The 230,686-nt window shown below is 41.4% G+C and carries 235 protein-coding genes, 1 other RNA gene, 3 pseudogenes and 2 riboswitches; of the genes and pseudogenes, 75 read left to right on the top strand and 164 right to left on the bottom strand.

Features of this window, described 5'->3' with window-relative positions; all coding sequences use genetic code 11:
• Window positions 1-107: 107 nt before the first annotated feature.
• Both C9414_RS04300 and C9414_RS04295 read right to left on the bottom strand, forming a co-directional pair.
• Entirely contained in the window at window positions 108-1,280 is a 1,173-nt protein-coding gene (locus C9414_RS04300; RefSeq protein ID WP_101676429.1) for an iron-containing alcohol dehydrogenase, read from the bottom strand.
• 120 nt (window positions 1,281-1,400) lie between these two features.
• Complete coding sequence (locus C9414_RS04295; protein WP_107163127.1) at window positions 1,401-2,564, bottom strand: iron-containing alcohol dehydrogenase; 1,164 nt, start codon at window positions 2,562-2,564, stop codon at window positions 1,401-1,403.
• A gap of 144 nt (window positions 2,565-2,708) precedes the next feature.
• Between C9414_RS04295 and C9414_RS04290 the strand changes: the two genes are divergently transcribed.
• Complete coding sequence (locus tag C9414_RS04290) at window positions 2,709-2,945, top strand: DUF378 domain-containing protein (protein ID WP_003212952.1); 237 nt, start codon at window positions 2,709-2,711, stop codon at window positions 2,943-2,945.
• Window positions 2,946-3,192: 247 nt separating this feature from the next.
• Here C9414_RS04290 and yugI read toward each other — a convergent pair whose 3' ends face one another.
• The 3 genes from yugI to C9414_RS04275 form a co-directional block, all read right to left on the bottom strand.
• The gene (gene yugI / locus C9414_RS04285) at window positions 3,193-3,585 is read right to left on the bottom strand and encodes a S1 domain-containing post-transcriptional regulator GSP13 (protein WP_008345795.1); all 393 of its coding nucleotides are present in this window, start codon (window positions 3,583-3,585) and stop codon (window positions 3,193-3,195) included.
• Between the two features lie 198 nt (window positions 3,586-3,783).
• Window positions 3,784-4,977 carry an aminotransferase gene (locus C9414_RS04280; protein ID WP_039181074.1) on the bottom strand — a complete coding sequence of 398 codons (1,194 nt, stop codon included), beginning with the start codon at window positions 4,975-4,977 and terminating at the stop codon, window positions 3,784-3,786.
• Window positions 4,978-5,478, bottom strand: coding sequence for an Lrp/AsnC family transcriptional regulator (locus tag C9414_RS04275; RefSeq protein WP_003213765.1), 501 nt, complete (start codon window positions 5,476-5,478; stop codon window positions 4,978-4,980).
• A 175-nt stretch (window positions 5,479-5,653) separates the two neighbouring features.
• Between C9414_RS04275 and C9414_RS04270 the strand changes: the two genes are divergently transcribed.
• Window positions 5,654-6,478 carry an alpha/beta fold hydrolase gene (locus C9414_RS04270; RefSeq protein WP_024425926.1) on the top strand — a complete coding sequence of 275 codons (825 nt, stop codon included), beginning with the start codon at window positions 5,654-5,656 and terminating at the stop codon, window positions 6,476-6,478.
• On the opposite strand, the gene C9414_RS04265 is transcribed toward C9414_RS04270, so the two are convergent.
• A complete protein-coding gene (locus tag C9414_RS04265; protein WP_039181076.1) occupies window positions 6,475-6,735 on the bottom strand; it encodes a YugE family protein in 261 nt (86 codons plus the stop codon). The genes C9414_RS04270 and C9414_RS04265 overlap by 4 nt on opposite strands.
• An 83-nt stretch (window positions 6,736-6,818) precedes the next feature.
• Between C9414_RS04265 and C9414_RS04260 the strand changes: the two genes are divergently transcribed.
• Entirely contained in the window at window positions 6,819-7,994 is a 1,176-nt protein-coding gene (locus C9414_RS04260; protein WP_107163126.1) for a MalY/PatB family protein, read from the top strand.
• Window positions 7,995-8,127: 133 nt separating this feature from the next.
• On the top strand, window positions 8,128-9,420 hold the full coding sequence (locus C9414_RS04255; protein ID WP_039181080.1) for a sensor histidine kinase: 1,293 nt from the start codon (window positions 8,128-8,130) through the stop codon (window positions 9,418-9,420).
• Here C9414_RS04255 and C9414_RS20120 read toward each other — a convergent pair whose 3' ends face one another.
• Window positions 9,421-9,597, bottom strand: a complete 177-nt coding sequence (locus tag C9414_RS20120) for a hypothetical protein (RefSeq protein WP_162860193.1) — start codon at window positions 9,595-9,597, stop codon at window positions 9,421-9,423.
• Between the two features lie 91 nt (window positions 9,598-9,688).
• Here C9414_RS20120 and kapB point away from each other — a divergent pair, with 91 nt between their 5' ends.
• Window positions 9,689-10,081: a kinase-associated lipoprotein KapB gene (gene kapB, locus C9414_RS04250; RefSeq protein ID WP_025094193.1), complete on the top strand. Its 393-nt coding sequence runs from the start codon at window positions 9,689-9,691 to the stop codon at window positions 10,079-10,081.
• On the opposite strand, the gene kapD is transcribed toward kapB, so the two are convergent.
• Window positions 10,078-10,695 carry a 3'-5' exonuclease KapD gene (gene kapD / locus C9414_RS04245; RefSeq protein ID WP_107163125.1) on the bottom strand — a complete coding sequence of 206 codons (618 nt, stop codon included), beginning with the start codon at window positions 10,693-10,695 and terminating at the stop codon, window positions 10,078-10,080. The genes kapB and kapD overlap by 4 nt on opposite strands.
• Window positions 10,696-10,912: 217 nt before the next feature.
• Here kapD and C9414_RS04240 point away from each other — a divergent pair, with 217 nt between their 5' ends.
• The 3 genes from C9414_RS04240 to C9414_RS04230 all read left to right on the top strand — a co-directional run bounded on the left by C9414_RS04240 (window position 10,913) and on the right by C9414_RS04230 (window position 14,530).
• On the top strand, window positions 10,913-12,091 hold the full coding sequence (locus C9414_RS04240; RefSeq protein ID WP_221885112.1) for an MFS transporter: 1,179 nt from the start codon (window positions 10,913-10,915) through the stop codon (window positions 12,089-12,091).
• 108 nt (window positions 12,092-12,199) lie between these two features.
• Window positions 12,200-14,101, top strand: a complete 1,902-nt coding sequence (locus tag C9414_RS04235) for a transglycosylase domain-containing protein (RefSeq protein WP_047203301.1) — start codon at window positions 12,200-12,202, stop codon at window positions 14,099-14,101.
• Between the two features lie 18 nt (window positions 14,102-14,119).
• Window positions 14,120-14,530: a thiol-disulfide oxidoreductase DCC family protein gene (locus C9414_RS04230; RefSeq protein WP_047203302.1), complete on the top strand. Its 411-nt coding sequence runs from the start codon at window positions 14,120-14,122 to the stop codon at window positions 14,528-14,530.
• 43 nt (window positions 14,531-14,573) lie between these two features.
• Here C9414_RS04230 and C9414_RS04225 read toward each other — a convergent pair whose 3' ends face one another.
• Window positions 14,574-15,131, bottom strand: coding sequence for a YufK family protein (locus C9414_RS04225; RefSeq protein WP_039181089.1), 558 nt, complete (start codon window positions 15,129-15,131; stop codon window positions 14,574-14,576).
• 185 nt (window positions 15,132-15,316) lie between these two features.
• Here C9414_RS04225 and malK point away from each other — a divergent pair, with 185 nt between their 5' ends.
• The 7 genes from malK to C9414_RS04190 all read left to right on the top strand — a co-directional run bounded on the left by malK (window position 15,317) and on the right by C9414_RS04190 (window position 24,297).
• A complete protein-coding gene (malK, locus tag C9414_RS04220; RefSeq protein ID WP_047203303.1) occupies window positions 15,317-16,915 on the top strand; it encodes a malate sensor histidine kinase MalK in 1,599 nt (532 codons plus the stop codon).
• The gene (locus C9414_RS04215) at window positions 16,908-17,615 is read left to right on the top strand and encodes a response regulator (RefSeq protein ID WP_024423307.1); all 708 of its coding nucleotides are present in this window, start codon (window positions 16,908-16,910) and stop codon (window positions 17,613-17,615) included. Before malK ends, C9414_RS04215 begins: the two co-directional genes overlap by 8 nt.
• 391 nt (window positions 17,616-18,006) lie before the next feature.
• Window positions 18,007-19,089, top strand: a complete 1,083-nt coding sequence (locus C9414_RS04210) for a BMP family lipoprotein (protein WP_048237317.1) — start codon at window positions 18,007-18,009, stop codon at window positions 19,087-19,089.
• Window positions 19,090-19,248: 159 nt separating this feature from the next.
• Window positions 19,249-20,784, top strand: a complete 1,536-nt coding sequence (locus C9414_RS04205; protein ID WP_047203304.1) for an ABC transporter ATP-binding protein — start codon at window positions 19,249-19,251, stop codon at window positions 20,782-20,784.
• Window positions 20,777-21,823 (top strand): ABC transporter permease, encoded by a 1,047-nt coding sequence (locus tag C9414_RS04200; protein WP_047203305.1) that lies wholly within the window; start codon window positions 20,777-20,779, stop codon window positions 21,821-21,823. Before C9414_RS04205 ends, C9414_RS04200 begins: the two co-directional genes overlap by 8 nt.
• A complete protein-coding gene (locus C9414_RS04195; RefSeq protein WP_047203306.1) occupies window positions 21,824-22,783 on the top strand; it encodes an ABC transporter permease in 960 nt (319 codons plus the stop codon).
• A 176-nt stretch (window positions 22,784-22,959) separates the two neighbouring features.
• Window positions 22,960-24,297, top strand: coding sequence for a 2-hydroxycarboxylate transporter family protein (locus tag C9414_RS04190; RefSeq protein ID WP_047203307.1), 1,338 nt, complete (start codon window positions 22,960-22,962; stop codon window positions 24,295-24,297).
• Window positions 24,298-24,371: 74 nt separating this feature from the next.
• Here C9414_RS04190 and C9414_RS04185 read toward each other — a convergent pair whose 3' ends face one another.
• On the bottom strand, window positions 24,372-24,581 hold the full coding sequence (locus C9414_RS04185; RefSeq protein WP_024423313.1) for a hypothetical protein: 210 nt from the start codon (window positions 24,579-24,581) through the stop codon (window positions 24,372-24,374).
• 219 nt (window positions 24,582-24,800) lie between these two features.
• On the opposite strand from C9414_RS04185, the gene C9414_RS04180 reads away from it, so the two are divergent.
• Genes C9414_RS04180 through mnhG form a run of 7 tightly spaced genes read left to right on the top strand, consistent with a single transcriptional unit; the run spans window position 24,801 to window position 30,571 of the window.
• Complete coding sequence (locus C9414_RS04180) at window positions 24,801-27,206, top strand: Na+/H+ antiporter subunit A (RefSeq protein ID WP_107163124.1); 2,406 nt, start codon at window positions 24,801-24,803, stop codon at window positions 27,204-27,206.
• Window positions 27,203-27,634 (top strand): Na(+)/H(+) antiporter subunit B, encoded by a 432-nt coding sequence (locus C9414_RS04175; protein WP_039181111.1) that lies wholly within the window; start codon window positions 27,203-27,205, stop codon window positions 27,632-27,634. Before C9414_RS04180 ends, C9414_RS04175 begins: the two co-directional genes overlap by 4 nt.
• Window positions 27,634-27,975, top strand: a complete 342-nt coding sequence (locus tag C9414_RS04170; protein ID WP_024423316.1) for a Na(+)/H(+) antiporter subunit C — start codon at window positions 27,634-27,636, stop codon at window positions 27,973-27,975. Before C9414_RS04175 ends, C9414_RS04170 begins: the two co-directional genes overlap by 1 nt.
• Complete coding sequence (locus tag C9414_RS04165; protein WP_047203309.1) at window positions 27,968-29,446, top strand: Na+/H+ antiporter subunit D; 1,479 nt, start codon at window positions 27,968-27,970, stop codon at window positions 29,444-29,446. Before C9414_RS04170 ends, C9414_RS04165 begins: the two co-directional genes overlap by 8 nt.
• 6 nt (window positions 29,447-29,452) lie before the next feature.
• Complete coding sequence (locus tag C9414_RS04160; RefSeq protein ID WP_024425941.1) at window positions 29,453-29,932, top strand: Na+/H+ antiporter subunit E; 480 nt, start codon at window positions 29,453-29,455, stop codon at window positions 29,930-29,932.
• On the top strand, window positions 29,932-30,213 hold the full coding sequence (locus C9414_RS04155) for a Na(+)/H(+) antiporter subunit F1 (protein ID WP_039181117.1): 282 nt from the start codon (window positions 29,932-29,934) through the stop codon (window positions 30,211-30,213). The genes C9414_RS04160 and C9414_RS04155 overlap by 1 nt, the downstream gene beginning before the upstream one ends.
• On the top strand, window positions 30,197-30,571 hold the full coding sequence (gene mnhG / locus C9414_RS04150) for a monovalent cation/H(+) antiporter subunit G (RefSeq protein ID WP_107163123.1): 375 nt from the start codon (window positions 30,197-30,199) through the stop codon (window positions 30,569-30,571). Before C9414_RS04155 ends, mnhG begins: the two co-directional genes overlap by 17 nt.
• Window positions 30,572-30,665: 94 nt before the next feature.
• Here mnhG and C9414_RS04145 read toward each other — a convergent pair whose 3' ends face one another.
• The 6 genes from C9414_RS04145 to degQ form a co-directional block, all read right to left on the bottom strand.
• Window positions 30,666-31,055, bottom strand: a complete 390-nt coding sequence (locus C9414_RS04145; RefSeq protein WP_047203310.1) for a hotdog fold thioesterase — start codon at window positions 31,053-31,055, stop codon at window positions 30,666-30,668.
• A 23-nt stretch (window positions 31,056-31,078) separates the two neighbouring features.
• Window positions 31,079-31,720 carry a two-component system response regulator ComA gene (comA, locus tag C9414_RS04140; protein WP_024423322.1) on the bottom strand — a complete coding sequence of 214 codons (642 nt, stop codon included), beginning with the start codon at window positions 31,718-31,720 and terminating at the stop codon, window positions 31,079-31,081.
• A gap of 80 nt (window positions 31,721-31,800) precedes the next feature.
• Window positions 31,801-34,113, bottom strand: a complete 2,313-nt coding sequence (locus C9414_RS04135; RefSeq protein ID WP_107163122.1) for an ATP-binding protein — start codon at window positions 34,111-34,113, stop codon at window positions 31,801-31,803.
• A gap of 47 nt (window positions 34,114-34,160) precedes the next feature.
• Window positions 34,161-34,331 carry a competence pheromone ComX gene (gene comX / locus C9414_RS04130; protein ID WP_181286101.1) on the bottom strand — a complete coding sequence of 57 codons (171 nt, stop codon included), beginning with the start codon at window positions 34,329-34,331 and terminating at the stop codon, window positions 34,161-34,163.
• A complete protein-coding gene (locus tag C9414_RS04125; RefSeq protein WP_107163120.1) occupies window positions 34,328-35,242 on the bottom strand; it encodes a polyprenyl synthetase family protein in 915 nt (304 codons plus the stop codon). Before C9414_RS04125 ends, comX begins: the two co-directional genes overlap by 4 nt.
• A gap of 151 nt (window positions 35,243-35,393) precedes the next feature.
• Window positions 35,394-35,534, bottom strand: a complete 141-nt coding sequence (degQ, locus tag C9414_RS04120; protein ID WP_003213123.1) for a degradation enzyme regulation protein DegQ — start codon at window positions 35,532-35,534, stop codon at window positions 35,394-35,396.
• A 505-nt stretch (window positions 35,535-36,039) separates the two neighbouring features.
• Here degQ and C9414_RS04115 point away from each other — a divergent pair.
• A complete protein-coding gene (locus tag C9414_RS04115; RefSeq protein WP_052773115.1) occupies window positions 36,040-36,396 on the top strand; it encodes a YuzC family spore coat inner layer protein in 357 nt (118 codons plus the stop codon).
• A gap of 35 nt (window positions 36,397-36,431) precedes the next feature.
• Here the strand turns inward: C9414_RS04115 and C9414_RS04110 are convergent, their stop codons facing one another.
• From C9414_RS04110 to C9414_RS04070, 9 genes are all read right to left on the bottom strand, one after another.
• Complete coding sequence (locus tag C9414_RS04110) at window positions 36,432-37,658, bottom strand: EAL and HDOD domain-containing protein (RefSeq protein ID WP_107163119.1); 1,227 nt, start codon at window positions 37,656-37,658, stop codon at window positions 36,432-36,434.
• A gap of 137 nt (window positions 37,659-37,795) precedes the next feature.
• A complete protein-coding gene (locus tag C9414_RS04105; protein WP_024423327.1) occupies window positions 37,796-39,268 on the bottom strand; it encodes a nicotinate phosphoribosyltransferase in 1,473 nt (490 codons plus the stop codon).
• A gap of 17 nt (window positions 39,269-39,285) precedes the next feature.
• Complete coding sequence (locus C9414_RS04100) at window positions 39,286-39,837, bottom strand: cysteine hydrolase family protein (protein ID WP_024425949.1); 552 nt, start codon at window positions 39,835-39,837, stop codon at window positions 39,286-39,288.
• A gap of 60 nt (window positions 39,838-39,897) precedes the next feature.
• A complete protein-coding gene (locus C9414_RS04095; protein WP_107163118.1) occupies window positions 39,898-40,305 on the bottom strand; it encodes a YueI family protein in 408 nt (135 codons plus the stop codon).
• A 27-nt stretch (window positions 40,306-40,332) separates the two neighbouring features.
• Complete coding sequence (locus C9414_RS04090) at window positions 40,333-40,581, bottom strand: YueH family protein (RefSeq protein WP_058838084.1); 249 nt, start codon at window positions 40,579-40,581, stop codon at window positions 40,333-40,335.
• Between the two features lie 95 nt (window positions 40,582-40,676).
• A complete protein-coding gene (locus tag C9414_RS04085; RefSeq protein ID WP_107163176.1) occupies window positions 40,677-40,898 on the bottom strand; it encodes a spore germination protein in 222 nt (73 codons plus the stop codon).
• A gap of 98 nt (window positions 40,899-40,996) precedes the next feature.
• Window positions 40,997-41,218 (bottom strand): spore germination protein, encoded by a 222-nt coding sequence (locus C9414_RS04080; protein WP_003213446.1) that lies wholly within the window; start codon window positions 41,216-41,218, stop codon window positions 40,997-40,999.
• A gap of 66 nt (window positions 41,219-41,284) precedes the next feature.
• Window positions 41,285-42,388, bottom strand: a complete 1,104-nt coding sequence (locus C9414_RS04075) for an AI-2E family transporter (protein WP_039181146.1) — start codon at window positions 42,386-42,388, stop codon at window positions 41,285-41,287.
• A 183-nt stretch (window positions 42,389-42,571) separates the two neighbouring features.
• Window positions 42,572-42,808, bottom strand: a complete 237-nt coding sequence (locus C9414_RS04070; protein ID WP_024423334.1) for a YuzF family protein — start codon at window positions 42,806-42,808, stop codon at window positions 42,572-42,574.
• Between the two features lie 176 nt (window positions 42,809-42,984).
• Between C9414_RS04070 and C9414_RS04065 the strand changes: the two genes are divergently transcribed.
• Window positions 42,985-44,472 carry an esterase/lipase family protein gene (locus tag C9414_RS04065; protein ID WP_258182565.1) on the top strand — a complete coding sequence of 496 codons (1,488 nt, stop codon included), beginning with the start codon at window positions 42,985-42,987 and terminating at the stop codon, window positions 44,470-44,472.
• Here C9414_RS04065 and C9414_RS04060 read toward each other — a convergent pair.
• The 8 genes from C9414_RS04060 to C9414_RS04025 form a co-directional block, all read right to left on the bottom strand.
• Window positions 44,469-45,002, bottom strand: a complete 534-nt coding sequence (locus C9414_RS04060) for an HD domain-containing protein (RefSeq protein WP_107163116.1) — start codon at window positions 45,000-45,002, stop codon at window positions 44,469-44,471. The genes C9414_RS04065 and C9414_RS04060 overlap by 4 nt on opposite strands.
• A gap of 299 nt (window positions 45,003-45,301) precedes the next feature.
• Window positions 45,302-46,045: a (S)-benzoin forming benzil reductase gene (locus C9414_RS04055; protein WP_251181302.1), complete on the bottom strand. Its 744-nt coding sequence runs from the start codon at window positions 46,043-46,045 to the stop codon at window positions 45,302-45,304.
• 99 nt (window positions 46,046-46,144) lie between these two features.
• Window positions 46,145-46,630: a type VII secretion protein EssA gene (gene essA / locus C9414_RS04050; protein WP_107163114.1), complete on the bottom strand. Its 486-nt coding sequence runs from the start codon at window positions 46,628-46,630 to the stop codon at window positions 46,145-46,147.
• Window positions 46,620-49,517 (bottom strand): type VII secretion protein EsaA, encoded by a 2,898-nt coding sequence (gene esaA, locus C9414_RS04045; RefSeq protein WP_107163113.1) that lies wholly within the window; start codon window positions 49,515-49,517, stop codon window positions 46,620-46,622. The genes essA and esaA overlap by 11 nt, the downstream gene beginning before the upstream one ends.
• Window positions 49,514-53,989, bottom strand: coding sequence for a type VII secretion protein EssC (gene essC / locus C9414_RS04040; RefSeq protein WP_024425958.1), 4,476 nt, complete (start codon window positions 53,987-53,989; stop codon window positions 49,514-49,516). Before essC ends, esaA begins: the two co-directional genes overlap by 4 nt.
• 51 nt (window positions 53,990-54,040) lie before the next feature.
• Window positions 54,041-55,354: a type VII secretion protein EssB gene (gene essB, locus C9414_RS04035; protein ID WP_107163112.1), complete on the bottom strand. Its 1,314-nt coding sequence runs from the start codon at window positions 55,352-55,354 to the stop codon at window positions 54,041-54,043.
• 14 nt (window positions 55,355-55,368) lie between these two features.
• On the bottom strand, window positions 55,369-55,608 hold the full coding sequence (yukD, locus tag C9414_RS04030; protein ID WP_003213579.1) for an ESX secretion system protein YukD: 240 nt from the start codon (window positions 55,606-55,608) through the stop codon (window positions 55,369-55,371).
• A gap of 95 nt (window positions 55,609-55,703) precedes the next feature.
• Complete coding sequence (locus C9414_RS04025) at window positions 55,704-55,997, bottom strand: WXG100 family type VII secretion target (RefSeq protein ID WP_003213769.1); 294 nt, start codon at window positions 55,995-55,997, stop codon at window positions 55,704-55,706.
• A gap of 406 nt (window positions 55,998-56,403) precedes the next feature.
• Between C9414_RS04025 and C9414_RS04020 the strand changes: the two genes are divergently transcribed.
• From C9414_RS04020 to C9414_RS04010, 3 genes are all read left to right on the top strand, one after another.
• Complete coding sequence (locus C9414_RS04020; RefSeq protein WP_039181162.1) at window positions 56,404-57,633, top strand: sporulation transcriptional activator AdeR; 1,230 nt, start codon at window positions 56,404-56,406, stop codon at window positions 57,631-57,633.
• Window positions 57,634-57,743: 110 nt separating this feature from the next.
• The gene (gene ald / locus C9414_RS04015; RefSeq protein WP_047203321.1) at window positions 57,744-58,880 is read left to right on the top strand and encodes an alanine dehydrogenase; all 1,137 of its coding nucleotides are present in this window, start codon (window positions 57,744-57,746) and stop codon (window positions 58,878-58,880) included.
• A 117-nt stretch (window positions 58,881-58,997) separates the two neighbouring features.
• Window positions 58,998-59,594 carry a biotin transporter BioY gene (locus tag C9414_RS04010; RefSeq protein ID WP_034282595.1) on the top strand — a complete coding sequence of 199 codons (597 nt, stop codon included), beginning with the start codon at window positions 58,998-59,000 and terminating at the stop codon, window positions 59,592-59,594.
• A gap of 39 nt (window positions 59,595-59,633) precedes the next feature.
• Here C9414_RS04010 and C9414_RS04005 read toward each other — a convergent pair whose 3' ends face one another.
• The 3 genes from C9414_RS04005 to C9414_RS03995 all read right to left on the bottom strand — a co-directional run bounded on the left by C9414_RS04005 (window position 59,634) and on the right by C9414_RS03995 (window position 63,529).
• Window positions 59,634-60,410: a sporulation protein gene (locus tag C9414_RS04005; protein ID WP_058838090.1), complete on the bottom strand. Its 777-nt coding sequence runs from the start codon at window positions 60,408-60,410 to the stop codon at window positions 59,634-59,636.
• Between the two features lie 159 nt (window positions 60,411-60,569).
• Entirely contained in the window at window positions 60,570-61,898 is a 1,329-nt protein-coding gene (locus C9414_RS04000; protein WP_024425962.1) for a Na+/H+ antiporter family protein, read from the bottom strand.
• Window positions 61,899-62,038: 140 nt separating this feature from the next.
• A complete protein-coding gene (locus tag C9414_RS03995; protein ID WP_047203324.1) occupies window positions 62,039-63,529 on the bottom strand; it encodes a leucyl aminopeptidase in 1,491 nt (496 codons plus the stop codon).
• 324 nt (window positions 63,530-63,853) lie between these two features.
• Between C9414_RS03995 and C9414_RS03990 the strand changes: the two genes are divergently transcribed.
• Window positions 63,854-64,330, top strand: coding sequence for a divergent PAP2 family protein (locus tag C9414_RS03990; protein WP_047203325.1), 477 nt, complete (start codon window positions 63,854-63,856; stop codon window positions 64,328-64,330).
• A gap of 40 nt (window positions 64,331-64,370) precedes the next feature.
• Here C9414_RS03990 and C9414_RS03985 read toward each other — a convergent pair whose 3' ends face one another.
• The 4 genes from C9414_RS03985 to C9414_RS03975 all read right to left on the bottom strand — a co-directional run bounded on the left by C9414_RS03985 (window position 64,371) and on the right by C9414_RS03975 (window position 66,995).
• Window positions 64,371-65,015: a 3D domain-containing protein gene (locus tag C9414_RS03985; RefSeq protein WP_039181168.1), complete on the bottom strand. Its 645-nt coding sequence runs from the start codon at window positions 65,013-65,015 to the stop codon at window positions 64,371-64,373.
• Between the two features lie 99 nt (window positions 65,016-65,114).
• Complete coding sequence (locus C9414_RS03980; protein WP_039181171.1) at window positions 65,115-65,435, bottom strand: YuiB family protein; 321 nt, start codon at window positions 65,433-65,435, stop codon at window positions 65,115-65,117.
• Window positions 65,436-65,516: 81 nt separating this feature from the next.
• On the bottom strand, window positions 65,517-65,642 hold the full coding sequence (locus tag C9414_RS20115) for a YuiA family protein (RefSeq protein ID WP_158333015.1): 126 nt from the start codon (window positions 65,640-65,642) through the stop codon (window positions 65,517-65,519).
• A 135-nt stretch (window positions 65,643-65,777) separates the two neighbouring features.
• A complete protein-coding gene (locus C9414_RS03975) occupies window positions 65,778-66,995 on the bottom strand; it encodes an NAD(P)/FAD-dependent oxidoreductase (RefSeq protein ID WP_181286107.1) in 1,218 nt (405 codons plus the stop codon).
• Window positions 66,996-67,385: 390 nt separating this feature from the next.
• Here C9414_RS03975 and yumC point away from each other — a divergent pair, with 390 nt between their 5' ends.
• Complete coding sequence (gene yumC, locus C9414_RS03970; protein ID WP_039181175.1) at window positions 67,386-68,384, top strand: ferredoxin--NADP reductase 2; 999 nt, start codon at window positions 67,386-67,388, stop codon at window positions 68,382-68,384.
• Between the two features lie 46 nt (window positions 68,385-68,430).
• Here yumC and C9414_RS03965 read toward each other — a convergent pair whose 3' ends face one another.
• Window positions 68,431-68,637 (bottom strand): hypothetical protein, encoded by a 207-nt coding sequence (locus C9414_RS03965; protein ID WP_024423352.1) that lies wholly within the window; start codon window positions 68,635-68,637, stop codon window positions 68,431-68,433.
• Between the two features lie 238 nt (window positions 68,638-68,875).
• Between C9414_RS03965 and C9414_RS03960 the strand changes: the two genes are divergently transcribed.
• Both C9414_RS03960 and C9414_RS03955 read left to right on the top strand, forming a co-directional pair.
• Window positions 68,876-69,643, top strand: a complete 768-nt coding sequence (locus C9414_RS03960) for a MerR family transcriptional regulator (protein WP_181286100.1) — start codon at window positions 68,876-68,878, stop codon at window positions 69,641-69,643.
• Window positions 69,627-70,523, top strand: a complete 897-nt coding sequence (locus tag C9414_RS03955) for a DUF2268 domain-containing putative Zn-dependent protease (protein WP_107163110.1) — start codon at window positions 69,627-69,629, stop codon at window positions 70,521-70,523. Before C9414_RS03960 ends, C9414_RS03955 begins: the two co-directional genes overlap by 17 nt.
• A gap of 146 nt (window positions 70,524-70,669) precedes the next feature.
• Here C9414_RS03955 and C9414_RS03950 read toward each other — a convergent pair whose 3' ends face one another.
• The 3 genes from C9414_RS03950 to C9414_RS03940 all read right to left on the bottom strand — a co-directional run bounded on the left by C9414_RS03950 (window position 70,670) and on the right by C9414_RS03940 (window position 72,468).
• A complete protein-coding gene (locus C9414_RS03950; RefSeq protein WP_024425967.1) occupies window positions 70,670-71,032 on the bottom strand; it encodes a HesB/IscA family protein in 363 nt (120 codons plus the stop codon).
• Window positions 71,033-71,106: 74 nt separating this feature from the next.
• Window positions 71,107-71,961 carry a diaminopimelate epimerase gene (gene dapF / locus C9414_RS03945; protein ID WP_039181179.1) on the bottom strand — a complete coding sequence of 285 codons (855 nt, stop codon included), beginning with the start codon at window positions 71,959-71,961 and terminating at the stop codon, window positions 71,107-71,109.
• Window positions 71,962-72,231: 270 nt separating this feature from the next.
• Window positions 72,232-72,468 carry a YuzB family protein gene (locus tag C9414_RS03940; RefSeq protein ID WP_008346813.1) on the bottom strand — a complete coding sequence of 79 codons (237 nt, stop codon included), beginning with the start codon at window positions 72,466-72,468 and terminating at the stop codon, window positions 72,232-72,234.
• Window positions 72,469-72,723: 255 nt separating this feature from the next.
• Here C9414_RS03940 and C9414_RS03935 point away from each other — a divergent pair, with 255 nt between their 5' ends.
• Window positions 72,724-73,791, top strand: coding sequence for an NAD(P)/FAD-dependent oxidoreductase (locus C9414_RS03935; RefSeq protein WP_034282611.1), 1,068 nt, complete (start codon window positions 72,724-72,726; stop codon window positions 73,789-73,791).
• Between the two features lie 50 nt (window positions 73,792-73,841).
• Here the strand turns inward: C9414_RS03935 and C9414_RS03930 are convergent, their stop codons facing one another.
• The gene (locus C9414_RS03930; protein ID WP_039181181.1) at window positions 73,842-74,072 is read right to left on the bottom strand and encodes a hypothetical protein; all 231 of its coding nucleotides are present in this window, start codon (window positions 74,070-74,072) and stop codon (window positions 73,842-73,844) included.
• Between the two features lie 99 nt (window positions 74,073-74,171).
• The gene (locus tag C9414_RS03925) at window positions 74,172-74,501 is read right to left on the bottom strand and encodes a YuzD family protein (RefSeq protein ID WP_047203329.1); all 330 of its coding nucleotides are present in this window, start codon (window positions 74,499-74,501) and stop codon (window positions 74,172-74,174) included.
• A 121-nt stretch (window positions 74,502-74,622) separates the two neighbouring features.
• On the opposite strand from C9414_RS03925, the pseudogene C9414_RS03920 reads away from it, so the two are divergent.
• Window positions 74,623-74,922, top strand: a pseudogene (locus C9414_RS03920) (NifU family protein).
• Window positions 74,923-75,121: 199 nt separating this feature from the next.
• Here C9414_RS03920 and C9414_RS03915 read toward each other — a convergent pair.
• The 6 genes from C9414_RS03915 to yutH form a co-directional block, all read right to left on the bottom strand.
• Entirely contained in the window at window positions 75,122-77,092 is a 1,971-nt protein-coding gene (locus C9414_RS03915; protein ID WP_107163109.1) for a S9 family peptidase, read from the bottom strand.
• A 303-nt stretch (window positions 77,093-77,395) separates the two neighbouring features.
• On the bottom strand, window positions 77,396-78,328 hold the full coding sequence (gene thrB / locus C9414_RS03910) for a homoserine kinase (RefSeq protein ID WP_107163108.1): 933 nt from the start codon (window positions 78,326-78,328) through the stop codon (window positions 77,396-77,398).
• Window positions 78,325-79,386, bottom strand: coding sequence for a threonine synthase (thrC, locus tag C9414_RS03905; protein ID WP_024423361.1), 1,062 nt, complete (start codon window positions 79,384-79,386; stop codon window positions 78,325-78,327). Before thrC ends, thrB begins: the two co-directional genes overlap by 4 nt.
• A complete protein-coding gene (locus tag C9414_RS03900) occupies window positions 79,386-80,687 on the bottom strand; it encodes a homoserine dehydrogenase (RefSeq protein ID WP_047202460.1) in 1,302 nt (433 codons plus the stop codon). The genes thrC and C9414_RS03900 overlap by 1 nt, the downstream gene beginning before the upstream one ends.
• 223 nt (window positions 80,688-80,910) lie before the next feature.
• Window positions 80,911-81,879, bottom strand: coding sequence for a 2-hydroxyacid dehydrogenase (locus C9414_RS03890; RefSeq protein ID WP_107163106.1), 969 nt, complete (start codon window positions 81,877-81,879; stop codon window positions 80,911-80,913).
• A gap of 74 nt (window positions 81,880-81,953) precedes the next feature.
• On the bottom strand, window positions 81,954-82,976 hold the full coding sequence (gene yutH, locus C9414_RS03885; RefSeq protein ID WP_107163105.1) for a spore coat putative kinase YutH: 1,023 nt from the start codon (window positions 82,974-82,976) through the stop codon (window positions 81,954-81,956).
• 132 nt (window positions 82,977-83,108) lie between these two features.
• On the opposite strand from yutH, the gene C9414_RS03880 reads away from it, so the two are divergent.
• Entirely contained in the window at window positions 83,109-83,609 is a 501-nt protein-coding gene (locus C9414_RS03880; protein ID WP_047202457.1) for a phosphatidylglycerophosphatase A family protein, read from the top strand.
• A 39-nt stretch (window positions 83,610-83,648) separates the two neighbouring features.
• Here the strand turns inward: C9414_RS03880 and C9414_RS03875 are convergent, their stop codons facing one another.
• The 3 genes from C9414_RS03875 to C9414_RS03865 are packed head-to-tail and all read right to left on the bottom strand — an operon-like array spanning window position 83,649 to window position 85,170.
• Complete coding sequence (locus C9414_RS03875; RefSeq protein ID WP_107163175.1) at window positions 83,649-84,422, bottom strand: TIGR01457 family HAD-type hydrolase; 774 nt, start codon at window positions 84,420-84,422, stop codon at window positions 83,649-83,651.
• Window positions 84,423-84,440: 18 nt separating this feature from the next.
• Complete coding sequence (locus C9414_RS03870) at window positions 84,441-84,875, bottom strand: DUF86 domain-containing protein (protein WP_039181197.1); 435 nt, start codon at window positions 84,873-84,875, stop codon at window positions 84,441-84,443.
• 19 nt (window positions 84,876-84,894) lie between these two features.
• Window positions 84,895-85,170, bottom strand: coding sequence for a YutD family protein (locus tag C9414_RS03865; protein ID WP_039181199.1), 276 nt, complete (start codon window positions 85,168-85,170; stop codon window positions 84,895-84,897).
• 120 nt (window positions 85,171-85,290) lie between these two features.
• Between C9414_RS03865 and C9414_RS03860 the strand changes: the two genes are divergently transcribed.
• On the top strand, window positions 85,291-85,926 hold the full coding sequence (locus C9414_RS03860) for a YhcN/YlaJ family sporulation lipoprotein (protein ID WP_034659879.1): 636 nt from the start codon (window positions 85,291-85,293) through the stop codon (window positions 85,924-85,926).
• A 39-nt stretch (window positions 85,927-85,965) separates the two neighbouring features.
• Here the strand turns inward: C9414_RS03860 and lipA are convergent, their stop codons facing one another.
• Window positions 85,966-86,862, bottom strand: a complete 897-nt coding sequence (lipA, locus tag C9414_RS03855; protein ID WP_008360456.1) for a lipoyl synthase — start codon at window positions 86,860-86,862, stop codon at window positions 85,966-85,968.
• Between the two features lie 326 nt (window positions 86,863-87,188).
• Here lipA and C9414_RS03850 point away from each other — a divergent pair, with 326 nt between their 5' ends.
• Window positions 87,189-88,136: a M23 family metallopeptidase gene (locus C9414_RS03850; protein WP_390273520.1), complete on the top strand. Its 948-nt coding sequence runs from the start codon at window positions 87,189-87,191 to the stop codon at window positions 88,134-88,136.
• A gap of 27 nt (window positions 88,137-88,163) precedes the next feature.
• Here C9414_RS03850 and yunB read toward each other — a convergent pair whose 3' ends face one another.
• The 4 genes from yunB to C9414_RS03830 all read right to left on the bottom strand — a co-directional run bounded on the left by yunB (window position 88,164) and on the right by C9414_RS03830 (window position 91,677).
• Entirely contained in the window at window positions 88,164-88,943 is a 780-nt protein-coding gene (yunB, locus tag C9414_RS03845) for a sporulation protein YunB (RefSeq protein WP_107163103.1), read from the bottom strand.
• Window positions 88,944-89,012: 69 nt separating this feature from the next.
• Window positions 89,013-89,318 (bottom strand): YunC family protein, encoded by a 306-nt coding sequence (locus tag C9414_RS03840; RefSeq protein WP_024425980.1) that lies wholly within the window; start codon window positions 89,316-89,318, stop codon window positions 89,013-89,015.
• A gap of 67 nt (window positions 89,319-89,385) precedes the next feature.
• Complete coding sequence (locus C9414_RS03835; RefSeq protein WP_107163102.1) at window positions 89,386-90,759, bottom strand: bifunctional metallophosphatase/5'-nucleotidase; 1,374 nt, start codon at window positions 90,757-90,759, stop codon at window positions 89,386-89,388.
• A gap of 66 nt (window positions 90,760-90,825) precedes the next feature.
• Window positions 90,826-91,677, bottom strand: coding sequence for a DUF72 domain-containing protein (locus C9414_RS03830; protein ID WP_047202452.1), 852 nt, complete (start codon window positions 91,675-91,677; stop codon window positions 90,826-90,828).
• Between the two features lie 305 nt (window positions 91,678-91,982).
• On the opposite strand from C9414_RS03830, the gene C9414_RS03825 reads away from it, so the two are divergent.
• Window positions 91,983-93,152, top strand: a complete 1,170-nt coding sequence (locus tag C9414_RS03825; RefSeq protein ID WP_107163101.1) for a PucR family transcriptional regulator — start codon at window positions 91,983-91,985, stop codon at window positions 93,150-93,152.
• Window positions 93,153-93,216: 64 nt separating this feature from the next.
• The gene (locus tag C9414_RS03820; protein WP_107163100.1) at window positions 93,217-94,374 is read left to right on the top strand and encodes an oxalate decarboxylase family bicupin; all 1,158 of its coding nucleotides are present in this window, start codon (window positions 93,217-93,219) and stop codon (window positions 94,372-94,374) included.
• A gap of 65 nt (window positions 94,375-94,439) precedes the next feature.
• Here C9414_RS03820 and C9414_RS03815 read toward each other — a convergent pair whose 3' ends face one another.
• From C9414_RS03815 to C9414_RS03805, 3 genes are all read right to left on the bottom strand, one after another.
• Window positions 94,440-95,168, bottom strand: coding sequence for an NPP1 family protein (locus tag C9414_RS03815; RefSeq protein ID WP_039181218.1), 729 nt, complete (start codon window positions 95,166-95,168; stop codon window positions 94,440-94,442).
• Between the two features lie 290 nt (window positions 95,169-95,458).
• Complete coding sequence (locus C9414_RS03810; RefSeq protein WP_107163099.1) at window positions 95,459-96,658, bottom strand: MFS transporter; 1,200 nt, start codon at window positions 96,656-96,658, stop codon at window positions 95,459-95,461.
• A 156-nt stretch (window positions 96,659-96,814) separates the two neighbouring features.
• Entirely contained in the window at window positions 96,815-98,050 is a 1,236-nt protein-coding gene (locus C9414_RS03805; RefSeq protein ID WP_107163098.1) for a pyridoxal-phosphate-dependent aminotransferase family protein, read from the bottom strand.
• A gap of 171 nt (window positions 98,051-98,221) precedes the next feature.
• Between C9414_RS03805 and C9414_RS03800 the strand changes: the two genes are divergently transcribed.
• Window positions 98,222-99,100, top strand: a complete 879-nt coding sequence (locus C9414_RS03800; RefSeq protein ID WP_107163097.1) for an endonuclease I family protein — start codon at window positions 98,222-98,224, stop codon at window positions 99,098-99,100.
• 144 nt (window positions 99,101-99,244) lie between these two features.
• Here the strand turns inward: C9414_RS03800 and C9414_RS03795 are convergent, their stop codons facing one another.
• The 9 genes and pseudogenes from C9414_RS03795 to C9414_RS03755 all read right to left on the bottom strand — a co-directional run bounded on the left by C9414_RS03795 (window position 99,245) and on the right by C9414_RS03755 (window position 107,317).
• Window positions 99,245-99,709 carry a hypothetical protein gene (locus C9414_RS03795; RefSeq protein WP_047202446.1) on the bottom strand — a complete coding sequence of 155 codons (465 nt, stop codon included), beginning with the start codon at window positions 99,707-99,709 and terminating at the stop codon, window positions 99,245-99,247.
• A gap of 55 nt (window positions 99,710-99,764) precedes the next feature.
• Window positions 99,765-100,484, bottom strand: coding sequence for an IucA/IucC family C-terminal-domain containing protein (locus C9414_RS03790; protein WP_047202445.1), 720 nt, complete (start codon window positions 100,482-100,484; stop codon window positions 99,765-99,767).
• 21 nt (window positions 100,485-100,505) lie between these two features.
• Window positions 100,506-101,543, bottom strand: a complete 1,038-nt coding sequence (locus tag C9414_RS03785) for a FecCD family ABC transporter permease (protein WP_039181233.1) — start codon at window positions 101,541-101,543, stop codon at window positions 100,506-100,508.
• Window positions 101,536-102,552, bottom strand: a complete 1,017-nt coding sequence (locus tag C9414_RS03780; protein WP_107163095.1) for a FecCD family ABC transporter permease — start codon at window positions 102,550-102,552, stop codon at window positions 101,536-101,538. The genes C9414_RS03785 and C9414_RS03780 overlap by 8 nt, the downstream gene beginning before the upstream one ends.
• Before the next feature lie 73 nt (window positions 102,553-102,625).
• On the bottom strand, window positions 102,626-103,582 hold the full coding sequence (locus tag C9414_RS03775; RefSeq protein WP_058838119.1) for an ABC transporter substrate-binding protein: 957 nt from the start codon (window positions 103,580-103,582) through the stop codon (window positions 102,626-102,628).
• 139 nt (window positions 103,583-103,721) lie between these two features.
• Entirely contained in the window at window positions 103,722-104,630 is a 909-nt protein-coding gene (locus C9414_RS03770) for an alpha/beta hydrolase (RefSeq protein WP_258182564.1), read from the bottom strand.
• A gap of 226 nt (window positions 104,631-104,856) precedes the next feature.
• Window positions 104,857-105,285 (bottom strand): phosphate-starvation-inducible protein PsiE, encoded by a 429-nt coding sequence (gene psiE / locus C9414_RS03765; protein ID WP_039181241.1) that lies wholly within the window; start codon window positions 105,283-105,285, stop codon window positions 104,857-104,859.
• A gap of 37 nt (window positions 105,286-105,322) precedes the next feature.
• Window positions 105,323-106,635: pseudogene (locus tag C9414_RS03760) on the bottom strand (HAMP domain-containing sensor histidine kinase).
• On the bottom strand, window positions 106,616-107,317 hold the full coding sequence (locus C9414_RS03755) for a response regulator transcription factor (protein WP_047202441.1): 702 nt from the start codon (window positions 107,315-107,317) through the stop codon (window positions 106,616-106,618). Before C9414_RS03755 ends, C9414_RS03760 begins: the two are co-directional and overlap by 20 nt.
• Window positions 107,318-107,567: 250 nt before the next feature.
• Between C9414_RS03755 and C9414_RS03750 the strand changes: the two genes are divergently transcribed.
• Window positions 107,568-108,770 carry a DUF418 domain-containing protein gene (locus tag C9414_RS03750; RefSeq protein ID WP_107163094.1) on the top strand — a complete coding sequence of 401 codons (1,203 nt, stop codon included), beginning with the start codon at window positions 107,568-107,570 and terminating at the stop codon, window positions 108,768-108,770.
• A gap of 77 nt (window positions 108,771-108,847) precedes the next feature.
• Here C9414_RS03750 and C9414_RS03745 read toward each other — a convergent pair whose 3' ends face one another.
• Window positions 108,848-109,780, bottom strand: coding sequence for a helix-turn-helix transcriptional regulator (locus C9414_RS03745; RefSeq protein WP_107163093.1), 933 nt, complete (start codon window positions 109,778-109,780; stop codon window positions 108,848-108,850).
• Between the two features lie 82 nt (window positions 109,781-109,862).
• Between C9414_RS03745 and C9414_RS03740 the strand changes: the two genes are divergently transcribed.
• Complete coding sequence (locus C9414_RS03740; protein ID WP_107163092.1) at window positions 109,863-110,513, top strand: FMN-dependent NADH-azoreductase; 651 nt, start codon at window positions 109,863-109,865, stop codon at window positions 110,511-110,513.
• A gap of 157 nt (window positions 110,514-110,670) precedes the next feature.
• Here the strand turns inward: C9414_RS03740 and C9414_RS03735 are convergent, their stop codons facing one another.
• From C9414_RS03735 to C9414_RS03620, 25 genes are all read right to left on the bottom strand, one after another.
• The gene (locus C9414_RS03735; protein ID WP_107163091.1) at window positions 110,671-112,287 is read right to left on the bottom strand and encodes a type I restriction-modification system subunit M; all 1,617 of its coding nucleotides are present in this window, start codon (window positions 112,285-112,287) and stop codon (window positions 110,671-110,673) included.
• Window positions 112,288-112,305: 18 nt separating this feature from the next.
• Window positions 112,306-113,481 (bottom strand): restriction endonuclease subunit S, encoded by a 1,176-nt coding sequence (locus C9414_RS20465; RefSeq protein WP_107163090.1) that lies wholly within the window; start codon window positions 113,479-113,481, stop codon window positions 112,306-112,308.
• Window positions 113,482-113,523: 42 nt separating this feature from the next.
• Window positions 113,524-116,580, bottom strand: a complete 3,057-nt coding sequence (locus C9414_RS03725; protein ID WP_107163089.1) for a type I restriction endonuclease subunit R — start codon at window positions 116,578-116,580, stop codon at window positions 113,524-113,526.
• A 4-nt stretch (window positions 116,581-116,584) separates the two neighbouring features.
• On the bottom strand, window positions 116,585-117,163 hold the full coding sequence (locus C9414_RS03720; protein WP_107163088.1) for a restriction endonuclease subunit S: 579 nt from the start codon (window positions 117,161-117,163) through the stop codon (window positions 116,585-116,587).
• 708 nt (window positions 117,164-117,871) lie between these two features.
• Window positions 117,872-119,728 (bottom strand): alpha/beta fold hydrolase, encoded by a 1,857-nt coding sequence (locus C9414_RS03715; protein WP_107163087.1) that lies wholly within the window; start codon window positions 119,726-119,728, stop codon window positions 117,872-117,874.
• A 57-nt stretch (window positions 119,729-119,785) separates the two neighbouring features.
• Window positions 119,786-120,352, bottom strand: coding sequence for a TetR/AcrR family transcriptional regulator (locus C9414_RS03710; protein WP_142398054.1), 567 nt, complete (start codon window positions 120,350-120,352; stop codon window positions 119,786-119,788).
• 427 nt (window positions 120,353-120,779) lie between these two features.
• Window positions 120,780-122,177, bottom strand: coding sequence for a Fe-S cluster assembly protein SufB (gene sufB, locus C9414_RS03705; protein ID WP_017368012.1), 1,398 nt, complete (start codon window positions 122,175-122,177; stop codon window positions 120,780-120,782).
• Between the two features lie 17 nt (window positions 122,178-122,194).
• A complete protein-coding gene (sufU, locus tag C9414_RS03700; protein ID WP_107163085.1) occupies window positions 122,195-122,641 on the bottom strand; it encodes a Fe-S cluster assembly sulfur transfer protein SufU in 447 nt (148 codons plus the stop codon).
• Window positions 122,631-123,851, bottom strand: coding sequence for a cysteine desulfurase (locus C9414_RS03695; RefSeq protein WP_107163084.1), 1,221 nt, complete (start codon window positions 123,849-123,851; stop codon window positions 122,631-122,633). The genes sufU and C9414_RS03695 overlap by 11 nt, the downstream gene beginning before the upstream one ends.
• Window positions 123,851-125,164 carry a Fe-S cluster assembly protein SufD gene (gene sufD / locus C9414_RS03690; protein WP_024423399.1) on the bottom strand — a complete coding sequence of 438 codons (1,314 nt, stop codon included), beginning with the start codon at window positions 125,162-125,164 and terminating at the stop codon, window positions 123,851-123,853. The genes C9414_RS03695 and sufD overlap by 1 nt, the downstream gene beginning before the upstream one ends.
• An 18-nt stretch (window positions 125,165-125,182) precedes the next feature.
• Complete coding sequence (sufC, locus tag C9414_RS03685) at window positions 125,183-125,968, bottom strand: Fe-S cluster assembly ATPase SufC (RefSeq protein ID WP_007500355.1); 786 nt, start codon at window positions 125,966-125,968, stop codon at window positions 125,183-125,185.
• Between the two features lie 213 nt (window positions 125,969-126,181).
• A complete protein-coding gene (locus tag C9414_RS20460; protein WP_254965641.1) occupies window positions 126,182-126,316 on the bottom strand; it encodes a YuzK family famiily protein in 135 nt (44 codons plus the stop codon).
• Between the two features lie 215 nt (window positions 126,317-126,531).
• Window positions 126,532-126,900, bottom strand: coding sequence for a carboxymuconolactone decarboxylase family protein (locus tag C9414_RS03680; protein WP_003212803.1), 369 nt, complete (start codon window positions 126,898-126,900; stop codon window positions 126,532-126,534).
• 103 nt (window positions 126,901-127,003) lie between these two features.
• Window positions 127,004-127,825, bottom strand: a complete 822-nt coding sequence (metQ, locus tag C9414_RS03675; RefSeq protein ID WP_107163083.1) for a methionine ABC transporter substrate-binding lipoprotein MetQ — start codon at window positions 127,823-127,825, stop codon at window positions 127,004-127,006.
• A gap of 14 nt (window positions 127,826-127,839) precedes the next feature.
• The gene (locus tag C9414_RS03670; RefSeq protein WP_079919062.1) at window positions 127,840-128,508 is read right to left on the bottom strand and encodes a methionine ABC transporter permease; all 669 of its coding nucleotides are present in this window, start codon (window positions 128,506-128,508) and stop codon (window positions 127,840-127,842) included.
• Window positions 128,501-129,526, bottom strand: a complete 1,026-nt coding sequence (locus tag C9414_RS03665) for a methionine ABC transporter ATP-binding protein (RefSeq protein WP_058838173.1) — start codon at window positions 129,524-129,526, stop codon at window positions 128,501-128,503. Before C9414_RS03665 ends, C9414_RS03670 begins: the two co-directional genes overlap by 8 nt.
• Before the next feature lie 154 nt (window positions 129,527-129,680).
• Window positions 129,681-129,789, bottom strand: a riboswitch (SAM riboswitch).
• 102 nt (window positions 129,790-129,891) lie between these two features.
• Window positions 129,892-130,233, bottom strand: coding sequence for an SCP2 sterol-binding domain-containing protein (locus C9414_RS03660; RefSeq protein WP_024423403.1), 342 nt, complete (start codon window positions 130,231-130,233; stop codon window positions 129,892-129,894).
• A gap of 120 nt (window positions 130,234-130,353) precedes the next feature.
• Window positions 130,354-130,656: a thioredoxin family protein gene (locus C9414_RS03655; RefSeq protein WP_024426005.1), complete on the bottom strand. Its 303-nt coding sequence runs from the start codon at window positions 130,654-130,656 to the stop codon at window positions 130,354-130,356.
• A gap of 13 nt (window positions 130,657-130,669) precedes the next feature.
• Complete coding sequence (locus C9414_RS03650) at window positions 130,670-131,014, bottom strand: toprim domain-containing protein (protein WP_024423404.1); 345 nt, start codon at window positions 131,012-131,014, stop codon at window positions 130,670-130,672.
• A gap of 131 nt (window positions 131,015-131,145) precedes the next feature.
• Entirely contained in the window at window positions 131,146-131,382 is a 237-nt protein-coding gene (locus C9414_RS03645) for a YusG family protein (RefSeq protein ID WP_039181284.1), read from the bottom strand.
• Between the two features lie 44 nt (window positions 131,383-131,426).
• Window positions 131,427-131,810, bottom strand: a complete 384-nt coding sequence (gcvH, locus tag C9414_RS03640; RefSeq protein ID WP_008347039.1) for a glycine cleavage system protein GcvH — start codon at window positions 131,808-131,810, stop codon at window positions 131,427-131,429.
• Window positions 131,811-131,876: 66 nt separating this feature from the next.
• The gene (locus C9414_RS03635) at window positions 131,877-132,233 is read right to left on the bottom strand and encodes an arsenate reductase family protein (RefSeq protein WP_024423406.1); all 357 of its coding nucleotides are present in this window, start codon (window positions 132,231-132,233) and stop codon (window positions 131,877-131,879) included.
• 111 nt (window positions 132,234-132,344) lie between these two features.
• A complete protein-coding gene (locus C9414_RS03630) occupies window positions 132,345-134,126 on the bottom strand; it encodes an acyl-CoA dehydrogenase family protein (protein ID WP_047202430.1) in 1,782 nt (593 codons plus the stop codon).
• Between the two features lie 14 nt (window positions 134,127-134,140).
• Complete coding sequence (locus C9414_RS03625; protein ID WP_024426007.1) at window positions 134,141-135,316, bottom strand: acetyl-CoA C-acetyltransferase; 1,176 nt, start codon at window positions 135,314-135,316, stop codon at window positions 134,141-134,143.
• 12 nt (window positions 135,317-135,328) lie between these two features.
• Window positions 135,329-137,716 (bottom strand): 3-hydroxyacyl-CoA dehydrogenase/enoyl-CoA hydratase family protein, encoded by a 2,388-nt coding sequence (locus C9414_RS03620; protein WP_107163082.1) that lies wholly within the window; start codon window positions 137,714-137,716, stop codon window positions 135,329-135,331.
• A gap of 199 nt (window positions 137,717-137,915) precedes the next feature.
• On the opposite strand from C9414_RS03620, the gene C9414_RS03615 reads away from it, so the two are divergent.
• The 3 genes from C9414_RS03615 to C9414_RS03605 are packed head-to-tail and all read left to right on the top strand — an operon-like array spanning window position 137,916 to window position 138,690.
• Complete coding sequence (locus C9414_RS03615; RefSeq protein WP_003212904.1) at window positions 137,916-138,053, top strand: YuzL family protein; 138 nt, start codon at window positions 137,916-137,918, stop codon at window positions 138,051-138,053.
• A 26-nt stretch (window positions 138,054-138,079) separates the two neighbouring features.
• On the top strand, window positions 138,080-138,331 hold the full coding sequence (locus C9414_RS03610) for a hypothetical protein (protein ID WP_047202428.1): 252 nt from the start codon (window positions 138,080-138,082) through the stop codon (window positions 138,329-138,331).
• Window positions 138,332-138,342: 11 nt separating this feature from the next.
• Window positions 138,343-138,690 (top strand): spore coat protein, encoded by a 348-nt coding sequence (locus C9414_RS03605; protein ID WP_041088340.1) that lies wholly within the window; start codon window positions 138,343-138,345, stop codon window positions 138,688-138,690.
• A gap of 33 nt (window positions 138,691-138,723) precedes the next feature.
• Here the strand turns inward: C9414_RS03605 and C9414_RS03600 are convergent, their stop codons facing one another.
• The 3 genes from C9414_RS03600 to C9414_RS03590 all read right to left on the bottom strand — a co-directional run bounded on the left by C9414_RS03600 (window position 138,724) and on the right by C9414_RS03590 (window position 140,470).
• On the bottom strand, window positions 138,724-138,975 hold the full coding sequence (locus tag C9414_RS03600) for a DUF2573 family protein (RefSeq protein WP_047202427.1): 252 nt from the start codon (window positions 138,973-138,975) through the stop codon (window positions 138,724-138,726).
• A 71-nt stretch (window positions 138,976-139,046) separates the two neighbouring features.
• Window positions 139,047-139,877: an ABC transporter ATP-binding protein gene (locus tag C9414_RS03595; protein WP_008347057.1), complete on the bottom strand. Its 831-nt coding sequence runs from the start codon at window positions 139,875-139,877 to the stop codon at window positions 139,047-139,049.
• A gap of 146 nt (window positions 139,878-140,023) precedes the next feature.
• Complete coding sequence (locus C9414_RS03590) at window positions 140,024-140,470, bottom strand: YusW family protein (RefSeq protein WP_181286099.1); 447 nt, start codon at window positions 140,468-140,470, stop codon at window positions 140,024-140,026.
• Between the two features lie 113 nt (window positions 140,471-140,583).
• Here C9414_RS03590 and C9414_RS03585 point away from each other — a divergent pair, with 113 nt between their 5' ends.
• Window positions 140,584-141,426, top strand: coding sequence for an oxidoreductase (locus C9414_RS03585; RefSeq protein WP_219909110.1), 843 nt, complete (start codon window positions 140,584-140,586; stop codon window positions 141,424-141,426).
• A gap of 46 nt (window positions 141,427-141,472) precedes the next feature.
• Here C9414_RS03585 and C9414_RS03580 read toward each other — a convergent pair whose 3' ends face one another.
• Window positions 141,473-142,879, bottom strand: a complete 1,407-nt coding sequence (locus tag C9414_RS03580; RefSeq protein ID WP_047202424.1) for a S1C family serine protease — start codon at window positions 142,877-142,879, stop codon at window positions 141,473-141,475.
• Window positions 142,880-143,206: 327 nt separating this feature from the next.
• Here C9414_RS03580 and C9414_RS03575 point away from each other — a divergent pair, with 327 nt between their 5' ends.
• Window positions 143,207-143,884 (top strand): response regulator transcription factor, encoded by a 678-nt coding sequence (locus C9414_RS03575; RefSeq protein WP_047202423.1) that lies wholly within the window; start codon window positions 143,207-143,209, stop codon window positions 143,882-143,884.
• On the top strand, window positions 143,881-145,212 hold the full coding sequence (locus C9414_RS03570; protein WP_039181308.1) for a HAMP domain-containing sensor histidine kinase: 1,332 nt from the start codon (window positions 143,881-143,883) through the stop codon (window positions 145,210-145,212). Before C9414_RS03575 ends, C9414_RS03570 begins: the two co-directional genes overlap by 4 nt.
• A gap of 20 nt (window positions 145,213-145,232) precedes the next feature.
• Here C9414_RS03570 and spxO read toward each other — a convergent pair whose 3' ends face one another.
• The gene (gene spxO / locus C9414_RS20110) at window positions 145,233-145,397 is read right to left on the bottom strand and encodes an anti-adapter protein SpxO (protein ID WP_003212782.1); all 165 of its coding nucleotides are present in this window, start codon (window positions 145,395-145,397) and stop codon (window positions 145,233-145,235) included.
• Window positions 145,398-145,589: 192 nt separating this feature from the next.
• Between spxO and C9414_RS03565 the strand changes: the two genes are divergently transcribed.
• The gene (locus C9414_RS03565) at window positions 145,590-146,468 is read left to right on the top strand and encodes a TetR/AcrR family transcriptional regulator (protein ID WP_107163081.1); all 879 of its coding nucleotides are present in this window, start codon (window positions 145,590-145,592) and stop codon (window positions 146,466-146,468) included.
• Window positions 146,469-146,618: 150 nt separating this feature from the next.
• Window positions 146,619-147,359 carry a hypothetical protein gene (locus tag C9414_RS03560; RefSeq protein ID WP_107163080.1) on the top strand — a complete coding sequence of 247 codons (741 nt, stop codon included), beginning with the start codon at window positions 146,619-146,621 and terminating at the stop codon, window positions 147,357-147,359.
• A 117-nt stretch (window positions 147,360-147,476) separates the two neighbouring features.
• Here the strand turns inward: C9414_RS03560 and fumC are convergent, their stop codons facing one another.
• Window positions 147,477-148,871 carry a class II fumarate hydratase gene (gene fumC / locus C9414_RS03555; protein WP_024423418.1) on the bottom strand — a complete coding sequence of 465 codons (1,395 nt, stop codon included), beginning with the start codon at window positions 148,869-148,871 and terminating at the stop codon, window positions 147,477-147,479.
• Window positions 148,872-148,960: 89 nt separating this feature from the next.
• Entirely contained in the window at window positions 148,961-149,128 is a 168-nt protein-coding gene (locus C9414_RS03550; RefSeq protein ID WP_003213147.1) for a YvzF family protein, read from the bottom strand.
• Window positions 149,129-149,240: 112 nt separating this feature from the next.
• Between C9414_RS03550 and C9414_RS03545 the strand changes: the two genes are divergently transcribed.
• The 4 genes from C9414_RS03545 to C9414_RS03530 are packed head-to-tail and all read left to right on the top strand — an operon-like array spanning window position 149,241 to window position 153,270.
• Window positions 149,241-150,665: a spore germination protein gene (locus C9414_RS03545; protein WP_047202421.1), complete on the top strand. Its 1,425-nt coding sequence runs from the start codon at window positions 149,241-149,243 to the stop codon at window positions 150,663-150,665.
• Window positions 150,652-151,746, top strand: a complete 1,095-nt coding sequence (locus C9414_RS03540; RefSeq protein WP_047202420.1) for a GerAB/ArcD/ProY family transporter — start codon at window positions 150,652-150,654, stop codon at window positions 151,744-151,746. Before C9414_RS03545 ends, C9414_RS03540 begins: the two co-directional genes overlap by 14 nt.
• Window positions 151,743-152,864 (top strand): Ger(x)C family spore germination protein, encoded by a 1,122-nt coding sequence (locus tag C9414_RS03535; RefSeq protein WP_047202419.1) that lies wholly within the window; start codon window positions 151,743-151,745, stop codon window positions 152,862-152,864. Before C9414_RS03540 ends, C9414_RS03535 begins: the two co-directional genes overlap by 4 nt.
• Window positions 152,865-152,901: 37 nt before the next feature.
• Window positions 152,902-153,270 (top strand): hypothetical protein, encoded by a 369-nt coding sequence (locus tag C9414_RS03530; protein WP_107163079.1) that lies wholly within the window; start codon window positions 152,902-152,904, stop codon window positions 153,268-153,270.
• A gap of 42 nt (window positions 153,271-153,312) precedes the next feature.
• Here C9414_RS03530 and liaR read toward each other — a convergent pair whose 3' ends face one another.
• The 6 genes from liaR to C9414_RS03500 form a co-directional block, all read right to left on the bottom strand.
• The gene (gene liaR, locus C9414_RS03525; protein ID WP_024423423.1) at window positions 153,313-153,948 is read right to left on the bottom strand and encodes a two-component system response regulator LiaR; all 636 of its coding nucleotides are present in this window, start codon (window positions 153,946-153,948) and stop codon (window positions 153,313-153,315) included.
• Window positions 153,945-155,009, bottom strand: a complete 1,065-nt coding sequence (gene liaS / locus C9414_RS03520; protein WP_107163078.1) for a two-component system sensor histidine kinase LiaS — start codon at window positions 155,007-155,009, stop codon at window positions 153,945-153,947. The genes liaR and liaS overlap by 4 nt, the downstream gene beginning before the upstream one ends.
• On the bottom strand, window positions 155,006-155,797 hold the full coding sequence (liaF, locus tag C9414_RS03515; protein ID WP_181286098.1) for a cell wall-active antibiotics response protein LiaF: 792 nt from the start codon (window positions 155,795-155,797) through the stop codon (window positions 155,006-155,008). The genes liaS and liaF overlap by 4 nt, the downstream gene beginning before the upstream one ends.
• Before the next feature lie 3 nt (window positions 155,798-155,800).
• The gene (gene liaG, locus C9414_RS03510) at window positions 155,801-156,670 is read right to left on the bottom strand and encodes a LiaG family protein (RefSeq protein ID WP_107163077.1); all 870 of its coding nucleotides are present in this window, start codon (window positions 156,668-156,670) and stop codon (window positions 155,801-155,803) included.
• A gap of 104 nt (window positions 156,671-156,774) precedes the next feature.
• Window positions 156,775-157,443 (bottom strand): stress responsive protein LiaH, encoded by a 669-nt coding sequence (gene liaH / locus C9414_RS03505; protein ID WP_024423427.1) that lies wholly within the window; start codon window positions 157,441-157,443, stop codon window positions 156,775-156,777.
• 15 nt (window positions 157,444-157,458) lie between these two features.
• Window positions 157,459-157,851 carry a hypothetical protein gene (locus C9414_RS03500; RefSeq protein ID WP_107163076.1) on the bottom strand — a complete coding sequence of 131 codons (393 nt, stop codon included), beginning with the start codon at window positions 157,849-157,851 and terminating at the stop codon, window positions 157,459-157,461.
• A gap of 225 nt (window positions 157,852-158,076) precedes the next feature.
• Between C9414_RS03500 and C9414_RS03495 the strand changes: the two genes are divergently transcribed.
• The 4 genes from C9414_RS03495 to C9414_RS03480 all read left to right on the top strand — a co-directional run bounded on the left by C9414_RS03495 (window position 158,077) and on the right by C9414_RS03480 (window position 162,611).
• Complete coding sequence (locus C9414_RS03495; RefSeq protein ID WP_047202494.1) at window positions 158,077-158,871, top strand: AraC family transcriptional regulator; 795 nt, start codon at window positions 158,077-158,079, stop codon at window positions 158,869-158,871.
• A 275-nt stretch (window positions 158,872-159,146) separates the two neighbouring features.
• Window positions 159,147-160,451 (top strand): NtaA/DmoA family FMN-dependent monooxygenase, encoded by a 1,305-nt coding sequence (locus C9414_RS03490; protein ID WP_107163075.1) that lies wholly within the window; start codon window positions 159,147-159,149, stop codon window positions 160,449-160,451.
• 41 nt (window positions 160,452-160,492) lie between these two features.
• The gene (locus C9414_RS03485) at window positions 160,493-161,479 is read left to right on the top strand and encodes an ABC transporter substrate-binding protein (protein ID WP_047202413.1); all 987 of its coding nucleotides are present in this window, start codon (window positions 160,493-160,495) and stop codon (window positions 161,477-161,479) included.
• Window positions 161,480-161,561: 82 nt separating this feature from the next.
• On the top strand, window positions 161,562-162,611 hold the full coding sequence (locus C9414_RS03480) for an NAD(P)/FAD-dependent oxidoreductase (RefSeq protein ID WP_107163074.1): 1,050 nt from the start codon (window positions 161,562-161,564) through the stop codon (window positions 162,609-162,611).
• A gap of 92 nt (window positions 162,612-162,703) precedes the next feature.
• Here C9414_RS03480 and C9414_RS03475 read toward each other — a convergent pair whose 3' ends face one another.
• A complete protein-coding gene (locus C9414_RS03475; protein WP_048237412.1) occupies window positions 162,704-163,273 on the bottom strand; it encodes a cob(I)yrinic acid a,c-diamide adenosyltransferase in 570 nt (189 codons plus the stop codon).
• Between the two features lie 237 nt (window positions 163,274-163,510).
• Here C9414_RS03475 and C9414_RS03470 point away from each other — a divergent pair, with 237 nt between their 5' ends.
• Complete coding sequence (locus C9414_RS03470) at window positions 163,511-163,816, top strand: putative quinol monooxygenase (RefSeq protein WP_368731615.1); 306 nt, start codon at window positions 163,511-163,513, stop codon at window positions 163,814-163,816.
• A 167-nt stretch (window positions 163,817-163,983) separates the two neighbouring features.
• On the opposite strand, the gene C9414_RS03465 is transcribed toward C9414_RS03470, so the two are convergent.
• The 13 genes from C9414_RS03465 to C9414_RS03405 all read right to left on the bottom strand — a co-directional run bounded on the left by C9414_RS03465 (window position 163,984) and on the right by C9414_RS03405 (window position 180,032).
• On the bottom strand, window positions 163,984-165,270 hold the full coding sequence (locus C9414_RS03465; protein ID WP_107163072.1) for a heme ABC transporter ATP-binding protein: 1,287 nt from the start codon (window positions 165,268-165,270) through the stop codon (window positions 163,984-163,986).
• A complete protein-coding gene (locus C9414_RS03460; RefSeq protein WP_107163071.1) occupies window positions 165,267-166,325 on the bottom strand; it encodes a FecCD family ABC transporter permease in 1,059 nt (352 codons plus the stop codon). The genes C9414_RS03465 and C9414_RS03460 overlap by 4 nt, the downstream gene beginning before the upstream one ends.
• Window positions 166,291-167,241, bottom strand: a complete 951-nt coding sequence (locus C9414_RS03455) for an ABC transporter substrate-binding protein (RefSeq protein ID WP_047202407.1) — start codon at window positions 167,239-167,241, stop codon at window positions 166,291-166,293. The genes C9414_RS03460 and C9414_RS03455 overlap by 35 nt, the downstream gene beginning before the upstream one ends.
• Window positions 167,242-167,413: 172 nt before the next feature.
• Window positions 167,414-168,805, bottom strand: a complete 1,392-nt coding sequence (locus C9414_RS03450) for a glycoside hydrolase family 28 protein (protein WP_107163070.1) — start codon at window positions 168,803-168,805, stop codon at window positions 167,414-167,416.
• A gap of 20 nt (window positions 168,806-168,825) precedes the next feature.
• On the bottom strand, window positions 168,826-170,319 hold the full coding sequence (locus C9414_RS03445; RefSeq protein ID WP_047202405.1) for a UxaA family hydrolase: 1,494 nt from the start codon (window positions 170,317-170,319) through the stop codon (window positions 168,826-168,828).
• Window positions 170,316-171,767 (bottom strand): tagaturonate reductase, encoded by a 1,452-nt coding sequence (locus C9414_RS03440; protein WP_107163069.1) that lies wholly within the window; start codon window positions 171,765-171,767, stop codon window positions 170,316-170,318. Before C9414_RS03440 ends, C9414_RS03445 begins: the two co-directional genes overlap by 4 nt.
• 58 nt (window positions 171,768-171,825) lie before the next feature.
• Entirely contained in the window at window positions 171,826-172,836 is a 1,011-nt protein-coding gene (locus C9414_RS03435) for a LacI family DNA-binding transcriptional regulator (RefSeq protein ID WP_047202403.1), read from the bottom strand.
• A 57-nt stretch (window positions 172,837-172,893) separates the two neighbouring features.
• Window positions 172,894-174,330 carry a glucuronate isomerase gene (uxaC, locus tag C9414_RS03430; RefSeq protein WP_107163068.1) on the bottom strand — a complete coding sequence of 479 codons (1,437 nt, stop codon included), beginning with the start codon at window positions 174,328-174,330 and terminating at the stop codon, window positions 172,894-172,896.
• Between the two features lie 135 nt (window positions 174,331-174,465).
• A complete protein-coding gene (locus tag C9414_RS03425; RefSeq protein WP_258182561.1) occupies window positions 174,466-176,058 on the bottom strand; it encodes a HAMP domain-containing sensor histidine kinase in 1,593 nt (530 codons plus the stop codon).
• Window positions 176,059-176,223: 165 nt separating this feature from the next.
• A complete protein-coding gene (locus C9414_RS03420; protein ID WP_107163066.1) occupies window positions 176,224-176,946 on the bottom strand; it encodes a response regulator transcription factor in 723 nt (240 codons plus the stop codon).
• Between the two features lie 174 nt (window positions 176,947-177,120).
• A complete protein-coding gene (locus C9414_RS03415) occupies window positions 177,121-177,936 on the bottom strand; it encodes an ABC transporter ATP-binding protein (RefSeq protein WP_047202399.1) in 816 nt (271 codons plus the stop codon).
• A 20-nt stretch (window positions 177,937-177,956) separates the two neighbouring features.
• A complete protein-coding gene (locus C9414_RS03410; protein ID WP_047202398.1) occupies window positions 177,957-178,979 on the bottom strand; it encodes a FecCD family ABC transporter permease in 1,023 nt (340 codons plus the stop codon).
• Window positions 178,980-180,032 (bottom strand): FecCD family ABC transporter permease, encoded by a 1,053-nt coding sequence (locus tag C9414_RS03405; protein WP_107163065.1) that lies wholly within the window; start codon window positions 180,030-180,032, stop codon window positions 178,980-178,982. It abuts the gene before it with no gap.
• Window positions 180,033-180,291: 259 nt separating this feature from the next.
• Here C9414_RS03405 and C9414_RS03400 point away from each other — a divergent pair, with 259 nt between their 5' ends.
• Window positions 180,292-181,230, top strand: coding sequence for an iron-hydroxamate ABC transporter substrate-binding protein (locus C9414_RS03400; protein WP_107163064.1), 939 nt, complete (start codon window positions 180,292-180,294; stop codon window positions 181,228-181,230).
• Window positions 181,231-181,265: 35 nt separating this feature from the next.
• On the opposite strand, the gene C9414_RS03395 is transcribed toward C9414_RS03400, so the two are convergent.
• The 3 genes from C9414_RS03395 to C9414_RS03380 all read right to left on the bottom strand — a co-directional run bounded on the left by C9414_RS03395 (window position 181,266) and on the right by C9414_RS03380 (window position 183,817).
• The gene (locus C9414_RS03395) at window positions 181,266-182,672 is read right to left on the bottom strand and encodes an amino acid permease (protein ID WP_047202396.1); all 1,407 of its coding nucleotides are present in this window, start codon (window positions 182,670-182,672) and stop codon (window positions 181,266-181,268) included.
• A gap of 191 nt (window positions 182,673-182,863) precedes the next feature.
• Window positions 182,864-183,042, bottom strand: a riboswitch (Lysine riboswitch).
• A gap of 121 nt (window positions 183,043-183,163) precedes the next feature.
• A complete protein-coding gene (gene sspJ, locus C9414_RS03385; RefSeq protein ID WP_024423454.1) occupies window positions 183,164-183,307 on the bottom strand; it encodes a small acid-soluble spore protein SspJ in 144 nt (47 codons plus the stop codon).
• Between the two features lie 81 nt (window positions 183,308-183,388).
• Window positions 183,389-183,817: a MarR family winged helix-turn-helix transcriptional regulator gene (locus C9414_RS03380; RefSeq protein WP_047202395.1), complete on the bottom strand. Its 429-nt coding sequence runs from the start codon at window positions 183,815-183,817 to the stop codon at window positions 183,389-183,391.
• Between the two features lie 171 nt (window positions 183,818-183,988).
• On the opposite strand from C9414_RS03380, the gene C9414_RS03375 reads away from it, so the two are divergent.
• The 4 genes from C9414_RS03375 to modB all read left to right on the top strand — a co-directional run bounded on the left by C9414_RS03375 (window position 183,989) and on the right by modB (window position 188,006).
• Entirely contained in the window at window positions 183,989-184,474 is a 486-nt protein-coding gene (locus tag C9414_RS03375) for a metal-dependent hydrolase (RefSeq protein ID WP_047202394.1), read from the top strand.
• Window positions 184,475-184,597: 123 nt separating this feature from the next.
• Window positions 184,598-186,448 carry an LTA synthase family protein gene (locus C9414_RS03370; protein ID WP_107163063.1) on the top strand — a complete coding sequence of 617 codons (1,851 nt, stop codon included), beginning with the start codon at window positions 184,598-184,600 and terminating at the stop codon, window positions 186,446-186,448.
• A gap of 116 nt (window positions 186,449-186,564) precedes the next feature.
• On the top strand, window positions 186,565-187,341 hold the full coding sequence (modA, locus tag C9414_RS03365; protein ID WP_107163062.1) for a molybdate ABC transporter substrate-binding protein: 777 nt from the start codon (window positions 186,565-186,567) through the stop codon (window positions 187,339-187,341).
• Window positions 187,341-188,006, top strand: a complete 666-nt coding sequence (gene modB, locus C9414_RS03360) for a molybdate ABC transporter permease subunit (protein ID WP_107163061.1) — start codon at window positions 187,341-187,343, stop codon at window positions 188,004-188,006. The genes modA and modB overlap by 1 nt, the downstream gene beginning before the upstream one ends.
• A 40-nt stretch (window positions 188,007-188,046) precedes the next feature.
• Here modB and C9414_RS03355 read toward each other — a convergent pair whose 3' ends face one another.
• From C9414_RS03355 to C9414_RS03325, 7 genes are all read right to left on the bottom strand, one after another.
• The gene (locus C9414_RS03355) at window positions 188,047-188,892 is read right to left on the bottom strand and encodes an aldo/keto reductase (RefSeq protein ID WP_039181397.1); all 846 of its coding nucleotides are present in this window, start codon (window positions 188,890-188,892) and stop codon (window positions 188,047-188,049) included.
• Between the two features lie 69 nt (window positions 188,893-188,961).
• Window positions 188,962-189,831, bottom strand: coding sequence for an ROK family protein (locus C9414_RS03350; protein ID WP_107163060.1), 870 nt, complete (start codon window positions 189,829-189,831; stop codon window positions 188,962-188,964).
• Window positions 189,832-189,894: 63 nt separating this feature from the next.
• On the bottom strand, window positions 189,895-191,910 hold the full coding sequence (locus C9414_RS03345) for a Na+/H+ antiporter (RefSeq protein WP_047202389.1): 2,016 nt from the start codon (window positions 191,908-191,910) through the stop codon (window positions 189,895-189,897).
• 313 nt (window positions 191,911-192,223) lie between these two features.
• Window positions 192,224-192,835: a trimeric intracellular cation channel family protein gene (locus C9414_RS03340; RefSeq protein WP_024423463.1), complete on the bottom strand. Its 612-nt coding sequence runs from the start codon at window positions 192,833-192,835 to the stop codon at window positions 192,224-192,226.
• Window positions 192,836-192,985: 150 nt separating this feature from the next.
• Entirely contained in the window at window positions 192,986-193,399 is a 414-nt protein-coding gene (locus C9414_RS03335; protein WP_047202387.1) for a disulfide oxidoreductase, read from the bottom strand.
• The gene (locus C9414_RS03330) at window positions 193,396-194,082 is read right to left on the bottom strand and encodes a DsbA family protein (RefSeq protein WP_107163172.1); all 687 of its coding nucleotides are present in this window, start codon (window positions 194,080-194,082) and stop codon (window positions 193,396-193,398) included. Before C9414_RS03330 ends, C9414_RS03335 begins: the two co-directional genes overlap by 4 nt.
• A gap of 142 nt (window positions 194,083-194,224) precedes the next feature.
• Window positions 194,225-196,324 carry a heavy metal translocating P-type ATPase gene (locus C9414_RS03325; protein WP_107163059.1) on the bottom strand — a complete coding sequence of 700 codons (2,100 nt, stop codon included), beginning with the start codon at window positions 196,322-196,324 and terminating at the stop codon, window positions 194,225-194,227.
• A 413-nt stretch (window positions 196,325-196,737) separates the two neighbouring features.
• Here C9414_RS03325 and C9414_RS03320 point away from each other — a divergent pair, with 413 nt between their 5' ends.
• The 3 genes from C9414_RS03320 to C9414_RS03310 are packed head-to-tail and all read left to right on the top strand — an operon-like array spanning window position 196,738 to window position 199,305.
• Window positions 196,738-197,481 carry a metal ABC transporter ATP-binding protein gene (locus tag C9414_RS03320; protein ID WP_047202385.1) on the top strand — a complete coding sequence of 248 codons (744 nt, stop codon included), beginning with the start codon at window positions 196,738-196,740 and terminating at the stop codon, window positions 197,479-197,481.
• Complete coding sequence (locus tag C9414_RS03315) at window positions 197,481-198,353, top strand: metal ABC transporter permease (protein ID WP_047202384.1); 873 nt, start codon at window positions 197,481-197,483, stop codon at window positions 198,351-198,353. The genes C9414_RS03320 and C9414_RS03315 overlap by 1 nt, the downstream gene beginning before the upstream one ends.
• 13 nt (window positions 198,354-198,366) lie before the next feature.
• On the top strand, window positions 198,367-199,305 hold the full coding sequence (locus tag C9414_RS03310; RefSeq protein ID WP_039181414.1) for a metal ABC transporter substrate-binding protein: 939 nt from the start codon (window positions 198,367-198,369) through the stop codon (window positions 199,303-199,305).
• A 37-nt stretch (window positions 199,306-199,342) separates the two neighbouring features.
• Here C9414_RS03310 and C9414_RS03305 read toward each other — a convergent pair whose 3' ends face one another.
• Window positions 199,343-199,891: a hypothetical protein gene (locus C9414_RS03305; RefSeq protein ID WP_047202383.1), complete on the bottom strand. Its 549-nt coding sequence runs from the start codon at window positions 199,889-199,891 to the stop codon at window positions 199,343-199,345.
• A gap of 88 nt (window positions 199,892-199,979) precedes the next feature.
• On the opposite strand from C9414_RS03305, the gene C9414_RS03300 reads away from it, so the two are divergent.
• Complete coding sequence (locus C9414_RS03300; RefSeq protein WP_047202382.1) at window positions 199,980-200,585, top strand: TetR/AcrR family transcriptional regulator; 606 nt, start codon at window positions 199,980-199,982, stop codon at window positions 200,583-200,585.
• An 18-nt stretch (window positions 200,586-200,603) separates the two neighbouring features.
• On the opposite strand, the gene C9414_RS03295 is transcribed toward C9414_RS03300, so the two are convergent.
• The 10 genes from C9414_RS03295 to C9414_RS03250 all read right to left on the bottom strand — a co-directional run bounded on the left by C9414_RS03295 (window position 200,604) and on the right by C9414_RS03250 (window position 211,933).
• Entirely contained in the window at window positions 200,604-201,536 is a 933-nt protein-coding gene (locus tag C9414_RS03295) for a response regulator (protein WP_034280916.1), read from the bottom strand.
• A complete protein-coding gene (locus tag C9414_RS03290; RefSeq protein WP_047202381.1) occupies window positions 201,533-202,849 on the bottom strand; it encodes a sensor histidine kinase in 1,317 nt (438 codons plus the stop codon). Before C9414_RS03290 ends, C9414_RS03295 begins: the two co-directional genes overlap by 4 nt.
• A gap of 116 nt (window positions 202,850-202,965) precedes the next feature.
• Window positions 202,966-204,411 (bottom strand): aspartate ammonia-lyase, encoded by a 1,446-nt coding sequence (aspA, locus tag C9414_RS03285; RefSeq protein WP_039181426.1) that lies wholly within the window; start codon window positions 204,409-204,411, stop codon window positions 202,966-202,968.
• 18 nt (window positions 204,412-204,429) lie between these two features.
• Complete coding sequence (locus tag C9414_RS03280; protein WP_039181428.1) at window positions 204,430-205,707, bottom strand: cation:dicarboxylate symporter family transporter; 1,278 nt, start codon at window positions 205,705-205,707, stop codon at window positions 204,430-204,432.
• A 371-nt stretch (window positions 205,708-206,078) separates the two neighbouring features.
• Window positions 206,079-206,213: a hypothetical protein gene (locus C9414_RS20455; protein WP_258182560.1), complete on the bottom strand. Its 135-nt coding sequence runs from the start codon at window positions 206,211-206,213 to the stop codon at window positions 206,079-206,081.
• On the bottom strand, window positions 206,210-208,645 hold the full coding sequence (locus tag C9414_RS03275) for a heavy metal translocating P-type ATPase (RefSeq protein WP_107163058.1): 2,436 nt from the start codon (window positions 208,643-208,645) through the stop codon (window positions 206,210-206,212). The genes C9414_RS20455 and C9414_RS03275 overlap by 4 nt, the downstream gene beginning before the upstream one ends.
• 283 nt (window positions 208,646-208,928) lie before the next feature.
• Window positions 208,929-209,135: a copper chaperone CopZ gene (gene copZ / locus C9414_RS03265; RefSeq protein ID WP_024423475.1), complete on the bottom strand. Its 207-nt coding sequence runs from the start codon at window positions 209,133-209,135 to the stop codon at window positions 208,929-208,931.
• A gap of 72 nt (window positions 209,136-209,207) precedes the next feature.
• Entirely contained in the window at window positions 209,208-209,513 is a 306-nt protein-coding gene (locus tag C9414_RS03260) for a metal-sensing transcriptional repressor (protein WP_012011272.1), read from the bottom strand.
• 106 nt (window positions 209,514-209,619) lie between these two features.
• Window positions 209,620-210,075 carry a DUF6376 family protein gene (locus tag C9414_RS03255; RefSeq protein WP_107163057.1) on the bottom strand — a complete coding sequence of 152 codons (456 nt, stop codon included), beginning with the start codon at window positions 210,073-210,075 and terminating at the stop codon, window positions 209,620-209,622.
• Between the two features lie 256 nt (window positions 210,076-210,331).
• A complete protein-coding gene (locus tag C9414_RS03250) occupies window positions 210,332-211,933 on the bottom strand; it encodes a histidine kinase N-terminal 7TM domain-containing diguanylate cyclase (protein WP_099663689.1) in 1,602 nt (533 codons plus the stop codon).
• A 239-nt stretch (window positions 211,934-212,172) separates the two neighbouring features.
• On the opposite strand from C9414_RS03250, the gene C9414_RS03245 reads away from it, so the two are divergent.
• A complete protein-coding gene (locus C9414_RS03245; protein ID WP_107163056.1) occupies window positions 212,173-212,412 on the top strand; it encodes a hypothetical protein in 240 nt (79 codons plus the stop codon).
• Between the two features lie 86 nt (window positions 212,413-212,498).
• Here C9414_RS03245 and C9414_RS03240 read toward each other — a convergent pair whose 3' ends face one another.
• Both C9414_RS03240 and C9414_RS03235 read right to left on the bottom strand, forming a co-directional pair.
• Window positions 212,499-213,068: a hypothetical protein gene (locus C9414_RS03240; protein ID WP_107163055.1), complete on the bottom strand. Its 570-nt coding sequence runs from the start codon at window positions 213,066-213,068 to the stop codon at window positions 212,499-212,501.
• A gap of 7 nt (window positions 213,069-213,075) precedes the next feature.
• Window positions 213,076-213,600 (bottom strand): hypothetical protein, encoded by a 525-nt coding sequence (locus tag C9414_RS03235; RefSeq protein WP_224929506.1) that lies wholly within the window; start codon window positions 213,598-213,600, stop codon window positions 213,076-213,078.
• 1,114 nt (window positions 213,601-214,714) lie between these two features.
• Between C9414_RS03235 and C9414_RS20445 the strand changes: the two are divergent.
• Window positions 214,715-214,862, top strand: a pseudogene (locus C9414_RS20445) (site-specific integrase); the annotation flags it as partial.
• Window positions 214,863-214,935: 73 nt separating this feature from the next.
• On the opposite strand, the gene ssrA reads toward C9414_RS20445, so the two are convergent.
• The 7 genes from ssrA to C9414_RS03190 all read right to left on the bottom strand — a co-directional run bounded on the left by ssrA (window position 214,936) and on the right by C9414_RS03190 (window position 220,288).
• Window positions 214,936-215,298, bottom strand: a transfer-messenger RNA (tmRNA) gene (ssrA, locus tag C9414_RS03220).
• A gap of 173 nt (window positions 215,299-215,471) precedes the next feature.
• Entirely contained in the window at window positions 215,472-215,942 is a 471-nt protein-coding gene (gene smpB / locus C9414_RS03215; RefSeq protein WP_012011279.1) for an SsrA-binding protein SmpB, read from the bottom strand.
• Between the two features lie 139 nt (window positions 215,943-216,081).
• The gene (rnr, locus tag C9414_RS03210) at window positions 216,082-218,424 is read right to left on the bottom strand and encodes a ribonuclease R (RefSeq protein WP_047202975.1); all 2,343 of its coding nucleotides are present in this window, start codon (window positions 218,422-218,424) and stop codon (window positions 216,082-216,084) included.
• 19 nt (window positions 218,425-218,443) lie between these two features.
• Window positions 218,444-219,190: an alpha/beta hydrolase gene (locus C9414_RS03205; RefSeq protein WP_047202976.1), complete on the bottom strand. Its 747-nt coding sequence runs from the start codon at window positions 219,188-219,190 to the stop codon at window positions 218,444-218,446.
• 124 nt (window positions 219,191-219,314) lie between these two features.
• Window positions 219,315-219,548, bottom strand: a complete 234-nt coding sequence (gene secG, locus C9414_RS03200) for a preprotein translocase subunit SecG (RefSeq protein WP_003212746.1) — start codon at window positions 219,546-219,548, stop codon at window positions 219,315-219,317.
• A gap of 186 nt (window positions 219,549-219,734) precedes the next feature.
• Window positions 219,735-220,025, bottom strand: a complete 291-nt coding sequence (locus tag C9414_RS03195; RefSeq protein WP_047202977.1) for an AbrB/MazE/SpoVT family DNA-binding domain-containing protein — start codon at window positions 220,023-220,025, stop codon at window positions 219,735-219,737.
• Window positions 220,026-220,054: 29 nt separating this feature from the next.
• A complete protein-coding gene (locus C9414_RS03190) occupies window positions 220,055-220,288 on the bottom strand; it encodes a helix-turn-helix domain-containing protein (RefSeq protein ID WP_024719830.1) in 234 nt (77 codons plus the stop codon).
• A gap of 154 nt (window positions 220,289-220,442) precedes the next feature.
• Here C9414_RS03190 and C9414_RS03185 point away from each other — a divergent pair, with 154 nt between their 5' ends.
• From C9414_RS03185 to C9414_RS03175, 3 genes are all read left to right on the top strand, one after another.
• A complete protein-coding gene (locus C9414_RS03185) occupies window positions 220,443-220,847 on the top strand; it encodes a helix-turn-helix domain-containing protein (RefSeq protein WP_107163053.1) in 405 nt (134 codons plus the stop codon).
• Between the two features lie 130 nt (window positions 220,848-220,977).
• On the top strand, window positions 220,978-221,379 hold the full coding sequence (locus tag C9414_RS03180) for a helix-turn-helix domain-containing protein (protein WP_039181476.1): 402 nt from the start codon (window positions 220,978-220,980) through the stop codon (window positions 221,377-221,379).
• Window positions 221,380-221,460: 81 nt separating this feature from the next.
• Entirely contained in the window at window positions 221,461-221,781 is a 321-nt protein-coding gene (locus C9414_RS03175) for a catDE operon transcriptional regulator CatR (protein ID WP_024423485.1), read from the top strand.
• Window positions 221,782-221,861: 80 nt separating this feature from the next.
• On the opposite strand, the gene C9414_RS03170 is transcribed toward C9414_RS03175, so the two are convergent.
• Genes C9414_RS03170 through C9414_RS03155 form a run of 4 tightly spaced genes read right to left on the bottom strand, consistent with a single transcriptional unit; the run spans window position 221,862 to window position 225,319 of the window.
• Complete coding sequence (locus C9414_RS03170) at window positions 221,862-222,551, bottom strand: ABC transporter permease (protein ID WP_034280931.1); 690 nt, start codon at window positions 222,549-222,551, stop codon at window positions 221,862-221,864.
• A 21-nt stretch (window positions 222,552-222,572) separates the two neighbouring features.
• Window positions 222,573-223,490 (bottom strand): osmoprotectant ABC transporter substrate-binding protein, encoded by a 918-nt coding sequence (locus tag C9414_RS03165; RefSeq protein ID WP_047202978.1) that lies wholly within the window; start codon window positions 223,488-223,490, stop codon window positions 222,573-222,575.
• Window positions 223,491-223,503: 13 nt separating this feature from the next.
• Window positions 223,504-224,157 (bottom strand): ABC transporter permease, encoded by a 654-nt coding sequence (locus C9414_RS03160; protein WP_025094045.1) that lies wholly within the window; start codon window positions 224,155-224,157, stop codon window positions 223,504-223,506.
• A 13-nt stretch (window positions 224,158-224,170) separates the two neighbouring features.
• Window positions 224,171-225,319, bottom strand: coding sequence for a betaine/proline/choline family ABC transporter ATP-binding protein (locus C9414_RS03155; RefSeq protein ID WP_039181485.1), 1,149 nt, complete (start codon window positions 225,317-225,319; stop codon window positions 224,171-224,173).
• Window positions 225,320-225,588: 269 nt separating this feature from the next.
• On the opposite strand from C9414_RS03155, the gene C9414_RS03150 reads away from it, so the two are divergent.
• Window positions 225,589-226,125: a GbsR/MarR family transcriptional regulator gene (locus tag C9414_RS03150; RefSeq protein WP_024426065.1), complete on the top strand. Its 537-nt coding sequence runs from the start codon at window positions 225,589-225,591 to the stop codon at window positions 226,123-226,125.
• Window positions 226,126-226,180: 55 nt separating this feature from the next.
• Here the strand turns inward: C9414_RS03150 and C9414_RS03145 are convergent, their stop codons facing one another.
• Window positions 226,181-226,813 (bottom strand): MarC family protein, encoded by a 633-nt coding sequence (locus C9414_RS03145; protein ID WP_047202979.1) that lies wholly within the window; start codon window positions 226,811-226,813, stop codon window positions 226,181-226,183.
• A 118-nt stretch (window positions 226,814-226,931) separates the two neighbouring features.
• Between C9414_RS03145 and C9414_RS03140 the strand changes: the two genes are divergently transcribed.
• Window positions 226,932-227,396, top strand: a complete 465-nt coding sequence (locus tag C9414_RS03140) for a hypothetical protein (RefSeq protein ID WP_047202980.1) — start codon at window positions 226,932-226,934, stop codon at window positions 227,394-227,396.
• A gap of 14 nt (window positions 227,397-227,410) precedes the next feature.
• Entirely contained in the window at window positions 227,411-227,875 is a 465-nt protein-coding gene (locus C9414_RS03135) for a GNAT family N-acetyltransferase (protein WP_107163052.1), read from the top strand.
• A 23-nt stretch (window positions 227,876-227,898) separates the two neighbouring features.
• Here C9414_RS03135 and C9414_RS03130 read toward each other — a convergent pair whose 3' ends face one another.
• From C9414_RS03130 to C9414_RS03115, 4 genes are read right to left on the bottom strand one after another with little or no spacing between them, the layout of a single operon-like run.
• Entirely contained in the window at window positions 227,899-228,180 is a 282-nt protein-coding gene (locus tag C9414_RS03130; RefSeq protein WP_039181498.1) for a hypothetical protein, read from the bottom strand.
• Entirely contained in the window at window positions 228,177-228,545 is a 369-nt protein-coding gene (locus C9414_RS03125; RefSeq protein ID WP_107163051.1) for a hypothetical protein, read from the bottom strand. The genes C9414_RS03130 and C9414_RS03125 overlap by 4 nt, the downstream gene beginning before the upstream one ends.
• Window positions 228,542-229,939, bottom strand: coding sequence for a hypothetical protein (locus tag C9414_RS03120; RefSeq protein ID WP_107163050.1), 1,398 nt, complete (start codon window positions 229,937-229,939; stop codon window positions 228,542-228,544). The genes C9414_RS03125 and C9414_RS03120 overlap by 4 nt, the downstream gene beginning before the upstream one ends.
• The gene (locus tag C9414_RS03115) at window positions 229,911-230,678 is read right to left on the bottom strand and encodes an ATP-binding cassette domain-containing protein (protein WP_099663682.1); all 768 of its coding nucleotides are present in this window, start codon (window positions 230,676-230,678) and stop codon (window positions 229,911-229,913) included. The genes C9414_RS03120 and C9414_RS03115 overlap by 29 nt, the downstream gene beginning before the upstream one ends.
• Window positions 230,679-230,686 lie beyond the last annotated feature (8 nt).

The raw sequence follows: 230,686 nt of genomic DNA, 5'->3' as shown, positions 1-230,686 counted from the left end.
ACGTTAGTTCTGTCCCTTTCACTTTAGCGGAACTAGCTTTTGAAATCAAGTGATCGTCACTGGCATAGCAAAAAGCCGCTTCTTCGAATGAGAAGCGGCAATCTGGATTATAAAGAAGCTTTCAAAATTGATAGAATGTCATCACGGTTAAGTTTCATAAAGTTTCCAAAACCACCATATTCCATTTCTTTTGCTGCAATGTCAGCAATTTTGTCCAGTTGATCCTCACCAATGTCATAATCAGCTAAACGGCTTGGTGCACCGAGGCTTGTCCAGAATGCTGACAGTTTGTCGATTCCTTCTAATGCGATGTCACGATCTGACTTTCCTTCTGTTTCGATGTCAAACATGTTCAGCATAAGGTTTTTAAAACGTTCTACATTATGATCAAGGGTGTGGCGCATCCAGTTTGGGAAGAGGATGGCAAGTCCGCCTGCATGCGGAATGTCATAGACAGCCGATACAGCATGCTCAATCGTATGAGATGCCCAGTCGCCAAAGTAACCCATTTGCAGCGTGCCATTTAAAGCAATCGTTCCTGCATAAAGGATGGTTTCACGGTGTTCATAGTTTTGTAAGTCTTCAAGAAGCTTTGGTGCTGTCTCGATGACTGTTTGAAGAACAGCAAAACACATCCGATCTTGTAGAGGCGTGTTTTTGACATTATGGAAGTATTGTTCAAATACATGGCTCATCATATCGACCATGCCATACACTGTCTGGTTTTCTGGCACAGAATACGTATGCTCAGGGTCTAGAATCGAAAAAGCAGGGTGAGTGACAGAGCTGCCCCACACATATTTTTCATTCGTTTCCCAGTTTGTGATGACAGAGTCCGGGTTCATTTCTGAACCAGTTGCTGCAAGTGTCAGTACTGTGCCAAACGGCAGTGCTTTTTGAGCGGTTGTTTTCTTTGAAATAATATCCCACACATCACCGTCATACTCTGCTCCGGCTGCAATCGCTTTTGTACAGTCGATCACACTTCCGCCGCCGACGGCTAATAAGAAATCAATGTTCTCCTTTTGGCAGATATCGATTCCCTTTTTCACTGTTGTGAGGCGCGGGTTTGGTTCAACACCAGACAGCTCAAACACTTCAGCATCTGCTTCATTTAACGCACTGATGACATTGTCATAAAGACCATTTTTCTTAATGCTGCCGCCGCCATATACAAGTAACACTCGTTTTCCATAACGAGCGAGTTCGCTTTTGAGTCCTTCTAGCTGTCCTTTTCCAAACATCAATTTTGTTGGATTGTAGTAAATAAAATTCTCCATCTGTTGAAACATCTCCTTACAACGAATATATCCAAAAACATGAAAGACTACTGTAACATATGTACACGATGAACTCAAAAAAAGATAACTGCCCGCAAGCAGCTATCTTTTGTTGTTCAATTATAAAGAAGCGTTCAGAATAGCTAAAACATCTTCTTTGTTTAGCTTTTTAAATTGACCAAATTCACCACGTGCCATTGCACGGTCTGCAATTAAATCAATTTTCTCATCGTTGATGTCATAATCAGCTAAACGGCTTGGTGCACCAAGACTTGTCCAGAAAGAAGACAGCTTGTCGATTCCTTCTAAGCCGACTTCTTCGTCTGTTTTGCCCGCAGGGTCTACATCGAATACACGCACCGCTAATTGTTTAAAACGGCCTGGGTTTTCTTGAATCACATGTTTCATCCAGTTCGGGAATAAGATCGCAAGTCCGCCTGCATGAGGAATATCATAGACAGCAGATACTGCATGCTCAATGTTATGAGATGCCCAGTCACCGCGTGCCCCCATTGAAAGCATTCCATTGAGCGCAATTGTACCAGTGAATAAAATCGTTTCACGCAACTCATAGTTCTCTAGATCGTTGATCAACTTCGGTGCCGTTTCAATGACAGTGCGAAGAAGTCCTTCACACATACGATCTTGATAAGGTGTATTTTCTGTGTGATGGAAATATTGTTCGAACACATGTGACATCATGTCAACCATGCCATAAATCGTATGGTTTTTAGGCACAGTGAATGTGTTGACTGGATCCAGAATAGAGAATTTCGGGAAAACTGCTGGACTTCCCCAGCCATACTTCTCATTTGTTTCCCAGTTTGTGATAACTGATCCAGAGTTCATTTCAGAGCCTGTTGCGGCAAGTGTCAACACAGTACCGAACGGAATAGCTTCCATTGGGACGTGCTTACGTGTCACGATATCCCAAGCATCTCCATCGTACTTCGCACCAGCAGCGATTGCTTTTGTCGCATCAATGACACTGCCGCCGCCAACTGCCAAAATAAAATCAATATCGTTCTCTTTGCAAAGCTCGACCCCTTTTCTTACTGTTGTTAAGCGCGGGTTTGGCTCTACGCCAGAAAGTTCAGTGATGGCAGCTCCTGATTCTTTTAGGATGCTGACAACTTGGTCATAAAGGCCGTTTCGTTTAATACTGCCTCCACCATATACAAGTAATACGTTTTTTCCGTAGTGTTTGAGTTCATCTGAAAGGGCTGATACTTCTCCCTTTCCAAAAATTAATTTCGTTGGGTTCCAATAAGTAAATCGATCCATGTGATCTCCTCCTCGCGCTACATTATGCGCCTCATTCATTCCAAAAGTAAAGTAATTTGCTTTCATCCATTTTCTTACGCATAGTTTGGCTAAAAATCTGCAAAATATAAATGTATTGATGCTGTAGCGAAAGGAGGAATCACGATGAGTGCTATTCAGCGTATTGCCCTCGTGCTCACGATTATCGGTGCTATTAACTGGGGACTAATCGGCTTTTTTCAATTTGACTTAGTAGCAGCGATCTTTGGCGGACAAGGTTCTGCATTATCACGTATTATTTATGGTCTTGTTGGAATTGCAGGTCTTGTCAACCTTGGTCTGTTGTTCAAGCCAAGCGAAGAAGCTGTTCGCCGTGACGAGCCAAATCCAGAGGTTCGTTAAATAAAAGGACATAAAAAAGGCTGCCTACGTGAGGCAGCCTCAGCGTGTAGACAAACCCTCACATTCGGTGTCAGGTCTGCGCGCTGGTGCTCACGAATTCTAAATTCGCTCCGCTCCAGCAGTGCTCGCCCTTCCTAGACTTCAAAGGTTTTCTATCACGCTGAAAAAAAAGACAAAGGGCTAAAATAAAGATCATTTTAGCCCTTTGTCAACAATCTAAGGCACCGTTTGAAGAGGTGCTTTTTTATTATTTCTTGATAAGGTCTTTACGGTTTGATTGCTCAATCCACTCTTCAAGTTTATCTTTAAGCGTATTGAAACCTTGTGGTGCAGCAGCTTCTTCTTTCACTTGCTGTGGTCTTTGTTTCTTTGGTTTGCTTTCTTTTCTTTCAGGTGCTTCTTGTGTCGCACGGATAGAAAGGCTGATTTTACCTGCATTTTCATCAACAGAAAGAACTTTTACTTGTACTTCGTCACCAATTGAAAGGTGCTCGTTGATGTCTTTTACAAAGCCATGTGTTACTTCAGAAATATGCACAAGTCCTTGAGTTTCTTCATCTAATGCAACAAACGCACCATACGCTTGTAATCCTGTTACTTTACCAGTGTAAACACTGCCTACTTCAAACTTTGTCGCCATGATAACAACTCCTAAATAAATGTTTTAATATTCGTTTATACGCAATTAAAAACTATATCACAGAACGGGCAGTTACGCAAAATATTTTTTAAATGGGTTTAGATTAGATCAAAAGGGGGAATACCTGAAAACAAGAATGCTTTCTAGTATTCCCCCCTAATTTGTGAGGCATGAGTCCATTTGGATTGATGCCTTTTTTTATTTTAAGATGGCTGATGCTTCTTCCTTCACTTGTCGAGCCTGCAAAAAGCGCTGAATTCTTGAAAGTGATTCCTGAAGATGATCAAGTGACGAAGCGTATGAACAGCGTATATGACCCTCACCGCTCGGTCCGAATACATTCCCAGGAACAACAGCGACTTTTTCACTTAGGAGCAGCTCCTCAGCAAATTGTTCTGATGTCATGCCTGTGCTTTTAATCGATGGGAACGCGTAAAATGCTCCGTTTGGCTGGTGACATGTGAGTCCTAGTTCATTCAGGGAGCCGACAAACAAATTACGGCGTCTTCTATAGCTTTTCTTCATTTTCTCTACATCTTCAAGCCCATTTTTTAATGCTTCTTCTGCCGCATATTGTGCCATCGCCGGCGCGCACATCATAGAATATTGATGTATTTTCAGCATGGCATCGCGCAGTACAGGTGGTGCTGCCACATATCCTAAGCGCCAGCCCGTCATGGCAAACCCTTTAGAAAAGCCTGAAATCAAGATCGTTCTTTCTTTCATATCCTGAATAGCCGCCACGCTTGTAAAAGCTTCATCGTATGTCAGCTCAGCATAAATCTCATCCGTAATAATGAGCAGGTCATGCTCTTTCGCAAATTGAGCAATATCTTCAAGCTCTTCCTTTGAATAAACAGATCCCGTTGGATTTGATGGCGAGCAAAGCAAAATGGCTTTTGTCTTCGGCGTCAGCTTTGTGCGAAGATCAGCAGAATCCGCTTTGAAATCTTTTTCAGCGGATGTACTTAAATAGACAGGCACTCCGCCTGCAAGTGTCGTAAGCGCCCCGTATGCTACGAAACAAGGCTCTGGAATGATCACTTCATCTCCGCTGTTTAAAATCGCACGAAAGGCCAAATCAAGCGCCTGGCTTCCGCCAACTGTGATAATGAGTTCTTCTTCTGGACTGTAGTCAATGTGAAACCGCTTATATAAATAGTGGCTCAGTTCTTTTCGCAAAGAGATTAAACCTGCATTCGCCGTATAGGAGGTCAGTCCTTGTTCTAATGACATAATACTTGCTTCTCTGACATTCCAAGCTGTCACGAAATCCGGCTCACCGACACCAAGGGAGATAACCCCTTCCATTGTGGCAGCCAAATCAAAGAATTTCCGAATACCTGACGGCTGAATGCTTTGTACCGTTTCAGATAAATAAGACTTTTTCATTTAAGGAGACACCACGATTCTTTTGTCATCGTCTCCTGTTTCAAACACTTTCCCATCATGTTTATATCTTTTCAAAATAAAGTGGGTAGTTGTTGAAACAACGGAATCAAGTGTCGATAATTTTTCAGATACGAAGCGGGCAATATCAGACATTGATCTTCCGCGGATCACAACGGAAAGATCATAAACACCTGACATGAGATAGACAGACTCCACTTCCTGAAACCGATAAATCCGTTCAGCAATTTCATCAAATCCAACGCCTCTTTTTGGTGTCACTTTTACATCAATCATTGCTGTAACGCCTTCATGGCCATCCACTTTTCGCCAGTCAATCATAGTTGAATAATCAATAATGACTTTTTGATCTTCAAGTTTTTGAATGATGGCTTCGGCTTCTTCTGTTGTCACGCCTGCCATTTTTGCAATTGTATTTAAATCGGCACGGCTGTTTTCATCTAAAATCTCTAATATTTCAGTTTCTTTTTCTGTTAGTTTCATTTGATTTCACACCTCAGATTATAAAAGCTAGTTTTAAAAAATCTTCTGAACATTATAGCACGTTTTTCCCATTATGCTAAGCAGGGAAAAGATTCTAATGATAGCTTAAAATCCACTTTTTAGGGTACAATACAGTCACCTAACAGAGAGAGTATCAAGTATCGGAGTGAAGATTGTGGACATTGTTCAGCCAGCTTATATGAAAAGTACATTCGGTTTAGATATCTATTACGAGCACTATCCAAATGAGGGCAAGAAGACATTGATCTTAATTCACGGTCTCTTCTCTTCTACCTTCAGCTATCGAAAACTCATCCCGCTTCTGAAACAGGACTTCAATTTAATTGCAATAGATCTGCCGCCATTTGGACAGTCCGAGAAGTCGAATACGTTTATTTACAGCTATCGCAACATGGGAAAAATTATTATTGAGTTAGCTGGTTATTTACAGATTCAGCATGCGATTCTAGTAGGCCATTCAATGGGAGGACAGATTGCCTTATACGCTGCTACTGAGCGGCCGGACCTATTTGAAAAGGCGGTTCTTTTGTGCAGCTCTGGATATTTGAATAAGTCAAAAAGATCACTTGTTTACAGCACATATATTCCTTATTTTTATCTGTATCTAAAAAGAAAGCTTTTAAAACAGGGCATTATGAAAAATTTAACTGCCGTTGTGCATGATCACTCCATCATTGATCAAGAGATGGTCGACGGATATTTAAAACCGTTTTCAGATGATCAAATCTTTCGGGGAATATTTCGTTTGATTCGGCACCGGGAAGGAGATTTAACCTCGGACGTTTTAAAGAAAATGGAAACACCCGTGCTGCTCATTTGGGGCGAGGAAGATCGAATCGTTCCCATTCAAATAGGCGAAAGACTGCACAAAGATCTGCCAAATTCGACCTTACATGCATTAAAAAAAACCGGGCATCTCATTCCTGAGGAAAATCCGGTCTTTGTGTCTGATCAAATCGGACATTTCAGCCTGTCTTAGCGTGAACAGGAGCTGCTGTCTCGCAAGACAAAAAGCTGATTTGCTATATGCTGACAGCTCTCTATCGGAAGAAGCTGTTCAAATGAGTGATGGTAGATGGCTTGAATCTCTTTTGCTAAAGATAACGGGTCTTCTGCGTCGTATAATGCACTGATGACGTCAGCAGGCTCCGTTTCATAAAAATCCTCTCCATAATGAAAAGGGTCCCATGCCTTAATGAATTGAATCATCTCTTCTACAGCTTGACTATCTTTCATCGGTATCACCGCTTATAATAAATTTTGTGATGTTTATTTTAGCACAACCAAGAATGGTTGAAAAACAGCTAGAGGTGGGTTTCATGAATTTCGACGAACAGATCATACGTAAAGGTTCAAAATCAGTGAAATGGGATCAAGCAGAGTCTTTGTTCCTGACAACAGATGCCCTCCCGATGTGGGTGGCCGATATGGATTTTAAAGCGCCGCAGGTCGTCCTTGATGCATTGAAAGAGCGATTAGACCATGGTGTATTTGGCTATGCATTTCAAGATCAGGATACGCAGCAGGCAGTAGCTGGATGGCTCAAAAGAAGACACGGATGGACCATTCAGACAGAAGCGGTCACTTTTACACCAGGAATTGTAACGGCTCTTAGTTTTGCAGTTCAAGCCTTTACAGCACCGCATGACGAAGTAGTTATACAGTCACCAGTGTATACACCTTTTTATCAAATGATTGAGCGAAATGGACGTACAGTCTCAACCAATCCTTTAAAAATAGAAAACAACCGTTATATGATGGATTTTGATGATTTAGAGAAAAAACTGAGCAGGCCACAAGCAAAGCTGATGTTCCTATGTCATCCGCATAATCCGTCTGGAAGAGCGTGGACAAAAGAGGAATTAAAGCGAGTTGGAGACCTCTGTGTGAAACATGGAGTCACAGTCGTTTCAGATGAGATTCATTCAGATTTAATGCTTTACGGGGAGCAGCATGTGCCCTTCGCCAGCCTTTCTGACGACATTGCACATATCACGGTAACGTGTATTGCGCCGAGTAAAACCTTTAATCTAGCGGGTCTGCAGGCATCTGCTATTATCATTTCAGATGAAGAAAAAAGAACCCTTTTCACCAATGAATTGCAAAGAAACGGACTGTCCAAACTGAATGCATTTGCGATTCCAGCGATGGAAGCAGCATACCGTCACGGGGATGAGTGGCTTGATGCCCTTGTTCTTTATCTCGAAGGCAACATGAAGATGGCGATGGACTATATTGACGAATATCTTCCAAATATGCGTTATATGAAACCAGATGCTTCTTATTTATTGTGGCTGGACATTCAGGATTATCAATTCAGTCGAGCGGAATTAAAGCGGAATCTGCTAAAAAAAGGGAAAGTGATCCTAGAGCTTGGCCACGTGTACGGACACGAAGGAGACGGCTTTATTCGGATGAATCTCGGCTGTCCTGCTTCAACAGTCAAAGAAGGACTGAAACGTCTTCATCAAGCGTTCACGCCATCAGCTGAATAAGATCTATACGGTAGAAAGAACATCCTAACGGGTGTTCTTTTTAAAGAAAAAAACCCTCCTTTTATCATATCTACTTTGTACATGAAATGATATAATGAGAGGAATTACTATTATTTACGAGGAGAGCATTTAAATGGAAATGTTCAAGGATTTTCTGCTCCATGTATCTTTTATTCTATTTCCAATCTTTTTATATCATGCGCTATGGTTAAGCCGGACCCCTGCTCATTTCCCAAAAACGAATAAACTGCTCATCACAGTATTCGCATCCATCTCTTCAGCACTATGTATTATGTATCCAGTTGGTTCGATTTTAGATTTGCAGACTGGGCTTCAATCTATTCCCCTTGTACTTGCTATTTTATACGGAGGATACATGGCGGGGAGCGTTGCCATCTTGATAAGCATCATTGTCAAATTCGTGATGTATGGCTCTTTCTTATGGATTGGACTCATTGTTGTCCCAATTTACTTTTTCATCCCATTCCTGTTCTACCGAAAATGGCATCAATATTCGAAGCCAAATAAGCTTTTTTACGGAGTGCTTATCGGTTTATCCAAAGGATTCTTTATTTACATTGGACTGCTTGCGGTCAGCTTACTTGAATACAGCCCAGCTTTTATTATGCAGCAAAAGCTCCTTGAGTTATTTTTCTCAACTCTTTACTACATATTCTTTCTTGTGCTCAGTATCTATTGTATTGAATTCGTTAAAGAAAATGCGGAAATGAGAACACAGCTTGTCCAGTCAGAAAAACTGACCATTGTAAGTGAACTTGCTGCAAGTGTCGCCCATGAAGTACGCAATCCGCTGACAGTTGTGAGAGGGTTTATTCAATTGCTCTTTTCGAGTGATCATACAAAAGAGCCGCCTGCCAATAAAGATTATAAAAATCTCGTTCTGTCCGAATTAGACCGGGCTCAGGACATTATTACGAGTTATCTTGACATTGCAAAACAAAACTATTATCAAATTGAATCACTCAATCTATCTAAATTACTTGAGGAATGTGCATCACTGATGACATCCTATGCAAATTTTAAATCGGTCACGATTCATCAATCCATTGAACCTGACTTATACATTCAAGGTGACGTAACGAAGATCAAGCAAGTCATGATTAATTTAATCAAAAATGCGATAGAAGCAGCTCCCGAACATGAAGGAAAGGTTGAACTTTTTGCTTCGAAAGAAAATCATAAAATCTGCCTTTATTTCGTTGATAACGGTGTAGGTATGACAGAAAGCCAAATGAAAAAGCTTGGCGAACCGTATTACACCTTGAAAAACAAAGGAACTGGACTTGGGCTGACAGTGACTTTTTCAATTATTGAAAATCACCATGGAACCATACGTTTCAAAAGCTCGCTGCAGTCTGGAACAACCGTCACCGTAAAATTTCCTGAAGATACAAGAAGAAAATGATTAATCCATTTTTTTTGTTCTTTTTTCATCTATACGCTCCTGCTTCTTAGACGCACGCACGATGAGACGAAAACAAATAAACGCAGCAATAAAGAAAATCACCGTGGTGATCGCCGCCGGGATGTACTCCCTTTTATCTTCAGGAAAATATAGTAGAAAAAGTACGATGAATGACATCTCGCCATTCCCCCTTTTGCTCGTTTACTTCACTATATTGGCTAAAAGAAATGAAATACCTTCCTATGAGAAGGAAATGGAGGAATTTCACATGACAGACATTCAAATTGGACAAGTTGTGAAAGGTTTTTATAAAACAGGTGTATACGTTGGGGAAGTGACAGCAGTAAAACCATCGACCTATCTCGTTCAAGTAAAAGCCGTTCTGACACATCCCACTCAAGGCGACCTGCATCATCCGAAAGAAGCAGACGTGCCTTTTTTCCAGGAGAGGCGGGCTTTGGCCTATAGAGAACAGACAAATATCCCTCATCATATGGTGAAGCCTTATGATGGCGATATACCTGATTATGAAGAGTCACTGAAAGAAGCTGTAGATAAATTGAAACAAGCACTCCGTGCGGATGATTCCAAATGGGCTGAAAAATCAAGAGCGTGCCTATCCTCTCTTGAGAAAGATTATTTTCCAGAAGACGTCCGCTAATCAGCCGAATCAAAAAAATGTGAGAAATCGATCAGCTCACCAATTTTGGTTGTTTGCGGATTTTCCACATAAGCTCTGTCTTTTTCAAAAAGGGTTAACAGCTGATAAGTCGTCATGGCATCATCGAGTGCTTTATGATGCTTACCAGCTCCTTCACTGCCATATTCCTTTGCCGCTTTTCGAAGCCCTGTCAGTGTGCGGTCACCAAAAAAGGTTTTATATTCAAAGGCAAGATCCCTCAGCTTCCCCTTAAAAGGAAAGCTAATATGATTAAGCATACAATTTTGCTTCAATACCTTCATGTCCATGTTGCCCCACGTAATAATCTCACAATTCTCTCCCCCATCAAGTGACACGAGCTTCTCGATAAACGCCTCAAATGAAATCCCGCTCTCTACATCCTCCTGCGTAATTCCGAGGAATGATTTACAGCGCTTCGTCAGCTTGGGGAACTTTTTCGGTTTGACGTAGCTGGAGAATGTGTCTATGATCGTTTCATCTGCTGCTTTCACTACTCCAGCTTCAATAATTTCAGGAAAAAAGTTTTGTGGATGATATTTTCCATCAGGCATCGTAAATTCAAAATCGACCACAAGCACCGTCTTCTGTTCCACCAGTTTCACCTCACTTTTTCGTCAGTTTTCATTCTCATACCATTATATTAAGACGGACCTTGAAATCACTTCATTTTCGTGAAAATAATGCAGATTCACTACGCCCAACCTATTCATCTGATGAAAGATCGTTTATTTTCCTTTATAATTATTAAGGAACACGAAATAAATAAAGAAGGTGGTCTCTATCACAAACAGGAAGAAAAACTTGTACATCATGTGGTTTGTGAACTTTTTTGTATCTGCGAGCATTACAATGATCGTCCCTTTTTTATCACTTTACATAGAATCTCTTGATAGTAGCTATTCAAATGAATTTGTTCAAAGATGGAGCGGCTATGTCTTTGGGGTCACTTTTTTAACGGCCTTCCTGATCTCTCCGATTTGGGGGCGGATTGGCGACCGGCATGGCTATAAAAAGATATTATTAATTAACGGTATTGGCATCGCCACAAGTATTCTATTAATGGGGCTTGTGCACACCGTGTATCAGCTATTCGCATTAAGGCTCTTCATGGGGCTTGTCACAGGCTTTATCTCGACTTCAATGGCACTGATTTCTGCACAGACCGAAAAGGCAACTGCCGGTAAAACCCTTGGAACGATGCAGATGAGTAATGTCGCCGGAGGATTGTTTGGTCCATTAATGGGCGGATTCATGGCAGACAGCGTCGGATTTATTTATACGTTTTTCCTCACAGCGGCTGTCATTTATGTGTCAGCTATTGTGATTATCTTCGGAGTGAAGGAACAGCCGATCCGGTCAAAAGAAGCAAAGCGTGTTTCTTATTCACGGAAGGATGTACTCTTTCACATTTTCAAACAGCCTTTACTTATAGTCACGATGCTTTTAACGTTTATTACACAAGTAGGGAACTTTAGCATTCAGCCGCTTTTGGCTTTATACATTCATGATTTACATGGTCCTGTCAATCTCGCTTTTTATGCGGGGCTTGCATTTTCTGCAACTGGACTTGGCAATTTGCTGTTTACGCGAAAATGGGGAGATCTCGGAGATCGAATTGGTCATGATAAGGTGCTGCTTGCCCTTCTCATCCTCTCCTCTATTTTATTCATCCCGCAAGCGATGGCGGATTCGTACGTGATGTTAGTCATTTTCCGTTTCCTATACGGCATGGCACTTGGCGGCATTATTCCGTGTACGACGGCGTATATTCGGATCAAAGCACCTGCTTCTATGCAAGGGGAAGTTCTCGGATACAATGTCAGCTTCCGCTTTCTTGGGAATGTCGTCGGTCCGGTAATCGGCGGCATTGTGGCGAGTCATTACGGGATTCCAGCTGTCTTTTATGTCACTGCCGGCATTTTTCTGTTTGGCGCTTTATTTTTATGGGCGGTCCGCTCGCATGCGAAGACAAAGGAAAGGAGTGTCTGATCATCTTCAGACACTCTTTTTTTCTTGCAGAAAAGCCTTATTCACTAGACTTCACGCCCATTCATTTCTAAAAATAACCTTCTCGTATTCGCAAAAGAATGGTACGATATGGCTAGAAAATTGAAGAAAGTGAGTGACCTCATGTTTCGTGCAATCATTGGTTGGTTATTACTTGCTGCCCTCATCCCATTATTTGCTCTGACTTTTTATCTATCAAAGGAAGAAGCTGCAAGTGTAAAGCCTGTTAACGAAGTGCTTGATCAAAAAATCAAGCTGGAAAAGATAGATTTTTCCCAAAACAGTTATATGTATGACCGGGATGGTTCTCTTATCTCCGAGATCGTCTCAAACGATGAGAACCGAGTGTTTGTGAAATACGATAAAATTCCTGAACCTGTGAAGGAGCTGTTCCTTCGTTCAGAGGACCGCAACTTTTATGACCATAAAGGAATTGACTTTATGGGGGTGGTTCGTGCCCTTGCTGCAAACGTCAAAAACCATGGCATCAGCCAAGGAGCGAGTACGATCACACAGCAGCTGTCCCGCAACTTATATTTAAGCCATGAACGTTCGTTCAGCCGAAAGTTTACAGAGCTGCTCTATTCCTATGAACTTGAGCGGAAATTCTCTAAAGATGAAATTCTCGAAAGCTATTTAAATACGATTTATTTCAGTAATGGTGTTTACGGTGTCGGTTCTGCGGCTAATTACTATTTTGATAAGCCGCTTAGTTCTTTAACACTTGCACAAATGGCATTTATCTCTGCTATTCCAAACAACCCAACACTGTATGACCCATTAAAACAGTTCAAGCACACAAAGAAACGCCAAGAACGGCTGCTTGGTATTTTGAAGAAAGATGGCGTCATCACCAAAAAGCAATACAAAAAAGCCGTCAAAGAAAAAATCAGCCTATCCTTAAGTGAAAAGAAAAACCTTTATCCTGATTATGTGACATATGCCAATGAAGAGTTTACCGATCTTGTGTCTGATCAGGAGGGCTTTACAAAACGATTGAAGAAGGCCAAAACGGCTGAAGCAAAAAAGGCCATTCAAAAAGAATTATCTGAAAAGGTCAGTGCTCTGCTCCAGGATGGCGTGAAGATTTATACGGCGCTTGACCCTTCCTTACAGCAAAGAGCTGTCTATCAGCTCAATGCTCAATTGCCTTACCAAGGGGTCGAAGGCGGATCAGCCGTCATTAATCATGAAACGCATCAAATTGTTGCACTTGCTGGCGGGAAAAACTATAAGAAATTTGATTTCAACTACGCTTATCAAGCGCAAAGACAGCCTGGTTCTGCGATTAAGCCGCTTTTAGACTATGCGCCTTATATTGATCAAACCGGCGCAACAGCTTCAAGCACCATCAGTGCCGGCAAGTTTTGCAGCAGCGGATACTGCCCGCAGAACTATAATCATAAAACGTATGGAACAGTCACACTTGAAACAGCCTTTAAAAATTCTTACAATACCCCTGCGATCCGAATGCTGGATACAGTAGGTGTCAAAAAAGGCTTCAGCTATTTAGAGAAGTTCTCATTCGAGCATATCGTAGCAGATGATTACCGCCTTCCTTCTGCACTTGGCGGATTTACAAAAGGCTTCTCACCGCTAGAAATAACAGATGCGTACACCGTTTTTGGCAACCAAGGAGCCTACACACAAAGTCATTCGATCACAAAAGTGACAGACTTAAACGGCAAGACCCTTTACAAGTGGAAAGAGTCGCCAAAGCAAGTATATTCTCAGCGGACAAATGAAACGATGCGTAAGCTTCTTTCCTCCGTTGTGAAAAGTGGAACAGGGAAAAAAGCGAATTTCAATGCCCCTTACATCGGTGGTAAAACAGGAACATCCAATGACTACAAAGATATTTGGTTTGTGGGACTGACAGATCAGTACACAATGGGTGTCTGGGTCGGAAGAGATAGAGGAACGGTTGAATCGATTTATCGTTCAAGCCCGCACTTACGTATTTGGAAAAATACGATGCAATACGCCAGATAAACAGGAGGTTTGATTGCGATGCATTCAACACATCCATCCCATTTAATTTTATTTGACGGTGTCTGCAACGTGTGCAGCGGAGCTGTTCAATTTGTGATTAAGCGCGATCCGAAAGAACAGATGATGTTCGCTTCATTACAATCAGATACAGGACAGCGTATTTTAAAGGAAAACGGTTTGCCTTTAGAAGAGTTCAATTCATTCATTTATATTGAAAAAGGAACACTTTATACGAAGTCAACAGGCATCTTAAAAGCCGCGCGGCATTTAAAAGGGATCTACAGATGGAGCTTTTTACTCCTTGCCATACCTCGCCCAATCCGTGATTGGTTTTATGAGCTGATTGCAAAAAATCGCTACAAATGGTTTGGTCAAAAAACATCTTGTATGATGCCTACACCCGATATTCAAAAGCGGTTTCTTTCATAAAAAAAGCATCCTCCAATGATAGGAGGATGCTTTCTTTGTCTGCTTACGAAGGCAGACTTGCCATCACACTGTTATAAAGCTTAATAAATAAGTACAAAATACCGATCAAAAACGTCGCCCAAAACAGCAGAATAAACATCATAAATCCAATCAAATTCAGCATATTAAGCGATTGATAAATGCGAACCACAACCCAGATAAAATAGACAAGACTTGCTAATGCAAAAAGTCCGACTAGCAGAATGAGCTGCTGCGTCAACAGAAATGCAAGCAAGCTGGCAAATAAATAAACAACGGATGCAATCCGAATTTTCTTTAAGTTCTCCCCTTCAGGGTCCTTAGCGAAAAAAAGTAACGCCAGCTCTAATACCGTATCTGCAATCAGTTTTAAGGCAGATAAGATCATAAAATAAACAAGTGCAAAAGCGGCAAAGAGAGCAAGACGGATGCCCTGTTCTGAGAAAAATTCCAGCATTCCTTTTAAAATACCTGCTTGAGTCAAGAAATCAGTTGTGATACCTACTGTAAAAATCGAAAAAGCAGAGCTGAATAGTAAGATTGAAATCAGCGGAAAATATCCAGTCAAATATGTATTTTTCATAAATAGTTCCTTTCTCATAAGCTCACATTTATTATGGCTCACTTAAAACGGATTGACAAGATGCTTTCAAAGTAAACTGACAGCAAAATCAAATTTATGATTTTGCACGTACATTCCTTCACAAACTTACATTTTCCCGTTAAAGTATTACTGTTACGAAAAAATCGTGCGTTAGGGGTATACTCGTGAAAAAAACTTTAAGACTGCAAACACGGCTGACGATCTTTGTGTGTATCGTTGTCCTGATCTCCCTTTGTATCACATTCTTTACGATATGGTCGGAAACAGCCAAGAACATTCATCAGCAGGAGCGTGACATTGCTCTCTCTACTGCCAAAATGGTCGCAGAGGCTCCGATCACAGCACAATCATTAGAAGATCATTCATATTCAGCATTACGAAAATATACAACAAATGTTCAGCAAATTACCAAAACCGAATTCGTTGTCGTCATGGATATGAAAGGTATCCGCAAAACACACCCGAATCCGCAGAAGATTGGGAAACGGTTTGCTGGCGGTGATGAAAAAGCAGCATTACAGGGAAAAGAACATATTAGTACGGCTTCTGGAACACTCGGCAGATCCATGCGTGCTTTTGTTCCTGTTTATGATCAAAATGGTAAGCAGCTCGGGGCTGTGGCCGTAGGGATTACGTTAAAGGAAATTGACTTGATTATTCATCAAAGCTTACTTCCACTCTACTTCGTCACATCACTCAGCCTCCTATCTGGCATCATCGGGGCACTCATTGTGGCAAGAAAAGTGAAGAAGATTATGTTTGGACTTGAGCCGGATGAGATTGCCACATTGCTAAAAGAACGAAGTGCCATGCTAGAATCAACAAAAGAAGGGATTCTTGCCGTCGATCAGCACGGTCAAATCAAGCTGGCCAATGCAGAGGCAAAACGACTCTTTCATAATATGGGCATTATGGTTGATCCTAGAGAACAAGATGTTCAAACTCTCCTCCCTTCAAGCGGCTTAAAACAGGTCATTGAAACACGCAAGCCACTGCTTGATCGTGACGTGAGAATGAATGGACTGGAGCTCGTTTTTAATGAAGTACCAATTACAGTAAATGATGAGATTGTCGGGGCCATCGCCACCTTCCGTGACAAAACAGAAGTCAAACACCTGGCTGAGCAGCTTAGCGGGGTCAAAATGTATGCGAATGCCCTCCGTGCCCAGTCACATGAATTTATGAACAAGCTTCATGTCATTTTAGGTTTGGTCCAGCTCAAAAACTACGATGACCTTGGTACCTACATCAAAGATATTGCCATTTATCAGCAAACGGAAACAAATGAAATCATCAACCATGTGAAAAACTCTGTTTTAGCAGGATTTTTACTAGGAAAACAAAGCTATATCAGGGAACAAGGCGCTTCCTTGGAGGTTATTTGCAGCACACAAGTGCCAAATACGGAGGACCCGGCAGTGACGCATGACCTCATTACCGTGATCGGCAACCTGTTAAATAATGCACTCGATGCGGTTTCACATACTGAGACGAAAAACATCTCGATCTCCTTCAGATACGTTCAGGAACAGCTTCACATTGAAATCACGGACACAGGTGTTGGTCTCACAAAAGAAGAACAAGACATCATGTTTGATCAAGGCTTTTCAACTAAAGGAGAAGACCGAGGTTTCGGACTCTACTTCGTTGACCAAAGCATCAAGAAATTGAATGGACATATGATTGTCACGAGTGAAAAAGGAGAAGGAACGACCTTTAGTCTTCGCATTCCGTATAAACAAAAGGAGGATTCACATGATTAATGTGTTAATAGTAGAAGATGATCCAATGGTTGGGGAGCTGAACAAACGCTACCTGACCCAAATCGATGGCTTTGAGTTAAAGGGGATTGCCACCTCTTTTCAGCAGGCGCTTGAAGTGTTAAAAACAGAAGTCATTCACCTCGTACTGCTCGATATTTATATGCCAGGTCAAAATGGGCTGGCATTACTAACAGAAATTCGCCAGCAAAATCATGCCGTTGATGTTATTGTCATTTCGGCTGCAAATGAAGTGGACGTTGTTCAGCAAACGATGCGAAACGGAGCGGTTGATTATTTAATCAAACCTTTTGAGTTCGAACGATTCCAATCAGCACTGGCAGAGTATAAACGGAAACACGCCCTGTATCAATCCATGAACAGCATTTCGCAAAATGATTTAGATGCGAAGCTTTTTCATAAAAAAGCAGAGGCGGAAAAAGTCCTCCTGCCAAAAGGCCTGACCAAAAGCACACTCAAACTCATCTGGACAAGCATTCAATCATTTGGACAGCAGGCTTTCACGACCGAAGACCTAGCCAATCATACAGAAATCTCTCAAGTCTCCATTAGAAAATACTTGAAATTCCTTGAGGACATCGAAGTGGTGGATGTTGAAATGGCTTATGGGACAATTGGACGTCCTGTTTTCCAATATAAACTGAACACGAGCAATATGAATTTGATTCAGCAATATCTTTAAACTGTTACATCTGACCTTCACGAAAGGCCAGATGTTTTTTTATGGCATACGATGTAACAAACCCCTTGATATCAGTGGTTCTACTGTAGTAGAGCACATCACAAAAGCGGCATTATATCATATTTCAACAGATAAAAAGACATCAAATAAAGCCATTTAACATTTTTTTAAAAATAAAACAAATTTCTATTTATTTATTCGATCGGAAATGATAAATTATGATTGATTAGTTCAACGAGATATAAGTCTGATGTCTTACATCTTCTCTCCTGCCCTCCATAAGTTTCATGAGAAAGCAGGATAAAATACCCTCTTTAGGGTGAGAAGAGATAGATCGGTCTTTTTTCGCGAGACTTTTCTGAAACTTTTAAATTTTATAGGGGGTTATGTTTTGAAGAAGCGCAAAATTGGACTAGCATTGTCCTTAGTCGTAGCAGCAGGAACCATCCTTGGAGCATGCGGCAACTCTGGCTCAAACAGCGGTGAAAGCAAAAAAGATAAAGATCAATTCACTGTTGCAATGGTAACTGATGTCGGTGGTGTCGATGACAAATCGTTTAACCAATCAGCTTGGGAAGGTTTACAAGCATTTGGGAAAGACAACAATCTAAAAAAAGGTAAAAACGGCTTTGATTACTTACAATCTAAATCAGATGCTGACTATACAACAAACTTAAACACACTTGCTCGTGAGAAATTCGACCTGATTTACGGAATTGGTTTCTTAATGGAAGATGCTATATCTGAAATTGCGGATCAACGTAAGAAAAACCACTTTGCTATCGTTGATGCAGTCGTGAAAAAAGACAACGTGGCTAGCATTGTGTTTAACGAAAACGAAGGATCATTCCTTGTGGGTGTTGCGGCTGCTCTTACAACAAAATCAAACAAGATTGGTTTTGTCGGCGGCGTTGATTCTGAATTAGTCAGAAAATTCGAAGTCGGTTTCCGCGCTGGTGTTGAAGCAGCGAACCCAAAAGCAAAAGTTGAAGTGAAATATGCTGGTGCATTCGATAAGGCTGACATCGGTAAAGCAACAGCTGAAAGCATGTACAAATCTGGCGTCGACATCATCTATCATGCTGCTGGCGGCACTGGAACTGGTGTCTTCACAGAAGCGAAAAACCTGAAAAAAGCGGATCCTAATCGTAAAGTTTGGGTCATCGGTGTAGATAAAGACCAGTATGACGAAGGAAAAGTACCTGGAACAAAACAAAGTGTCACTCTTACTTCTATGGTTAAGAAAGTAGACACAGCGGTACAAGACTTAACAACGAAAGCAAAAGAAGGTAAGTTCCCTGGCGGCGAAGTGATCACATACGGTCTGAAAGAAGGCGCTCTTGACATCTCTCCATCTAAGGAAAACCTTGATAAGGATGTATTAAAGAAAGTGGAAGAATGGAAACAAAAAATCATCAAGGGCGAAATCAAAATCCCTGCAACACGTGATGAATTAAAAGATTTTAAAGCTTAATTTGAGCATCGGGATAAGCGCGCCTTATCCCCTTGCCTCTCCTTTACCTCCTCTTTATTCGTAAAAGGTGGTAAAAGAAAAGCTGCAGCCTCGTTTTGCAGCTTTTCTTTTGCTAGTTTTTATCTTCATCAGCACCCTAAAAAAGGAGCGGTTAAACCTGTGGATTATGTCATTGAAATGTTGAATATACGCAAAGAATTCCCTGGCATTGTAGCAAACGACAACATTACGCTGCAGCTAAAAAAGGGCGAAATTCATGCGCTGCTTGGTGAAAACGGCGCTGGAAAATCAACGCTCATGAACGTGCTTTTCGGACTGTACCAGCCTGAAAAAGGTGAAATTAAGGTGCACGGAAAACCCGTGACCATCTCTAGTCCAAATGATGCTAGTGATTTAGGCATCGGAATGGTGCATCAGCACTTTATGCTTGTCGATACCTTTACTGTCGCTGAAAACATCATTTTAGGTAAAGAGCCAAAGAAGTTTGGAAAGATTGACAAAGAACAAGCCATACAGCAAGTACAAGAGCTTTCTGACCGCTATGGTTTGAAAATAGATCCTGCCGCAAAAGTATCTGACATCTCTGTCGGTATGCAGCAGCGTGCAGAAATCTTAAAAACACTTTACCGCGGCGCTGATATTTTGATCTTCGACGAACCAACGGCCGTTTTAACACCTCAAGAAATCAAAGAACTCATACAAATTATGAAAAACTTAATTAATGAAGGCAAATCCATTATTTTAATCACCCATAAGCTGAAAGAAATTATGGATGCCTGTCATCGCGTGACCATTATCCGAAAAGGTCAAGGCATTCGTACACTTGATGTGGAAAGCACAAATAAAGACGAACTTGCAAGCCTCATGGTTGGTCGTGAAGTGTCATTTAAAACAGACAAAAAAGCTGCTTCTCCTGCTGAGGAAGTTCTTGAAATTCAAGACCTCACAGTAAAAGACGCCAGAGGAATTGAAGCGGTCAAACAGTTGAACCTGTCAGTGAAGGCTGGCGAAATTGTTGGAATTGCTGGGGTAGACGGCAATGGCCAGTCTGAATTAATTGAAGCCATTACCGGTCTAAAAAAATCAGAATCTGGCACGATCATGCTAAACGGGAAAGCCATTCAAAATCTCCCGCCTCGTAAAGTGACCGAATCTGGGATTGGACATATTCCTCAGGACCGTCATAAACATGGACTTGTACTCGATTTTTCAATTGGAGAAAACATTTCCTTACAAACGTATTATCAGCGTCCTTATTCAAAATTCGGCTTATTGAATATGAAGAATATTTATCAAAAGGCAAAACGAATCATTGCGGAATATGACGTCAGAACACCGAGTGAATATACAGAAGCGCGCGCCCTGTCAGGCGGTAACCAGCAAAAAGCCATTATCGGCCGTGAAGTGGACCGCAATCCTGATTTATTAATTGCCGCTCAGCCGACACGAGGACTTGATGTTGGTGCGATTGAATTTGTTCATAAACGTCTCATTGAGCAAAGAGACTCTGGCAAAGCCGTTTTGCTCATCTCCTTTGAGCTTGATGAAATTATCAATGTTAGTGATAAGATCGCTGTCATTTTCGAAGGCAGCATTGTGGCCATTGTTGATCCAAAAGAAACAACAGAGCAAGAGCTTGGCCTATTAATGGCTGGAAGTACGCAACAGGAAGTGGGGAAAGAAGCAAATGTCTAATCGCTTAACAAATCTGCTGATTCCGCTTATAGCCATTGTACTTGGTCTTTTGGTTGGGGCCATTATTATGCTGGCAAGCGGTTATAGTGTCATCGAAGGCTATGGCGCCCTTTGGAATGGCGTTTTCGGTGAAACCTATTATATGGGAGAAACCATCAGGCAAGTGACACCTTATATTTTATCAGGTCTTGCTGTTGCCTTTGCATTTCGGACAGGCCTGTTTAATATCGGTGTCGAAGGTCAAATGCTTGTTGGCTGGGTAGCTGCTGTATGGATTGGAACAACTGTCCATGCACCTATGTATATTCATCTGCCGCTTGCACTCATCACCGCAGCTGCTGCAGGTGCATTATGGGGCTTTATTCCCGGGTTTTTAAAAGCTCGTTTTTATGTGCATGAGGTCATCGTCACCATCATGATGAACTACATTGCCCTTCATGTCACAAACTATTTAATCTCAAATGTCTTAACAGATAATAAAGATAAAACAGATAAAATCGATGCCACTGCCTCTCTTCGCTCTGGATTTTTTGAGCAGATCACTGATTTCTCCCGGATGCATAACGGTATTTTTGTTGCCATTATTGCGGCGGTCGTGATGTGGGTCATTATTCAAAAAACTTCTAAAGGGTTTGAGTTACGAGCTGTTGGAATGAATCAGCAGGCATCACAGTATGCTGGCATGAACGTTCGCCGCAATATCATTTATGCGATGCTCATTTCAGGTGCTTTTGCAGGTCTTGCAGGAGCTATGGAAGGCCTTGGTACATTTGAATATGCCTCTATTAAAGGCTCGTTTACAGGCGTAGGTTTTGATGGAATTGCCGTCGCTTTATTAGGTGGAAATACGGCTGTTGGTGTTGTCCTTGCTGCATTATTGCTTGGTGGATTGAAGGTCGGTGCATTAAATATGCCGCTTGAATCAGGCGTACCGACTGAGGTTGTTGATATTGTCATTGCGATCATCATTCTTTTCGTCGCCTCAAGCTATGTCATCCGTCTTGTGATTCAACAAATGAAGAAAAAGGGGGGAAAATAAGTGGGATTTCTGCAAATTCTTGAAATCATCATCCCAGCTACACTTGTTTATGCTGCACCACTTATTTTAACCGCTCTTGGAGGCGTCTTTTCAGAAAGATCAGGTGTTGTCAATATCGGTCTTGAAGGTTTGATGGTCGTCGGAGCATTTTCCAGTATTATCTTTAACTTATTTTTTGCTGATACGTTTGGAGCCTTGACCCCGTGGCTTGGGCTTCTCGTCGGAATGGCCGTTGGCGGATTGTTCTCACTGATTCATGCAGTTGCGACCATTACCTTCCGAGCTGATCAAACGGTCAGTGGTGTGGCCATTAACATGCTGGCACTTGGCGCTACACTGTTTGTCGTAAAACTAATTTACGGAAAAGCACAAACTGATAAAATTACAGAGCCTTTCTATAAAGGAGATATTCCCCTTTTAAGTAACATTCCGATCATTGGTGATATTTTCTTTAAAGATGTTTATTATACGTCCATACTTGCTTTAGCCCTTGCGGTGGTTGCATGGTTTGTTTTATTTAAAATGCCGTTTGGTCTTCGTCTTCGTGCAGTTGGAGAGCATCCAATGGCAGCTGATACAATGGGAATCAAAGTGTACCGGATGCGTTATATCGCTGTCTTCATTAGTGGACTGTTTGGCGGTCTGGGCGGGGCTGTTTATGCGTCAACCATTTCGCTTGATTTCTCCCATGCCACCATTACTGGACAAGGCTTTATCGCACTAGCTGCGCTTGTATTCGGTAAATGGCATCCATTTGGCGCAATGGGAGCTGCTTTATTCTTTGGATTTGCTCAAAGTTTAAGCATCATTGGTTCTCTCCTGCCGCTGTTCCAAGATATACCGAATGTGTATATGCTCATAGCACCATATGTGCTCACCATCTTAGCACTTACTGGCTTCATCGGACGTGCCGATGCACCAAAAGCACTTGGTACACCTTATTTAAAAGGAAAACGATAAATACGATGTATGATCAATCCCCTGAAGGACAAACTATCTTCAGGGGATTTTTGTATGATAAAAAACTCAAAAACTCCTGTTTATTTTACTTTTATTACACTTATTTTAGTTTAATAAATAGATGAGTGTCACAGAATCTTCTACAATTGAGACAAATAGCATTTGGGGGTGTTTATGTGGCTAATGCACAACAATTGAAATCGATTACAGACGATTCTGACAATAATAAAAGCGTTTTCCGTAAGATCATGTCTTGGAAAATTGGTGTTATTGATCTACCTGTGTATTTAGTACTTGCAGCGATTATTTTAACTGCCGCTTATTTTAATAAAATTCCAGCAAATATGCTTGGTGGTTTCGCTGTTATTATGATTTTGGGGATTTTCCTTGGAGATGTAGGACAACGTATTCCAATCTTAAAAGATATTGGTGGACCAGCGATTCTTTCTTTATTCGTACCATCGTTCCTGGTCTTTTTTAATGTTCTAAATCCGAACTCATTGGAAGCGGTTACGTCTCTTATGAAAACGTCGAACTTCCTTTACTTCTATATTTCTGCTCTTGTAGTAGGTAGTATTCTTGGGATGCAGCGAACTGTTTTAGTACAAGGCCTTATTCGTATGTTTGTCCCTCTGGTTGCAGGTACAATTGCAGCTGTGAGTGCTGGTATCCTTGTTGGCCTTTTAGTTGGTTACACACCGCATCATTCATTCTTCTTTATTATTGTACCGATTATTGCCGGTGGTGTTGGAGAAGGAATTTTGCCATTATCTATCGCTTATTCACAAATTCTAGGTGTATCAGCAGAGTCATTAATTTCTCAATTAATTCCTGCGGCTGTCATTGGGAACGTCATTGCCATTATCTGCGCTGGCGCAATGAAGAAGCTTGGTGAGAAACGTCCTGAACTGAACGGGAATGGCCGTCTTGTGAAATCTAAAGAAGCAAACGAAATTTTCGAGCAGCCAGATATGGATGCAAAAGTTGATTTCGGTTTAATGGGTGCTGGTGTACTCGTTGCTTGTACAACCTTCATCTTTGGTGGTTTGTTAGAAAGCTTCGTTCATATTCCAGGTCCAATCTTAATGATTGTTCTTGCTGCTTTAATCAAATACTTAAACGTGATGCCTCAGCATCTTCAAAATGGCTCACAGCAGTTCTACAAGTTTGTATCAAGAAGTTTTACATGGCCGCTAATGGTTGGTCTTGGTATTCTATACATTCCACTTGATGATGTAGCAACTGTCATCTCAATTCCATTCGTATGCGTATGTATCGCTGTTGTACTCGCAATGGTTGGTTCTGGTTACTTCGTTGGAAAACTAATGAACATGTATCCAGTAGAATCTGCTATTGTCACTGGCTGTCACAGCGGACTTGGCGGTACTGGTGATGTTGCCATTCTTTCAGCTTCTGGAAGAATGGGTCTTATGCCTTTCGCACAAGTATCTACACGACTTGGCGGAGCAGCAACTGTTATCTGTGCAACAATCTTACTCAGAATGTTTAGTTAAACTACCACACATAAAAAGCATGAGCTCTCACATGGGCCCATGCTTTTTTTATATTTCTTTTCTCCTATAGGATCTTATTCATCAGCTAATACAATTCGTAAATATTCCCTGGGCTGAAAAGGATACAGCTTGGTTTCTTGATAGCTCATGTGAAGAAGATGCTCAGAAAACAGCGGCCATTCACTCCCGGCCTGCCACCTTTTTTGATCATTTCGATCAATCAAGAATGCTCCTCCTAAAATCGTGCAGAATAGGCTTAAGCTGATGGCGATCTTTCGTTTCATTTGATCAGCTCCTTTAAGAAAAGCATGTACGAAAAACAAAACAATATACAATGAGTGTCATTTTTGATAAAATTATTTTTGTGGTCAAAAGAACCTAAAACAAATACAGTTTGCTTGAAATCGTTTCAAACCAATGCACTATGGCTGTATTTACGCTATAATTTTAATTACCAGTTCTTTAGAACGTGAATTTATATTGATCAAAGGAGGTTCATTTTCTTGCAGCTTATTCACTTCGCCATCCTATCACCTTTTTTACTCGCTTTTGTTGTACCTTTCCTTTACAAATATGTGAAGCGTATACATACAGGATGGTTTGTTCTCATCTTGCCAATTCTTTTATTTACCTATTTCATCCAAATGTTACACATCACTTCGAATGGACGAACGCTTTTCTCACAGGCTGAATGGATTCCATCGTTAGGGATGAATTTCACTGTGTATGTCGATGGTCTCAGCCTGTTATTTGCTTTATTAATTACAGGTATCGGCGCACTTGTGGTGCTGTACAGTATTTTCTACTTATCAAAGGAAAAAGAACAGCTTGGCTCTTTCTATACGTATTTACTCATGTTTATGACCGCGATGCTGGGTGTCGTTCTTTCTGACAACATGGTGGTTCTATACTTGTTTTGGGAGTTAACGAGTATCTCTTCCTTCCTCTTAATTGGGTATTGGTATAAGCGGGAGCGCTCTAGGTATGGAGCAACGAAATCACTGCTTATTACTGTTTTTGGCGGATTAGCTATGCTTGGTGGCTTCATCCTCATTTACCTGATTACTGATTCATTCAGTATTCGTGAAGCAGTCAATCAGCTTCAGCTCATTATGGCATCACCTTACTTTATCCCTGCCATGATCCTAATCTTACTAGGTGCCTTTACGAAATCAGCGCAGTTCCCATTCTATATCTGGCTGCCTGATGCAATGGAAGCACCGACCCCTGTGAGCAGTTATCTGCATTCTGCTACGATGGTGAAAGCCGGTATTTATCTTGTTGCCCGCTTCAGTCCAATCTTTGCTATATCAGAGGTATGGTTCTGGACCATTTCCATCGTTGGACTTGTCACATTATTCTGGGGATCATTCCACGCCGTCCGGCAAAACGATTTGAAAGCCATTCTGGCCTATTCGACAGTGAGTCAGCTCGGCATGATTATGCTCATGCTTGGCGTCGGCGCAGCTGCGATTCATGAAAACAATCCTGCCTTTTTTGGCGCAGCCATTCTTGCAGCTATTTTTCACCTCATTAACCATGCTACGTTTAAAGGCAGTCTCTTTATGGCAGCTGGTATTATCGATCATGAAACAGGGACTCGTGACATTCGGAAATTAGGCGGATTAATGACGATCATGCCGATTACCTTCACAATTACGTTAATCGGTACATTTTCAATGGCCGGATTACCGCCATTTAACGGTTTCTTAAGTAAAGAGCTATTTTTCACAAGTATGATACGAATTTCCGACATCAGTTTTACGGACGTTTCAACATGGGGTGCTATCTTCCCAGCACTTGCTTGGCTCGCTAGTGTCTTTACGTTCATTTATAGTATGATGCTCCTCTTTAAAACTTTTAGAGGCCGTCTGAATATAGACCAATTGGAGAAAAAACCGCATGAAGCACCGATCGGCATGCTCATTCCGCCAATCATTCTAGCTGCACTTGTGGTCACCTTCTTCTTTTTCCCTAATATTCTTGCCTATTCTGTCATCGAACCCGCAATTGCGGCGATCATTCCTGAAGCGATTGAAACAGGAAGCCGTTTTTCTGTGAAAATTGAAGCATGGCATGGCTTCCAGCCAGAGCTCTATATGACAATAGGTGTTGTTGTACTCGGCACAATCGGCTACTTGACGCTTTCAAAATGGCGTCCAATGTACAACATCTTTAAGGAAAAATGGTCATTTAACGCTTTATACGACCGCTCTCTTATCGGTTTGGAAAAAGGGTCATACCGCCTGACAAACAGTTATATGACTGGTTTTCTTCGTGACTATCTTGTCTATGTGTTTGGGTTCATGATTATCGTCATTGGCGGCGTCATGTTTTATCAGCAGGCCTTTTCATTTCAAACAGATCAGGCTGCCTCAATTGGCACGTATGAGGTGATTCTTTCACTTGTGATGGTGGCGGCGACGATTGCAACAGTATTCGCAAGCTCACGATTAACAGCTATTATTGCTCTAGGTGTCATGGGATACACGCTGTCATTATTCTTCGTGATTTTCAGAGCACCTGACCTTGCGCTGACGCAGCTGATTATTGAAACGATTTCTGTCGCACTGTTTTTGCTTTGCTTCTATCATTTACCGAAGCTGAGCTTAAAGCAAAAAACGAGAAGATTCAAAATGACCAATTTCATCATTTCATTAGGTGTTGGGGTTGTTGTCACTTGTCTAGCTTTCGCTTCCACAAGTCAGCAGTCACTTGATACCATTTCAACTTACTTTATTGAAAACAGCTACAAACTTGCTGGCGGTGACAATATTGTCAATGTCATTCTTGTCGATTTCAGGGGCTTTGATACCCTTTTTGAAATTACTGTGCTCGCCATTGCGGCACTTGGTATTTATGGGTTATTAAAAACACAAGCAAAACGGAAGAGAGGTGTGCGGCGATGAGAAAGATTGATACGAATGATATGCTTTTGCAAGTCACAACAAAAATTACAGCATTCATCATCTTGCTCTTCTCCCTTCACCTATTTCTTGCGGGGCATAACAATCCTGGCGGCGGATTCATCGGCGGCCTGATGAGTTCTGCGGCTGTCGTTCTTCTGCTTTTAGCCTATGATCTGAAAACAGTAAGACGCATTTTGCCTTTTGACTTTATTTATGTAGCTGGAGCCGGTTTGCTCGTTGCGATCCTGACAGGTATGGGATCCTTTCTATTCGGTGCACCTTTTCTATCACATGCATTTGATTATTTCCAATTACCGTTTTTAGGAAAAACAGAACTAGCGACAGCCGTCCTGTTTGATATCGGTGTGTATTTGGTCGTTGTCGGTGTCACCATGACCATTATTCAAATGATTGGAGAGAAGGAATAATGGAATTTCTAATGTCTATTATCGTCGGAATTATTTTTATGGCAGCGACCTATTTGATGCTGTCAAAAAGCCTTCTGCGGGTCATCGTCGGTACTGCTGTTTTGAGTCACGGCGTCCACTTGCTTCTTTTAACAATGGGCGGCTTAAAAAAGGGAGCGCCTCCAGTTCTAAAAGAGGGGCTCACATCCTATGTAGATCCATTGCCACAAGCACTAATTTTAACAGCCATTGTCATTGCTTTTGGTGTGACATCCTTATTACTTGTCATGGCCTTCCGAGCCTTCCAAGAGCTGCGAACAGATGACATGGATCAAATGAGAGGAAATGATCAGCATGAATAATCTCGTGATCCTGCCTATATTAATTCCATTACTAGCTGCTACACTATTGATTTTTATGAATAAAAACATCATGCTGTCAAGAGTTTTTAGTGTCTTGGCATCTCTCTCAGCCATTATATGTAATGCATATTTGGTTCAAACGATTTTCACAAATGGGATACAAACCCTTTATTTAGGCGGCTGGAAAGCACCATTTGGGATTGCCCTTGTCGCCGATCAATTTGCTGCACTCCTTGTGCTGACTGCTTCCGTTGTCGGGCTTGTGACAGTCCTCTTCTCCTTTCAAACGATTGGGAAAGAAAGAGAGCGGCTCTTCTATTATTCTGGCGTGCAGTTTTTGTTAGCTGGCGTGAGCGGAGCCTTTTTAACGGGAGATATATTCAACCTGTTTGTCTTCTTTGAATTACTGCTGATGGCATCTTATATGCTCATTGTATTAGGCGGATCAAAGCCTCAGCTTCGTGAATCACTCAAATATATTGTGTTTAATATCATCTCGTCGGCATTATTTATTGTCGGAGTTGCCTGCTTATATGCAGTGACGGGTACGCTCAATATGGCTGATTTAAGTGTGAAAATAGCTGAATCAGGGCAAACAGGGTTAATCACTGTTATTTCCATCCTGTTCCTCATTGTATTCGGCTTAAAAGCTGGGATCTTCCCGCTTTATTTCTGGCTGCCAGGATCGTATCATGCACCGCCAGCAGCGATTTCAGCTCTTTTTGGGGCTTTGCTCACAAAGGTTGGCTTATATGCGATTGCCAGAGTCTTTACATTAATTTTTATACACGATACAGGCTTCACCCATACACTCATGGCGTGGCTTGCCGCACTGACGGTGATATTCGGTGTGATAGGTTCGATCGCCTATTCTGATGTGCAGAAGATTGTGATTTATAATATTGTCACAGCTGTTGGTGTCATTTTGTTTGGATTTGCAGCCAACACACCTGCATCACTCCAAGGAGCTATTTATTATCTCATTCACGACATGGTGATCAAAGGGGCTTTATTTATGCTGGCAGGTGCCCTCTTTGTGTACGCTGGTACAAACCAACTGAAAAAAATGGGCGGACTGATTCAATCTCAGCCTCTATTAGGATGGATGTTTTTCATTTCGGCTTTATCGCTGGCAGGAATTCCGCCGCTGAGTGGCTTTGTTGGAAAACTAAAAATTGTGGAAGGTGGATTTTCTGCTGGATACATGACGTTTTCTATCTTGGTCTTACTGTCCAGCCTCCTTGTCCTCTACTCTATTATGAAGATTTTCATGTCCGCATTTTGGGGCGAGGAACAGGATAAACGCAGAAGAAAGCCGTCAATAAAAGGAATGGTGTATCCTGGCGTACTGCTTGTCGTCTTATCGCTTGCTATTGGGTTAGGGACAGAGTTCATTGCCCCTTATATCAATCAAGCAGCGGAAATGCTCTCTACACCAGAAAAATATATTCAAGCTGTGCTGAAGGAGTAGATGAACATGGCCTTTCAAATATTACTAAACGCTCTCCTCGCCTTTACATGGATGTTTATGAATGATACATACAGAGCCGCAGACTTTGTATCAGGTTTTGCATTAGGGATGATCGCCATTTTTATGCTGCGGCGATTTTTCCCGCAGCGTTTTTACGGCTATGCCCTTTATGCGATTTTCAAGCTTATCATCATTTTTATTCGCGAGCTGCTTCTTGCCAATTTAAGTGTATTAAAGACCGTATTATCTCCAAAGCTCACGATTAAACCCGGAATTTTCGCCTTTCGTACGGATTTGAAAACAGATTGGGAAATCACCATACTGGCCAATATGATTACATTGACACCAGGTACACTAGTGATTGATATTTCCGACGATCGTTCCATTTTATACATTCATGCGATGGATATTGAGGATGCTGAAAAAGCCATTCACGATATCCGGGTTTCATTTGAGAAAGCGATTCAGGAGGTGAGCGGTAAGTAATGGAACTCATTTTGCAAATTTCACTTGGCATTCTTGCGCTGTCTACCTTGCTTTTTGTGATACGAGTGATCAAAGGTCCCTCTATTCCTGATCGTGTGAGTGCGCTTGATGCGATAGGAATCAATTTAATTGGGATGACAGCCATCGTTTCAATTTTACTGAAAACCACTGCATTCTTTGAGATTATTTTACTGCTCGGTATCCTTGCCTTTATCGGTACTGTCGCTTTTTCCAAATTTCTTGAGAAAGGGGAAGTGATTGAAAATGATCGTCATCGCTAAAGCCATCGTCATTTTCTTTATCCTGGTAGGCGCTATCCTCTGTTTGATTTCAGCTATTGGTGTCCTTCGACTGCCGGATGTTTACACACGTATGCATGCTGCATCAAAAGCATCGACACTTGGCGTTGTTCTGATTTTAGTAGGTGTGTTTTTTCATGAATGGTTTCTTGCAGGCGTTATTTCTGCAAAAATCCTTCTCGGCATCGTATTCATCTTCCTGACAGCACCAGTCGGCGCACACTTAATCGGAAGAGCCGCCTACAATACTGGTGTTAAGCTTGACAAACGCAGTGTACAAGATGATTATGGCGGTTTCCGTAACTTTGTAATTAAACGAAAAGAAGATTCTTATTTATAAAAAGCGAAAAAAGAATGGCCTGATATGTTGGGCCATTCTTTTTTTATCGCTCAACGTGCATATAAAAAAAGCTTCCGCTGCACCGGGAGCTTTTTTATATGCGATCAATGACAGCAAGTGTGCATCTGGACGTACAGATGTGCCGGTCTCGATCATCTTTTATATCGATTTGAAATACCATTGTACGCCGTCCTATATGCACAGGAACAGCTGTCGCTGTCACAACTCCATCGCGTACAGATTTTAAATGATTGGCATTGATTTCAATACCTGAGCAAACTTGCTGTGTTAAGTCTAAATGAGCCGCAGCCCCCATGCTCGCCACTGTTTCTGCTAGAGCAGCAGATGCTCCTCCATGCAGTAGTCCAAATGGCTGTTTTGTTCTGTGATCGACTGGCATTGTTGCAACGCATCGTGATTCATTGCACTCTACAATCTCAATGCCTAGTGCCTCAAGCAGTGTATTTGATCCGCTCACATTCATTAAGGCCCTCTCCCTTCACACGTTTACAGCACACTTTCAGACTTGGCAATTAACACCGCTTCTGTACGAGATCCAACATTCAGCTTATTAAAGATGGATGTCAAACTGTACTCAATTGACCGTTTGCTCAAATGAAGCACATCGGCAATCTCCTGGTTCGTGTATCCTTTTTCCACTTCTCTAAGGATCAAACACTCCCGTTCCGTTAAGAGATCGTGGTCAGTCTGCTGCGCTTGTTCTGGCTTTTCTTGCTGCTGTGAAATTAATTTCTTTAAATAGGACAGCTGAATGACAACTTCTCCTTGCAATGTCCGGTGTATGTATTCAATAATTTTGTCTTTCGTCTCTGTTTTACTAATTGCACCGTGTAATCCAGCCCGAATAGCCTCTTCAAAATAATCATCTACTTCATACCCTGTATAAATGATAATTTTCACTTGATGGTTGGTTTCTAAAATTTGTTTCGCTATGTCCATCCCATTGATATCCCCGAGATTTAAATCCATTAAAATCACATCATAGATGGAAAAGTCATGCGTCTTTAAAAAGGCGGCTTCTGCATCAGGACTTAAACAATCGACTGATAGCTGCTGGTCTGATTCTAATATGCTTTTTGTCCCTTCCATGACAGCCGGATGATCATCAATGACCAATATCTTCTTCATGTCTTCCTCCCTTTAAATCACTCACTTCCATTTTATATAAAAGACTTGGCTGATGCCAAGTCTTAATCCTTAATAAATGGTTACAATTCCATTTCAATTTTCACCTTAAGCCCTTTCCCCGGGGCTGTGTGAATTTGAAGCTTTCCATTTAATGCTTTGACTCGTTCTCTAATTCCCGAAAGCCCCATGCTCATTGTGTGCTGATCAAGATGACTTGCATCAAAACCGACTCCATCATCCTCATAGTGAAGAACAACCTGATCTTTAATACAAATCAGCATCACTAACACTTGAGTGGCTTTAGAGTGCTTCAGGGCGTTGGATAACAACTCCTGAACAATTCGGTAAATATTCAGCTGTGAATCAATATCAATGTCCAATTCTTTATCAAAGCGTGTCGTATTCAGCCTAATATGAAACGGTGCTTCCTCCTGAATTTGAGAAGTCAGCTTCGATATCGCCTTTACTAAACCTAAATCATACAGCAGCTGAGGCCGAAGCTCATGACACGTTTCTCTCGTCGTTTGAATCACTTTGGACATTTGATCATTCCATGAGATAAGCGAATTTTCAATAGATGTCGGGCATTGGTTATTTTGGAAATTCGTTAAAAACATTTCCGACTGCCTTTTTAGTGATATCAAGTCCTGCAGCACGGAATCATGAAGATCTCTCGCTAAATCTGAACGCTGCTTTTCTTCCATAGCAAACATGATTTTCTTCAGCCAGGCAGGATTGGCCTCGCGCTGTTTCAAATCGTCAAGATGCTCCATCAACTCTTCGATCTTGACGACATTTTCTAAACTGACACTGGTGTAAAATGCCAATGTTTTCAACCAAGAAATCTCATCACGTGTCAATTTCGGTGTCTGTATATTGGATAAGCAACAAATCATAAACGAGTGACCGCCCCGCTCGCCAATTTTCATCATAAACCCTTTATCAAGCTCGATGATTTTACCAACTTCACCTAAAATATCTTGAAATTGATCCACGTATTCTTTCCATAGCTTACTATCATTTGTTGACTCATCAATTTCAATAATTTGTCCGTCAGCCTTCACCTCAAGCACAAAGGCTTTATTCACAACAAGCACTTCTAAAATGGTGTATTTCAAATGATACAGCACTTGATGAAGTGAGGACGCCTCACGAATAAGCTGCGTGAATTTAAACACGCTGTCCTGGTAATTATGCTTCTCTGAAAAACGCTTCAGCCGAAAACGGAAATCTAGAATTTCTTTGAAATAGAAAACAGCCAGCATGAGTGTATAGGTAATTAATGAAAGCTTCAGTGTGTACTTCAAATCTTCTGGTTTTTGCAGAATATAAAACGTGACAACAACAAAAATGGTCGGTGTAATGGCAAGAAATCCATAGTATTTCAGTCTACTAATCAAAAAATCCATATTGTAAAGTTTATTCGTCATGAATTGATACACAAGTGAAAAAGGAATGAGCAAGACAAAAGAAGTTAAGAAAAAGGGATCTACGACATAAATACGAAACAAAACATATGGAATTGCAAATAAAAAGATAAATGGACAAAATGCTATGATATTTATCATGACAAAAAACTTTAAAACAGACCCCTGCTCTGTCTCTTTATATTTCCGCATTCCATTGATAATCACTTTGAATGACATGATAATAGAAGCGAAAAAGAATAAAAGATTTAAACTTGGCATGTATCTGGCTATCTCCGAATCAATCGGAACCAATAACTCTATAACTAGATTAATTATAGGTAGACTATATAAAAAGCGAATCGTTTTTTGAGTCGTTATATGCAGGTCAAACTCTTTGAAATATTGATAAATGAAATGAATATAAAAGATAAATACACTTGATAAACAAAATACGATCACATAATGGCTAAATCTCTCACCAATACCTGAAGTACCTGCACTAAGATATCCGATACAAATCGTTAATAAAAATAAAACTAATAGAAATGCTGATTTTCGTTGGGCCTCTTTGTTTATTCGAATGATAAAGAAGATACAAAATAAACAAATTGAATACAGGATAAGAGGAATTAAATAGACAAATAAACTTTCTTGACCAATCAATGTCTTATTTTTTAGGGTGATCATTTGGTTGCCTCTTTGAATATCAATTCTTTGCACATTCCTAAGCTCACCATTGATCAAATGATCTTTGTTGTTAGCAGGTTCCCCATTGATTTTAAGTATAATATCTCCTTCTTCTAATCCTGATGTGTAGGCTAAAGAAAGATATTCAACTTTGACAACTTCTGCTTGACCGTTCTTGTTCTCCGCTACACGTGCTCCATTAAAAATATCAAATACATAAATATATGAAACATAGATCACAAATAAAAAAGACAGAAAAACCAAAAAAGCAGATAGTTTCGTATAAGTTATCTTCATGTATAAAACATCCTTAACTGGAGAACTTTTAAATCATTTGAATAGTATCATTTATAGTACCATATATAATCTGCAGACATTTGCCCTTTTTTAATGCCTTGAATGATTACTTTCATGGTTTGCTCATCTGTGTGAATTAAACTTGCATTCCCTAAGTCCAATTCATTCACAACACCAGGATTTTTCACTAAATATGCAATAACATTTTGAATGTTCAACCATTGCCCTCCTTTGTCATAAATGCATATAATTGTTCCTTCTTCGTTTTAGGTAAATCAAGTTGTTCAATTCCTTGCTTCATTTTTAACAGCATAATCTCTCTCATCGATACCATGTACTGAGTCAAACCAGCTTCAAGTAATTTCTGCTTCAGTTGAAACGGCTTTTGCTCTGACTCATCCAGCCGGTTAGAAAAGAAGGAAAGAAGCTCTTGACTGGCATCGTTAAAACGTCTTTGTAGATAACTGAATGCTAGCGTTTGTTTTTTTTGAAAATCTCCGTTTGATTTTGAAAATAACGCAAAAAAATCGTTACTGATCTGTTCAGCAACACCATAATATATCGAATAAGATTCCACAGTGGCGTTTATTTTTCCTGTCGCTAAATAAACACCCAGTACGCTAGAAAGAGCTGTTAAAGATCCTGATTTTCTCCTTAAAACCTCTACACACTCTTCTTCTGTTCCATGCAAATGACGCAAATCCTCGTGCTGCCCTTCCATTGACATTTTGATGAAATGGAACAATTTCTCTATTAGTTGAGAATTATTTTCACATATTGATGTGATGAATTGGATACTCACCGTATACAAATACGTAGATGCATTGATGGCCACTCCTTGGTCGACGTTCATCCAAGGATACGAATCATTGTCCTGATCTTCAATATCATCTAATATATCGGCAGATAAAATGAGAAGTTCAATCCCTGCTGCCAGTTTTGAAATCGCTTGCTTGTCTTGTCCGCCAAATGCCTCATAATGCTGGTAAGCCAATTGACCAAGAGGAAATTCTTTTTTTCTATCTGTAAATTTTAGAAGCAGCTTTTGTAAATCATTCTGCCTGACTGCATGTTGAATAAAATCAGACATATTCTGCTTGATTTTTGTATTCTCTAGATAGTTTAGCATACTCGATCTTGTACCTCACCCTTTCGTCTTTTATTTTACTAAAAAGACATGAGCAAATGTCCACTGACATCGCTATTTAACAATTATATAATAATATATCCTTTTTTTGTATGTATTTGGATAAAAAAAAGACTTGATGATTATCAAGTCTTTAAGAAATTTTCACATATTCATATTTGTCGTATTGATCAATGCTTTTGTTAATGTTATGAAGAGAAGCCGTTGTTTCTCTGATTTCGTTTTCAAGTTTCCATAATAATTGTTTAAGCTCTTCGATTTCATACTTTTCCATCGATTCCACTCTCCTTTTTTGGAAGATCAATGTATTTGTGTATGGTGATTGGGTCATAAGTATTTGATCTGTTACTAACAGTGTAAATGTAATTGAGTATTTTTTCACCGAAAAGTATGCACAAAACGTGTGCGCGATACCGCAAAATTCAATAGGTCTTTTTTCATCATTTTCTGACTTTTCAAATCATACTTTTATCTCAATTTCAAAGGAATTGCGTCATTTTTGCGACAGGAATAGGCATCATTCGTCACACTTCCCTCCCAACAGAACGTACGATCCCCTCTATATCTTCGGTTTTGCGTGTCATAGGTCAGACGACAGACGCTATTGTGGACACCGCAATTTTTTGGCGACATTCACCGAAATTGACCGCAAAAGTACCTATTTTTATGCTGGAATTACAAAGATAGAAAGATCATTTTGATTCTTTATTCTGATTTTCTACATACATTTAGAACAGATATCCGTCCAATTTCACGCCAATGAGAGAAGAGGTGACCATGTGTTTTACTATGTACCTTATCCTGCTTTGCAGGTTCCCGCAATGAGCAACGCATACCCGCCGCGCACGCCAATGACTTTTCCTCCAGTTGATGCCCACTCATTTCAACGAGCCGCAAAGGAATCAGCCCGTCTCGTTGCTGATGCTTCACTCATCACGCAGCAAATTTCCAGCTCTCTTCCGTTTGCGCAGCGCATCATGGAGGCTGCTGAGCGATCTGATTCGACAAGTGTCATCCGAATGCTGAAGCAAATCGGGGTAAAAAGCGGTATTGATATCCGCTTTAGTCCAGAAGGCATTCGAATCTACTTGTCTCTTGCCTCCAGCAGACTTTTCCTTCTTTTACAGTGGGCATGACAAAGAAAAAGCCGCTCTCACATGAGCGGCTTTTCTTAAGATTCAAACATTTTATGGCACCATTCAATGGCTTCTATATAACAGCCATAGGCTTCCTGTTTCGGGAGATTTCTATCAAACATTTCATCATCCCATTCGTTTCGTTCAATACGTTTGGCCACACCTAGCACAAAAGAATAATCATTTTCATAGCCAAGCAGTGCCTCGCCAACTTCATCAGAAAGCGGCAGCTCCTTCACAAGTTCTGTGATATCTGCCCTGACAAGTGTATCAATGAGAGAAAACATGCCTGTCAGCATATAAGAGGCAGGGTGCTCTCGTTCAGTCCGATAAGCAATCAGTTCACACGTTTTGGCACGAATGAATGACATTTTGATAATTTCTTTTTGGCTTGAGTTAGCTTGGACATTCAGTTCTTTAAATGAAAGGATAAAGATCCAGCGCCGAATTTCATTAAATCCAAGCAGGATAATCGCCTGCCGGATACTCTTAATTTGATATAGACGTCTCATGCCGCCTGAATTCAGCATTTTTAATAATTGATATGATAGCGAAAGGTCACTTTCAATAAAATGGGTCACGGTCTGGATATTCGGCTGGTCCTTGCTTAACTCATTTAAAAGCTGATGGTACGCATGGAAGCTGGTCGATAATGCTCGTCCTGATATCACATGCGGCTCACTAAAGAAATACCCTTGAAACAGGTGGAAACCCGCTTCTAGCGCTTCTTCATATTCTCTTCTCGTTTCTACTTTTTCTGCTAGAAATCGAAGGCGATACTTTTTATACGTATTCAGAATAGCTCTTCGTTCTTGCGTTGTTGTTTTCAGAAAGTCAATTTTTAAAATATCAATGCAATAGAGGAGTTCCTCAAGCAGCTTGTCACTATAATGTGTTCCGTTTAGGAAGAAATCATCGAGTGCAATCGTATATCCCCATTTTTTTAACTGCTTACATCTCATAATAAGTGCCGGGGTAATCGGTACATTTTCTAATATCTCGATCACAAGCTGATGCGGATCAAAATAGGTGAGCAGATCAGATGAAAGCAAGCTTTCGGTGAAATTAATGTAGCATCGTTTTCCTTCTGTCAGTGTTTCGATGCCGATATTTAGAAAACTGTTGATAATGAGGTCCGTTGTCGCTTGATCACCGTCTTCAGCGCTATATGTATTGGTTTCACTATCTCTATAAAGCAGCTCATATGATACGACTTGTTCTTTTCTGTTAAAAATAGGCTGTCTCGCAACAAACACCCTCAACTGCTCCAATCCTCCTTTATGCCATGACAAACAAGATGTGCTTTCAGTATACCAAATGATTGCGCTTTTAGTTCATTTTCAATCGGTCAAAATTAAAAAAAGAGACCATCTGGCTTGATGATCTCCCTTTCTTCTAATCATTCGCTTTCATAAAGCTCTTTTTTGATTTTATTTTTCACATCATGGATAAACTGCATTTTATTATCCCAGCATTTTTGACTCAAATCGACTGGATATTCTTCTGGTTTGCTGATTCGTTTGTATTCCTCCCAGAAGAGTCCAAGACTGTCCTGCACGTAGGCTTGAATCGTTTGAATATCTGGATTGTCATAGACAAGTTTACCTTGTTCAAAAATCGGTACGTGAAGATCTTTCGCCACAAAGTTTGTCACGAATTTACTAATAAATGTATGCACGGGATGGAACATTTTTAGTTTATCCTCACTATGAACATCTTCCTCTTCAAGCGCAATGTAGTCACCTTCAGAATGATGATTCAATTGATTGATAATGCGGTACACCCGTTTACGGCCAGGTGTTGTCACTTTCTCTGGGTTGGATGAAATTTTGATGGTATCATTCATTTTACCGTTTTCTTCAATGGACACCAGCTTATACACTGCACCGAGAGCTGGCTGATCGAATGCTGTGATCAGTTTTGTCCCAACACCCCACACATCAATTTTGGCGCCCTGTGCCTTTAAATTCATAATGGTGTGTTCATCAAGATCGCTTGATGCAATGACTTTTGCATCATGGAATCCTGCTTCATCCAGCATTGTTCTAGCTTTTTTAGACAAGTATGCAAGGTCCCCGCTATCAAGTCTGACACCGATGAAGTTGATTTTGTCTCCAAATTCTTTCGCTACCTTAATCGCATTCGGAATACCTGATCTGACAGTATCATACGTATCGACTAAAAAGACACAGTCTGTATGTGTTTCAGCATATTTTTTAAATGCTGTATATTCATCGCGGTATGCTTGTACAAGTGCGTGAGCATGTGTTCCTGATACAGGGATGTTAAAGCGTTTCCCAGCACGAACATTACTTGTTGCCTGGAAGCCACCGATGAGTGCCGCTCTTGCTCCCCACATCGCCGCATCCATTTCATGTGCCCGTCTTGTTCCGAATTCTAATGCTGTCTCATCTTCAATGATTCCTTTAATCCGAGCCGCTTTTGTTGCAATCAGCGTCTGGAAATTCACGATATTAAGCAATGCTGTTTCGATTAACTGGGCTTCAACAAGCGTTGCCTCGATGCGCATAATCGGTTCATTCGCAAAGACAATTTCCCCTTCTCGCATTGAATGAAGTGTACCTGTAAAGGACAATCCGCTTAAATAGTCAATGAAATCGCTTTTATAACCAAGTTCATCTTTTAAATACGCGAGATCGCTTTCAGTGAAGGAAAAGTCCGATAAATATTCAATCGCTTTCTCTAAGCCAGCAAATACAGCGAAGCCATTGTCAAATGGAAGCTTTCTAAAGAAGAGTTCAAAGACTGCCTTCTTCTCATGTATGCCGTCTCTCCAATACGTTTCTGCCATGTTAATTTGATAAAGATCTGTATGTAGTGATAAACTGTCGTCATTAAACCGATGCTCCAACTTCCATTCTCCTTCCCTTACTTAACCACTTTCGCACCAAGCGACTGCTCAAAGTGAGATAGTGCCCACTCGTGCCCCGCTTCATTAAAACTCGCCACAGCATTTTGGTGAATCACAAGTTCAAAGCCTTTATTGTACGCATCAACAGCTGTATGAAGTACACAAATATCGGTACATACGCCGGCTAAGTGAAGTTCCGTGATGCCGCGCTCGCGCAGTTTCATTTCTAATTGAGTGCCTGCAAAAGCAGAGTATCTTGTTTTTTCCATATAGTAGACATGTTTTAAATGTTTTGACGTGTGAAATAGTGAACTTAGTTGTCCATAAAGTTCAATACCCTCTGTTCCGCGAATATTATGGGGCGGAAATAACTTTGTCTCTGGATGATAAGGGTCCTCTTCTTCATGATGATCGACAGCAAAGACGACAAAGTGGCCTTCATCAATAAATGAAGAAGTGATCTCTGTGATCTTAGACTCAATCGCCTGTCCAGGCTTTCCGCATGTCAGTTTTCCATCGTCTGCAACAAAATCAACTGTATAATCAATACAAATCAACGCTTTGCCCATCCGCATCTCTCCCATATGCTCTTTTGAATCATTATAGCTTATTCATTTCACTAGGGAAACCTATTCAACAGATTCGTGAGAAAAAGCTTTTTGAAACAGCTCATCTTTTAGATAGATGTGCTCTTGATTGACCGCACTTGGCATCTCTATGACAAGACCAAATGGAGAGTGCGCTTCATGATGATTCACCACTTTAAACGAACATCCAGAGGCATTTGCCATTTTGACATATTGAGAATAGGAAGCATAGGACAATTCACCATTTAAAAGAACTGTGGCCTGGCGATTGGTCTTCAATATTTGTTCGACCTCATGATACGGTTTATTTCTTGATACCTGTCCCTTTGTCAGGGCGAGAAGCGCTCGTTCCCTTAATGAACCGAGAAACATTCTTCGTTCATCAGGTTTTGTTTCAGCATGTCCAAATATCCCTTGCTGCAAATAAAAGTCTACGGATTCTTCTTTCATCGCTGTTTTCACTCCTGGTTTCTAAATTTACATTTCTGTGACCCAGTGCACAACCTTGAGTGCGAGGTCACGTGCTTCATCTGTTTCTACTCTTTCCATTAAGGATTGTTCAAGCGTATGGATGAGCTGCTCTTTTTCGTCCTCATACGCAATGGAAATACTCCATTCAATGTCAGGTACGGCAACAAGCGTTTTATATTCTTTTTTATTTTCATGTAAATATACATTGTAGGTCTTTGGTTGTCCGCTTGTGATGTGTGCTTTTCTAATTTTCATTTGACTCTGTTCACACCTCTTTTTTTTCTTACATCCATATCCATTGTACCATAAAAAAAGACAGCTTCAGAAAAGGAATTCCCTTTCAAAGCTGGCTACGCATTAAAGCTTTTTTGCTGGCTGATCAGGTCTATATCCCACACAAAAGTGACATTTGGACTGTTAAAAAATTGGACAAGATCTCCTGCATTATAAGTCCCTGAACCACCGGCAGAGTGATCGACACTTTTTGGCGAAATGGCAAAAACATCACCGAAATGTGCTGCCCCATTTCCGTACACACGATCAATATGAATAGGCCCAACAATCGCTGGCATCTTTCCACCACCTTTTCTTTCCTCATCATATGCCCAGCCTAAAAATACGTGTATGAAAAATAAAAAAGACAGCTGATCTGTGATCATCAGCTGTCTTTCTATGCGTTAAATGATTGAGGCTGGCCAAACAATGTAAAGTCCCAAAGCATCGTCGCATTCGGATCACTTGTAAGTGACATATAATCGCCTGAATTAAAGGCTCCCGCACCGCCAGTAGAGTGGTCTACAGCCAAAGGGGCAATGGCCAGGACATCACCGAAAGTAGCTGCACCGTTTCCTCCTAACGACTCGATATGAATAGGTCCAACGATTGCAGGCATCAGAATCTCCCCCTATCTGCTTATCTCAATCATCTTATGCAAAAAGGGAAAAGTTGTGCATCTGCCCTAGACGTTTAAATGCTGTTCTTTGCGAGATCGCTGACGCAGTTGAACCAATCTGACAATATTCAAGGTGATGGCTTTAAGCAGTGCATAGACAGGGACCGCAAAGATCATGCCAAGGATTCCGCCAAAGCTTCCTGCCCCAATTAATAGCAGGATAATGGTCAAAGGATGTGTGTTGAGGCGTTTCCCAATAATCAATGGAGAAATGACATTTCCATCAACTTGCTGAACGACAAGAATCACAATCACTGTCACCACAGCTTTTCCAGGCGAATCAAGAAACGCAATAAGCACAGCTGGTGCCGCGCCAAGATATGGCCCAAGGTAAGGAATCACATTCGTGACCGCAATGATAATACCGAGAATGAGCGCATATTTCACACCAATTAATAAGTACCCGATAAAACAAGCCACTCCAACAAATAAACAGACGACAATCTGCCCTTGTATGTAAGCCGCAAGCGTATCGTTTAATTCTTTAAAGATTTTCAATCCTTCTTTACGGTAAGGCATTGGCAAAAATTGAACGAGCTTGTCCGGAAACTTATGTCCGTCTTTCAACATATAAAACAAAATGAACGGAACTGTGATCACAGCTAAAGCAATATTGGCAATCACGCCAAACACAGCAGACATACTTGAAGCAATATTTTCCGGCAAATCTTTTAATGTCGAAACAATTGTCTGTTCAAACTTCGAGACGGAGACATAATCTTGATTCATCATCCAAGTAAATGTTTTAGAATGCGAGAAGTCATTCATAAATTTCTGCATATCCGTCACATAACCAGGGAAGCTTTTGACAAGTCCACCGACCTGCGTGACAATAATCGGTCCCGCAGCATTCACAATGAACGTGATGAGTCCGATGAACAAAAGATAAATGATCAGGATAGCCAGTGTCCTAGGAATTTTCTTGGACAAAAATCGAACAATTGGATTAAAGATGAAAAAGAGAATTCCAGCCAGCAAGATGGGAACAAACAAGGTTGAAGCAAATAAAATAATCGGCTGAAATAAAAACGAAACCTTTGTTGATACATAAACAATGAGTAAAACAAGTAATATTTGGAATGTCCAGAAATGAACTTTAGATTTTAACAAAGATGCTCCTCCTGTTACGTATTGATCTTATTAAAAAACTACTATTCAACCCACCTTCTGTCAACTGCTTCTTGTTTTAGAACCTTATTTTTTGTAAAAAAAAGAACAATTGGTATATCATGCACTTTTTCCAGATATACATTCTGTAAGCATGAAAAAAGCAGACACCTTTGCGTCTGCTTGTTACACTCTTTCACTGTGATCAGGCATCACCGATACAATTTGCTGGATCCGCACATAAAAAACTGATTTCGCCCCCGCCTCAATGACAATATGATCCGGCATGACTTCCTTCAATTTTCCACGCACCGTATCTTTTACTGTTTGAACAATTAATCTCATACCGATTACTTTCTGCAATGTTTGATAAACATATGGATCAACTAATGAAACAAGCTGTGGACTTCCTTGTTGTGCCATCCTACCTGCCCCTTTACTTGTGTATTTACCCACAGCGTATGCAATCACCCATGTGAATGTCACTCAGGGCAAACCTACAACATAAATGCCATATTTTGACATTTTATATAATTTTACATCTTTTGGAAGTATAATAGATTGGTGTTGCCAACAACTTAAATCATTTGAAGAGGTGAATGATCTTGAAAAAACTCATCTGTCTCGCTGCTGTCATGCTCTTTTTTTCCTTTGCAAGTTATGCGTATGCAGGATCAATTGGAGATGAACCTGGGACACCGGGGAAGTGGTTTAAAGGAGAAGCGCCAGTTCAAAAAGACGAGTCAAAACCGCCACTTGTTTTTGTTCACGGCATTAACAGCTCCTCCTCCACATGGTTCGACCGAAACGACATGGCAAAGCAAGCTGTTCTGAACGGATACGAAAGCGCATTCATAGATTTGTATCCAGATCAGGATACGAAAAAGAATGGCAAACTATTAGCAGAAAAGCTAAAAGAAATCTATGATGTGTTCGGTCGAAAACTCATTGTGATTGGTCATAGTAAAGGCGGGGTGGATACACAGTCCGCACTCGTGTATCACAATGCCCATCCATATGTAGAGAAGGTCATCACACTTGGCTCCCCTCATTACGGGACGCCGCTGGCAGATTTAGCGTATAGCAAGGGCGGAAGCTGGCTCGCGGAAATTCTTGGACAAAAAAGCGATGCGCTCTATTCTTTGCAAACAGGGCTCATGGCGGCTTTTCGAAGTGAAACCGACAAGCTGGAGAAGTTTCCTCAAAAATACATCACTTATTCGGGATCGGAATGGGGCACATTTGGCGGGGTGCTGTATTTAGGCGGCATGTATTTAAAGAGCTTTGGTGCAAACGATGGCGCCGTCACGGTAAGCAGCACAAGACTATCATATGCAAACAATATTTTAACAGGGAAATGGGATCACAACTCCATTAAAAACGGCACAAGCATGTTCCCTGTGTTCCAGCATCAGCTGCTGGCAAATGCCACAAGCACTGGAAACGAAAATATAGAGAGCCCGAACTCTACTGAGCTGAATACAGATGTTTATGTGAAAGGCGGAGAAAGTGAAAAGGATAAAACAGAAGCGTTCTATGTAGAGGAAGGAACGAATGGCTTATCGATTCAGTGGTTAAATGAAAGGCATGAGGCGCAGCCGGAAATCATCGCCCCAAATGGAGACGTCTTAACAAATCTGAAGACATCGGAAGCATCTTTCCCATATGAAGGCGCATTTTCGCACCATGTGCAAATCAATAAACCCGTTCCTGGAAAATGGACAATTCGATCAAATTCAGAAAAAATGACTCCTTATTTGCTGCTCGTATCCTTTGATTCACCATTAAATGAAGAAATCAAAGCAGAGGCAGCGAAATCAGGGGATGATGCATCAACCCATTCAAGCAGTCTGATTAAACGATTAAGCAAGAAAGTAGAAACCTATTACTTTAAGGATGCCCAAAAAGATCATCCTCTCAAAACAACTGCTTCATCAGCTGTTCAATTGAAAAAAGAGGGTGCTTATTCTGTCACGGTTCATTACACTGGACTCACTGCATCAGGTACATCAGCATTTAACCGTACCGTTATTCGCACATTGTATGTCGATCAGCATGGAAATATTCATGGAGACATTCCATACTAAACAGAGCGTTTCATGGGCTGAAGTGCCTGCTTCACTTTCTGATCCAATTCCGTGATTTTTTTCATTGCAAGTGATTCGTCTATTTGTCTGTAATGGTGATGCCCGCCAGGCTCTTCATCCATTTCATCTGCTTTCTTAACAATTTGCTGGAGTGTGTCCTTATGAAGGTCGCCCTCTGGCAAATATGAATCTGTATGAAGCAGAATCGCAAGCGCAATATCTTTGGCTGCCTTTGGTTCCTCACCGAGGCGTATGAGCAGTTTGTGAGCACGCTCTGCGCCTTTTATAGCATGAATATCATTCCGTCTATATGTCTCGTAATCCCATTCTCCGAGAGCTGTATACCATTCATAGTGGCCGATGTCATGCAAGAGGGCTGCTTTCACAGCGAGATCTGGATTAATCCCAGCCTGCACTGCCAGTTTGAATGCGTGATAAGCACAAGCAATCGCATGGGCTTTACCTGAACGATTTAAATATTTTTGAGCGACTGGATGGGTGTAAACATCCATTAATGTAACCTTTCTCATGGAAACCCCTCCTTATCTATATTTTTAGCATCCTAACATATTCTGAAAAGAAACTCAAATATTCTGTTATATTTTCTATGAGTCTCCAAAACAGCTTATGTCAAATAAGCTGTTTTTGCTTGTACAATACGAAAAAAGCAGTCGTTATGACTGCTTTTTTTCTTCTTTTCAGCGTGATATGAAAACCCTTGAAGTCTAGGAAGGTCGAGTACTGGCGCGGAGCGAATTTGACATTCGTGAGCACCAGCACGCAGGCCTGACACCGAATGCAAGGGTTTGTCTTTACGCTGCAGCAGTCGTTATGACTGCTTTTTCACATACTCACGTGCATCGTAGACACATCCGCCAGCTGGATCATCTCCTAAAAGATCGAGCAAAATACCTGCGACTTCATCTGGACTCTTCAGTGTGCCTGTTTCATATAATTGCTGAAAACGGTCTATTTGTTCAAAGTCTTGTTTTGATGACTTCCGAATTTCCCCCTGCATATCTGTATCGATCGTGCCAGGTGAAAATGAAAACGTGTTGATCGGATGCGCCTCGTCCTGCTGTTCCTCATGAAAAGTCCTCATAAACATATCGAGTCCTGCCTTTGAACTGCAATACGCACTCCAGCCTTTGTATGGGTTTTTCGCCGCTCCAGAAGAGAGATGAACGATCGTTTTCTTCCCGTTAAAAGATTGAGTCTGTTTGGCAAACACATGGCTCAGCAAAACAGGAATGACAAGATTCAACTTGTAATGCTCATGAAGCGTATCCTGTCCGCCTTGTCCAACGCGTTTGATAGGTGTAACCATTCCTGCGTTATTGACGAATAAGATGTCATCAGCATCTGCCAGAGTTTGCGGCGTGAGACTATGTTGAAGCCATTTGGCCGCTGCTTCTTCATCCGTCAGATCGACCTGAGTATGTGTGAGCTTTGGATGGGATATCGGCGATGCACTTCTTGCTGCTGTGTACACAAGATCTCCGCGTGAAAGCAGCCTGTTCACAAGTGCTAGGCCAAAACCTTTTGATCCGCCTGTAACGATTGAAATTCGAATGACAATCTCCTCCCTTGATATCACTATTTTACGTAGTGAAACGGTAGGACATCAAGCAATCTGCATAAAGAAAAGCCTGCCTCTTTTAAAAGAGACAGACTATTTCTTTTCAGCCTTCGCATTCACCTTTGGAATCAGGATAATTATCACGACGAGACCAAGGGCTATCAAGAAACCAAAGATAATCGGGAGCAGTGCTGATGTCTGCTTCTCATGTTCATCCTCAGAAGGTGCTGATACAGCCGAATCACTAAAAGAGATATTCATCTCTTTCATCATGTGAGCTGGTGTTTTGGGTGGGTTCTCTTTTAGATCACTGAAAAGCTGCGGAGAAAGAGATCCACCCGGGGCTTTAGGCGGTTCAGCAAAATGAATGTCTGTTTTGACCTTTGACGTTGTTTTACTTTGTTCATATTTCGTTTGATCCCTCAATATACTCGAGTTAATATTGAGCTCCTTTTCCTGATATTCATTCGGCTTGACATTCGTATCCGTATCTTCACCAGCAGCAAAAGCGGCAGGGATGAGGAGAAAAAGGGAAACGGCAGCGAGTGCCGCCCCTTTCACGAATAGATTAAGCTTCATGAGTCACATCACGTTCCTCTGTTTTATCTTTCCATAGCTTTTTCACAAGCGGTACGACCATGAAAAGGACAGTTAAAATCACTAACCCTGTGACGCCCATTCCAAAGGTGTCTCCATTTCCATATTGGATCGACAGGTACACGTCTGTCACTGGATTGGTAAAGTGGAAATTCGGCATCACCAAATCAATTAATGGTGCGACAAAGAAGAAAATAAGCGCCGTTGCTGCCATCCATCCGGCAATGGAACCGAAAAGGAAGGCCGTGCGAATAAAGGCAGAGCACGCCACCAATAACAAAATGGTGAAGATCGACCATTGAATGGCTTGATCATCTGCAAGTTTGTAAATGTTCAGTCCAAACAAACTGATCATGAGTCCAACTAATAGATTCAAGATGCCAAACAGTGCACCTTTGACCAGCATCGGAGCTGACGCATAATACGAGCTGAAAAAGCCAATTAACAAACTGCTGATCATCACAATGACCAAAATGACCACCGGCGGTACAGTCTGCGTTTTTTCTTCCGGCACATCGCCGCTGATTTTCAGCGGATTGGCTAAATGGTTATACACATAGTTGCTGTTGCCTTGATCACTTAATGTATTTCCTAAAATACCCTTTAAATCTTGCTGAACAAGTTTTGTAGAGTCGACATTCTTGCTCCAGTTTTCATTCAGCGTATCTGCTTTTTCTTGTACTGTTGTGACACTCTCTTCAATGTTATTCGTATAATCCGCCACCCCTTTTTGGCGGTCGGTTAACGAACTCATATTTTCAGAAAGACGAAGCACTTCCTGACCAATTGAATCCTGTGCACTGACAACAATTGAACTGCCTGCAAGGTCTGCTGTATATACCGCATCTCCTTGATCAGCCATTTGCTCAGCTACATTGTCCGCACTTTCAGAAATTGTCTGTAATTCCTGTTCCATGCTTGCCTGCTGAGTCGTGATGTACTCAGCATAACCATCTGAAAACTTCTGCATCTCATCAATAAAAGTAGACACATCATCGTTTGATGTCAGCATCTGGTTTTTGAGCTTATCCCAGTTTTCTGTTTCTTCTTTTTTGATGGAGAGGATGGATTGGATTTCTTCTCCTTTTGTGTCATAAAGAGAAGAGTTATTAGATGGTTGATAGACATTTGCGATCATCAGCTCTAGCTGAGAGAGTTGATTTGAATAGTCCATTAATTTTTTAGTTCTTGTTGATTTCGTTTCGAATTTTTTCTCAAAAAGATTATCGCTAAAGACATTACTAATCGGTGAATTTCTGCGCTTCAGCTCTTTTACTTTGCTGACAATGGATGATTCCTGATTTTTGATTTCATTTGGAATGACATTATATCGATCTTGTAACGATAGAATCATCTTTTCAAGTTTATCTACTTTTTTCGTCAGACTCTCAAGCTCTTTACTCATTTGACTCACTTTGTCTTTCAATTCGTCATTATGAGCAGCAGCTTTTTCTTGAATTTTCTTTTTCACTTCATCTAAGCGAGTTGAGAGTGCTTTTAGGTCATCCTGCGATGAATTCTTACTGCTGGTATCTGGCTGAGCAGGATTTTCACCGCTTTCACCTTGTTCCCCATCTTCAGTCGAAGGCGGTGTTTCCGGTTCTCCTAATTGATCCGCAAGTTCGTTCATCTCTATTGAAATTTGTGAGAGTTCATTTGTTTCTTCATCTAAGTTAATCCCAATCTCTTCTGGATTTTCATTATCTTGGTCTGATGGCCCGTCATCATCAGAATCAACTGGCGGTTCCGGCTCGTCCATTAACTCTTGCCTTTTTGCTAATAGCTTTGTCTGCAGGGCTGATATTTTATTTCGATAATCTTCTAAGTAACGCTCTTCATACTTTTTAATCAGTTCTTCCTGAGACGTCTTCACAAGTTCCGTTAATCCCGTTGATTGCTTAGGAATAGCCTCTTCTCTCGACTTTTGAACAGATTGGATGGCGCTGTCAGTTGTTTTCAACTGGCTTTGTACCCCGTTGATGTCTGTTTTAAGTCCGCCCATTTGATCACTAAAGCTGCGGGCATTTTGATTTTGAATGTCAGCGAGCTGTTTGAGCCCTTGCTGGATTTGCTTTTGGTTTGTTGATTGCGCTTTGATCAAGAGATCCTTTTGTTTGTCTTGATACTGCTGGTATTGATCGACTACTTTCACAAAGTCCTTTAACTGGTTCTTTGCTTCTTCTGTTGTACTCAAGCCGTCTTTATATTGTTTCTGTGAATCGGCCATTGCATTTTTTAATTCTTCTATTTGTTTCTTCTGCTGCTGTACGGCATCTGATAATTTGTTCGAGTTCGGTTTATAGAAGTTGTACATCGTATTTTGGAATTCGACTTCTTTGCCGACAATATGCTCAAACTCTTCTCTCACATTGCCAATTTCCTGTGATACAAAACTCCAGTATAGCGTTGACATCTGTTCATTCATTTTCTTTTGCGCATTTTCCAGCTCTCTTTGCACTTTCTCTTTATTGACTGCATTGAGCTGATCTTGAATCGAAAATTGAATGGATGCCTTTTCCGGATGGTCTTTATCATAGCTCAGCACATTTTTAGAGAAGTCAGACGGAATATAGAGGACAGCGTCATACTTTCTGTTTTTCAGTCCATTTTCCGCCGCGCTGCGATTCACTACAGTCCATGTATAATCAGGACGCTCTGACAATGCTGCCACAACATCCTGTCCGAAACGAGCCGTGTTTTCACTTTCACTCGCCCCCATATCCTCATTGACCACCGCAATATTTCGTGTGGCATTCTTCTTCTGTTTTGCCGGATCATCTCCAATCAGGTGGAAAAATAAAACCGGCAGCACAAGAATTAATATCATGGTGGATATGATTTTGATGGAGCTTTTTTGCTGCTCTGTCATTGAACACTCTTCCTTTCTACCGCACATAAAGGAACCTGGATTTTCTTCTCTTTCCCGTTTTCAACCAAATAGCCGAAGCCTGGCTGAATGTCTGGTTCTTGTCTTGCATACGGAAGCGGTATGATGTTTTGCTCTGATTTTTTCATGAGTAACATGGCATGACGAACTTGTTTGATTTCGTTTGTGAGTGCATCATAGCCCTTGCTGAACTCGGTATGATTCCCTGATGCAATCAGGCTGAAGCCTAAGTGCGCATATGACTTCATGAAATCAGCCAATTGATCTTGAAGACGCGGATCGATCGTCTGCTGAAAACGCGTAATGCCATCAATCACAAGCACAATTTGAGGAAATGACAGCTGATCGGTCTCCCCTCGGCGTACAGCTTCGACATACATCTCTTCCCGCACCTTGAATAAGCGGTCCATTTCTTCTGCCCATTCCGTGATATCATCCTTTGTTTCAAGGTAATCAATGTTCTCTTCTTTTGCATAATGGGATAGACCTCGATCAATCGAATCAAAGACAGCCAGTTTTTCAGGCTTTGCCACTAAAAGCTGATCAAGCATTAGCTTTGTCACATTTGTTTTCCCGCGCTGCGTTTGACCGATGATGAGGCAATGTTTATTCTTTTTCAAGTCAAAATAAACAGGTGCCACAGATTCCTCATCTAATCCGACTGGAATGTCATAAGGCGGTTTTTGTTCATCTAAACGACTCTCAAGCTCCCAAACTGTCAGCTTATCAGGAAGCATCGGCACAGGCTTTGGTTTTTCGGCTGCTTCAAAGCGGTCATGAAGAAGCTGTATCTCTTGTTTCAGATGCTCAAACAATTCGAGATCGTTCTCTCCTTCAACTGGCAGAAACATTTGCGCAAAATAAAGCTCTTCTTTGTTGATAATCACTCGTCCTGGGATCGGCTCTAAACTGAATTTCGGTCTGCCAATAATCGAGTACGCCTCTCCTTGATCCATTAAGTAATGGACAATCTTAGTTTTCAGATTGTTCATCAGCGATTGACGCACTGCATTTACCCGGGTCGCCGTAATCAAGAAGTATATACCTAGTGATTGTCCGTCACGGCTCAGTTGAATAAATTCAGATTCGAGATCATGCATTTCGTCTTTGACAATGTCAAAGTTATCAATCACGATAAAAATGAACGGAAGCTTTTTCTCATTTAAGGCATTGTACATTTTGATATGACTCATTTCTTGCTGCCTGAATAACCGCTTGCGATATTCAACCTCTTCCCGCAGACGCTTCATTGATTTTTGAATCTTTCTCATCTGATCCATTAAGAAATAATCCGCCGTATGCGGCAGTTTGGCTAACGGAAGCAATGTTCCGTTTCCAAAATCATAAATATATGCGTGCCATTCTTCAGGTGAATACCTCTCCGCAAAGCTCATCAATAGTGTTGTAGCAGCAAGTGATTTGCCGTAGCCGGAGGAACCAAAGATGCCAATGTTCCCATCTTCCATCATTTGATAAGAAAGTGGATGCTGGCTTTGCTGATCTGGTTCATCGACAAGCGCAAAATGGAAGACATGCTCTTCACTCGACGCGTAACGTGTTTTTGGAATCCGCTCTTCAAGCGGCGGAAGCCATGGACTTGGCAGCTTCTCAATTCCAAGCTCTTGCTGCATACGTTCAATTTCATCCACAACAGCAGAAATTTCCGTCACTGTCTCTTTTTTCACTGCTGGCTCTGTGCTTACTCCTGATAACGGAATAAGACCAGTATCTGTCACAATGGCAATATCATCTTCTGAGCCGTAGCCATCTTCCATATATGGTGCACCGCTCCAAGCTGATTGGAACAATTCATAAATTTCATTGTTGCCCACTTGTAAATAACCGCGGCCTGTAACGGTAATGGACGCTGCATCACTATTTTTCAAAATTTCCTTACTGTCTGACGCATCTTGCACTTTTAGCGCGACCTTAAAACGGGAGTTACTCCAAATCTGGTCATCAATGACCCCGCCTGGCTTTTGGGTAGCTAAGATAAGATGGACCCCGAGGCTTCGGCCGATACGTGCAGCACTGACAAGCTCCCTAATAAAGTCTGGCTCTTCACTTTTTAATTCAGCAAACTCATCAGAGATTAAGAACAGGTGAGGCATTGCCTGCTCAGCCTTTTTCTCCTTATAGAGCTTCGTATAATCATTGATGTGATTCACATGATACTGATCAAACAGCCGCTGTCTTTTCTTCAATTCACTTTTAATTGAGGCCAGCGCTCTTTCACTAAAGTTCTTGCTGCCTTCAATATTGGTGATCGTTCCAAGTAAATGAGGAATATTTCGGAACGGCTGCGCCATTCCGCCTCCTTTGTAGTCAATCAACAGGAAAGCAACTTCGTGCGGGTGAAAATGTACAGCGAGCGATAAAATATACGTCTGTAAAAATTCACTTTTCCCTGATCCCGTTGTTCCCGCCAATAGTCCGTGCGGGCCATGTGCTTTTTCATGCAAGTTCAGATCGACAATGTCGTTTTTCCCTTTATAACCGATTGGCACTGATAATGATTTGGCCGTTTCTGAAGTCAGCCATTTTTCACGAATGCCAATATCATCTACCTGTTTGGCATGGAAAAGATCAAGGAATGAGACCGTCTCAGGAATCGAATTGGTCATACCAACTTGATGATCTAATGTTCTCAGGGTTCTGGCAAACAGTTCATTGTCCCCGCGCTGATGTGTATCAAGTTGAAACGGAATTCTTACTGCCTTCTTGTGCTGAATGAGAATATCTCCTTCTTCTTCGTTAATATAACGGACAAGCGTCGAAATATTTTCAGCTAAACTTTCCTTTGTTTCTGCTGCAAAGATGATGGAAATACCAAGATCTGTCCGGCTGCCTTCTAAGTATTCTAAAATCACATGCTCGGCAATGAGCTCATGATTTGTCACGATGAACACAAAATGAGGCGTAAAGATTTTCTTCTCTTTTTCTTCTTCTAAATCACGCTCACGTAAAATTTCATAGATTGAGGACAACAGCTGATCACGTGTTTGTTCGTTGTAAATAAACCCTTTGCCATATGTATGAGGCAGCTGGAAGTGCGGAAGCCATTTCATCCATTCCCAATTCTCATACTCCTGCTCATGAAAGATAAAGACAAATCTCAAATCGTGATAGCTGTGCGAGAAAGCAAGCTGTCCGACAAGCTGATGAAGCTCATTTTTCACAATCGCAGGCTTCCCAATTAATCCTGTTGGACCATCCGCAAGGCCGAATGTAATCGGGACATTCTTCACTTCACGATATACTTTTTGCATGTGCTGCGTTTGTTCCATTAAGTCATCAATATCCCGGTTGGCCATATCGCCGCCGCTCATCGATAATTCATAGCTTGATGGGACTGCGCCCGTTCCAAGACGCAGATGCAAGAAGTCGTCACTTACAAGCGTCTTTTCCCAAATGCGGCCGCTGATTTCTGATGTTAAATACTTCATTTGTTCAAATGACGGATAATGATACGTCAAAATATATTGCTGGCGGTCATACAGCTCCTGCAGCTCTTTCCGCTTATTTTCTAAATAAAGAGAATAGACTCGCTGCCGCTTCTCTTCTCGTCTTTTGCGCTGTGATTTTTCTTTAAAGTATTGAACGGACGATGTAATTAACGTCATGATAAACATCGCCATCGACACGACAATAAAGATTCCGCGCGGCTGGATAAGGGCGACAATCCCCATCACAAGGAGCATAACAAGCGGCGGAAGGACAACAAGCCAAAGCCCTCTGCTGTTATTTTCACTCTCCTGCGAAGGAAAGCTAAAGGATACCCGGTCATCTGGTAAATCATAAATCAAACGCGGTGTACGTCTGTATGAAGGGTATTTTTGTTTTGTTTCTGTGCTTGGAGGTCTTGTTTTTTCCAAACGCGTTTGAAAAGGTTCGTAAGCTGTCACCTGTAATAAATCATCATCTATAAATGTCACCGTCAGAAAGTTCCAAAACAGCTCATCTCCGGCATAAACCTTCTCTGGACCGTGGATTTTTTTTCCGTTCACGTAAATCGTCTCGTCCTGAGGCATGACATACCATGTTCCTTCGATTTTCTCTAAAGTGAACTGGCTGGCATCTTGAAACATGGAATGAGCTTGTTCTTTCCACACATCAATCTCATCTTTCTCTTCACGTGAAAAAGACAGCTCAACTCTATTTCCTAGGTAATAAATATGCTGATCATGATGTGCATCCATTAAAATAAATGTGAGTGAACCAAGCTGATATGGTTCATGTGGAAGTAATTTGCCTTTCTTCTCATTCCCCTGATAAATAGTAAAACCATCATTCGGTTCATCAGGAGATAAACGAATTGTCCCTTCATCAAATGAAAGTGAAGGGATTGTCACCGTATGCTCTATTTCAGGTCCAATCAGAGCTTCTCGATTGAACTGCTCATCTAAACGGACGGTTTGATAATCCTCCTCATAAAAAACCCAAAGAAGACTCAAACGCTCCACCTCCTCATCGGACAGCACCAACTGTCAGTTGTATCGAAAGAATTATTTTTTCTCATCTTTTTTTGTCTGAGAGGTTTTCTTTTTCGCTTCAGATTCTTTCTCTTTTTTCTCTTGATCGGCTTTTGACTGCTCTTTTTGTTCAGCTGTTTCATCTGTTTGGCTTGCGCCCGAGGAGTCACTTGTGCTTGTCTCGGTTGTTTCTTTTTCTTCATATTTCGCCATTTCTTTAATGATTGGATCTAGTTGTTTTTGTTTTTCTTCAGCAGAAAGGCTGTCATCGTTTTGAATTTCATTGCGGTAGGCGACGAGTGCCGTGAATATGTACCTGTCGTCTCCAAGCACCCGTGCAATATCAAGTGCTTCCTTGCTATTGCCTTGTCCAATATGAATCCAGAATAGGAAGTATTGCGGATCTGTCTGTAATGTGTACGTTTCTGTGATTTCTTTTTTATGCTGATCAAGTAAGAGGCTGCCTTGATTCGTTTGTACATACGAAATGGCCAGTTCATATTGAAGTGAGACTGGCATTTTATTGGCTGGATATTTCTCTAACGTATCCACCACTTGACTGTACTGCTTGTTGAGATAATATTTGTTTGCCTCGACGTATGCTTCTTGTTTTGGCATGGCAAAAAAGAAGGTGTAAATGGTGTACACCAATGCAGGGATTAATAGGACAAGCAGACCTAGTCCGATGTATCGCTCAATCTTCCATTTCTTTTTAGGAATGGTTAAGAGCGTTTTTTCTTTCGTATCGATTGCTTTGATCTTTTGCTCAATCAAAGCTGACAATTCTTCCAGCGACTTCGTTTCACTAATTTCTTTTGCCAGCTCAGATAATTTCAACGTTTCATTGTAAGCCACATATTCTTGAAATTGATATTCATGGTCAACCACTCGAAGAACGACGGCCTTGACCTCTTTTAACAGGCGAAGTTCATCAGTTTCATATGGCGGGATGCTTTCTTTGACTCCATAATGCAAAAATGCAGGAGCTAAGCCTTGATGAAAAACAATGTTTTCAGGAGAAACAATAGGATGCAGCCGCTTCACGTCGTGTTTAAGAACTGCATCGACAAGCTGGTATGAAAAAATCCATTTGCTTTTTTCATCCTTTGCATGGATGAAACGAAATTCCTGATAGGCAGGAGGCGGTTGAATAGAAATGATGACCTCATCTTCAGTTAATTGAATCTCTTTCTGAAATGAAGGGTTGATGTCTTTGATCGGTGCCGCTTCTAAACCGTCTAAGAGTTTAATTGTCTCTTTTTGAAAAATAAAGGTATAGGTGCCTCCCTCTTTTTTCATGACTGCTTCTAATTGTTCTTCTAAATAGGAACTCTTTTTATCTGCCATTTACAAAAGTCCTTTCATAGTATTTCCAGCCTGTCTCCTGTGGTAATTCCACAGTCTGACAGCTTATATTCGCCTGAAAACACAGCTTTCTTATTGACTACTCGCACCCATCCGCCTTCCCGCTTTGGAAGCGAGATTTGTTTTGCCTGCCAGGCGATATGGATGACTTGTTTAATATGTAAATAATTTGATAGTCTCAAATCAAACACACTGCCATCATAATTTTTTAAGTCGATGGTAATATCGATATACACAAATTTCCACCTCACAAAATAGAAAGAGCGCCGGCATCCATTGACAGACTCGGCGCTGTTTCTGCTTTTCACACTTAGAAAGGAAATCCCCTTGATTAGCCGCGGATTTGGCTTGCGATGTCTTGGTCAGTGCTTTCAAGTGTATTTGCCGTTTGATCAAGCTGATTGCTGACATCTGTTAATAGATCAGACATTTTGATAAATGAAGGCTTAAGCTGTTCGTATTGATCAGCAAATGCTTCACTAGAAGCACCTTCCCACATTCCTTTTAAATCAGAGATCATTCTATTTAGACGATCAACTTGGTTTAACACTTCTTGACTTTCAACACCATATTGCTTAGCGGTCGCTCTTAGTTCTTCTGGGGTTACGCGAATAATTCCTGACATATTCCTCATTACCTCCCGTGCATAGCCGCCATATAATGGGCTAATCCACTTATTTTTTGACGTTATTATTATAAAAACAGAAATGATACACAGTCAAACAAATCTGTTTTTATTTTACAAAATGAGTCTATAGAATTACTGGTTTTTCGCTTTTTATCTAGTATTTAACAGTTTTTTGGTCATATATTCTTAATAAGTATCCACCGACTTTGGTGGACCTTTCCGCCTATTGATTTTTTACTACGTTATTATTGTACTATTTCTTTTTCATCGTGCTTCAACATCCACTTGCTTGCTTCTCACACTTTTTGTTTTTTTAAGTTTATGGCAGTTTTTTGTTGATTTACGTACCTCATTCTCTTCATAATGTAAGTACGTGAAATATTCGAAAAAGCAGGGGTTTTTTATGACAAAAAAGACAGATCCGTTTAAGTATAGTCTTGATCGTTTAGAGGATGTGGCAGACCAAATAAGTGATGTGCTCAATTGCCCTATTACTATAGAAGATACTCATCATCGATTATTGGCATATAGCACACACAATGATTTTACTGATCCCGCCAGAACTTCAACCATTATCTCCCGCCGGGTACCAGAAAAAGTCATCAATCGGCTTTGGAAGGACGGCATCATTCCTACACTCCTTAAAACAGACGAACCGCTTCGTGTCCCTCAAATTGCAGAGGTGGGTTTATCTAGCAGGGTCGCCATTTCCATCTGGAAGGACAAAGAAGTGCTCGGATTTATTTGGGCGATTGAATCTACGCAGCCATTTTCAGAAGAAGAAATGGACCTTCTCAAAATGGCAGCACATGCCGTGAAAAACAAATTACTCAATTTACAAATTCGAAAAACGAAAACAGAGGAACGCAATCAGGAGCTTTTCTGGAAGATGCTCACGGGTCATATTCATGAAAAGGATGAGATGCTTGACCTTTTTTTAAGACTTGGCATCAGATGTCCAGACACATATGCCATCATCATCTTCCGTCTTCGTGACGAACTCACAGAGGAGACAGAAAAAAAGCTGTCCTATCTGCTTGAAACAACACAGCAAGTACAGGTATTGTTAACGACTGTTGATTTTCACGAATTCATTATTCTTGTCTCACCAAAAACAGAACATCCGCTTCAAGATATTAAACAATTCACAAGCGGCATGCTGCAGCAACTTGCGGACCGGTATCATATTCAGCATGTTCAGGCAGCAATTGGAGGAATTTACGATAACATCTCTCAAATTCAGCCTTCCTATAAAGAAGCACTGGCTGTATTAAAAACGAAAGAACGCTTTCCAGTTGAAACAGAACGTTTAAACAGCTTTTCTGAACTAGGCATTTATCAATATCTTGATGTGCTTGCTGAGAAGCGAAAGGGCTCTTCTTACTCCAGTTACTCTTTATCGAAGCTGGAGGATTACGACCTGAGGCATCATTCCAACCTTGTCGAAACACTTGAACGGTTTATTGACTGTGACAGCAATGCCAATATTGCCGCAAAGCAATTAAATATCCACATCAATACCTTAAATTATCGATTAAAACGGATTACAGACATCGCAGAAATTGATTTAAAAAACATGAATGAGAAAATGACCATATACCTTGATATGAAGCTAAAAAACGTCCATTTGTGAAATTTCACAAAGAGGCGTTTTTTTATTTTTTATTTCAACCGAAGAATTTTCTAAACTTTCAGGATACACTAGACATACAATATGAATAGATAAGCATAGGAGGAATAAACATGATCATCGGCATTCCGAAAGAAATTAAGAACAATGAAAACCGAGTGGCTTTAACACCAGGAGCAGCTTCTCAATTGCTTTCAGCTGGACATCAGATTTTGATTGAAACAAACGCTGGTTTTGGAAGCGGATTCACTGATGACGATTATGTATCTGTTGGTGCAGAGATTCTTGATCAAGCGAAAGATGTATGGGCATCTTCTGATATGATCATGAAAGTAAAAGAACCATTACCTGAGGAATATCCTTATTTCAGAGAAGGACTCATCTTATTTACGTACCTGCATCTAGCCGCAGAGCCCTCCTTGGCTGAAGCATTAAAACAAAAAGGCGTTACAGCCATTGCTTATGAAACCGTAACGGACGGAAAATCACTCCCTCTTCTCACACCTATGTCTGAAGTAGCAGGCAGAATGGCCGCTCAAATTGGTGCACAATTTTTAGAAAAGCCAAAAGGTGGAAAGGGTATTTTACTTGCAGGTGTACCAGGGGTATCAAGAGGAAAGGTCACCATTATTGGCGGCGGGGTTGTTGGAACAAACGCAGCGAAAATGGCAATCGGACTTGGCGCAGATGTCACCCTGATTGATGTAAACGCAGAACGCCTGCGTCAGCTGGACGACCAATTTGGCCATCAAATGAAAACGTTAATGTCCAACCCTGTCAACATTGCAGATTCAGTCAGTGAAGCAGATCTTCTCATCTGTGCTGTGTTGATTCCTGGTGCCAAAGCACCGACGCTTGTGACAGAAGAAATGGTGAAACAAATGAAGCCTGGTTCTGTCATCGTAGATGTAGCGATTGATCAAGGCGGCATTGTCGAAACCATTGATCATATCACAACCCATGACCAGCCTACTTATGAAAAACACGGCATATTGCATTATGCTGTCGCCAACATGCCAGGTGCGGTTCCGCGGACATCAACTGTTGCGTTAACGAATGTCACTGTTCCATATGCACTGCAAATTGCGAATAAAGGCGTTGCAAAAGCCATTAGAGAAAACAATGCCATCGCAGAAGGTGTCAATGTCATGAACGGACATATCACGTACGAAGCGGTCGCTCGTGATCTCGGCTATGATTACGTACCTGTCAGCAAAGCCATCGATGCCACTTTTATGACTGAAGCTTAATCAACTACCCGCCCTCTTGATGGGCGGGTTTTTATTGTTAACTCAAAATAAAAACAAGTTGACAAAATTTCTTCTTCCCCTTAATCTATTTGTACAGATAAGACAGGGGGAAACATCATGCAAAAGAAGACACGAACTGCTGACTTTGTGCTAGTCGGAATGTTTGCTGCACTCATGGCTATCGGGGCCAATATTACATCCATTGTGCCGTTTTTACAGGTGGGCGGAATTCCACTTACGATGCAGCCGTTTTTTTGTGTGCTTGCCGGTCTCTTACTAGGCAGACGGCTCGGGGCATTAGCTATGATTGTCTATGCCTTGGTTGGAATTGCTGGTGCACCTGTATTCGCTCAGTTCTCTGCGGGCTTTGGGGTCATTTTAGGCAAAAGCGGCGGCTTTGTATTATCATACATCCCTGCTGCCTGGCTTGCCGGATTCATTCTAGAAAAAAGAAAAAACCCTGGCTTTGGCCGCTTTTTGCTTGCAGCCATTGCTGGTACGACCGTGATGTATGTGATTGGAACGACCTATACATACCTCGCATTAAATGTATGGCTCAATGCACCGATTTCCTATCAAACCACATGGTTCTTTATGATCTGGTTTATGGTAAAAGACTACGCATTGACTATATTACTTGCGATGCTGGCACCTAAAATTTATCGCTCTGTATCCAAAGCCACATCCTTTCGAAAACAAGAAGCAGTATCATAGAAAAAAGAGCCTGTCTTCATTCAGGCTCTTTTTTCATCATTACTCAGCGTATTGATCTATGATTTGTTCTAGCATTCCTTCAAGTACTTCTACATTTTCAAGATCTGATGGACTGAAGCGGTAGCGCGCAAGCTGTTCTCCTTCATTATACATCTCTTCGAGCCATCCTCTCAGGCCTCTTGCTCTGCGGTCGACTTCAAAAACAATGTCTAAGCCGCCTTCATCTATCAGAAAAATCAGCTCTAGCTCATCAAGCATATAACGATAGTAGTCTGATGTCGGAATGAACTCGAATTCTTGGACGAATGGCAGGCGCCGCTGAAAGTAAGGTGCTTGTTCACAGTCTGCTTCGTTCAGGTGGAAGCCAAGATTTCTAGTGGCCTCCAGTACATTTCTCACCCAAGGATGTGCTTCAACGAAAATGCGGTCATAGTCAGATTTATCGATTCCGCCTTGGATATCAAGGTCTGTCATTACTGCAATTTCTACTTTTCCGATCGTCATTGGGGTATCGATAGGAAGAATAAATGAAAACGGAAATTCATGCTTTTCTCCAGGCTGAATAGTAAAAGAATCCGTCACCCGTAAAGTAAAGATATTCACATATTTTCTATGCTCTTCATCATCTTTCACAATCACATACTGTGTTTGAATCTTGACATTGATATAGCGGATGTCCTGAGCAATTTTTCCGCCCTTTACATGGACAGTTCCCTTTACTTCTTGTCCTGGAAAATAAGCGTTTTTCTCTAAAATGGTATCTACTTTTGCTGCACCAATCCCAGCACTTGCCGCTAGCTTTTTAAAAAATGACATATCCCATCTTCCCCTTTTCATTTTTATCAGCATATATACGTAAGATAGAGGAAGAAAGATTCATTTAATTCATACTTTTGTCCTAATTATTTTTTCATCTACGAACAACAAAAAAGCTTATAGAAAAAACATCATCGTTTTCTCTACAAGCTTTTCATTTTACAGAATAATCGCCGCCAGCCAGCCAAACAGAACAAGCGGAATATTATAATAGATAAAAGTCGGGACACAAGTTCCCCAAATGTGGTGATGCTGTCCATCCATATTCAATCCAGATGTTGGTCCAAGCGTACTGTCACTTGCAGGTGAACCTGCATCTCCAACAGCCGCAGCAGAGCCAATAATGGCAATGGTGGCCATTGGACTAAATCCTAAGTGTAAGCAAAGTGGAACAAAGATGGTTGTAATAATCGGAATCGTTGCAAATGATGATCCGATCCCCATTGTCACAAGCAGGCCGACAAGCAGCATTAAAATCGCTGCAAGGCTCTGGCTGTTGCCGATAAATTGGGAAGATGCTTTGACAAGAGATTCTATGTCTCCTGTTTTTGTTAAAACGTTGGCAAACCCAGCGGCAACAAGCATGACAAAACCGATAAATGCCATCATATTCATTCCAGATGTAATGAGTTCATCTGCTTCATCGCGTTTCATCATTCCAGTCACAAACAAGACAAGCAGTCCTGCGAGTGCACCGAAGATCATTCCTTCCACACCAAGGCTTTGCGATAGATAAAGCTGGACAATCAACGAAACGAGAATAGCAAGACCGGCAAAGAATAAGCTTTTTTTCGTATAAGCCGATTTCTCTACATCTGTAATTTCACGATTCTCATATACCTTCGGCTTTCGATATACAAAAATGGAAACGATCAAGCCAAGAACCATTCCTGCTACAGGAATCAGCATCGCATACGGAATATCTGCAAGGTTTACGGTCAGACCCGCTTCCTTCATATTGTCACGAAGCATTCCGTGGAAAATCTGTCCAAAACCGACTGGAAGTAATATATATGGTGCAGTGAGTCCGAAGGTAATGACACACGCTAGCAGTCTGCGGTCAATCTGAAGCTCGTTAAACACCTTTAATAACGGCGGAATTAAGACTGGGATAAAGGCAATGTGAACAGGAACGACGTTCTGTGAAAAACAGGACACGATCAAAATGACAAGAACGATGAGCACTTTTGATAGTGTTTTCCGTCTCGAATCGCCTTCTTTTCCTAGAAGCTTCACTGCTCCTTCAACCATGGCATCTGGAAGACCTGTTTTCGTCAGCGCCGCAGCAAATGCCCCTAATAACGCATAACTAATCGCCACGGTTGCATTTCCTCCGAGTCCGTCCGTAAAGGCGTCCACTGTTCCTCCCAAGCCTAATCCACCTGCAAGTCCGCCAGCTAAAGCGCCTATTGCTAGCGCAATCACGACATTGACCCGCAGCAAGCTTAATATCAACATTAAAACAACCGCTAAAACAACTGCATTCATGGTGAAACCCCCGAAATCCTTTAGTTTACTAATGTAGTAGATAATTAAAGTACCAACGTATGTTACCATAGAAAAAAAACTTCGTCAAATGGCATATGTCCTACATAAAAAAGCTCTGCCATCCGGCAGAGCCTTATTCTTTATTTTGTTCCTTCAAATCGTTCCACAAATGTAGCAAGTGATCTTACCATCACACCTGTTGCCCCTGTTGGCCCAAAGCATGAAGGTTTTTCTGTTGTTGCGGTTCCTGCAATATCTAAGTGAACCCAAGGCGTATCCTCTGCGAATTCACCAATGAAAGCACCTGCCATGATCGCATGACCATCACGGCCTGGTGAGTTATTGAGATCAGCCATTTTGCTGTTTCGTACTCGTTTCTTATCTTTTTCCGTGATTGGCAGCTGCCAGATCATTTCACCGCATTCTTCTGATGCTTCTTTAAACTGAGCGTACAGCTCATCGTTATTGGTCATTACGCCTGTTGTCTCATTTCCAAGCGCCACAATGACACCGCCTGTTAATGTGGCCACATCTACAAGGACAGAGGCACCGTGCTGCTTCGCATATGTCACCCCATCTGCTAAAACAAGACGGCCTTCTGCATCTGTATTGAGCACTTCGATTGTTTTCCCGCTTAGTGACACAATGACGTCGTCTGGCTTCATAGCGTCTGCGGAAATCATATTATCCGTTGAGGCGATGACCGCAATGACATTTTGCTCTGGGCGAAGTTCCCCGATGATTTCCATTGCGCCTAAAACAGAGGCTGAGCCGCCCATATCTGTTTTCATGCCAACCATACTCGCTCTTGGCTTTAAAGAGTAGCCGCCGGTATCATACGTGATGCCTTTACCGACAAGACCGATGACGTCTGTCCATTCTTCCTTGCCTTGATATTTCAGCACGATGAGTTTTGGCGGTTCTGTTGAGCCTCTATTGACGGCTAAAATACCGCCCATTCCGAGCTCTTCCATTTGTTCTTTATCTAAAATTTCAATTTCAAATTCATATTTATATGCAAGCTCTGCCGCATACGAAGCCAGATCAGAGGATGTGAGCATGTTCGGAGGCATATTCACAAGGGTACGGGCCGAATTGACTGACTGTCCGTACACTTCGCCGACTTTCAGACTCGCCTGAATTTCAGCTTGATCATGCTCCGTCGTTGCATAAACAAACTCGATGAAACGATCTGGTTCATTTGTTTTATGTTTAAAATCCTGCAATTCATATGTAGCTAAAAGGCAGCTTTCAGAAAGGGCATGGGCTGCATCTTGGGCAGGCAGATCCTTTCCAATAAACGTATCCAGCAAGACAGAAACCGCTTGCTTTTTATCTTGATGAAGCTTTTTAAATAAATGGGCAAACACTTCTTTTGCCTCTTCAAACGTGTAATCTGATTCCTTCCCAAGCCCGACAAAATAAATGCGTTTGATGCCTGTTTCAGGGGATGGGAAAAACTTCGAAAGCTGATTTCGTTTGGATGAAATGTCGCCTTCTTTTAATAATTCAGTGATTCTTCCTTCAAGTAATTCATCCATTTCTTTTGCTTTTCCTGATAATTGGCTCTTTTGAAAAAGTCCGATCGCCAGTGTATCTTTATGCTGCAATTCATTTGTCGAGAAAAACATATTTATCACACGCTCCTTAATGAACTCCATTTTTCACATTGGAACTTCTATTATATCAAAATTTGCGTGCCTATACGATCATTGCCAGTCTGTCTTTACTTGATGAACATTTATATTTTCACACGTGGAAGGGCATCATGAAAAAGCAGCGAAAACCTAAGCAGCCTGTCCGTGTTCTCCTCGTTCCACATCTAGTTTCTTTAATGTTATAATGAACATGGACTTGGCAGCATTTTTTACTGCTATCATTTTTTCATCATACTAGGATTTTTAGTTCATCATTTCGCACGATATTTTTTCTTAAAGAGAGGATGTTTCTTGTTCATGAGCGTACTGACGAATTTTCCGCTGCTTGCCAGCCTAGCAGCCATCTTTTTTGCACAATTTGTAAAAGTACCGATTCAATTTATTATTTCTAGACGACTAGATTGGTCGCTCATTACAAGCACAGGCGGAATGCCAAGTTCACACTCCGCAGCAGTAACAGCACTCTCCACAGCAGTGGCTTTAGAGCACGGGCTAGATACATCTATCTTTGCCATTTCCGCCATCTTTGCCATTATTACTATGTTTGATGCGACAGGCGTTCGTAGACAGGCAGGAGAACAGGCGACTGTTCTCAACAAGCTCGTAACAGATTTTAACCGATTTGTTTCCGAAGCAAAGAATTTCCAAAATGCGGAAGAAAAAGAAAAGCAAAAGAAATTAAAAGAGCTTCTTGGTCATAAGCCGATTGAAGTCTTCTTCGGCGGTTTAACAGGGATCTTGCTGACACTCATCTTAGATTATTACTTCATGTAGAAGCGAAAAAGCTTTGGACCTTAAATGGCCCAAAGCTTTTTTATTCTTTATTGGCTTGAAACTGCTGACGGAATACTTGCATCGATTCTGCTTCATTGAGCTGATTTAAGTCTTTTTCCGTTAACGTCCCTTCACCCTTTTTGATGATATACACATCGAGCACTTTTTTACCCCACTCTCTATACACATCATCAACGGTTTCATAGTATAAATCAAGCTTATGACCTTTAATCGCTTTCCCGGTATCTGCAACGACACCGTAGCCATAGTTTGGGATAAACAGCACCGTTCCAATCGGAAAAACGGATGGGTCGGCTGCCACTGTTGAATATAAATCACGTTTCACTTTGACGCCTGAATATGTAATGCCATATGCATGATGTTCCTTCGTTTTGCCTGTTGATTCCACACCTGCTGTATAGCCGGTTGCCACAACCTTCTGCTTCGGATAATCGTTCCAATTAAACGCTTCTTCGAGAGAAACAGATCGCATGTCTTCACTTTTGAGTGCCATCGTTTCCCTTTTTGGCTGCTGAAAAAAAGAAGATACTTGCTTGCCCGCATCGGTCTCTTTCACCCATGCAGCTAAATCACTTGGTTCGACTCCAGATATGCCCGTAAAGCTTGTCAAAAGTGCAATCATGAATAGCGCTGTCATGAACAATCGTTTCATCCATGTTTTCATCTCTATTTGTCACTCCTCTACCCATCTATTTGTTTCCAAACAAAATGGAAACTATGCAAAGGAGAAACAAAAAAACCCACTTGCGTGTCCACAAGTGAGTTAAAACATTTGATACCCTCTTTTTCGAAGTGCATTAATGACAAAACCTGATGCGATCGCACCGATCAGGCCGCTTAATAAGATGATGATATCTGCCGCAGCGAGTGAGACGATTCGGTCTCCTATTCCTGAAAAAGCAGTACCAGGCTCTCTTACATAAGCGATCATCTTTTGATTGTTAATAATGAAAAGGCATACAATTGGATATAAAATAGCCATAATCCATGACATTCTCAGCAGCATATTGAGCAAAAAACCAATGCCAAAGAATAACACGAAAAATAAAATAACTGAAATGATAACGACTGGTAAACTGATCACTTCATCTCCACCCCCAAATATCCCATCATTAGTTTAACTTGGAAATAGAGATGAAGTCAATCAATGGAAAAAGCAGATCGATTAACGCTTCTTTCCTGTCCCTTTACATTCCTCACACGTTTCAGATCCGCCGAGCAATAGCTGAAAATACCCTTTTCCTGAACAATATTGACAGGCTGATGTTTTTTCCTTTGTTTGTGCATTCATATTGCTCACTCCTTAATCTAAATTTTCTGATAATTCATCATAACATATTTTTCTGTCCAGTACCAAGTGAGAAAATATTCCGTCAAACATGAAAAAACGTGTACCACAGGGATACACGTTTTTGTCTATATCGGTTTAGAAGAACTTGAATTTTCCTTTTTTCAGAACAAGTCCTGGTCCGCCAACCATGAATAATGAACGGTTGTCGATGATTTTTTTCATTGCAGAAGCTTTTGTTCCTTGAAGTTTTTTACCAAACGCAACACCTACAGCGTCGTGTTCACCAAGAGAAGCAACTGTTCCTTTGATGTCTGGCTTAAAGCTTTCAAGAGAACCGCCTTTTACTAGTGCTGCAAGGTTTTTCGCTACTGTTTCACCTTGCTGCATAGCGATTTGTGCAGTTGGTGGGTATGGACGGTTGATTTCTTCATTGATAATCAATGAACAGTCACCAATGATGAAGACATCATCATTTTCTGGTACACGAAGATCTGGAGAAACTTTTACGCGGCCGCGCATGTTTTCAAAACCAGCTTCTTCAACGATTGGGTTACCGCGTACACCTGCAGCCCAAACAACAGTTGCAGCTTTGATTTCTTCTGTATCATCGTCTTTTCCAACAATGATACCTTCAGGCGTACATTCTTTGATCGCTGTACCGATTTTGAACTCAACACCTTTACCTTGAAGGTAGTTCATCGCATAGTCGATCAATTCTGGATCGAATCCAGGAAGAGCTGTTGGCGCAGCTTCTACACAGATGATACGCACGTCTTTTTGATCAATGTCATACTCTTTGCAAAGCTCAGGCACACGGTTTCCAAGCTCACCAAGGAACTCAATACCTGTGAATCCTGCGCCGCCGACAACGATTGTCAAACGCTCTGGACGTTTTTCAGCATCCGTATTATACGTTGCAAATTGAAGCTCGATGTGCTCACGAAGCTGACGAGCAGAGTTGATGTTAGAGATTGAGAATGCGTATTCTTTCAATCCTGCAATACCAAATGTTTCAGGAACAGCACCAAGTGCAACAACAAGGTAGTCATAAGAAAGTTCGCCATCTGATGTCACAACTTTCTTCGCATCCTTATCAATGCTTTCAACTGTTGCTTGTACAAAGTTGACACGGGAACTGTTAATCACATCTTTGATTTGATAACGACAGCGGTCATGATGAAGTGTACCTGCACTTGCTTCATGTAACCATGTTGTTTCGTAATGATAATTATGCTTGTTCACAAGAGTAATTTCCGCATCATTTGTGCCAAGCTGTTTTGTTAATCTTGTTACAGTCATTAATCCGCCATAACCTGCACCTAATACAACGATTTTCGGTTTATTCACTGGAATCACATCCACCTTTTTTAAATTTGCTGTAAAACGGATAAAGAATTACATATCGTTATTCTCAACCGCTTTGCGGCATTTTATGAAATTTAAACAAAAAATAAGTTTGTGAAAATCTGAACTTTCACCTACATAAAACGAAAGCATTTGACCGTATCCGACAAAAATTCATAAAAAATTAATATTTAGTTCCCTTAACAATAATAGCGAGTTCTGCTCCAATTTTCAAGGCTTTAAACTGAAAATCCTTATGATAAACGGTCTTTCTCACTTTTTCTTCCTTTTCAAAGCTTCAGCATCAAAAAACGACAAGTTTTTCAAAACAAGTCAAACGACGATATGTGGTATGATATGATATAGTGATAACAATTTTCATTTGGGAGGATTAAAGGAATGCAAGAAGATTCTAAGGTATATGACATTACCGTTATCGGGGGCGGCCCAGTTGGATTGTTTACTGCGTTTTACGGAGGCATGAGACAGGCAAGTGTGAAAATCATTGAAAGCCTTCCTCAGCTCGGCGGTCAACTATCCGCTCTTTACCCTGAAAAATATATTTATGATGTGGCTGGTTTCCCAAAAATCCGCGCACAAGAATTAGTTGATAACTTAAAGGAACAAATGGATAAATTTGATCAAACCATTTGCTTAGAGCAGGCAGTTGAAACAGTTGAAAAGCAGGCAGATGGGATCTTTAAACTTGTCACAAATCAAGAGGTTCATTACTCTAAAACAATCATCATCACAGCTGGTAACGGGGCATTTCAACCGAGAAAGCTTGAATTGGATACAGCAGAATCATTTGAAGGAAGCAACTTGCACTACTTCATTAATGACTTGAACCAATTTGCCGGTAGACGCGTGGCCGTTCTTGGCGGCGGGGACTCTGCGGTGGATTGGGCACTCATGCTTGAACCAATCGCAAAAGAAGTATCCATCATTCACCGCCGCGATAAATTCCGCGCACATGAGCACAGTGTAGAAAACCTGCACAACTCGAAGGTCAATGTACTGACTCCATTTGTGCCAACTGAGCTCATTGGTGAAGACCGCATTGAACAGATCGTGCTAGAAGAAGTCAAAGGCGACAAAAAACAAGTGCTTGATGTGGACGATGTGATCGTCAACTTCGGTTTCGTTTCCTCCCTTGGACCAATCAAACAATGGGGCCTTGAAATCGAAAAGAACTCCATCGTAGTGAAATCTACAATGGAAACAAACATCGAAGGCTTCTATGCAGCAGGAGATATCTGCACGTATGAAGGAAAAGTCAAATTGATTGCAAGCGGATTTGGCGAAGCACCAACTGCTGTCAACAATGCGAAAGCCTACATGGACCCGAAAGCCCGTGTACAGCCCCTCCATTCCACAAGCTTATTTGAAAACAAATAAGAACGGATTAAAAAAGGAGTTCCCACTCGCGGAACTCCTTTTTCGTTTATTTAAAAACCCCAATATAGGCATTTGCCATTCCAAGTACCATTGCAGCAAGCAGCACCACAACAATCCCTGCCACAACCAAAATCACCCGATCCTTTACACGTTCCTTTTTCGGAAGCGGCTTCTCAATCCCGCAAGATGGACACGTTTTGGAACGATAAGGAATCAGTTCATGACAGTTCCTGCAATTGATTTGTTCACTCAAACCTCAGCAACCTCTTTTCTCACTACAGTTTATGTTTGGTTTTCATAATACTCTTTTCGAGTGGAAATAGCCAGTTGTTCGGGCAAGCTGTAACAAAATTGAGCGATTTGCGAGAAAAACATAACTCCTTGAATTCACTGCTTCAAACAAGATCAACAATGATATAAATCTTTTAAAAAATGATTGACCCTAACGCAACGTCATATTTTATAGTGGATATCAAGAGAGGTGAATTGAAATGAAAGTAAAAGAAGTAGCTGAATTATTTGGTATTAGCATTCGTACACTTCATCATTACGACAAGATTGGTTTATTGACTCCAAGTGAAGTCACAGATAATCGTTATCGGCTCTATTCAGAAGAAAACCTTGAAACATTACAGCAAATATTATTTTTCAGGGAACTTGGCTTTCCATTGAAGGAAATCCAAAAAATGATGCACAATCCTTCATTTAATAAGATAGAAGCATTTATGCTACAAAGAAAAATGTTAATAGAGAAACGAAATAATCTCGATAAAATGATCGGAAATATTGATAAGACGCTACAGCATTTAACGGGAGAAACTCAATACACCTATAAAGAAAGGTTTGAAAATATAAATATAAAATTTAGTCAATATGAAAAAGAAGCTCGTCATCGTTGGGGAAATCAAGCTGTTGATGAAGTCAGCTCCAAACTAAATCATTTGTCTAAGGATGAACAAATCGAATTATCTGACAGCTGGGATAGCATATTTAACAAACTAGCCTCTCTTCGCAACCATTCCCCTAAATCCAAAGAGGTGCAAATCGTCATCAAACAATGGTACGACTTTTTAAACAAAAATTTTAGTTATTACTCTCTTGATGCTTTTTACGGCTTAGGTCAACTCTATATTCAAGATGAACGTTTCAAAAAGAATATAGATCGATATGGTAAGGGCTTGGCATCATTTATGAGCGAAGCGATGAACGTCTTTACTACTCTTCATAAAAGAGGGAACAGCTATGAAAATTTTGATTGAGAATACAATCGATCAATATGAAAAGTTATTCTCAACGAAACACAATAAAGAACATTTTTTCCGACACTCTATGATGAAACCTTTTGAAAAGATGTGGAATATGATAAACGTTCCGCTAAAAGCTAAAGAGCAAAATGGCTATGATGTAATCATGGCAACCAAGATGCTTGGCTATCTTGATATAACAGATACACAAACTGGACAACAGGCATTAAAAAGACTACAAGAAATTCAAGCTCTTCAAACAGCAGATATCACCTTAAACCATTGCATGGATTTCATAAAAAAGCATAACCTTCAAATAAATGCTGATGAGTTGAGATTTGGTCTATATATAGCTGATCCAAAAAAGCTTGAACTGCAAAAAGGATATTGTGGGTTCGGAGGAATTCCTGGATTTATTCAAGTATCACTATATCCAAATTCATATAATATCCCAAGAATTCCTGCTCTCATTGCACATGAATTCCATCATAATATCCGTTTTTCACATTTTGAATGGGATTACGGAAACGTCACGGTTGGAGATTATTTAATTATAGAGGGATTAGCTGAATCATTTGCAAAAGAGCTTTATGGTGAACATGTATTAGGACCTTGGGTCACTTCTTTTGATAAAGAGGAATTAGACTATTCAAAAGAAGTGATGAAAGAGGCTTTATATATGAAAGGGTTTGCTGAGATCAGCAGTTATATGTTTGGTGATATCATTGCCAAAGAACAAGGCTTTCAACCTGTAGGATTATCACCCTTTGCTGGTTATGCAGTAGGTTATCAAGCTGTACAATCTTTCATGAGAGTTAATAAGATAGGGATTGAAGAAGCGACCTTACTTGGTACAGAGGAAATACTAAAAAATTGCGGACTTTTTTATACTTAAAACCTTTATAAAAGAGGACGTACTGTGTAATTTAAGTCAAATTCTTTTTACGCGTCTTTAAACAACACAAAAGACCTCCTCAAAAAATATCAATTTGAGGAGGTCTTAATTATACAAATGGGTTTACAGAATGAATTGTTTTGTCCTTAACACTCTTCCGGCGTACCGGTATTCGTTGCTGTTCTGAAAGAAGAACCGCACCCGCATGATGCGATGGCGTTTGGATTGTCAATCGTGAAACCGCCGCCCATTAGTGATTGTTTGAAATCAATGATGGTTCCGTTCATGATATCAAGGCTTTCGGAGTCGACAAGGACATTTATGCCGTGCTGCTTGAACTGCGTGTCTTTCTCTGAGACTTCATGGTCAAAGCCCATGCCGTACGAAAGACCGCTGCAGCCTCCGCCTTTTACGCCCACTCGAAGGAACGCATTTTCTTCTTCATGTTCTTTCATCATATCTTTAATCTGCAGTGCAGCAGCTTCTGTAATGGTTACTGGTGTACTCATGATCATCCCTCCTTTTGACTGGATGTTTCTTTTTCAATTATAAACGTGATGATGCCTTTTCTCAAATAAATGGTTTAGAGATAAAATGTCCCGTCACAAATGGTCTCCGCAGGACCTGTCATAAGCACGTGGTCATTGTCTTTCCAGCGAATGATGAGGTCCCCGCCTGCTAAATGAACTGTCATGTCTGTTTCTTTTTTCGCCTTCCCATTCACAATCGTGGATACAGCCGCAGCACAAGCCCCTGTTCCGCAGGCCTGTGTAATGCCTGAGCCTCTTTCCCACACACGAAAATGCAGTTCGGTTTCACTGACAACTTCAACAAATTCTACATTAACGCCTTCTGGAAACATATCGTGTTTTTCAATGATCGGCCCAAGTGTATGAAGAGGTGCTTTTTCAATGTCCTCTAAATAAAAAACGATGTGTGGGTTTCCCATTGAAACGGCTGTTCCATTTAAATTCGCAGTGCCAAAATCAAGCGGCTCATTTATTGTTGTGCTGGCCGGTTCACCAAGCATCGGCATCGCTTCTTTTTCAAAACGTGGTTTTCCCATATCTACTGTGACTAGCTGAACATGACCATCTTGAGCGTGAACGGTAGCTTCAACGAGTCCTGACAATGTCTCAATCTGGAACGTTGTGTCCGTCACAATTTGATGCTCATACACATACTTTGCGACGCAGCGCAGCCCGTTACCGCAGTTTTTGCCCTCTGATCCATCATTGTTGAAAATGCGCATCTTCACAGGTGCAACATCTGATGGGCAAATAAGGATCATCCCGTCAGAACCGATCCCTGTATAAACAGAAGAAACGCGAATCGCTATTTCTGATAGCTGCTCTTCTGGAAGCTGTTCCTTCATCTGATTAACGTAAATATAATTATTTCCTAATCCGTGCATTTTCGTGAATTGAAATGATGTCATGAGCTTCCTCCAAAAATGTTGTTTCTTTATAGTATAAAAGGAGTCGATTCAGGAGACAATCTTATCATCCCCCGTTTTTCATACATAGAAGCTCTTTGCTGCCATGGCAAAGGGCTTTTATTATGCATATGCCTCTTTTTCTCTCGTGTGATGTTTCATATTGATGATATTTTATTAGCATAACATATTGAATACGCTTTCCATTCATTCTCCTTAAAAATGGAAGGTGGAAGAGTGAAAAAAATGCACCTCATGACCCATGTGGTGCATTTAAAACATGTCGTTTTCCTCTATAAAAGCATAAATACGCTCGACTAGCTGCTCTGCATTTTCTCCTGAAACAAATTCTCCATTCACAAGTGCAAATGGGGAGTCCATACATTTGCCGCAATAGCTTAAACAGCCGTATTCCATTACGTCTAGGTTTGGGTCTTTTTCAAGCTTCTCTTTTGCTTCTTGAGACCCTTGTGCAAGATTACTTACACAAAATTCGATCAGTGGAAACACTGTGCTTCACCTCACATTGCCTTACCATCCTACCGAAATTCCTTGTATTAGTCAAAATATGAGCTTCATCTGTATCGTTACGCCTATTCCTCGTAAAATGTTTTACTATTTAGGACTAACTGATGAATATGTAGGTTATTTTGAAACAATTATTGTGGTTTCACAGTAAATTCGATATAATTTTATTTGGTATTTTAACTTAAAGTTTTTTAGTATAAGTGTTTTTCAATGTCTACGGGGAAAAGGAGAATCGTCATGAAAAATTTAGTCTTGATCGGCGGAGGTTACGGGAATATGCGGGTTCTCCACCGCTTATTGCCAAATCAATTACCTGATGATGTCACTATCACATTAATTGATCGAAATCCTTACCACTGTTTAAAAACAGAATATTATGCACTTGCTGCTGGAACGATCTCTGATCATCACATTCGAGTATCTTTTCCAGAGCATCCGAAGCTGGATATTCAATACGGGGAAGTAGAAAAAATTGATATTGAAAACAAACAGATCTTATTCAGCGACCGTGAACCGATTCCGTATGATGATACGGTGATTGGACTCGGCTGTGAGGACAAATATCATAATGTCCCTGGTGCGAAAGAACATACATACAGCATTCAAACCATTGATCAGTCAAGACATGCGTATAACAAATTAAACAATTTGAGCGCAGGTGCAACGGTTGGCATCGTCGGTGCTGGACTTAGCGGGGTAGAGCTGGCCAGTGAACTAAGAGAAAGCCGTGCTGATTTAAACATTATTCTTTTTGACCGTGGAGAGTTGATACTATCAAGCTTCCCAAAAAGATTAAGTTTGTATGTGCAAAAGTGGTTTGAAGAAAATGACGTAAAGATCATTAACTGTGCCAATATTACAAAGGTTGAAGAAGGTGTCGTTTACAACCATGATGACGCGATTGAAGCTGATGTCATCGTGTGGACAGCAGGAATACAGCCAAGCAAAGTGGTACGAGAGATGGATGTTGAAAAAGACGCACAAGGCCGCGTCGTATTAACTCCTCATCATAATCTTCCAGGGGATGAGCATGTATATGTCGTAGGTGACTGCGCAAGTCTGCCGCATGCCCCAAGTGCACAGCTTGCTGAGGCGCAGGCAGAACAAATTGTCCAATCTCTGCAAAAACGCTGGAAAAATGAGCCGCTTCCTGAAGCTTATCCACAGTTTAAGCTAAAAGGTGTTTTAGGTTCTTTAGGAAAAAAAGCCGGCTTTGGCTTAGTCGCTGATCGTCCACTTGTTGGCCGGGTGCCAAGACTCCTGAAATCTGGACTCCTTTGGATGTACAAGCATCACAACGGCTAAAATCTTGTGAATTTTTTCTCAAAGCTCCTTCGTGACGAGGGAGCTTTTTTCTATGAAACGGCATGTGCCGATGAGTTGGTCCATTTGATCGGAGCAAGGGCAAGAATGCAGTCTTTACGAAAGGTTCTCATCGTCTTCTTCGATAAACAATACGCTTGGATAAGCTGATCCGTTTGACGGTGTACAATGATTTTTCTCTTCGTGCACTCTCCATTTTTCTTCATATAAATCATCTCAATCGGTACTTGCTGATGAAGAGATTGTTTCAGTAAATAATTCATGATGCTCACGCTCCTTTCATTTCATTATAAACGAACAAGTGTTCTTTTTCAACACAAAAAGGAACGTTTGTTCGTTTTATACCGCAAAAAAAGAACAGCTTATTCACTGTTCTCCTTGTACCCGTATTTCTCCATTTCTTGATAAATGTCTTTTAATTTCGGATTGCCCTCTCCAACGATTTGATCCTCTACTAAGACAAGTGGATAAAAAAATTCATCATCAAGAATTCGTTCAGACAATTCCTTTTGTTGTTCGTTTTCTGGCGGGTGCTCAATATCAATATATGTGATGCGAAATGGCTGATTCGGATATTTTCGTTTTAATGCTGCATCTAACCATTCAAATGTATCTTTTGAAGAAGGCAGATTCACGCAGCTAGCGCACAGTACATCTCTTCCATATACATAAAGATCGACAGTTTTGTTCATTTGACAAGCCCCCTATTCTTTCTTCATTTTAGCTGAATTTTCTGGATGAAAAAAGTCAAAATCACTTTTTGTTTCAAGATGAGATTGTGCTATAATGAGAAGGAAACTTTGAAACCAATCAATAGATTTTTATCGTCCAGATGAATATAATGGTGATATGTTGTGAAAGGAGCGATTATATCTAATGACTGAAGTCGAAATGAAAGACCAAGTACAGGAAGTACTGGACAAACTTCGTCCATTTCTATTACGTGATGGTGGAGACTGTGAGCTTGTAGACATTGAAGATGGCATTGTGAAATTACGTCTTCTTGGTGCATGCGGCAGCTGCCCAAGTTCAACCATTACATTGAAAGCCGGTATTGAGCGCGCATTATTAGAAGAAGTGCCTGGCGTTGTAGAAGTTGAACAGGTTTTCTAATTCATATATGACATGAAAACGACCCGATTAGGGTCGTTTTTTTCATGATTGACAAAGGCTTTAGCCCTTTGTCTTCTTTTCAGCGTGATAAGAAAAGGACGAGTACTGGCGCGGAGCGAATTTTCTATTCGTGAGCACCAGCACGCAGGACTGACACCGAATGCGAGGGTTTGTCAGCACGCTGAAGGGTCGTTTTTGATTACGCTAGCTTTTCTCTAAACCATTCCTTTATAAAGGTCAATCTTTGAATGCGCTGCCCCGGGTGTCCGCTTCTGGACAAATCATGAGATGCCTTCGGGAATTTGACCAATCTTGTGTCTTTCCCAAGCTCCTTCAATGCCACAAAAAGCTGTTCTGCTTGATCAACTGGGCAGCGATAATCTTCATCGCTGTGCAGGATGAGAAGCGGCGTGTTCATCTGCTTCACATATTTTAGCGGCGAACGATCCCATAGCTTATCGACAGAATCATAAATATCCCCATCAATCTGCCACCTTGTAAAGAAATAACCGATATCACTAATGCCATAAAAGCTAATCCAGTTTGAAATGGAGCGCTGTGTGACAGCTGCGCGGAAGCGGTCGGTCTGACCGACAATCCAGTTGGTCATAAAACCGCCATAGCTCCCGCCAGTCACGCCGAGTCTTGTTTCATCAAGGAAATCATAGGCTTTGAGCACATGATCAACAGCCTGCATAACATCGTCATAATCAACGTCACCATAACTTCCTCTCACACGGTCGGTAAACATCTGTCCGTATCCATGACTTCCGTGCGGATTGATATACACGATGGCATAGCCTTCAGAAGCAAGCATTTGAAATTCATGAAAATACGTATAACCATACATCGCATGCGGTCCGCCATGAACCTCTAGAATAAGCGGATATTTCTCCCCCTCTTCTATCTTGGAAGGCTTCATAAACCAGCCATGCACCTCGTCGCCATCTTTTGACTGAAAAGAAAATGGTTCAGGTTCGGATACGACATACTCCTTTAGAAAATCATGATGCTCAAACGTGATTTGCTTTAGTTCTGTCTCCCCTAATGTCAGCTCATATAGCTCGCTTGGTGAAACAGGTGAAAGCCGGCTGAGCAGCAGTTTGGATTCATCTGGATGAAGGCTGAAATTGGTGATATGTTCCGCCTCTAGTCGAACTGGATAGGCTAAACCTTCAATAGAGAAATAATAAATCCCTGTACTGCCTTGATCAGAAACAAGCGTATAAAATCCTTGGCTGTCTTTTGTCCACTGTGGAACTTGATAGGCCTCTCCCATCACGCTATCTCCTGCCATACAGTTTCCAACATACATATCGAGCATTTCTGATAGCTGAACCGCCTTGTCTTCTTTCAGATCATACAGCCATAATGATGGGAAGGTGGCATTTTGGAATTCACGCTCATGTCCAATATACAAAAGACTCTCTCCATTTGGAGAAAAAGATACGGTGGAATAAGCGCCGTTTGCTTGTGTGATCTTTTTTGTCTGACCATCTTCTAATGACAGAAGACACACGTCACTTATGTAAGGTATCTGTGGATTTAATTGAATAAAGGCAAGCCATTTTCCACACGGGGAAACGGTATGATTCATATGATGAACCTGCTCGCTCGTGATAGGCTCTACCTCTCCTGAACGGATATCCACTTTCACGATCTGTGTGACACGCCCATCTAAAAAGCCTCTTCCATCTGCTTTATAGGTCAAATCATCATATACCGCTGGAGCAAATTCATCTTGCTCTTCCTTTTTTTCATCATGAACAGATTCTGATTGTTTCAATGACACAGCCGCATAAATGAATGCTCCGTCGGGAGAAAAGACAGGGTGAGATACTCCGTATTGAATCTTCGTTAAAGTACGCACGCCGCCTCCTTCGCTCTTTATGAGTGCGAGCTGAGGGACTTCCTTTGGCTTTTGCAAAATAAAAGCAAGCTGCCTGCCGTCCTTTGACCAAACTGGCTGATGATGCTTTCCATCCTCAAATGTCCATTGTGCCAGCTCCTCTGTCTCTTCATCTCGAACCCATAAATGGATATTGTAATCGTCCTTTTTCTCATTCACAGTGACTTTTGTAAAGACTGCCTTTTTTCCATCTGGTGAATAAACCGGATGAGAAACAGAAACAATCTTCGTTAAATCTTCTGCCGTCATCAATTTCTTCATGAATGTATCTCCCCCTTATATGCATAAAAAATAGTTCGATCCTCTAAATAATAATCCCTGCTTCTTCCCATAAAAACAAGCATAAAAAAGAACGTGCAGATTCACAGCACGTTCTCAGATTGCTGAAAAAGGGCTAAAATGATCTTTATTTTAGCTCTTTTTCTTCTTTTCAGCGTGATTGAAAACCCTTGAAGTCTAGGAAGAACGAGCACTGGCGCGGAGCGAATTGAACATTCGTGAGCACCAGCGCGCAGGACTGACAAAGAATGCGAGGGTTTGTCTACACGCTGGGAACGTGCAGATTCACAGCACGTTCTTTACTTGATTAGCAGGATGATGCTGCACGACAACACCTTCTACAGGTACCGTCAGCAAATCGACTTCGCAATGCGGGAAGTTTTGGGCAAGCTGTTCTTTCAGTGCTTCTCCTTTCCCTTTTTCCACTAAGGTGAGGATCGTCGGCCCAGCACCGCTCAAAGCTGTTCCATACGCTCCTTTGAGCGAAGCGACATGCTCTACCTTCGACAGCTCTGGAACGAGCATTGTGCGGTAAGGCTGATGAAATAAATCCTTATTCATCATTTCTCCAACAAGCGGCCAGTTTTGTGTCATTAAGGCGGCAACAAGGACGTTGCTTACAGCACTCGCACTAACAGCATGCTTATAGGAAAAATCCTCTGGCAGAACATCACGGGCATCCTTTGTGAGCACTTCATAAAAAGGAATCACCACGACAACATCTACATCCACATGCTGCACTTTAACGGCATGGGTTTTGTCTTCTTCATGAAGACCAATCAGTAAACCACCGAATAAAGAGGCACCCGCATTATCTGGATGACCTTCTACCTCACTTGCATAAAAGAGCTTCTGATCATCTGTCATGTTTAATTCAAGAAGCTGATTGGCGAGTTCAATGGCGGCCACGATGGCAGCAGCACTGCTGCCAAGCCCCCGTGCCAATGGAATATCACTCCACACTTTGACATGAACAGGCGGGAGTGTTTTTCCAAAGTCATCTGCGACCTTTTTGGCTGTTTGATAAATCAGGTTGTCGGTGCCTGATGGAATCCCAGACACGACATCTGTTTCTGCTTCAAACAGCCAGCTATCATTGTCATAGACCGATAGCTTTAAATAGCGGCTGAGTGCCATTCCAACTGAATCAAAGCCTGGTCCTAAATTGGCAGTGCTTCCCGGTACTGTGATTGAAAAAAGCATGGAGGCTTCACTCATACGCGTGCGGCCTTTTCTAAGTGTTCAAGAATTTGATCTTCATCTGCATCGAGTGTAACCGGCTTGATTTGTGAAATATCAATAGCCGTATTTGGATCTTTCAGTCCGTTACCTGTTAGTACCGCAACAACTTTACTGCCTGGCTTGATTTCACCAGATTTCACCTGCTTTAACACGCCCGCAATCGATGCACATGAGCCCGGTTCTGCAAACACACCTTCTTCACGTGCAATCAATTGATACGCATGAAGAATTTCCTCATCAGTCACTTCATCAATCTTTCCGTTTGATTCATCTGCGGCTGCCACAGCTTGTTTCCAGCTCGCTGGATTTCCGATACGGATAGCTGTTGCCACTGTTTCTGGCTGCTCAATCACTTCATTTCGAACGATTGCCGCTGCACCTTCTGCTTCAAAACCACGCATGACAGGCAGTCCAGTTCCTTTTTTCTCGTGATATTCCTTGAAGCCTTTCCAGTAGGCTGTGATGTTCCCGGCATTTCCAACAGGAATCGCTAGTACGTCCGGGGCAGAGCCTAGCTGCTCACAGATTTCAAATGCTGCTGTCTTTTGTCCTTCAATTCGATAAGGATTGACCGAGTTAACAAGAGCGATCGGCGCTTTTTCACAGATACTGCGGACGATTTTCAGTGCATCATCAAAGTTGCCGTCAATGGCAATGATCTCTGCTCCGTACATGACAGCCTGTGCAAGCTTACCGAAGGCAATTTTCCCGTCAGGAATGATGACAATACATTTCATATCAGCACGGGCTGCATATGCCGCTGCTGCTGCAGAGGTATTCCCTGTTGAAGCGCACATGATTGTATCATTGCCTTCTTCTTTTGCCTTCGCAACGGCCATGACCATTCCTCGATCCTTGAAAGAACCTGTTGGATTCACGCCTTCTGTTTTCACATGAAGCTCGATCCCCAGCTTTTCTGAAAGCTTGGCGAGATGGATCAGCGGTGTATTCCCTTCATTTAATGTTAGTTTAGGTGTAGATTCGTTTACTGGTAAGAATTCTTGAAATTCTTCAATGAGTCCATTCCATTTCATCAGCTTAAACCGTTCCCTTCTACTCGGTACGTGCTCTTCACTTGAACCACCACGTCGAGGTCGTTTAATTTTTGCAGGATATTTGAGAAATCTTCTTCTGAGGTCTGATGTGTAATAATCACAATTTCAGCCAGCTCATCGTGTCCTTTCACAGGAAGCTGAAGGATCTTTTCAAAGCTGATGCCTCTTTCAGAAAAAATAGATGTAATGCGGGAGAATGCCCCGACTTGATCTCTGACATGAATTCTTAAGAATTGCTGAGCAAATACTTCTGATGATGATTTGATCTTCTTTTCAAACTGCGGTGCGATAAATCCGCTTCCGTTCACGCCAAGGCGCATGTTTTTCATTACTGCGACTAAGTCTGATACAACAGCTGTTGCCGTTGGCAGACTTCCTGCTCCAGGTCCGTAAAACATCGTTTCTCCTACAGCACTTCCGTAGACATACACCGCATTAAATTCATTGTTAACGGATGATAATGGATGATGATCAGGAAGTAAGGTTGGCTGAACGCTGACCTCTACTTTCTCTCCATCCCGCTGAGCAATTCCAATCAGCTTCATTGTATAGCCAAACCGCTTACTGAAATTAATATCCTCATCAGAGATATCAGAAATACCTTTCACCTTGACATCCTCTAAATCTACATTCATGGAAAAGCCGAGTCTTGCAAGAATCGCCATTTTCCTTGCTGCATCCAGTCCTTCTACATCAGCTGTCGGATCTGCTTCTGCAAACCCAAGATCCTGTGCTTCTTTCAAGACATCCTCATATGCGCTTTTATCGACATTCATTTTCGTTAAAATAAAATTCGTTGTACCGTTCACAATCCCCATCATCTTGGTGATTCGGTCAGAGGCCAATCCTTCCTCCAGCGTACGTAAAATCGGAATTCCTCCGGCAACACTTGCTTCATAATAAAGATCACAGCCATTTTCTTTTGCTACATGTAAAAGCTCCGTACCATAAAGTGCCATTAAATCTTTATTCGCTGTAATGACATGCTTCTTCTCATTCAACGCATCTATTAAATATTGTTTTGTCTCTTCAATGCCGCCCATCACTTCAATGATGACGTCGACCTCTGGATCTCTAATCACATCGTATACTTCAGTTGTGAAGACCTCTCTTGCGACATCCACATCTCTTTTTTTATCGGGATTGCTCACAAGCACTTTTTGTATTAATACCGGACAGCCGATTTGGTGCATTAATTTATCCTGATGATCTTGAATAATTTTTACGACACCGCTCCCCACTGTTCCTAATCCTAATAGCCCAACTCGAATTGCCTTCACCTGAAATTCCACCTTTCTCCATAAATGTCCTCTCTAAAAAGACATTTGTTAACCTTACACAGACATTCAATGTACACACATTATAAAGGGGTATCCTCATTTTGACAAGGTAATAAAATAAGAGATTGTCAGAATGAAACCGCTTAACAACTATTTATATCAAGATTCTATATTTTCAAAATATTTTTGTCAGAAAAGCTCCCGAACACCGGGAAGCTTTATATTATGAACGAATCGGCGTTTTGGCTGGCTCGTCTTGTAAGACAAGCGCAATATTCTCTGCACATAAACGCATCATCGTTTTTCTCGTTTCGACACTAGCACTTCCAATATGAGGGAGGACCGTGACGTTAGGTAATGTCGTTAATGGATGAGATGGACTGACAGGCTCTTGTCTAAATACATCTAGACCTGCGCCGGCAATTTTTCCTGTCGTGACAGCCTCGTATAAAGCATCCTCATCCACTGTCTGTCCTCTTGATACGTTAATGAAATAAGCAGAGTTCTTCATCAGATCAAATGCTTGTTCATTAAACATGTCTTTCGTTTCCGGGGTTAACGGCGTCAGACAGACGATGAAATCAGACTGTTTGAGCAGTTCCTCAAAATCCGCATATGTCACACCAAGCTGCGCTTCTGCCTCGGGTTTTCTGGAACGATTATGATAAAGGACATTCATATTAAAGCCTTTGGCCCGCTTGGCAAGTGCTGTTCCAATGCTGCCCATTCCGACAATCCCGAGCGTTTTGTGATGAACATCAGCACCAGCAAGAAGAAGCGGCCCCCAGCCTGTCCAATTTCCATCCTTAATCCAATCACTCGCCTCGACAATGCGTCTAGCTGACGCCATCAGAAGGGCAAAGGCTAAATCAGCCGTCGATTCTGTTAAGACGTCTGGTGTATGACATACAGTGATTCCGCGCTTTTTGGCTGCTTCAACATCAATATTGTCATAGCCAACAGCAAGGTTTGCGACCACCTTGATATTCGGAGTCTTTGATAAGAGAGGCTCATCTATTTGATCTGACAGCATGGTGAGAAGCGCATCCGCTTTAGCTGCTTGTGTTTCTAGCTCTTCTCTTGGACATGGCTCATTCTCGCTCGGCCACATCTCAACATGAGCGACTTCTTTTAATGGTGTAAGTGATGCTTCATCAAGCTTTCTTGTGATATAGACATAAGGTTTCGTCAAGAAGAACACTCCTTTAATCGATTTCTTTAAGCATAACGAAAAACGCCTCAAGAGAAAAGAGACGTTTCGTCTGTTCACTGAAACTTCAAATCAGCTGCAGGCTGAATCCAGCCAATAGCCGGAATGGGGCTCCCACCGCTTCGCATGGCGCTCATTTCTTGAAAAACCTTTAGAAAGTATTCATAGCGATTGGCATCATTTAAAACGTAATCTAACCGCTCTTCATAATATGCTTTTTCATTTTCTCCCGACATGTAGTAGCCTTCCACAATTTCAAAATAATGAAGCGGGAACAGCAGACGGCTGTATAACAAACGCTTTGAAAAGGAGGAAAGAGGTGTCACCTGTTCATATTGCTGAAGAAAGGAAAAGCCCTCTTCAATTAAATCTTCCTTATGCTGCACAAAAGTCTCTCTTAAGTATTCGGCAATATCACGGGTTGGATGATCAAAGACCCAATCCACAGGTAAACGAAGCGGCTGCTCATGCGGCCATGTCATACGTGAAAAGCGCTGGTGACAGACAGTGCCTGAGTCACCTTCTTTCGGTTCATCATCAAGCTCAGTATCGACTAAATATTGAATGGCATTCTCCGTTAATCCAAGATAATACGGAAACGATTCAATGAATTTTTGTTCAAACCGTTCCAGCGGTTTTTGATGCATTTGCTGCATCCAAAAGCCTTCAAGCTGATCTAATCGTTTTGCCCACAATTCCTTCCAGGCACCGACACGTTTTGTTTCGGATACTTCATATGGAAAGCCTCTTCCCCTGACATGAAAGGCCGCCAGCTCTGACGCTTGCTGAAACGAACGGCTTGAGATCGGAGGCGCTGCTTTTAATAAAGCGTACTGCTCCTTCCCATGAGTAAAGGTGGGTTTTTCTTCATTTGTTAATTCAAACACAGCAACGTATGGGTCTCCAGCATTCAGTAAATACTGACTGATATGATACATCTCTGCGAGTTCTTCTTCTCGCAAATGAGACACAGGAACAATAAGAAAGAGAGCCTCCGCCGTTTGAAAGCTCTGATAACTGCCGTATGGCATAAACTGACGAACATCAATACCAAATGTGTGATAAATGGTTTCTTTCATGTTTTCACCTGCGTTCCTATGATCAATCTCTTATCATATCGTAGTCGCAGGTTACGGGATTTATGAATACTATTTACTATCCGAAGCTTTTTACACGTTGTGGACAAATTAAGAGGATTGGGTGAGGAATACATGCCGCATCATCATGAGATGAACGAAGTAGAAAAAACAGCAAGACGCCGTTTACAAGAACGAGGCGTAACCATTCAAGATATAGCAGACCTTGTCTACTTTTTACAGGAAAAATATCATCCTGGCTTAGACATGACAGAGTGCATCCACAATGTGGAGCGTGTCATCGCAAAACGTGAAGTCCAAAATGCGATTTTAACGGGCGTCGAACTAGACGTACTCGCCGAGCAAAAGAAGCTGACTGAGCCGCTTCAATCAATACTTGAAACGGACGAAAGCCTGTATGGCGTTGATGAAATTTTATCCTTTGCTATCGTCAATATTTATGGTTCGATCGGCTTTACGAATTACGGATATATCGATAAAGAAAAACCGGGAATTCTCGGAAAACTCAACGATAAATCCACAGGCGAATGCCACACCTTTTTAGATGACATCGTCGGCGCTATTGCTGCTGCCGCATCAAGCAGGCTGGCACATAGTGCGAAAAATGCGGAATAAAGAAAAAGAGGACGCGCGCGTAACGCTTGTCCTCTTTTTTTATGATAATCGCACAATCCACTCGGATAATGAATCAATGACATAGGTTGGCTGCTTTTCATACTGCTGAAGCAGCTCTTTTGTTGTCACACCTGTATGGACGAGTAATGTGTCCATCCCTGCATTCATTCCTGCCATAATATCCGTATCATAGTTATCACCCACCATGAGCGTCTCAGACACATCTGTTCCAAGCACACGCATCGCTTGTTCCATAATAATGGATTCTGGCTTTCCGATAAATGTCGGCTGAACTGTTGTCGTCACAGTCAGTACAGATGTTAACGAGCCATTCCCTGGCAAAAGCCCTCTTTCTGTTGGGATGGCAATATCTCCATTTGTTGAAACAAATTGTGCGCCTTGACGGATGGCAATCGCACCTACTGCTAATTTTTCATATGTAATGCCACGGTCAATTCCAACAACAACAAAATCTGCGTCTTCCTGACCAAACGTCAGCCCTTTTTCTTCAATGGCCTGCTTGATTCCTTCTTCACCGATCACGTAAACTGACGCATCTTTCTTTTGCTCAGCAATATAATTGGCCGTCGCCATACTTGTTGTGAAAACTTGTTCTTCTGTGGCTGGAATATCGAAGGAAACGAGTTTTTCCGCTACCTGCTTTGGCGTGCGTGATGAGTTATTCGTGACAAACAAGTAAGGGATGTTCAACTCATTTAACTTCTGAACAAATTGACCTGCTTCTTCGATCTTTTCTGTTCCTTTATACATTGTCCCGTCTAAATCAATTAAATAGCCTTTGTATTTCATGATGCTCACAACTCCAATGGTTTATTTAAACGCTGATACTGGGCCAAGCTCCTGCTCCAAGTAGGTACGGATGCGGCTTGGAAAGACCTCTAGCGCTTGCTCTACTTCACTGATGACCTGCAATAAGTCATGATGATCCACTTCCTGATATTGCTGCACAAGTGTTTTGCGGGATGAGACAAGCTTTTTCAGCTGACTGCCTTCACCTTCTGGTACGACCTTTTCATCAACAAGGATATCCATGATGTCATCATAGCTTCCTGGGTCACGCATAATAAAGCCATCAATCATGTCATTTCCAGTATCAAGAATACATTCGACGAGCAAATGAACAATTCGTTCCAGCGCTTTTTTTTCTAAAGGGCTTGTCCATGTTTGATGACTTTGCATCAACTCATATTGCTCCTCGAAAAAACGTAATGTCTCTTCAATCTTTTTTCTGTCTACGAAATACATTATGACGCTCCCCTTTGCGTTATTTTCTGATTCGTTTTAAGACAAAATAGGCACAGCCAAAATTACAGTATTCATAAATGTATTCATCGAGTGTGCTGATTTTAGTATCAAATGTGGCCTTTTGGTTTTGGTCATCAAAGAACCCTTTCAGCCTGAGCTGATTATAGCCCCAGTCCCCCACAATATAATCATACTTATTTAAAATATCTGAGTACCTTGCTTTAAACGCTTCTTCATTAAAGCCGTCTTTGATATCTCTTACAAGATCAAAGGTAGCATTCTGAATGACGATCATCTTCTCACCTCTTTTTAAACGATCCATCTTTAATGATAATTCATTGGAAGAACTCCATCAATTGCTAAAGCATGTTTTTTCCGATTTAGCCGAAGCTAAAGGAAAAAGGAGGTCACATTTATGAAGAAACAACTGACAGCCGCGATTCTCCTCAGCATGCTTTTAGGCGGGTGCGGCTTTCAATCAGGTATGAACCGGCAAGTGGATGAAGATTCTTCAAGTAAAACCATCCGTCTGTCGGATCGTCATGAAGGAAATAATTCCAACATGCCAGAAGCAGACACAAACAGAGCAGGATATGTTCGTTATCAGCGCCAGCAAGTAACGGATCAGAAAGAAAGAACCCCTGCTTTAAATCGTGAGCATCTTGCCCACGTGATTACAAGTTTAACGGTGCAGCTGCCAAACATCAAAGATGCTGCGACACTTGTGACAGATGAGGATGCACTCATCGTGTATCGAACAGGAAACAAAAACCGTGATGAATCTGCCGATCAAGTAAAGAAAACGGCGGTTTCTGTTCTCCCTCGTTATTATCATGTATACGTCTCTGATAATCCAGAGCACTTTCAATCCATTGCCAATTTTTCACGTCTTCAAACCAATTCACGTGATTTTGACCAGATTTTAACCAAAACAATTCAGCAAATGAAGTACTCCCCTCAAGGTGGAGATATTTCAACGAAAGAAGATGCAAATGGGATGACGAATTCCGACCGTACGATGAGAAGAAACGCCCCTTATGGCCAAAATTAATATGAGAAAAAACGCCAGAGAGCTCTGGCGTTTTCTTTGTTATGCTTGCGCCTGACGCTTTTTAGACGCTTCGTTTACTTGTTCATCTGCATGGTAGGAAGAGCGCACAAGCGGCCCAGCTTCACAGTGGCTAAAGCCTTTTGACATCGCAATTTCCTTCAGCTCTGCAAACTCATCCGGATGATAGTATTTTTGAACTTTCAAATGCTTTTTCGAAGGTTGTAAGTACTGCCCAATCGCCATAATGTCCACGTTATTGGCAAGAAGATCATCCATGACTTCAATGATTTCTTCCTTCGTTTCACCGAGTCCAATCATAATGCTTGATTTTGTTGGAATGTCGGGCTGCATTTCTTTTGCACGACGCAAGAATTCTAATGAACGATCATAGGTAGCACGCGCACGAACTCTTGGCGTTAATCTGCGAACTGTTTCAATGTTGTGATTTAAAATGTCAGGACGAGTGTCCATTAACGTCTTCAAGTTATCATAATTACCGCCCATGTCTGAAGGGAGAACTTCAATTGTCGTGAATGGGCTTTTTCTTCTAATCGCACGAACTGTTTCAGCGAACACACCTGCTCCGCCATCCTTTTGATCATCCCTTGCAACCGCTGTTATGACAGCATGCTTTAAGTTCATTAAGGCTACTGAATCTGCCACGCGTTCTGGCTCTTGCAGGTCAAGCTCAGTTGGAAGTCCAGTTTTCACCGCACAGAAACGGCATGCGCGCGTACAAACAGATCCAAGGATCATAAATGTAGCGGTTCTTCTCACTGCCCAGCATTCATGAATATTCGGACATTTTGCTTCCTCACAAACGGTATGCAGGTTGTTTTCCCGCATCATTTTCTTCAAACCGGTATAGTTTTCATTCGTATTCAGCTTAATTTTAAGCCAGTCCGGTTTTCTTACGTGCTCTTCCTTCTTTGCCAATTCCATCATCTCCATATGAATTCGTTAAAGGTGCATCTACAAAAATCTTCCTGCTATATACGATGGATGCAGCCAAGAAGCTGCAAAAAATTGAATCTTCGGCCTAAAGCCTTTTCTTTAGACACTTTAACATAGTACAGATTGAACAACAAGGGAATGAGCTGCAAAAATACCCAAAAGCCTCCTAAAAAAACAGAAGAAAATTACTAACATTTTCTTCTTATGAAATAGAGTGATCTAACCACACTAAACGGTAGAAGACGATGCTCGATGAAAGGAGATGGACGTTTGTGAAAGTGGTTTTAGCCATTATGATTGCTCTTTCAATGCTCCCTTTACCTGTTCATGCAGAAGGGACCGGCAAACAGTCAAATGAATTGAAGCAAAGAATGGCGCTATATGAAAAAGTCTCCATCACAACACAGGTTCCATGGTATGTACTTGCTGCAGTTGATCAGTATGAACACAATATTCGAAAAAGCAGAAGAGATTTACCGAAACAAAAAGGCGTCATTGGCATCTACATTCCCCGGGAAATGTGGATTGGACCAGAAAACCCGAATAAACAGGATACCTCTCCTTTAAGCATTAAAGTGTTTGACGGAATTGGGCTTGATGGGAATGGGGACGGCAAAGCAAGCAGCGATGACGATGAGGATGTATTATTCACGTTTGCTCAATACTTGCTTCACTACGGCAGCAGCATTGATCAATTAAAAATTGGCTTATGGGACTATTATGGACGTGATCAAACCGTTGGAATCATTTCATCTTTTATGAAGCTATATAAGCACTACGGCCATCTTGATCTTGGAAAGCATGCTTTTCCTCTACCAGTTGGAGCTGACTACAGCTACCGAAGTACATGGGGAGATGCGAGAGGATTTGGAGGAAGAAGAATTCATGAGGGAACCGATTTATTTGCCCATTATGGACTTCCCGTTCGTGCGACATCGTATGGCGTGATTGAAATGAAAGGATGGAACCGCTTTGGCGGCTGGCGGATAGGCATTCGAGATATTCATAATCATTATCATTACTTCGCTCACTTAAATGGCTTTGCGAAAGGACTTAAGACAGGTCAAATAGTTGAACCAGGTCAGGTGATTGGATCTGTCGGAAGCTCCGGTTACGGCCCTCCAGGCACCGCAGGAAAATTTCCGCCGCATCTTCACTATGGCATGTACAAAGACAACGGTAGAACGGAATGGTCATTTGACCCATACCCTCATTTGAGGGCGTGGGAAAGAGCTGAACGGAAACGAAAATCGTAAAAAAACAGCCCAATCATTGTTGGGCTGTTATTCCTTTTTCTCCTTTTTCTCTGGGAGAACAATTGGTGGAGCACCTGAATTTGTTCCACTGCCATTATAATAATCTGGTACGTCTCCTTGAACGGCTTGTATGGAGACAGGAACAGAGTTTTTAACTACGATTGTTTCAGAAGCAAATGGGATAATGACTCTTACCTTAACCTCGATCAGAACACTAATATCAATCAAGGCATTGTTGATGCCATAAGGCTTAATGTTTTTCTCAACGTCCGTATGCGGATCACCAATCACACTAAACCGTACAGGTACTTTGGGGCCGAGGTTGGCGATGAGTGCATTTCCGGATGCTTGCCCGAGCGGAATGTTATATATAATACCGTCATGTCCATCTGCTTGATCCTTTAACGCTTCTTTTGCTTCTTTTGCCTCTTTTTGAAAGTTCCCCTTTTCAATGTCCTCTAAATTTTTCTGAAGATGACGTGATAGGTCAGCCATGGCTTTCGATGTTGCTTGCGCATTAAAATCGATAGTCGTCACTTTTCCGTTCTCACTTGTATTCATGACCACCATATCCTTCATATTCTCCTGATCGTTTGCAAAGTCTTGAACTGAATATTGTATGAGGTGATTGGCGATGCGCTCTGTTTCTAGTTCAGCAATGTGAATAAGGGTTGGTTTAATTGATCGGTTGATAAAAAATAAACTAATCACGGTTGAGAGCACAAAGAATAAGATCGCAAGCAGCATGACGTAACGAAATGGCAAAGGGCCCTTCTTGTAGGGGCGATAACGGCGGTTCATTCTCAATAAAAAATCCCCCCTTCTCCATTACATGTGTATGCAGACAGGCGGGGGGATAGGAATCATCTCTCTATTTTATTTCACCATTTTTAATAATGCATCTCTTCCAATTGTTCCAGCAGAGATACCCAGTGCTTCTGCGGCGTATGTCACAGATTCTAAAGGAGCATCGAGCAATTGCTCAATGGTTCTTACCCCAACTGCTCTTCCTGCAATAATTCCTCTATCTGCAAGCTTTTCATTCAAGAGCCCGACATCAAGTGCACCGCACATGATATACCCGTGTTCATTTGTTACTGCCATGAAATTTGTCTTCGGCAGTTTGACGGTGACCGCTGTAAAGGAATGGCCATCAATTGTAATAGGTGTTAAATTCACCAAATCCCTTCACTCCTCTCATCACAATCTATGTGAAAAGAGGGCGCGTGTTGTTAGGCTGAAGCGGATTTCATGTTGCTTCCTTCAAGCGCCATGTCAGAACATCACGTAAAAATTCAGGCATAAAATATTCAATGTGTTCGTGATCACGGATATGAGGAAAAAGAGACCCTAATGTATACATATCGACTGTGCCAACTGAATAGGAGGCGTCGTTTTTGATCAATTGACCATGTACAAAGACATCCTTCACCCGTTTGGCCTCGCCTTCTTCTAATGTATAGCTGAGGCCGCTATATAGCATTTTCCCCATCAGCTCACCTCTAAAGCCGAAGCCTTTAATGCGCAGCTGTTCCATTTTTTCTTCACAGCCCCGCTGAACCGTTTCGATGAGCTGTTGACCGGTAAGCGTCACCCGAATGGGATTAATGGGATGCGGACATATCCGGTGGATTTCTTCTCTTGTGACAATTCCTGCCTCTAATGACTCAAGCACCATACCTGCATTCATCATGCCAATATCCGCTCCGCACCAATCTTTAATAGCATCTGTTAAGAGCTGCGGAAGCGGAGATTCATCGAACCACTTCGTTTCTAGCTTCGATTCAATCGTTGTGACTTTTTCCTGCATGAGTGCTTTGGCTCTTCTTTCTGCCTGCTGTAAGGTGGTGATAGCTTCGTTTGATTCACTGATGAGCTGATCCACCGACTGCACTGTCGCTTTTTTCTCTATCAGCTCTTTGCGTGCTGTATCGATTGTCAGCTCGACGCAGCCAATATAATGCCCATACTTTTCAGCGCATGCAAGCAGCACCCCATTGTCCATCTCGCCCTGTTCTAACAGATGATGCGTGTGTGATCCTAGGATGACGTCGATTTCAGGGAAATCACGAGCGACCTCTCGATCATGGATAATACCGAGATGGGATAAGAGCACAATGACATCTGCCTGCCCCTTCACTTCCTGCAGCATGTCCCGTATGCTGTCAAATGGATCAGTAATGTTCCAGCCCAGCTTTTCATAAACAGGTGTATACGCAATGGTCACGCCTAAGAGACATATTCTCAGTCCGTTTTCCATTGTGATCATATGATAGGGCTTTGCCCATGATGGCCTTTTGCCTTTCTCAAATAGATTAGACAGGACCACAGGAAATTGTGCATTCTCATATAGGTGATCCAGCTGATCATGAGGCAGCGTAATGCCTTCATTATTCCCGATCGTAACTCCATCATAGCCAAGCTGATTGAGGAGCTTGACATTTACCTTTCCATAATCAGCTTCGGATACGAGGTTCACTCGATCCATATGGTCGCCAATATCAAACAAGAGCATCTGATCGTGAACTTGACGCTTTTCTTCAATATAAGCTGCAATTTTTGGCCAGTTCTCAAAATGGCTGTGCAAGTCGTTTGTATGATATAACCATAGCTTCTGCAGCATGTTGATCTCTCCCTCAAGTTGTCACTGACCGTCTCATTCAGGTTGAAAGCTTCAGTCAGCTCTCGGTTAACTAAATAAATCTAACTGCTTCGGAGACAGGCTAGAATACGTGATATCCAGCAAATCAATCATCTGCTGGCCATTTGCCGCTGCATCTCCGCCGGAGTTATTATTAAACACGACATAGACATCTTTCGATTGCTGATGCAAGATGTCGAGATTCTTTTTCCACTCTTTTAATTCAGCTTCATTATATAAATATAAGTATCTCACTTCACGCCAATTCTCATGGTCTGCCGGGTGAAGCCAGCCCTGTTTATTCCTTCCGTGAAATCGGACCAATGTTTTATCACGGTGTGTAGCTTGTATGACTGGCGGAATGGAGCCTTCTCCGACTTGCGGTTCATCACAGACGGAATGAATCCATCCTTCCTTTTCCATAAAGGACAAAGTCTGCTCATAAAATTCCTCTGAAAACCATGTACGGTTTCGGAATTCGAGAGCACAAGGAATATCACCCATCTTCTCCTTACACCATCTTAAATAGTGGACGTGCTCTTTTTTGCAATCAAACCAAGGTGGAAATTGAAAGAGCACCATGGCGAGTTTCCCTTCACGAATGAGCGGAGTCAGCGAAAGAATAAATGCATCAAACATGTCCTCCTTCGAAGCAAACGGAATCTCGCCCCTTTGATGTCCAGTCATTCCTTGGTATGCTTTCACAACAAATTGAAAGTCATCCGGAGTATCCTTTATCCACTTTTCATGATTACGCTCAGGCTGAACCGCATAAAAGCTGGCATCTAGTTCCACAATGGGAAACGTTGATGCGTAGTGAAACAGCTTTTGCGTGCTGCCAATTTTCGGCGGATAAAGACTGTCATGATCTCCCCAGCCAGTTAATCCGATATAAATCATGTTTCTCACCTCTTGCCACTCTCATGTATAAACGGCTTCCTCACATCAAAGCCTTTGTTCCTTGTGATACCCATATTTCTGAAAGAAATTCTTCTGTCTACAACATATCATATTTGCTCGTAATTCTGAATGAAGATGACTGGCGACACGTGATTTTGTCCTGACGCTCTGTTTGTTTGTCATATTAATTAACAACTTTCTATCTAAAATGATTTTAGCTGATAACATAAAATGCATATCAGAGATGTTGACAGCAATTGTCCATTTTTTTATTCATCTTCACCAATAAAGGAGATTGAGTGGATATGAACATAGACGATAACCAGTTTGACATATTACAAAAAATCGCCAGAAATATTCACAAGCCTGTCTATTTGTTTAACCAGTATGGACGTATACTGTATACCTCGCACTCCATGATGACGAGCCCAGAATGGATGCACATTCTCCCCTTTTTTCGAAGCAGGACAACTCATTCTTTTTCGATGATACATGCTAAACAAACCTTTTCCATCTTTCCGATTGATTTAAACGAACAAACTTGTGATTACCTGGTTATCCTTTCTTTCATTCACCCGCAGAATAAAGCATTGCATGGGATGATTGTAAAAGCAGTGAACGAAATGTCGATTGCTCGTATGAGACAACACGCCGCCCTGCAAACGGCCAAGCGTGCTAGAAATGAGGGTTTTCGCAGATGGATAGAGAGGGCATCGTTTTCCCAGCAAGATCATTTACATTTCGCTCAATCGTTTGGATTAAGCGCCGAATGCCGCTATCTATGTATGATCTGTCAGCTTGACCAGCGCAGTGATACCACATGTTTTATGAAGCAGCAAATGGTTTTAGATCAAGTGATTGATCTGCTCGAAAGTGCACTTCCAAGTTGCCCATTTCCTGCCTTTCTGTTTGTCAAAGGTGATATGGGTGTTGTATTGATGGAGGAGACTGGCAGTTTGCCTGAGGTTAGCGGCAGTCTCAGCTCTTTTTTAAAACAATTGCAGAAGCTTGTTAAACTGCAATTGAATCACACCATCTCATTTGGGGTGAGTTTGACCGCCTGCCTAATCCCCCATCTGTCTGAGGGCTACAATGAAGCATTAGAGGCTCTTCAAACCGGACATCTCTCATCGCGGACTGAATATATTCAATTTTATCAGGCGAAGGATGTACCAGATTTACTAAAGCTCATTCCAATAAAGGATATGATCACGTTTCACCAGCTGCACCTACACCCGTTATCTGAACCATCACAAGCAGACCAAAGCCTTCTTCACACCTTATCTGTCTATTTAGAAACCCATTGCCACATTTCAGAAACAGCCAAACGATTGTCGATTCATCGCAACACAGTCATTTATCGCCTTGAGAAGTGTGAAGAATTGCTTCGAATCAGCTTAAAAGATCCTGACGCAACATTGCGGCTGCGCTTAGCCTTCCGTATTCAAAGGTTTCTCACATCCCATCCTGATTGAATTTTTTCTTCCGAAGCTTCATATAGTTTGGAAGAGAAAAATGAGTCTCGAGGAGGGATGACAAATGGATGATGAGCTCCGTCACATCCCGCAGCCCATTCGAAAGGATGGCACGGGTGCCACCGACTTAGGCCCGCGTGATGTCCTTCGAGATATAGAGAACCCAGATATGCTCGTTCCCCCTAAAACCGATGCCGGAACAATTCCTAATTTAAAATTTTCATTTTCTGATACACACATGCATTTGAATCACGGCGGCTGGTCGAGGGAAATTACGAAGCGGGAGCTGCCTGTTTCAACAACGATTGCAGGTGTCAACATGCGTCTCACACGCGGAGGTGTTCGTGAGCTTCATTGGCATAAACAGGCGGAATGGGCGTATATGATTTTAGGCAAAGCCCGCATCACATCTGTAGATGCAGAAGGGCGAAATATGATCGCTGATATAGAAGAAGGCGATTTGTGGTATTTTCCACCTGGTATCCCGCACTCCATTCAAGGACTTGAGGATGGATGTGAGTTCCTTCTTGTATTTGATGATGGCGATTTTTCTGAATTTGATACATTCACGATCACAGACTGGTTTGCCCATACACCAAAAGATATTCTATCCGCCAATTTTGGTGTTCCTAAGAAATTGTTTGACCGTATTCCGAATAAGCAGCGCTATATGTTTCAAGGCTCACCGCCGGCATCTTTAGAAAGCCAAATGGTATCTGATCCATACGGGAGCATTAAGCCGCCATTTACGCACCAGCTTCTTCGTCAAAAGCCGCTAACGACCTCAGGCGGAACCGTCCGAATTGTCGACTCACAGAATTTCCCGATTTCAAAAACGATTGCGGCTGCACTTGTCGAAGTAAAACCTGGCGGCATGAGAGAAATGCACTGGCACCCTAATAATGATGAGTGGCAATACTATTTAACCGGCACGGCCAAAATGACGGTCTTTGGAGCAGGAGGTACTGCCCGCACCTTTAATTACAGAGCAGGTGATGTTGGATATGTTCCTTTTGGTATGGGGCATTACATCCAAAATATCGGCCAAACGAGCCTTTGGTTTTTAGAAATTTTTAAAAGTGACCGGTTTGCAGATATTTCGTTGAATCAGTGGATGGCCTTAACCCCGCCTCAATTAGTGAAAGAGCATTTACACGTAGATGATGCGATGATTCGTGCGCTTCATAAAGAAAAATCACCTGTCGTGAAATATGAGAGATGATGCGATTTTATTGATAAAAAAACCGATCATCTAAAAAATGATCGGTTTTTTATCATGGTTAACTCTTATCGATACCAAGCTTTTGCTAAATTGTTTTTAAAGTTACTGTCCTTGAAAGGTACGTTGGCACTACCAAAGTCTGTTGTATTCAATGCATGTCTTGCTGCCGGCGTTAGATCATCCCAGCCAATTAAAGGCTGCATCCCTTTACCGCTCACATTGCCGCTTACATCCAGCTCGTGGTTCAATGGCCAGTTGCTATCATAACCAACCAAAGGATTTGTTCCTAAAATACTTGCGGCACTCGGTGCTGCTTTCTTATATTGCCCATGACCTGAGTAAGCAATCGATTGAACACGCGGGCTGGCTACAGCTGGGTTGTCAATCCAAACGACAATGGATTCCCAGTCATGACGATGACCAAAGCCCGGTGAAGGATTATCTTTTGGGAAATACCAAGCATACATAATTGCCCAGCTGCCATTGTACCAATCTGAACGTGAATATACTTGACCGATATTACTGCTGCATCCACCATTATGTGAACCGCTCGTTTTTAACCCTCTGCTTGTGTTTCCAGCAGCATCTACAGCTGGGAATGGTACACATCCATGCCATACTTTCAAATAAGGCTGAAATTTTTTCGCCGCTTTTTGTGTAACAGTTGTTGGATTGACTTCTCTAAAACCAACTACCTTGTCATGATCAATTTCTGCCGCATGAACTGCTGATGGCACTGCTGTACTAAACATGGTGACGATAAAAAATATAATGGCAAACATAAACTTCTTCATTTTCTATCCCCTTTTCTCTTGATTATCTCAGTTACCTCATGCTGTCGAGATTGATGTTACCATTGCGGAAAAAACCAATCAATCACTTTTTACACAAAATGTATATTTTAGTATTTTATTAACAAGTTTTTGTTGATCTCAAAGACCTAAATCTATGGATTTCATCTCAGTAAAAGGTGTAAATATTGATAAACTATACTATTCATTTAGATAAAATATAAAACATATACTATTTCTAATTAGAATTTTTCTAAATGTATTTCATTCAATAAAAAAAGATTGTAGATCAACTACAATCTTCCTTGCGCTACATGAGTATGCTGCACTTTTTTCCCCCACACGATGGATGCAGCGAAACTGACGCAAAGCACCAGTGTTCCAAACATAAAAGGAAACTCAATATTCACATCAAATAATATACCCGCAAGACTTGGTCCGACGATATTGGCAAGGCTCATAAAGGATGTATTGAGACCGCCTGCCACCCCTTGCTGATTGCCTGCCATCTTGGACAGCAATGTATTGAGGGCTGGACGGACAAATGACGTAGCCGATAAAAATAAAATCGAACCTGTAAAGATCAACCAAAAGGACGGCGCAAAACGGCAGGCGATCAGCATGAAAGCCGCACCTAACAGCGCATAACGCACGACTCTCATCTCTCCAAATCGTTTCACACAGGCATTCACTAACGCCCCTTGGACAAGCACTCCAGCGAGACCCGCAACCGTAATCACAAAGGCAATATCTTTCGGTGAAAATCCGTGTTTTTGGTCTACATATAAGCCGAAAATCGATTCAAAGTGAATGATCCCGAAATTGAGGACAAAGGCCAATATAAACAAAAAGCCGTACGATGTCTTTAGAGCTTGGGTCATTTGTACAAAAGGATTGAAATGAATGTCCTTGTTGAGCCGCGCCTCTTCCTGCTTTTCCTTTGTTAAAGTTTCAGGTAAGAATAGGATGGATAACAAAGTAGAAAGGGCGGCAAAGGAACCGGCAATGAGAAATGGAAAAGCGATCCCGTACTCAACCAAATAGCCGCCTACGCCCGGCCCAATGACAAAACCTAGTGTCATCGCTGCACTGAATAGACCCATTCCTTTCCCTCGGTCCTTTTCACTTGTGATATCAGCGATGTATGCAAACATGGCCGGCATGAGCAAAGCCCCGGCAGCACCGCCTAAAAAGCGAGACACAAACAGCATCCAAAGCTGATCAGCAAAAGCAAAAATAAACTGAGCAATCGTAAAGCCGGCAATCCCGGCAATGATCAATTTCCTTCGTCCAAACCGATCGGTCAGTGCGCCGGCGATCGGCGATAACGCGAATTGTGTGAGGCCTGTTGCAGCGACAAGAAAACCGAGTGTTTTTCCTGTTGCGCCAAAGGCTTCGATGTAACTCGGCATAACAGGTACAATGAGGCCAAAGCCAAGCATGGCAATAAAAATATTGAGCATCAAAATGTATAATCTGCCCATCTTCTTCATACAAAAAACCTCTTTCTGCAAAATAAATGAAAATGATGACAAAAAGGATGAGAACTTCTCCAGTATAGCGATAACCTTATCTATAAGTCTAGTTTTTCAAAAATTAGCGTTCTTTTCCAAATAAAAAAATACCCGCCAGTGGCGAGTATGATGTATCTATTCAGCTTGTTCATAGATAGAAAGAGCCGCCTGAAGCCCTGCTCCGCAATGGATAGACGCACCGTGTTTGATGAGGATCGCTTCCAGACCCGCTAACACAAACAACACATTTTCCTTTCGGCAGCTGTAGCCCATTGTCCCAATTCTCCATATACGGCCGGCAAGCGGTCCAAAGGAGCTTGCAATCTCAATTCCAAAATGATGGAGCAGGTCGGCACGGACCGCTTCTCCGTCAATACCGCTTGGAATGACAACACAGGTCACAACCGGCATTTTACAATCTGGATCACCAAACAATTCAAGCCCCATCGCTTCAAGACCTTTCATCAAGGCTTTTTCATGACACGCGTGTCTTTGAAAACGTTCAGACAGCCCTTCTTCCAGCACAAGACGAACCCCTTCTCGCAGTGCATAGAGCATCGTTGTCGCTTCTGTATGATGATTTAATCTTCTTGGGCTCCAATAATCCTGAAGCTGGCTTAAATCAAAATAATTGCTTTTGATTGGAGAAATATCGATCTGTTTTTGTAATTCATCCTGTGTCGCAATCCCTTTTTCTACTTTCTTCCTCGATTCAATGACAGCTGCGACTCGGTCATTATATGTAATAGGTGACATGCCTGATGGAACAGATAAACATTTCTGCGTGCCGCCAATCGCCGCATCAATTTTCCATTCGTCCACTTTTACCTCGACACCGCCAATGGTCGCCACAGCGTCTACAATGAACAGCGCATCAAGAGCCCTGCATGCTTCACCAATTTGCTTGAGCGGCTGCAATCGTCCGGTGGATGTTTCACCATGAACCATGGCAACGATTTTAGGCTTGACCTGCTTTATTTCTTGGATGATGTCGGCAGGATCAAAAACCGTCCCCCATTCACATTCCATTGTATGTACCTCAGCACCGTAGCGCTGTCCTATTTCAATGAGCAGGTGACCGAAGCGGCCAAAGACAGGCACAAGCATTGAATCTCCCGGCTCAATCACACTGGCGAGCACAGCTTCAAGCCCTGAACGGGACGTACCGTCAATTGGATAAGCCCATTTGTTTTCTGTTTGAAAAAGTGATCGCAATAAGGTCATTGTTTCGTTCATTATGTGTGTAAATGCTGGATCAAATTGACCGAGAATAGGGGTGCTCATCACACGGAGCACTCTCGGGTCTACTTCTACGGGCCCCGGTGTCATTATCGTTCTCGAAGGTGTTTGCAGTTCTTTCACGTTATCCATCCTCTCCCTTGCTGTCCATCCTTATAAGCCCACTTATACAGGAATGCTCCTAAAATAGCAATCTCTTTTCCTACGAACTCATTACATAAAATTTACGAGAAATCCATTTATTTCTTCATGACAATATGATAGAAATAAAGAGAATACATTCCCTATCAAGGAGGAAATCGAATGAAAAAAACTTTATTTGGAGCTGTGGCCGCCGGAATCATGATATTCGGCACATTCGCCGCCCCTCTGCCTTCAGCTGCAAACGCTCAAGGTTTCAATCTGAATGAACCTAGTCAAACGATCACCTTTTCCCCGTTACAGCTTCAAAACGAAACATCTGCACAACAAACGCAAACTGCCGCCACAAGTCAAATCGATTCCTATTACCAATCTGCTACTGGCAAATCAGGACCCGCTCTTAAAAAGGCTTTACACGATATCATTGATGATCATACGCAGCTATCCTACAGCCAGGTTTGGGATGCATTAAAGAAAACAGATGAAGATCCCAATAACCCAAACAATGTGCTGCTGCTTTATAGTGGTGCCTCCCGCTCAAAGCAAGCGAATGGCGGGAATGTCGGCCAGTGGAACAGAGAGCATGTCTGGGCCAAGTCTCATGGCAATTTTGGGACAAGCCAGGGGCCTGGGACAGATCTCCACCACCTTCGTGCGACAGATGTGCAAACGAACAGCACACGTGGAAATTTAGATTTTGATACAGGCGGTAATGAATACAAAGGGGCGCCGGGCAATTTCTACGATAGCGACTCCTTCGAACCTCACAGCCGGGTCAAAGGAGATGTTGCGAGAATGCTCTTTTATATGGCGGTTCGCTACGAAGGTGATGACCGCTTTCCAGATTTAGAATTAAACGACAAAGTGAATAATGGAAGCTCGCCTCTTCACGGCAAAATGTCTGTGCTTCTCAAATGGCACAAGCAGGACCCAGTCGATCAAATCGAACGGAACCGCAATGAGATCATATATCAAACGTATCAGCACAACCGCAATCCTTTTATTGATCATCCTGAATGGGCAAGTGGGATTTGGGAATAAAAAGAGGCACTGCTTGCTCATAGCAGTGCCTTTCTTAATAAAATGACTATTTACAGTGAAAACGGCTTCTTTATCAATTAACAATCCCTTTCCACAGTTTGGGTTTAATCCTATATAATTTAAAAAAACATAAAGACACTATATTTAAAATCCCTCAAACTTGCTAATAATTATTCTCTCTAAATTGCTTTCTAAGTAGAAAAACTCTAATTTGATATCATGCTTAGAATCCTTATAACCTATAATTTTATAACCCTGATCATCCACTCTATGATAGGCATTTTCACCAAAATAATCATAAATATTTTTTTCAGTTGAATTAATATTTATTGTACTGTTTATATAACTTTGATTATTTTCTAAGGAGATTGCCACTATTTCTTTTCTATTATTCACTTTAAAATAATTTGAATTTGAAGTTTTAATCCACTCATTTTCACTATAGTTTCTCTTTTTTAAACCCAACTCCAATTGTCCTACCTTTAATTCAGTAAGATTTGTGTTTTTTACTGTAAGAAAAGAAATTTGGTTTTTAAGTGGTTGAATAAAGAACAACAAGCCAATGATTATTGTAATAATAAAAATGATAAATATTATAATTTTTTTCATATTAGTTCCTTCCATATAAACTAATAAAAAAACACCTTTAGCATAAGGTGTTTTTTTATTTTATCGGACAAACAAGACAATAATCAAGACTCTCTGATTTTTTCTCAAGCTTATAATACATACAGCAGGTTTTCCGGTTGGATGTTTCAAGTAAGCTGTCGTCTAGGTTTAAACTGTGCTGAAATGGATTTTGCTGAGCTCCAAATACATCACCAGCCGCCTGCTTCAGGTACAGATAATCCTCCCGCACGCGCTGCTTCACCGCAGGTTCTTCCGCTTCCCGCATCATGCTTCGATAAAGAGAGTTGATTCGAACGGCTACATTTTCCCATAAAATACGAGAAGAGAGTTTTGATGTGCGGTTCAGTACGTCTAAAAGAGGCGTGACACACTCCGTAAATAGCGCACGTACGACCTTCTCTCTCCACTCATGCCGATCTCCTTCTAGTGGAACAAACGAACACGCCGCCTCATCCACTTCAATTTTCCGATCCTCTCTAAATGCACATGCTGCTGGTGGAAACTGATAGATACCGTCATACAGCGTCATCAAATATAGAGAGGAACTGACGGCTAAATAGGCATACCGCTTTGAAAACATAGAAGCTGCTACCGCAAGATTGGGTGCATGCATCGCTTCCTTTTCAGCTTCTAATAAACGTATGACGGCTGCTTCTGAAAAAAGCGCAGCAAGTGTGCGATCAGATGTCATTGGTCCATTTGTGATGTGTACCCCGAAATCAAGTAATTCTCTCTCAACCCACTCTGGCCTCATATCAAAACCCCCATCTTCTGTTTATCGATTGCGCTGTTGATATAACAAATAAATAAAGAACGGTGCACCAATAGCTGCCGTAAATACACCTGCTGGGACGTCTAACGGTAGAAATGCGGTTCTAGCCACAAGATCAGCCAGCATCACGAGAATACTTCCAACAAGCGCAGATGCTGGGACAAGCGCTATGAATGAACGTCCAATGATCATCCGTGCAACGTGCGGCGCCATGAGTCCAACAAATTCAATGCCGCCTGCAAATGCGACTGCAACACCAGCCAATGTCACACTCATCAGGAGAAAGAATAATCGTTTCGCCTGCACTTTTACCCCGAGACCTGTTGCAAGATCATCGCCAAGTTCTTTTACATTCATCGTTCTTGCTAACACCATGACAATCGGTAAAATAATCATCACCCAAGGAAGCATCGCAGTAACGTCTTTCATCGTAGAACCATATAAGCTGCCCGTCAGCCATATGTAAGACTTTGTCGTTGTCATCGTATCACTAAGAACAAGCGTAAACGTCACACATGCCTTCATAATGGCAGAAATCCCTATTCCCATTAGGACAAGTGTGATCGGTTTGACCCCTTTTTTCCAAGACAGCAAATAGATCAGGCACGATACCGCAAAAGCACCTGCAATCGCCCATAAGGATTGATAAGCAATAGGCACAGTACCCATCCAAAAGACGATGAACATAATCGCACCAAACGAAGCACCACTCGTAATCCCAATAATGTCAGGTGAGGCCAGCGGGTTGCGAATCAATCCTTGCAAAATAAGCCCTGATACCGCAAGCGAGGCTCCGACTAAGACAGCCAGCAGCGTTCGTGGAATCCTCAGCGTATTTAACACAAAGGAATTTCCCTCTCCCTGACCGATTAAATGAAGCAGCACATCCACCGGCTGAATGAACCGGCTTCCCATACTGAGACTGAGAATAAATAAACCAAAGGCAATGGCCGTCAATAAAAGTAAAATCAAAAACGTCCGCTTTGAAAATTGAAATGAAATGCGCCCGCCTTTAGAACGCACTGTATATGTTTTAGCCACCTGTCTTCAACCCCTTGCGCACGAGATAAACAAATAGAGGCGCTCCTGCTACCGCCGTCATGACACCAATCGGCACTTCCTGCGGCATGATCAGAAAACGAGCCGCCAGATCCGCGGCAAGTAAAAGCGACGCTCCCACAACGGCACAATACGGCAGTACCCAGCGGTGGTCAGGTCCGACAAGCTTTTTCACAATATGCGGCACAAGAAAACCAACAAAACCAATTGAACCGGCAACAGCGACCGAACCACCTGCTAAAAAGACGACGAGTACACCCATCGTGATTTTCAGCAGCAGTGTACGCTGGCCAAGTCCTTTGGCAATATCATCTCCTGACAAAAGAACATTAATAGAACGTCCTAGAAGCAGCGACACAATCGTCGCACCGAGAATATAAGGTAACACAGGGATTAACATATCAATGCTTCTTCCAGACACTGAACCAGCCATCCAGAACAAAATACTTTGAATCGACTGTTCATTCACGATTAAAAGACCTTGTGTAAAAGACGCAAACAGTGCAGATATCGCCGCTCCTGCAAGGACAATTTTGACTGGCGTTAATCCATCTCTACCAATGGAACCCAATAGAAAAACGAGCATCCCTGCAATCGCTGCGCCTAGAAAGGCTGTCCACATATAGCCTGTTAACGACTCTGTTGAAAAGAAAACAATCGAAATCACGATAAAAAAGAGTCCACCTGCATTAATTCCTAATAAATCAGGCGCCGCAAGCGGATTTCTCGTCAATGCCTGCATGAGTGCACCTGAAATCGCCAGGCTAGATCCAACGACCGTTGCGATTAAAGCTCTTGATAATCTGGATGTCATGACAATGACACTGTTTGGATCCGATTCATCAAATTGAAGAAAAGCATGGATGGTGGCTTTGAGGGAAATTGAGGTTTGCCCAAGGGAAATACTGAGCAAAAAAAAGACCAACATCAACACAATGAATCCAGCAAAAAGCAGTGCCTTGCTTGAATCCTTTTTTAATAAACTTCTCATCTGATTCCCGCTTTCAATCTGTTATGGAAAAAAGGAGAAAATGGTATGTTCACATTTTCTCCTCTGTTATGACTTATTTATCAATTCCTAGACGATCGTAAATATCATCAAGCATCATGTTTGCAGCGATAATACCGCCGCCCATGTTCCAAGTGATTTCATCTACTTTATGCACTTGTTTCGCTTTCACTGCGTCAAGCTGCTTCCATAAAGGATGACTCGTCCACTCTTTATATGCTTTCTCAACCGCCTTATCTTGATCATCCATGAAGTAATAGATTACATCTGCATCCATTTGCGGAATGCTCTCTTTGTCTGTCAGTGTAATAATGTCTTGCTTTTTATCTTTGACATTCTTAGGTCCTTTAAAGCCTAACTCTGTTAAAATCGACCCTGCGAAACCAGTTTGATAGATTCTAGCATGGTCTGCACGGAAGTTCACCACAGACACACTCATTGGCCAGTTTTTGATGTCTTTTTTCGCTTTTTCTTTGAAGTCAGCGACGCGGTCATCCCACTTCGTCAGCAATTCTTTTGATTTGTCTTCCTGATTTAACGCTTCACCCATCAACTTCACTGTATCTTTAAAGGTGAACACTGTTTCTGTTGCAACAGTTGGAGCGATTTCTTGCAGCTGATCAAAAATTTGCTCGTGGCGGATTTTTGATGCAATGATCAAATCAGGATTGAGCTTTTCAATTTCCTCTAAATTTGGCTGTGTTTCCTGCCCAACAATTTTAACATCCTTTAAGTCATCTCTTAAATATTTATACGTAGGTGCTTCAAGCCAAGATTCTACAACACCCACTGGTTTAATGCCCATAGCGACTGCTGCATCGGTTGCTCCTTGGTACAGCGTCACAATACGCTTTGGTTTATCCTTAATATTGTCAGTTGAACCGATAGCGCTTTCAACAGTCCTTGTTTTCTCTTTATTACCTGACTTGCCGTCACTGCTATTGCTGCCGCAAGCTGCAAGTAAAACGATGGAGAGCACAACTAATAGCGACCAAAAAGATTTCTTGAACATGTACCTCACCTATCCATTCTATATGTAGTCATATCGTTTGATAACGATTCTCATTATCACATTATGATTTTATCATAGAAAAGGATGGTGTCAATGTAAATTTTTAATTAAATGGGAGAGTATTGACTAGTTGTTCATACTAAATAGAAGGATTCCACATTTGGATCGTCCTGCCAATCTGTTTTCCCGCTTCTAGTAAAATCGACAAATGGGTATGTCCTTCCAGCACTTGATAGACTGATTGTTTTTTGATTGGTTCCTTCGGCAGCTCATGATAGGGGAGAAATGTCTCGACGTCATACAGCTCATCCTTGCTGCCTACAAACATGCCATACGGCCGATCCATCTTCGCAAATTGTTTTTTAGGTGCAGATGGGGTTAAGGCAAGAGATAGATTGACGGTGATAGCCGTCAACAGAAGCGGATCCTGCTCAACTGCCCATGCAGGATAATGAAAACGTACGGCTTCAGAATGACTCATTAGACTCCCTTTTGTCATCGCAGACAGAATGAATTTCCATACTTGAACGGTGGCAAAAGGAATTTGATCAGCCCTTGCAGTACCTGACTTATAGCCAAATTCAGGTGCGATGAAAAAGTAACCGTCCACTTCTCTTTTTTTTGGCCAAGACAAGTAGTTAAGCAGCAGGCCTGCTCCCGAAGAATGGCCACAAAGGTAGATGGCACCTTTATGATCCTGTTTAATGGCATCCACAACCTGCGACATATCTTGCCATACATCCGTGACACTAGGTGTATCCCCTTTTTTTCCTTGTGAATGGCCATGGCCTCTTAGATCAAGTAAAAATACATTTACGTGAAAATCATGTTGCAGTGTGTAAGCGATATGCTCATAACCAGCCAAACTATGAGCACCACCGCCATGAATCAAGATCACATTGGCCTGCGTCTTCTTTTCTGATAAAAATGGATAATACGCAAGGCTTGTACCATCATGTGATGAAATGAATTGTCTTTCTGGAATATGTACAGAGGCTGCTTGTTGCATACTTGTAAACGAGAATGGTTCTGTCTTGGTGTGTGTCAATTGATTTCGCTCCTTTAGCCAGAAATGAGAATGACTAAGCCGAATTAGTCATCCTCCTTCCTGCATCCTATTCATTCATATCCTGCAGAGGGAAGGTCTTACTTTTTCTAAATCATACCATAAGAACATGTCAATAAAGTCGGTGCTTTGTAAAACGCCTTTCATCATACTGTACATCTCTTTATGAATGCACAAAAGACGAACGTCCATCGTTCGTCTTCTTTCCTTACTTCACTTCCTCATGCTCTTGAGCAGCATCTCTTTTGCTCGCGATAAAGAGTGCACAGGTCATAGCAAGAATGGCCAGCGCCCACCAGAAGGTCGATACCGCCTCTTCATGATCAATAATAATTAAACGGATGACAGCTGTGATCCCAATATAAATAAAATAACGAAGCGGGAAATGAAAGTTAGATTTAAAGTATTTAATAATTAAGGCAATAAACTCAAAGTACATAAAGAAGATCAGCAGTTCCCCAAGCATTCCATAATAGCTTTCTCCTTTGTTGAACAGTGTTTTATAAACAAATTGGACAATGTACCATGTTTCACTGATTAAGAGAACACTTAAAGCGATGGCCAAAAAGAACAGACAGATATTGAGAAGGCCTTGTAAGAGATCAGGTATCTTTTGGAAGTTGTTGAATCGTTTCATTGAGTTGTCTCTCCATTCCAGTATATTCATTTGTTTTCTACATTTTTATGTTCCAAAATCGCAGCACGATGTAGTAAACATCGTTCCTTTCTATACTTTCAAACTGCCCGTGCATGCGAGACATCATTCGTTTGATGCTTCGTTCACCAAGTCCAGTACTTTCCTGCGTGTCATTTGTCTCGTTTATCGCATTGCTGATATGGATCTCAAAGATTTCTTGATCGGATAAAAACGTGAGATTGATATCCTTTTTAGGATCTGCGTATTTCCTTAAATTGGACATTATATTATCGAATATTCGGCTAAGCAGCTCGACATTCACATTGATATAGCTGTCAGGCAGCTCTCCTAAAAGATGAACCTTAAAGTTCTCTTGATGCAGGATGGCCACTTGATCTGACAGGAGATCGTAAATCACCTCTTTGACTGCAACGGTCTCAAGCTCAGATTCATGTTCTTTATCCAGCAGAAAATAGGCAAACAGATTGTCAGACAGATTTTTTAATTGCAGTGCTTTCCCGTAGGCACTCGCTATATATTGATCTTTACGGGTATCCGCTCCAGTCTCTTCTTTTTTCGCAAACTCCAGATTCATCATCAACGACGTCAGCGGTGTCCTCATATCATGGGACATTTCGGTGACCAAGCTGCGGCTCTCTTCTTGCAGCTCATCAATGGCTTGAAGCTTGTCTAAAAAGGCTTTTCGCAGATCCTCAATACTTTTGGCAATCATCGCTAATTCATCATGCCCTTTTACCGTCATCTCATAGTCCAGCTCTCCGCCTTCAAGAATATGAATCTCTTGATGAATCATTTGCAGGTAGCGCAGACTTTTGCGAATGCCAAGAAGAACTATGAGGAGAAATATAAGCGTCGCCCCGAGCAGCTCGAGTGTAAAGGCAAGGTCATGGTAGCGAGATGAATAGAAACCGTCCACCATGACGCGGCCTTTACCGTCGCTAAACTGAACTGGATACGAATGGTGTGCAGCGTACTGGGTCATCTTTTCTTTTCCGTACGCCGATTCATCGGCAGCGGAATAAATAGAGTCATATTGCAGCACTTGATCCTTGAAAATGGTCAAATTAATGTAATTCTCTTTTTTCACCCACTCGCCAAACGCTTTTCGATCCGTTGAAGACAGCTCATTCTCAGACACGTAGCGGCTGATTTTTGAATATACTTGGCTGACTCCTGCTCGTAATACTCGTCTGAACTCAAATATCCATCGATCAAATCATTGGTGATCTTTTGCAGCGTCAAAAAGACAATACCACTTACGATTGCAGCCGCCAAAATCAACAGTGCCAGCTTTTTGGCCAGTGTATATTTACGATGTGGATGTGCCAAATCGATATCCTCTTCCCCATTCAGTTTTGATATATACAGGACGTGCAGGATCATCTTCAATTTTGGCACGAAGCTTTCGAATATGCACCATCACCGTATTGTTGGAACAATAGAAATAGGGCTGCCCCCACACGCTTTCATAAATATTTTGAGCAGAAAATATTTTGTTTCGCCTGCTCATGAGCAGCTTTAACATCCGATATTCTAGATCAGACAGCTTAATTTGCTGGTTTTCTTTCCATACTTCATTAAATTCTTCACTTACCCTCAGCTTGCCTCCAACAAGAAAGGTCTCTTCCTGCTCCTTTTTTTCCTGATAGACGGTATACCTGCGTAATTGTGCAATGACTCTAGCATGAAGCTCCTCTTCTGAGAAGGGCTTTGTCATATAATCATCCCCACCGGCAAGTAATCCTTCAGTTTTATCGAATGTGCTCGACTTGGCTGTCAGAAATAGAATCGGAACGTTAGATGAGGATCTTATGTGCTGGCATGTTTCGATGCCTGAGAGCCCAGGCATCATCACATCTAAAATCACCAAATCGAGCAAATCATCCACAAGCTTCAATGCTTGCTCGCCATTCATCGCTCTTAGCACCTCATATCCTGCACGTGAAAGGGATTCCTGAAGAAGGTCACCAATATCCTGATCATCTTCTACGACTAATATTCGATGGGTCATGTCTCTCACCTCATGTAATGTGTTGCTCTTTCTTTTATGTCTTTACTATATATCATCTAGCTATGTGAAAAGATACAGCATAAACCTTAACAGTTTATGAATTTAAGAATCTGCCATCAAATGGACACATTCATTTCCAAAAATTCACTTCTTCATAATTTGTTAAGAATTGATCTATATATTGATTCATTGTAAGGATCAATGGTTCGATCCAAATCACATTTATCATAACAGGAAAAGGGGCACGGATATGAATGCAAACAAAGTAGCACACGGACAACCGATGAGTCTGCGAGAAAGGGTTCATTTCTTGGACATCGTACGAGGATTCGCCTTAATGGGGATTACTCTAGTCAATTACTTTTTGATCGTGGATTCGGCTAAGGGATTTGACATGGAGTCAAATGATGTCTTTCACAATGTGGTGAATTGGTTTGCCTCGGGGAAATTCATTACACTGTTTTCCTTCCTATTCGGGGTTGGTTTTATGATTTTTATGGACCGAGCTGCTCAGAAGGTGGACAGCCCAACCAAACTGTTTGCACGCAGGTTAACCATTCTCTTAGGATTTGGCCTTCTGCATTTGACCTTTGTTTGGATTGGTGACATTTTGGCCTATTATGCAGTCGCTGGCTTTTTATTGCTTTTCTTTTACAAACGAACAGCCAAAACCATCCTATACTGGCTGATCACACTCTTTGTGATTCAATTGCTCACACCTATTTTCACGATGCTGTTCAATACCATGAACACAGCATCAGGCAAGCCGGATTTTGCTGATTTCGAGCTGACCAGCCACAACAGTCTGACTTATTTAGCATCTATTGGTGATCGGTGGACAGATATGGTCACAATGGCTTCCAGTTCTTTTTCTACCGTCTATTCTATGTTCTTCATGTTTTTACTTGGTGTTTATTTTGTGAAAATGGAGTTTTTCAAAAACATGGAGGCGAAAAAAGCGATTTGGAATCGCATTTGGATCATTTGTACAATCGCGTTTCTCATCACACAAGGCAGTACGATCATTACAGCGGTCAATCCTTTTGAAAATACACTCTGGGTGAACATTGCCACTGCTCTGGAACAAAACGGGGGATTCACTGGCAGTATGTTTTATATGAGTACACTTGCGATGCTGTTTCTGCACGTTCCTCAGCTGCGAGGTGCTTTGATGTTCTTTACCAAAGTTGGACGCATGTCACTGACCTGTTATTTGCTTCACTCCATCATTGGCACAATGCTATTTCTGAAATACGGAGCCGGACTTGCCGATCATCTTCAGCCAGCTGGCACGTTTTTCATGGCTATTGGTGTGTATGTCTTCCTAGTGCTCTTCAGTACGCTATGGTTAAAGCGTTTTAAATATGGCCCTATGGAGTTTATCTGGCGTCAGCTGACGTATGGAAAGGTTGATGATAAATCGAAAACAAGCACAATGCATGTGGCGAATTAAAAAAAGAGGCGAATTGCTATAATTCGCCTTTTTTAATAGGTGAAGTCTTTTGTAATTCAGAGACAATCTGTTCACTTTCAATACTGGTCAATCACTTCTCGCAATTGATTCAAATAACTTTCTTTCAATTCATCTGGGTATTCAATTTTCACATGTTTCCCAAATGACATCAAATAGTGTGTCATATACGATAATTCTTCTTGATTGTACCCACCCACAATATAAGGAATATGATCAATGATCTCCAATCTCATATTTGGGTAATGATTCTTCAAAAACTTTTCTTTTCCTTGTTCCGTTAATCGACATTTAAATGAGATATCATGATAAGTTTTTTCATATTCGAGCTGCAGTTCTTTTAATTCTTCCTTTGTAAATGTATCTCTGATTTCTTCTTCAATCATCATGTCCTTCATAAAGTCACATCTATAGATACCCCACTTTTTATTTTGAACATCATATGCTTGAGTAAACCAAATGCCATTTCGATAAAACAACTCAAGAAATTGCAGCCTGATCCATTTATTTTCATATTGAGTGTACGTCATCTTCACTATTTGATCTTCCATCATTGCCTGTAAAATCAATTCCAAATGATTTTGTTCACTAACTGGTGCGACATTATAGTAATGAATCACATCCAAAGTCTCCGTAATCATTTGCTTTCTCTCATCAGACATTGTGGCAAACAGCTTTTGCCGAATTTGTGAGTAGGATTTTTTAAATGGTGTTGCTGACACCAGGTCTAGCGCTTTAAGAGCGAAAAAAATAGCTTGAACTTCTTCTATATTGAAATATATAGGAACCAATGGAGATTGATTCACGAGTCGATATCCTCCGTGTCTGCCATTTTCAACGTAAAAAGCTAAGCCCATTGACTCTAGCTCTTCTATATCCCTTAAAGCCGTCCTTTTAGAAATGCCAAATTCGGATTGTAAATCCTTTAACTGAAAAGAGTGTTTATCACTTAAAAAAATAAGTTCTTGGTTTAATCGTTCTGATTTTTTCATTTGTTTTCCCTCTTAAAAAGGTGACTTATTTTGTCATCTTTATCATTTATACTCAGCTTATCAAAAGAAAAGGAGCATGTACATGCAAACATTAATCATTAACGCGCACCCAGATTTCACTCATCGAGAAAGTTATTCAAGCAAACTGCAAACACTATTTTTAAAACAGTTTAAAGAAAGGTTTCCTCATGACGAACCAACGATTTTACATTTATATGGAACTGAAATTCCTCGTATTGAAAAAGAACAGCTGCTAGGTGTTTGGGATAAGCAAGCATCCGAACAAACATTAACGGCTGCCGAAGAAAAAATCGCCGCTTCGTCATCTGCTTTATTGGCTCAATTCAAAGCACATCATCGAATTGTGATCGTGTCACCTGTTCATAATTTCAATGTGACTTCACGAATGAAAGATTATATAGATAATATCTTTATTGCGAGAGAAACGTTTAAATATACAGAAGATGGTTCAGTTGGTCTGATGACTGACGATTATCGTGTACTTTTGCTTCAAGCAAGCGGCTCAATTTTCACAAATAACGATCGTTACACACCTCTGGAATTTTCACATCATTACCTAAAAGAAATATTTCAAAACTTGATGGGGTTTCATCAATTTCATATTGTCCGAGCACAAGGAACAGCGATTTTAGAAGAAGAAACGATTTTGACATCTGCAGCTGACGATTTGTCTAAAGCCTTTGAAGCGTTTTACCAGCCTAGCGGGATGTAAGCAAAACAAAAAGACCAAAAACGGTTAATATCACGTTTTTGGTCTTTTATTATTAACCGATTGAACCTTCCATTTCGAACTTGATTAATACGGAAATAAAGAAATTTTCAAGCCAAAAAGAGCAATGAATTAAATCCAATGCTCTTATTTAAGACTATTATTTACCTAAAAGACTGATAAATTTACTCAGTTCTTCTTTGGCTTCATCTGTTGTCCCTTCCAGCTCATTCATTAACCCAAACAATTTATCATATGAACTAGCAATTTCCGCATTAACTTCTGCCAACTCTTGAGCCACTTGTGAAAGTGGAATAACTTCTTCTTCTTCAAACGTATCGACATAACGTGGAATGTTTAAATTGTAATCATTTTCTTTAATTTCATCCAAAGATGCCACATGAGCATATTTCTCAACGTCTTTACGGTTACTATATGTTTCAATAATTTTGTCGATGTTTTCACGAGAGAGTTTGTTTTGGTTCTTTCCTTTTACAAACTCTTTTGAGGCATCAATAAATAATATGTCTTTATTCTTGCGAGCTTCACGACCTTTGAATACCAAGACACAGGTTGGGATGCTTGTCCCATAAAACAAGTTAGCGGGCAACCCAATCACAGTATCTAATAGATTATTGTCGATGATATTTTTGCGGATTTTACCTTCAGAAGCACCTCGGAATAGTACCCCGTGCGGCAATACGATAGCCATTGTTCCAGTTTTATCTAAATGGTAAAGTCCATGCAGTACAAAAGCATAATCTGCCTTAGATGCAGGTGCTACACCATAACCTTTGAAACGTGTATCTTTTTCTCGATCAACGTCTTTTGTATCCCATTTATGGGAATATGGAGGGTTTGATACAACCGCATCAAACTTCAAAGGAATTTGTGCGCCATCTTTTTCAGCAAATGGCCAGTCAGCATTAAGTGTATTTGCACGTTTTAATTCCATATTGCGGTAATTTACCCCATGCATCATTAAATTCATACGAGCTAAGTTATAAGTAGTAGTATTCAACTCTTGCCCGTAAAACTCGACGCTTCCTTCTTCATCACCATTTGGTAATTCTTTTTGAACTGTTAAAAGAAGTGAACCTGATCCCATTGTAGGATCATAAACACGAAATTGACCGTCAGTTCCATCTGCATCATTCGTCACAATCTTTGCTAGGATTTGACTAACTTCATGAGGTGTATAAAATTCCCCGCCTTTTTTACCAGCATTGGCAGCAAATTGCCCAATCAAATATTCATAAACGTCACCTAAAATGTCGTGCCCTGAATCGTCTTTGAAAGTGAACTCGTTAATCATCAACACGATATCATTCAAAGCCTTTGCACGTTCGTTTGTACTTGAACCAAGACGTGTGTCCCCAAGGTTAACATCTGAAAATACATTAGCAAAATCAGCTTCTGCAATCGCGTTACGTTTTGCATTTGTATTGAATGAGTCAAACATATCTTGGAAGTCACTAGCTTTGATTTTGTGATTTTCGATTTTTGATACGATTTTTTCCCAAGTGTAGGCTGGATCAATTGCGTATCCGATACCTCTACTAATTTCTTCAAGGTAATCTTCTTTTTCAGTTTTATCTGTCACTTCGTAGAACTCTTCCAGGTTATTGACTTTCAAGTATTCATCTTGATTCTCTGATAAATAGCGATAGAACATAAATGGCAAAATATAATTCTTGTACTCAGTTGCATCCATTGTCCCACGCAGTTTGTTAGCCATTCCCCATAGTTTTGATGTAATATCTTTTGCACTACTCATTTATGTAATCTCCTTTTCTTATATAAACATTTGTTGAAGCAGTGATTTCTTTAAATTTTTAAGCGTATTTAACTCACGCTGATGAAGAGTGATAAGGTTGTCAAGTTGGCTGAAAAAATGACCGATTTGAGCTTGTTCGTCACACTCTGGAACCGCCACATTTACTGCATTAATTGTCGTTTTAGATAAACTTGGTACCCCAGTCGATTCATCTTTCTGTTTCCAATTTACACGTTGGAAAACTGAATGAACAAAATCCAAATTATTTTTTTCTTTTGGAACTGCATAGAATAGCGTATCAACAGTCCAGAATGGTGCTCGTAACAGATATGGCTTATCAATTGTACCTTTTCGACCAATTCCGATAGCATCTTTATCATAGGATAATGCTTCATTCACACTCAACATATATCCACCAGTACCATAGACAGGTATATCCCCGTCAGATAGATGTTTATAGTCCCGACCTGAACTAACCTCAACCACATCCTTTAACTCTCGCTGTTCCCAAGCATCAGTAAATCCTGCAAAGCGAATTTCAGGAACATTGGCTCCATCTTTCGGAAACATTTTTTGAAGTAGACTTTTTTTCGTTTCCTTCAGCAGTTCTAACTCACGCTGATGAAGGATGATGTGGTGGTCGAGGTCATTAAAGAAAGTTCCTATTCTTTCTTGCTCTTCAAAACTAGGAATTTGAATAGGAGTTTTCTTTCCGCTAGCGATCGTATAAGTTCCTACTGTTCCAATTCCAGCAACATCACGAATATACTTCTGGACATTCTTACCTAAAAAAGAATAATAGAAAAAAAAACCATCAAGTTGTTTTTTATTCTTAAACCAAATTATGTTCCCATCTTTAAAATATAAAGGTTCTTCGTGGTTTACAAGCATAGGCACACCTATTGAACCAACACCAGTCACAAGTAAATCACCTAATTTTACTTTTCCGCAAATACGAGAATATTCTTCATATTTTTCTTGTGAAATGTACAAATACTCAGTAGGTTCTTCACCTTTTGACGCAGAAACAATATCTCTTGCTCTTAAAAATCGAACTCCTTCATCAGTCCAATCTGATTGGTGAATTCGTTTTACAGATGTGACTTCCATCATTTCACCAAGCTTGCGCTGTTCCCAAGCATCCGTAAATCCTGCGAATCTGATTTGGGGTGAATTTGTTATGTTATCGCTCATTTCTGCTCTCCTCTTTGTAGTCTGCTTAATTTTAACATTTGACTATTCTCCCTTCTTAATTTTGTCGGCCATTTTGTAAAATGCTTTACGAAATTCAATGCGATACCGAACCCAGCTTAACGCTGCAATCTCTTCAATTGCAATTTCTTTATAATCAGCTCTTGCGTCATTCATGATAGCGGTTAACTCCCCTTGTTTATCCATATCTTCTTGACCTAATCGGTGTTTCTTAATCAAGTTTTCAAGTTCCTTAGGATTTGTGCTGTTATCGAGTCCCCAAGTTCGGATGAAGTTCGTTACAAGTTGGATATTCGTATCCTTTTGTGCTTTATCCATTGCTTGGTTCATTTTTTCAACACTTCGAGGTGCTGGATAATGATCAAACTCAAACTCTTTTGAAAAAATCTTAGATACAAAATGACTCACCTTAGATTTTTCTTTTTCATTGTCAGACTTGGCGATTTCAACTTGGATTTCATCACGTGTACTTTCCGCTTTTGCCATTTCGTTCGCGTGAACTTCGTCAGCCATCTGGGCAATCAACTCAATCAAATAATCGTAGTTGATGGTCACATCGTGAATATGAACCATCGAGAGATTGACTTGCGAAATATCAATGTCTTCTCGCTTTGCACGTCGTTCTTTCAACTCACCAGCAATGACAGTTGTTAAAATGACTTCCTGCTCTTCAGTAATACCTAAACGTTCATAGAACTCTTCAGGATTATCATAGGCTGATATAGGATTTTTGTCATCGTCTTCGGTATATTGTTTCAACTGACTCAATAAACGATTATACTCTTTCAGATTCTCAAAGACTTCATCCTGTGCTTTTTCACTTGGTGGTAATTGTATAAAATCGTCTGTGAGCGTGGAAAGCTTCTTGATGACTTCTTGCATCTCAGCTTGGATCTTGCTAAATGGTTTGGAAGTGATACCAGACTCTTCGTTGCCTTTCTTCAATTCTTCAAGTGAAAGTTGTTCGTCGGCAGATGCACGATTTGAATAAATAGCAAAAGCCTTATTCATTTCATACTCGTTTTGCTCCGGCCAACGATAGTTCACGACATTTCCCCAAGGCTTATCGACAAGGTTATGTATTCGATTTGTACGTGAGTATGCCTGAATCAAGTTCCCACCTTTAAGGGTTCGGTCAATATAGAGCGTATTCATCTCAGGAGCATCAAAACCGGTCAAAAGTTGATCCACAACGATGACTAAATCTAAATAGTTACCATCATCAGCAGTCTTGTTAAGCCGCCGTGCTAAGTCTTCTGTATAGGCTTTCACTGTCGTCATATCAAAAGCTGTGCCAAACGTTGCGTTATAGGTTTTGATAGCTCTGTGCAAATTTTCGTTCGTTTTCAGTTGATGAACACTATTGGATGTATCTGCTGAGAAACTCACCGCAACTTTTAATCGTTGATCTGCTGGACGCTTCGCATTCTCTTCTGCAAACTTATCGAAATATTCCATCGCTCTTGGTGTACTTGCTTTGTTACCTCCTACATGGACTGTAAACAAGGCATTATATTTGCGATCATTTGAACGTTTCTTCCAGTTATCGAAGATGTCTTTCACTACTAAGTTCACATGTTCTGGACTATAGTCGTAAACACTACCACGAATATTATCATCGATATCATCTTCGGTGGGATCTTCGGGAGCTTCGATCGTTTCCTTAAATTCAACGTTAAACCCTAAGACGTTTTTATCTGCAATCGCTTCTTTAATGGTATATGCATGTAATAGTTCACCAAAGATTTCTCGTGTTTCGGGGAATTTTGGTGTACCAGTATAACCAATCCAAGCAGAATTAGGAATTGCTTTTCGAATCGTTTCAAGCATCCCTTCATTTTCAGTACCACTGCCAGTTGAACGGTGGGCTTCATCCACGATAAAAAGAATATTTTCATTCAGTGGCTTGAAGCTGTCCCGCACTACATAACGCGACATTTTTTGGATACTTGTCACTATGATGTTCTTATCGCTTTTCTTCGTTAGTTTGCGATGAAGGTCTGAGATATTAGCTGTGTCACCCACCACACCAGTTTTCCCTTCAAAACCAGCAACAGGATCATAGGCTTTATAAGCATCTGCTGTTTGGTTAGTAAGTGCGATCCGGTCAACCAAGAAGATCACTTTATCTACATTTGATAGACGGCTTGCCAGCCACGCGGTCTTAAAACTTGTGATTGTTTTACCTGAGCCTGTCGTGTGCCAAATGTATCCTAATTTACCACCATCATATTTAAAGTCAAACTTTCTAACTTTATCAAGTACACGCTTTGTGGCATAGACTTGATACGGACGCATGACTTTGATACTTTCTTTGTTTTTGGTACCATCTAGTACCATGTAACGTGTTGCTAAATCATGGGCCATTGGAATGGACAACACTTTATCCGCAAACGTCTTCCATGATCGAATAGGGCGAGCATCATCTTCGTTTTGCCAGTTGAAAGCAAAAGCTCGGTTAAAGTTTTCGAGTGGGGTATTTGCCATATAACGAATATCAAACGGTGTCATCGCGATTAAAATCTGCAAAGTTGAAAAGATACCGCTGAATTGTTTTTCAGCTATATACTGTTCCATCTGATTTAAAGATTCCGTAGCGCTATGAAGTGCTTTCTTTAATTCAATTTGAATAATCGGCAAACCATTAATGAGCAAAGTCACATCAAACCTGCGAGTCGTTTTACCATCAACAACTTTTGGCCGTTTAATTTGATTTACTACTTGATAAACGGTATTCCCGCCACCGACTTGGGCTTGGTCGAATACTGTCAAGAACACATGTCTACCATTATCAAGGTTAACTTCAATTTCAGAAACACCATTAACGCCATACAAAAACTGTCCGGCCTGATAAGGTGATTCGATACTAGTGATGATTTTCTTCACTTGGTTAAATTCAGTAACAGACAAGGGCTCATCTAATCGAGCGCTATTGTTTTGTTCTAGGATTATTTTAAAGTTATCCCAAAGTTGTTCAGTTGTTTTAATGTCTTTTTTGTATTCCCATTGTTTTACTCCACCGATTTTAGTCAAATAATCGATAACTTCATTTTCAAATGCTAATTCCGATTGACTTTTCATTTCATTACTCCCCCTTTAATGTTCCTTCTATTACCGAGCTCGTAAACTGCCCTATCAAGTCTGCGTATTGGCTTAACTTATTTTGTAGCTTCATTGTTTCTACGTATATAGTGCCTATTTTCTTCTGTTCCTCGATTGGAACAACTGGAACAATCATTTCCCCAAGGGCACGAAGCGGGATTCTTAGAATAGGGCCAGTCCCCTGTGACTCCCTTTCTTTTTGCTGCTTCACATCTTTATGAGCATTAAACAAGTAAAGAAAATATCTCTTATCAAGTTGTTCGCTATCAAACTCTATTTTCGTAAAGTTGAGGGACAACACTTTACCAACACTATTTTCACCAACAATTGTGGCTAGCTGCAATGAGTTACTGATAACAACATCACCTTCATTTAACGATAGGTTATTTTGAGATAAAGGTTTTGCCTTTTCTTCAACAGCTACGTCCTCACGATGATAATCAGCTTCAAAAGACGCTTGGTCATAATACAATATTTCTTGAGTTTCAAACTGCTTTTGTGCTCTTGTTGGATTAATACCGGGAACGAACGTTACGAATTCATTTAATTTACTTTTCTTCAAATAAATCGCCCCTAAACACATATATGATTTTTTGAAATATTTATATATTACATATTAAAACATACCAGGATTGCTTCGTCAACGGTAATATGAAATATTTATATATTTCATATTATCGTCTTTGAAAAAGCCTGCTGAAACTATTTTGTAATTCCCGTTTTTTTACTTACCGTGCCAATTTGTTAAAGCGTCATTGCGAAAATTTATCCCTATTCAATGTCATTTTTGTTACCGCCTACGGCCTCAAACCGCTAATACCAAATTGCTCTTGCACAATTTTAAAATCCCAAAAAAACAAACAAACCCCCTGTGTGCTTAAGGAAACAAATTTAAATTTGTTTCTAAGCGCTCTGGGGCATAAATCGATCTAAACAACAGCCGGCATTTATCTAGTTATTACTGAAAAATAGAAAAAGACGAACTTCAAAAGTTCGCCTTCTACACTATTCAAATCCTTGATAAATAAAAGGTTTTTAAAATTTAACCGATTGAACCATTCATCTCAAGCTTACGTTCTCTTGTGATCGTGATTCCCACGTTTTATATTTTATATTTGTTATGCTTCATATAAAATATAAAGCCGTCATAAGTTTATGGATGTTTTGTAGGTGTGCTCACATCACCATCAAGCTAAGAAAATACAACTCCCCCAAACAGTATCAAAGTCTAAACGATCTTACTTACACACTTTTGATTTATCCCACATTCTCAACTGCTAGTAAGACTATTTTTTATAACCAATGCTGCCGTTTCACTCGGATGGCTAAGAGGAAAATGATGACCATATGGAACAACATCAACCTTACCAAGATGCGATGGAGCAGAATAGCCTTTGTCATACTCCCCCCAAATCATGTGAAGATTATGCTTTGTTGCTTCATTGAAATCACCGTGATCGTTTTTCAATAGTAACTGGTTAAGCTGAACCGTCGTATTTAAAATTCTAGGAGACGTAAAACTGATTCTGATTTTTTCAATATAATGTTCAGGGATACTCTCCGTCCTTTCAAACAAACCATTACTTAATAAATAACGCTCTATCATTTTAGAAGTTGCTAATTTTAATGTCCATTTGTTCATCCATTGTGGAACATTTAGCGATTTAGCATTTTCTTTAGCAACAGGCGGCTGAAGTAAAGTGATTGAATACTTCTTATCTATGTACCCTTGTCCCAATGCTTCCAGTAAGATAAACGCACCGAATGAATGACCAATGAGATGTGCACCATTTGTCGCTTTCTCCAATAACTTTTTCACTACATTCAAGTAGATATCTAGAAGATGTTTCTCTCGTTTAAAAGGGGAACGCCCTAAGCCAGGAAGATCCAAGATCCATATAGGTTGACCCGTTTTTTCATGAAGCTCTTCTGCTAAAGGGAATAAATCCTCTCCATCACTCAATAAACCATGTAATAAAATAAAAGGTTTCCCCTCTCCGTGTAATTGGTAAACCGTATTGTTATCGCATAATGTTCGCTCAAATAAATGCTGATGCTCACCATGTTGATCCATCATTCGATAATCCAGATCAGCTACTACGGCAGGTAAAAATTTCATGACGCTCGTCTTCTTAAACCAATCTCCTCCCATCATTTTTTTCACTGAAGCATTTGAAAATGTTCGTTTTGTCATAAAATTGAGTCCATCAGAAGGAATGTTTGTTATTTTACTTACTCCACTTTTCATTATTGTTTTCATAAGCGGCAATGGGACAGAGATTTTTGGTGCTCTCATATTCATACTTTCCGACATCACACTTAATAATTCAGCAATGTTCTGATCATGCTCTTTGTCTTCAACAAGTGTATATGTTTGAATAGCCGGCTGTTCGATCCTGAGAACCTGCACAATAAATTTTGCAAACTCATCGTTTGAAATCAGTGGCAGCCTATATCCCTTACCTCCAGGAATCACCGGCATGAGCCCTCTTCGCATACTACTCACAAGCAAACCTAATCCTGCTATCTGCTCTGTACTCCCTGTTTTACTACTGCCGACGACAGTTGGCGGATTAATGACAGACAGCGGATAACCTAGTGCTGACGCCTGTTGACGGATATAAAGGTCTGCTAAAAATTTTGTTCTCTCATATGGATTTTTGATTTTCAAATAATTGTTTCCTTCTTTAAACACATCAATGGCAATTTTGCTATTTTCATCATCAAAGGGACTCATATAACCGACAACATGAATAAAATGCTGCAAGCCCTTCAATTGATGAATATTTTTAGTTAATTCACCAATATATTTGGCACCATTTAAAAAGACAGAAGCTGCCTCTTTACTGGTTGCTTGAATATCCATGGGTCCTCCTGCGTGAATCAGCACATCCGTTTTCAACACCATCTCCATATCTTTAGCACTTAGACCTAAATCTATTTTCGTTAAATCACCTTCAATAAAGTGCATCACTTCCTGTTTTAAAATGCCTCTTTCTTGAAAAATACGTGCTGCTTTACTTTTCGACCTCACTAAAAGAAGAATGTTCACATCCTCTTTGGCTAATTCTTCGACTAATTGCTTTCCGATAAAGCCTGTTCCACCTGTTAAAAATACTGTTTTCATATGAAGTCTCCCTTTAGTACTATTCAGTACTAATTTGATGTAAAAAAAAAGCTTCTATTATCGAAGCAAGTTAAATAAATGATCTGCTGTTTTCGTGATGACAGTTGCATCCTTCAATGTTTCTGAAATAAATAACGCTCCTTCAAGATTTGTAATAAAAAGTGATGCCACCTCATCAATATGAATCGTATTTCTGAATTCCCCGTTCTCTACACCTTGTTTCAGTAATAGAGAAACTTTCTTTTGTAATCCTGTGAAAAAATGACCTATTTTTTCTTTTATGTGCGTGGCCTGTGAAGGACTTTGAATATAAAGAGTAATAAATGGGCAGCCGCCCTTATACTCTCTCGACTGAACTCCTTGTGATAATTGCTTTAAAAACAGTTGGATACGGTCTTCAACTGAAAATTGGGTCTGAGAAATTACGTCGCCTATTGCAGATTGATACCTGTCAATCCAATAATCAACGACCCCTGCTAATAATTCCTCCTTATTAGAAAAGTGATAATACACATTCGACTTTGATACTTTGCTTACACGAACTAATTCATCCATACTTGTATAAGCAAACCCTTTTTCCAAAAATAATGTTGCAGCTACTTCAAGCACACGTTTTTGATTCATTAATTTTGCCTTTGTCATAATTAGAACTATACAGTACTAGTTTATATGTTGCAAGTATTTATTTTGAATAAAGTTGATCTGAACCTCGAAGTGGTTAGTGGGCTTTAAAGGTAAAATCATTTCTCCTTTAAATAGTTATAAAAAATGTTGTGAGAGAGGATTTCTACAAAATTTGTAAAGACAATGCATTGAGACATAGCCATACTGTAAACCTTTTAGAAACAGGTGTGACTATTAACTATGTATTGTAAAGGTTAAAACTTTCTAAATAAAAAAACCGCAGACACGTATCTCCATGCCACCCAAAAATTGAGGACCAATGGAAATGTATCTGCGGTATGTTCAATAATTAAATTTTGTGGGTGTTTTGTGGGTACTTAATATAAATGTAAAGCCTAAACACCTATAATCACTGGTATATCAACGGTTAACCAATAGAACCTTCCATCTCAAACTTAATCAAACGGTTCATTTCAACGGCGTATTCCATTGGCAGTTCTTTTGTGAATGGCTCGATGAAGCCCATGACGATCATTTCTGTTGCTTCTTCTTCAGAAATTCCGCGGCTCATCAAGTAGAATAGCTGTTCTTCTGATACTTTCGATACCTTCGCTTCGTGCTCTAATGAAATGTTGTCGTTTAAGATTTCATTGTAAGGGATCGTATCAGATGTTGATTTGTTATCCATGATGAGTGTATCACACTCGATGTTTGAGCGTGCACCTTCTGCTTTGCGTCCGAAGTGAACGATTCCGCGGTACGTTACTTTACCGCCTTGTTTCGAAATTGATTTCGATACGATCGTTGAAGATGTGTTTGGTGCAAGGTGAATCATTTTCGCACCTGCATCTTGGTGCTGACCTTTACCTGCAAGGGCAATACTTAATGTCATACCACGAGCGCCTTCACCTTTTAGGATGACTGCTGGGTATTTCATTGTCAGCTTAGAACCGATGTTTCCATCAATCCATTCCATAGTTGCATTCTCTTCACAAATCGTACGTTTTGTCACAAGGTTGAAGACGTTGTTTGCCCAGTTTTGAATCGTTGTGTAACGGCAGTAGCCGCCTTTTTTGACGATGATTTCAACAACCGCACTGTGAAGTGAGTTTGTTGTGTAAACTGGAGCTGTACAGCCTTCTACGTAATGCACATGTGCGCCTTCGTCAACGATGATCAGTGTACGCTCGAACTGACCCATGTTTTCAGAGTTGATACGGAAGTATGCTTGAAGTGGAGTATCTACTTTTACGCCTTTTGGTACGTAGATAAATGAACCACCAGACCATACAGCCGAGTTAAGCGCAGCAAATTTGTTGTCAGTCGGAGGAATGACTTTTGCCCAGTGCTCACGGAAGATGTCTTCGTTCTCTTTTAATGCGCTGTCTGTATCTTTAAACACAATTCCTAGATCTTCAAGATCTTGTTTCATGTTGTGATACACAACTTCAGATTCATACTGAGCAGATACACCTGCTAAATATTTTTGCTCTGCTTCTGGGATACCAAGCTTATCAAAGGTTTGTTTGATTTCTTCTGGTACTTCATCCCAAGAACGCTCAGAGCGCTCAGATGGCTTTACGTAGTACGTAATTTCATCAAAGTTTAATGCATTTAAATCTCCGCCCCATTGTGGCATCGGCATGTTGTAAAAGTGCTCAAGAGATTTCAAACGGAAGTCGAGCATCCACTGAGGCTCTTCTTTCATACGAGAAATTTCTTCAACGATCTCTTTTGTCAGTCCGCGCTCTGAACGGAAAATGGAAACGTCTTTATCAGAAAAGCCGTATTTATATTCACCAACATCTGGCATTTTTTTAGCCATCCATTTTCACTCCAATCTTATGATTTGCCGTTATCTTCGGCAGATGCGCCTTTTTCAAGCGCCTTCCAGGATAATGTTGCACATTTGATGCGGGCTGGGAATTTTGCCACTCCCTGCAGCGCTTCAATGTCACCAAGATCAATGGAATCGTCGTATTCTTTTCCTTGCATCATATCGGAGAAAATCCGAGACATTTTCAAAGCAGTTTCAATATCTTTCCCTTTAATCGCCTGCGTCATCATTGAGGCAGATGCCATCGAAATCGAGCATCCTTCTCCTTCAAATTTCGCATCAGTGACTTTTCCGTCTTCGATTTTCATCGTAAGACGAATACGGTCACCACACGTTGGGTTGTTCATATCGACGACAATGCTGTCGTTTAACACACCTTTGTTTCTCGGATTTTTATAATGATCCATAATCACTTGTCTGTACAGTGTGTCTAAGTTTACATTAAAAGACATTCGTAAAATACTCCTTTGTCTTACGGAGCGCTGCAATCAGTTGGTCAATCTCTTCTTCTGTATTATACAGATAGAAGCTTGCTCTTGCAGTCGCTGATACACCAAGCCATTTCATAAGCGGCTGTGCACAGTGGTGTCCAGCACGAATGGCGACACCTTCCGTATCTAGAACAGTTGACGCATCATGCGGATGGACGTCGTCTAAGTTAAACGTCACAAGCCCAGCTCGGTGCTGCGGTCCATAAACAGTCGCACCTTCAAGCTCCTTAAAGCGCTCAAGCGCGTAAGTCGCAAGCTGATGCTCGTAACGGCTGACTTCCTCCATACCAATGTCATTTAAGAAGTCAATTGCTTTTCCTAGTCCAACTGCTCCAGCAATAATCGGTGTTCCCGCTTCAAATTTCCACGGCAGCTCTTTCCATGTGGAATCATATAGATCCACAAAGTCGATCATTTCACCGCCAAACTCAGCAGGCTCCATATTATTCAACAGGTCCTTCTTCCCGTAAAGCACACCGATGCCAGTCGGTCCACACATTTTATGCCCAGAGAATGCGAAAAAGTCACAATCTAGATCCTGAACATCAATTTGCATGTGCGGAGTGCTTTGTGCACCGTCGACGACAATGATTGCCCCATGTTCGTGGGCAATTTTGGCGATCTCTTTAATCGGGTTGATGGTTCCTAATACGTTTGAGACATGTGTGACAGCGACGATTTTCGTTTGATGTGTGATCGTTTGCTTCACATCTTCAAGCGATAGCGTGCCGTCTTCCTGTAACGGAATGTATTTCAATGTGGCGCCAGTTGCTTTCGCTGCTTGCTGCCAAGGGATGATATTCGCATGATGCTCCATATGCGTAATGACAATCTCATCGCCTTCTTTGAGGTTGGCTCTAGCATAGCTGATCGCCACTGTGTTTAGTGCAGTTGTTGTACCTCTAGTAAAAATAATCTCCTGGACAGATGAAGCACGGATGAATGCACGAACTTTCTCTCTCGCACCCTCGTATGCGTCCGTTGCTCTTGTGCCAAGGGTATGAACACCCCGGTGGACGTTCGAGTTGTAAGACCGGTAATACTCATTCATTGCATCAATGACCACTCTTGGTTTTTGAGAAGTCGCTGCACTGTCCAAATACACCAAATCATGTCCGTTCACTTGCTGATGAAGGATTGGAAATTGCTCACGAACGTCTTTGATATTCATTATTTTACTTTCCTTTCAATTACAGAAATCAGCTGCTTTTTAACTCCTTCAATCGGCAGTTCTTTCACAACTGGATTTAAGAAGCCGTAAATCACAAGTCTTTCTGCATCTTCTTTGGAAATTCCGCGGCTCATGAGGTAGTACAATTGAATTGGATCGACACGTCCAACAGAAGCAGCGTGCCCTGCTGTCACATCATCTTCATCAATTAATAGAATTGGGTTTGCGTCACCGCGTGCTTTCTCACTCAGCATGAGGACACGTGATTCCTGCTCTGCATTTGACTTTGTTGCGCCATGCTCGATTTTACCAATTCCGTTAAAGATAGAGGATGCTTGATCCTTCATCACACCATGCTTCAAGATATACCCTTCAGAGTTTTTACCAAAGTGGATGATGCTTGTTGTGAAGTTTTCTGTTTGGTTTCCTCGGCCGACAACTACTGATTTCGTATCACCGAATGTACCGTCGCCCATCAGTTTTGTGATGTTTTCAGACACAACGTCTCCATCATTCATCAGGCCAAGCGCCCATTCGATTTTACTGTCACGGCCATTAGCCATACCGCGTCTGTTCACATATACTGTGACACCTTCTGCAAGGTTATCTACAGCGCCGTATGTGACGCGGGCGTTTGCGCCTGTGAATACTTCAGAAACGATATTGAAGATTGCTTCTTCTGGTTTTGCTGTACTGATGTAGTTTTCTACATATGTCACAGCACTATGATCGTCTGCTACGACGATGACATGGTTGAACAATGTCGTTTCGTCATTTTCATGAAGATAAACAGCTTGAATTGGTGCTTCAAGCTCAACGTTTTTCGGAACATAGAGGAAAGCTCCGCCATTGACTAAAGCAGCGTGTAAAGCTGTTAGTTTATGCTCATCCACTTTCACTGCATCTGTCATGAAGTATTGTTTCACTAAATCTCCATGCTCACGAATCGCTGTATGAAGATCAGTGAAGATTACACCTTTGTCTTTCGCTTCAGCTGAAAGAGACAAATAGGCCGGCGTTTGATCACGCTGAATGTAAACTGTCTTATCTGTGTCCTCTAAATCAATAAGAGATTTCACTTCTTCTGGAAGCTCTTCTAATGATCCAAATGGTGCACTTTCGACTGTATGCTGTTTGAAATTCGTTAAATTCCATTTTGAAATATTCGTTTTGTCAGGCTTTGGCATTGGGAGGTCTTCTGCTTTTTCAAGAGCCTGTAAGCGAAGGGAGCTCATCCATGCCGGTTCCTGATGCTTCTCGGAGAAGCTTTTGACATAATCTTGATCTACTGATAATTTCGTTTCTAATGTCATCAATAATCCTCCTAACGCTTACGCTTCTTGACCAACAGTTTCGTCTTCAATTCCTAACTCTTTTTTAATCCAATCATAGCCTTCTGCTTCTAGACGCTGCGCGAGTTCTGGTCCGCCAGATTTCACGATACGACCTTGCATCATAACATGAACGTGATCTGGTGTGATGTAGTTCAGTAGACGCTGATAGTGAGTGATCATTAAGCAGCCGAAGCTTTCGCCGCGCATTTTGTTAATTCCTTTAGAAACAACTTTCAGGGCATCGATATCAAGACCAGAATCGATTTCGTCAAGGATGGCGATCTTTGGTTCAATCATCATTAATTGAAGAATTTCGTTGCGTTTTTTCTCCCCGCCTGAGAAACCTTCGTTTAAGTAGCGCTGTGCCATATCTGGATCCATTTCAAGGAACTCCATGTTTTCGTCCATTTTGCGGATGAATTTCATAAGAGAGATTTCATCGCCTTCTTCTCTGCGTGCGTTAATAGCAGAACGAAGGAAGTCAGCATTTGTGACACCGCTGATTTCAGATGGGTATTGCATCGCAAGGAAAAGACCAGCTTGAGCGCGCTCATCTACTTCCATTTCAAGAACATCTTCGCCATCAAGCAAGATGCTGCCTTTTGTTACTTCATATTTAGGGTGACCCATAATTGCAGCAGATAAAGTAGATTTACCTGTTCCGTTTGGTCCCATTACTGCGTGGAATTCTCCACCTTTTATCTCGAGGTTTACACCCTTTAAGATTTCTTTCCCTTCAATCTCAACGTGCAAGTCCTTAATTGTTAATGTCGAAGCAGTCATATATCGATACCTCCAAAATAATCATTATTCTCAATTTATTCTCATTCTAATTTTATAACAAATTAAAACTGAATACAACACATTCACGATAAGCGTGAGAGGATGCTCTCAAAATTCTAACAAAAAAAGCAGGTAGATAAAAGGATTTATGTCGAAAAGACTGTTTTCATAAAGAAAGGGCGGGAAACTGTTCTCCCCGCCCCTCAGCTATTATTAGCCTCTTATATTCATTTTTGCGAGCTGTCTTTTCTCATCTCGATAGGACTGCTCTCGTTTATATTCCACTTTCATCCTTAAGTCATGGTCTCTTTCGTACTCTGCATAGCTCATGCCATGAGCTTGATGCATGGCCTTTTCCATCTCGGCGGTATAATCCAATCCCAGTGTACTATGGTCCGAACAAATAATAAACCATTCCCTTCCTTGAGTGTAGCTTTATTGTAGCAAACGTATGCGGCTTCACTCAAAAGGGATATGACGCTCTATGACGGCATATTTTCTCACACATTCGGATGAGAAGTACTCAACTCCTTGATATGGAAAAATACCTTGTTTTCCTTCTTTTAATGCGTCTGTCCTCCAAATTCATCAATACATTGCTGAACGACAGTGATTCCTTGGCTTAGTGCTGCCCCGCCGCCAAAAGCTGCCGCCACGCTCACAACCTCTAGCAGATTCTCTTCTGTCGCCCCTTGATCGAGCGCTCCCTTTGTATGATAAATCATGCAGTATTCATCCTGCGCATGAATACTGATGCCGAGGGCAATCATTTGTTTTTCCTTTTGCGTTAATGAATCGCTTTGAAAGCACTGCTCCGTAAATTCATTAAATTTCTTTCCAAACACCGGCATTTTCTTCTGGAATTCACCCATTGCGGTTTTATAATCAGTCAGTGATTGCTGCATGGATCCGCTCATATGCTGTTCATTCATTTTGATTCCATCCCTTCAGGTCATTTGTACGTTTTTATTATGAGCGAGATTTGAAAAAATACACAAAAAACCTCGCTTTGATAGAAGCGAGGTTGAAATGTTGTTATTCAGATACAGGCAATACTGCACCGTCATATTTTTTGTCGATGAATTCTTTGATTTTATCAGAGTGAAGAACTTCCATTAATGCCTTGATCTTATCTGATTTTTCGTCACCTTTGCGAACCGCAACGATGTTTGCATATGGGTTGTTCTTTGTTTGCTCAAGTTCGATTGAATCTTTTTTCGGATTCAATTTATTTTGGATCGCATAGTTGACGTTGATAAATACAGCATCGCCTTCACTGTTTTCATAAGCTTTCGCAGTTAATTCAGGCGCGATTTTTTTGAATTTTAGGTTCTTTGGGTTTTCTTTAATGTTCTTTACTGTTGCGTTGATTGTATCAACCTTTGGATCAAGCTTGATGACACCAGCATTTTGCAGAAGGGCAAGCATACGGCCTTGTTCAGCTACGTTGTTTGTCATGATGATTGTGCCGCCGTTTGGAATATCTTTTACTGATTTGTATTTCTTAGAGTAGATACCGAAAGGCTCAAGGTGAACCGCACCAGCACTCACTAGGTTATAATCTTTGTTTGATTTATTTTCTTCGTTTAAGTAAGGGATATGTTGGAAAAAGTTCGCATCCACTTCTTTTTCAGCTAACGCTTTGTTGTACATTTTATAATCGCTAAGCACTTTCACTTTTAAATCGTAGCCTTTTTCTTTTAGAAGTGGTTTTGCTTCTTCAAGAATTTCGGCATGCGGCGTTTTTGATGCGGCAACCGTAATGGTTTTGCTTTCACTAGGGTTATTAGATGAACCGCACGCAGCTAAAATACCTGCAAATGCTAGAAATAGTGCACTTAGAATCAATTTCTTCATGAATAAATCCTCCCTTAACGTTTATCAATTTTATTTGTAATCAAATCACCGATTATTTGAATAATAAAGACGATGATCAGAATAAACACAGTGGCTACAAGTGTGACATCTGTATTACCAGATTGGTACCCTTCCACATAGGCGAGGTCACCAAGTCCGCCTGCTCCAATTGCACCTGCAATCGCAGTAGAGCCAATTAGAGCAATCGCTGTTACGGTAATACCTGAAATAAGGGCTGGCAATGATTCTGGCAGCAATACTTTGAAAATGATTGTCGACGTTTTCGCTCCCATTGATCGTGCTGCTTCAATGACTCCTTTGTCTACCTCACGCAGTGCAATTTCGACAAGACGTGCATAGAATGGAGCTGACCCTATGACAAGGGCAGGGAGTGCTGCATTTGGACCAAGAATCGTATGCATTAAGAATTTCGTGAACCCTAGTAAAAGAATAATTAAAATGATAAAAGGAATCGATCTGAAAATGTTGACGACAGCGCCGATGACAGCATTAATCGGTTTATTTTCCCAAAGACCGCCTTTTCCTGTAAGGAAGAGCAGGAGCCCTAGGATAATCCCAATGACAAAGGCAAATGCCAATGAAATCAGTGTCATATACACCGTTTCACCTGTTGCACTCCAGATGACGTCTAAATCAACGTTCGGAAACCATTTCTCAAACATGTGTCATCACCTCGATTTCAACCTGTTTGCTTTGGATATAGGCGATGGCTTTTTCTACCTCAGTCTCTTCTCCATTAATGTGGATAAAGAGTGTTCCAAACGCGCCTTCCTGCGTTTGAGAAATCTTCCCTTGAAGGATGTTCACATCAACATGAAACGATCGAATGATTTCTGTGATCAGTGGCTGCTCGGCAGAATCACCGATAAAGGACAACCGTACGACCTGACCTTCTTTTACTCGCTCTAGGACGTGCTCGATTGTTTCTTTCGCTTCCTCTGGTTCCGCAAGCTGTTTCACAAATCGCTTCGTCATTTCTTCCTTTGGCTGTCTGAAGACGCGTAATACTTCGCCTTCTTCAACAATACGTCCATTTTCCATGACTGCGACGCGATGACAAATTTTGCGAATGACGTGCATTTCGTGTGTAATGAGCACAATCGTGAGCCCTAGTCGTTTATTAATATCGGCCAAAAGCTCAAGGATTGAATCGGTCGTTTGCGGATCTAGCGCAGATGTCGCTTCGTCACATAGAAGAACCTTTGGATCATTCGCTAATGCTCTCGCAATGCCGACACGCTGTTTTTGCCCGCCGCTAAGCTGAGACGGATACGCATTTTCTTTTCCTTCTAAACCGACCAATTTAATCAGTTCATTCGCACGCTCTCTCCGTTTCGATGTCGGTACACCTGCGATCTCAAGCGGGAACATAATGTTTTGTCTCACCGTTCTTGACCAAAGTAAATTAAAGTGCTGGAAGATCATGCTGATTTCTTGTCTTGCTTTCCGAAGTTTCGCATTCGATACTTCATTGATCCGGTTGCCTGCCACTTCAACAATTCCTTCTGTTGGCAGCTCCAGACCGTTTAATAGGCGAATAAGCGAGCTTTTTCCTGCACCGCTATACCCGATAATTCCGAATATTTCACCTTTATCAATATCCAAGTTGACGTCTTTCACGGCATCAACATTTCCGCTTTTTGAATGATACGTTTTTGATACATTCTGTAAATGAATCACAGTCTGATCACCTGCTTTCTTGCTGAATCTATAGGTTTCCATCACATACGTTATTTATTCTTCTTTCTGTCATGACTCTAGCCTGACGTCAGGTCAGTAAAAAAGACCTAACTGCAACGCAAGCAGAAAGGCCTTTTATGTCAATTACGCCTTTCTCTCATCTTTCAAAGCGCTGCGGCTTTGAGTGAATTGGCACCAATTTCAGCTATGCTGACGGTTGCCGGGTTTCATAGGGCACGTCCCTCCACCTCTCTTAATAAGAGAAAATATGTTGTTTTATGTGATGTTCATGTTTTTACTAACGTAGAATATCATGCTATCTGAGATATGTCAACGCTGTAAATCGCTAATTTCCAAGTAAACAACTACGTTATCATTTTTCGAAAAAAACCGTTCGTCAGCCAAAGCACTGCCTCTAGTCTAAGGAGCGCACGGAATGACCCTTTGACTTTGACTTGTCCTCTGCTGATTAACTGCTGTAAGGACATATCTCCATCTAATAATTGTAGAATCTCTTTCCTCTCACCATAAAAGATGAGATCCGATAACTCAATTGCAGGTAGTTTCTTCACTTCACCACGTTCATCCACAATCAATGTACAAGAGTCAGTTTCCGCCTCAAATGTAATCTTCAAGGATGATGATGAGAGCAGCGGTTTTAATAGTAAACGCTGCCCTGTGTTACCATGGGCTTTCACATTTTCCACATGTATAACCTCCCTGTCATTTGGTTATACATAACATTTCTCTACAAACATCTTCTTGTCCTTTATAAATAACTCGACAAATTTTCAAATGAATTTCTTGAAATATGACAAAAAACCGCTTTATTTAGCGGTTTCAATCATTTCATGAAGATATGGAACTGAGTGAAAGGCATAGCCTTTTTGCACCAATTCTCCTTTTTTAAACAGTAGAAAGCAAGGAACACTCTCGATCTCAAATGCTTTTGCAAAACCTGGTGAATAGTTTAAATTGTTTTCGTAAAATGGTACATCCGGCTGCATGGCGTCTACGACTGCCAGCATTTTCTTTGCCAGCTGGCATGTTCCGCAAAACGGTGTATATAAGTATAAAAGAAATAAATCGTCCTCTATCTCTTTGAATTCGTGTTCTTCAATCTCTTTCATAATACGTCCACCCTCATAAATATTTCGAATGAACATCAATGTTTGCAGCTAATAGGATAGATGCAATGTGGGCTGACGGTGAAGCGGCCACTTCGCGGTACGTTCTGTCGACAAAAAGATGAAGTGCTTCAGGGAATTCTTTTCGAAATTGCTTCCGCAGTTTGTCGCCTGCATCGTCACTGTCTGCTAATATGTAAACGTCTTTCCCCACTAAATCGTCCACAAGCTGGTCCAGCTTCGATGTACTGATCGTGCCATTGGTGCAAATGATGGTAACAGGTTCACTTATGACTTCTTTTAGCTTTTGTTTATCTGTTTTACCTTCTACAATGATGACCTTTTCAATCTCGACATTCATCACGATCACCCGGCCCTTTTGACGTTGATTCACTTCTTCCTTAGATTACAATCTTTCATTCAGGTTGTAAAGATTGGGCGCCTCGTCATCAAAAAGACTGCAGTTTTTGTTCACTGCAGTCTCCTCTGTGATTAGCACCATCCATTTTCATCGTCACAGTCTACATATTTTTCTGTCCCATCGGTCAATGTATCCGTTAGACGATAAAAACGATTTTGATCATAGGAATATCCCGATTTCAGCTCATATTGGTTTTCACTAATCATTGTGCCAATCTCTTCATTTTGATGATAAAGCACCATGCCGCTTTCTTTGAATCGTCCAGTGACATGCTCTGTTATATCCACCTGTTCTTTTTGAAAAGACAAATTGGACACCCCCCATAAAGGTAGAGTGTCCAATTTCACATGAATTAGTCTTCTTTTGTCATTTCTTCATATTGCTCAGCTGTCATTAAGTTCTCGATTTCAGATGCATCAGCTGGTTCTACAACGATCATCCATGCTTTTTCATATGGAGAGTCGTTGACGAATTCTGGGCTGTCATCCAGCTCATCGTTCACTTCGACGATTGTGCCATTGATCGGTGCATAAAGTTCAGAAACTGTTTTCACTGATTCTACACTTCCGAAAGGCTCGTCCGCTGTGATTTTGTCTCCTACTTCAGGAAGCTCAACGAACACGATATCGCCCAGCTCAGATTGAGCAAAATGCGTAATACCGATACGCACCTTATCTCCTTCTACTTTGACCCATTCATGTTCTTCTGAATAACGTAAATCTTTTGGTGTGCTCATTCAATACCCCTCCAGTCTTTTCTTACAATCTATATTGAAGATACCACAATCTGAATGAAAGTTACATCATTTCCAGACGCTTTTAAATGTATCTTCGTTAAATCCAACTGTTACTCGTTTACCGTCTGTTGTAATCGGGCGCTTAATCAGCATTCCGTTAGACGCGAGTAATTCTAGCTGCTCGTCCTCTGACATTGCAGGAAGTTGATCTTTCAGCTGCAGCTCCCGGTATTTTTGTCCGCTTGTATTAAAGAATTTCTTCAGCTCTAAACCGCTTTTTTCGTAAAGGGCTTTTAATGTTTCTTTATCAGGCGTCTCTTCGACGATATGTATGCTGTTGATGTCTTTATTGTGTGCTTCAAGCCATTTTTTTGCTTTTCGGCATGTACCGCAAGATGGGTATTCGTAAAAATCTAAAGCCACCATTTTCACCTCCTGCAAATTGTGACAACATTTTATCACAAAATATTTTAAAAACCTAAATGTATGCTTACAAAAAGGTGCGGAGTGATATCCGCACCTTTTAAGCCATCCTTATACGATATATTTCTCTGCTTCAAAGATTCGTTTTGCCACTTCACGCTTTTTGGCGATGACATTGATTGGAGTAAATCTTGTCAGCTTGCGAAGGGCTGACAGGCTCATGCGGAGTGAATCTCCTTCCTCCATCGCAATCAAGGATTCTTTTGCATGGGCTTCAATCTTTAAGAAAGCCTCCTGCGTGAAAATTTGTGTGTAAGCCAGCTTTTGAGCGTTCTTTTCTGCGCCTGATGCAGCGATTGCCTTTTCCGTACGCAGAATTGCTGATTCAGCAGCAAAAATTTCATTGACGATATCGGCTATGTTCACAAGAATTTCTTGCTCTTTGTCTAAGGATTTCCCGTATTTCATGGCTGCCATACCAGCTACCATTAAGGCGACCTTTTTCGCATGGGCGAGCAAATATTTTTCTTGATCGAGCGGCTGATCGCCTGGCTCTTCCGGCATCATCATCATCAGCTCTTCCTGTAAGGTCTGCGCTTTTTGAAGCAGCGGAAGCTCTCCTTTCATCGCTTTCTTCAAGAATGTACCTGGTACAAGCAAACGGTTGATTTCGTTTGTCCCTTCAAAGATCCGGTTAATTCGTGAGTCGCGATAGGCTCTTTCGACCTCGTATTCTTGCATGAATCCATATCCGCCGTGAATCTGCACGCCTTCATCCACAATATAATCTAACGTTTCAGAGCCAAGGACTTTACAGAGAGAGCATTCAATCGCATATTCCGCAATGGATTGAGCAATTTGTTTGCCGTCTTTTTGCTCTTCGTCACTTAATAGACCCATCCGCTGTTCAAATAATCCAACCGTGCGGTAAACAGCACTTTCCATCGCATAGAGCTTTGCTGACATATTGGCTGCTTTTTCACCAATTAAGCTGAATTGAGAAATTGGTGTTTTGAACTGCTTACGCTGGTTCGCATATTCGGCCGACAATTGAATGACGCGCTTTGATGCACCGATTGTGCCGACTGCAAGCTTATAGCGTCCGATATTTAAAATGTTAAAGGCAATCACATGTCCTCTGCCGGCTTCACCAAGCAAATTCTCCTTCGGTACTTGGGCATCTTCAAGAATTAATGTTCTTGTCGATGACCCTTTAATGCCCATCTTTTTCTCTTCAGGTCCCGTTTTGACACCTGGAAAATCCTTTTCGACAATAAAAGCAGAGAAGTGTTCACCATCAATCTTCGCATACACAACAAAGACATCGGCAAATGCGGAGTTTGTGATCCACTGCTTTTCTCCATTGAGGACATAATGGGTACCTGCTTCATTCAGAACCGCAGTTGTTTTTGCTCCAAGAGCGTCAGAGCCTGATCCTGGCTCAGTGAGTGCGTACGCCGCAATGGTTTCACCAGAGGCGAGTCCTGGCAGGTACGTTTCCTTTTGCGCTTGATTTCCGAAGAGCACGATCGGCAGAGAACCAATACCGACATGAGCGCCATAGGAAAGTGAGAAGCTGCCTGCTCTAGCGAATTTTTCAGTAATGATAGCTGAACTGATTTTATCCAATCCAAGCCCGCCGAATTCTTCAGGTACATCGGCTCCTAAAAGTCCAAGCTCACCAGCCTTTTTGAGAAGCCTGACCGAATGCTCGAACTCATGATTTTCAATTTGATCTATATGCGGAACCACATCTTGTAAAATATAATCCTCTGTGGTCTTTCCAATCATTTGATGTTCATCAGAGAAATCCTCCGGTGTAAAGATATGCTCATAATTCGTCTCATCAATTAAAAAGCTTCCACCCTTTTTTACATCTTCCAATGCTTTCATCCTGATTTCCCCCTTTAGATCAATTCAAAAATTCCTGCTGCTCCCATGCCCCCGCCGATACACATTGTGACAATACCAAATTGCTCGTTTCGCCGTTTCATTTCATGAATAAGTGACAGCGTTAGTTTTGTTCCTGTACAGCCGAGCGGATGTCCGAGCGCAATTGCCCCGCCGTTGACATTCACTTTTTCTTCATCAATTCCTAAATGGCGAATGACTTGAATTGCCTGAGAGGCAAACGCTTCGTTTAATTCAAACAGTCCAATATCCTTCAGCTCAAGTCCAGCAATCTTCAGCGCACGCGGTATGGCTTCAACCGGACCGATCCCCATCACCTCAGGCGGTACACCGCCAACAGCAAATGCTCTGAATTTAGCGAGCGGCTGAAGAGAAAGTGATGATGCTTTCTCGCGGTCCATCATCATCACACACGCAGCCCCGTCACTTGTTTGAGACGAGTTCCCTGCGGTCACCGTGCCTTTTGTCGAAAAGGCTGGACGCAAAGTGGAAAGAATCTCTTCCGTTGTGCCTGCTCTCACACCTTCATCCTGTGAGAACGTGAATTGATGCTCTTCTAATTGATATTGCTCTCCTACCCGTCGCTCTGTTACATCAACGGGCACAATTTCATCAGAAAACTTCCCTTCTTGAAGTGCCTTTGCTGCCTTTTGATGACTCCTCACCGCAAAGGCGTCCTGATCTTGACGTGTGACCTGATACTTTTGCGCCACTTGCTCTGCCGTGTGCCCCATGCTCATGTAGTATTCAGGTGCTTGCTCTGCCAAGAGAGCATTCGGACGAATGGAATGCCCCATCATCGGCACCTGCGACATCGATTCGACTCCTCCGGCTAAAATCGTGTCTGCCTGACCGAGCATAATTCGTTCACCCGCATAAGCGATAGACTGAAGACCTGACGAGCAGTAACGGTTTATGGTGATGGCAGGTACCGTATAAGGCAGTCCCGCTAGTGCTCCAATATTTCGGGCTACATTTAACCCCTGCTCTGCTTCTGGCGTTGCACAGCCGATGATCAAATCATCTATTTGACCGTCGTATTCACCGGCACGCTTTAACGTTTCTTTTACACATAATGCGCCCATATCATCAGGCCGGACATGTTTTAACGATCCCTTTTTCGCCTTCCCTACTGGTGTTCTTGCGCCAGCGACAATGACTGCTTCTCTCATTTTGACTCCCCCTTAGTTACGTAAAGGTTTTCCTTTGACGAGCATGTGCTGCATACGTGCCTGTGATTTCACTTCTCCTACAAGACTTAAAAAGGCTTCTCTTTCAAGCTCTAATAAGTATTGCTCTTCTACCTCTGTTCCAAATGGCAGTTTCCCGCCGGAAATGACATGAGCTAATTTTTTTACGATGGTCATGTCATGCTCTGAAATATATCCTGACAGTCTCATATTTTCAGCAGCCAAAATCATCGCTGCATAGCCTGTTTCTCCCATGACCGGCACCTTTTGCTTGAGCGGCGCACGATAACCAGCTTCAACAAGAGAGAGCACCAGTTGTTTTGCATCATAGATCAGGTGATCCCCGTTCATACTAATCCGGTCGCTCACGCGGAGCATGTTCATATCCCGCGCTTCCTCAGCTGAAGTTGACACTTTTGCCATTGCAATTGTTTCAAATGTTTTCAGCGTGGCATCCTGTATAGCCGTCTGCGACGGCTTCGCTGACCCTTGCAGGTGACGAAGATATAATTCTTTATTTCCACCGCCTCCTGGAATCAGTCCTACTCCCGCTTCCACGAGTCCCATGTAAGTTTCGCTGGACGCCTGTATAGCCGCTGCCGGCAGACAAACCTCTGTACCGCCACCTAATGTCATCCCAAACGGTGCGGCTACGACTGGACGGTCGCTATATTTCACCTTCATCATTGCCTGCTGGAAGCGCCTGATCACAAAGTCAATTTCAAAGAAATTGTCGTCCTGTGCTTCCATTAAAATCAGGGCAAGGTTGGCGCCAACACAGAAGTTCTTCCCTTGGTTTCCGATAACAAGCCCTTTATAATTCTTTTCCGTCTCATCAACAGCGCGATTAATCATATCAATGACATCTAGTCCAATGGCATTGCTTTTAGAGTGAAATTCGAGCAAGGCGACATCATCACCAATATCAATCAGGCTCGCACCAGAATTTTTGAAGATCACGTCCTGTTTCTTTTTCAATCTAGCTAAAGAAATATGTTTGTCGTTTCCTTTTTCCTGTACATAAGCCCCATCCTGATAAAACACACGCTCTCCATCAGCATTCTCTTGATAGAATGTGTCGTGTCCTTTTGACAGCATGTCTTGCACCCATGCTGGGATGCTGTGGCCTTCTGCTTCCATGCGCTCGGCGGCTTTTTTGACGCCTATTGCATCCCACAGCTCAAATGGGCCGTGCTGCCAGCCGAATCCCCATTTCATTGCGTTATCGATGGACTGAATATCATCCGCAATTTCACCTTTTAGATGCGCTGAATATAGAAGTACGGGCGCTGTCATATTCCAGAGCAATTGCCCTGCACGGCCATCCTGATAAATAAGCGCTTTCAACTTTGCTTTTGTACCCTTTTGCTGTTTCGCCATCTCAATGCCCGGATCTTTTAGCTTTGTGCGTTCTCCATATGTGAGCGTCACTGGGTCAAGCTCTAAAATAACCTTGCCATTTTTTTGATAAAATCCTTGGCCTGCCTTGCTGCCAATCCATCCTTTTTCGAGCATTCTTTCAATAAACTCAGGCAGCTGGAAAATCTCTTTTTCCTTTCCTTCTACCTGTTCATAGACGTTTCGTGCTACATGAGAAAATGTGTCAAGCCCCACTACATCAAGTGTACGGAAGGTCGCACTTTTCGGTCTTCCAATGAGGGGCCCTGTGACTGAATCCACTTCTCCGATGGTGTATTTGTTCTCAAGCATTTCACGTACTGTGACAAGAAGCCCATAAGTGCCAATGCGGTTTGCAATAAAGTTCGGTGTGTCTTTTGCTTCAACCACACCTTTGCCGAGTACATCCTCGCCAAACGTTTTCATAAATGACAGTACTTCTGAATCTGTTTCTTGAATAGGAATGATTTCTAAGAGCTTTAAATAACGAGCTGGGTTAAAAAAATGTGTGCCTAAAAAGTGGCGTTTAAAATCATCTGATCGGCCTTCAGCCATCTTTTCAACCGAAATACCAGATGTATTGCTTGAAACGATGCTTCCTTCTTTGCGGTGTTCGTCGATGAGAGAAAATACGTGTTGTTTGATGCTGAGTTTTTCAGTGACGACTTCAATGATCCAGTCAGCATCGTGTAATAAGGAAAGGTGGTCTGTGAGATTTCCCGGTGTGATGTATGATAGGTTTTTTGCTGAAGTAAGAGGTGCTGGCTTTTGCTTTAACAATTTTTTCATCGCTTCTTGACTTAATCGATTCCGAACACTAGGGTGATCAAGCGTTCTCTTTTTCGCCGTTTCTTCCTTTGTCAGTTCATTTGGCACAATATCTAGCAGTGTTACTGGTATCCCGATATTGGCTAGATGCGCAGCAATGCCTGAGCCCATGACACCTGAACCAATGACAGCCGCCTTGCGAATATGTTTGCCCATAAATATCCCCCTAAACATTTTGAATGAACAGTCATTCATTTTTTGTCCAAAAAAAAGCAATGCCTCTTTCTTTATCTTAAAAGATTTTCCGAAACAGTTCAATAGCGGATTTCAAAAATTTACACATTCTCATGTGCCTTATTTTGCGGCGTATGAATTAAAGATCAAAGGGAATTGTAAGAATGGAGGTGATGTCCACATGTCTCGTTTGAAGAAAAACCCATCGAAAGCAGGCGTAAGTGCTGCAAGTGTAAAAGGAAACGCAGGTCCATCACAGGAAGCAGACCTAGGCGGGAAAAAAACCAGTCAAAATCAGCAATATAAAAAGAATCAGTAAGGAAACAAAATCGTAAGGAGGAACACATGTTGAACAATCAGCCAATGAATATGCCCCCAGAAGTCATTTCAGTGAAGGATTCCTTGTACTTAGAGGATATGCTCAACTGGAACTTGATCGCCATGAAAAAGGCTCATTTTATGGCCGAGCATTGCCAGGACCAAACATTGAAACAAGAATTAAATCAAGTTGGCCAAATGCATCATCAGCATTACACACAAATTCTTCAGCATTTAGGCAGCTCAGGGCAAGGCCAGTCTACTGGCTTTATGCAATAGGAGGAAAAAACATGGAACAGCAAAACCAACAAAAAATCGGGAATCCACAAACTCCGGTTCCCACTACTACAAACATGAATGATCGTGATTTCGTTACAGATCTCTTGTCGACTGAAAAATATATGACAAACGGATACAACACAGCGCTCAATGAATTCAGTCATGAATCTCTTTACCAGGATATTCAGCGAATTGCGCTCGAAACACAGAAAACACAAAGACATTTATATGATGTCATGTTCCGATATGGCTGGTATTCTGTTGAAGCCGCTGATCAGCAAAAGCTCCAGCAGGCACACCAGAAATTCCAGCAAACACTGACAGATCAATCTCCGTACGGATCATCACAAATGTCATAAGAAAAAAACTGCCAGTCTGATGCTGGCAGTTTTTTAACGGTCTTTATTGGCGCGATGAGCTTCGTTCAACTGTTTGATTCGTTGAATTGTTTCTTTGATTTCTTCTTTTGCTTCTGGATACGTTTCATTGAAATGCTTTGCTAGCGGCGGCATGCTCTTGGCAATATGAGAGTAGATCACCCATTGTTTCACATCTTGTTTCAGCTCGTCTGTTGATTCACCGAGCAGCAGCTCTGTATATTTATCAAGCAGGCCTTCCAGCTTTTCTTCTAATTCTTTTCCCATTGACATTCCGCTCCTTTTTCAGAAAAAAGCCTGACTCTGTGAGACACAGATGTCAGGCTTTTGACATACGATTATCTTGCAGCAAGAAATGTTTCAGCTTGCGCTTGCTGAACAATACAGCGTCCTCTACCGTGCGGAATACATAATGGTGTTCCAAATAGAGGATCTGTTGTCACTTGGCAATTCATATCAAAGACATTTTTCACGAGATCACAATTAATCACTGTTTCTGGTCTGCCTTCTGCATAGATTGACTTGTCTTTAATCGCGACAAGATGATGAGCATACCTGCATGCGAGATTGAGATCATGAAGAACCATCACAATCGTGCGCTGCTCTTTCTCATTTAAATCAAACAGAAGGTCCAAAATTTCGATTTGATGCGTCATGTCTAAATATGTCGTCGGCTCATCTAACAAAATGATATCGGTCTCTTGGGCCAGCGTCATCGCAATCCATGCACGCTGCCTTTGTCCACCTGATAATGAATCAACGGTCCGATCAGCAAGGTCTTCCATCTTTGTTGACTTCAATGCGCGATTCACTGCTTCTTCATCTTGCTTCGACCACTGCTTCAGCCAATTTTGATAAGGATATCTTCCTTGCTTCACTAACTGATGCACAGTTAATCCTTCTGGCGCTTCTGGTCCTTGTGGAAGAATAGCGAGCTGTTTCGCTACTTCTTTTGTTGGTAATTTTGCAATGGAATGACCTTCAAGCAGGACAGAACCACCCATTGGCTTCATAAGACGCGCCAAAGAGCGAAGTAGCGTGGATTTACCGCATCCATTACTGCCAATAAATACTGTGATTTCACCCTTAGGGATTGATACATTTAGTTCATCGATGATCATTGTTTCTCCGTAGCCTAAGCTTAAACCTTCAGTAGAAATGGCACTCATTCCGCTCAAACGCTCCTTTTCTCATCCAAATTTTTATATGAAATATCGTCTATGTACAGACGTAAAAGATCACTTATCTCAATTTAGTGTATCAGATTTAAGTGATCTTGAAAATCATTTTCAATTAAAAAATGAGAAAGTCTCGTTTATTTCTTCCTTTGGAATGTACGTTTGGTCCCATCCTCGAGTTTCAGATCGATCTGAATCCGCTGATAATCATCATCTAAATTAAAAGCAGCTAATAGTTCATTTACATACGCTTCATTGATCTTTGCACTAGGAATCGACATATCATTCAGCTTCATCTTCATCTCGCGCAAGGCTTCTTCCCCTTCATAGCGGACCCCATTCATATGATCACGAATGATTGCTTCCTCTTTGCCTCTTGCCTGACGGTAGGTCGCTTCGTATAATTCGTTTTTCTGTCCATATTGTACATGCAGATGCATATGCTGAAATGGCAGTTTCTTCATTTGAACAACTGACAGACTTTCTGCCTCTGCTTCATGTGTTTGTTGTAACGGTTCAATTGATTGACAGCCGGACAGCATTAAGAGCAGCACTCCTATTCGTCCCGCCTTCTTCCAACACATCATGTGCTTCCTCCTATTTCACAGCATCGCTTTTTATTCTTCTCCAGGCTCCTTTTTGTTATTCAATAAAACATCTCACTATGATAAATTTAAACAAAAAGGAGAACCGGATGATGAAAAAAACAGCCATTGTAACTGGTGCCAATAGCGGCTTTGGCAAGCTCATCACGATACGTCTCGCCAAGCAGGGCTATACAGTGATTGCCGGCGTCAGACAGGAAGCCAATGCAAAAAAGCTCGCTGAAGAAATCGAGCAAGCCTCTTTATCCGGCATGATACATATTGAAGCATTAGATGTGACTGATACGCAGTCGATCCAAGCATTTCAGAAGAAACTTCATGCCTATGCACCCATTACCCTGCTTGTGAACAATGCGGGAACAGCCTTTGCTGGTTTTGCGGAGGAGGTTCCTGTTGACACGTACCGCCAGCAATTTGAAGTGAATGTCTTCGGTGTGATGGAAATGACCCAAGCGGTGCTGCCGTTTATGACGAGCGGCGCAAAGATTTTCAATATGAGCAGTATCAGCGGATTAATGGGAATGCCTGCACTTTCTCCATATGTATCCTCTAAGTTTGCGTTGGAAGGCTATACAGAAAGCCTACGGATTGAACTAGCTTCGTTCGGTATCCAGGCGGCTTTAATTGAGCCAGGCTCTTTCCAAACAAATATTTGGAACACCTCCATGAACGAGCAAATGATTCAGCCAGCAGAAGGATCGAAATACACAAAACTCTATCAAAAGATGATGGCCCATATTGATGCCCAGAAATCAAACTATGGAGATCCTTGTGAAGTGGCGGAGCTTGTTGTTCGGTTAGCAGAGAAGAAGCGGCTGAAACGGCTGAGATATCTTGTTGGAAAAGGCGTACGACTTTCATTCACAGCAAAACAGCTTCTGCCGTGGAACATGTGGGAACACCTCATACTGCGTACACTCTCTTCAAAAAAATAAGCACAAAAAAACAGGTGGATATGTTAACCTCCACCTGTTTTTTCATTTATTCGCTATCTGACTGTCCAAGGGTAATATCTAGATTTTTGTTCTTTCCTTCACGGATGACAGTCATTGTGGTTTTATCGCCGACTTTTGTTTCTTTGTAAAGAATTTCTTTCAACTGAGAGCTGTTCACTACATCTTTCCCTTTGAACTTGATGATGACATCCCCAGATTTCAAGCCTGCTTTTTGAGCAGGTGAACCTTTTGAAACATCCTTTACGTAAATGCCTTTGCCAATTTGTTTATCAAATAAGCCGAGCGTATTTTCCTGATACGTCTCAGGCACTTGCTCAAGGTCAATCATTTGTACACCAAGGTATGGACGTTCAACTTTTCCATTTTTCAACAGTTCATCTACAATCGGTTTAACATCGTTACTTGGGATCGCAAATCCGAGTGATTCCACACCGCTTTCGCTGATTTTCAAGCTGTTAATACCAATGACTTGACCATCTGTATTGATCAGTGGCCCCCCGCTGTTTCCTGGGTTAATGGCTGCATCTGTTTGCAGTACATTCATCTCCACTGTACCAGATGACGTATTTGCTTCAACAGTACGATCAAGACCACTAATGATTCCTTCTGTCACAGTACCTGAAAATTGTGCACCGAGCGGATTCCCAATGGCAATGACTTTATCTCCAGCACGAAGCTTAGAAGAATCTCCAAAGCTCGCCACTTTATCAATGCCGTCTGCATTTATTTCAACAACGGCTAAATCTGTCATGACATCACTGCCGACAAGCTTTGCATCTTTTGTTTTACCATCGTATAGTGTGACCTTTAATTTATTGGCACCTTCGACAACGTGGTTATTTGTAATAATGTACGCTTTTTTACCATCTTTTTTGAAAATGACACCAGAACCTGTTCCAGCTTCAGCTTCTGTTTGATCACCGCTCAGGCCAAACGAATTTTGTGTAGATTGATAGTTTGAGACACCTACAATGGTGGGCTCTAAATCTTCTACCATATCAGCAACATTTGTGGCATTGGTGATTTGTTTTGTCGAGAAATTATCTGAGGCTGCCGGCTCACTTGATGCGGTTTGCGTTTGCGTGTTGGCAGCTGTATCCTGTGACTGCGGCAAAAGCGGTGTAATGCCAAGTACAAGACCCCCGCCAATAATTCCTCCAAGAATCGGACTGAGCCATGCCGCCTTCCGCTTTTTCTCCTTTTTTGACGCACGGTCATCCACCATTTGAGGAGAATGATTCGTCACACTCTCCTGCGCGGCAGATGCTTCGTTTTCATGCTGGTGTAAAACGAGTTCCTTCTCTTTTTCTGGTGCGTCTATTTGTTTCTCATTCTCTTGATGGGTATCTTCTTGATGATTCATTTCATTGTCTTGATTCGTGTTTTCTGGATGATTCATCTTATTCTCTTCATCTTCTCTTCGGAAATCCATCGCTTGCACTCCTTTACATCATGTTTCATTTCATATGTCTAGATAGGACTCAGGTCCTCTTAATGGAAAGATCATTGAAAAATACTTTATGGCAATATGTCAAATTATATAATACTTATTCATAGAAAAAAAGCAAGGTGCGCACATTGATGAAAAGCACCTATTCATCCGCCTTTTGTCTATGCCCTTTTTTCCCTTGACCTTATCATAATCAAACATTATGGGATAATGATGAGAAGAATATGTGAAATTGTGAAAAAAGCGTGTGATTGTTGACATGCCGCCTTTGTATCCCGTTATAATGACGTTGAGAGGATGTGGAAGACTTTGTCGTACACCATTTATTTAGTTGAAGATGAACAAAACTTAAATGAACTGTTAACCAAATATTTAGAGAGTGAGGATTGGAATGTCTCCTCTTTTTTAACCGGAGAAGCGGCACGCGAGGCAATGAACAAGCCGCCGCATCTATGGATTTTAGATATCATGCTGCCTGATACAGACGGCTACACCCTCATTAAAGAAATCAAAGCCGCATCACCTGACGTACCGGTCATTTTCATTTCAGCACGTGATGCCGATATCGACCGTGTCCTCGGCTTAGAGCTGGGAAGCAGTGATTATATTGCGAAGCCGTTTCTTCCGCGTGAGCTGATCATTCGGGTACAAAAGCTGCTGGAGCTTGTGTATAAAAACAATGATACTCCGCAGCAGCAAAGCGTCACAACCGTTTCTTCTTATGTCATTCATGAGGATGTAAGAGAGGTGTATGAAGAGGGTCAGCTCATTAACTTAACTTCTAAGGAATTTGACTTGCTGCTTTTATTTACACATCACCAAGGACATGCTTTTTCTCGTGAAGATATCCTCGTCAAAATTTGGGGACACGATTACTTCGGGACAGATCGTGTAGTCGATGACCTTGTTAGACGGCTGCGCAAAAAAATGCCCGACTTAAAGGTCGAGACCATCTATGGATTCGGTTATAGGATGCTGAAAGGATGAAGAACAAACCGCTCGCTTTTCAAATTTGGGTTGTGATCTCTGGCATTTTGCTCACCATTTCCATTGTCCTGATCATTCTATTTTCTAATACATTACGTGACTTCTTCACAAATGAAATTTATAAAAATATTGAAAATGAACAGCAAGTGCTGACAGAATATCCATTAAACCGAGACGGCTCGCCAAAGTCGACACCGGAAAACCGCTCCGTGCAGCACATTTTGATTCCGTCAAATGAATTAGATCAAATGGCGCAGTTTTTTCCGCATGCCTTTATTGAGAAAATCCAATCGTTTGTGAAAAAACAAAAAAGCGCAACGAAACGTTATTCTGAAGAGGTGAACGGCCAGCATATCTTTTTTGTCATCAAAAAGGTATCATCAGGCAATACACCATATATTCTTCTGTCCTATGCACCAGATTCTTATCGAGACGACCTGTCCTTTACGCTGTTTAAACAGCTGATTTTTATCTTAGGCACCGTTATTTTACTAAGCTGGATTCCATCGATTTGGCTTGCCCGCTATTTATCCCGACCAATCGTTGCGTTTGAAAAACACGTCAAACGGATTGCACAAGAGGACTGGGACGATCCTGTCATCGTTGACCGGCAAGATGAAATTGGCAAGCTTGGTCATACCATTGAAGAAATGAGACAAAAACTCATTCAAAAGGATGAAACAGAACGGACACTTTTGCAGAATATTTCACATGACTTAAAAACACCTGTCATGGTCATCCGCGGCTACACGCAGTCCATTAAAGATGGTATTTTTCCTAAGGGAGATCTTGAACAAACGGTGGAAGTCATTGAAGGTGAAGCGGAAAAGCTTGAGAAGAAAATCAAGGATCTGCTGTACTTAACTAAGCTTGATTATTTATCAAAACAACATCCCGCACATTCTTCCTTCCTAATCAGTAATACGATGCTGGAAGTGGTCGACCGAATACGCTGGTCGAAAAATGAATTGCAGTGGAACGTGGACTTAGATGATGAGGCTGCTCTTGAAGGCGATCCAGAACAATGGAGCAAATTATTTGAGAATGTACTAGAAAATCAACTTCGCTACGCAAAAAGTAAGATTGATATTCAGATGAAACAGGAAGAGGATCAAATCCGCATTGTTATTCGAAATGACGGTCCTCCAATTGAAGAACATATGCTGTCCAACCTATACGAACCTTTTAGTAAGGGAAAAAAGGGCGAATTCGGTATTGGATTAAGCATTGTCAAAAGAATCCTTTCAATGCATCAAGCGTCCATATCTATTGAAAATGATGATCTAGGTGTACGTTATACAATCATAGTTCCAAAGAAGAGACTGTAGGTTTTTGACCGCAGTCTTTTTTAGATGAATGAATACCCATTGAAATCACGGTATGTGGCTTTGATCTTTTTGCCAGCTTGATACATCCATTTCTTTTCAATGGTTGTCTCTTTCGGCATTTTGACTTTTTCTACTTGAATCCCTTTTGTTCGCAAGCGTCTAATCATATCATCGATTTCTCTCATGGAACATCATCCTTTCACATATTTTGACCAGTTGGTCACCTTACTTTATAATATAAAGAATTACACTGTAAAAAACAAGTTACAATCTGATTAATTTTTGAAAACTTTCGTCGTTTATGACCGATAAGTCATATCTCTTTGCGCACGTTTCCTAAGACATTTGTCTCTCGGTAAGAAAGGATGACATTCATATTGAAAAAGAAAGAAAAAATGATCATTGAGGCTGGCATGAAATTATTTGCCAGCAAAGGCTACAACACAACGTCTGTTCAGGAAATTGCGGATGAATGCCACATGTCAAAGGGTGCTTTTTATCTTTATTTTAAATCAAAGGAAGCATTGCTCATTTCGATCCTTCATTACTATTACGATAAGGTATTTACCCGGATTCATGAGGTTCAAACAGAGGGCGGCACACCAAAAGAAGCCTACCGCAAACAGCTCACTGTCTATTACGATAATATTTTGCAGCAAAAGGATTTTATTAAAATGCAGCTGAGCGACAGGGCGCTTCCACTGAATGAAGAAACGCAGCAGCTTGCAAAACAAATTAGGCTTGCGACCATCCAGCTTCACATTGATAACATTAAACAAGTATATGGAGATGCTGCTATTCCTTATATGGCTGATTTATGTTTGACGATTGAGGGCATGAGCCATGTTTATTTCGAGCTGGCGATTTTATATGATTTTCAGCTGGAAGCAGAAGAACTTGCCATAACCATGATTCATCGTATCGATGATTTGATGGGCGGTATGATGAAGCGAAATGACCTTCCTCTCATTTCTGTAGATCAAGCGAGCGATTGGTTTGGCCCGATTTATGAACGGTCATTCGATCCGCTCACAGAATCTCTTTTAAAGGAGTTAATAGAGATTGCTGAATCACACTATGAAGTGAAGGACGAACCCGATTTATTTGAAGCGCTTGGCATTCTAGAAAATGAATTAAACAAACAAAAACCAAGACAAGTCATCGTGAAAGGCATGCTGTACCAATTAAAATTATACGCACCGCTTCAAACCAACTCTGAGTCACTTTTGCGTATTTTGAAAGAGGATCATTTGTAGAACCCAGGGCATATCCTAAAGACATTTAGGCATAAAGTTGTGGATTAGAATCTATGTTACACTCTTGTCATTGGAGTAGAAAAATCGCGAGAATGTAGCTCTTCAAGAAGATACAAAATAAAGATATATAAGATTGAGAGGGCTATTATAATGTCCAAAAAAAATAGGAATTGTCTTTTTTGTGGGAACTCAAATTTAACTAGAGAGCATATTTTCGCTCAATGGTTGCTTGATGAGTTGAATATTCGGAAAATAAAAATGGGCATGCAGCACACCACTTTTTATGGTTCTACTATTAGTAGACGACCTTTGACTCCTAATACATTAATTAACGGATTGATCTGTCAAGAATGCAATAATGGATGGTTAAGCCAGATAGAAAATAAAGTAAAACCAATCTTGACTGCGATTTTGAAGTATCCCAATTCTAATCTTAGTACATTTTTAAAAGAACAACACGAATTACTATCCATATGGTCTTTAAAAACCGCTATGATACTAAATCATGCGAGTAATTTTCATAAAATTGTACCAAAAAGACATTTTAAATATATTTATAAACATCGTAAAATTCCTGAAAATATTACCGTTCTGATGGGTTTTGCAGAAAATACAGCTGAATTAGATTGGGTGCAAAGTCAAGTTGTAATGCATATTGGCGATGAAAATATAATTAAAAACCCTAGATTAAAAGATATATATAAAATAACAATTCAAATTGATTACCTTTTATTAAAAATTATTTACAGCCCCATTTACGATTTTGAGTATTATCATAATGATAATACTCATCTAATGCTATATCCTAATCTGCAAGCATTTCATACATTCGAAATGGCAGAAGATCTACATTCTTTTGATATACAAGGTTCTATTTATTCTAAACGTTAGAGAGTAAAGAGCAACAAAAAAAGAATTAAAATTATAAATCTTGTCTAAACATTCTCAAATGTAGCTCACCTCATCACTTCCCCAAATAAAAAACCAGGGGCAGCCGCCCCTGGTTTCTTATTTTGCTTTCGGTGTCACCATTTCTTCTGGTTTCACAAATTGCTCGAACTGCTCTTCTGTTAGCAGCTCTAATTGAAGTGCTGCTTCTTTTAGTGTTAATCCTTCTTTGTGAGCAAGCTTCGCAATTTTCGCTGCATTTTCATATCCGATGTGCGGGTTAAGTGCCGTCACAAGCATCAATGAATTGTTCAAGTTTTTCTCAATTGTTTCAAGGTTTGGTTCGATTCCAACTGCACACTTGTCATGGAATGAGTTCATGCCGTCAGCAAGTAGTTCAACTGATTGCAGGAAGTTATAAATGATGACTGGCTTAAAGACGTTCAGCTCAAAGTTTCCTTGGCTTGCCGCAAAACCGATTGTGGCATCATTCCCCATGATTTGTGCTGCAATCATAGTTAAAGCTTCACTTTGGGTTGGGTTGACTTTTCCTGGCATAATGGAGCTTCCCGGCTCATTTTCAGGAATAATCAATTCGCCAATTCCACAGCGAGGGCCACTTGCAAGCCATCTGACATCATTGGCAATTTTCATTAAATCAGCTGCAAGTGCTTTTAAGGCACCGTGTGCATACGTAATTTCATCATGGCTTGTCAGCGCATGGAATTTGTTTGGTGAAGAATTGAATGTTTGACCTGTCAGCTGGCTGATTTCCTCAGCAACATATTGACCGAACTCAGGATGTGCGTTAATGCCTGTACCAACAGCAGTTCCGCCAATGGCTAATTCTCTCATTTTTTCAGTTGATTCAAGAATCATTTCTTTTGAACGGTCCAGCATGTATACCCAGCCGCTAATCTCTTGGCCTACTGTCAGCGGTGTTGCATCCTGCAAGTGCGTACGGCCGATTTTCACAATCTCTTGATACGCTTTTGCTTTCTCATCAAGAGTTGTTCTTAACTGGTCAATAGCAGGCAACAATTTTTTGTACACAGCTAAAACAGCTGCCACGTGCATAGCCGTTGGGAATGTATCGTTTGAGCTTTGGCTGCGGTTAACGTCATCATTCGGGTGAATGCTGAACTCACTATTTTTATCTTTCAAATAAGCAGTTGCTCTATTTGCAACGACTTCGTTCATGTTCATGTTACTTTGTGTTCCACTACCTGTCTGCCAAACAACAAGCGGGAAATGCTCGTCATACTTACCGCTGATGATGTCATCACATACAGCAGCAATGGCTTCTGCTTTTTCGCTTTCAAGGTTGCCAAGACGCTCGTTGGCAATCGCTGTGCTACGTTTCAAAATTGCAAACGCATTCACAACTTCCTTTGGCATTTTCTCAGAACCGATTTTGAAATTTTCTTTGCTTCGTTGTGTTTGTGCACCCCAGAACTTGTCCTTCGGCACTTTGATTTCGCCCATTGTATCTTTTTCGATTCTAAATTCCGTCATTATGTATCCCTCCATAGCTTCTCATCACTCAACTCTATTCTATACAAAAAACGAAAATCCTTTAAGCGTTTTCAATTAAAATTTTATCTTTATTTTAATTTTAGTTCAATATAAACGCGAACATCCTTCGAATATTTGTATTTTGGGTTCGTTTTTCCGTAGTCCTTTGATGTATATGTCACCTCATAATGCTTGTCAAACGACTGTAGAATACGGTCGATCTCCTCTTTTGTTCCTGCTAAACGAATCTGTGCCATCTTGTTTCCTCCAAAACCCTCATTCTTTCTTTTACCACAAAATAATGTAACACAGAATATTGTTTTTTCAAGCAGGTAATGCTAAGAAAAAGATTTGAGGCGGGTGATCCGAATGAATCAGACTCCATTAAAAGAGCACTTATACGATAACCTCTCCGTCATCCTTCCGCAATTAAAAGAAATGGATGATTTGGTTCATGAGAAAAAAACACTGTCCAATGGGCAGGTTGTTTACTATTTATACATAAAAGAAATGAACGAAAAGATGGAGATTCAAACCTTTTTAAAGCTGCTTCTCCAAGATCATACGTCTCTCACAAAAGAGAAGCTAGAATCCAATTTATCAATGATGACCACACGTTCGGCGAAAACCTCTGAGGAATTGGTCGATGCGATTTTTGATGGGTATTGTGTTGTTCTGATTAACGGATTTCAGCATGCGTATATTTTAGAAACGCATGGAACGAAGAAACGCAGTATAGGGGATGCTACCTCTGAAACAGTTGTGAGAGGACCGAAAATTGGCTTTATTGAAGATTTAGATACGAACTTAGCTCTTGTGAGGCAGCGCTTGAAAAATCCCAATCTTAAAACCGTCGACATGAAGATTGGTCAAAAAAAGTACACCCAAGTGACCATCATGTACATTGACGGTATGGCTCAATCGTCTGTTTTAAAAGAAGTGAAAAAACGGCTCAAGCAAGTCACCATTGATGATATACAAGATTCTGGTGTTCTTGAGGAACTGATTGAAGACAATGTGTACTCGCCTTTCCCGCAAGTCCAAAACACAGAACGGCCGGATAAAGTGGCATCTGCTTTAAATAATGGACGTGTCGCCATTTTTGTCGATCATTCACCTTTTGTGTTAATTGTACCTGCTTCTCTCGCGACGATTATGCAATCACCTGATGATTATTATGAAAGGTGGATCGCCGCCTCTCTCATTCGGATGCTGCGGTTTACCTCTATCTTTCTGACCTTATTTTTATCAGCCATTTATATTGCGCTTGTGTCCTTCCATCAAGGACTTTTACCAACAACACTGGCTATTTCGATCTCAAGTACAAGAGAAAATGTCCCCTTTCCTCCTATTGTGGAGGCACTCATCATGGAAATAACGATTGAGCTGCTGCGGGAAGCGGGTTTAAGGCTGCCAAATCCGCTCGGTCAAACGATTGGACTTGTAGGTGGAGTTGTCATCGGACAGGCGGCCGTTCAGGCTCATATTGTGAGCTCAATCATGGTGATTATCGTCAGTGTGATTGCCCTTGCGTCCTTTACTGTTCCTCAATATGGGATGGGCATGTCGTTCCGCGTGCTCCGGTTTGTGTCTATGTTTACGGCAGCTACTTTGGGTTTATATGGGATTGTGCTGTTCATGCTCGTTCTCCTTACTCATTTAACACGGCAAAAAAGTTTTGGTACGCCTTATTTTTCACCAGATTTTGTGTTCAGCTATAAAAATGAAGACAATTCCATCATTCGATTGCCTTTGAAAAATCAAAAGAAAGGAGAACGATATGGTCAATCATAAAGAGTCGATCACCAGCTATCAGGCAAGTGCCATTATTGCCAATACAACATTAGGTGCCAGTATGATGATTCTGCCAAGAGCAATGGCTCAAGCTGCAGCTACACCTGACGGCTGGATTGCGCTCTTACTCATGAGTGCCATTTACATTGTATTTATTTTTGCGAATGTCCTTATGATGAAAAAAGTCCCCTTCTCCTCTTACTATGATTATACAAAGGAGGGGCTTGGAAAGTGGATTGGTGCTCTTGCTAACATATTGATTATTATTTATTTTCTTGGCGTTGCCAGCTATGAAGTACGGGCGATGTCGGAAATGGTGAGGTTTTTTTTACTTCAAAACACACCTGTAGCGGTGACAATGATCAGCTTTATTTTGGTTGGCCTTTATCTCGTAGTCGGCGGGATTGGTGATTTTGCCAGACTGTGCCCCTTTTTCCTCATTGTCACCTTGATTATCTTATTTGTTGCATACGGACTCAGTGTTCAAGAATTTAAGTTAGATAACCTCCGGCCTGTTTTAGGAGAGGGTTTCTCCCCTGTCTTCAAATCCCTTAACGCATCAGCCATTTCGTTTGTTGGCATTGAAATGATACTGTTTATGCCTGCCTATATGAACACGCAAAAACACACCTTTGCTTATGGCGCAGTCGGCTTTTTGATTCCTGCGATCATCTATATTTTCACCTATATTCTTGTCGTTGGTGCGTTCACGGTGAAAGAAACAGCGACTTTGACTTGGCCGACGATTGCCTTATTTCAATCGTTTGATATACAAGGAATCTTTATTGAGCGAATCGAATCCTTTTTGCTCATCGTTTGGCTTGTTCAACTTTATACGAGCTTTGTAGGATATACGTTTTTTGCTGCAATGGGGTTATCAAAACTCACAAAATTCCCCAAAAAGATCGTGCTCGCGCTGATGGGAATTGTCATTTACTTTGCCGCCATTTTCCCAAAGGATGTTGATACAGTACGTGATTATTTAACGTATGTGAACCATTTATTTTTCCTTTTATTCGGTATCCTCCCGTTTCTCTTATTTATCATCGTGTTTTTGAAAAGGAGGCGGAAAGCAGCATGAAAAAGAAGACAGTCTTTGCATTACTCGCCCTTGTTCTATTAAGTGGATGCTGGGATAGTACCAATATTGAAGAACTCAACATGGCGATTGGTTATGGCTTAGATAAAGGAGATGACGGTCATAAGCTGAAAATATCTATGCAAGTCCTTGTGCCTCAAAAAATTGAACAAGAATCCAGCGTAAAAGATCCAACAAAGATTATTGAAACTAGCGGTGATTCCGTGCATCAAATATTCCGAACAACGACTCTCAAAAGTCACCGGATTTTCGCCCAGCAGCTGAGGGTGTATTTATTTTCTGAGGAGCTTATCAATGAAAATAATTTCGACCTCGTCATCAATCAATTTATTCGCGACAATGAAACGCGGAGAGGAAGCCTTGTCTTTATGACCGCTGAAAAGCCTGGAGACTTGCTAAAAATCAATGATGATGGGCAGCCTGCTTCTTCTACATTATATGATATTTCTGGGAATACAAAATCGACCATCCGTATGTTAAAGCCTGTTTCATTAGGAGATATTTCTACTGCTATGCAAAACAACGTATCTTTTGCTGTTCCGAAAGTCAGTGTGGATCAAGGGAAATTAATACTCGACGGTGCCTCTATTATTAAAAACAAACGATTTCTCACCGACATCTCTCCGTTAGCTGTGCAGTCATACAACCTATTGACAGGGGAAGGAAAAGGTGGAGTCATTGAATTTAAATATGACCACAGCATCTATTCTTATGAAATATTTAAACTGAAACACAACATTGAAACGAAGAAAACAGCCAGCGGAAGATATCAATTTGATGTATCAGTAGAGCTTGATGGAAGATTATCTGAGGATTGGAATGAGCGTGAGAATGCATTTAATGAAAAGTATCTTCAAGAGATTGAGGGTGCAGTGGAGCGTCAATTAAAGAAAACCGTAAAAGATTTCATTGGGGAATTACAGCATGAGATCAAAGCAGATATTTGCGGGTTTTCTCAAAAAGCGAGTATTGCGTATCCGAAGGATTTTCGAAAAGAAGCGAAGCATTGGGATGAGATTTTTAGTGAATCGGACATTCGTTACAAGGCAAATGTGAAAATCCGTGACTTCGGGACTAAGGGCGCAACACAATCTTTATAGAGTATGTTAAAATGGTAAGAAAAAAAGGGTGTCAATCATGAAACGAGCTTTACTTTCGGCCGGCATTCTATTTTTGATTCTAGGGATACTTCTGTTAATCGTTGTATTCATGCAATCAAAAGAAGATTTCTTCATTGAAGCCGACAGCTTTTCAAGCACATTTTTGATCGTGGTTTATTATGGACAAACCCCTGCGCTCCTTCTGTTGGGAGGCGGATTATTCGTCGGACTTTCACAGATCATTGATTTGCAGGAAAAAAAAGCGGCAGCAGCAAAGGAGAGCGTAAAGCTTTTATCCGAAATGAAGAATACCCTGGAAGAAAAATCGGCCAAGGAGCAGGAGGCTTTTCCAGTTCCTGAGCTCCATCAACTATCCGAACGTCCGATCACAGGACAGAAGGACTAATTTTACGCATGTTCTAGCAGCTTTCACTTGAAAGCTGTTTTTTTATTGAATCAGCTTATGGCGGTGGGCATACACAGCCGCTTGCGTTCGATCTTCCACATCAAGTTTGGAAAGAATGTTGGTAATATGAGTCTTCACCGTTTTAATTGTAATAAATAATTCCTCGGCAATGACCTTATTCGATTTCCCATCCGCAATCAGCTTCAAGATCTCCATTTCTCTTGCTGTTAATGAATCGTGAAGGATAGACCCATTTGATGAATGACGGAGTTTATTCATGACCTTTCCAGCCACTTTCGATTCAAGTCTTGGTTCGCCGATACTTGCAGATCTGATAGCATCCGCAATTTCTCCTGCCTTGGATGTTTTTAATAAATAGCTTAAAGCACCCGCCTCAATCACAGGATAGACTTTATCATCGTCAATAAAGCTCGTCAGAACAATGATCTTCGCATCTTCAATTTCCTGACAAATTCTTTTCGTTGCTTCGATGCCATCCATCCCTTCCATGACAAGATCCATTAAAATCACATCTGGCTTTAATTCAACGGCTAGCTCTACACCTTTTTGTCCATCTGACGCTTCACCAATGACTTCAATATCAGCCTGCGCCTCTAAAAAGGCCGCAAGCCCCATTCTCACCATTTCGTGATCGTCGATTAAAAGCACTCGAATCATCGAACGTTCTCTCCTTTTCCTTCATCAAAAATGGGAACCTTCACATCAATTTGTGTGCCTTTCCCCTCAAATGACATAATCTCTGCGACACCGCCTACCTCACTTGTTCTTTCTCGAATCGATTCAAGTCCGTAGGAGGCCGTCTTCACATGGTCTGTTTGAAAGCCGATACCATTATCAATAATCTTTAGCTGCACTTGCCGATTTCTTATGAGCAGGCGCACTGTCACCTTTGTCGCCTTTGCATGCCTAAACACATTCGACAGTGCTTCTTGCACAATTCGGAAGAGGTGGTCCTCTACTCCTTTAGATAACGGAGCATCATCTTCGATTTCCCAATCAATATCAATCGGCTGCTTTGCTTGAAATTCATTTAGCAGCTCAATTAAGCCTTTTTTCAGGTCTTTTCCTTCTAGAGTGATCGGTCTTAGATGAAGCAGCAGAGCACGCATCTCATTTTGTGCATCGCCTGCCATTCGTTCGACAAGCTGCATTTGTTTTAATATCTTTTCGTCCTTTTCCTTCATGCCTTCAAGAATAGCTGAAGTCATCATCGAAATCGCAAATAACTGCTGACTGACCGCATCATGAAGCTCTCTTGCTAGTCGCTGGCGTTCTTCTGAGACGACCGATTTCTTCATTTGAACCTGCCATTCAGCCCGTTCATTCGAAAGCTTTTGCAAAGAGGCTACTTGCCCTTCCACCCGCTTCGCCATTACATTTAATTGATCGGCGGCTAAGCCAATTTCATCATCGCCAAGCGACGGCAGTCTGTATGCAAAGTTTCCATTTTCAAACTTCAAAATCGACTCTACAAGCTGATCGAGGCGCTTCTTATGCTGATAGCCAAATACACTCCCGGCAAAAATCCCAATCGCAAGACTAACGATGAGTAAAATACAAAAAAACGGTATGCCAAACCAGCGGGTAGAAAGCAGGATCATCGGATCAAGCTGATAATAAAAAAACATGGGCAGTGTCGTCATCGTCACAACGCCGAGCGCGATACCTACCGCAAGACGAACAGATTGCCACTGGATACCTAAATGCAATTTCCTCATAAGTATCTCACATCCACATCTCCGATCAGTAGAGAGATGGAGATTTTCACTTTTCGTTTGCTCTCATCGTAATCGTTGGTCATCACATACACTTTACTGCCGAATCCGCTTCGTTTTTCATCTATGATTTTCATATCACCAATCGCGGCGGAAGCACTCACACATACTTCAATATCCTGCGGTACGTAAATATCCACATCGCCGATCAGTCCGCTAATCACGATTGTGCTCTCTTCTTCTGCAATGATCGCCTTTGATAAATCGATTTTAACATCGCCAATAAAACCTGAAATCGTCAAATCACTTAATTGAAACGGCTTTTTCATCAGTCTGACTTCACCGATAAAAAAGTCATGCTCTTTGCGCGGCTTTGTCTGGCTTTTTATTTTCTTCTGATCGCCCTCTTTTTCAAGATTGACTTTCAGTGAAGGCTTCCCATCGTCTGATGTTTCCTTTTTATCGACATCAAAAACAGGTTTATTTTTCAATAAACGATAGCCGGCATAAATCAAAAAGGCCGCAAATAAGTAACCTGTTAAACTAAATGTAATATTGAGCAGAAATTTTAAGAAGAGAAAGCCGGCAAAAATATAGGAAACTGAACCGAGCCAACGTTTGGATCGTGAGTGCAGCCAATAACCCGCCAGCGCAAAAAACACAGGCCAAAACAAATCTGCTCCGATCCCAATAATTTTGAGAAATAAATTAATACCAAAAATCACAACAATGATGCCTAATATTTGATTCCTTGTAAAACGCAGTTGACTCGCCTCCTTCCTTTCTTTCATTCATTACCGCAGCTTGAGGTTACCACTTGTCATTTCAATATCGACTAAATGTGTCCCTTTTCCCCGCGTACCTGTAAAGCCTCGACCTTCATTCTCCACTTGATCAAAGTCATACGAGTGATCGACGCTTCCACTTGTTTTTTTCACCTGAACGTTGAAATCTCCGTCATCTGGCAAATTAAATTTCGCGCTCCCTGATGTCATCTGAAAGGAGACAGGTGACTCAATTGTATCAAAACTTGCCGTCATTCGGCCGCTTGTCATGCCCAATTGCAGTTTGCCTTTTACATCATTAATATCGGCACGCCCTGAAGTTGCCCCAATATCACTATCCTTCGCATCGATGTGCGATACTGCCATCCTGCCAGAGGTTGCTTTGATTTCTACATTTTTTGCTGAAAAATTCTCGGCTGTGAGGTTTCCACTCGTTGATTTGAGTATCACATCTTGAAGGGACAGCTTTCCTCCTCCGTCAATCTCACTGACGCCGCTTCCACCCGTAATCTTCACATTTTTATGATAATCTGTTGGAATTTTAACTAAAAGCTCTCCTTTTTCAAATTGAGTGAAAAACAAGAAGCTTTTATTTTCAGCACGAATTTTGAAGGTACCACCTGTTTGCTCCGCATACATTTTCCCTTTTCCATTGACAGCAGTCACGGAAATATCGGAACGATTTTCAGGTTTTACCTTCACGCGAAACCCAGAAAGAGAAATATCTAATTGATCAATCTCCTTTGTCTTTGCTGAAGCTGTTGTCACTGGTTTTTCACGGGAAAAACTTAAATGAAAGAGACCTTCATTTTTGAAAAGCATGCCAATCATTAAAAAGATACCTACAAGTATACAAATTAGACCGATTAATCGCTTCATTCATACCATCCCTTTATCTTCTGACCTTTTCATTATAAGGAAAAGCGAAACAGAAAGAAATCAAATATCGGAAGAAAAAGCCTGCTTTTCTTCCGATGTGATCTCTATACGTTTGCTTGCTGCTGTTCAGGCTTTTTCTCGAGCTTCAGCTTCTGCCATTCTTTTTCAACCTCATCGGCATAGTCTAAATGAGCATATGCCCCTTGATCCGCAAATTGTGCATAGCTGCCTGCTTTTGTTTCCATTTCTTCAATACGGTTCTCCATTCGAAGAAACTCTTTATATGCACTTTCACTGTCTACTTTATTGATGGAATCGTTCATATGCTGCTTTGCCTGTGCGGCATTGGCTCTTGCAATCAGTGCCTGTTTCTTGTCTTTTATATCACGCAGCTTCGTTTCTAAGTGCTGTAATTGCTCTTTCAGCTCTTTTAATTGTTTCACAGATTGCTGGTACGCTTCCTGATATTCGTTGTGCTTTTCTTCAAAATACTTCATTTCTGTGAGCGCTTTTCGTGCAAGCTCCTCTTCTCCCGCATGGTATGCAAGCTCCGCCTGCTTCTTTCGCTTTTCAGCAAATGCTTCCGTCTCTTCTGCTTTTCTCAGGAAGCCTTGCTGAATCGTTTGCTGTTTGATGATGGCATGTTTCGCTTTCGCAACATCATCCTCCATATCACGAACGTATTGATTCAGCATGACACGCGGATTCTCCAATTTATCTAACCCTTCATTGACAGTTGCAACAAACATATCTCTTACTCTTCTTAATACCATTTGATGTTCCTCCTTTTATTTTTTCTTTAAAAAGTCTTCCCATTCTTGATCAAATGACGTGTGAATCGGTTCCTCCGTATTGGGTGCCGTGTTTGGCTCCATATAGGCTCTGCTTGATGATTTTTTGGTAGATTCACCACTAATCATCGACCAGCCTAAATAAAGAAGTACCCCTGCAAATGCGATGCCGAGTAAAAACGGCAGGAATTGCACGACGATCAGTACACCAATGACTGCTAGAATGATCCCTGAGGTTTTACTGCCTTTTTCATATTTTTTAACACCTACATAGATGAGCCATGCCCCAATCAAAACCGGAATCAGTCCACCTAATGAACCACCAAAGAAGATGGATAAACCGACAAACAATAAAATTGAACCGATAATGGTTTTACTTGTTATTTTCATCTTCATGCCTCCTTTCTTGCTCCTTGCTTTAACTATAGTCAAAAAAGAAAGCCGGCAAAACGTGTCACAGATTGATCTTTGATTGCGACTAGAGTCGTAACAATGCTCAGACTGAACGGTTGAATCAAACAAAAAACACTCTTCGAAAAGAAGAGTGTTTTTAAACGTATGGTAGAATCACAGAATAAGTTGTATCTAAATCAAGTCAGAGGCAGGTGTCATACATTGATAAATAGAGATCAACTAGCTGACCTATTTGCTAGTTATTCTTTTCACATACAAGAAATCTACCGTTTAGTCATCCAGCCCCATAGTACATTAAGGGAGTTTAAGACAGAAAGTGCTGGCTTTCTTTTCAGTATTCGCGGGGAAGCTAGACTGAATGTCAATGGAAAAAGCTACAATTTGCAGCCAGGGTCCGTCATCCATGTAACACCAGGATGCCAGCTTGCCCTGCAGGTGATCAGTCAATCAGAATACGAGTATCATTCGCTTTTCTATCATTTGGATTGTGATAAGAAATCTGACTGTGACACTGTTTTCAAGCTGGAAACGGGAGCAAATCCGAGAATCATTGAAATACTCACCATGCTCCATCAGAATGTCCATACACCTGGCGGAATGGGGAAACTTCGAGTCAAAGAATTATTTTTACGCATCCTATATCAAATACTAATGGGCTGTAAGCAGGAAGAGAGCTCTCCTCATGAAAGGGTCATTGAGGAAGCCATCGCTTATATTAGAGGACAATATATGATTCCATTAACACTTCAGGATCTCGCTGAACTGTTCGATATGAACCCTAAAAGCTTCTCATACTTTTTCCATAAATATACCGGACTTCACCCAATTGACTATGTCATCCAGTATCGTATGGAAAGAGCGCTTGAAATACTAAAGGCAGGCAATATTTCGATTCGTGACGTTGCTATGACTGTCGGCTATCCCAATCCGCTATATTTTAGCAGACTATTTAAAAAGAAATTCGGAGTGCCGCCTAGCGCATATATCGCTAAATAAATCTGTCGTATTTCTTCTCAAAACGATAGACGCCAGCCTCATTCCTTAAAGGAATTCCACAGCTCTCTATGAAATAACCAGCCTAACTGCCTCAGAAATTGAAGTCGATCAAGATCATCTCTCTTCTGTCAGTCCAGATTAGATAATAATGCATATGATATTCGCTATTTGTGTATTCGCATTTCACGAGGTCCTTGCTATACTATTCAATGATAATGATTATCAATATCGATTATTACTGACTAATAATCAGCAACGACTGGGAGGCAGATGATGTGAACAAAAAAAAGCAGCTTTGTATCGGATTGTCCTTGTCAGCGACCTGGTTGAAGGGAAAAGGCTGGCAGCATCCGAGCAGCATGGTAGAACACTTATTTTCAACCAACTTTTACGTTGAGCTTGCAAAGAGAGCAGAGATGGCCAAGCTTGACTTTCTTTTTAAGCCGGATTCACTGACCCTCCACATAGAGTCATTGAATCACTCCCCTGGCTTTGGCGGTCTTGACCCAACCGTTCTGCTTTCTTCGATTGCTCATGAGACGGATCGAATCGGACTTGTTTCAACCGCCTCGACTACGTTCAATCCTCCCTATGTAGTGGCGAGACAGCTTCAGTCCTTGCACTCGATCAGCAATGGGCGTGCCGGCTGGAATATTGTCACTTCGATCGACGGGGCCGATAATTTTAGCCATTCACCCATGCCAACCTCAGAAGAACGGTATAAGAAGGCGATGGAATTTACGGATGTTGTACGCAAGCTTTGGGAGAGCTATCCAAATGAGGCGCTGCTCATCAATCGAACGACAGGACAGTTTGCTGACAAGGAGAGAATTTCTTCTATTCAACATGAGGGTCATTTCTTTCAAATTAAGGGGCCGCTTAATGTGCCGGCTCATCCGTCAGGAACTATTCCTTTGTTTCAGGCAGGTGCTTCGGAAACGGGTCGGGATTTTGCCGCTTCAACTGCAGATGCGATGTTTGCAGCAACCCCTGATATGGCCTCAGGCATTGAATTACGGAAAGACATGAGGAGAAGAGCATGCAAGCATGGCCGCCAGCCGGATGAGATCCGTGTGCTGCCTGGCTTGTACTTTTTTATAGGAAAAACACGTGATGAGGCGCATGAAATGTATCGAGAAGCTCATTCCCATTTAAGCACTGCACAAGGTTATGCAGCGATACAATCGATTCTAGGTCTCGATATTCGTCACCTTCCCTTAGATCAACCCGTTCCTGCCGATATGCTGCAAGGATTGGATGAGCAGGTACGCAGTCAGACTCATGCTGATTTGCTGCGCAGGTTAATTGTACAAACGCAGCCTACCGTAAGAGAACTACTCTCCAGACCAGAGGTCATTGGATCGGCACACTGGGTCATCGTGGGAACAGCTGAGGATGCACAGAGAGAAATAACCAGATGGTTTGAAGCAGGCGCTTTAGACGGTTTCATTGCTCTTCCGGGCTCATTACAATCACTAGAATTATTTTTTGATGAATTGGTCCCCTTACTCATCCAACATGGCTTATTTAGAAGTGAATATACAGGATCCACCTTACGTGAACATCTGGGGATGAAATAAAGCACGACTACAATAGACAGTTTGAGAGGAGTTTTGAAAAGATGAATAAGAAATTAATGATCATCGGCTTCATTTCCTTATTGATGCTGATCATGGCGGCATGCGGAGGAGGAGACAAGCCTAAGCAATCAACTACAGCCTCCGGAAGCAAAAATGCCGGAATTGAAAATTCAGGTGATGCTGCTACGAAAACAATAGAGTATCTTGGGAAAAAGTATACCATCCCGAAAAAAGCCGAAAAAATCGTCATTACTGGGGCAATGGAAGCGATGGAAGATGCCGTTGTACTTGATGTTCATCCGGCAGGGGCAATATCAGTAGGAGGAAAGTTTCCGAAAATATTTGCTTCAATCACAAGCGATTCCGAATCAATCGGTGAAAAACAGCAGCCAAATTTTGAGAAAATATTAAGTTTGAAACCTGACGTTATTTTAGGCTCCTCTAAATTTCAACAAGTCGTACTGAACAAGTTAGAGAAAATTGCGCCGACCATTCCAATCTCCCATATCGCGACAAATTGGGAAGCTAATTTAGAGCTAATGGCCGAATTAACAGGAAAACAAACGAAAGCAGACAAAATCCTCACTCAATACAAAACAGATGTCAAAGACGCAAAAGCTTCGTTAAAGGAAAAGCTCAAGGATAAAAAAGTAGCCATCATTCGCATTCGGGGAGCACAAGCCTTCGTATATCCAGAAGATGTGTATTTCAATCCTGTCTTGTATAACGAATTGGGTCTCGCCGTTCCTCAGCCGATTAGTTTGGCAAAGACACAAGAAGCAATCTCTGTCGAGCAGCTAGGGGAAATGAATCCGGATTATCTATTTGTACAATTTTCTACGGATGAAAATCAAGAGGCCAGGCAGGCATTTGATGACATGAAAAAGAATCCTGTTATTCGAAACATGACGGCCTTTAAAAAGGATCAGGTTTATATCAATGTGGTACATCCACTCCTTGAAGGAGGACCTGCTTATAGCCGCATCCAGTTTTTAGAAGCCTTGCAGCAGCAATTAGAAAATAAATGAGACTGCATGAATCAGCTATGAAATCATGACTATGGTCATTTTTAAAAATATATGAAGCAAAAGAAGTGGGGCGAATTGTACGATGCAGGATATGGAAGTATATGATGTAACCATTATTGGCGGCGGACCTGCTGGATTGTTTTCCGCCTTTTATAGTGGATTGCGTGAAATGAAAACGAAACTGATTGAATTCCAGCCTTTCCTTGGAGGAAAGGTTCATGTTTATCCAGAAAAGATGATCTGGGATATAGGAGGATTAACGCCAGTTCCAGGCTCGCAGCTGATTGAACAAATTGTTACTCAAGGACTGACCTTTGATCCAAAGGTCGTACTCGGAGAAAAGGTGACCTCTATTTCTCAAGACGAAACAGGTCAATTTGTTCTCCACACCGCGTCCAATCAAAAACATTACTCCAAAACCGTCATTTTAGCTGTTGGAGGAGGTATCCTCAAGCCGATTAAATTAGATATTGAGGGTGCAGAACGATTTGAGGTTCAAAATTTGCATTATACGGTCAAATCCCTTGCACGTTTTAAAGATAAAACCGTGTTGATCTCAGGAGGTGGTAATTCAGCCATTGACTGGGCGAATGAGCTGGAGCCGATTGCCAAGCAAGTGTATTTAACCTACCGGAAAGATGCTTTAAAAGGTCATGAATCCGAAATATCAAGACTTAATAACAGCTCTGTCGAATGTCTGCTTCATACCTCGATTGAAAAGCTCATCGCTGCAGACGATCATGAGCGGATTGAAACGGTTGTTCTCAAAAATAATCAGGACGATACTTTATTTAAGCTAGCCATAGATGAAGTCATTATCAATCATGGATACGAACGAGACAAAGAATTACTTGCGAATAGTATCATTAAACTAGAGCAGAAGGATTACTGGATTGCAGGAACTCCACTGAGTGAGACGTCAGTCCGGGGCATTTATGCAGCAGGCGATATTTTGCATCATGAAGGAAAATTACATTTGATTGCTGGGGCTTTCCAGGATGCTGCGAATGCAGTAAACCAAGCGAAGCAATACGTAATGCCTGATGCAAGCGCTCGTGGAATGGTTTCTTCGCACAATGACATATTTATTCAAAAAAACAAAGAGCTAATGAAGCATTTGTATACGAAATAAAGTGTTCATTGCACAAGCAAGACCTGGAATCCCTTTTGTGCTTATAGAACGAAGACGTTTTAGCACTCTTCTCATTCGAAGAGTGCTTTTTCTTATTTAGAACGAAACACGTCGGCACTTCGTTCATATTCAACATCAGCTTCACCAAGCCGATGATTCACGATTCGGGCGGCAGCAAATAAATAATCGGATAGACGGTTTACATATGTGAGCGCAACGGCTGGAATCTCCTCTTGTTTCGCAAGCGTCACAATATGCCGCTCTGCTCTTCTGACGACTGTCCGCGCCACATGTAAAAGAGCAGCACCTTCCTGACCGCCCGGTAAAATAAACTTGGTGAGCGGCGCAGCTTCTTCTACATAGACATCCATTCTTTCCTCAAGTACTGCCACAGAGGCTTCTGTTAATTTGCCTACTTTACGTGGTTTCACTGCTGCCAAATCACCGCCGCAGTCAAACAGCTCATGCTGTATAACGATCAGCTCTGACAAAAGGTCCTGAAACAATTCGCCATGCTGCCGTAATTTTGCATGCGCGAGTCCAATAAAGCTATTCGCCTCATCTAACGTACCATATGCCTCTACTCTCACATCATCTTTATCAGCTCTTCCTCCGATCAAGCCTGTTTGTCCCTGATCCCCGGTTTTCGTATAAAGTTTCAACGGTATTCCCCCCTTTTCTACTGCTTTGTCCTTTTAGTATAACCCGAACTAAATAGGATGTAGTTGTTTTACTAAAACATGGTGAATGAATGTCATCAATGAAATAGAAAAGTGAACCATCTGTCCATTATGAAGGCCAACCACCCCTTTTATTTCCTTATAAAATAATGATTGAAGATATAGTTTATAATGTCTAAAATGTGTCTAAGACAAAATGAAGGAGGATGGTATGAGTAAATTAGTTTATTTAACAAGTTTATGGTACAAGAAGGCGAAAAAGAAAAAATGGTTGATATTCTGTTAGAAGCAGCAGAATCAATGAAGAATTTGGATGAATGTGAAATATATCTTGTGAATATTTCCGAGAATGAACCAAGTTCTGTTTATGTTTATGAAGTGTGGGCAAATGAAGATGCCCATCAAGCGTCTCTAGGTCTTGAAGCTACCCAAACTTTAATAAGTCGTGCGAAACCAATTATTACTGGTATGGAAAGAATCAATACTTTAATAGCACAAGGCGGAAAGGGCATTTCATCTAACTAGAATTCAACCGTCTTAGATATAAAATTAGAACTGGCTGTCATTGTGGCAGCTTTTTTTCTTATTTAAAGCAGAGATTAAGAACAATTGTAAGGACTACACATATCTAAAATGTGTAGTCCTTACAATATCAACTGTTTTATTCAACTAACCTAAATATAACTGTACGTTCACTTTTGAATGACTTTCAACTTATGAAGAAGCCCATACACCTTTTGTCCTAATCTTTCGTTTAAAAGATCAACATCTTCCGTTTCTTGCGTATTGGGTGCAGCAATACAAAGATGATGGATTGGAATGCTTGTTTCTTGCTTTATGATGTGCATAAGCTGACCTATGAGCTGAACAGCTGCGCCGTCTGATAAAGATCGTTTCAGGATAAGCCAAATGGTCAACTCTTCTTGCTGAAGCATGCTGTAAAGGATCATATCGTCTTCGGCGTCTTCTGCGGCGTATTTCGCTAATCCTTTAGCTTGCTCGAAAAACAGCATATCTTCAGTTGGCTCTAACTGATGATGAAGCGTCTTCGTTCCCGTTCCAATCGACCTTTTCCAAAAGAACCCGCCGTTTTCCTTATGTGAGGTAAGAATGCGAAGAGGCTGATTAATGGAAAATATCATTCCTTCTGAGCCATATGTCCTCCAGCCATCCGCTATGTTTACAATTGATGCATTAGAAGAGACCGCAGGTTCAATCATCAACTGAGGGTTTGCCCTAATTGGATGCTGGAGCGGTGTCACATTTGTTTCATACACACGGTTGATTCGTTCGGTGGTCAAGACGTGATGGGGGAGTCCTAACATGTCAGTCTTTCCTTCATGAAGCAGCAGCAGCCGATCACAATATAAACTAGCAATGTTCACATCATGGAATACGCCAATGACCGTTAACCTAGAGGAAGTCGTTTCTTCTTTAATTAAATCAAGCAAATCTTTTTGATAGGCTAAGTCAAGGAAACTGGTTGGTTCATCCAGCAATAAATATTCAGGTTGCTGCGCCAATGCCTGTGCCAAATACACACGCTGCTGTTCTCCTCCGCTTAACTCATGGATGGGTTGATCCTTAAACTGTGCAACACCCGTTTGTTCCATTACTTTTCTGACGACCAGCACATCTTCTTGCGTGACAGATTGCAGCCACCCTTTTTGATATGGATAACGGCCGAATTGGACGGTTTCTTCCACCGTAAATGAAAAAGCTTGGTCCGTTTTCTGCGGTAGAACTGCCATCTTTTGCGCAAGCGCCTTTGGCTGATAGGATTGAACAAGGTGACCGCCGAGGCGCACTTCACCGCTCTCAGGTGCTAAAACTCCTGCCATCATTTTAAGCAGGGTTGTCTTACCGCTCCCGTTTGGGCCGAGTATACCGAGAAATTCTCCTTGCTTTACTTCAAGGCTAATGCCACGAATAATCTCTTTCTCACCATATCCACCTCTGATTTCCTTCACTTGAATCATACGTGCGTCCCCCCTCTATATTGACGAATGAGGATGATGCCAAATACAGGTGCACCAATTAACGCAGTAATGATGCCAATCGGTAATTCAGTCGGCTCAATGATGGTACGGGATAACATATCTGCTAATACGAGAAAGGAAGCACCGTTCAACATAGACAAAGGCAGCAGATGCCGATGATCCGTGATAGTTAAGAGGCGGATAAAATGTGGAATCACAAGTCCTACAAAACCGATTGTCCCTGATACGGCTACTGCACTTCCGGTCAGAATCGAGCCTGCCAGAAGCACAATATATTTGCTCCTTTTCACATGGACACCTAATAGCTTTGCCTTCTCCTCGCCATACGTCATGACATTTAAATCTCGCCCCATCAACATTAACGCAAAGGTCCCAATTAAAAAGAAAGGAAGAAAAAGCACAATATAACGCCAGCCTCTCATGGACACACTGCCAAGCAGCCAATGAATGATCTCTTTTAGATCATCACCTGTTAAAGCAATCATCAATGAAATGAGCGCACCCAAAAAAGAGCTGAAAATCACTCCTGTCAAAATTAAAGAAGAAATGCTCATCCCCCGATGAACAAGACGCGCAAAAAAGAGAACGAGACACAGGGTCACAAGCGCTGTTGTCATACTGAATAATGGCAGTGTGAAACTGCCAACAAGCGGGAGCTGCCAGCTAAAAAACAGGGTCGATACGGCTCCAACTGATGCCCCTTGAGATACCCCCAGCGTATAAGGGTCAGCGAGAGGATTTTTTAATAAACCTTGAAAAGCTGCACCAGATAACGCCAGTGCTGCTCCGACTAATGCCGCTAATATGACTCTTGGCAACCGAATGTTCATCATAATATTGCGATCGATGGAATCAATGGTTCCAAACTGTACTCCGAATAGTTCATGAACAATTATACGAAGAATAGAAGGAATGGGAATCCCTAAGCTTCCAAAGGAGATTCCCATTCCAATGCTCATCACAAGAAGTAAAGAGCTTAGTGTATATGCGATGATCAATTTATTTGAACGTGTCAGGATAGACGCTTTTCGCAAGAGCCTCGACTCCTTCAACCAATCGCGGTCCCGGTCTTGATGCGAGATCCGTATTCAATTGAAAGACTTGTTTTTCTTTCACTGCTTTCATTGCATTCCAGCCGTCTCTTTTTTTCAAATCAGCTAAGCTGGAACCATCAATTGTCACGATGACATCAGGATTTCGTTTGATGATCGATTCTTCTGTCATTTGCACCCAGCCAGTTTGATCGCCAGCAGCATTTTTGGCATGGATAACAGAAAGCATTTCATCCATAAATGTATTTTTACCAGTTGTATAGATTTCAGGAGCACCTGACACTTCGACAAAGACAGTTTTTTGTTTGTCTTTTGAAATCGCCTCTGCTTGTTTCTTGATGTCATTCAATTTTGTTTTCATCTCACCTACAAGCTTTGTTGATGCTTCTTTCACGCCAGCTGCTTCACCGATCATATGGATTGATTTGTACACATCCTTAAAGGAAGTTGCATCATTTACAGTCAGCACTTGGATCCCTGCATCTTCAAGCTGTTTAAATCCTTCTTTTGATCCCATTTGAGATGCATGTGCTAACACAAGATCTGGCTTTAAGGAAATGACCTTCTCGACATTAAATTTAAGTCCGCCAATCTTCTCTACCTTTTCGACTTCCTTTGGATAATTATCAAAGTCTGATCGTCCAACCATTTTATCTCCAAGACCGAGTGCATAAGCAACTTCCGTATTACTTGGAATTAACGAAACAATTCGTTTAGGCTGTTCTTTGATTTCGACTGTTTTGCCAGCTGCATCTTTAATCGATACTGGAAATGCCGCAGTGGCCGTTTCTTTATTTTGTGACCCTGTTGCTTTATGATCTGTCTCAGCGCCTGCACATCCTGCTAAAACACCCATCACAAGCAATAACGATAGCCAAATAGCTGTTAACTTTTTCATGAGTGAACCCCCTGGTTTATGTACTGCTTAACGAAATCTCTTTCGTCAATTCTTTTCTAATTTCGGGAATATTATACTACAGTGCAGATAGGTTGTATATGTGATTTCTAAAAGCGTCTTTTCTGTTCATAAAACAAAAAAACAGCCTCTAAAAAGACTGTTTTTCACTCTTCTATTGATTGATTGGTTCTCCATTGATGACGACTTTCTGAAAAGCAGGAGAAACTGCATGCTCTAAAGATAAGGGGTACGCCACTTCATCTATGACACAATCTTTCATTTTAAAATGAGTAACAGGAGAATGTGCGTATGCGGCTATTTTCACACCATATCGTCCGCCGCTGCTTTTGAGTCCTTCTACTTCAATATGACGTACAACAGGACGATGCGGACCAGCATCTCCTTCCTCATACATCATGTCAATACAGATCACTTCATGCTTTAGACTTTTGACTGTATTGTTTTTAAAATAAATATGTTCAATCGTACCGCCTCTGACAGAGTTGGTTTTAATACGCAGTGCCCGGTCAAGGTTCGGACTGTCCATTACATTATTTTCTGCATAAACATACTTTACCCCGCCAGAAATCTCGCTCCCGATCGTCACACCGCCGTGTCCATCCCGCATCTCATTTCTACGAATGACGATGTTTTCAGATGGAACCCCTATTCTCCGTCCATCCTCGTTTCTGCCCGATTTGATGGCAATACAATCATCTCCGTTATCAAAGTAACAATCTTCAATGAGCACATTCCGGCAAGACTCCGGATTGACACCATCTGTGTTTGGTCCATGCCCAATGATTTTAACACCGCGGACGATGACGTTACTACTTAATACAGGATGAATTTGCCACATTGGTGAATCCTTCACTGTCACTCCTTCGATTAGAACTTGCTGACATTGGTATGGCTGAATAAAGCTCGATCTTAAATAATGGCCTTCTCCAAACACCCTTTCTTCTACCGGTATTCTCTTTTCCGCCATTTCAAACAAGAGCTGACGATCCCGATCCTGAGAGGGCTGGCCATTTGTCCCATACTTCCAAGGCCACCAATGATGCTCATCCCCTCTGCCATCAAGCGTTCCGGCTCCAGTAATAGCGATATTTTCTGCATGGTGTGCATAAATGAGAGGTGAATAATTATAAAGCTCAATCCCTTCATATCTTGTCAGTACAAGAGGCAGATAATCCTTTGGGTCTTGACTGAATGTCACATAGGCTTTCTCATGCAGATGAAGTTCTACATTGCTTTTCAATTCTAAAGCACCTGTCACAAACGTCCCTGCTGGGATCAGCACCCTTCCTCCTTTCAACCGATGTGCTTCATCGATGGCAGACTGAATGGCATTTGTAGATAACTCTTTCCCTTCCGCATCTGCTCCATAATGAACCACATTCAATTCACGATCTGGGAACTGCGGCGCTTTTATCTGCTTTAACACTTGATCGATCCCGTTTGCTTTTTTATCTTTCTTCCCTTGCTTTGCTAATCGAGCAATTCCGACTCCAGTTAGTACCGTTCCTGCTGTGATATACATCAAATCCCGCTTTTTAGACACTTTCTCATCCCCCAGTCGCCTTAAAGTGTGACACCTGTTTTGAAAATAGCCAGCTCTCTAAAATTGTTTTTCTCATGATTTAACAGCTTCCCACTCGCCACATCAATAACCGTTGAAATGAATTTTTCTAACACAACATCTTCCGGTACATCTTCAAGCAGTTCTCCGGCATTAAAGTCAATCCAGTGCTTTTTTGTTTCATATAAAGCTGTGTTGGTCGAGATCTTCATTGTTGGCACAAACGTACCAAATGGTGTCCCCCTGCCTGTTGTAAAAAGCACCATTTGACAACCGGAAGCAGCAAGAGCAGATGAAGCAACCAAATCATTACCAGGTGCACTTAATAAGTTCAATCCCTTTTGTTTCAGCAGCTCTCCATATTTCAATACATCTTTAATATCAGAAGTACCTGCTTTTTGTGTACAGCCAAGAGACTTATCCTCTAATGTCGAAATTCCACCAGCTTTATTTCCCGGGGAAGGATTTTCATATACCGGCTGTCGATGATCCAAAAAGTATTGTTTAAAGTCATTGATCATTTGCACAATATTGTCGAAAGTCGCTTCTGATGCTGCTCTCTCCATTAAAATCGTTTCAGCACCAAACATTTCGGGCACTTCTGTCAGCACCGTCGTTCCGCCTTGCGCGACAATAAAATCGGACAGTCTGCCTAAAAGCGGATTTGCAGTAATACCGGAAAATCCATCTGATCCTCCGCACTTCAAACCAATTTTCAGCTCAGATAACGGAATGTCTTCACGATGATCTTCTTTCGCCGCATCATAAATTTCCTTGAGTAAAGCCACTCCCGTCTCAATCTCATCTCCTACTTCTTGGCTTCTTAAAAATTTCACTCTCGTACGGTCATATTCACCTAATGTGGACTGAAAATCCTCAATATCATTGTTTTCACACCCAAGTCCAAGAACAAGTACTCCTCCAGCGTTAGGATGCTTCACCGCATTTTGTAAAATGGTTTTGGTATTTTCATGATCGTCCCCAAGCTGTGAACATCCATAATTGTGCTTTAATACGAGGGCTGTTTCAAAAGGATGGATGTTTCCACCCATTTCAGCGGTGAATATTTGGATCATTTGATCGGCGATGCCATTCACACATCCAACGGTAGGAACAATCCAAAGCTCATTGCGGATTCCGCTTTCGCCATTTTTTCGTTTATATCCTTTAAATGTAAGATTTGTTTTTTCATAGGGGTTTTCTGATAATGAAGGCTGGTATTCGTATTCTAGCTTGCCAGATAGATTGGTTTTAATATTATGCGTATGCACCCATTCTCCAGCAGAAATGGCAGTCACTGCATGACCAATGGGATAGCCATATTTGATAATATTCTCTCTTTGCTTGATATCAGCCAATGCAAACTTATGACCTTTGCCAACGGTCTCTTTTAAGATAATCGTATGTCCTTGATGCTGCAGCTCTTCCCCTTGTTCCAATCCTTTTAAAGCAATACCGACATTATCTGAAGGGTGGATTACAATAAAGTCTTTCATGCCTTCTCCCCCTGATTTTCATATTGATGACGCATCATTCGGTGAACAGCCGCTCTCATCCCGTACTTCTGTATGAGGGTAAGCTGATCAGCTACAGCTTGACTCAATCCTTTTACATCCGTTAAATCTCTGCCCCATAATGATTCGTATGAAAGGATACTCGCTGCAACCGCTTCATTGGAACGGTTTTCCCATGCGTCCTTCATGAGCGTGAGCACAGTTTCATCATCCTTTACCCTTCCTGCATATGCTCTGTAGAAATAAATGAGACTGCTAAGTGAAAACACAAGTTTCATTGGCAGCTGTTTCTTTTGCTCGACATAATCAAGCAATGACGGAAGATTACGGGTTCGGAATTTGGATACCCCATTCAGTGCAATATCCAGCAATTGATGCTTTACAAATGGATTGCAAAAACGATCCCAAACGGATTGTGTATAAAGAAGAAGCTCATCTTGAGGAAGTTCAAGTCCTGGAAGTACTTCCTCCTCCAGCATACGCCGGATGAACGGACCAACATGCTCATCATCCACAGCTTCTTTTACAGTTTCTATACCGCATGAGTAAGCAATCGGCACCATCGCTGTATGTGCACCATTTAAAATTCGTACCTTGCTCATACGATAAGGCGCAATATCCTCTACAAAAAGAACATTTAACCCTGCTTCTTGAAAGGGGAGCTCCTTTTGTACGAAGGCAGGTGCTTCAATGACAAAAAGATGATAATATTCTGCCGTGACAAGCAATTCGTCAATATACCCTTCTTCCTTTTCTACGATTTCAGCCGCTTCCTTAGAGAATCCAGGGACAATCCGGTCCACAAGCGTATTACAAAACGTGTTGGTCTCTTTTATCCATGTCATAAACGCAGGCGGCAATTCCCACTCAGCTGCCATACTGATCACATATTCCTTCAATCGATCACCATTTTGTTCAACCAATTCACAAGGTAGAATGATCAGACCTTTCCGCTCATCTCCAGCAAATGCTTTAAACCGGTGATACAAGAACGCTGTCAGCTTTCCTGGAAAACTGGCTTGCGGCCGATCCTCCAAACGGTCCTCCTTTTTGAGCACAAGTCCTGCCTCCGTCGTGTTTGAGAAGACAAAGCGGAGATCCGGGTTTTCTGCTACGTGTAAAAACTCCTCGTAATCCGTATACGTACTAATTCCTCTGCTAATCGATTGGATGATCATACGTTCATTCATTTCTTGCCGGTCATGATATCCCTGAATACATAATGTGTACAAGCCATCTTGTTCATTTAAGGCTGCCACTGATCCTTTTCGAGGAGGGACAACAACAGCTCTTCCTTTAAAATCTGTGCAGTCGTTCAGCTTCTGGATGTGCCAATTGATAAATCCTCGCATAAAATTTCCTTCGCCAATCTGCAAAATCGTTTCCGGATACTCAGGTGCCGGGTATATGGCTTTTGATAATCGTTTCAAATGGATTCCCCTCTCCAAGTAATATGCACACGTGAACATTTTTCTAAAAAGGTGCTGATTACTGCACCTTTTTAACTGAGTCTCTGATCATCAGCTCTGTGTGAACATACACTTTTTCCATATGATCTTCTTCCTGCTCTTCACCGTTTATTACTGAAAGAATGGCTTCTGCTCCAAGTGCACACATTTTTTCAATCGGCTTTTTCACCGTTGTCAATGCAGGTGTGGTATAGGATGAAAATGCAATATCATCAAAACCAATAATAGAAATATCATTTGGACACGTTTTGCCTTTTGCAAATAAAGCATTCATTGCACCGATCGCCATGTCATCATTTGAGCAAAAGAGCGCTGTTGGCGGTTCATCAAGGGCCAGCAGCGATTCCATTGATTCATAGCCGCTTTTCATGTGATAATCGCCTTTCATCATATATTCTTTCTTCATAGGTATTTGGTGATCAATTAACGCTTGCAGGAAACCAGCTTTTCTTTCTTGAGTTGATTTAAAGCCTTCTTTCCCTTCAATGATGGCGATTTGTTCATGACCTTGGTGAATGAAATGTTGTGCAGCCTGGTAAGCTCCTTGACTATCATCTGCTAATATATTCATGACTTCATGACTTTCTACACGGCGATTCAGCACAATGATGGGAATGCCCTGTTTCTTCACATGATGGATAAACGCCTCATCGTGCTCGCTTTGACTCATGAGCAAAATGCCATCATAGCGTTGTTTATGAATGGTTGTATAATCGTGAAAGTCATCAATTCCTCTTACAAAGAGATTATAATACTCTGTCATGACGCTATTGACACCTTTTAATGCATCCACAAAGAAGCTTGAAGATGTGCCCTCTGTTAAACTCGTAAAAAACAGACCGATTGTAAATGATTTTTGTGATACAAGGCCTCTCGCATGGACATTCGGTGAATAATTCAGCTGTTTTGCAATCGACAAAATCTTTTGTTTTGTCTTCTCTTTAATAAAAGGACTGTTATTCAAAGCCCTTGATACCGTGGTATGAGAGACGTTTGCTAATTTTGCTATGTCTTTAATTGTGACTGTCATGCTATTCCGCCTTTTATGATTTTTTACCATCTTATCATAAAACCGCTTTCATTTTCTTCATGTCATTTTGTTCGGATGCTGGAGCTGCTTCGCCCGGTCAAATTGGAAATACAGTCTGGCATTTTCATAGCCGATTCCTTTCACGATTCCCCCTAACAGATCAAGATCATATGGAACTTCCCCTTTTTCTACCCAATCTCCGATGATATCGCAAAGCAGTCTTCGAAAATATTCATGCCTTGTATACGACAAAAAGCTTCTTGAATCTGTCAGCATCCCAATGAAACGGCTGATCAGTCCAATACTGGATAGAGCCATCATCTGCTCTGTCATCCCTTGTTTCGTATCATTAAACCACCAAGCTGTACCGTGCTGAATCTTCCCAGGTGCCGTCCCGTCTTGAAAGCTTCCAGCCAATGTGGAAATCACAACATTATCCCTAGGATTCAAGGAATATAGAATGGTTTTTGGCAGTGCCTGTTCTTGTTGTAAACGATCCAATATTCGGCAAAGTGGCTTGGCAATGTCCTCATCATTCATCGCATCATACCCTGTATCTGGCCCAAGCCGCTCAAACATTTTCGTATTGTTGTTCCTAAGTGCATTGATATGAAGCTGCATCGCCCAGCCCCGCTCATAGTAAGCCTGACCAAGCTTAATGAATGTTTGTGTTTTAAATTTAATCTTCTCTTTTTCCGTCAATGCATGACCCGACATTTTTTTATGAAAGATGGCTTCCACTTCTTCTTCCGTCGTTTCTTCAAACGTCATTTCGTTAATGGCATGATCTGAGATCAGGCAGCCCTGTTCATGGAAAAAATCAATTCTTGCACGGAGTGCTGTTAAAAAGTCTTGATAGGATTGGATTGGAGTAGATGAAGCCTCTGCCAGTTCGTGAACATACGCTGTAAATAGGTGATTTGTTATATCAAGAGCCTTATCAGGCCGAAATCCGGGCAGTACTTGCACAGTGAATCCTTCTTCCCACAGTTTTTGATGATAGCAAAGCGAATCGACTGGATCATCTGTAGTCACGACTGTTTCAACGTTCGTTTTCACAATGAAGTCTCTCGCACCAAAACCCTCTCCTTGCAGCTTTTCATTTACTTTTTGCCAGATGATGTGTGCAGTTTTTTCGTTTAAAAGTTCCTCAACTCCAAAATATCGTCTCAGTTCTAAATGAGTCCAGTGATAGAGCGGGTTTCCAATGGTCATGGGAACGGTCTTCGCCCACGCCAGAAATTTCTCATAGTCTGAGGCATCCCCTGTGACGTGTGATTCTGGTATGCCGTTTGCTCTCATGGCACGCCATTTGTAATGATCTCCGTAAAGCCATGCTTCGGTGATATTATGGAAGGTTTTATTTTCATAGATTTCTTTGGGGCTTAAATGACAATGGTAATCTATAATTGGAAGGTCCTTAGCAAACTCATGATATAGCTTTTCCGCCGTTTGACTGTTGAGTAAAAACTGATCATCTAAAAAGGCTTTCATCAAACTCCCCCATCTCTCTTATAAATAAAAATGATTTGTTCACGTTAACAATTTTATTGTAATCGTTTACAAAATTGATTTCAATCCTAAAACAGGAAAAAACGATCTCCTTTAGAAAAGAAAATCGTTTTTTGGCTATTTTACAGGTGATGATTTTTTTAGGATAATCGCAATAGTTGTTCCAGAGCCTAGTTCACTTTCAACTTGAATATCACCGTCATGCAGCAAGACGAGCTCTTTTGCTATCGCAAGCCCGAGACCAGTTCCGTTCGTTGGATCATTTGTATTTGTCCCTCTGTAGTAGCGGTTAAATAGGTGATCCACCGTTTCCTGTGCCATTCCGCGGCCATTGTCTTTCATTTCGATCCGAACTTCTTCATCTGTTTCAGATAAAACAGCTGTAATATGAGTGCCTTTTTCGTTATGCTTCACTGCATTCGCCAGCAGGTTCTCAATCACTCGTCTGAACCAGGCTTTATCGATCTCAAATATGACACCATCAGTTTGATCTTCAAAGGAGGATGGATAATCCTCAGATGAGGAGCTTCTTGAGAACTCATCCATAATGGAAGCTAAAAATTCACTGAGTTCAACCGGCTTCCGATTAATAGGCAGGGCACCATTCTTCAATCGGTACGTGAGGTTTAAATCCTCAATCAGTGTCGACATGTATTCTGATTTCTCACGAATCACCTGTCCCATTTCTATGACTTCTTCCTTGGACCATTGATATTGATCGGATTCAAGCATGAGTCCATAGCCGTAAATCGTACTTAAAGGCGTTTTCAAATCATGAGACAATCCTGCAATCCATTCTTCCCTTGTGGTTTGAATTTTTCTTCGGTTTGATTCGTTCTCTTTTAACGTATGTGTGAGCTGATCCATTGTTTTTAGGATATCCTCAAATAAACGATATTCCCGCTTAATACGGCCTTTTTTATTTTTACTGACTGGAATTCCCTTTCTATTTGTTGGTTCCTGCAATTTATTTTTTGATAAGAAAATCAGCCAGCGAATAATATGATAAATTGGCAGCCCATAGCAATACGAGTACCATAATGTCATCACAATAATAATAGTGAGCGCAAGACCTGCAATTAAGATGGTTGTATATTGATTTAAAGCGTCTGTCTCCTTATCGTAAAGCTCGTCTGGGCTGTATACTTTATTTGGTACCGAAACGATAATATACAGGTTTTTATTCACCTTCATATAAGTGAGGTCACTTCTAAACTCCCAAGGCTTCGATTGATACTTGAGCAATTCAATATCTGTTACGTTATGCTTCAAACTTGTGTTGGTCCGAATGCCTTTTAAATATTTTCCTTCTTCATTGAACAGATGAACCGATCCGTTCATTCTCTTCAAGAATTCTTTCGTTTCAACCGAATATTGAGATAATGCAGCCAAATTTTTCTCGTGCTGCTTCAGATAATTGGCTACCTTTGTGCTGTTCGTTTTGAACCCATATAACACAATAAAGCTTTCTTGATCAATCTCAATTGGCCAGAAGTACATCTTGTAATCTTTAAATTCTCTTTTTTCAAAGATCTTAATCATTTCATCCTTTTGATAGGATGTTGGAATAGATTTAGGGCGGTGATAGCTATAAACGTTTTTCTTTTTTGAATCAATCACTTGCAGCCAGCCGTCTCGTTTTTGCACTGCTTGCTTGAGCTGATCGTCGGCTTCCATTTTTCCATCCTCGTTAAAATAAAGCCAGCTCATGAGTGTATCTCCATCAGCTTTAGTTAAACCAGTTTCAGCCATGTTCTCGTAGTATTTTTTTACATATAGATTATCAGAGAACGTATTTCCGATTATAAAAACAGCAATCACAATAAACATTTGTCCGACAAAGTGAAAGAAAAGTTTTGCTCGTAAATTCATAATTTATTGAAGGACCTTTGCAGGGTGTGGTATAAATTTATATCCCATACCACGGATCGTCACAATATATTCGGGCTGACTTGGATCTAACTCGATCTTTTCTCTCAGCTTTCGAATATGAACCATGACAGTGTTGTTATCACCATATGATGGGACGCCCCATACTTTCTCATAGATTTGATCTTTTGAAAGAACCACATTCGGATGATCACAAAAGTACTTCAGCAAAGAAAGAAGCTGAGCTGAGCATGCCGTCACCTCTCCTCTTACTTTCAATTCAGCTGCATGAGGATGATAGGAGAAATGGGCATAATGATATTGGCTTTGAGTGTCTTCTTGTTCCTCCTGTAAGGAGATATATGTTCGGTTTAGGTGAGCCTTAATTCTAGCCACTAGCTCAAGAGGATTAAATGGCTTCGTGATATAATCGTCTGCCCCCTGCGCAAAGCCCGTCAGTTTATCGACATCAGACGTTCTTGCAGTTAAATAAAAAATAGGCGCTTTCGTTACTTTTCTGATTTCAGGCAGAACGTCAAAGCCAGATTTACCGGGCATCATCACATCTAGAAGTAAGAGGTGGATGTCCTCCTTTTTGACAACATCTAATGCTTCATCTGCATGGTATGCTTTATAAATATGCTTGAATCCTTCTTTTTTTAATACGCGTTCAACCATTTTCACAATTGCTTCTTCGTCATCTGCAATCAATATTTTTGCTGTTTCCACGCATCTCTTTCCTTTCTAGCTATGATCTCTAACCGTATATTACCATTGTCTAAAGTAAAAAAGTACCTCTTTTCTGCATAAAAGCGAAAAAAATCAACTAGAGAAAATAGTAGCACTAGGAAGTTTCAAACACGCAAAAAAACCCGGCATCTGCACCGAGTTCCTTTACATCTATTATCCATTTACAGCTTCTAGCTTTCGTTCATGATTCATTAAATCATATGTTAAACAAATCGGCTTATTCGTTCTAGGATCAAGCACAATTTCTGCATCAATATGGAATACCTGACTGAGTACCTCTTTGGTCATGACCTCATGAGGCGTACCGTCTTTTATGACTTTCCCTTGATTGAGGGCAATCATGTACTGTGAAAAACGCGCCGCATGATTCAAATCATGGATGACCATCAACACAGTACGCCCCTGCTCTCTATTTAAGCGTTCTAAAAGCTGAAGAATCTCGAGCTGATGTGCAAGATCCAAATACGTCGTAGGTTCATCCAATAGGAGCAGCTCTGTTTCCTGGGCAAGTGCCATCGCAATCCATACACGCTGACGCTGCCCGCCTGAAAGTGCTTCAATTGGCCGATCATGAAAAGCGATCATTCCCGTTTCCTCAAGTGCCCATCTGATGATTCGTTTATCTTCATTTGATAAGCGGCCAAACCCATTTTGATGCGGGAAACGTCCATATGACACAAGCTCATACACTGTCAGTCCACTAGGTGCTTCGGGTGTTTGCGGTAAGATCGCCATTTGTTTTGAAATTTCTTTTGTCGGCGTCTCATGGATAGCCTGGCCATTTAAATAAACAGCTCCTCGATTGGCCTTCATAATACGAGACATCGTTTTTAAAATGGTTGATTTCCCGCAGCCATTCGGTCCAATCAGTGTTGTCACCTTGCCTTTTGGGATACTGACATTCAAATCTTCTACAATCAAACGGTCTTGATAACCGATACAAAGCTTTTCTGTTTCGAGCGATTTCATATGTTGTCTCTCCTTCCTCATTAGTTCGATTTCATCAATAAGTAAATGAAGTAAGGTGCGCCTAAAGCAGAAACGACAAGGCCAACTGGCACTTCTGATGGTGCAAGTATGACGCGGCCAAGTGTATCCGCCAATAATAATAACAGCGCCCCAATCAACGCGGAGGCCGGTATCATTCCTTGATGCTTTGGCCCAACAAGCTTTCTCGCCAAGTGCGGTGCGGCTAATCCTAGGAAAGAGATACTTCCTGCAACAGCAACACTCGCACCTGCTAATGCAACGGCAATCAGCATGAACAAGCTTCTTTCTTTATGAACTGAAATGCCTAATCCATAGGACAGCTGATCACCCAAATTCATGATATTTAAATAGCGTGATCTGACAATCGCGAATATAAGGAAAATCACCATCCATGGCAGAACAGACAGGACATACGTCCAGCTTGAGCCATAAATACTTCCAGATAACCACACGATGGCTTGGTTAAAATCATTTGGGCTCATTTTCAATTGAATGACCACAATCGCTGCTGAAAACGCAGCATTAACACCAATACCAGTTAAAATCAATCGGACAGGTGTGATGCCTTTTTTCCACGCTAACACATAGATGAGAAATGCAGCAAAGCCTGCACCTACGAACGCGAAAAGCGGCAGTACAAAAATCGAGAAATCACCTAAATTCGCCATCGTGCCTTGAAATGCAAAGATAAATAGCACAACGGCAAAGCCAGCGCCGGCATTGACCCCGAGAATACCTGGGTCAGCTAAACCATTTTGCGAAACACCTTGCCAAATCGCTCCTGATACAGCGATAGAAGCACCGACAAGTAAAGCGATGACCATTCTTGGAAGTCGGAATTCGAATAATACGAGCTCATCCATTTCACTTCCGAATCCAAAAAGTGTTTTCAATGTATCCATCGGAGAGATCCGAATTTCTCCGGTATTTAAACTAATAAGGAACACAGCTACGATCGCGAAAAAGATCATGAGCATCGTTCGTTGATATTTCTTTTTCTTTGCTTGCTGCACCATTTCCATTTAAATTCCGCTCCTTTCACGTCTAGCTAAATATAAGAAGAAAGGAACGCCTATAATCGCCGTAATGGCACCGACTGGCGTTTCAAACGGAGCGTTGACCAGCCTCGCAGCAATGTCCGCATAAATTAACAAAGTGGCCCCTAAAATAGCGGAGCATGGGATAATCCAGCGATAGTCCACTCCGACCAAGAATCGAGTGACATGAGGGATCACAAGCCCGATAAAACCAATAGAGCCTGCTACCGACACGGCAGCACCCGTTAAAAGAATAACAACCAATACGCCAAGCACCTTGACCGTTTTCGTATACTGTCCAAGTCCTTTCGCCAATTCTTCACCTAAGCTCAGAACCGTGATCGAACGGGCAAGGATCATTGCAATGATTAGTCCTGCAATGGCAACTGGAATGATGATATGAATGTTGCTCCAATTCACACCTGCCACTCCGCCAGCATACCAAAAGCTCATATCTTGAGCGACGTCAAAACGAATGGCAATGGCTGAAGAAATTGAGCTCAAAAGTGCTCCAACCGCTGTACCAGCTAGTGCAAGTTTAACCGGAGTCAGTCCCCCTTTTGACATAGTACCGACACCAAATACAATAGAGGCACCGAGTGCGGCTCCAACAAATGACCAAAGAATTAATGTGAAAGAAGATTGGCCAGGGAAAAATGCTAATGCAATGGCAATCGCAAAAGCGGAGCCATTTGTCACACCCATAATCTCCGGTGACGCCAGCGCATTTCTTGTCATTCCTTGCATAATGGCACCTGATACGGCTAAAAAGGCACCGACGAGCGCGGCTCCAACTGTGCGCGGCAGCCTCAATTCCCGAATGATTTGATGTGAAGTTTCTTGTGGATCAAAATGAAAAACGGCTTCCCATACAGTCTGTAGATGAATGTTTGCCGCTCCTAATGATACCGATAAAAAAAGACCAAATGCTAAAGCGATGATTCCTATGATGATAACAGCTGCTGTTCCAAAAGGCTTCGTGACAATATCGATCGTATCATCGCTGGCTGGCAGCTGTTTATTCGATTGTGAGCCCAAAACCAGTCTCTTCCTTTCCGTTCATGTTTATTCTTTATTAGTGATAATGATTATCAATCTCGAAGTCTAGTATATCACTTTCTTTTCTTTTTGAAATCATTGTTCTGATAAATTTCTTTATTTTCATCAAAAAACTGTGAGAATTTCATCATTTTTCTTTAGGCCTAAATTAGCCAATGCATTTTTGTTCCTATCATGTTACGATAAAAAATGAAATTGAGAATCATTATCAAGGAAAAATGAATAGGAGAGAACTTTTGTGAAAAAACGAACTGGATTTCTTTTGATTTCTTTATCGATTCTTATGATCTTTACAGCCGCTTGCGGCAGCACTTCAAATAAACAATCTGCAGCGAAAAAGAATGACATGATGACATATCAGGATGCAAAAGGTGAAGTGAAGCTTCCGAAAAATCCGAAACGAATAGTGCTTCTTGCAGAAAGCTATTACGGGGACCTCGTCACACTCGGCAAAACGCCAGTTGCTACAACATCACCCATCTTTAAAAACCCTTTTTATAAAGGGAAAACAGATGGAGTGGAAAATCTCGGAAGGACCCCATCGGTCGAAAAGGTAGCCGCTTCGAAGCCAGATATGATTATTGCTTGGGGGGAAGATGAGAAGTTTGATCAATACAAAAAAATCGCCCCAACTGTAGCGGTAAAATACAATCAATATTCTTTCAAAGACCAGCTAAAAGAATTCGGTAAAATGACAGGCACACCAAAAAAAGCAACAGAATGGATCACAAAATGGGATACCAAAATTGCTGAGGTGAAACCAAAGGTAACCAAAGCTGTCGGCAGCAAAACGGTCTCGATCGTATCGCCATTTGATAAAGGCATTTATATCTTCGGAAACACCTTTGCCCGCGGGGGCGAAATCATTTATGACGAACTGAAATTAAAAGCACCGAAGGCGGTTAAAAAAGAAGCGATCGACAGCGGCGTCGGCTATGCGAATATTTCTCTTGAGAAGCTGCCAGAATTCGCAGGCGACTATATTTTCACAGGTCCATGGAGCGGCTCAAAAAGTAAAGGTGAACAAGTGTATCAAAGCAGCATTTGGACATCACTTCCTGCCGTCAAAAATAAACATGTATTCGAAATAGATCCAGTCGGTTTCTTCTTTAATGACCCAGTGTCACTAGAAGGTCAGCTAGAATTTATTGTGGACCGATTGACATCTGCATCATAAAAAAACGTTTCTCCAGAAATGGAGAAACGTCTTTCTTATACCGTTCCTTTGGCAAATCCTTTTGACATGAATGGATAAAGCAAAATACCTACTAAGAATAGACCAATTCCAAGACCAAAGGTTTTCAAGTCGGCTGTTCCTGAAATAATGACCCAAGCTGAATACCCCATCGCAACCAGTGCAATGATGCCGTCTCTTGTTCGATTTCCTTTTTGAAGCTCATACGTGTCACCTTGCATAATGACCTTAAAGCTGTAGATGGAAGACACAATATACGGAATAAGATACGCAAGTGTCGCTGATGTAGTTAAAAAGGTAAAAGCTTCATTAATCGTACGTGACATCACAGAGAAGATAAACAGCTGTGACATAATATTTGTAACAGTCAAAGCGAAAGCAGGGCTTCCTTTTTTGTTTGTTTTTGCAAATACTGCTGGAAAATCACCAGCCTTTGCTGCTTGATACGGCACTTCTGAACCAAGTAAAATCCACCCAAGCATCGAACCAAACAAGCAAATAATCGCCAGCAGAGCCATGACAATTCCGCCAGCTGGCCCAATAATAAGCTGAAGCACGTCTACGAATGGTTTGTCAGAGCCTTGCAATTGATCGTGCGGCAAAACGCCCATTGTAATCAACGTGATAATCATGTAGATCGAAAGTGCGATTAAAAGACCTGTAATCGTCGCACGCTTCACATCACGCTGTGAGGATGCTCTTCCTGATAAAATGACAGCTGATTCAATTCCAATAAATGCCCATAGTGTGGAAATAGCCGCATGATGAATTTGACCTCCAAGGCCAAGCACTCCTTCGCTGCCTGTTTCAACCGGGAAGTAGTAATGTTCAAATAATGCCGTTTGAAATGCAAATAATCCCGCAACAATAAAAAGGACAAATCCAAGCACCTTTGAAAAGGTCGTAATAAAATTCAATTTACTAGCAGCACTTAAGCTTGTAATTAAAATGGTATGTGTTCCCCATAGAAGAAGGGTACATACGATAAACGTCATGAGCTGACCAAGCGTGACCGATTCTTTTCCAAAGGTAAAAACTTCAGTCTTCACGGTGAGAATCGGGAAAAAAGTCGTTAAATAACCAGCAAGACTTGTAATAATTGCGACATTACTAATCCAGCTTGCCACCCAATATCCCCAAACCATTGTAAATCCAGCCGCTTTCCCTTTTTTCGGATCTTTAAAAAGCGCCCTTGCATAACTTTGTGGTCCAGCCGTCAGCTGCGGCTTATGAATGGACAAATGCCCAAATACAAGCGCAATCATAAGCACACCGCCGCCTGTGACAAGCCATGCCATCGTCACACCTAAAGGACTTGCGTGCTGGGCAAGCGTACTTGGCAGCATAAAGATGCCTGAACCTACCATATTTCCGACGACAAAAGCCGTCAATAACCAAAAACCCCATTTTTTTGTCTGTTCCATTTCCGTACCTCCGTTTTATTCACTTTGGACCAGACCCGGCAGTATCTTCATTGATATATTTGTGAAGCAATGACTTGCATTCTTTATGTTCATAATGAATTGCTTTTTAACAGCATACCCTTATTTTTGTGACTCAGAACATAAAAAAAAGCCTGAACAAAAGTCCATGCTTTTCAAAACATACACCTTGATCTCCGGATAGCCCTCCACGCTTCAAAGACGTGGCAGTCCTGCATTTATTCAATGCAGACCCAGCATAAAGAAAGTTGGAGCTCTCTCTACACTTCGGCGCTGATGCCTTTTTTCTCATGATCTTCGATTCCATCTCTCCCATGAGTGACTCATCATCCGCGCAACCTCTACCTCACTGAGACATAGCGTGAGGATTTCTATTCATTTTTACTACACGAAGGTTATCAAACATTCTCACATCTGTCAAAGGGAAAAACATAGAAAAAAGGCAGAGATTCTTTTCTCTGCCCTTTACCTGCTTATTGTTGGTTATTTTTCTTCTTTTGTACAGCTTCCTGAAGCGGATCGCCTGCTAGCTCTTTACTTGCTTCCTCTAACAGCTGATCTACCTGCTGATGGTTTTTCTCACTTTTCGCTTTTTTATCCTTTTGGAAAAATGACATCGCTGTTTCCTCCCTTTTCATAAAATGCGGTTGCCTGTTTAATTTGTGCTACAGCGCTCAGCATTATACAAGGGAAGAGGCTCAATCATCATGAAAGGTCTGTCTCATTTTTTGCAAGTACGTCAGAAAGGTTTTTAAATCATCCTTTGTGAAGTCTGACATCATATGCTGAATCACCTTTCCGAAAAGACGTGTATGCTTTTCATAAATGGCCATCCCTTTTTCCGTGACTTCTAAACGGACAAGTGACGAATCGTCCTTGTCCCGTTCTCTTTGAATATAACCCTGCTCACATAATTTATTGAGTGCAATAGAGGCTGCACCAGGGTTTAAAGAGAGTCTTTGCTTCAGCTCTTCGGCATGTGATACTTTGCCTTGTATCAAAATAGAAAGAGCATATATCTGTGGGGGCGTGATGTCTTTCTCTAACTCAAGTAACTTGCGGTTTAATTTACGGCTGACTTCATAATGTACAAGAACAATTTCTTTTAAAATGTCTGCATTACCCATCCGAATCGCATCCTTATCGTTAGTATCAACATGACTTCCTCCTTATTATAGAATGTTTTTCCATTCAGCCAACCTTTTTGGCCTCTTTTTCTTTAGAAATAAGCCTTGCTGAATGAATCGACCCTTGATATAGTGAATACTTGAACTAAAGATAGAACAGGAGTACGCATCATGACAGGAAAAACACACATCATGGGCGGAATTGCCGCCTCCACAGCCGTTGCCTACTACTATGGATTCGACCCAGTGACGATGGCTGCTGCTGGATCAGCAGGTGCTCTGATCCCTGATCTTTGCCATACAAAAAGTAAAATCGGCAGAAAATTCCCGCTGCTCTCGACACTGATCAGCAGTGTGTTCGGTCATCGCACGTTTACACACAGTTTATTATTTTTGCTGATCATTTATTTTCTAGCAACAACATACATTCCAAATGACAGCCTAAGTATCGGTTTACTAGTCGGGATGGCAAGCCATCTCATTCTGGATGCAGGAACAGTGAATGGGATTAAATTTTTATTTCCGGCTTCCATTAAAGTGCGTCTTCCCTTCTATGTCAAAACAGGCAGCACAGGAGAACAAGTCGTACTAGCTGCTCTCACCGTTGTTACCTGCTATTACATCGCTGTCCTCTGCGGCATCTCCATCCCATTCTAATGAATCAAAAAGAGTTTTCCGAAAAACACAGGATATGAATTGATCATTCCTCATTTTTTTAGTAGGTTTAAGATAAGTGTTTTTGCCTTGCAGCTGAATACAGAATGGTGAGGAGCTACATAAATGAAAGCGTTTTTCAAAATTCACTGGTTTTTAGTGTACTCCATCCTCTTCATGTGGATGAAAACATACATCATTTATCAATTCGGATTTCACATACGAACGGCCAATCTGTTTCATGAATGGCTGCTTTTGATCAATCCACTTAGCTTTTTGCTCCCTTTGTTTGGGATTGCTCTTTTTTTAAATGAAACGAAGCAAAAGGTATTTTTATTAACCGCAAATTTGATTTTGACGGCCATTCTCATATCGAATACGATCTTTTATGGATTTTATATTGATTTCATTACGATCCCTGTATTATTCCAAGCGAAAAACATGGGAGATATGGGCAGCAGTATGACAGAATTGTTCCACCCGCTGTTTTTGCTGATGCTCATTGATTTCGTGGTTCTGGCGTGGCTGTTAAAGCGCAAACCTTTAGCACCAAAAGCATCTTTCAAGACGATCAAAACATATTATGCGGTGTGCTGCAGCTTTCTAGTGTTTCATGTCAGCACAGCCATGATGGATCACCCTCGCTTTCTGACAAGCTCTTATGATCGAGAAGTGATCGTACGAAATCTTGGGCTGTTTCAGTTCCATCTGTATGACGGCGCTGCCCAAACGGCGCGTATTGGACAAAAGGCCTTTGCAGATGAAGATACACTTTCAACCGTAGCAAACTACACAAAGGCTGATTACAGTGCACCAAACGAAGAGTACTTTGGACTTGCTAAAGGCAGGAACGTTGTGTTCATTTCACTCGAATCAACACAGCAATTTGTCGTTGATCAAAAGGTGAATGGACAATACATCACCCCCTTTTTAAATCAACTTGCTAAAAAGAGTTTTTATTTTGATGAATTTTATCAGCAGACTGAGCAAGGAAAGACATCGGATTCAGAGTTTATTGTCGCAAATTCCCTCTACCCATCTAGCAGCGGCGCTGTCTTTTTCACAGCGAGTGACAACGAATACGACACGTTATACAAGCAGTTGAAAAAAGAAAACTATCAATCCGTCCAATTTCATGCGAATAATAAAACGTTTTGGAATCGTGATGTGATGTATGAATCGTTTGGGATTGACCGTTTTTATGATGTCGATTCGTATCAGGTCAATGAACAGAATTCAACTGGCTGGGGCTTAAAGGATATTGACTTCTTTGACCAATCCATTGATTATTTAAAAAAGTTGAAGGCGCCTTATTACAGCACGTTTATTACCTTGACCAATCACTTTCCATTTGAAATCGATCCAAAGGATCAATTGATTGATGAATATGATTCGTCCAGCGCGATTTTAAACCGCTATGTGACGACCGTCCGCTATCAGGATGAAGCCATTAAGACATTTTTTGACCGCATGAAAGAAGAAGGACTGTATGACAATACGATGTTTGTCCTCATGGGGGATCACTATGGTATCTCCGAGGCACACCATCAGGCAATGGCAGAGCTGCTTAAAAAAGATGAAATCACACCGTTTGATGCTGTGAAATTGCAGCGGGTGCCCTTTTTAATTTACATTCCGGGGGTCACAGATCAAGCACCGCAGACAATTTCTGAAACAGCTGGGCAAATCGACGTGAAGCCGACACTCCTGCACTTACTCGGTATTGAAACGAAGGATGCCATTCAATTTGGCAATGACTTATTTTCAAACGAACGGACGCCTTTTGCTGTTTTGAGAAACGGGAACTTTATTACAGATGATTATCTCTATACAAAGAACACCTGCTATGATCAAAAAACAAAAGAACCTGTTGAACAGGATGAGCTGTGTCAGCCTTATATTGAAAAAGCCAATAAAGAGCTTTCCTTATCAGACAAAGTGATCAATGGGAATTTGCTGCGTTTTTATCAGCATTAAAAAGTCGCCATCTGGCGGCTTTTTCTTTTCTCTTTTTACTGAAAACCTATGAATGGTCAAATAAGTTTGCTTATAATAAAGGATACATATGATATTGAATAATAAGAGGTGTGAACATGAAGTATGCGTTCTTCCCCTTCATCGCCATCTGCTTGCTCCTGAGCGGGTGTCAAACAGAGATGAAGTCATCGGATACAAGCAAAAAAACAGAGCTTGTCATTTCAGCAGCGGCAAGTCTTCAGGATGCACTAAAGGAAATTGAATCCGCCTTTAATGATGAGCATCCGAATGTGACATTAACAAATAATTTCGGGTCATCCGGCGCATTGAAGCAACAAATTGCGCAAGGGGCAAAAGCAGATCTCTTTTTCTCAGCAGCTGAAGCGCCCTTTGATGAGCTTGTGCAATCTGGAGATATCGATCAACATTTTATCAAGGATGCCATCCAAAATGAGCTTGTACTCATTGTGCCAAATGATCATTCTTCCTCTATTAAAAGCTTTCAAGACGCCCAGCACATAAAAGGGAAGATTGCTCTTGGCACACCAGAATCCGTTCCTGCTGGTACATACGGCAAAGAGATTTTCACAAAGCTGAACATCTGGGATCAAGTGAAAAAGAACGCTGTATACGGCAAGGATGTGCGGCAAGTTTTAAGCTACGTAGAAACAGGAAATGTGGAAGCTGGTGTTGTGTATAAGACAGATGCCCTCGTTTCCAAAAAAGTAAAGATTGCGGCTGAAGCCAATCAGGACATGCACTCCCCGATCATTTACCCAGTTGGAATCGTCAAAGGGACAGAACATGTAGAGGAAGCCAAGTCCTTTTTTCAATTTCTTCAATCAGAAACAGCCAAATCAATTTTTAAAAAGTACGGCTTTCAAGTGAATTAATGCCTATGATGACTGAAGAATTTCTATCTCCTATTTGGCTGTCCGTTCAGGTTGCTTTTGTGAGCGGGCTGCTTGCCACTGTTTTTGGCACAACGATTGGCTTTTGGATGGCACGAAGCTCGTTTAAAAGAAAAATGATTGTGGAAACGCTGTTGATGCTTCCGCTTGTCCTCCCACCAACGGTTGTAGGTTTTTTATTGCTCGTCATATTCGGAAGGCATAGCATGATCGGGAGCGCCATTGAATGGATCTTCCACCAGCCAGTCATTTTCACGTGGTGGGCGGCGGTCATTGCATCGACGGTTGTAGCATTCCCGCTTATGTATCAATCAGCAAAAGCCGGATTTTCAACCATTGAATCAGATATTGAAGGCGCTGCAAAAGTAGATGGTGCTCATTCATTTCAAGTCTTTGCCTATATTACAGTACCACTTGCCCTGCCTTCCCTTCTATCAGGCAGTGTCCTCAGTTTTGCCAGAGCACTTGGTGAATTCGGGGCAACCCTAATGTTTGCCGGCAACATCCCAGGAAAAACGCAAACACTCCCAACCGCTATCTATGTGGCGATTGATTCCGGACGAATGGAGCTTGCTTGGGCGTGGACAATTTGTATTGTGATTCTATCTTTTATCATGCTGTTGGCTGTACGCCGAAGCAGTACGTAAAAAATCCCCTTTCTCACATGAGAAAGAGGATTTTTTTAATTTATTCAAACCCAACCGTCATCGTCTCTGGATTCGAGCCGACGCGTTCGTTATTGTTTAATGCATCGATTTTTTCCATGTCTTCTTTAGAAAGCTCGAAGTCAAAGATGTCTGCATTTTGTTTAATACGTTCTTCATTGATTGATTTAGGAATTGTCACGACACCGCTTTGTAGATCCCAGCGCAAGATGACTTGAGCAACAGATTTGTTGTAGCGTGCAGCAATGTCTTTCAAAACGTCATGATCTAATAGCTTCCCTTGCATCAGCGGAGACCATGCTTCAATTTGAATGCCTTTTTCCTTTGCATATTGACGCAGTTCAACAAGTGTCAGTTTCGGGTGAAACTCCACTTGGTTCACAGCTGGAACAACCTCAGCATCTTTTAACAGCTCTTCTAAATGCTGAATATAGAAGTTGCTGACTCCAATGGCTCTGACTTTCCCGTCTTTATAAAGCTTCTCAAGTGCACGCCAAGTGTCTTTAAATGTATCTGCATTTGGTCCAGGCCAATGAATCAAATAGAGGTCTAAGTAATCAAGACCTAATCGGTTTAAGCTTGCGTCAAACGCCTCAAGCGCTTTATCATAGCCTTGATCTGTGTTCCATACTTTAGACGTAATAAATAAATCTTCTCGTTTCACACCAGATTCTTTAATCGCTTTTCCTACGCCTGTCTCATTTTTATAAACAGCTGCCGTATCAATGCTGCGATATCCGTTCCGTATGGCTGCTTTTACGGCATCTACCACTTGATTGCCGTCCTCCACTTTGAATACACCTAAACCAAACCAAGGCATTTCTACTCCGTTATTCAGTGTTACGGTATCATTCAAGCTTTTGACCATTTTAACAACCACCTTTTTCATAGATTCCATCTTTTTCATTATCTCACGTTGTCCTTCAAAACTCTATTATCAGGCGTTTCTCTTCGCTTCGATGGCTAAGAGCAGCGCACCAGTCATGCCAGCCTTGTCCTCAAGTCTAGGGGAGACAATGTATGTATCAAGCGGCGGCAGGTCTACATAATCATTGACATAAACAGCTAGCTTCTCTCGAATGAGTGGGAATAGCTGCTTTTGCTTCATGACGCCTCCGCCCATGATGATGCGCTCTGGGCTTAAAATGAGCGAGTATTGCATAAGCGCCTGCGCTAAATAATCCGCTTCAAGTGCCCAAACCGCTTCATCCTGCGTCAGCTCTTTGGCAGGTTTCCCCCACCTTTTCTCAATCGCTGGTCCAGCTGCCAGTCCTTCTAAGCAATTTCCATGTGTCGGGCAGACACCTGCAAATGGGTCAGATTCATGCTGCCTGACAAGGATATGCCCCATCTCAGGATGTGAATGACCGTGTAGAAGCTCATTTTTCACAACAGCCCCCGCACCAATGCCTGTACCGACCGTGATATACAAACAGCTGCTTAGCCCTTTGGCTGCCCCTTTTGTTAATTCACCTAGTGCTGCGGCATTGACATCGGTTGTAAAAGATACGGGGACACCTAATTGCTTCTCAAGCTCAGGAATGAACGGGTATTGCTTCCACTCCACTTTCGGTGTGTTCATGATATAACCGTATGAAGGATCGTCCTTTTGTACACAAATGGGTCCAAAGGAGCCAACCCCTAATGCTGCAATGTCATGCTGCTTGAAAAATGGAATGAGCTTTTGTATTGTTTGATCCGGGTGCTCTGTCGGAATCGTCATTTCCTCTAAGATGTCTCCATGCTCATTACCGATTGCACAACAAAATTTTGTACCCCCAGCTTCAATTGCTCCATAATAAGCCATCATTGATCTCCCCCTGCTCGTTCTCTTTCTTCATCATAAAACATGGGGGAGAAGATGACAACATCACGTATTAGTGAGCAGAACAGCTTCCATGTCATTGATATACTCTCTTAAATGATGGGCAATATCACGGTTGATCTCACCATCTTCATATAAGGTTTGTATTTCATTTCGAATCGTCTGTACAGCTTGGAAGTTCAGCTCTTTTTTCTTCCGGTCAAATGAACGGTCTTTTTGCTGGAAGAAGCTTGGACCGTGTTCACAGCGGTAAATCACTTGGTTGTAAAAACCAATAACTTGGTGGCACGTTTGCTGGTTTTCATCTGTCATATGCTGTTTGATCGAGTCTACCGCAGCCTCAGCCGTTTTCTTACGGATTTGTTTGTACGAGTCCTCTTTTTCTAAAATACCGTTTGAAATGTGCTGATTCGGCCGCCATAATTGCAGCCATTGAAGCAAGCGGAGAAACTTCACCTTTGAAAAACGAATTTTGAATGAGTTTGAGTACAGCATTTCCAGCTCATGAAATCTCTCTTGCAGCTCATAAGCTTCTTCCTTATCAATTTTCTCATCATCAATTAATTGTTGAAGTTTCATCTGTTCTGCTTTGATGCCATGCAGTCTGATTTTTCGCTCTTGTCTTCTCATCCCGAATTGGTACGGCTCACGCTGGATATTTCTCAGCTTTATTCGGTAATCATTGATGAGTGCAAGGGATACTTCTCTGTTGTCCTCATTCATACCTTCTTTTAAGGTTTTAATGGCACTTCTCAGCAGCTTCCGTTTCGCATGCTGAATCTTTGTATCCAAGTCCACGTCGACTTGCTTGTCTTTTTTCTCAGATAAAAGAGGCAGTAACACACTAGCTAAAATGAGTGTACATAAAATCACGCCTGCTGCGAGGAAAATAATCAAGTGCCGCTCAGGAAATGGCGATCCGTCCGCAAGCGTAAATGGTATTGAAAAGGCACCTGCTAATGTGACAGCACCACGAACACCAGAGAATGTCATCAGCATCGAAGCCCGCAGCTTCGGTTTTTTCACATTCTGCTTTTTCGTTACACTCCAGTTACCTGCCCAGAACAGCCATACCCATAAGAACCGCAGCACCATGAGACATAGCGTAATAATTAAGATATAGCCAATGACCTGCATATTATTAAATGCTTCATCCTGGAAAATGACTGTGGATACATCAGGAATCTGCAATCCAAGTAAAACGAAAACAAGTCCGTTTAAAATAAATAAAATAATATTCCATGTGTTTGATGAAGCAATTTGCAGTTTGGCTAAATTCGCTTCCATTCGATCTTGCTCAATGGCATGTGTCACACCGCCAGCCACAACCGCTAAAATCCCAGATACACCGATTTCTTCCGCTGCTAAATAAATCACAAATGGTGTAAGGATTTGCAGGATGATGTGCATCGTGACATCGTCCATTCCTAAACGGCGGAGAAAATAGCGAAAACGAATGATAAAAAAGGATAGAATAAATCCAGTCAATAAACCACCTGCGGCAATGAGTACAAAGCTAAAGGATGCCTCAGCAATTGAAAAGGCTCCCGTCACTGTTGCGGCAATGGCAAATTTAAAGGCGACAAGTCCTGATGCATCGTTCATCAGCCCTTCGCCTTCCAGCAGTCTCATGATGCCCTTTGGCATATTCACACGGCTGGATAAAGCACTTACTGCCACCACATCTGTCGGTGATAAAATCGCTGCAAGCGCAAATGCGGCTGGAAGCGGTATGCTTGGAATCATCCAATGAATGGTATATCCCGCTACAATCACGGTCGCAAACACTAAACCAAGTGCTAAAAGAAGAATAGGTGCTCTTAATTTCCATAGCTCGTCCCTTGGGGTACGCTTCCCGTCATTAAATAACAGCGGCGCAATAAATAGAACGAAGAAGAGTTCAGGATTTAAAGAAATATGTAAACCTGAAGGAAAGGCTGCCACCAATATTCCTAAGCCCACTTGAATTAACGGAACTGGAATAAAGGGGACAAAACGATTGATAATATTAGATGCTGCAATGAGTGCCAGTAGTACGAGCACTGCTAAAAAAATCTCCACTAGTACATGTCCCTCCTATGTATATTTTTCGTCAAGTTTTGCTTACATGCAAAGATGTGTTCATTTTATCCATCCGTCCGATCAGAAGTGCTTCTTTAGTATTCCGCAAAAAGTGAAACCAACACATAACAATCCATCTAGGCAAAAAAAGGCTGAATCCAGATATTCAGCCTGCTGACAAAATTTTCATCATATGTATTGTTCAAATGATGAACAATAGACCCTGCTTTTATTTTACACGAAAACTCCAACATCTGCTGACATTCAGCTCTTATTAAACACAAAAAAAGAGCGGAATCGCCCTTTTTTCGTTTTACCCTTTATTTAAAAAATAAGACCTGGCGGGAAGACGCCATTTGAATAAGTAAGAACAAACCCTGCATACGACGAGGATGACAAACAGCAGATATAAAGCTAGCTCGCCTTGCGCTAAGCCGAGTCCGACGAATAAGCCGCCAAGAGCTGCCCATACGGCGTAAATTTCTGCTTTTAGCACAAGCGGCTTTCGTCCTGCTAATAAATCACGTACAATTCCGCCGCCGCTTCCAGTCAAAATGGCTGCCACAATGACCGCACTGAGCGGGAGTTCTCTTTGCACAGCAAATAGTGCGCCTTGAATCGCAAACGCTGCTAAACCGATCGCATCCGAGAAATTTCCCCAAGTGCTCCAGTGTTTGAGCAAAAGCTTTGGAAAAAGAAACACAATCGTAATAGATACAAGGGCAATCGTAAACATTTTGCCCTGTGACCATAAAGCAGACACCGGAAGACCAATTAATAGATTCCGAATCGCTCCACCGCCAAATGCTGTTACAATCCCTAAAATGTACACACCAAGAATATCGTACTCTTCCTCCATTGCCACAATCGCACCACTAATGGCGAATGCGACAATGCCAATGATACTTAAGACTTCCCATGCCATTTTCCGCTTATCTCCTTACCATTATCTAATCATCTAATACTACTCCCTTAATGTATATCTGACACAGGCGAAAAGCAATACAAATTTTCTTTAAATTTTATCTTTTTGCAAAAATAAAAAATAGCCCGCTTTAGTAGCAGGCTATCTCTTTCAATCTTCTTTTGCATTTAACAGCAGCATACTAATGATGATGAGAATAAATGCAATAAGGGCTAGTAGTGGAATCGTGATAAAACCAAACCAGTTCAAATAATCAACAGAACAAGGAATACCGCTCAGGCAAGGGCGAATCGATGCAAAGCCAGGTATCTTTTGTTCCATATAATGATAAATAGAAAAACAAGCACCTATCACAGCCAAAGGCAGGACATAATATTTTATTTTGACATCGCCTCTGAATGTCGCAATTCCAAGTAAAAGCACAAGCGGGTACATGAAAATGCGCTGAAACCAGCACATATCGCATGGGATAAACTTTTTTACTTCACTTAAATACAGGCTGCTCATCGTCGCAACGATAGAGACGATCCAAGCACTGTATAAGTAAACAAGCTTATTCTTCATGATTTTTTCCCTTTGAGCTCTTGATCAATTAATTCTTTGATTTCATCATAGTCATAAAAGTTTTGGACTTGTTTATTGTTAATGAAAAGAGTTGGTGTTGCATTCACTTTATATTGGTTCACAAGCTGATCGTCTGTGTTCAGCTGCGGCTGATATGTTTTCTTTGATAGGTTATCTTTAAGCTTGTCCGTATCTATTTTTGTTGTCTTTTTCGCTAGCTCCGTCAGCTTAGCAGGCGTAACCCATTCTGCTTCACTATCTGGCTGTGCTTGATAGACAGCTTCATGAAATGCCCAAAAGTTTTTCGGATCTTCTTTCCATACTTCTTCAGAAGCTAGTGCTGCTAATACAGCGCCATCTCCATGAACAGGAAGTGGTAAGTTAATAAACGAAAATGATACATCGCCTTTATCTATGTAGTCCGCTTTCAGCTTTGGGAAAATGTCTGTTTCAAATGATTTACATGAAGGACATTTATAATCCCCAAACTCGACAATTTGCACGGCTGCATTTTTATCTCCCATAACAGGCTGACCTTTAATAGAAGGTTTACTGTCAACTGTTTGAGCTTCTTCGCTGTTTTTATTCCCAATCACAACAAATAGACCGATGAGAAGAGCTGCAATGATGGTTAAAATGACAGCAAATTTAATGGATGAAGATTGATTATTTTTTTTACTCACATAAGCACCTACCTTATCTTTTTCATTCCTAAAAAAAGAAAAAGGATAATAGCTTAGAATAATGCCATTATCCAACTTCTTCTATTTTAACAAGAGAGGATTCAATATGAAAGATGGTATTCATGAATTTTTCCTTACAATTTTATTTCATCACCCTCATGGCATTTAAAACAGCGAGTACAGTCACACCAACATCCGAGAAGACGGCTTCCCACATGGTCGCAATACCAAATGCACCGAGTAATAGGAAAACCCCTTTAACCCCAAGAGCAAATGCAATGTTCTGCCATACAATTCTTCTTGTTCGTTTAGCGACAGCGATGGCTTCTGCAACTTTTGACGGCTGGTCTGTCATAATGACGATATCGGCCGCTTCTACCGCTGCATCTGAACCAAGTCCGCCCATCGCAATACCTATGTCTGCTCTTGCTAATACCGGTGTATCATTAATGCCATCCCCAACAAATAATAATTTTTCTTGAGGCGCTTTTTTCTGATCAATTTCTTCTAATTTTGCTACTTTATCCTGCGGTAATAATTCTGCATGCACTTCATCTATACCAATTTGCTGAGCGACCGCTGTTCCGACTTGCTTGGCATCACCAGTCAGCATGACAGTTTGAATGCCAGACGTTTTTAGAGCTGAGACGGCTTCAATTGCATCATCCTTCAACTCATCTGCAATCAAGATCGATCCGGCAAACTCACCGTTAATCGCCATGTACACAACCGTTCCGCTTCGTTTTTCTTTTTCATATGAAATGCCTTCTCGTTCCATCAAGCGGTGATTTCCCGCTAAGACTTGTGAACCACTGATGGTCGCTTTAATTCCATGTCCTGCAATATCCTCATATGCTTCAATCTGGCTTTCATCAAGCGGCGAACCATATGCTGCTTTAATTGATTCAGCAATCGGATGTGAAGAATGAGTTTCTGCTAAAGCTGCAAAAGAAAGCAGCTCCTCTTCTGACCACTTTTCGCTAGTTGTCACGATATTGGTCACTGTAAAGTTTCCTTTTGTGAGTGTGCCCGTCTTATCAAATACAGCATAGCTCACAGAGTTCAGTGCTTCTAAATAGTTACTGCCTTTTACAAGGATGCCTCGTTTAGATGCTGCCCCAATTCCCCCGAAGAATCCTAATGGGATGGATACGACAAGCGCACACGGACATGAAATAACAAGGAAAACGAGTGCCCGGTAAACCCAGTCAGACAATTGTGCTGATGGAATGAGAAGCGGTGGCACAAAGGCAAGCAGTAATGCCAATACAACAACAGCCGGTGTGTAGTATTTTGCAAACTTTGTGATAAAGTTTTCTGTCTGTGCTTTTCGGCTGCTCGCATTCTCAACCAAGTCTAAAATTTTCGTCACTGCCGATTCGCTTAGACCTTTTTGCACTTCAATTTCAAGAATCCCGTTTTGATTCACAAACCCTGCAAGAACTTCCTTCCCTGCTTCTACATCCCGCGGCACAGACTCCCCTGTTAATGCGGAGGTATCCACGAGTGAAAAGCCTTCAATGACGAGGCCATCGAGTGGAATTTTTTCGCCCGGTTTCACGACGATACGATCACCGACTTTTACTTCTTCCGGCTTCACTTTTTTCGTTTCATTTCCTACTTTGAGATTCGCATATTCAGGGCGAATATTCATTAATTCACTAATGGATCGTCTTGAACGATTCACTGCTGCCCCTTGGAACAGCTCTCCAATTTGGTAAAACAGCATCACTGCCAGTGCCTCTGGATATTGCTGAATCACAAAAGCGCCAGCTGTTGCAATGGTCATTAAGAAGTTCTCATCAAATACTTGGCCGCGCACGATATTTTTCAGTGCTTTAAAAACCACATCACCGCCGACTAGTAAATAAGCTGCGAAAAACGTGATGAATTTTAGTAAGCCATCTTCTGGTATAAAATAAGCTGCTGTTCCAATGACTGCACCGCCAATTAATTTCAGCACAATCGCTTTTAAATTCTTTGTCCCATGATCATGATCGTGATGATGGCCTTCTTCTTTTGGTGATACACTCACATGAGGTTCGATGGACTGAACCGTTTTTTCAATACGCTTTGACATCGTTTCTTGCTTATCTGCATGTGTGACAGTCAATGTCCCTGTCGCAAAATTAACGGAACAAGCTTCAACGCCATCCATTTTGCTGACACCTGTTTCAATTTTACGTGCACAGTTTCCACAATCAAGACCGTTTAATACGTATTCATCCTTCATTTTTTTCATGTTCTCACCTTTTTTCTATATGATAAGTAACGTTCCCTGGATCGATGAAACCTATTAAAAATCAAAAACTTTATATATGAGCATATATTCATATATTGGATTACCTTTATTATATGAGGAGTTCTTGTCTTCTGTCAATCATTTATGAAGAAATAATTGGTTTTTTTGTGTCCGATTCTGTCATACGGATTTTCAATAAATCAAGCTCATGTCCCCTGCTCCCCGCATAACATAAAAACGATCGTTTTCAGTTTTTCTCTTTACAAAAGAAGGACAGACGCTTAGAATAAAATAAAAGTTTCCCTTAGGAAACAAATTAGCATCAGGGAATCATTTCATCCTTTAGTCAAAATTATTTATTTTATGCATATATCTTTAGGAAGTGCAATGATGATTGAAAGGGGCCGCAAGAGATGTCAAATGCTTTAACAATCGACCGTCTTCATGTCTCATATCACGGACAGGATGCATTAGAGAACGTCTCTCTTTCCATACAGGAAGGGACAATGACAGGAATCATCGGTCCAAATGGTGCTGGTAAATCGACGTTACTCAAGGCATGTTTGGATTTAATTGAAAAAGACCAAGGGGATATTCGTTTTTTTGAACAGCCCTTTAAACAAGTGAGAAAACAGATCGCCTATGTACCACAGAGAAATGATTTAGATTGGACGTTTCCCATTCATGTACTGGATACCGTACTACTTGGAACATATCCGAAGCTCGGACTAATGAAACGTCCAAAAAAAGAAGACCGGGCATATGCGTACCACTGTTTAGAAAAAGTCGGGATGCAGGACTTTGCCAAAAGACAAATCGGTGAGTTATCCGGCGGGCAGCAGCAGCGTGTCTTCCTTGCAAGGGCACTTGCTCAAAACGCACAGCTCTTCTGTTTGGATGAACCGTTTGTCGGGATTGATATGGCAAGTGAAGAAACGATGGTGAGCATTTTGAAGGAATTACGAGATGAAGGGAAAACCATTTTGGTTGTCCATCACGATTTGAGTAAAGCAGATGATTATTTCAGCCATCTTGTTCTGTTAAATAAAAAACTCATCAAAGCAGGGCCTGTACACGACATCCTTCGCCCAGAGATCATGCTGGAAGCATATGAAACACAGCTGCCATTCTTAAAATCAGCAGGAGGAGACGTGTAATGGAATTTTTAACCGGACTCTTTGAATATGCTTTTTTACAAAAAGCGCTATTTACATCCGTCATGGTAGGCATCATTTGCGGCGTTATCGGCTGCTTTATCATTTTACGCGGCATGGCCCTGATGGGAGACGCCATTTCACACGCCGTACTGCCAGGTGTCGCCATCTCTTATATGCTTGGAATTAACTTTTTCTTCGGTGCCGTTTTAACTGGCGTGTTAACAGCGATTGGGATCGGTTACGTAAGTCAAAACAGCCGCATAAAAAATGATTCAGCCATCGGCATTGTCTTTACAGCCTTTTTCTCAATCGGGATTATTTTGATCACATTTTTGAAAAGTTCAAGTGACCTATATCATATTCTATTTGGAAACGTACTAGCTGTTCGGTCATCTGATATGTGGATTACACTTGGCATTGGTATTTTTATTTTGCTAGCCGTCATCGTTTTCTACAAAGAACTGCTCATTAGTTCATTTGATCCGGTGATTTCTTCGGTTTACGGTTTACCAAATCGCTTGATTCATTATTTTCTCATGACCTTATTGACCCTTGTAACCGTTGCATCACTGCAAACTGTTGGGATTATTCTTGTCGTTGCCATGCTGATCACGCCGGCAGCCACCGCTTATCTCTTGACTGACCGGCTCTGGATCATGATTTATTTATCTGCTTTTTTCGGTGCTGTTTCTGCTGTCATAGGCCTAGGGCTTAGCTTTACGTATAACTTGTCATCTGGTGCTTCCATCGTGCTGGTCGCCACCATTTTATTCGGCAGTGCCTTTATCTTTTCACCAAAGCAAGGCATTCTATGGAGATCATTAAAATCTAAACGAAAACGAACGCACTTAAAAAAGGAAGCGTCTATGTAAAAGGAGGACATATATGAAGAAGGTATTTGCAATCCGTTTGACCGCAGTATTCATTGCCCTTATGATCATCGCAGGCTGTTCAACCCAGCAAAGTAATTCCGGTAAAGATGACGGCACATTAAAAGTTGTCACGACCTACTCCATTCTTTATGACATTGTGAAGGAAGTAGGCGGGCAGCATGTCTCTATTCACAGCATTGTTCCCATTGGTACAGACCCACACGAATTTGACCCACTGCCAAAGGATGTTCAATATACGACGGATGCAGACCTTGTTCTATATAATGGCTTGAACCTTGAAACAGGAAACGGCTGGTTTCAAAAGCTGCTTGAATCGAGCGGCAAGGACGGGGATGATGCACCTGTAGCCGAGCTGAGTAAAGGCGTCAAAGTGAAGCATTTGTCTTCAAAAGGGCTCGAAAGCCAGCAGGACCCCCACGCATGGCTGAATGTTGAAAATGGGATCCTTTATGCCCAAAATGCTCGAGATGCGCTCATTCAAGCGGACCCTGAGCATAAAGAGGATTACGAAAAAAATGCAGAAGCCTATATCAAAAAGCTTCAAGCGCTTCACGATGAAGCAAAAGACAAGTTTGATCAGCTTCCAAAAGACAAAAAGCTCCTTGTCACAAGTGAAGGAGCATTCAAGTATTTTGCAGAGGCGTATGGACTGAAAGCCGGCTACATTTGGGAGATCAACACAGAAAGTGAAGGAACACCAGGACAAATGAAGCGCATCATTCATTTTGTAAAAGATCATCAAGTTCCTGCTCTCTTTCTTGAAACAAGTGTTGATAAACGAAGCCTTGAAAGCCTCTCTGAGGAAACCGGGGTTCCAATCAAAGGGAAAGTCTTCACTGACTCCATTGGAAAAAAAGGTGAAGATGGAGACAGCTACTATAAGATGATGAAATGGAATATTGACACCATTTACAAAGGGTTGTCATCATAAGGAAAGACAGGTGGAGTGAATCCGCCTGTCTTTTTTGTCAGCCTGCTATATTTTCTGGGTGTTTTTTCGGCCAAATGACGTAGCTGATGCTAATGACAAAATCAATGGCTAAGATCATTCCCCATGTATTGACAAGCTGCGTCAGCGCTTCCGTCCGCTCTGGTGCTTGGATGAGATAGGTCAAACCATATAACAGCCCCGCTCCGATGACATAAGAAATGACATGCCGAGCCCAGCCGACCATTTCATACATAGACCGCTCTTTACCGTACTTTGGTTTTCCCTTTGGCTTAGGGCCTCCTGCAAAACGATAAGCAAACTTAGCATCTGCCCATTTCACCATTTGATGTCCAAAGGCCAGACTCACACCAATATAAACAGCCGCAAGCCCGTGGATGAAAGTCGCCACAGCCCCCTGTCTTAAATCTATATAAGTAGCCGCAAGAAGGATGAGATCTAAAACCGGCGTACAGACAAGAAAGAAAGCACCCCACTTTTTCTGTTTAAACACATAACGAAGCGTTAAACCCATTAAAATAAACAGCCAAAAACCAATTTCACATGCCACAATCAATAACCCGACCAATTTCCCCACATCCTTTTTAATACAATTGTATTAAATAAAAAATAACACAGATGTGTTAAAAAAACAACAGCTATGCTAAAATCAATGTATGCCAAAAATCGTCGATCACCATAAACAAAAACAAAAGGTCGCTCAAGCTGCAATGAGAGTGATTAAACAAGAGGGATTGGAAAGCGCTTCTGTACGAAAAATAGCAGTAGAAGCTGGAATTTCAGCCGGCTCTATGCGTCATTATTTTTCCACACAGCAAGAGTTGTTTATATTCTCCATGAATTTAATTCAGGAAAGAGTCAAGGAGCGGATTACAGGGCTTCCATTAAACGGTTCAACGGAGGAAAATGTCATCACTTTATTGGAGCAAGTTCTTCCACTTGATGAAGAACGAAAATTTGAAATGGAGGTGTGGCAGGCTTTTTCAGTCAAGGCACTGACTGAACCAGATCTACAGCCGCTCAATGCAAAGATGTATGACGAACTTTTCCAAACCGCCCAATATTGTTTAATGAAATTGAAAGAGGATGGGCTGCTGCTAGATGATATCGATCTTTTATTAGAAACTGAGCGGCTTTATGCGGTTATCAATGGGCTTGCATTGAATGGAATTGTACAGCCTCATCGGTTACCTCCTCAGCTCATACGCTCCGTGCTGCAAATGCACCTGCAATCCATCACAAAAAAAGACATGTCTCCCTAATTGGAGAGCATGTCTTTTTTAATCTTCCATAAAAATACGTTTTGCTTCGTAGTAAAGCACCTGCACAAATTTCTTCACATTGATACGGGTGTGTTCTTCTCTTCCGCTCATCTCTTTCGTCAATTCACTCATTTTCTTTCGCACGATGGTGAAATCGAAAAATTTTGATGCGTAATTTTCAAATGTTGGATGGGAAAAATCGGTTAGCCCAAGTGATGCGATGTGTTTCAATGATTGGTTGATCGCACGTCTTACCCGCTGTTCGGCTGCCTTTGCTTCTCTTGCGATGTCTGCCGATGTGTATGGCTCACTTAATTTATCCTCCGTAATCCCAGTGAAAATGATCTTTAAAGAAGGAAAGGAATCGTGATGATCAGCATGCAGCGCTAAATACTGGTCTGTAAACAGGATCATATCTAATAAATCTTTAGACCCCTTCTCACCAACAATACCAAGCTCCGCCAGCAAAAACTGCCCTGCCTCTGCAAGACTTTTCCCCCGCTGCTTCGTTTTCGTCTGACCGCGCTGCTGAAATTGCATGACCGATTTAAGTGAGTGCTGAATATTTTCAATTGAATGCTCTAAATGAAGACGTTCAATCATGAGATGGAGGACGCTTAAGACCTCTACACGATTGATCGGCTTTGTCACATAATACTCGACGCCAAGCGTATACGCCTGTCCGATTAATTCCTTTGTTTCAACCTGTGACAGCATTAAATATTTCCCGTGAAACTCATCCTTGATTGCTCGAATCGTTTCAAGCCCGTCTCTTTCCGGCATCAATAGATCAATACATAAAATATCAATGTGCAAATCATTTAAGTAGCTGGCTGTTAACTCTGCGCCATCCTCTGCTTCTCCGGCCACAATACCAAGCTCTTCATCTTCAATGAGCTGAGCCAGTGAAGAACGAACGGCTTCATCATCATCAACAATAAAAAATCTCATCTCCCAATCCCCTCTTTTCTACTGACTTGATCTACTGGTATCGTTAATGTGAAAATCGTTTGCTTATTTGGGATACTCTTCATCTCAACACTTCCGCCAAGCTTCTCCGCTGTATCCTTTACATACGCAAGCCCGATACCGCTAGATGGATTCCCAACCTGGTCGTATTTTAAAGTGAAACCCGGTTTAAAAATAACATGATGATTACGTTCTTTTATGCCAGGCCCGTTGTCGCTGATTTGAAAAATCACCTGGTTCTCTTTCTGTGAAATAGAAAGTGACACTTCTCCATCTACAGGAATGGCTTCAACAGCGTTGGATACGATGTTATTTAACAAAGATAGAATGGTATACACGTGATAGGCGGGGTGTTGCCCATCTTCATCATAATGAAAGACAATGTTTTTTTTAAGAGATTCAGCATAATTTTCATGAATGCGAATGACAAGCCCAGCGATATGAGAAGGACTCTCATAAGCCTGGAAATTTTCCTCATGAATCAGCTTTGATAAGGCAGAAAAAATCCGCTGGTTATCTTTTTTGATTTCATGCACCTCTCCTGCAATTTGCAAGGCGGTTTTACCGAGCTTTTTCAAATCCAATGATTCCGCATCCTTTGCGTGGTGAAGAGATTGATACAATTGATAGGATGTAGCCGTAATGTGCTCAGCATGTGCAAGTGTTTTATGAAAATATGTAGATTCCGTGTAAAGGTTGGACAGGAGCATCAGCAGATGTTCCTTTTCCTTTTTCATCTGACGCTCTCTCGCCTGCTCTTCATATAAGCGAATCATTGTATAACAAGCCAACACGAAAAAGCTTCTGAAAATCGCCAAAACAAATAGTTGAAACAGCGTCCGCACCGTTAAAATTTCATCCATGGTGCCTCGAAGTGCGATGATCTCAACAATGCTTGCGCACAGCTCCATGATGATGCCTGTTGCTCCAATCAGCCAAGGCTGATCACGGAAACGTCTGACCTTCAATAAATAAAAGAGTGTGCCATAGACAACATAATAAAGCAAGGAAGGAAATCTTAATGAAACCGCCTCTTCCAGCGGAAGATGCCCTGTCACGGCTGTATCAAGCAGCACGCGAAACGCAAAAACAGATATCCCAGCGATGATGCCGCTTGCCCATGCAGGGAATCTTTTCATTTGAAGCAGGATAAAGAAAAAGACAACGGTTCCAAAGCTGACCCGAAAGCTGTCCTCAAATGGATAAAATTTAAACTCTCCGCCAATCGGCGTCAGTACAATGAGCAGCACAATTAAATAAGGCTCTGTATTCAGCCATTTTTTCAGTAGATTCAAACGCAGTCACATCCCTAATAATTGACGATAGTATACTATGTGAGCTTAAGAAAAACAAACCTTCATGAAAAAACGCACACCGGAACTTTGCCGGTGTGCGCTTCTCATGATGCCGCTTAATCTTCTAAACGATCTTTTTCTAAAAGTGATGCGCCAGCAATACCTGGTTTTGTCATTTCAAAAGGATTTAAGATGACATCAAGCTCTTCCTCTGTTAACACATCATTTTGCAGACAAAGCTCACGTACAGATGCGCCTGTAAGGATGGCTTCTCTTGCAATTCGTGCAGCCGCTTCATAACCAATATGCGGGTTCACCGCCGTCATGACACCGGCACTCTTTTCTACATATTCTTTTAATCTAGATTCATCTGCTTTTAGGTCACGCAAGCAGTTGTCCACGAAGGACTCGAATACATTTTTCATCATGCTGAGAGATTGAAGCAGGTTGAACACCAACACTGGTTCCATAACGTTCAGTTCAAGCTGGCCAGCCTCTGATGCAAGACAGATTGTGTGATCGTTCCCAATGACTTGGAAAGCCACTTGGTTCATGACCTCAGGCATAACTGGGTTGACTTTCCCTGGCATGATAGATGAACCTGGCTGTCTCGGCGGCAAGTGAAGCTCACCAAAGCCTGCTCTTGGACCAGAAGCCATCAGACGAATATCGTTCGCCATTTTGGACATATTCATCATACATACTTTAAGCGCAGCAGATACTTCTGTATAAGCATCTGTATTTTGCGTTGCATCGACTAAGTCTTCAGCACCAACTAACGGTAATCCGCTAATATCAGATAGATAGCCAACCACTTGGCGAATATATTTAGGATCTGCATTCAATCCAGTTCCGACTGCTGTTGCACCCATATTGACTTCATATAAATGCTGTCTAGACTGCTTGATACGTTTAATATCACGAGCAAGAACTTTTGCATACGCACTAAACTCTTGTCCAAGTCTGATTGGAACAGCGTCCTGAAGATGCGTACGTCCCATTTTGATGACATGATCGAATTCCTGCGCTTTTTCGGTCATGACTTGATGCATGTTTTCCATCGTATAAAGTAGTTTTTCAATCATATTCAATGTTGAAATATGAATCGCTGTTGGGAAAACGTCGTTTGTTGACTGCGACATGTTCACATGCGTGTTTGGACTTAGCTCAGTATAAGCGCCTTTTTCCTTTCCTAGTAGTTCAAGCGCTCTGTTTGCAATGACTTCATTGGCATTCATATTCATTGAAGTGCCAGCCCCGCCTTGAATTGGATCGACAATAAATTGATTGTTCCATTTTCCTTCGATGACCTCATCTGCGGCTTCAACAATTTTTTCTCCAAGGCCAGAATATAGTCGCTGTGTATCCATATTTGCAAGTGCGGCTGCCTTTTTGACAATCCCTAATGCTTTGATGAGTTCCTCATGAATACGGTAGCCTGTAATTGGAAAGTTCTCCACTGCACGTAATGTTTGAATTCCATAATATGCTTGAGTGTCTACTTCCTTTTCACCTAGAAAGTCTCGTTCGATTCGAACTTGCTTGTCCTGTAGCTTCGTCATTTGAAAAGATCTCCTTTTTTACGCTGCTTTTGTTTGTTGTTTCAATTCCTCAATATACTTCTTCGATTTCTCTTGATCAAATACTTTTTCCCACTTAGACATGACAATGGCTGCAAGTGAGTTACCAAATACGTTCACTGTTGTACGAACCATGTCAAGAAGTCGGTCGATCCCAACGATGAAGGCAAGCCCTTCAAGCGGCAGTCCCATAGCACCAAGAGTTGTGATGACAACAACGATCGATGCACCTGGTACACCAGCCATTCCTTTAGATGTCAGCATTAAAATTAATAGTAACGTAATTTGCTCATAGATGGAAAGCGGCATGCCGTACATTTGTGCAACAAATATCGCAGCAATGGATTGATAGATGGCACTTCCATCTAGGTTAAAGGTATAGCCTGTTGGAATAACGAACGACGTGATCGCTTTCGGGCAGCCGAACTTCTCCATTTTGTCCATTAATCTAGGCAGTACAGCTTCTGAACTTGCTGTTGAGAATGCAAGAATGATTTCTTCTTTTAATACTCTAAATAGTGTAAAGACGCTTGTTCCAGCCATTTTAGCAATAATGCCAAGTACAACAATGACGAAGAATGCCATTGTACCGTAAACGACAAGTACCAGTTTACCTAGCGGGAGAAGCGCTCCGACCCCGAATTTGATCACCGTCACACTGATGAGCGCGAATACACCAAATGGTGCAAACTTCATCACTTTATTGGTCACCCAGAACATGGCTTCGAGTATACCCTCAAAGAATCCTAATACTGGTTTTCCTTTGTCTCCTACTGCGGCAATTCCTAATCCGAATAAGACTGTAAAGAAGATGGTTGGTAATAGATCACCTTCTGCAATAGATTGGAAAACGTTTGTTGGTACAAGATGAACCAACGTTTCAGAGAAAGTCGCTTTTTCAGAAGAAGCCTTAGATGTCTCTTCATATTTAGAGATATCGCCTTTCTCCATGTTGCTCATGTCAATTCCTGTACCAGGATGGAAGACGTTTGCTGCAAGCAGTCCAACTGCTAATGCAATCGTTGTCACAATCTCGAAGTAAAGAATTGTTTTTCCGCCGAGTCTTCCGATCGTTTTCATATCCCCTACACCTGCAACTGCTACAATCAATGCAGCAATAACAATTGGAAGAACGATCATTTTAATTAAATGGATGAATATATCGCCAATCGGCGTTAACACATTAATAACGGTTTCATTTTGATAAAACAGCGCTCCCACGACAACACCCAGAACAAGTGCAATGAGTATTTGAGAAGCTAACCCTAACTTTTTCATACGTGAACCCCCTTTTTTTGATAACGCTTTCTTTGTTGCTTAATCGCATCTTAACGACGAACCTACAAAAAACGACAAAAAGGAACAAAAAGAAGTGAATTTTTTATGAAAAATCTTTAAAAAGGTGGGTTTTTCCACAATATTGTTAAAAAAAGACTTCGCTTTTGGCGAAGTCTTAGAATATAGACAACGTGCTAAAATGATTTTGTTTTAGCACGTTGTCTTCTTTTCAGCGTGATAGAAAACCTTTGAAGTCTAGGAAGGGCGAGCACCAGCGCGGAACGAATGGACATTCGTGAATACTGGCGCACAGACCTGACAAAGAATGCGAGGGTTTGTCTACACGCTGGGACTTTGCTTTTGGCGAAGTCTTAATGATTTTGCATCTGTTCACTTGGTGTATCTTGTTGTGTAGAAAATCTATCGTACATCGCATATCCAATGAGGACAAGAACAACGTAGAACAATGCACTAATCGTCCAAACCCATTTGACATTCAGCTTCATTCTGCCACTCCTTCTCTGACTGGCTTCAATCGCTGCAATCTGAGCGCATTCAACACAACGGACACGGAGCTAAAGGCCATTGCCGCTCCTGCAAGCCATGGCGCAAGAAAACCAAATGCAGCGATCGGTATCCCAATACAGTTATAGGCAAGCGCCCAAAATAAATTTTGCTTAATGTTTCTCATTGTTTTTTGACTAAATTCCAGCGCATCTGCAATCGCATGGAGATCCCCCGTCATAAGCGTAATATCTGCTGCTTCCATGGCAACGTCTGTCCCTGTTCCCACAGCCATCCCAATATTCGCTGTTGCAAGAGCTGGGGCATCATTGATACCGTCTCCGACCATAGCGACTTTTTTTCCTTGTTTCTGAAGCGCTGCAATGTGAGCCGCTTTTTCTTCAGGCAGTACTTCAGCAATGACATGATCAATGCCCGCCTGTTTCGCAATTGCCTCTGCTGTTAGTTTATTATCACCTGTCATCATCACAACATGAATCCCCTGCTCTTTCAGACGAGCGATGGCTTGAGGAGAGGATGATTTGATCGTATCTGCGACCGCGACAATACCAGCGACTTCGCCGTCAATCGCGACAAGCATAGCCGTTTTTCCTTGCTCCTCCAGCGTTGTTACTGATGCTTCGACTTGATCAATTTGAATATGATGTTTCTGTAAAAGCTTCCGTGTGCCAATGAAAAGCTTGTGCCCTGCGGCATTTGCTTCAATTCCATGACCTGGCTCTGCTTGGAAGGCTTCAACTCCGACTGCTTCAAGACCTTGTTCCTTCATTCCATCTGTGATCGCTCGGGCAAGCGGGTGTTCCGACTGCTGTTCTGCCGATCCTGCTAGTTGCAGCACCGCATCTTCTGTCCAATTCGCATATGCCAACACATCCGTCAGACTCGGCTCCCCTTTTGTCACAGTTCCTGTTTTATCTAACACCACCGTGTCGAGTGATTGAGTCACTTCTAAATGCTCTCCGCCTTTAAACAGAATGCCTGATTCAGCCGCACGGCCGCTGCCAGCCATAATAGAGGTAGGTGTAGCAAGTCCGAGCGCACATGGACATGCGATAACAATGACGGCTATAAAGGTTTCAAGTGCTGACGTCACATTCCCAGGGTCGACAAAGAAAAACCATATGAGGAATGTGAGCACAGCAATTCCTACAACGATGGGAACAAATATCCCTGATATTTGATCTGCCATTCTTTGAATCGGTGCTTTTGAGCCCTGCGCTTGTTCTACGACTCGGATAATCTGGGCAAGCGCCGTCTCTTTTCCGACTTTTGTCGCTTTTATTTTGATAAATCCATTTTTATTCATCGTTGCCCCGATGACCATATCTCCTGTTGTTTTATCGATAGGCAGACTTTCTCCTGTAATCATGGACTCATCTATTGCGGTTGTCCCCTCTATGATCTCTCCATCTACCGGCACTTTTTCCCCGGGTTTGACAAACACAAGATCATTCACTTTCACGTCAGAAATAGGCACAGTCATCTGTTTGCCATCTCGCTCGATAACTGCTTCTTTCGCTTGTAAGCCCATCAGCTTTTGAATCGCTTCTGATGATCTTCCTTTTGCTCTTGCTTCCATTAATTTTCCGAGCACGATCAATGTAATGAGGACAGCACTTGTTTCATAATAGAGGGCTGCCTCATGTGTGCCTCGAATCGCTGACTGGATGCTTTCATATAAACTATAGAAAAACGCGGCAGATGTCCCAAGTGCGACAAGAACATCCATATTGGCACTTTTATTTCTTAAAGCCTTATACGCACCTACATAAAATGGCCAGCCGACAATAAACTGCACAGGCGCTGCTAACGCCAGCTGAACCCATGGATTCATGAACGCTTCAGGCAGCCATATAAAGGATGTGAAAGAAAAATGGCTGACCATTGCCCAAAGAAGCGGCAGTGACAAAATCATTGAGAATAAAAAGCGTGCCGTCTGCTTCTCTATTGCTGCTTGGCGATGATTTTTTTTTCCTCCCTCTGCTTGATCTACGTCTGGTTCAATTAAAGAATACCCTATAGACTGCACTGCATCTTTTATATCATTTGTAGACGTTTGGCCCGGATGATATGTGACCTGAAGTGTCTCTAGCGCAAAGTTTACAGACCCGTGATCGACACCGTCCATTCGGTTAATTTTTTTCTCGATTCGGTTTGCACAAGCCGCACAAGTCATTCCCTCTATATCAAATTCTGCTTTCTCTATCACCACATCGTAACCAAGAGATTGGACTTTTCGCTTCAAATCATCTGGTGTTAACTGCTCTGATTCGTAGATGATATGGGAAGTTTCAAGCGCCAAATTCACACTGGCATCCTCCACACCTTCCAGCCTGTTCAATCCCTTTTCGATGCGGCCTGCACAGGCAGCACAGGTCATCCCCGTAATTTGAAAGTCAATTTCCTTTTTCATTGATCTCACCTCTCCACATACTCCATGGGGGTATTATATTTTTAAAAAAAGACGTGCTGTCATGCAGCACGTATCAAATTGTGACAAAGGGTTAAAATGATCTTTATTTTAACCCTTTGCCTTCCTTCTTTTCAGCGTGATAGAAAACCTTTGCAGTCTAGAAAGGACGAGTACCGGCGCGGAGCGAATTTGACATTCGTGAGCACCGGCACGCAGGACTGCGGGCGAATGAAAGGGTTTGTCTACACGCTGAGACGTGCTGTCATGAAGCACGTATGTTCATTTATACAACATCATATCCCTGTTCTTCAATCACATCAGAGATACGGTGTAACGTGACTTGATCCGGGTGAAATGAAACCTCCACCTGTCCTTTGTCTAAATGGACTTTTACAGATTCAACACCTGCTAATTCTCCTACATTTCCTTCGACTGCTTTCACGCAATGTCCGCAAGACATGCCCTGCACTTGAAGTGTTGCTTGTTCCACTTCTCATCGCCTCCATCAATCATTTTCTACAACTTACTATACCCTAGTAGGGTATCAATGTAAACATAAATGCTACGATTTTGTTAGTTTCGTAAAGACCGTCATTAACTCTTCAATGGCTTCATCCCCATTGCCGCTCTTGATAGCATCTGCTACGCAATGATGTGTATGCTTTTCCATCAAATGCAGACTGACTTTTTTCAAAGCCGCATTGACTGCGGAAATTTGATTCACAACATCTATACAGTAACGATCGTTTTCAATCATTTGCTGAATCCCGCGAACTTGTCCTTCCACTCGTTTCAAGCGATTGATCAATTGATCTTTTTCCTTCTCGGCTCTTGGCGAAGCCATATGTCGTTCTTCATGTTCTGTCATGTGATCACCTTTTTTCTATTATGACTTGTCATTACCTAAATTAAAGCATATCTCCACCGGAAAAGGCAAAGATATGCTGAGCATCGCATATAAAGCTATGTTTGTCCTAATTTGTTAATTGTTCGATATCTTGCAAAAGATTGACGGATTGTTGAAGCTGTTTCATCAATCCCTGCTGATCCTCCAGTATGGAGGCAGCATCAATATCGCCTGCTTTCAATTGCTGTAAATACGTTTGGATTTCCTCTGACAGCACTTTATTTTTTTCAATGATTTGCGCATGCAGGTCTTCTGCCATTTTTGGCGCTGTGACTTCATTAAAATCTTGAATGTCTGTCTTCAATGATTCAAGCTGCTGCGTTAATTCTGCTTTTTTGGCGGCATTTTGCACAGCTTCTTCAGCGAGTTTTGGAAAGTCCTCTGTAAATTGTTGAATGTCTGTCACATAGTCATTTGCCTCAGTGACATATGTCGTTGTATCGTTGACCTGATCAAGCAAGCCGGAGCACCCGCTTAATACAAGCGTTCCGGAAAATAGGAAAGCCAGCACATATTTTTTCAAGATCGATCATCCTTTCATCTGTAGGATTAAAAGCATCATTTGTTCCGCTTCTCTATCACACAGATGCAAAAAGACCTTAAAAATAGCCAGACCTTTGCCTCATGTGTGATAGGCAAAGGTCTGGCTAACATTGTTCATGCCGGAATGGCCGAGAAACAACGAATGTTTCTGTAATGACGACCAGACCGTAAAAGCTACTCCCCTTTAGGAAACCGTTCAAATGTTATGTTTATCATATCGAATGTCGGGACAACAGTCAATTCGGGAGATCCTGCTCTTGATACAGCACATGACCCTTTCCAGTTGATGCATAAATCCGGTTCCGTCCTTGGCGTTTTGACATATACAAGGCCTGATCTGCTTCAAATAGAAGCGTTTCCAGTACACAAGGATCATTGGCTGTATGAGCAATTCCAAAGCTCGCTGTCACTCGCACTTTTTCCTCATCATTCGTAAAGAAACTCGCTTCAAACGAATGTCTTATTTGTTCCGCGATATGACATGCCTCTTTAAATGACTGATGCGGCAGACAAATGGCAAACTCTTCTCCCCCATATCGTCCAAATAAATCATCCATTTGTAAATGCTCCTGACAAATAGAGACAACATGACGCAGCGCTTCGTCCCCAATATGATGTCCGTGTGTGTCATTGATTTGTTTAAAGAAATCAATATCAAACAGCATAACCGCCGTATCCTGCGCATCCTCTTCCAAAATCAGCTGCGTTCGTTCGATGAAAGAAGAACGATTGAAAATATTCGTCAAACCATCGATATACGCACGACGTTCCAGCTCTTCCTGCAGCAAACGCTGCTCTGTTACATCACTGATCACTATTTGCCTGCCCTCGATCTCTCCTCTTTTATTAAATAGAGACGAAGCGGTCAGATGATAATAGCAGGACTGGTCTTTTTCCTTTTTCCACATTAGATCATATTGCGAATGATCCTGCGGAGAGCGCAGCCACTGAATGAACGCTGAATCTTTGATGATCCCTGAGAAAATATCGTCGACTTTATAGCCAATTCCCTTTTTATTCGCAAGTGTCGGAATGATCGATGCTGCAGCGGGGTTGTAATCAATGAGTGTCCGATATCGATCTAAAATCAGAACCCCTTCAGACATATGCTCAAACACACGCTCCATTGCAATGGGAGAGATTTTAAAAAGCTGGAACGACATAATCGCCCATAAATAGAGTGCGTTAGTCAAAAACATCACCACAGGGACCGGATCAATATGAAAAGGAGTGACACCTAATAAATAGATAAAAGAAGTCATAATGGGTAATAACATTCCCACTAACAGTATCAGAATCTGCTTTAAATATTCTTTTTTTGTGACACGTAAAAACCAAACCAGCATAAAAATAGCGAGCATCGAACAGCCAAACGTATAAACGCCATGGATAATATACCAATAGCCAATCGTAAAATCAGCCAATAAAAAACCATCTACTGGATTTATCGTGATGTCTCGATAAAAGAGCGAATGTAATGAGTTGGTGAACACCAAAATGGTTGTGAGAGTTGGAATCAATAAGATGAGAAGCACGCGGCGCTTTGTGAAATATTGATGGAACCCCGTAAATTGCAGCACAATCAGCAGACTGAGCGGTGCGATAAACGGAAGACCTATGTATTGAAAACAAACCCAGAACATGATTTCTCCAGGGGTACGAGCCAATAATTCAAACGTATGCCCAAAGATATAAATCGCAGTTGCTCCAGACATGTACATAAACAATTGACAGCCAATATACCGATGGCGGTTTGCATGAGCAATGATTGATAATATCACGGACAGAATGCCAGAAACACTCATGATCACAATAAAATGTAAAACAATCGAATCCATGTAAACGCCCCAATTTCAGTCATTTAGAACTAGTCTAATCTTACTATATATGAGGAAGTCTCAAATGGGAAGATGTGATTTTGAATTGGTTGGAGGTTTTTTGTAAAATTTCAGGCGTTACCTGTTCGTGCCCCCTCATATTTTCACTACTTTTTGCTTAAATTGAGGGAGAAGTATGTTGCGCCAAGAAAAATATATGTACAATGTGGGGATCAATGGAGAGGAGACTCGAAAGCAATATGACTTTTTGGATGATCATGATGGGGCTGTTTCTGCTGATTCTTTTGGAAAAACCGTTTGAAAAGAGAAGTTCTGGATTGTTATTTTTGATCAGTTACTTGCTGCTGATTGCGATTTATGTGATTCAGACAACATTTGTGGAACTTGTGTCAGATGAATTTTTGATGATGTTTGCGGTGGTTGTCGTTTTTCCTTTGTTTGTTCAGTTGGTGGTATCTTCTTTGAGAAACCGTACATAAGAAAAGAGATGCCAGATCTGGCATCTCTTTTTCTGCTGTGAATCAAGTTTGGTGTATCTCCCTTATTTCAGCATCATTTTTTAAAATCAAGATTTTGATTTGTCCTTTGGTGTATCTTTAGCTTTCTCATCTTCAATTTTACTAATTTCTGTTTTTGCATGATCCATTTCTTCTAATGCTTTCTTCATTCTAGCATTTATGAAATTTAAATCATCATCAACGACCTTATCTTGTTTTGTAACCTTTAAGATATCTTTTAAAAGCGGTTCGAATTTGTCATCTGTTTTTACTAAGTAACTATTTACTTCTTTATAGGTATCAGGAACTTTGTTTTCTTTTTCTTTGGCTTCGCTAAGTAATTCACGCATGCTATTGATTTCCTTTTCAAGGTCACTAGCCCACTCTTTATTATAAACCTCATCCATTGGGACTAATGTTAAGATAAATGTCATAAGTCTATCTTCAAAACGTTTTAGATACCCTTTATACCATGATGCATATTCTTTATCGGTCATCTTTTCAATTTTTTCTTGTTTTGCCTGCGCTTTATTTGACGATGAACCGTTTGCTGTTTCATTTTTACCGCATGCTGTGCTCATCATCAATGTAAATACTAGAATAAATACTGAAATCATTGTCCTTTTATTTGTCTTCATGTGTGAATTACTCCTTATCCTTTGAGACTTTTTCTACTTCTTCATCTGCTTTGGCTGTTTGATCGTATGCTTTGTCGAGTCTTTTCGAAATGTTATCCAGTGATTCAAGATCAAGATTTTCAAGTGCTTTCGGTGTTTCTTCTACGGCATATTGATATCCTTTGTTTGCTTTTAGCAAATACTCATGTGCTTTTTTATAAGCACCAGGAACGTTTTTCTTTTCATTGCCCTCATCAATGACTTTTTGTACATCAAAAAGTGACTTCTCGACAGATCCAAGCCATTCATCATTACCTGCATCAATGGCCACCATCTTTTTAGCAAACACGAGCATTGTGTCTTCGATATCACTTCTGTAGTTCTCATACCACTCGGCATATTCTTTTTCTGCTTTTTGGTTGCTGCACGCTGTACCGAATACCATCAGCACAGCAAGCATGATCATCATTGCGACTAGTGATTTAGTCTTTACTTTGTTCACTAAGATAAACTCCTTCTGCATTCCTGCTGTTTTTTCAAGCTTTAATTTCAATAAAATTGCCACTTGTATATGGTGTAACATTCCTACATTTCATCGGTTAAATAGTGGTTATATTTAGCTATTCATTCAATTTATTAGTAAATACATCCTCATTTGGCTTTTCTGTTAAAAAATTATAAAAAGGATAAAAAAAAGACGCTATCAATAGCTTCTTCTTGTATTTAATCTCAATTTTCATGTTGCCAGTCCCACATCAAGGGCTTTCAAACCCTTGATACGACTGCATGCTGCAAAGGATGATGATACAATCAATCAGATAGCTGTATTTTGGAAAGCTCCTTATATAGATGAAGAGGAAACAGTGGCTAAATTCTTGAACGAACGTTCGGTGGGAACAAATGAAAATTACCGATAAAGTATCTTCTTTAATATGACCCTTCAAGTTGAAGGGTTTTTATTATCTTTTTGTAGAAGGGTACGACGTGACGGATCTTGATAAAGAGAAGCATACATAATCAGACATACATCGACATATTACGCCCACAAGTTTAAAGATAAAAATGAGAGAAAATAAATTACCATGCCTAACATTACAAAAAATTTAAGGAAATTTTCGTACTTTGTGAGAGGTCGCTCTTTTTTTGTTTTGACTAGTTTCCAATAAAGAGCATATCCAGAGAAGAAAAGAATTAATTGACCAAGTCTTGAAGCGTTCTCTAATATATCTATCCCATTCATAATAGTTCACCTCCCAAATCACAGAAAAATCAAACATTCTACACATCTACTTTTCATGTTTATCCAAGGTAATTTCAATTTATTATCGCAAATTCCCTTTCATTTTCCAACATTTATGTAAAAATAAGCAATAAGAAGTATTACACAAGATAGATGTATCCCTCCTTTCTTTAAATGTTTTTTTGATATTCCAAAAATACGAATGATAAATAGGTGGACTTGAAGTAAAGAATTAACACAAAAAAGCTCCTCCAAAAAAATGGAGGAGTTCTCAATTTACTTTTGTTTTACCTTAACATATTTTAATGAAGCAGTGATGTATAATCCTGATTTAATTTTATACATTTTCGATCCGTTAACGGTCACCTAATCAAGCGTAAATGCTTCACCAAGCTTTATTTCTTTGTGTTTCATAAAACATGCCTAATATTTAATAAATAAAAATTGCAATCCTTTTGTGCTAACCAATCGTTTTATGGCACTCAGATGTTGCAGAAACACTAAAAAATTATAGCCACATATACCCTTCCAAACAAAAGGAAGTTGTAGCTTTTATGAAAGAAGAAGTTTTCTAAAATGTTACCAGAATGATGCCAGCCCCACATCAAGGGCTTTCACACCCTTGATACGACTGCATTCTAAAAGTTTTGATGGAGACGGTGGGAGTCGAACCCACGTCCAGAGACATCGATTACTTAAGCGTCTACGAGCGTAGTCAACATATTTTGTGTTCACTCATCCTCATGCCTGCTGACGGGCGCTTGGAGAGCTAGTCTGATGGATCTCTTCTTACGTCCTCAGACGGAAACGTAAGCGTAGCCTACTTCATTGGGCTCCTCACAGACACATAGGCGATGTCAGGAAGAGCTCGCTGCGCTTATTAGGCAGCTAGTGCTAAGTTTTGGTTAAAACTTTTAGTTTTGCCAGTTACATTTAAGTGCGTGTTAACGAGATCGCCTCTCGGCTCGCAGCCTAAGCTCGAACCATCCCTGTCGAATCCGTAACGTCCCCTTGTAAAAGGGATATACGGGATGGAAGTTCAGCTTAACTGCTTCCGTATATAACTATTATAACAATCTCATCGCTCGAAACAACTGGTGGTTTCTGTAAAAAAGCGATGATTGTTTTCTGCATAACATATTGTAGCATAATGCTTCCGCTCTCAGCAAGCCATCTGCATCAGGCTAGAATTGCTTTTGACGATCGCGGAAGGCACGTTCGATTTCACGTTTTGCATCTTTTTTCTTCAGATCTTCACGCTTATCGTATTTCTTCTTCCCTTTTCCGATTCCGATCAGCACTTTGGCAAAGCCATTTTTCAAATATAGTTTCAGAGGCACAAGTGAATAGCCTTCTTCCTTTGTCGCACCAATCAATTTGCTGATTTGCTTGCGATGAAGCAGCAGCTTTCTCGTTCTCAGCGGATCATGGTTATAACGGTTCCCCTGTTCGTATGGGCTCACGTGCATGTTGTGAAGAAACACTTCTCCTCGCTCGATTTTGGCAAAGGAATCTTTTAAATTCACTTTTCCAGCACGAATCGATTTGATTTCAGTTCCTTGTAATACAAGGCCGGCTTCGTAAGTTTCTTCTATAAAATAATCATGATTTGCTTTTTTGTTTTGGGAAACAACCTTTCCCTCTCCCTTTGGCATTGGCGTACACCCTCCTTTTGACACAAACACGGTCCAAATCGTACGGATTATTTTATCAAACAATCCACCTTTCGACAATGCTGACGCCATGTGGTCAAAAAGCAAATAGAGCGTGATGCCCTATTTGCTTTTTGGCACGTTACTTTTTCTTTTTGCGTTTTTGTTTCGGTGCGTTTTCAAATACGCGTTTTTTCTTTTTTTTCTTCTTACGGCTTGTGAACCAGTCACTTCCGCTTTTATCCTCTTTGCCTTTTTCCCCAGAGGCTTTTTGACCTCCACGCCCTTTTTTCGCTGGTGGATCTGTCCGTTTTTTGAACTTGAAATCTTTTGGTGATTTACGGCGCGTGCCCTTCATACCTACGATTTCAAAATCAATCGAGTGCTCATCTTTATTGACATTCACAACTTTGACAGTGATTTCATCACCGATTCGGTAGACATTTCCTGTACGTTCACCGATCATGGCAAAGTGCTGCTCATCAAAGCGATAATAGTCGTCAGTCATGTAGCTGACATGGACAAGACCTTCTATCGTATTTGGCAGTTCAACGAATAGTCCAAAATTCGTCACGGAACTAATCATGCCATCAAACTCTTCACCGATTTTATCTAGCATAAACTCTGCCTTCTTCAGATCATCTGTTTCACGCTCTGCATCGACTGAGCGGCGCTCCATCGTAGATGCATGATCTGCGATTTCAGGCAGCAGCTGGCCCCACTTTTCTAGGGTCGCTTCATCTGTCTTTTTCTGAATCAAATAGGTTCTAATCAGTCTATGCACGATTAAATCCGGGTAACGTCGGATCGGTGATGTGAAGTGTGTATAGAATTCCGTTGATAATCCAAAATGGCCAATGCTTTCTGGATCATACTTTGCCTGTTTCATAGAACGAAGCATCACGGTTTGAATGACGACTTCTTCTGGTTGATCCCTGACAGCATCGAGGACACTTTGAAGTGCGCGCGGGTGAATATTCGTTGACGTTCCTTTTACAATGTAACCAAACGTCGTCACGAACTCTAAAAAGCGCTGAAGTTTCTCTGGATTTGGTTCTTCGTGAATTCGGTAAATGAACGGAACATTCATCCAGTGGAAATGCTCTGCAACCGTTTCGTTTGCAACAAGCATGAATTCTTCAATTAATTTCTCTGCAACGGAACGCTCACGAATGACAACGTCTTTCGCTGCTCCTTCATCATCTACAAGTACTTTTGCTTCCTTGAAATCAAAGTCTACAGCTCCGCGCTCCATTCGTTTGTCACGTAGAATCTCTGCAAGCTTCTCCATCTCTTGGAACATCGGAACAAGCGGCTCATATTTGTTTAGAAGCTCTTCGTCTTGGTCGACTAAAATCTTATTTACATCGGAATAGGTCATTCTTTCTGTCGTTTTGATCACACTTTGGAAAATCTCGTGTTTGACGACTTTTCCGTTTCGATCAATGACCATTTCACAAGACAGTGTGAGACGATCGACCTTTGGATTTAATGAACAAATACCGTTTGACAAACGATGCGGAATCATCGGAATGACGCGGTCGACGAGATACACACTCGTTCCACGTTCATAAGCTTCCTGATCAATCGGGGAATTCTCTGTAACATAATGAGAAACGTCTGCAATGTGCACGCCAAGCTTATATTTGCCATCCTCCAGCTTTTGCACAGTTACGGCATCATCTAAGTCCTTCGCATCTGCACCGTCAATCGTCACAATCGTTTCATTGCGCAAGTCGCGTCTGCCTTCAAGGTCCTTTTCATCAATCGTTTCCGGTGTGTCCGCTGCCTGCTGAAGCGCTTCTTCTGGGAACTCACCTGGCAGACCGTGCTTATGAATGATCGACAAAATATCAATGCCAGGGTCATTTTTATGACCAAGGATTTCAGTCACTTCACCCTCTGCACTCATTCTTCCTTCAGGGTAGCTTGTCAGCGTCACAACGACTTTATGACCTTCGACCGCTCCATTTTTAGCGGATTTCGGAATGAAGATATCGTTTGTGATTTTTTTATCATCAGGAATAACAAAGCCAAAGCTTTTCGTTTCAGTATAGGTACCGACAACCGTCTGAGTATTGCGCTCCAGAATGCGGATGACAGTTCCTTCTTTTTTCGTGCCGTTTGATTTGTGGCTGACACGAACCATGACGGTATCGCCATTCATCGCTGTGCCTAACTCATTTGGCGGAATGAAAATATCATCCTGTCCAAACTCTTCAGGCGTCACAAATGCAAATCCTTTTGCATGAGCAGACAGCTTTCCTTTTACCAAGTTCATTTTTTCCGGTACACCATAGCGGTCGCTGCGGGTACGGACGATAAGTCCCTGATCCTCTAATATCACAAGTGCTTTGACGAGCTCTTTATAATCATCTGGATTGGTAATTTCCATCATGACTTCTAATTCCTGTACCGTTAATGGTTTGTACGCCTCTTCTTGCATAAACGCAAGTAATTCATCCATAAATTCTTCTTTTTGCACACTCTAACCCCCTATATATTTAAATTGACCAAGCGAGTGATTCTAAGAATGCATATACATCCTGATGAACCTTCTCCCGCTCTTTATCAAGCGTGATAACATGGCCCGATTCTTCATACCACTTTAAATGTTTTTCATCTGTCTCTACTTCGTTATAAATAATGTTTGCACTGTCTGTATTAATCATATGATCATGACGTGCCTGAACAACAAAAGTAGGTGAATAAATCATGTCAACATTGTTTCTGACATCTGCAATGAGTTCTTGCAGGCCTTTGAGCGTACCCATTGGTGTTTTCTTGAACTCTTCCATCTCTTGCTCAATTTGATCCTCAGACTTACCCTCGAATTTTTTATAGTTACGGGCATAATCTAGTACACCCTGATACATGACTTCTTCACTTTTTATGTACATAGGTGCACACATAGGTACAATTCCCTTTACAGGTACAGTGTAACCTAATTTCAATGAAAAAACTCCTCCGAGGGATAGTCCGCAAACCGCAATTTCCTCATAGCCCTCATCTTTTAAGAATTGATAGCCTTCTTCTACATCTTTCCACCAGTCAGACGGGCCTGTATGGACAAGCTCTTCTGGCGGCACACCGTGTCCTTTATATTGAGGTGCATGGCATGTATATCCTCTTTCGTTCAAATAACGACCAAGCATTCGAACATCGGCTGTATTCCCAGTAAAACCGTGAAGAAGAAGCACCGCCTTTTCTCCACCTTTAAATGTGAATGGTTTTGGTGTAACAACTTTCATGATGTGACTTCCTTTCCTTCTGATATGGTTTATATTTTCCACTTGTATGTATGAAACAAACACAAAAGAGTGCTGATAATAAAAAAAGGTCTGAAAAAAGATCAGACCTTCTGTTACTCGCGCTTTACACGCCTAAATATGCCAATGCAAGTGTTAAGATGAAGAAAAGCACTGACAAAATAACCGTTAATCGGTGAAGAATCAAGTCAAGGCCTCTCGCTTTTTGTTTACCGAAAAGCTGCTCGGCTCCACCTGAAATAGCGCCTGACAGTCCAGCACTTTTACTTGATTGTAGTAATACAACGATGATAAGTGCGATACTGACAATTACGAGTAATGTGATAACAAATGCGTGCATGAAAACACCTCCAGACAAACTGGTACACATAACTTTATTTTACATGAAAACAAGGTGCATGTCACGAAACATCAAAATAAAGATTTCCTATATATTGTCGACTTGATTCGTTATTTTGATACAATTTCGTTCCAAAGTGCTGGTTGCAGCATTTTTATATGCAATTTTTCGGTTAAAAACTTATTTTTAATGAGTTGCTTCTTCCTTCAATAGCTGTTTTAATTCTTCTAACAAACGTTCAGCTCCTTCAGGACTCAGCATCACGCTTCCATTTCCATAACTTTTGTTGTACTTCGTCACTTGTCCCGTTAGCAGGCAGCTCTTATCTGCATCATATTTTTTCAGCATAATGGTTTGATCTTCAATGAAAATTTCTAACAGCTGCTCTTCTTTAATATTGAGTACCTTGCGCATTTCTGAGGGCAGAACAATTCTGCCGAGAGAATCAATTTGTCTGACCATCCCAGTCCTTTTCAATGACATTTCCTCCTTGGTATTGATATCATTCATTGACTTTTGTCAACATTTTCATAGTAAAATAGATCTTCAAATTTTTTATCAAAGTAATGAATCATTTTGCCAATGACAAGCTGTCCTGGTTTCCGGTGACCATTTAATACCCTGCTAAGTGTGGCAGGAGAGATGCCAATTTCATCAGCGAGCTGATTTAAAGACATATCGTTCTCGATCATATACTGCATGACAAAAGCCCGCCTGATCTGAATCTTTTCGACCATCATTACAACCTCCTATGGAATCAATATGTACAACATGTAAGGCTCTCACATCAAGCAGATTCATTAACTTATGTCAACACTTTTACCCCTCTGCTATTTCCTTTGGTCAATGATCATACTAAAATAAGTCATATACTGAAATGTGAGGTTCGATGTCATGAATCACTTTGGTGAACAATTACGCATTTTAAGAGAAAATAGAAAAATGTCGGTCAATCAACTTGCCATGTATTCAGGTGTAAGCGCTGCTGGTATTTCTCGTATTGAAAATGGAAAGCGCGGTGTGCCAAAACCTTTAACCATAAAAAAATTAGCACACGCCTTGAAGGTGCCTTATGAGGATTTAATGCTGCTTGCCGGTCATATTGAACAGGAACAAGTTCATGAAATGAAACCGAAATATGAGTCCATGTTAAAAATCTATCAAACGGCGCTTCAAAAGGATGTAGAACATCTTCCCATTTTTGACGGGGACAAATGGGAAAGGCTCTCCGCACAAGACATCAGCCAGCTGAATGAATACTTTCTCACGCTCATCAACCAAAAAAAGGCGAGCAAATAGCGGGGCATAAACCTAATGTACATCCACCATTAACTAATGTCAATATTTTCATGGTATACTTATTGCCAATAGTCAACAAATCAAGTAAAATAGACATATCGAATCTATAACCATGTGAGGTTTTGCGTTGATGAACTTTGGTGCATATTTAAGAGCATTACGTGAAGAAAAGAAGCTGTCAGTGAACCAATTAGCGATGTATTCTGAGGTCAGCGCTGCCGGTATTTCTCGTATTGAGAACGGAAAACGCGGCATTCCGAAACCTCCTACGATTAAAAAGCTAGCTGGTGCGTTAAAGGTACCTTATGAAGACATGATGCAGGCTGCGGGCTATATTGAGGAAGTCTCTCCTGTCCATCAGATCAAGGAAGAGGATCTGGCTTTATCCAAAATAAAGGAAGCCGCAGCGAAATACGAACTTGATGATCTCGAAATATTTGATGGTGACATATGGTCAACCCTTTCGAAAAAAGAAATAGAGGACCTCAACCGCTATTTGTTATTTATGTTAAACAGCCGGTCGTCCTCATAAATGTTTTCATCATTGACAAGCTTTTTGCGCCGATTTATGACAGATTTACGGTATAATGGGTTCAGATTGGAGTGAAGGAAGATGAATCAATCTGACATGTGCCCGCGGTTTGAAAAAGCAGTTGAGTTATTGAGCAAACGCTGGGTGGCACTGATTGTTTTTCAGCTTCTCTCAGGTCAGCAGCGCTTTAGTGAAATTGAGGCGGCTCTGACAAATTTAAGCGGAAGAGTATTATCTGAGAGATTAAAAGAGCTGGAGGCAGCAGGTATTGTAAAACGGGAGGTTTTTGCTGAAACACCCGTGCGCATAGAGTATTCTTTAACAGATATGGGGCGTTCACTTGCACCCGTTTTTGAAGAAATTGCGAAGTGGTCCTCTGAATGGATTACGCTTGAATCATAAAATACATGCATGTGAACTGCCTGATCATCATAAAACAACCTCCCTTACAGATGTAAGGGAGGTTTTGTCTTTTCAACCGCTTAAGCAGATGTGATGTTTTTTTCAGCTAACGCTTTTCTTTCTTTTTTCTTGTTTGTCGGGCTTAAATAGCGTTCGAGCCAGCCCATGACAAGGTCAGCAATGATAGCCATGAGTGCCGTTGGGATCGCACCTGCTAAAATGATGGCTGTTCCGTTTGTGGCGTTTGATCCTCTGATGATGATATCACCAAGACCTCCCGCGCCCACAAATGTTCCAATCGCTGTAATACCGATGGCAATGACCAGTGCGGTTCTTAAACCTGCCATAATGACTGATAAAGCAAGCGGTAATTCAACCATTCTCAGCACTTGCCATTTCGTCATGCCCATCGCTTTACCTGATTCTAAATAGGCATGTTCAATGCTGACAATGCCTGTATACGTGTTTCGGATGATCGGCAGAAGCGAATATAAAAAGAGTGATAGGATGACTGTATTTGCGCCAAGACCTAATACAAGCATCAACACAGAAAGCATCGCTAATGCCGGTATCGTTTGAATGACGTTGGTAATGGCGAAGACCCAATTGCTCAGCTTGCGGTAATGCGCCACAAAGATGCCTACTGGAATCCCGACAATCGCCGCAAACAACACCCCGTACGCCGACATGAGAAAATGCCGATAAAATTCTTCTAACACATATGAACCGTTCTGCTGATAATACGTCCATAATTGCTGCAGTGTGTCCATCAGCCGTGACACCTCCCAATCTTACTCAAAGTAATTGTGTTTTTTCAGGAAATTCTTTGCAACGGTTGCTGGTTCTTGAAGCTCGCCGTCGACTTGGTAGTTCAGCTCTTGCATTTGTTCTGTATCGATTTTTCCGATCAGCCTGTTGATCACCTTATTAAGTCCTGGATTTTCTTTTAAGACTTTCTCCGGGACTACTGGCGATGCATCATATGGCGGGAAGAACCGTTTATCATCTTTTAAGATTTTGAGGTTATAGGCCTTGATTCGTCCATCTGTTGAATAGGCAAGCACAATATCCATTTTTTCATTTTTTAATGCATCATAGACTAAACCAATTTGCATCGGAAATGTGCTGCCAAATTTAATTCCGTATGTTTTCACAAACCCTTCATAGCCGTCGCCTTTCTTTTTGAGCCATACGTTATCGACACCAAAACGGTAATTGTTCGCATTCTTTTTCAAATCAGAAACCGTTTCTAACTTGTTTTCCTTCGCCATCTTCTGCGTCACGGCAAAGGCATACGTATTATCAAATCCATAAGAATCAAACCATTTGTAATCATATCGTTTCTTAAATTCTTTTTGGACGATCTCCATCGCACGCTCCGGGTCTTTTTCTGCATCCATTCCAAGCGTACTTGTTAAATCCGTGCCTGAATATCTTGTGGCAGAGATGTCAACGTCTCCGTTTTCCATTGCTTTCTGCTGCACAGTGTTGGAACCTAGGTTTTTCACAATGGTTGTCTTTTTATCTGTGTAATGTTCGATCATATCGCCAACCATATAGGCCATAATTTCTGATTCGGTAAAGTTTTGTGCTCCGATTCGCAGCGTGCCCCCTGAGGAGCCGGCTAGTCCAGGAAGTGAACAGCCGCTTATCAATAGCAAGCATCCGGCAAGCAGTGCACTGATCCATTTTGTTTTTCGATTCTTCACATAAGCCAACTCCTTATGAAACTTCCTTCAATCCTTTTAAGCCTTCTGGTGTTACTTTTTTCTCCAGCTTCATTAATGATAGGTCGATGATGACTGCTAAAATCGTGACTGGGATCGCACCTGCAATAATAAATTCCGGCTGATACAGCTGAAGTCCAATCAAAATGTAGTCACCTAGACCGCCTCCACCGATAAAGGCTGCAAGTGTTGTCCAGCCAATCAAATAAATCGTTGACGTTCTGACACCTGCCATAATGACCGGTACAGCAAGCGGGAGTTCAACAAGACGAATTTGTTCCCATGTTGTCATCCCGATTCCTTTACCGGATTCAAGCAAGTTTTTGTTCACACCTTGGACCCCGGCATACGTATTTCTTAAAATAGGTAAAACCGAATAGAAAAAGAGAGCAACGATTGCAGGTATTTTCCCAACTCCCAAAATAGGAATAAAAAAGGCAAGAATCGCTAAACTAGGGAGTGTTTGAAAGATATTCACGATACCGATGATAAAACCTGCGCCTCGTTTCATTCGTGTGAGAACCACACCTAAAGGAACGGCAACGATAATACCAAGCACAACAGCAATTAAGGAAATATATAAATGCTCCCACATTTTTGTAAGGAGTTCCCCACCATTTTTCTCTAGAAAGTCGATGATTTGATCCATGTGTACACCTCCCTTAATTCATTTCAGTGACAGCCGCCGGCGTATCGTCTCCCCAAATGGAGTCGTACACAACATCTACAAGACTTGCACGTGTCACAATGCCTTTTAAGTGCCCTTCTGCATCCACAACCGGTACATATTTAATGCCGCGTATTAAGATTTTCCGGACAGTGTCTCTTAGAAGTGCGCCTTCTTGTACGGTATAGAACTCTGTATTTAAAATATCACCAACGAAAGCTGCTTTTCTGCGGTTCGCATCGATTGTTTCAATATCGATATAGCCTTTTAGCACATGATGTTCATCTACTACAAGCAAGGAATCGACCCGCTTTTCTCTCATGATGTAGATGGCATCTGTTAATGTTTTTTCAACTGTAATGGTGACTGGTGACGTGTTCATCATTTGTTCTACACGTTCCATGTTCGGGTTCGATTGAAGCAGTCGTTCTTTGCCGATGAATTCTTCTACGAATTCATTGGCAGGGTTCCGCAGAATATCGTCAGGCGTACCTACTTGGACAATCTCTCCATCTTTTAAAATCACAATTCGATCAGCTAGTTTAATGGCTTCGTCCATGTCATGTGTGACGAATACGATGGTTTTATTTAACGTTTTTTGCAGTTTCTTAAATTCTTCCTGCAATGAATCTCGTGTGATTGGATCAAGTGCGCCAAACGGTTCATCCATGAGGATCAGAGGGGGTTCCGCTGCTAGTGCGCGAAGAACACCGATGCGCTGCTGCTGTCCTCCGCTGAGTTCATGAGGGTAGCGCTCTAAATATTCTGGTCCCATGTCGACAAGCTTCAGCAGTTCACGTGCCCGTTCTTTTCGTTTTTCTTCCGGCCATTTTAACAGCTTTGGAACAAGTGAAATGTTTTGTGCGATGGTCATATGGGGGAACAGTCCAATTTGCTGAATCACATAGCCAATTTCTCTTCTTAATTGAACTGGATCTTTTTTCATAATATTTTCTCCCTCGATGAAGATGTTTCCTGAGGAAGGTTCGATGAGTCGGTTGATCATCTTCATGGTTGTTGTCTTACCACAGCCACTCGGTCCAATAAAACAAATAAATTCTCCTTTTGCTATTTCTAAATCAATATTTTTGACAGCCTTTTTTCCGCCTTTATACGTCTTAGATACATTCTCTAGTTTCAGCAAATGAGACACCTCCAATTAGTCGGATCAATATTTTCAGAAAATTTACACCTTATTTATTATAGTGCAAACTTTATAAAATAAAAAGTTTACGATGTGTTTGTATTGCATAACATTTATTTAAAATTTTCAGTTAACGGCCTGCTAGATAGAGATCTCTCCTTTTTCCTCCAAATTACGAGCAAATACTCAATATTTATTGTTTTCATCAACAAACAGGTATATGATATATTGTGTTACAAATTGTCAGTCGTGAAGGGATGAATCGGGGAGTGGACAAGCAAGCGTTAGGCGCCATTCAAAAAGCACAGGATCATTATATTGAAAAAGCTGCCGAGAACATGAATGCCTTTGGTCTTTCTTCTACAGTAGGTAGAGTGCTTGGTATCATTCACATGAACCGTAAACCAATGACGCTTGGAGAGCTATCAGAGGCGACAGGCATGAGCAAAACGAGAATGAGTCAAGTCGTTCGAGAAATGCTCGATTTGAATATTGCGGAAAAGGTTTATGAAAAAGGAATACGTAAAGATCTATATGACGTTGAGCAAGATCAATACCAAACGTTTATTTCCTTGTTTGCAGCCAATTGGTCCCGAGTTGTCAGCAAAAACCGCAAAGCACATAAGAAAACGTGCAAGGAATTGCTGGAATTGCTTGAACAGGACGACCTGCCAGAAGAGACAGAGGATAAAATCAATCTGCTTCTTTCAGAAATCAAGGAAAGTCTTGATTACTATGATTGGATTAGCCGCTTAATTGAATTCTTTGAGAGTGAAGAAGTATTTAAGCATGTGCCGAAACCTTAAAAAAAGCTGTTTTATTTTACATCATTGTAGAAAAAAACAGCTTTTTTATATACACTTATGACATAAACATCGGAAACATCCCTTTTAAGCCCGCGCCAATCATTTCAACTGCCACTACAGCAAGAATTAATCCCATTAAGCGCGTCACGACATTCATCTCTGTTTTCCCCATTTTTCGCATAATGAAACTTGAATAATGAAAGGCATAAAAGGTCATCGCCAGTACGATGACAATGCCGATTAAAATCGCAAACATGTGAAGCATCCCTTGACTTCCCGGGGTTAAGCTCATCACTGTAGCGATTGTACCGGGACCAGCGATGATCGGAATCGCCAGCGGCGTAACGGAGACATCCGCCTTTTCTTTGCTTTCTGCCTTTTCCTCAGAATGAGGATTTTGGACATGTGACTCCTTTGCATTCAGTAAATTGTAAGCGATACCAAAAATGAAAATACCTCCGGCGATGCGGAGAGCATGAATATCGATCCCAAACAATTTGAAAATGAGCCTCCCTGCCAATAGAAAAGCAACCAAAATAATGAAAGAGACCACAATGGCTTTTTTGGCTGTTTGGGAGCGTTCTTTCTCTGTATATCCCTCTGTTAAGGTAATAAAAAGAGGCACGTTTCCAATAGGGTTTGATACAGCAAATAATGAGACCACGACATGAATCATAAAGGAAATCAACAGACACCCTCCTTTTTTCATAGTGTCTGCCAATCTGATGTGAATATTCCCTTGTGATGTTAAAACCTGTATATATTTAACCGATGATAATAAAGGTTTAAAGAAAGGGGAATGACACATGAAGAAAACGATCACCATCATCCTTCTATGCGCTGTGGTTTTAGGAGCAGCCGGCTGGATTGTTTGGCAGCAGCAGTCCATCCAAGCAGCAGAGGAAAAACTTCAGCAAGAAAGCAAAACGAACACTGAGCAGCTTTCGAAGTTAAAATCAAATCAAGCAGATTTGAAGCATAAAAACGAAGATCAAAAAAAGAAACTGTCTACCATCACGAAAAAGCTCAAAAAAGAAAAGAAAGCCTATCAAAAAGAAGTCCAACAGCGTAAAGCGCTTGAGGCAAAAATCGACCAGCTTCAAAAAGAGCTGACAGCAGCGAAAGCCACTGCTCAAGCGAATAAGCAGACTTCACAGACTCCAAGGAAAACAACTGTCAAAAAAGACCCAAATGTCACCCACAATCCGCCCTCACAATGGGTACAGGATCAATATGATTGGGGTGTGAAACAAGGATATATTAAAGAATAGAAAGGATGAAAAACATGATACAAATTCGGCCATTGTCAGGTGATCATTCTGTCCCTATGGATCTTTTACTCTTAGCTGATCCTTCAAAGGAAAAGGTACTTGAATATGTGCAATCCGGTTCTTGTTATGCCGCTTATCATGAACAGGACGTGATTGGTATCTATGTGCTTTTATCTCTGTCTCAGCAGACAGTCGAAATTATCAACGTCGCCGTGAAGGAATCATGGCAAGGAAAAGGAATTGGAAAGCAGCTGATCCGCCATGCCATTTCTGAAGCGAAAGCCGCCGGCTTTCACACGATTGAAATCGGCACAGGTAACTCGAGTATCCAGCAGCTCGCACTTTATCAGAAATGCGGCTTCCGCATGACATCTATTGACCACGATTTCTTTCTTAAACATTATGATGAACCGATTTTTGAAAATGGCATTCAGTGTATGGATATGGTACGGCTCTCACTCACTTTGCAAGCAGACTGATGTTTTGTTCCGTCTGCTTTTTTTTATGTTCTGCGCTTTTTCACCACATGCTTCACATATTGAATGAAAAAATAGAGCACGGCGCCAGCTAAAAAGCAGACCACACATCCAAAGAGCGTCGCCTCTGAGCTGAATTGATACTCTTCAATTTTCATGATATAAAACGGCATGCCAAACATTGATGGACTTGATTCAACATGATTGACCTCTAGCAGCAGTAAAAAAACAGGGGTCATAAACACAGCAAATACATACAGCATCGCAAGTGTTAAACCGCTGGAAAACGAATGAAATACTTTAATCATCTCTTTCTCTCCTTCATCTCTTTTAAACTGGCTGTGATATTTTTCCCGTCTGGGCAAGCTGGATGCAGCATCACCGTATTTAGTAAAGAAAAAAACAGCAGTTGATGACTTACCGGATGCTTGCATATCATAAAAAGCACAATCGAACAAAGCACCGGAAAGAGCGGGCCTGCAAGTGCCACCATCATATTGAAGCTCGGCCGGACAAATTTCTCATGGACGACCGCCACATGCTTCCAATCAATCGTTATCACAAAATCAAAGAGCGGCCTTTTTTCGATTTTGTTACACACCATGATCATCAGCATATGACCGAGTTCATGTATCAGCACAACCAATAGGAAACTACACACAAGCTCTATCATCGCAAGACAGGCCTCTTTAACATGACCGCATATATACAGCTAAAAAATGCAAGTGAACCTAGCAGATAGGCGGTGGCGAGAAGATACACATTTGTTGAAAGCCACTTCAATAAAAGCATATCGATGAAGCTGAATACAGCAATCATCATTACGATGACAAACAGTTTATTAAACTCACTGATCTTCACGATAAAACCGGTACAGGCCGCCATAGCAGTGATCAACAAAATGGACAAACTTGCAAGGACATGGCCTTCACTTTCAATGCCTATCACTATAGATGCAAACCCAATAAACACAAAATATATCAACAAATTAATAGCGTAATAAAATAAAATTCTCGACAACAAATAAGCGCCCTTTGATGTATTTAACATAAAGATGGCCCTTTGATTCATATGATATTCTCTGCCAATCATCAGCGGAAGCATGATCAATATTTCCTTTAACGCATACTGAACAATAAAGGCATACAGCCAGCCGATTTCTACCGGTGTAAAAACAAAAGGCAGCCCCGCCGTCAAACAAACGAGAAATAAAAACAAAATGCCCTGTTCTTTAAAAACAGATGAACGGCTGAAATAGACCAATTCCTGCCGCAGGTGCGTCAGAAAGGAAGATTGCGTTCTGATTTTCTTATAAGAAAACGACTTCACCTCTGTTTTCAGCTGCAAAAACATCCAATGGACATAAGAAGCCGCTAACCCCTTCAGCCATAGCCAGCCAGCGCTTAGAAGGATCATTAGAAATATGAGATAGACTGATGGCCATACGCGGATCATCTCCATTGCTTTTTGCAAAAGGAGAAACACCAATAGATTCAGCACCGCAAAGCCGAGCGTTTGCAGCAGCAAATGCTCTTTTGTTTTTGATACGAAATGGCTCACAGCAATCCGCATCACCATCCAAGAAGCGAGTGCAAACAGAGCCAGTACACAGCAAGTCATGCATACAACCGTTATCCAATAAAGAGATGGCGTAACACCGCTGATCAAAAGGCCTAATACAATCGGTAAAAAAAGCAGTCCAACCACGAGGAAACAAAAGAGCATCGGAAAGAAATATACACAAAGGACAAATGGCACACTTTGTATCGCACTATTCAAAAAGTAGAATTGATATTCCTGGCGCTTTAATTTATTGCGGGATAACACAATGCCTGCGCTTAAAAGTAAAAGCGTCATTTTCATCAATTGGAGGTATAGAGTAGCCGGCTCGCTTTCTCCTGCCTGCATGAAAAAGCGCAGGCTGATAACGACGTATATCGCATACATGAGCAAGAAAAAAGCCGCGGCTGCGAGAAGCTGTATTGGGTACTTTTTTGCGAGCTGCTTTCCTTTTGCTGTCAGCATCCCCCATTCTATTTTATGAAGAACGTGTCGTGTCCAGATCATTGAGTAACCTCTCCACCTGCATATAGTAATCTCGATTCACTTCTTTATAAATCTCTTCAAGTGCCTGATGAGGAAATGTCTGATTCGTTTCTTGGCGGGACATATCCAGCTTGACGTCACCATTTCTCAAGATCATGAGATGGTCATAAAGCGTATCACCAAAACTCAAATGATGGGTTGAAATGAGAATGCCAGCGCCTTGCTCTCTCAGCTTCATGAGCACCTTTTTTAAGATAATCATCATATCTGGATCAAGTCCGTTCGTTGGCTCATCAAACACATAATAATCACATGGCCTGAGGAGCTGTGAAATGATCTGCGTTTTCTTTTGATTGCCATGAGACAGCTGAGCGATAGGCTGATCCATATACGCCCCCAGCTCAAACAGATCAATGAACGTCTCTTCCCGTGTGACATCTTGCTCATTTGGCAGCTGAAGTAATTGAAAGTATTCCCTCGGCGATAAATAATCGAACAACGAATGGTCATCAGGAATATAGGAAACATGTTTTTTCAACAAGGAGATATGTTCTGAGGATTGAAGGTTCAGCTGTTTACCATGTAAAGTGACGCATCCTATAAATGGCGTCAGCCCAAACATGGATTGGATCATCGTCGTCTTTCCCGCACCATTATGCCCCAAAAGCAGCAGCATCTGCCCTTTCTCGACACTTATTTGAATATTGCGGAGAGAGAAGGTGCGGCTATATGTTTTTTCTTTTAATTGTAATGTCAGCATCATATCCC

Source organism: Bacillus sp. Nf3, from assembly GCF_003028545.1.
In the GTDB taxonomy this organism is placed as follows: domain Bacteria; phylum Bacillota; class Bacilli; order Bacillales; family Bacillaceae; genus Bacillus; species Bacillus safensis.
This window is presented reverse-complemented; position numbering and strand designations above follow the sequence as displayed.

Excerpts from the sequence above, each read along its gene's own strand:
- essB (WP_107163112.1), bottom strand. The coding sequence starts at position 55,354 with ATGGCAGATAAAAAGAGTTCCTATTTAGAAGAACAATTAGAAGCAGTC.
- C9414_RS03870 (WP_039181197.1), bottom strand. The coding sequence starts at position 84,875 with ATGTATTTCGTAGACAGAAAAAAGATTGAAGAGACATTACGTTTTTTC.
- C9414_RS03585 (WP_219909110.1), top strand. The coding sequence starts at position 140,584 with ATGAAAAAAACAGCCATTGTAACTGGTGCCAATAGCGGCTTTGGCAAG.
- C9414_RS03300 (WP_047202382.1), top strand. The coding sequence starts at position 199,980 with ATGCCAAAAATCGTCGATCACCATAAACAAAAACAAAAGGTCGCTCAA.
- comA (WP_024423322.1), bottom strand. The coding sequence starts at position 31,720 with ATGAAGAAGATATTGGTCATTGATGATCATCCGGCTGTCATGGAAGGG.
- C9414_RS03775 (WP_058838119.1), bottom strand. The coding sequence starts at position 103,582 with ATGTTCAAGAAATCTTTTTGGTCGCTATTAGTTGTGCTCTCCATCGTT.
- C9414_RS03380 (WP_047202395.1), bottom strand. The coding sequence starts at position 183,817 with ATGGGTAATGCAGACATTTTAAAAGAAATTGTTCTTGTACATTATGAA.
- C9414_RS03880 (WP_047202457.1), top strand. The coding sequence starts at position 83,109 with ATGCCGCATCATCATGAGATGAACGAAGTAGAAAAAACAGCAAGACGC.
- C9414_RS04080 (WP_003213446.1), bottom strand. The coding sequence starts at position 41,218 with ATGCCTGCAATCGTTGGACCTATTCATATCGAGTCGTTAGGAGGAAAC.
- C9414_RS04060 (WP_107163116.1), bottom strand. The coding sequence starts at position 45,002 with ATGAGAAAGGTTACATTAATGGATGTTTACACCCATCCAGTCGCTCAA.
- C9414_RS03625 (WP_024426007.1), bottom strand. The coding sequence starts at position 135,316 with ATGAGAGAAGCAGTCATTGTCGCTGGCGCAAGAACACCAGTAGGGAAG.
- C9414_RS03790 (WP_047202445.1), bottom strand. The coding sequence starts at position 100,484 with ATGAGGCCAGAGTGGGTTGAGAGAGAATTACTTGATTTCGGGGTACAC.
- C9414_RS04230 (WP_047203302.1), top strand. The coding sequence starts at position 14,120 with ATGCATTCAACACATCCATCCCATTTAATTTTATTTGACGGTGTCTGC.
- metQ (WP_107163083.1), bottom strand. The coding sequence starts at position 127,825 with ATGAAGAAATTGATTCTAAGTGCACTATTTCTAGCATTTGCAGGTATT.
- C9414_RS04025 (WP_003213769.1), bottom strand. The coding sequence starts at position 55,997 with ATGTCAGGAATTATTCGCGTAACCCCAGAAGAACTAAGAGCGACCGCT.
- liaR (WP_024423423.1), bottom strand. The coding sequence starts at position 153,948 with ATGATTCGAGTGCTTTTAATCGACGATCACGAAATGGTGAGAATGGGG.
- C9414_RS03295 (WP_034280916.1), bottom strand. The coding sequence starts at position 201,536 with ATGAGATTTTTTATTGTTGATGATGATGAAGCCGTTCGTTCTTCACTG.
- C9414_RS03630 (WP_047202430.1), bottom strand. The coding sequence starts at position 134,126 with ATGAAAGCATTGGAAGATGTAAAAAAGGGTGGAAGCTTTTTAATTGAT.
- gcvH (WP_008347039.1), bottom strand. The coding sequence starts at position 131,810 with ATGAGCACACCAAAAGATTTACGTTATTCAGAAGAACATGAATGGGTC.
- C9414_RS04185 (WP_024423313.1), bottom strand. The coding sequence starts at position 24,581 with ATGAAACGAAAGATCGCCATCAGCTTAAGCCTATTCTGCACGATTTTA.
- C9414_RS03115 (WP_099663682.1), bottom strand. The coding sequence starts at position 230,678 with ATGCTGACATTACAATTAAAAGAAAAAACATATAGCCGCACCTTCTCT.
- thrB (WP_107163108.1), bottom strand. The coding sequence starts at position 78,328 with ATGAGTGAAGCCTCCATGCTTTTTTCAATCACAGTACCGGGAAGCACT.
- liaG (WP_107163077.1), bottom strand. The coding sequence starts at position 156,670 with ATGAAGCGATTAATCGGTCTAATTTGTATACTTGTAGGTATCTTTTTA.
- C9414_RS03500 (WP_107163076.1), bottom strand. The coding sequence starts at position 157,851 with ATGAAAATAACAAGTAAAACCATTATCGGTTCAATTTTATTGTTTGTC.
- C9414_RS03570 (WP_039181308.1), top strand. The coding sequence starts at position 143,881 with ATGAAGAACAAACCGCTCGCTTTTCAAATTTGGGTTGTGATCTCTGGC.
- liaF (WP_181286098.1), bottom strand. The coding sequence starts at position 155,797 with ATGAAAGAAAGGAAGGAGGCGAGTCAACTGCGTTTTACAAGGAATCAA.
- sspJ (WP_024423454.1), bottom strand. The coding sequence starts at position 183,307 with ATGTCATTTTTCCAAAAGGATAAAAAAGCGAAAAGTGAGAAAAACCAT.
- smpB (WP_012011279.1), bottom strand. The coding sequence starts at position 215,942 with ATGCCAAAGGGAGAGGGAAAGGTTGTTTCCCAAAACAAAAAAGCAAAT.
- C9414_RS04085 (WP_107163176.1), bottom strand. The coding sequence starts at position 40,898 with ATGCCAGCGATTGTTGGGCCTATTCATATTGATCGTGTGTACGGAAAT.
- C9414_RS03485 (WP_047202413.1), top strand. The coding sequence starts at position 160,493 with ATGAATAAGAAATTAATGATCATCGGCTTCATTTCCTTATTGATGCTG.
- C9414_RS03335 (WP_047202387.1), bottom strand. The coding sequence starts at position 193,399 with ATGAAGAATAAGCTTGTTTACTTATACAGTGCTTGGATCGTCTCTATC.
- C9414_RS03375 (WP_047202394.1), top strand. The coding sequence starts at position 183,989 with ATGACAGGAAAAACACACATCATGGGCGGAATTGCCGCCTCCACAGCC.
- secG (WP_003212746.1), bottom strand. The coding sequence starts at position 219,548 with ATGCACGCATTTGTTATCACATTACTCGTAATTGTCAGTATCGCACTT.
- C9414_RS03160 (WP_025094045.1), bottom strand. The coding sequence starts at position 224,157 with ATGGATCAAATCATCGACTTTCTAGAGAAAAATGGTGGGGAACTCCTT.
- aspA (WP_039181426.1), bottom strand. The coding sequence starts at position 204,411 with ATGACGAAGCTACAGGACAAGCAAGTTCGAATCGAACGAGACTTTCTA.
- C9414_RS03830 (WP_047202452.1), bottom strand. The coding sequence starts at position 91,677 with ATGATTTATATCGGATTAACTGGCTGGGGAGATCATGACAGTCTTTAT.
- C9414_RS04255 (WP_039181080.1), top strand. The coding sequence starts at position 8,128 with ATGGAAATGTTCAAGGATTTTCTGCTCCATGTATCTTTTATTCTATTT.
- C9414_RS04020 (WP_039181162.1), top strand. The coding sequence starts at position 56,404 with ATGACAAAAAAGACAGATCCGTTTAAGTATAGTCTTGATCGTTTAGAG.
- C9414_RS03125 (WP_107163051.1), bottom strand. The coding sequence starts at position 228,545 with ATGATAGAGCTTGTGTGTAGTTTCCTATTGGTTGTGCTGATACATGAA.
- C9414_RS04000 (WP_024425962.1), bottom strand. The coding sequence starts at position 61,898 with ATGAATGCAGTTGTTTTAGCGGTTGTTTTAATGTTGATATTAAGCTTG.
- C9414_RS03175 (WP_024423485.1), top strand. The coding sequence starts at position 221,461 with ATGAATCAATCTGACATGTGCCCGCGGTTTGAAAAAGCAGTTGAGTTA.
- C9414_RS03130 (WP_039181498.1), bottom strand. The coding sequence starts at position 228,180 with ATGATTAAAGTATTTCATTCGTTTTCCAGCGGTTTAACACTTGCGATG.
- C9414_RS03655 (WP_024426005.1), bottom strand. The coding sequence starts at position 130,656 with ATGAAAGAGATTGAAGAACACGAATTCAAAGAGATAGAGGACGATTTA.
- dapF (WP_039181179.1), bottom strand. The coding sequence starts at position 71,961 with ATGACATCATTTCAATTCACGAAAATGCACGGATTAGGAAATAATTAT.
- C9414_RS03740 (WP_107163092.1), top strand. The coding sequence starts at position 109,863 with ATGCAAACATTAATCATTAACGCGCACCCAGATTTCACTCATCGAGAA.
- C9414_RS03735 (WP_107163091.1), bottom strand. The coding sequence starts at position 112,287 with ATGAGTAGTGCAAAAGATATTACATCAAAACTATGGGGAATGGCTAAC.
- kapB (WP_025094193.1), top strand. The coding sequence starts at position 9,689 with ATGACAGACATTCAAATTGGACAAGTTGTGAAAGGTTTTTATAAAACA.
- C9414_RS03280 (WP_039181428.1), bottom strand. The coding sequence starts at position 205,707 with ATGAAAAAGTTAGGGTTAGCTTCTCAAATACTCATTGCACTTGTTCTG.
- C9414_RS03310 (WP_039181414.1), top strand. The coding sequence starts at position 198,367 with ATGAAGAAGGTATTTGCAATCCGTTTGACCGCAGTATTCATTGCCCTT.
- C9414_RS03580 (WP_047202424.1), bottom strand. The coding sequence starts at position 142,879 with ATGGATTTCCGAAGAGAAGATGAAGAGAATAAGATGAATCATCCAGAA.
- yumC (WP_039181175.1), top strand. The coding sequence starts at position 67,386 with ATGCAAGAAGATTCTAAGGTATATGACATTACCGTTATCGGGGGCGGC.
- C9414_RS20115 (WP_158333015.1), bottom strand. The coding sequence starts at position 65,642 with ATGAATGCACAAACAAAGGAAAAAACATCAGCCTGTCAATATTGTTCA.
- C9414_RS04215 (WP_024423307.1), top strand. The coding sequence starts at position 16,908 with ATGATTAATGTGTTAATAGTAGAAGATGATCCAATGGTTGGGGAGCTG.
- C9414_RS04290 (WP_003212952.1), top strand. The coding sequence starts at position 2,709 with ATGAGTGCTATTCAGCGTATTGCCCTCGTGCTCACGATTATCGGTGCT.
- C9414_RS03170 (WP_034280931.1), bottom strand. The coding sequence starts at position 222,551 with ATGGACACACTGCAGCAATTATGGACGTATTATCAGCAGAACGGTTCA.
- C9414_RS04175 (WP_039181111.1), top strand. The coding sequence starts at position 27,203 with ATGAGAAAGATTGATACGAATGATATGCTTTTGCAAGTCACAACAAAA.
- C9414_RS03445 (WP_047202405.1), bottom strand. The coding sequence starts at position 170,319 with ATGAAAGACTTTATTGTAATCCACCCTTCAGATAATGTCGGTATTGCT.
- C9414_RS20455 (WP_258182560.1), bottom strand. The coding sequence starts at position 206,213 with ATGAAGCTGAATGTCAAATGGGTTTGGACGATTAGTGCATTGTTCTAC.
- C9414_RS03465 (WP_107163072.1), bottom strand. The coding sequence starts at position 165,270 with ATGATTCAAGTGAAGGAAATCAGAGGTGGATATGGTGAGAAAGAGATT.
- C9414_RS04295 (WP_107163127.1), bottom strand. The coding sequence starts at position 2,564 with ATGGATCGATTTACTTATTGGAACCCAACGAAATTAATTTTTGGAAAG.
- C9414_RS03120 (WP_107163050.1), bottom strand. The coding sequence starts at position 229,939 with ATGATCTGGACACGACACGTTCTTCATAAAATAGAATGGGGGATGCTG.
- C9414_RS03800 (WP_107163097.1), top strand. The coding sequence starts at position 98,222 with ATGAAAAAAACTTTATTTGGAGCTGTGGCCGCCGGAATCATGATATTC.
- sufU (WP_107163085.1), bottom strand. The coding sequence starts at position 122,641 with ATGTCTTTTAATGTAAACTTAGACACACTGTACAGACAAGTGATTATG.
- spxO (WP_003212782.1), bottom strand. The coding sequence starts at position 145,397 with ATGAGAGAAATCGATGATATGATTAGACGCTTGCGAACAAAAGGGATT.
- C9414_RS03670 (WP_079919062.1), bottom strand. The coding sequence starts at position 128,508 with ATGTTTGAGAAATGGTTTCCGAACGTTGATTTAGACGTCATCTGGAGT.
- liaH (WP_024423427.1), bottom strand. The coding sequence starts at position 157,443 with ATGGTATTAAGAAGAGTAAGAGATATGTTTGTTGCAACTGTCAATGAA.
- C9414_RS04165 (WP_047203309.1), top strand. The coding sequence starts at position 27,968 with ATGAATAATCTCGTGATCCTGCCTATATTAATTCCATTACTAGCTGCT.
- C9414_RS03960 (WP_181286100.1), top strand. The coding sequence starts at position 68,876 with ATGAAAGTAAAAGAAGTAGCTGAATTATTTGGTATTAGCATTCGTACA.
- C9414_RS03925 (WP_047203329.1), bottom strand. The coding sequence starts at position 74,501 with ATGAACAAAACTGTCGATCTTTATGTATATGGAAGAGATGTACTGTGC.
- C9414_RS04095 (WP_107163118.1), bottom strand. The coding sequence starts at position 40,305 with ATGAAAGAAGAATCCGTAGACTTTTATTTGCAGCAAGGGATATTTGGA.
- C9414_RS03550 (WP_003213147.1), bottom strand. The coding sequence starts at position 149,128 with ATGGCACAGATTCGTTTAGCAGGAACAAAAGAGGAGATCGACCGTATT.
- C9414_RS03245 (WP_107163056.1), top strand. The coding sequence starts at position 212,173 with ATGACTTTTTGGATGATCATGATGGGGCTGTTTCTGCTGATTCTTTTG.
- C9414_RS03995 (WP_047203324.1), bottom strand. The coding sequence starts at position 63,529 with ATGTTTTTCTCGACAAATGAATTGCAGCATAAAGATACACTGGCGATC.
- yutH (WP_107163105.1), bottom strand. The coding sequence starts at position 82,976 with ATGAAAGAAACCATTTATCACACATTTGGTATTGATGTTCGTCAGTTT.
- C9414_RS04265 (WP_039181076.1), bottom strand. The coding sequence starts at position 6,735 with ATGAAAGATAGTCAAGCTGTAGAAGAGATGATTCAATTCATTAAGGCA.
- C9414_RS03480 (WP_107163074.1), top strand. The coding sequence starts at position 161,562 with ATGCAGGATATGGAAGTATATGATGTAACCATTATTGGCGGCGGACCT.
- C9414_RS20120 (WP_162860193.1), bottom strand. The coding sequence starts at position 9,597 with ATGTCATTCATCGTACTTTTTCTACTATATTTTCCTGAAGATAAAAGG.
- uxaC (WP_107163068.1), bottom strand. The coding sequence starts at position 174,330 with ATGAAAGCCTTTTTAGATGATCAGTTTTTACTCAACAGTCAAACGGCG.
- C9414_RS03540 (WP_047202420.1), top strand. The coding sequence starts at position 150,652 with ATGGTCAATCATAAAGAGTCGATCACCAGCTATCAGGCAAGTGCCATT.
- C9414_RS03190 (WP_024719830.1), bottom strand. The coding sequence starts at position 220,288 with ATGATGGTCGAAAAGATTCAGATCAGGCGGGCTTTTGTCATGCAGTAT.
- C9414_RS03205 (WP_047202976.1), bottom strand. The coding sequence starts at position 219,190 with ATGAAAGTTGTTACACCAAAACCATTCACATTTAAAGGTGGAGAAAAG.
- C9414_RS03325 (WP_107163059.1), bottom strand. The coding sequence starts at position 196,324 with ATGAAAAAAATGAAGGATGAATACGTATTAAACGGTCTTGATTGTGGA.
- C9414_RS04235 (WP_047203301.1), top strand. The coding sequence starts at position 12,200 with ATGGCTAGAAAATTGAAGAAAGTGAGTGACCTCATGTTTCGTGCAATC.
- yugI (WP_008345795.1), bottom strand. The coding sequence starts at position 3,585 with ATGGCGACAAAGTTTGAAGTAGGCAGTGTTTACACTGGTAAAGTAACA.
- C9414_RS04005 (WP_058838090.1), bottom strand. The coding sequence starts at position 60,410 with ATGTCATTTTTTAAAAAGCTAGCGGCAAGTGCTGGGATTGGTGCAGCA.
- C9414_RS03930 (WP_039181181.1), bottom strand. The coding sequence starts at position 74,072 with ATGAATTATTTACTGAAACAATCTCTTCATCAGCAAGTACCGATTGAG.
- C9414_RS03425 (WP_258182561.1), bottom strand. The coding sequence starts at position 176,058 with ATGAGCTGGCTTTATTTTAACGAGGATGGAAAAATGGAAGCCGACGAT.
- C9414_RS03620 (WP_107163082.1), bottom strand. The coding sequence starts at position 137,716 with ATGGGCAAACATATTCGCAAGGCGGCTGTCATTGGTTCAGGTGTCATG.
- C9414_RS03610 (WP_047202428.1), top strand. The coding sequence starts at position 138,080 with ATGTTGAACAATCAGCCAATGAATATGCCCCCAGAAGTCATTTCAGTG.
- C9414_RS04145 (WP_047203310.1), bottom strand. The coding sequence starts at position 31,055 with ATGAATGTGAGCGGATCAAATACACTGCTTGAGGCACTAGGCATTGAG.
- C9414_RS04225 (WP_039181089.1), bottom strand. The coding sequence starts at position 15,131 with ATGAAAAATACATATTTGACTGGATATTTTCCGCTGATTTCAATCTTA.
- C9414_RS04260 (WP_107163126.1), top strand. The coding sequence starts at position 6,819 with ATGAATTTCGACGAACAGATCATACGTAAAGGTTCAAAATCAGTGAAA.
- C9414_RS03715 (WP_107163087.1), bottom strand. The coding sequence starts at position 119,728 with ATGAAAACAGTATTTTTAACAGGTGGAACAGGCTTTATCGGAAAGCAA.
- C9414_RS03835 (WP_107163102.1), bottom strand. The coding sequence starts at position 90,759 with ATGCTGCAGAAGCTATGGTTATATCATACAAACGACTTGCACAGCCAT.
- degQ (WP_003213123.1), bottom strand. The coding sequence starts at position 35,534 with ATGGAAAAGTATGAAATCGAAGAGCTTAAACAATTATTATGGAAACTT.
- C9414_RS03590 (WP_181286099.1), bottom strand. The coding sequence starts at position 140,470 with ATGTGTTGGAAGAAGGCGGGACGAATAGGAGTGCTGCTCTTAATGCTG.
- C9414_RS03695 (WP_107163084.1), bottom strand. The coding sequence starts at position 123,851 with ATGAATATCAAAGACGTTCGTGAGCAATTTCCAATCCTTCATCAGCAA.
- C9414_RS03260 (WP_012011272.1), bottom strand. The coding sequence starts at position 209,513 with ATGACAGAACATGAAGAACGACATATGGCTTCGCCAAGAGCCGAGAAG.
- C9414_RS03240 (WP_107163055.1), bottom strand. The coding sequence starts at position 213,068 with ATGAAGACAAATAAAAGGACAATGATTTCAGTATTTATTCTAGTATTT.
- C9414_RS03915 (WP_107163109.1), bottom strand. The coding sequence starts at position 77,092 with ATGAAGAAATTGATGACGGCAGAAGATTTAACGAAGATTGTTTCTGTT.
- C9414_RS03780 (WP_107163095.1), bottom strand. The coding sequence starts at position 102,552 with ATGAGAAGTTTATTAAAAAAGGATTCAAGCAAGGCACTGCTTTTTGCT.
- C9414_RS03275 (WP_107163058.1), bottom strand. The coding sequence starts at position 208,645 with ATGAAAAAGGAAATTGACTTTCAAATTACGGGGATGACCTGTGCTGCC.
- C9414_RS04090 (WP_058838084.1), bottom strand. The coding sequence starts at position 40,581 with ATGAAAATTAGAAAAGCACACATCACAAGCGGACAACCAAAGACCTAC.
- C9414_RS03595 (WP_008347057.1), bottom strand. The coding sequence starts at position 139,877 with ATGAGTGCCATTTCTACTGAAGGTTTAAGCTTAGGCTACGGAGAAACA.
- sufB (WP_017368012.1), bottom strand. The coding sequence starts at position 122,177 with ATGGCTAAAAAAATGCCAGATGTTGGTGAATATAAATACGGCTTTTCT.
- C9414_RS03545 (WP_047202421.1), top strand. The coding sequence starts at position 149,241 with ATGAATCAGACTCCATTAAAAGAGCACTTATACGATAACCTCTCCGTC.
- C9414_RS03710 (WP_142398054.1), bottom strand. The coding sequence starts at position 120,352 with ATGAATCAAAAACGTGTGCTTGAAGTAGCTGCAACATTATTTTTGGAA.
- C9414_RS03185 (WP_107163053.1), top strand. The coding sequence starts at position 220,443 with ATGAATCACTTTGGTGAACAATTACGCATTTTAAGAGAAAATAGAAAA.
- C9414_RS03850 (WP_390273520.1), top strand. The coding sequence starts at position 87,189 with ATGCTCCCTTTACCTGTTCATGCAGAAGGGACCGGCAAACAGTCAAAT.
- C9414_RS03860 (WP_034659879.1), top strand. The coding sequence starts at position 85,291 with ATGAAGAAACAACTGACAGCCGCGATTCTCCTCAGCATGCTTTTAGGC.
- C9414_RS03600 (WP_047202427.1), bottom strand. The coding sequence starts at position 138,975 with ATGGGAAAAGAATTAGAAGAAAAGCTGGAAGGCCTGCTTGATAAATAT.
- C9414_RS04200 (WP_047203305.1), top strand. The coding sequence starts at position 20,777 with ATGTCTAATCGCTTAACAAATCTGCTGATTCCGCTTATAGCCATTGTA.
- C9414_RS03250 (WP_099663689.1), bottom strand. The coding sequence starts at position 211,933 with ATGGATTCGATTGTTTTACATTTTATTGTGATCATGAGTGTTTCTGGC.
- C9414_RS03340 (WP_024423463.1), bottom strand. The coding sequence starts at position 192,835 with ATGGCATGGGAAGTCTTAAGTATCATTGGCATTGTCGCATTCGCCATT.
- C9414_RS03140 (WP_047202980.1), top strand. The coding sequence starts at position 226,932 with ATGAAGAAAACGATCACCATCATCCTTCTATGCGCTGTGGTTTTAGGA.
- C9414_RS03320 (WP_047202385.1), top strand. The coding sequence starts at position 196,738 with ATGTCAAATGCTTTAACAATCGACCGTCTTCATGTCTCATATCACGGA.
- essA (WP_107163114.1), bottom strand. The coding sequence starts at position 46,630 with ATGAAGCTTAATCTATTCGTGAAAGGGGCGGCACTCGCTGCCGTTTCC.
- C9414_RS04070 (WP_024423334.1), bottom strand. The coding sequence starts at position 42,808 with ATGGCACAACAAGGAAGTCCACAGCTTGTTTCATTAGTTGATCCATAT.
- C9414_RS03865 (WP_039181199.1), bottom strand. The coding sequence starts at position 85,170 with ATGATCGTCATTCAGAATGCTACCTTTGATCTTGTAAGAGATATCAAA.
- C9414_RS03990 (WP_047203325.1), top strand. The coding sequence starts at position 63,854 with ATGAGCGTACTGACGAATTTTCCGCTGCTTGCCAGCCTAGCAGCCATC.
- C9414_RS04280 (WP_039181074.1), bottom strand. The coding sequence starts at position 4,977 with ATGAAAAAGTCTTATTTATCTGAAACGGTACAAAGCATTCAGCCGTCA.
- esaA (WP_107163113.1), bottom strand. The coding sequence starts at position 49,517 with ATGACAGAGCAGCAAAAAAGCTCCATCAAAATCATATCCACCATGATA.
- C9414_RS04010 (WP_034282595.1), top strand. The coding sequence starts at position 58,998 with ATGCAAAAGAAGACACGAACTGCTGACTTTGTGCTAGTCGGAATGTTT.
- C9414_RS03725 (WP_107163089.1), bottom strand. The coding sequence starts at position 116,580 with ATGAAAAGTCAATCGGAATTAGCATTTGAAAATGAAGTTATCGATTAT.
- C9414_RS03950 (WP_024425967.1), bottom strand. The coding sequence starts at position 71,032 with ATGAGTACACCAGTAACCATTACAGAAGCTGCTGCACTGCAGATTAAA.
- C9414_RS03745 (WP_107163093.1), bottom strand. The coding sequence starts at position 109,780 with ATGAAAAAATCAGAACGATTAAACCAAGAACTTATTTTTTTAAGTGAT.
- C9414_RS03350 (WP_107163060.1), bottom strand. The coding sequence starts at position 189,831 with ATGGCTTATTATGGAGCAATTGAAGCTGGGGGTACAAAATTTTGTTGT.
- C9414_RS04135 (WP_107163122.1), bottom strand. The coding sequence starts at position 34,113 with ATGAAGATAACTTATACGAAACTATCTGCTTTTTTGGTTTTTCTGTCT.
- C9414_RS03560 (WP_107163080.1), top strand. The coding sequence starts at position 146,619 with ATGTCCAAAAAAAATAGGAATTGTCTTTTTTGTGGGAACTCAAATTTA.
- C9414_RS04160 (WP_024425941.1), top strand. The coding sequence starts at position 29,453 with ATGGCCTTTCAAATATTACTAAACGCTCTCCTCGCCTTTACATGGATG.
- C9414_RS03435 (WP_047202403.1), bottom strand. The coding sequence starts at position 172,836 with ATGACAGTCACAATTAAAGACATAGCAAAATTAGCAAACGTCTCTCAT.
- ald (WP_047203321.1), top strand. The coding sequence starts at position 57,744 with ATGATCATCGGCATTCCGAAAGAAATTAAGAACAATGAAAACCGAGTG.
- C9414_RS04065 (WP_258182565.1), top strand. The coding sequence starts at position 42,985 with ATGATCTTGAAAAAACTCATCTGTCTCGCTGCTGTCATGCTCTTTTTT.
- C9414_RS04240 (WP_221885112.1), top strand. The coding sequence starts at position 10,913 with ATGTGGTTTGTGAACTTTTTTGTATCTGCGAGCATTACAATGATCGTC.
- C9414_RS04300 (WP_101676429.1), bottom strand. The coding sequence starts at position 1,280 with ATGGAGAATTTTATTTACTACAATCCAACAAAATTGATGTTTGGAAAA.
- psiE (WP_039181241.1), bottom strand. The coding sequence starts at position 105,285 with ATGAAACGATTCAACAACTTCCAAAAGATACCTGATCTCTTACAAGGC.
- C9414_RS03985 (WP_039181168.1), bottom strand. The coding sequence starts at position 65,015 with ATGAAAACATGGATGAAACGATTGTTCATGACAGCGCTATTCATGATT.
- sufC (WP_007500355.1), bottom strand. The coding sequence starts at position 125,968 with ATGACTGCTTCGACATTAACAATTAAGGACTTGCACGTTGAGATTGAA.
- C9414_RS03395 (WP_047202396.1), bottom strand. The coding sequence starts at position 182,672 with ATGGAACAGACAAAAAAATGGGGTTTTTGGTTATTGACGGCTTTTGTC.
- C9414_RS03455 (WP_047202407.1), bottom strand. The coding sequence starts at position 167,241 with ATGAAAAAGTTAACAGCTATTTGGCTATCGTTATTGCTTGTGATGGGT.
- C9414_RS03410 (WP_047202398.1), bottom strand. The coding sequence starts at position 178,979 with ATGGAAATGGTGCAGCAAGCAAAGAAAAAGAAATATCAACGAACGATG.
- C9414_RS03810 (WP_107163099.1), bottom strand. The coding sequence starts at position 96,658 with ATGAAGAAGATGGGCAGATTATACATTTTGATGCTCAATATTTTTATT.
- C9414_RS04170 (WP_024423316.1), top strand. The coding sequence starts at position 27,634 with ATGGAATTTCTAATGTCTATTATCGTCGGAATTATTTTTATGGCAGCG.
- C9414_RS03935 (WP_034282611.1), top strand. The coding sequence starts at position 72,724 with ATGAAAAATTTAGTCTTGATCGGCGGAGGTTACGGGAATATGCGGGTT.
- C9414_RS03605 (WP_041088340.1), top strand. The coding sequence starts at position 138,343 with ATGGAACAGCAAAACCAACAAAAAATCGGGAATCCACAAACTCCGGTT.
- C9414_RS04125 (WP_107163120.1), bottom strand. The coding sequence starts at position 35,242 with ATGCTAAACTATCTAGAGAATACAAAAATCAAGCAGAATATGTCTGAT.
- C9414_RS03650 (WP_024423404.1), bottom strand. The coding sequence starts at position 131,014 with ATGAATGTCGAGATTGAAAAGGTCATCATTGTAGAAGGTAAAACAGAT.
- C9414_RS20460 (WP_254965641.1), bottom strand. The coding sequence starts at position 126,316 with ATGCATCAAGCTCATGGCATGAGCTATGCAGAGTACGAAAGAGACCAT.
- C9414_RS03680 (WP_003212803.1), bottom strand. The coding sequence starts at position 126,900 with ATGAATGAACAGCATATGAGCGGATCCATGCAGCAATCACTGACTGAT.
- C9414_RS03530 (WP_107163079.1), top strand. The coding sequence starts at position 152,902 with ATGAAACGAGCTTTACTTTCGGCCGGCATTCTATTTTTGATTCTAGGG.
- C9414_RS03535 (WP_047202419.1), top strand. The coding sequence starts at position 151,743 with ATGAAAAAGAAGACAGTCTTTGCATTACTCGCCCTTGTTCTATTAAGT.
- sufD (WP_024423399.1), bottom strand. The coding sequence starts at position 125,164 with ATGACATTAGAAACGAAATTATCAGTAGATCAAGATTATGTCAAAAGC.
- C9414_RS20465 (WP_107163090.1), bottom strand. The coding sequence starts at position 113,481 with ATGAGCGATAACATAACAAATTCACCCCAAATCAGATTCGCAGGATTT.
- C9414_RS03825 (WP_107163101.1), top strand. The coding sequence starts at position 91,983 with ATGAACATAGACGATAACCAGTTTGACATATTACAAAAAATCGCCAGA.
- C9414_RS03955 (WP_107163110.1), top strand. The coding sequence starts at position 69,627 with ATGAAAATTTTGATTGAGAATACAATCGATCAATATGAAAAGTTATTC.
- modA (WP_107163062.1), top strand. The coding sequence starts at position 186,565 with ATGAAGTATGCGTTCTTCCCCTTCATCGCCATCTGCTTGCTCCTGAGC.
- liaS (WP_107163078.1), bottom strand. The coding sequence starts at position 155,009 with ATGAGGAAATTGCATTTAGGTATCCAGTGGCAATCTGTTCGTCTTGCG.
- C9414_RS03370 (WP_107163063.1), top strand. The coding sequence starts at position 184,598 with ATGAAAGCGTTTTTCAAAATTCACTGGTTTTTAGTGTACTCCATCCTC.
- C9414_RS03180 (WP_039181476.1), top strand. The coding sequence starts at position 220,978 with ATGAACTTTGGTGCATATTTAAGAGCATTACGTGAAGAAAAGAAGCTG.
- C9414_RS03315 (WP_047202384.1), top strand. The coding sequence starts at position 197,481 with ATGGAATTTTTAACCGGACTCTTTGAATATGCTTTTTTACAAAAAGCG.
- C9414_RS03355 (WP_039181397.1), bottom strand. The coding sequence starts at position 188,892 with ATGGTCAAAAGCTTGAATGATACCGTAACACTGAATAACGGAGTAGAA.
- modB (WP_107163061.1), top strand. The coding sequence starts at position 187,341 with ATGCCTATGATGACTGAAGAATTTCTATCTCCTATTTGGCTGTCCGTT.
- C9414_RS04155 (WP_039181117.1), top strand. The coding sequence starts at position 29,932 with ATGGAACTCATTTTGCAAATTTCACTTGGCATTCTTGCGCTGTCTACC.
- C9414_RS03615 (WP_003212904.1), top strand. The coding sequence starts at position 137,916 with ATGTCTCGTTTGAAGAAAAACCCATCGAAAGCAGGCGTAAGTGCTGCA.
- mnhG (WP_107163123.1), top strand. The coding sequence starts at position 30,197 with ATGATCGTCATCGCTAAAGCCATCGTCATTTTCTTTATCCTGGTAGGC.
- C9414_RS03750 (WP_107163094.1), top strand. The coding sequence starts at position 107,568 with ATGAATGCAAACAAAGTAGCACACGGACAACCGATGAGTCTGCGAGAA.
- fumC (WP_024423418.1), bottom strand. The coding sequence starts at position 148,871 with ATGACGGAATTTAGAATCGAAAAAGATACAATGGGCGAAATCAAAGTG.
- C9414_RS03755 (WP_047202441.1), bottom strand. The coding sequence starts at position 107,317 with ATGACCCATCGAATATTAGTCGTAGAAGATGATCAGGATATTGGTGAC.
- C9414_RS03415 (WP_047202399.1), bottom strand. The coding sequence starts at position 177,936 with ATGAAATCGCTCGAAACAGAAAAGCTTTGTATCGGTTATCAAGACCGT.
- C9414_RS04275 (WP_003213765.1), bottom strand. The coding sequence starts at position 5,478 with ATGAAACTAACAGAAAAAGAAACTGAAATATTAGAGATTTTAGATGAA.
- C9414_RS03815 (WP_039181218.1), bottom strand. The coding sequence starts at position 95,168 with ATGAAGAAGTTTATGTTTGCCATTATATTTTTTATCGTCACCATGTTT.
- C9414_RS03135 (WP_107163052.1), top strand. The coding sequence starts at position 227,411 with ATGATACAAATTCGGCCATTGTCAGGTGATCATTCTGTCCCTATGGAT.
- C9414_RS03795 (WP_047202446.1), bottom strand. The coding sequence starts at position 99,709 with ATGAAAAAAATTATAATATTTATCATTTTTATTATTACAATAATCATT.
- C9414_RS03805 (WP_107163098.1), bottom strand. The coding sequence starts at position 98,050 with ATGGATAACGTGAAAGAACTGCAAACACCTTCGAGAACGATAATGACA.
- C9414_RS04100 (WP_024425949.1), bottom strand. The coding sequence starts at position 39,837 with ATGGGCAAAGCGTTGATTTGTATTGATTATACAGTTGATTTTGTTGCA.
- thrC (WP_024423361.1), bottom strand. The coding sequence starts at position 79,386 with ATGAAATGGAATGGACTCATTGAAGAATTTCAAGAATTCTTACCAGTA.
- C9414_RS03820 (WP_107163100.1), top strand. The coding sequence starts at position 93,217 with ATGGATGATGAGCTCCGTCACATCCCGCAGCCCATTCGAAAGGATGGC.